Genomic DNA, 228,674 nt, shown 5'->3' on the forward strand with positions numbered 1-228,674 from the left:
CAGCAAGGATCTGTCACGGGTGTGGGAAATCGAGTTCGAACCGGTTGGTCACGGTGGGGCAACAGGTGATGCCGGCCTTATCCGCATCGACCACCTCGCCGAGACGATGAACTATGACGAGATGCTTACCTGGCTTCTGTTTTACCGGTCGATCTTCGATACGGAGAAGACTGCCATGGTGGATGTCATCGACCCGGCAGGCCTCGTCCGCAGCCAGGCCATCGAAAACGATGACGGCAGCCTGCGGATCACGCTCAACGGGGCGGAGAACCGAAGGACCCTAGCCGGGCATTTCATCTCGGAAGGTTTCGGATCGGGTGTGCAGCATATCGCGTTCGAAACCGCCGACATCTTCAAGACGGTGAAGGCACTGCAAGCCAACGGCTTCACGCCGCTGGTGATATCTCCCAACTACTACGACGATCTGGATGCCCGTTTCGGGCTGGAAGAAGACTTCCTCAACGACCTGAAAAGCTCGGGCATTCTCTATGACCGGGACGAGAACGGCGAATATTTCCAGCTGTACAGCCCGACCTACGGCGAAGGATTCTTCTTCGAGATTGTCGAACGCCGCGGCGGCTACAAGGGCTATGGCGCCGCCAATGCCCAGTTCCGCATCGCCGCCCAGAAACGCCATTTCCGCGCGAAAGGCATGCCGGCAAGGTAGACTTGCCCGCAAAGAACGCGGGGCTGATGCAGCGACAGGAGTGACAGTCAGTCAAGACCTATCCTACACCACGCCCTCATCCTGAGGAGCCGCCACGCGGCGTCTCGAAGGATGGGCGACACACTCTGAGCAAGCAGCCCATCCTTCGAGACAGCGCTTCGCGCTTCCTCAGGATGAGGATGTGAGTGTAGCGTGGGTCTGGGTAACGAACGCGCCAAACAACGCATCGGCCCATTCGACCCACGACGGCTTCACTGCGGCTCGCGAGCCCCCTACCGCCCGGTTTTCCGTCGCCAGGCTTCGTACTTCTGCACGTTCTCTTCCTTCGTCGGCGGATAGAGACCGATGATCGGCGTTCCGGCCTTCACTTCTTCCAGCACGAAATCCTCAAAGCTCTCCATGCCGGTGCATTCGTCCGCAAGCTCGTCGGCCAGATGTGCAGGGATCACCATGACGCCATCCTTGTCGCCAACCAGAACGTCCCCGGGGAAGACCGGAGCATCGCCGCAGGATATCGGCACGTTGATGTCCAGCGCCTCATGCAGGGTCAGGTTGGTCGGAGCTGACGGCTTGGCGTAATAGGCAGGCATGTCGAGTGCGCCGATACCTTCCGCGTCCCGGAAACCACCGTCGGAGACAACACCGGCAGCGCCGCGTAGCGCCAGCCGGGTGATCAGGATGGAACCGGCCGTTGCCGCGCGCGCATCCTTGCGCGCATCCATCACCAGAACGTGGCCTGGCGGGCAGGTTTCCATCGCAACCCGCTGCGGATGGTCCGGATTGCGAAAAACCGTGATCGGATTGCGGTCTTCCCGAGCCGGGATGTAGCGCAGCGTGAAAGCCTGACCGACCATGTTTTCGTCTTTCGGAGCTACCGGCACCACACCCTGAATGAACTGGTTGCGCAGGCCGCGCTTGTAGAGCGCCGTCGCGACGGAAGCCGTCGAGACCTTTTTCAGTTTCGCGCGAGTGTCGTCGGAAAGTGTGTAGTCGCTCATGATGTCCTCAGTAGATATCGGGTTCGCCGGCGGTGCGGCCGAAGTCGGATTGCAGGAAGTCGAAGTCGCAGCCCTTGTCGGCCTGGGTGACGTGTCGCTGGAAGAGATAACCGTAGCCGCGCTCAAACCGTGGCACGGGGGCCTGCCAGGCGGCCCTGCGGGCCTCCAGTTCCGCCTCCTCCACCAGCATGTCGAGGCGGCGGTTGGCGAGATCCAGCCGAACGATGTCACCGGTCTTCAGCAGCGCCAGCGGTCCGCCGACATAGCTTTCCGGCGCGACATGCAACACGCAGGCACCATAGGAGGTGCCGGACATGCGCGCATCGGAGATCCGCAGCATGTCGCGATGGCCCTGCTTGATCAGCGCCTTGGGGATCGGCAGCATGCCCCATTCGGGAAAACCGGGCCCGCCCTGAGGCCCGGCATTGCGGAGCACCAGGACGTAGTCCGGCGTGACCTCCAGGGTCTCGTCATCGATGGCCGCCTTCATTTCCGGATAGCTGTCGAAGACAAGGGCCGGCCCTTCGTGGAAATGGAACTTCGGATCGCAGGCCGCCGGCTTGATCACGGCACCGTCAGGGCAGAGGTTCCCGCGCAGAACGGCGAGCGAACCTTCCTCGTACACCGGGTTGGAGAGAGGTCGGATGACATCGTCGTTATAGACGACCGCCCCTTCCAGGTTCTCGCCGAGCGTCTTGCCAGTGATGGTCAGGGCGGAAAGATCCAGCCGGTCCTCGATCTGCTTCATCAGCGCGCGCAGGCCGCCCGCATAGAAGAAATCCTCCATCAGGTAGTCCCTGCCGGAAGGTCGCACATTGGCGATCAGCGGTGTCACCCGGCCAAGGGCGTCCAGATCGTCGAGCGACAGCTCCACACCGGCCCGGCGCGCCATCGCGATAAGGTGGACGACCGCATTGGTGGAACAGCCGGTGGCCATCGCAACGACAGCGGCGTTCCGGCAGGCGGCATCCGTGATGATCCGGTCCGGTGTCAGGTCTTCCCAGACCATCTCAACGATGCGCCGGCCGCAATCGGCTCCCATGCGTTGATGGCCCGCATCAACCGCCGGAATGGAAGATGCGCCCGGAAGGGTCAGCCCCATTGCATCGGCAATGGCCGTCATGGTCGAAGCCGTCCCCATGGTCATGCAGGTGCCGGCCGAGCGGGCGATACCACCCTGGATCCCGAGCCATTCATCGTCGGAAATGTTGCCGGCCCGGCGCTCGTCCCAGTATTTCCAGGCATCGGACCCCGACCCCAGGATCTTGCCGGCGTAGTTGCCGCGCAACATCGGGCCTGCCGGCAGATAGACCATCGGAACACCTGCCGAGATCGCCCCCATGACAAGACCGGGTGTGGTCTTGTCACAGCCTCCCATCAGCACCACGCCGTCCAGCGGGTGAGAACGGATCATCTCCTCCGTTTCCATGGCCAGCATGTTGCGGTAGAGCATCGAGGTTGGCTTGGTGAAGCTTTCGTCGACCGAGAGCGACGGCATCTCGACGGGAAAGCCTCCCGCCTGGAAGACGCCGCGCTTCACGTCCTGCACCCGCTCCTTGAAGTGGGAATGACAGGTGTTCAGCTCCGACCATGTGTTGAGCACGCCAATGACCGGCTTGTCCCGGAAGTCCTCTTCCGAGTAGCCGAGCTGCATCATCCGCGAGCGATGACCGAAGCTGCGCAGATCGTCAGGAGCGAACCAGCGCGCGGAACGTAAGTCTTTTGGGGCTTTGTGCGTCATGATTTTATCCGGTGAAGGCAAAGGTCAGCCAGATGACGATGAGGGTGAAGACGAGACCGGCAACCTCCGGCCAGTTGCCGAACCGGTCGTCGCGGCGTTCTTCGTCCGCGAATTCTCCCGGTGCGATATCCTCATCCTGGCGGGTGAGATCCTTGTCGGTGATTTTCATCTCAACCTCCTCAGTCCAGCAGGTTTGGCAGCCAGAGGGCCAGATCGGGGAAGAACAGCACCAGGAACAGGCCGACAGCTTGCAGGGCGATGAACGGCAGCACGGCGGCGAAGATTTCCTGCAGCTGGATATCTTTTGGCGCCACGGATTTCAGGAAGAAACAGGCTGGCCCGAAAGGTGGCGACAGGTAGTAGATCTGTATGTTCATGGCAAAGAGCACCCCGAACCAGACCGGATCAAAGCCGAGATCCACCACCACCGGTGCAAAGATCGGTACGGTGATGAAGATGATCGCGATCCATTCCAAGAACGTGCCGAGCACCATGACGATCAGCATCATGACGACGATGACCAGGATCGGTGCGATATCAAGGGATGTCAGCAGGCCGCGCAGGAATTCGCCGCCGCCGATCCGGTTGTAGATGCCGATCAGCGAGACGGCCCCCAGCACCAGCCAGATGATGGACCCAACCGTCAGCACCGTCTGGCGCATGGCGTCACGTGCCATCTTCCACGAAAGCTCATTGCGGACGGCAGCAACCACGAGAGCACCCACGGCTCCGACTGCCGCGGCCTCCGTGACGGTGGCTATACCGGAATAAATGACCCCGAGCACGGCACCGATCAGAAGCCCTGGCAGAACAACTCCTTTCAGGAACTTGACGCGCTGGAACAGCGGCAAACCGGTTTCGGGAATGTCGTAGATCGGTGCCAGTGCCGGATTGAAGCGAACCCGGATCAGAATGTAGATGATGAACAGGCTGGCGAGGATCAGCCCCGGCACGGCGGAGGCGGCGAAGAGCTTGGTGATCGAAACCTGGGCCGCAAGACCGTAGACGATCAGAACGACCGAGGGCGGGATCAGCGTTGCCAAGGCGCCGGCAGCGCAGATGATGCCGATGGACAGCTTGCGGTCATACCCGAGCCGCAGCATCTGCGGCAGCGCGATCAGGCCGAGCATGACGATCTCGCCGCCCATGATGCCGGACATTGCCGCCAGCACCACCGCGACGACACAGGTCTGTACCGCGACCGAACCGCGGAAGCGCCCACCCAGGATCGCCATGCTGTCGAACAGTGACTGTGCGATCCCCGATCGCTCGAGGACGTTGGCCATGAAGACAAAGAAGGGAACGGCGATCAGCTCGTACTTGTGCAGGACCTCGCCGACATTGGCAGCAACGATGAAGAAACCGGCACGTTCGCCGAAATAGAGGATCGCCGTTGCCAGGGACACCGTCAGTGTGGTGATGCCGAGCGGAACGCCCAGCGCCATCAGCGCCAGCAGCGCGACGACGATCAGAAGGGTAATGAGTTCAATGCCCACCGGCGATCTCCCCTTCGGTGCGTTGGCACCAGCGAATGATGTTGGCGGCAAGCTGGAGGATGTAGAGAACGCAACCAGCAACAAGCAGGATCTTGAGATAGGTCGGCTGGATCGAGTTCAGCGCGGTTCCCGAGTGCTCGGTGCGCTTCAGAACTTTCAGCATCGGATCCCACAGGGCCATGGTCAGGACAATTACCGCACCAGCCGCAATCACCATCTGCAACACGCGCATTACGCGCCAGACCCGCGGACTGACCAGCGTTTCGATCATGGTGATGGAAATATGGCGGTGCCGCTGGGTGACATAACCAACGGCAAGCACCCAGGCAGAAGCACAGAGCGTCATGGCAAGTTCCGTCGACCAGACAGTCGGGCTGTCGAACCCGTACCGCATCACCACCTCGAGCGCGGAAACCGCGATACAGGCGAAAAACAGCACGGAACAACCATGACCGATGAACACACTGACACTGTCCATGACATCGGCATAACGCGCGAATAGGCGTTTCATCATCTCTCCCTGAATGCAGACCTGAAGCGGACAGGCAAATCCGGCCGGGCACAAGGCCAGGTCATCGAGACTGTGCGCGCGCAGGAGCTTTGGCAAGAAAGCTGCGTGCCCTCACCTTGCAAGGTGGAAAGCAAGGGCACGCGTCACTGGCCGGGTCCTAGTTTTTGAAGAGACCGATTTCGGTCATGTAGGAGAGGTTCGCGTCAAGCGCTTCCTTGGCAAGGTCCGACTTCTGGGCGTAGTTCTCCCATTCCTTCCGGGCGATCTCGCGCAGTTGGTCGCGATCTTCCTGGGCCCAGTTGATCACTTCGATCTTCTCGCCAGCCCCATCCCGTGCGGCCAGCTCCTGGTCCTTCTTGTCGACTTCAGCCGCCATTGCGAACATGGCTTCGTACCACCAGTCGCGCAGGGCTTTCTGGTCTTCCGGGCTCAAGGCATCCCACTTCGCCTTGTTGATGGTGAACTGCATCGACGGCATGGAGTGAATGCCGGGATAAAGCGGGTAAGGGGCAACGTCATGCAGACCGGTCGCGTCGTTGTTGACGTAGGCCGAGGCGTCTGCTGCATCGACAATGCCTTTTTCCAGAGCACCATAGACTTCGGAGAAAGGAATGGATACCGGCGACGCGCCGGCAGCCTGGAAGACCGCGGCGGCAAGCCCTTCCGGAGAGCGGATCTTCTTGCCTTCCAGATCTTCGAACGTGCGGATCGGTACGCGGGCCGGCAATGCTTCGCGAGAATAAGGCCCGCAGGCAACGACCTGCACTTCTCCCCCGGTCACGGCATCAGCTGCTTTCTGCATCACGGCTTCGCCGCCGCCATCCTTGCAGAAACCGATCATCTGCTGCGGCGTGTCGTAACCGGAGATGAGGTCGCCCATGATGGCGTAGGCCGGCTCGCGGCCTGCAAAGTAGTTCACGGAGGTGAAGTCGCCATCCAAAACGCCGGCCGCAACAGCATCAGGCGTTTCTCGTGCCGGCACCACGGATCCGTTCGGCGTCAGCTGGATCTCGACCCGGCCGTCGGTCATTTCCTTGATTTTCGGAAGCCAGGTTTCCGTCAGATACTGGGTCGAAAAGTCCCCTGCATTGAAAGAGGTCTGAATGCTGAAGGTCTCTGCCTGCGCCATTGTTGCGATGACGGAGACCGAAGCTGCCAGGGCAGCGGCGGTGAATTTCATGGTGTCCTCCACTCGATTGCGCGGGGAGCTCCTCCTCCCGCTATCTGATGCATTAATATATTAGTGCATTTCTTGCAAGTCTGTTCTATCTTCTCCCGAGAAGAATCGTGCGTTTGAATGAGAGGATCAGCGATGACGGTTGAACTGGCTCGGTTGCTGGACGACCCGAACAGAGCGGCAGACGCCGGCAGCGGTGAAAGGATCCGGCGGATCTCCGTCAGCCAGCAGATCCAGGAATCGCTGCGCGCGCGGATCATCTCGCTGGACCTCAAGCCCGGGCTCAGCCTGTCGCGGACGGATCTGGCTACCCATTACGGCGTCAGCCAGACCCCTGTGCGCGATGCGATGATGAAGCTGGAAGAAGAAGGGTTGCTGACCATCTACCCGCAATCCAAGACCGAAGTCTCCAAGATCGATGTCGACCATGCCCGCGAAACCCAGTTTCTGCGCCTGTCGCTGGAACTGGAGGTGACACGCACCCTGGCCAGACAGGAAGACAAATCCTCCATCGCCCCTGCCCGTCAGATCCTCAAGCTTCAGGAAACGGCACATGCCGAGGGCGATCTTGGCCTCTTTGCCACCTTCGACAAACGCTTTCACCTGTCGCTGTTCAAGGCGGTCGGGCTTGCCAGCCTGTGTCAGCTCGTAGCGTCGCGCTCCGGCCATATCGACCGGTTGCGCAATCTCAACCTACCCGACCCCGGTAAACCCGCCAGCATCCTGCGATATCACGGGCTCATCCTGGCTGGTATCGAGGCAAGTGACGAAACGGCCACGGAAACCGCTGTCCGCGAACATCTGTCAGGCACGTTGCAGCAGGTCGATCAGATCGTCGCCCGCAATCCTGCGTTCTTCTAGGCCGAGGCTCAGTAAGGCAAGAGATCGAGTGAAAGCCCAGTGTCCCAGCAAGACTGGCGGAGCCAGGCTTTCATGGGGACGGAACTGATCGTCAGCCTGCCTGATTGAGCATCGCCGATGCTACCAGTGCCCGCGCTGCCTCTCCTGCAGCTTCTGCATAAGCAGGATCGCGGTGAACCAGGATGGTTGAAAACGCGCCATCCAGAAGCAGCACGATATGGCGGGCCAGGTGCGGCGCTCCGCCGAGACCTGCAGCCTCGAATTCTTTCGCCATCCACGCCTCGAATTTCTTCTTGTGACCGGCACCAACCTTCATCGCCGGATGCCCGGGCATATTGGCAAGTTCCGCCGCCGTTCGCAGGAAACCGCAGCCTTTCCATTTCGGGTGCCTTGCAGAAAGCGCTATCTGGCGGAAGATTGCCTCCACCTTGTCCGGCAGATCACCTTCGGCTTCCCCAAACCACTTCCGGAACTGATTGAGGTTGGGCTGATCTCGTGACGCCAGATAAGCTTCGATCAGGTCGTCCTTGCTCTTGAAATGGTAATAAACCGTCTTCTTGGTGATACCGGCCTTCTCCGCGATCGTGTCGAGACTGACGGCACGGATTCCCTCCGCATAGAAGAGCTTGTTGGCAGCGGTCAGGATCCGCTCTCTGGCTGTTTCGGCAGGTTTGATCATCGATCAAGTATACTCACCAGTGAATATACTTCAATGCACGCTGTCGCTAGCGTCCTTCTATCGACTTTCAACCAAGGACAAAGCCCATGACTGCCCCTGTTCTTCTGGACCGCCACGGCCCCATTGCGCTGCTTACCCTCAACAGGCCCGAGAAGCTGAACGCGCTCAACTACGCTACGAACGACCTCATCCTGGCTCATCTGAACGAACTGGAAGCGGACGACGGCACTCGTGCTCTCATCATCACCGGCGCAGGCAGGCGCGCCTTTTCGGCAGGTGGAGACATTCACGAGTTTTCGCGCACCATCGCGGAGGGCATCGACGTCGCGGTACGCGAATTTTGCCAGCGGGGCCAGCGCATGACTGCGCGCCTGGAAAACTTTCCCAAGCCGGTCATCGCCGCGGTCAATGGTCTGGCCTACGGCGGCGGTTGCGAGATCACCGAAGCGGTTCATCTTGCCGTCGCCTGCGAAAGCGCACTCTTTGCCAAACCGGAAATCAATATCGGCATCCCGCCGACCTTCGGCGGCACGCAGCGTCTGCCGCGCCTTGCAGGCCGGAAACGAGCCCTGGAACTGCTTCTCACCGGTGACAGCTTTTCCGCGCACAGAGCTCATGAGCTCGGACTGGTCAACCAGGTCGTCACCGACGGCAGCGAACTGGAGGCGGCCTTTGCCCTCGCAGAGCGCATCCTTCGTCACTCGCCGCTGGCTGCTTCCAGGATCCTGACTGCCGTGACGCGCGGGCTCAACACAACCATTTCCGAAGGCTTGCGGATCGAACAGGAGCAGTTTGCACGCATGGCAGCCACACGGGACGTTCACGAGGGTCTCACCGGATGGATCGAGCGGCGCATGCCGGACTACCAGGGCGCATGAACACAGCCGGAAAACAGTGGGCAGCACGCCTGGAGTGTGCTGCCCACGAATGTGTCAGAAAAGTTTTACAAAAAAAGATTTATTTAATTACAAAGGCTTAACCAGGACTTTTCGGTTCATTCCCGATTTTTCCGAGACCAGCTGTTGTAATGAAACCGGTGTTTGTTAAGGTCCCGGCACCCAATGAGTGAAAGGCGCACACCGCTTCACCAGCGGATGTACAGGGCTTCCAACAGCCCATCTTCCGCACCTGCAGCACCCATTCGCTGCCTTGTGCGCCTTCCTGAAAAGTCCGGCACTCGACCCTTCGCGCAAAGGGTCGGCTAAATTCCGCCCAGTGCACCTATGCACCTCCCGCCGGGCTTGCAACAGAACCATTCCGACGCTCGCTGCCCGACCTCCGGGCGGTGCATGAGCGCGTGCACGCTGCGGCCTGTTCCGTGCGGCATCGCGCGCCTTAAAAAGGAGACGCTATCCATGCAGGCTCAACAGCTGTCCGCCAATGCCGAATTGCAACTGGACGAGCAGGCTTATGGCCGGGATCCGATCGCAGACCGGGAAACGGATCTCTACCGCGGCGAATACATCATGTCGTTCGTGGAAAAGTGGGACGAGTTGATCGACTGGGACGCGCGCGCCGACAGCGAGGGACAGTTCTTCATGGACGTGCTGCGCGCCCGCGGCAAGGAAACCGTGCTCGATGTCGCAACCGGAACCGGCTTCCACTCCGTGCGGCTGACCCGCGCAGGCTTTAACGTGACTTCGGCCGACGGCTCCGCTGCCATGCTGGCAAAGGCGTTCCAGAACGGCCAGAAACGCGGCATGATCCTGAAGACGGTACAGGCTGACTGGCGTTGGCTGAACCGGGACATTCAGGGCAAATACGACGCCATCATCTGCCTCGGCAATTCCTTCACCCACTTGCACGACGAACTGGACCGCCGCCGGGCGCTTGCCGAATTCTATGCCGCGCTCAAACACGACGGCATCCTGATCATCGATCAGCGCAACTACGATGCGATGCTAGATCAGGGCTATTCCAACAAGCACAAATACTATTATGCCGGAAAGAAGGTGAAGGCCGAACCGGTGCATATGGACGAAGGCCTCGCCCGCTTCAAATACAGCTTTCCCGATGGGGCCGAGTACACGCTCAACATGTGCCCCATCCGCAAGAACTACATGCGCCGTCTCCTGTCGGAGGCAGGCTTCGAGCGGGTCCGCACCTATGGTGACTTCCAGGAGACCTTTGCGGAAAACGATCCGGATTTCTTCATTCACATTGCCGAAAAATCCAGCCTGCACCTGGTTCGCTGGGGTGGCGCGCGCCCTGAAGACGGCAAAACGGATATCCGCGAAGTTGCCGAAAGCTACTACGACAGTGACGACGCCGACACGTTCTACAGCCTTGTCTGGGGCGGCCAGGACCTTCACATCGGCCTTTACGACGACACCAGCAACATTCGCGAAGCGTCGGACCTCACCATCGACGAGATGGCCGGCATGCTGCCCAACCTGGGTGCGGATGCCAAGGTTCTCGACATCGGCTCCGGTTATGGCGGTGCGATGCGCAAGCTGGTCAAGGCCAGTGGCTGCAGCGCGGTCTGCCTGAACATTTCCGATGTCCAGAACGACACCAACCGGCACCGCAACATCCAGCAGGGTTTCAAGGACAGGATCCGCGTCGAGCACGGCGTCTTCGAGGATATTCCGGAACAGCCGGAAAGCTTCGACATTGTCTGGAGCCAGGATGCGATCCTGCACTCCGATCAGCGCCACAAGGTGCTGCAGGAAGTCCACCGGGTGCTGAAGCCGGGCGGCTATTTCATCTTCACTGACCCGATGCAGGCCGATGATGCCGACCCGAAAGCTCTCCAGCCGGTTTATGACCGCCTGCAGCTCAACAGCCTCGGGTCGATGCGCTTCTACCGCGAGACGGCAGAAGCACTGGGCTTTGAAACCGTCGAACAGCGGGACATGACGCAGCAGTTGCGCAATCACTATTTCCGGGTACGCGAGGAGCTTCTCGCCAACTACGACAAGCTGCGCAGCGAAGGCGCTTCCGCCGACTATCTCGACAAGATGGCGCTTGGGCTCATGAACTGGGTCGATGCTGCGGACGCCGGCCAGCTGGCCTGGGGCATCCAGCTGTTCCGCAAGCCCGTCTGATCCCCTTCCTTCCCGATCTCCCTGCCCGGGCGCCATACACCGCTCCGGGCAGGACTATCCTTTCCAAAACGACAAGGAGCGCGCAATGACGCAAAGATCCTGGCTATTCACCAGTGAATCCGTTTCCGAGGGACACCCGGACAAGGTCTGTGACCGGATATCCGACACCATTCTGGACGCTTTCCTGGAACAGGACCCTGACGCCCGCGTTGCCTGCGAAACGCTGACCACCACCAATCACGTCACCATCGCGGGAGAAGTTCGTGGCCCCGACCAGGTCCTCGATACGGTCGAGAGCCTGGTGCGTGAAGCCGTCCGCGACATCGGCTATGAACAGGAAGGTTTCCACTGGCAGACGCTGGAAGTGGTCAACCGCCTGCACCGTCAGTCGGCCGACATCGCCATGGGCGTCGATGAAGGCGACAAGGGCGAGGAAGGAGCCGGCGACCAGGGCATCATGTTCGGCTATGCCTGCAACGAGACCGAGGAGCTGATGCCTGCGCCGATCCTGTTGTCACACAAGATCCTGCGCACCATGGCCGAAGCCCGGAAATCCGGACGCGAACCGCGCCTTGCCCCGGACTCCAAGAGCCAGGTGACGCTTCGCTATGAAAACGGCCGTCCGACCGGCATCGATGCCGTGGTCGTTTCCACTCAGCACGGCGAAAATGTCAGCCAGGAAGAAGTGCGCGAAGCGGTGTTGCCGTTCATCCTGCATGCCTTGCCCGTCGGCTGGACCGTTCCCGATAACCGGATCTACATCAACCCGACTGGCCGCTTCGTGATTGGCGGACCTGATGGCGATGCCGGCCTCACGGGGCGCAAGATCATCGTCGACACCTACGGCGGTGCAGCTCCCCATGGTGGCGGCGCCTTTTCCGGCAAGGACCCGACCAAGGTCGACCGGTCGGCTGCCTATGCCTCGCGCTATCTCGCCAAGAACGTGGTCGCCGCCGGCCTTGCCGACAAATGCCTGATCCAGCTCGCCTATGCCATCGGCATGCCGGAGCCGGTGGCCGTTTACGTCGACACGCAGGGAACCGGCAAGGTGGATGAAGTCGCTCTCGGCAAGACCTTGCGCGAAATGGTGCGTCTGACACCGAGAGGAATTCGCGAGCGTCTCGGACTTTCGAAGCCGATCTACGCGCGCACTGCTGCTTACGGCCACTTCGGCCGCGCACCGGAAGAAGACGGCGGTTTCGGCTGGGAGAGAACAGATCTTGCCGACGAACTTGCACGGCACTTCGGCGCTCGTGCGGATGCGGCAGAGTAAGAAAACAGCGAAGCCCCGGCACGGCATCCGCCGCGCCGGGGCTTTCGGTTTACCGGATCAGAACTTTTCGACGCTCGGTCGCAGTTCCAATTCGGATGTCCAGGCGCTTTTGTCCTGACGCGAGATCTCCAGATACGTCCGTGCGATTGCATCCGGATGAAGGGTCTTGTCCGGGTCGTCATAAGGCGCACCACGATCCGGATTGTAGATCACCCCGTCGATGACGAAATGAACCACGTGGATGTTTTGCGGCGACAATTCCCGGGCAAGTGACTGGCACAAGCCACGCAAGGCGAACTTGCCCATGGCAAAGGGCGCTGATTGCGGGAAGCCCTTGATGCCGGCGGAAGCACCGGTGAACAGCATCACGCCCTTCCCCTTGGGCACCATCCGCTTTGCCGCTTCATGTGCGACGGCCAGCGCACCGAAGGCGGTCACATCCAGTGCGGCATGCACATCCTCAAGATCGAGTTCGGCAACCGGTCCGCGGACGCGGCCACTGGCGTTGTAGACGACAAGGTCCGGCGTTGCCCCTGCCTCGTCGAGGTCCTGGAACAGACGCGCCACACCGGCCGCGTCGGCAGCATTGCAGGCATGGGCTTTTGCTCCGGTTTCAGCGCAAAGCCCTTCCAGCTTTCCAGGAGATCTGGCAGCCAGTGACACCCTGTAGCCTTCCTTGGCGAACGTCCGTGCCAGAGACGCGCTGAGGCCCGGCCCGGCACCGACGATCAGGGCATTGCCGCTCACGATGCGGCTCCCAGATAGACCGGCTTCAATCCGCTCACCAGCTGCGCCTGGATCGGTGCGGTTGCCTCGTTGATGGCGGTGACACCCATATCCTGCCCGACCTGGGTGCGGATCGGCCGCGATCCATCCATTGCGATCAGCTCAAGGATCTTGGTTGCGACGTTGCCCGCATCGGTGATGGCTTCACCCTGATCGAACATGCCCTGGAACATGCCAAGCAACCTGTCGCGCCCCTTGGAATAATCGCCATATTGCCCAACCCGCACCGTATCCCCCGGAGCCGGGGCGGAGGTCACCAGATCAGTGCCATGGCCACTCGGCTCAACCAGAACGGACTCGACCCCGAACGGCTCCAGTTCGTAATGCAGCGACTCGCAGTAAGCCTCCATCGCCCACTTGCTGGCGCAGTAAAGGCCGAAGAATGGCATGCCGAACCGGCCTGCAACCGAACTGAGACTGATCACGAGACCGGACTTCCGCGCCCGCATCGCGGGAAGCACCGCCCGCGTCAGATGCATGACACCATAGACATTGACGTCGAACAGATCCTTTGCCTGCTCCATGGTGAAGCCTTCCGTCAGACCAACAGGCATGACGCCTGCGTTATTGACCAGAACGTCGATCGGCTGCTCTGCCTCGATCGCCGCGACGGTCCGTTCGACACCTTTCTCGTCAGCAACATCCAGATCGACCGGAACAAGCTTGCCCGGAAGACCTTCGGCAAAAAGCTTGAGCGCCTTGGCCGCTTCCGCGTTTCTGCCATCCAGATCCCGCATGCCCGCATAAACGATATGGCCTTCCTGTACGAGTTTCTGGGCGGTCAGAAACCCGATACCCCGACTTGCACCGGTAATCAGGATTGTCTTTTGGGTGGTCATTTTCATTTCCCTTCTTTCTTGAAGATTGTGCGCATGAACAGCGCCAGGGGTTCGTCGCTGCGGCTTGCCTTCATTCTCGTCAGCGCGCCGCTCCACGAATTCATCAACCAGTCGGCAGCCTGTGCCGGGGAGAGATGAGACAGTCCGATCCGGGAGAGATCCGTCTCCCGCAGGCAGATTTCCAGTTCACCGGTCAGCGCCTGCCAATGACGGTCCAGTTCCGCCTGAAAGACCGGTTTCTGGTCGGCCAGCTCCGTCGACAGGTTGCACATCAGGCATCCCTGGGCGTAGCCACGGTCCTTCATCCCTTCCCGGGCACCGGAGAAAAATGCTTCCAGCCGCTCGACCGGCGAGCGTTTGCGGTCCGAAAGGCAGGCCTTTGCAAATGCGAGCTGATCCCGGTGGTAGTGACGCGCCACTTCGAGACCGAAGTCTTCCTTGGTGTCGAAGTAGTGGTAGAAGGACCCCTTCGGCACACCACTTTCCCGTAACACGTCATTGATCCCGATCCCGTCGAAGCTGTTTTCCCGGATAAGCGTCATACCGACATCCAGAAGACGGGTCTTCGCGGTCTCGTAGGCAGCTTCGTTGCGTATTCTGGCCAAGGGGTTTCCTTTCGTCAGAGACTTCTGACACCGCTAATCCGGCTGATGCAGCGCATCGTCAGCAGTGTTCGTTGAATTAGAAATAGACCGGTCTAATTATTATCGTCAATAAAAGCGAACTTCACGGTTGCGTGTGTGCGACAATCAACGAGGGGATCGCCCTTCTCAGAAACAAAAAAGCTCCCCGCGGATGAGCACGGAGAGCTAATTGATCAAATGAATTTTGCCTGTCCGGCTCTGCTCGCGCAGAAGCAGGGTTTTGGCTCAGGCCTCTTCCGGCACTTTTTCACCCGCACCTTCCGTCACCTGGTCGATCCAGTCCTGAAGGTTGTAATAGGTGGTGATGCGGGCGATTTGACCATTGCGGATCTCGAAAAAGCTGCCCGCCGGCAGCTTGTAGGTCTGGCCGTTCGCGGGCGGCAATCCGCTGTCGGTGCCGATATAGCTGCCATGGACGATGAACTCGGCAGCAGCCCGTGTCCCGTCTTCACTGACGAACAGCACGATGTCGCTGAGGCGTTCCTTGTAGCAGCGCGTCATGTGAACGTTGAAGGACCAGAACTTGTCCTTGCCGACACGGCGCTCACCCTGGTTGACGTCATGGATCAGGTCGTCGGCAACCAGGCTTTCCATTTTCTTGGTATCGCCTGCATTGAAGGCGGCAAAATAGGTGTCGATCAGAAACCGGGACTGTTTGTTGGCCATAGGTCCTCGCAGGGGCGGAAACACAATCTGGCCGGGAGTTTGCCTTCGCCGCCTTCCCGGCGCAAGAGGTCGAGGAGATTGCGGTTTACGGTTCTTCACCGAAACCGCTTCAAACCAACCAAAGTCCCACCCTGGGTGACAGCCGGCGCTCGATGCTGAAGTGATAAAAATGCAACATGCTGTATCACATTAGCAACAAACATCACTTCTCTTAAAATTGCCGGTTGCATTGGCACCCGCTCTCGAAGTATCAACTCGTTACCGGTCACCATACTGGCACAGACATCAACGGTTCGGCCATTTTTCGCCACCCGCATGGTCAGGCCCTGCCCTCTCATGTACGGATGCTGTTCTGGTGGATCGGACAATCGCGCATGAAGTTCAACGGTTGAACGCCGGGAGTGTACCCCGGAGGCAACAGGTTCGACTCCTGTGATGTGCTCCATGGATAGCTCAGTGGTAGAGCATCGGACCTTTAATCCGACTGTCGCGAGTTCAACTCTCGCTCCAAAAACACGGCCTCCAACGCCGAACTGGCCTGTCACGCCAGCAGCTATGCAAGCTGTTCCATAGGGGACCCGGAGAGGTCTTGCGAACGCGGACTGGCCCTTTTGCCTTAGGGTGAAAGTGTTCTGACCGCCGACGCCAGGTCGCTTCGCCCGGCCTTTGGCGAAGGCTCTGCCGCCGCTTTGCCGGAACCGCCTGTTTTCGAACGGGTGGAACCCGCATTGCCGCTGCTACGCCCTCTGGCCAAGGGCCCGCCGGGAGACCTCGTGCTCTCTTCGGGTCTCATCGTTTCACCCCGGACGTCTCATGACGAGCGACCGGTTTCCTCAACCTCCAACCATCTTCAACACCGGAAAGGACAACCACGTGCCTTAGCGCATTGGAAGGATTATCGAAATGACGACTTTTCTCGACAAGATCCGCGGGCGAACCCGCGTAGTGATTTCTGAAACGGAACGGGCTCTCCACATCTGCAAGGGAGAGCTCAAGGGTATTCTCGGACCCGGTGAACACAGCCTCGAGAATGGCCGTGGCACCCTGGTGATCGAGCGCCAGTCGATGGCAATGCCCCAGTTCCGGTCGGCCTACGAGAAGGCGCTCTTCGATAAGCTTCCGCAAGTTGCCGAAGAGCACCTGACTGTTGTCCGGACCGGACCGGGTGAAGTGGCGATTGTGGAACGGGACAACCGTATCCACACCGTGCTTGGTCCGGACGAGCGGCTTGTCCTGTGGACGGATGCCGGCCCGTGGACCTTCGAGGTCATCGACACGGCTGCCGACCCGGCCCTCACGCAGAAGCTCATGCGCCGGCTCGGGGATGCCCGTCAGACGCAGCAGTTCGTGATCGTGCCGGTGACCGACGGTAGCGTCGCCCTCCTCTTCATGGATGGCGTGCTCACCAAGGTGCTTGAAGCCGGGGTGCATGCCTTCTGGAAGGCAGGCCGAACCGTGACGCAGAAGGTCATCGACCTCAAGCGTCAGGCTCTCGACGTCACCGGTCAGGAAGTCTTGACCCTCGACCGCGTTACCATCCGGATCAACCTCTCCGCGGATTACCGTGTGGTTGACCCGGTGAAGGCCGCAACCGAGGTGAAGGACTTCACCGACACGCTCTACCGGGCCTTGCAGCTTGTGTTCCGCAAGCAGCTCGGCGCGCTCAAGCTCGACCAGATCCTTGAAAAGAAGGGGGAGGTCAACGCGGAAGCTGCCGGAAAGATCAAGGCCGACATGGCTGAAATCGGTGTCGAGGTCTCCGACATCGTCCTCAAGGACGTGATCCTTCCGGGCGAAATGCGCGAGATCCTCAACAAGGTGGTGGCAGCCGAAAAGGAAGCCGAAGCCAATGTGATCCGGCGCCGTGAAGAAACGAACGCAACCCGTTCGCTTCTCAACACAGCCAAGGTCATGGCCGAAAACCCGGTCATGCTTCGGCTCAAGGAACTCGAAGCGCTTGAAGCCATCGCCGGCAAGGTCGACCGGCTCACGGTCCACAACGGAACCGGAGGCCTCATGAACGACCTCGTCCGGCTTCGGGACGACAACGCAGCATGAGCCAGAACGGCGCGGGGCAACCTGCGCCGTTTCTGTTTCAGCACGGCCCTTGCAGGCCCTGGCTGTCCAGGTCCTGTCACCAGGCCACCTCGATTGAGGGTGCGCTCGCCCGCTTTCGCAGGGGGCGCAGAATTTGAAAACAGTATACATTTAAAGAAAAAGACAATGAAAACAGACACAAAGATCTCGAAACGCCTGTCTTTCTGGCTAAGACACAAACCGGAAGACGCCGGTTTGATGCTGTCAGACAGCGGTTGGGCTGACGTAGCTGATGTCCTTGGTGCCTTCAGAGCCCACGGCCTTGATTGCAAAAGGGATCAGCTGGAAAGAATCGTCGCGACCAACGACAAGAAACGCTTCGAGTTCTCCGAAGACCGCAAACACATTCGCGCACGTCAGGGTCATTCGATTGACATTGAACTGGGCCTCACAGCTTTACAGCCTCCGGAGTTCCTGTTCCACGGAACGGCAACACGCTTTCTGCCGCCCATTCTGGCCGAAGGTCTGAAACCCATGGCGCGGCACCATGTGCATCTGTCACCGGATCGCGACACCGCGCACAAGGTCGGAAGCCGTCACGGCAAACCTGCAATTCTTCAGGTCGCGGCCAGCGCAATGCAGGCCGTGGGGCACACGTTTTACAGGACGGAGAACGGCGTCTGGCTGACGGATGCCGTTCCCGCACATTTCCTGTGCCTGAACGAAGCCTGACGGCCATATCCGTGATTCACGCCGCTTCAGCTGGCAAAATCGCACCGCGTGTCAGCCGTCTGATGACCGCCTTTGTCAGCACTTTGGTCTCTCCATCTTTCAAAAGCCGAGCCGCCACCTTCTTTTCACAGAACGCCGCCAGCGCCACAGGCAAATCGTTCAGCTCTTCACCACTAACCGTGTCTTCAGCCAGAAGGACGTCAGCAAGGTCCGGATCGCGCGCCAGTTCGTCAGCGACCGCCGGATAGCATTGCTCCAGGATCGTCCATCTGGTCAGCACGTCATAGTCGAGCACCTGCTGCTCCAGGATAGTGGTTGCCACCGCCATTCCGAAAGCATTGATAATCCGCTTGATTACCCGCGGATTGTCCGGCAACAGCTCCAGATATTGCAGCAGGAAATGCTTTGCTTCCTGCCGGGCGACCCTGGAAAAGGTATATTCCAGCGCAAGCGCCGCCTGATAGGCAGTATTGTCTTTGCCCACACCTTCCGAAAGCGTCCGGACGGCCTCATGGGTCAGCCCTTCCGGCTGCTGCTCGCGGATCGCACCGCGCAAACGCTCAATCTCCCGGTCTTCCCTTTGTTCCGCTGCCGCGTCGGCCACAGAAGGATCTATCACATCGGATAGCCCTGCCCCTTCCAGGATTTCATCCGTCACCCCTTCCATTTTCGCTGACTGCTGCACCTGGCGCGCCGTCCCCTCACCAGTGAGGCCAAGGCGCGCTTCCAGATAACGCTGCTTCCAACTGGCCATGCCCGGCAATGGCACGTTGAACTGAAAGATCTTTTCCAGAAACTGGTAGCCGAGCGGCTGGGTCCTGTCGGCGGTCTTTTCGCAAAAGCTCGGGTACTTGTCCTCAAAACTGGTCTTGATCCAAAATTTGTCCGCCGCTACCACGTAAGCAACCTTGCGATGGCGGAACGAGGTTTGCAGACCCTCCAGAAGTTCCACCACGAATTCGTTCTGACAGCGGTCGAGATCATCAATGAAGATGCAGACTGGCGCGTCTGCCGCCGCCACCATTTCCTTGAAGAGCACGGAAAGTTTCTCCAGCGGGTCGCTGGCATAGTCGTGAAACAGATTAGCGCTCTTTTCAGACCCGAAAAAAGCCTTCCGGGAATAGAGCGTCAGCGTTGCCAACACCGCCAGAATGCTGCCGATCCCACCGAAGATATTCTTGACCACATCACTGCTGCCTGACCAGAGCAGTGCCATTAGCAAAGCCACAACAAACAGCACCACCAAGTATGGCCCGGCTTCCGCCTTGAACAGCCACGCGCGCCACTTCTGGCGCACCTCCGCCGCCCGTTGACGCTTCTTCTGGGCGATCAGCCGGTCCGAGACCTGGCTCTTCACCGTCTTCAGGAACGGCCACCAAGGCGGTCGCCGGTGCTCGTGCTGCCAGGCATTGAATTCGACAACCACCCAGCGTTTTTCCGGCGGCAGGGTCTCATCTTCCAGAAAACTCTTCATGAAGTGCAGAACTGTCGTCTTGCCCGCGCCCCAGGGGGCGTGCAAGTTCACCGCCAGCCCGTCTGGCCCACCACCCGCATGCAGTTCGCTGATACGCGTCGCCAGTACCTCTGCAAACCGCTTTCGGCCAAGCTCATCCTTGCGGGCGAATTGGTCAAACTGAACGGTAACACTGAGGTTTTCGGACGAGAGTTTTTTCTCATCGCTTCCTGCAAAAGGACCCTTACCAAAACTCGCGCTACCAAATCCACCTTTGATGTCGTCGCGCTCGATTTGAATTTTAGAATTTTCAATCTGAGTTTTAGCAGCCGGATCCAGTAAACCTCCATGAATTAAGACATCAATGTCAGACCATATTTTCTCTACATCCCGATTTTGGGCTAATTTCCAGAACTCATCCAATTGAGTGGCGACTGCAATATCGCTTTCACGCCCAAAAGCGCTTGAAACTTTATTCCCACCAAAAGGCAATAGTCCACGATACCACTCAGAAATTATCCTGCCACCGACTGATGAGCCCCACTTACTATTGTTAAATTCTACTATCGACTGCCGAATCCAGTGAGAAATACTAATCTCATCGTTATACGAACTGAAAAAATCGCTCGACCACAATGGCAGGTTAATTAGCTCATCCTTTTCTGAGTGATTAAGAAGTTTCTGACAATCAGTCGATATTGATCCCAGAATAATATTGTTAGCAATATCATCATCATCAACTATATCTAAAATCGCTTCCGTAGACGATCTAATCGCCGCCAAAATAGATGTTATTGAATCTCGAGTAATGTAACCTTCACCAGAGTAAGAATCTACAACATATGCAGCTTCTGCATTTGCTTCAGTAGCTACTACTGCTGGGCCGACTTCTGCGCTTTTCGCAACTTGAGCCGCGGCATCCGCGGCCCTTGCTGCTGCTCTCACAGGAAATTTCGTCGCATGCATTGGATACTTGCAGGCACTCCACGAAACAAATCCAGCCCGAAAAGCTTGGAGAACTAGATCGACCGTGTTTACCTCTGTAGCGTCTTGCTTCGAATACAAAAGAGCATCTAACACAATCGGAAATACTCGAAGCGCTGCCCGGACAGCCACCACTTGCGCCCATTCCGCTGGGCGATCCGCCAGCCAACTACCGACATCTTCCGGTTTTTCGAAATTCAGACTGTCCACGTCATCCCCCCCGATGCGCCTCCGACTTACCTTTGCAAGCCAGATCGGGATGGGCAACCGTGAATTGATGCAACCGAAGCGAAACCACCAGAACATAACTTTCGGCTCCCAAAACCACTTTCTCGGCTGCGACCAAGAAATTTCTCCGTCCGGTGGCATGACTGCCCCCTGTTGTCACCCCGACTGCAGCGAAGCGGAGAGTCGGGACCGGGCCCCACTCGCAGAGCCAGTCATGAAAGCGACCGAGAACCCTCGCCCCTCTCCGACACATTGAAACTCTCTGGGAATGAGTAGGCCCCGGCTCTCCCTGCGGTCGGCCGGGGAGACACCGACGTTTCACGCGACCAACAACGCGCGCCATCCTCTGAATTCGGCCGCTTGCGTCCGGCATCTAGATAAAAAAATAAATTTCTTTCTTTATTTCCAAAGCTCAATATATAAAGAAAATACTTTCTTTATCGAGGTTGTCATGTCCATCAGCTCGCCAGCGCTTCCGCCCGTCAGCCCGTCACTCTTTTCACCGGAACGCGCGGCCGGCACACTGGCGCTGGTACTCGGGGTCGGGTCTCACGCCATCAACGGCTTTGTTACCACCGCTGTCCTGCCGGACATCATCCGAGATCTTGGCGGGCAGGACCGTGCATTCTGGGTATTTTCCTCCTTCGAAATGATGGCAATCCTGGCGGGCTGCCTCACTGGCGCAGCAAAGGTCCGTTTCGGTGCCCGCAGTCCCTTCCTGTTGGCGTCGCTCCTGCTTGCGGGCGGATCGGTGCTCGCGGGTCTCTCGACATCTCTGGAAGGGCTGATTGCCGGACGCGCCCTGCAGGGTTTCGGCGAAGGCATGATCATCGCGCTGTGCTATTCGCTGATCCCGGATCTCTTCCCCAGCAACATCGCCCCGCGTGTCTTTGCATTGCTGGCAGGGGTCTGGGCCGTTGCAGCGGGTATCGGGCCGGTTTCGGCCGGCTTGCTGTCCGAACTCTGGTCGTGGCGCGCCGCCTTCCTGATCAACATACCCTTGGTGCTGCTGCTATTCGTCCTGATGAACACGGCCTTGCCTGCGCGCGCAGTCCGTCCGGCCACGGCAAGCGACCCCACGGCCAGAAGATTGCCGGTCCGTTTGCTGGTTCGCCTTGCCCTGCTGGCAGCAAGCATCTTTCTTCTGACCGTGATAGGCGAGCTGCATGCGCCCCTGCCGCTTGCCCTGACGATTGCAGCCGGTCTGGCAACCGCAGCGCTGCTGCTGACCTTTGACGCCGCAAGCCCGCATCGCCTTTTCCCGCGCGATGCCTTCCGGGCGCAGACCCTGATCGGCCTCGGCACCTGGATCGTGTTCCTCATTTCCGCTGCTGCTGCGGTGCGGGCGGTTTACGTGACGACGGTCGGCCAGGTCTACTGGGGCCTCAGCGTGACGCAGGCAAGTTATGTTGCCGCCGGGCTCGCCTTCTCCTGGTCGATCTTCGCCGTCATCTCTTCCCGTGCACCGTCGCGGCAGCGCGAGCTGACCTATCTGACGACCGGTCCGTTCCTGATCGCCGGCGGCTTGACCCTAACTGCTCTTGCGATCACGACCGCGTCGCTGCCTTTGTTTGCGCTCGCTGCCGTGGTTGCCGGTGCCGGTCACGGGCTGTGCAACCAGATCCTGATGCGTTCGCTGATGTACACCGCCGAGGGAGAAGACCAGAACCTGGTCTCCAGCATCCTGCCAACCATTTCCTCTGCCGGTATTGCCATCGGCGGCGGCCTTACCGGACTGATCGCAATTGTCACCGGTCTTGTTGCACCGGGATCGGAAGAACTGCTCACCCGGGAGGCCGTCGCGCGGTCCGGCGCCTCCGTCTTCTACATCAATGCGGGCCTGACACTGGTTCCAGCCCTGGCGATGCTGGTGCTACGTTACAGATTGACTGCGCGGGAAAACGCCATCGCAAACGAATAGCCGCCCCCCTCACCCAAGGCCGGCACCGCGCGTCTCGATCCGGTAGACCCACGTCACCACCGCCCCCAGCAGCGAGGTAACCACGAGGCCAGCCAGCAGCACGTCCGTTCCCAGGTCCTTGAGCAGAATCGGAAACAGGAAGGCAGTCAGAACGGCGCCGATCTTGGCGAAGGACGCCGCAAGGCCCGCCCCCGTGCCGCGATAGGCGACAGGAAACACCTCGCCGGCAATCAGGTAGGTCTGCGCATTCGGACCCATGTTGGTCATGAAGTTGAACAGCATGAAGCCTGCAAAGATCAGGGGGACGTCCCATCCAGGCCCTGCATGGTTGCCTGAAGCCGCAATCGCCAGACCAACGGCGCAGCCGATGAAACCGATCACCTGAAGGCGGACACGGCCGATCCGGTCAGTGAACATCACCGCAAAGACAATGCCGACAATCAGCAGGACGTCGATCAGGGCGGCGCCTTTCGCTGCAAGCAGATCGTTGTAGACCAGATCTGAGAGCGACTGTGCGTGCTCGCGCTTGCTGCCAATTGAACTGGCCAGGATGACCGGCGTGAAAATGCCGATGCCATATGTCCCGAGATCCTGCAGGAACCAGGGAACCGACGCAAAGATCGTCGCCTTGCGCAGTTTCCGGTCTGTCAGGAACCGGCTCCACTTGACCTTGTGCGCATGCGGCGAACCGGCTGTTTCAGCCTTCAGCGAAATTTCGCTTGGATATCTGGGGCGCCGGTTCAGCAATCTCAGCAACGCGGTTTCCGCTTCTGCCACCCGTCCCCTCACGATCAACCAGTTGGAGCTTTCCGGAACAAAGAAGCGGCCGGCCAGGATCAGAAGTGCAGGCGGAACGGCCGTCAGATACATCCAGCGCCAGGCTTCGGGGTCCGGAAACCAGGTGAGCGTCAGAAAGGCAAGCCCTGTACCCGACAATGCCCCGACTGCCTGAAAACTGAAGGCTCCCAGAACCATCCGTCCACGTGCCCGCGCCGGAATGTTCTCCGAGATCACCATATGCGCCGTCGGATAGTCACAGCCGAGCGCCAGGCCGACACCGAAGAGCGCTATAAGGGTAATCGAAAGGTTCGGCGCTATCGAAAGCACCAGCAGAAAGGCGATGAAGAGCGCCATCTCGACGATGAACATCGCCCGTCGTCCAAACCGGTCCGCAAGCCCGCCCAGTGCTGTCGCACCAATCAGGATGCCGAACAGGATCGCCGAACTGACAAGCCCGTGCTCCACCGCAGTCAATTTGAATTCCCGCCCGATCAGCGGCAGGGCGATGCCGGTCATGAAGACAACCATGCCTTCAAAGAACTTGCCGGCACAGGCCAGCCACCAGATTCGCCACTGCATGCCGGTCAGGATGGAACTGTCGACATCCGTACCATCGCGCCAGATCGGTGTCTCCTCGATATAGGCCTGCGGACTATCGAGGCTTGCAACTGATGCGGTGGAGAAGGTCTGCCGGACGTCGCTCATGAAATCCCTCCGTTTGCCAATCGGGAAAGCAGGAGAAGGATAGACTGACGGTTATGAAATTCTGGTGATTGTCGTTACGTAAACTTTCATTCCAAGAAAACTGCCGCCTCAACTCGGGTGACCTTTGCCTGTTCTGCAGCAACGAAGGTCTTCTTCATGCCCGATCCGTCTCCTGGTCGCGATAAGCAGTATTGACAGTGTGAAACAACTTTCCGATGATCCGGCAGTTTTTATTAAGACCGGTTCATTTATGGGTTTTCCTGCCGCTCGTCTCACCGACCTGCATACCTGTCCCATGTGCATGGGGGTTCCCGCGCCAATCGTATGGAAAGGCGCCTATACCGTGCTTACCGGCAAGCTGCCGCAGGCACGTGTTGGCGACATGTGCGTTTGCGTCGGCCCGCCGCCTCCAGCTGGTGGTGACCCCATCATTACGGGTGCGTGGACGGTTCTGGTCGAAGGCAGCCCTGCTGCGCGAATGACCGATCTGACCGCAAAGGCCGGAACAATCATAACCGGCCTGCCAACGGTTCTGATCGGAACGCAAGGCGGTGGTGGTGGAGGCGGTGGCGGAGGAGCAGGCGGCGCAGCGCCTCCGGCAAAAAGTCCGCACAAGTTCTCCGCCAGCGCGGAGAAAGGCGGCGAGAAGCCGTACAAGGAAAGATACAAGAAAAAATACAACTCGAAAGGCGTTGAGAATCCGGACAAAGAACAGCGTTCGCTGAAGGATCAGCTTAAGGACGACGCCGAGATCAGCGCCGAATACGAGTATGAGCTGTTCAGCAAGGAAAAGACCTTCTGGGAATCGGAAGGCGGTCATTTCAAGACCGAGGCGAGCGCGGAGGCAAAGCTCGGCATATCCGGCGATATCAACGGGGATTTTGCCGCTGGAGCTTATGCAAATGCGAAGGTTGCCGCCATCACCGGAAAGGCCGAAGGCAAGACACTCAACGGGCTTGTCGGTGGCAAGGTGGAAGGCGAAGCCTTGTCCGCTTCAGCCGAAGGCGGTGTCGGCTTCAGAAAATCCGAAGATTTTGCGGGAGTGGAAGGCAAAATCGGAGGTGAACTCGTTCTGGTACAGGCCAGCGCCGAAGGCACCATTAACATCAGTCCCAAAACCCTGTACGACAACACCCTTGGCCCGTTTTTGAGCTGGGTGAGCGGAGATCCGGCGAAACGAACGCTCGACAGCGCCTATGACCACGGCCTTCGAATCGGAGGTCGCGGAGAAGCCGGTGTCGGGGCTGCAGCCGGGGCCAGCGCGCAGGCAGGAAAAATCGGTGGCGCCTATGGCGTGACTGCGGAAGCCAAGGCAGGGGCCGGTCCGATGGCGGGCTTCAAGGTCTTTGTCGGAGTTTATTAGACAGGTGGTTTTGCACTCGAGACCGCCGGCAGGAACACCCAAGGGTGATAATCGGAATGACCACTGAGGACTATGTCGCCGCCGAACTGACCGCAATCAGCCCGGCCCCGTTTGCGTTCCAGCTTCTGCTTCCCGGAAGCTGGGAAGTGAAGCAGGTCAACGAGCCCCCCCTCACGGTGGACAGCCCCACCATCATTGCGGTTTTCGAACCTCCCCAGGCGACGAATATCTCCGTTCAGGTGATCGGCATTCTCCTCAACAACGAGATCTCGGCCGCACACTGGCTCGAATACTACTGCTCCCTGTCGTCCTGGCATGTCGACACCCTGCAGCCGATCGATGCTCGCCGCGCACGCGCAAGCTGCTTCGTCAGGGCCGAAGGCCACGAACTGCGCGGCCTCGTCACCGTCACGGTGAATGGCAATACGCTGATCCTGATCCAGGCCTTTGTTCCTTCCAGCGAGTTTGCTGCCCTTTCGGACGTCGTCAACATGGCCGTCAGGTCCTTCCGCACCGAACAGGTCAGGCAGCCGAATGTGATCGAGGACTGGAGCAACTTTTCCCTGTTCCAGGACATCGGCTTCTTCTTCCCGGCGTCCTGGCATGTCAACCAGCCGCAATCCGGTCTGGCCGATCGCATGGCCATCGACTTTGCCCGCACGGGCTCCAACGGCGAGATCCTCGGGTTCGCCAGACTGAAGGCGATCAGCGCACAGCAGCCGGTAGACCTTGTTCAGGAACTGGGCAAGACCAGACGGGAGTTCGAAGGTTCCGACATCATTTTCGACGCGGGTGCGACGTCGAAAGCGGTGGCGCTCGACCCGCCGTTTATCGAAGCCACCGAAGTGACCGTCGGTGCCCGCACGAGTGAAAGCGATGATCCGCTGGAATTCACCGCGCTGGCGATGAAGACCCCGTCGCACGTGATCATCAGCTCCATACTCGGCCCCTCTCGCAAGACGTCGTTCTACAATTGGGCGGTGAACATGCGTGCGCACGAAATCGCCAACGCGTCGCTGCAATTCAAGAGTCAGTCCTGAGGTCAGTCAAACTGGCGGGGTCAGAACCCCGTCAGTCCCCGTTCCAGCCACTGACTTTGCGGGATCTCCTTGCCGATCTTGAAGGAGAAGCGCTCCACACGCGTCACGCCGCTGTCCGTCTCGCAGCGGAAAGCCACGTCGAACCAGCGGCCAAGACTGCGGAAAGCGGCGATACGCGGCTGCAGAACGTTGCCGCCACGAGGCCGGAAAGACGGCAGCAGTTCCGGCGGCAAGGAACTGACGGAAGCAATCTGCTCTCTCAACTCGGTCATGCACAAGAGGTTCAGCCGCTGGCCCTCGGTCATGCCGCGCATGGCCGTGCGTGCCTGCGGATCATCCAGAATATCGCGGGAATAAAGTTCCCGAGCTGCAAGCATTCCGGCTGGAGGTCCTTCCGAGCCGCCTGATGCCCGTCCTCCTCCTGCCTGGTCGCGTTGAGGCGAAGCCACCGGTTTCGGTGGTTTGGGAGAGGGTGTCTTGTTCGTTGCGATCGGTCCGACAATTCCGAAGTCTTCGGCGGGCTGCTCTCCGGTTTCAGCCGTGTCCGTTTCCGCGCCGGTTCCAACGGTCTCCTCTGGCAGGGCCTCCGGCTGTTCGGGTGTTTCCGCAACGTCTGAGGCCTCCTCAGGAGCTTCGCTATCATCAGCGGCGTCTTCAGCGGCGGTATCCTGTACTTCTTCCGAAGCATCCTCCTGCGGCGCGTCGGTTTCGGCAGCCTCGGTCTCCTGACCTTCGCCCTCACCTTCGCCTTCGCCGGCGTCCGTTTCACCCGCCTGGGCCTCATCCGTCTGCGCGTCGGTTTCCGCCTGCTGCTCACTCTCCGAGGACGCGCTTTCCGCGGATGCCGGCGGCGTTTCCTCTTCCCCTTGCAGCCCCGTGTCTTCTTCGCCGAACTCGGTCACTTCCTGCAGAACGGACGGCTCTGGCGGTTGTTCGGGCGTCTCGGCAAGGTCTTCGCGAGCGGACGCTGGCGGTGGTGGAGGTGGCGGCGGGGCTTCCTCGGCCTGCTCCTGTTCCGGCGGCTCGGGTTGTTCGGGTGTTTCCACCTCTTCCTGCTCCGGCTGCTCCGGTTCAGGTTGCTCAAGTTCCAGAGGTGGCGTCTCTTCCTCCTGCGGCGGCGGGGGTAGTAGCTCGACTTCAACCACGTCCTGCAAGGGCTGGGTCGTATAGCCGGATACGCCTTCCAGCAGCATCAAGGCCACAAGCGCGTGCAGCACGGCGGAGACCACAAGCCCCCACAGGAAAAGCCGCCGGTCCGCAGGCTCGATCCCGACCATGTTCCGGTCCATGTCGGCGGTGATGGCCAATAGAGCGCCCTTAAAGCAAAGTTGCCGGTTGATTTCAGGTTCGAAGTTTCAAAAAAACCCGGCGTCTCCGCCGGGTTCTTTGATGTTTCAAGCTCTTCCCGGCAGCTTAGCTGTCCAGGAACGAACGCAGCTTGCGAGACCGGCTCGGGTGCTTCAGCTTGCGCAGCGCCTTCGCTTCGATCTGGCGGATACGTTCACGGGTAACCGAGAACTGCTGCCCGACTTCTTCCAGAGTGTGGTCGGTGTTCATGCCGATACCGAAGCGCATGCGCAGCACGCGTTCCTCACGCGGAGTGAGCGAAGCGAGCACGCGGGTCGTCGTTTCGCGCAGGTTCGACTGGATGGCCGCATCGATGGGCAGAACCGCGTTCTTGTCCTCGATGAAATCGCCCAGGTGCGAATCTTCCTCGTCACCAATCGGTGTTTCGAGCGAGATCGGTTCCTTGGCGATCTTCAGAACCTTGCGAACCTTCTCCAGCGGCATCTGCAGCTTTTCAGCCAGCTCTTCCGGGGTCGGCTCGCGTCCGATTTCATGCAGCATCTGGCGCGACGTACGCACGATCTTGTTGATCGTTTCGATCATGTGCACCGGAATACGGATGGTACGGGCCTGATCGGCGATCGAACGGGTGATCGCCTGCCGGATCCACCATGTCGCATAGGTGGAGAACTTGTAGCCACGCCGGTATTCGAACTTGTCCACCGCCTTCATCAGGCCGATGTTGCCTTCCTGGATCAGATCCAGGAACTGCAGGCCGCGGTTGGTGTATTTCTTCGCGATGGAGATCACGAGACGCAGGTTCGCCTCGACCATTTCCTTCTTCGCGATACGTGCCTCGCGCTCGCCCTTCTGCACCATTGCAACGATGCGGCGGAATTCGGTGATTTCGAGCCCGGTTTCGGTGGCCAGTGTCTGGATGTCCTGACGCAGCTCGCGAACGGTTTCCTTTTCCTTCGCGATGAAGTTTTTCCAGCCACGTGTGGAAAGATTGGCAACCTTGCGCAGCCAGTTCGGGTCGAGCTCGGCACCCTGATACTGCTTCAGGAAGTCCGTGCGGTCGACATTGTAGCTGTCGGCCAGACGCAGCAGACGGCCTTCATAGCCCATCAGGCGCTTGTTGATGTCATAGAGCTGGGCAACCAGGGCGTCGATACGGTTCTGGTTGAGCGACAGGCTCTTCACATCAACGATGATGTCTTCTTTCAGCTTCTTGTAGCGGCGCTCCTGGCTTGGCGACAGGGTCTTGTTGGCCAGCTTGTTTTCCACCAGCTGATCCTGCAGGCGGCGAAGCTTCTTGTAGTTGTCGGCGATGTTGTCGAAGGTTTCCAGGACGCCCGGCTTCAGCTCGGCTTCCATCGCGGACAGGGAAACGTTGGATTCGAACTCGTCGTCGTCATCCTCGCCGTCACCGTCTTCGCTTTCGTTTTCGGTGTCTTCAGACGCACCGCCGGAGTTTTCCGAATTGCCTTCGCCCGGCGCTACATCGTCATTGGCAACGGCCGGGCCGGCCTTGGCATCAGGGCCGGCATAGGTTGCTTCCAGATCGATAATGTCGCGCAGAAGAACCTGGGCTTCGTTCAACTCGTCACGCCAGATGATGATGGCCTGGAAGGTCAGCGGGCTTTCGCAAAGACCCGCAATCATCGCCTCCCGGCCAGCCTCGATGCGCTTGGCAATCGCGATTTCGCCTTCACGCGACAGCAGCTCGACCGACCCCATCTCGCGCAGATACATGCGCACGGGATCGTCGGTGCGGTCGGCGGGCTCTTTCGTGGTGCTCTTGGCAAGCGCCGTCGTGCTTGCAGCGACCAGATCGCCGCCATCGACTTCTTCCGGGCCTTCTTCGGCTTCGTCGGAATCGATCACATTGATGCCCATATCGGAAAGCATGGACATGGTGTCTTCGATCTTTTCCGAAGACACCTGCTCCGAGGGCAGAACCTCGTTCAGTTCATCATAGGTGACATAGCCGCGTTTCTTGGCGGCTTTGATCATCTTTTTGACAGCGGCATCCGACAGGTCCAGCAGAGGGCCGTCAGGGCCGTCCGTGCTCTGCTCCTGTGTGTCGTCTGCTTGTGTCGCTTTGGCTACCATATCGTGCTCCAGTTCGCGGCCGGTCCGGCCACGCCGCGCCCTTTGTTTGGCTTCAACCCAATTCACCCCCAGCGCGCCAGCATGTGGTGCGGCGGCGTCTGAAAGAATCACTGCGGTTAGGTTTGTAAGCCGTGTCCCTTAAGTCCCAATTAACCGTACACTTTTCGACATTGGCATATTTCAGCATCGACGCAGCACACGGCCTTTTCTGTCGGCATCCGGAAACGGATGCGTAAAAGGTGTTCGTTCGGGTTGCAGCTATATTAAGACTTTTGCCGCGAGCAGGCTTGAAAGCTCCGGCGCTTGAGGGCTGCAAAGGTTCTATTTAGCTCGGCTCACGCGATTCGCAAGTGTGATTCGTCACCGGTCAATTGGAAAATGCCATTTTTGTGCTCCTGCGCACACCAAAGAGGGCATTTTCAGGCCCAATGCCGGTTCGTCGCCAGAAAACGGGTCGCAGCTCCAAAAGTTCCCTTTTCCGCAACTGAAGGTCCACACATCCTCGTTTAAGCTACCGGCAAGCCATTCCGTCAATGAGCTACCACGGCCACAGGAGGTGCCGTGCGGATCTTTTTGGCACGCTCGGCAAGGTCGGCTTCATCGCGCGCGCATTCCTCTCGCCTCCGGCTGAGGTCCTGCGTCAGGGCCTGGATGCGCATCCAGGAATGCTCATCGAGCTGCTCGTCCGCGGTAGCAAGCTCGGAGGAGAGTTCGTCTTCCAGCGCATTGAGCTCCAGGACATCGAGAAAGTGCAGATAGGCCGCTTCGATGAAATCCTCCGGCGGGTTGGATTTCAGAAGCGGGAAGCGATGGATCAGCGCGGAAAATTCCGCACCACGTTGCTGCTGCATGCCGATGGTTTCGAGCATCATTTCGCCCATGATGTTCCGAAGCGGTTCCTCGAATGCGCTGGTCAGGTCGGAAATGGGCGTCGCTTCCAGATCATCGACGATCCGGCACAAAATGTCCCGCAATTGCCTGTGGAGGTCATTGGCAAAAGGCAACCTGGAAAACCGCTCGAAGTTCCTGTCGAGCAGATGCGGGAAGCGCATGCTCAAACCGAGCACCAGCCGTTCGGTGCCGAAATCGTGGCTGGCAGCAACCCGTTCGCGTGCCGTGCCGAGCGGAGACACCGCGTCGGCTGACCCACCACCCTTGCCACCCTTGCCCCCCTGCCGGGACTGGCGTGCCTGCTCGAAGAACAGGTTCGACAGCTTGAACTTGAGATCGAGCTGATACCGTCGACGCACCCGCTCGTCGCGAATGGTGGCAATCAGATCATCGAACCGCTTCTCCAGTGCCGCCTTGCGTTCAGGCGTATCGAGCCGTGAAACGGAAATCTCCCGCTCCCAGACCACATCGAACAGGGACTGTGCCCGCTCGACTTCGTCATGAAAGCCTGCCACCCCGCGCTGCTTGATGAGGTCATCGGGGTCCATGCCGTCAGGCAGGAAGCAGAACTGGAACGAATAGCCGCTCTTGAGCACCGGAAAGATCCGGTCGATGGCGCGATGTGCTGCCGAAACACCTGCCGCATCGCCGTCAAAGCAGATCACCGGTTCGGGAGCGAATTTCCAGAGCCGCACCACCTGGTCTTCGGTAAAGGCCGTGCCCAAGGACGCGACCACATGGTGGATGCCCGCCTGCCAGAGGGCGATCGCATCGAGATAGCCCTCCACCACCACTGCCTCGCCGCTTTTGAAGGCGGGTTCGCGTGCGCGATGGGCGTTGAACAGCATGACACCCTTGTGAAACAGGGGTGTTTCCGGCGAGTTCAGATATTTCGGCTGACCGTCCGGCGACAGGGTCCGTCCGCCAAAGGCGACCACCCGGCCACGATCATCCTGTATCGGGATCATCAAACGTCCGCGGAACCGGTCGTAAGACGGGCGCCCGTCTTCCGGCTTGATGATGAGCCCTGCCTCGATCATTGCGGCTTCCGGGATCTCGCGCGCTGCAAGATATCCCTTCAGCGCATCGCGGCTTTCAGGCGCAAACCCGAACCGGAACTCGCGCAGCGTATCGGGCGTCAGGCCGCGTTTTTGCGTATAGGCACGGGCGGTGTCGCCACGAGGGCCCGCGAACTCGGCCTGAAAGAACTGCGCCGCCATTTCGCAGATATCGGCAAGCCCGGCCCGCTTCTTCTCGCGCCGCGCCGCCTGGGGATCGGGCGCAGGCAGACCGACGCCGGACTGTTCGGCAAGGCGTTCGACGGCCTCCGGAAAGCTCAGCCCTTCGGTTTCACACAGGAACGTAAAATGATCACCGGACGCACCGCAGCCAAAACATTTGTAGCGGTTACGGCGATCGTCGACGTGAAAACTTGGGCTCTTTTCCTGGTGAAACGGGCAGCACGCCCAATAGTCGCCCTTGCCCGGCTGCGTCTTGCGCCTGTCCCAGGTCACACGCCGCCCGACAACATCCGACAAGGTCAGACGGGCACGAATTTCATCGAGTAGGCGCGGTTCGAAACGCATGGAACAGTGTACGGGTCCGGATTACAGAAAACGGCATCCTGCCATCGGCACATTCGGGCGCCGCCGGTCAGTCCGCCAAAATAGAATGTCTTGAAGGTCGTTTCCAGTGGTGCCGGGCCTCATGCCCGGCTTCTGGAAGATTTTTGCATCAGCCTCACCGGCTGCAACAGCGGCTCAGTCCTGTTTACCAGTCCCGGTGCTGCCCTGTTCACCACCGTCAGCGCGCAACATGTCCTTCACCAGGCAGGACGCCTGCACGAAGTCCATTTTCCCGGGATAACGGCTCTTCAGTTCGTTCATGCAGCGGCCGATGTCACGCAGACCATGCGCGTCGATATCCTTGACCGTCTCTTCGCAGATCTTCTGCATTTCCTCGTCACTGAGCTGAACGGGCAGAAATTCACGGATGATTTCCTGCTCTTCGCGCTCCTGCTCGGCCAGGTCGAGCTGTCCGCTGCTTTCGAACTCTTCCGCGGAAGTTTCCCGCTGACGGATCATTTTTTGAAGGATCTCAATCACTTCGGTTTCGTTGACGCCGTCCTTGCCGTTTTCACGGGCAGCAGCCTCACGGTCCTTCACAGCGGTCTGCACCAGACGCAACGTGGCGCACCTGCGCTTGTCGCCTTCGTCCTGTGCCGCTTTCAGGGCAGCGTTGATTCTTTCGCGCATCACATCGCGCATGGTTCACCCCACCCCTGCCGCGCTGAGGCCCGGCGCTCAGGGGCGCCATTCCATTTTCTCAGCCAAGCCATTGAATTTTAAAGATCTTTTTTCAGAGGATCAATATTGACGATCCAAGCCGCTTCCCATAGAGTCCCGCGCTTAATGCAGGCGGCCTTTTGCGGGCTTTCCAGCCCGCCGCAGACGCCCTTCCTGCAGCGCATGATGTCACCAACAAGATCTGGAAACAAGACATGACGACTGCAGACGCATGGTCCGAGACCCCGGCGACCGCCTTGCTTGTGCTCTCCGACGGCAGTGTAATCGAGGGACAGGGCCTCGGCGCAACCGGCCAAGCCGTTGGTGAGATTTGCTTTAATACGGCAATGACCGGTTACCAGGAGATCCTGACCGACCCATCCTATTCCGGTCAGATCATCACCTTCACATTTCCGCATATTGGCAATGTAGGCACCAACGATGAAGACATCGAGACGGTCAACATGGCCGCAGACAGCGGCATCCGCGGTGTCGTGCTGGCAGCCGCCATCACCGATCCGGCCAACTACAGGGCGGCAAAACATCTCGATGCGTGGCTGAAGAGCCGCAACCTGATCGGCATCAGCGGCATCGACACCCGCGCGCTGACCGCACTGATCCGTGAAAAAGGCGTGCCCAACGGCGTGATCGCGCATTCGCCGGACGGCAAATTCGACGTCGATGCCCTGAAAACGGCTGCCAGAAACTGGCCCGGCCTGGTGGGTATGGACCTTGCCAAGGACGCTTCCACCACCCAGTCGCACCAGTGGCACCAGACAACCTGGAAATGGGACGAAGGCTACGGCGAGGCAAAGTCCGGCAAGTTCAAGGTCGTTGCCATCGACTACGGCATCAAGCGCAACATTCTGCGCCTTCTGGCTGACGCCGGCTGCGATGTCACGGTTCTTCCCGCAACCGCGACGGCGGATGACGTCCTGGCGCAAGCGCCCGATGGCGTGTTCCTGTCCAACGGCCCCGGTGATCCGGCCGCAACGGGCGACTACGCGGTGCCGATGATCAGAAAGATTGTCGATGCGGGCGTTCCCACGTTCGGGATCTGCCTTGGCCACCAGATGCTCGCACTGGCACTTGGCGGCAAGACCCTCAAGATGCACCAGGGACACCATGGCGCCAATCATCCGGTATTCGACCACACCACCGGCAAGGTTGAAATCACGTCGATGAACCATGGCTTCGCGGTGGATGCGGACAGTCTGCCGGACAACGTTCAGCAGACCCATGTGTCCCTGTTCGACGGATCCAACTGTGGTCTGGCGATGAAGGACAAACCCGTATTTTCCGTCCAGTATCACCCGGAAGCATCCCCCGGCCCGCGTGACAGCCACTACCTGTTCAAGCGGTTCACCGACCTGATGGAAAGCGCGAAATCGGCAGCTTGACCTACTCGGGCCCCGGGAAATGCAGACAAGCGTTTGGCCGACGAACCAGCCGGCCAACGCCACTCCGCCACCGGAATGCAGCATTGTCTCAAATAAAAAACCCCGGCGTGCAGTGCACACCGGGGTTTTTTGATAACTGATGCCGGAAGCTTTATCCGATCAGTTCGTCAAATGCCGTCAGGATCTGACCGACTTCTGCGATCTGCTCGTCAAGCATCTGCTTCTGCTCCACCAGGATTTCCTGTTGCGCAAGGCAGATTTCCTGAAGTTCCTTGAACTGGTCTTCCCGTTTGCCGTTGCCTTCCACCAGCTTGATCACCCGGCGGATTTCGGCAAGCGTGAGGCCGATCTTCTTGGCCTGCAGAATTACCCGCATCCGCGAAACGTCACGTGGACCGTAGAAACGGCGTGCGCCCTTGCGAACCGGATTGAGAAGACCCTTTTCTTCGTAGAAACGAAGCGTCCTGAGGGTTACGTCGAACCGCTCGGACATTTCAGAGATCGCGAGAGCGCGATCGTCAAGCATCACTTCTTGTCCTGGCCCGGCAATATCCGGCACCACGACCATCTTGGTTGCTACATTGTTCATACTTTTAAGCCCGATCTTGTCTTTTTTGTTCCAAGTCTGGCTGGGTCTTGCTGCGCTCCCGACTCGCCGGTCCCACCTCCGGTTCATCAGGTCCCACTAGCACCGCAATTACAGCCCCCTCAGCTTGAAGCGCAATGCTCTTCGCTTCAGAAGCTCCCAACGCCAAACTCATAGGAGACTAAGCAGTAGTCTAATACACCGGATCGACAGTTAAAATCTACGCCAAATTTAGGAATATTGCCCAGTTTTTACGGAAGTTTCAGTTATGCGAAAACTAAAACTAAAAACCTACGAGAAAGGACACGCAACTACGAATGTTTATTCAGGGGCACTTTAGCCAAAACACGAACAAATATTAATTATCGATAATCTGAATATAAGAACTAGACTTTTCTTGAATATATAAATCCACAATAAATTTTCTTTACCTCACGGCAACGACCAAGGGAAAATTACTTAGTTCGCTTACTCCTAACCCTGAGGATTATTACAATTAGTGAATTTCCCTTAGATACTATGTAGGCAAAAAAGTTCACGAATCGTGATCCGCGAGACGAAAATGAACGCTACATACGCAACAATACCCGCTATGCGCGAATATCAATTCAGCCTTACTCCTCATGAAAAGATAAGGAAAAATCTAAGCTTATCACTTATTTGACCAACCGTTACGGCACCGAACAAGTATATCAATTTTTTGTCCACACGGTCAATTTTACCATCAAATTCAACCACCTCCATCGACGCAAAAGAGCACATTGTGCACTTCTCGATTGACAAGCGATGAGCAAGGTTATTTTTGTCAGAAGTACCGGACGAGCGAACCCGCAAGGGGATGCCCGCAACCAAGGTATTCTGGAATAAGACGAAATGGCCGATTCAAAATCCAAAGACACCATGCCCGGCATGACCCCGCAGCAGTTCCGCCATTGGCGGCGAGCACTCGGGCTCAAGCAGAAGGATGCGGCAGACCGTCTGGGCCTGAAGAAGCGCATGATCCAGTATTACGAAAAGGGAAATCGCGACGGGCGACCCGTTGAAATTCCCAAATCCATCCGCCTTGCCTGCTATGCATTGTCGGAAGGGATCGGCGACTTTGACGGCCAGACAACGATCCCGTTACCCGCCGAAATTGCCAAGCCGGAATAAAGTCGTGATTTTACCTCGCAAAAGGTCGACTTTCACGCCCTGGCGGGGTTCCCTCCTGCGCAGCTTTTCCCTATAAGACGCGCTCAGCCAACATAGTCATACCCTCATGTCCGAGCCAGACCGAATAGCGAGCCCGCTGTCCGGAAAGGCCGCTGCGAGCTGCGAGCCGAGATGCCAAAACGCACAGATATCTCTTCCATCCTGATTATTGGTGCCGGTCCGATTGTCATCGGCCAGGCATGTGAATTCGATTATTCGGGCACCCAGGCCTGCAAGGCGCTGCGCGAGGAAGGGTATCGCATCATCCTGGTCAACTCGAACCCGGCGACGATCATGACCGACCCGGACCTGGCTGACGCGACCTACATCGAGCCGATCACTCCCGAGCTGGTGGCCAAGATCATCGAGAAGGAACGCCCGGACGCGCTTCTGCCGACGATGGGTGGCCAGACCGCGCTGAACTGCGCACTCGATCTGGAACAGATGGGCGTTCTGGAAAAATATGGCGTGGAAATGATCGGCGCCCGCGCCGATGTCATCGAAAAGGCTGAAGACCGCGAAAAGTTCCGGGCTGCGATGGACGTCATCGGCCTGGAAAACCCGCGCGCGGCCATCGCCTCCTCCCCGGCAATTCACGACGAGAACGGCCGGATCGTCGGTTACGACCGCAATGCAGGCTATCTTGAAGCCATGCGCGCCATCGACGAGATCGGCCTGCCGGCCATCATTCGCCCCGCCTTCACCCTGGGTGGCACCGGCGGCGGCGTTGCCTATAACCGGGAAGAATTCGAAACCATCGTCCGCTCCGGCATTGACGCATCTCCAGTCGGTCAGGTCCTGATCGACGAGAGCCTGCTCGGCTGGAAGGAATATGAAATGGAAGTGGTCCGCGACACGGCGGACAACTGCATCATCATCTGCTCCATCGAGAACGTCGATCCGATGGGTGTGCATACCGGTGATTCCATCACTGTCGCGCCGGCCCTGACGCTGACCGACAAGGAATACCAGATCATGCGCGACGCCTCGATTGCGGTGCTGCGCGAGATCGGCGTGGAAACCGGCGGATCGAACGTGCAGTTCGCGGTCAATCCGGACAATGGCCGCCTGGTCGTCATTGAAATGAACCCGCGCGTGTCGCGGTCTTCCGCCCTGGCCTCCAAGGCAACCGGCTTCCCGATCGCCAAGATCGCGGCCAAGCTTGCTGTCGGCTACACGCTGGACGAGCTGGAGAACGACATCACCGGCGGCGCAACCCCGGCATCGTTCGAACCGACCATCGATTACGTGGTCACCAAGATCCCGCGTTTCGCCTTCGAAAAATTTCCGGGCTCCGAAGCAACCCTGACCACTGCCATGAAGTCAGTCGGCGAAGTGATGGCCATTGGCCGGACCTTCAACGAAAGCCTGCAGAAGGCGTTGCGTGGTCTGGAAACGGGCCTGAACGGCTTTGATGAAACCGAAATCCCGGGCCTTGATCAGGGCGACGACCGCAACGCCCTGCGCGCTGCCGTCTCGACACCGACACCGACCCGGCTTCTCAACGTCGCCCAGGCCATGCGCCTTGGCATGACGGTCGAGGAAATCTACGAGGCCAGCGGCATCAATCCCTGGTTCCTGGAGCAGATCGAAGCCATCCTGGAAATGGAAGCGAAGGTCCGCAAGCTCGGCCTGCCGAAAGATGCCGCGAACTTGCGCAAACTGAAGGCCATGGGCTTTTCCGACGCGCGCCTGGCAAGCCTTGCCGATCTCGATGCATCGGACGTTGCCAAGCTCCGCAAGCAGCTGGACGTGCACCCGGTCTACAAGCGCATCGACACCTGCGCTGCCGAGTTCGCCTCCCCGACTGCCTATATGTATTCCACCTACGAGGCTCCCTTCATGGGGCAGCCCGCGTGCGAGGCGAACCCGTCCGACCGGAAGAAGGTGGTCATTCTGGGTGGCGGCCCGAACCGGATCGGCCAGGGTATCGAGTTCGACTATTGCTGCTGTCATGCCGCCTTCGCGCTGGAAGACGCGGGCTACGAGACCATCATGGTCAACTGCAACCCGGAAACCGTCTCCACCGATTACGACACGTCCGACCGCCTCTACTTCGAGCCGCTGACCGCTGAAGACGTGCTGGAGATCATGCGCAAGGAGCAGGAGAACGGCACGCTGCACGGCGTCATCGTCCAGTTCGGTGGCCAGACCCCGCTCAAGCTGGCGCAGGCGCTGGTCAAGGCGGACGTGCCGATCCTCGGCACTTCACCGGACATGATCGATCTTGCCGAAGACCGTGACCGGTTCCAGAAGCTTCTGATCAAGCTCGACATGAAGCAGCCGGAAAACGGCATCGCCTATTCCGTCGAACAGGGTCGCCTCATCGCCGGTCAGCTCGGCCTGCCTCTGGTGGTCCGCCCGTCCTATGTCCTGGGTGGCCGCGCCATGCAGATCATTCGCGACGAGGAAGCCCTCAACTCCTATCTGCTCGGCACCCTGCCGGAGCTGGTCCCGGCGGAAGTGCGGGCAAAGTACCCGAACGACAAGACCGGCCAGATCAACACCGTGCTGGGCACCAACCCGCTTCTGTTCGACCGCTATCTCGACGGCGCGATCGAGGTAGATGTCGATGCCCTTTGCGACGGCAAGGACGTGTTCGTCTGCGGCATCATGGAGCACATCGAGGAAGCCGGCATCCATTCCGGCGACAGCGCCTGCTCCCTGCCGCCGTTCTCGCTCGGCGAAGAGATGCTTGAAGAACTCAAGCGCCAGACCACGGCATTGGCTCTGGCACTGGAAGTCGGCGGCCTGATGAACGTGCAATACGCCATCAAGAACGGCGAGATCTTCGTTCTGGAAGTCAACCCGCGCGCATCGCGCACCGTGCCCTTCGTCGCCAAGACGATCGGCGCGCCGGTCGCCAAGATCGCCAGCCGCATCATGGCGGGAGAAAGCCTGGCTTCCTTCGGCCTCAGCGAGAAGAAACTCGACCATATCGCGGTCAAGGAAGCTGTCTTCCCGTTCGCCCGCTTCCCCGGCGTCGACACGATCCTCGGACCGGAAATGCGCTCGACTGGCGAAGTCATGGGCCTCGACACAGCCTTCGGCAAGGCCTTTGCCAAGTCCCAGATCGGCTGCGGCACAGGAGTTCCGGACAAGGGCACCGTTTTCGTTTCCATGCGCGACGAAGACAAGGCCGGCGTGCTTGACGCCGTCCGCAGCCTGGAAGCCGGCGGCTTCACGATCATCGCCACCGGCGGCACCCAGAAGTTCCTCGAGGACAAGGGGATTGCGGTGAAGAAGATCAACAAGGTTCTTGAAGGCCGCCCTCATATCGTTGATGCTATCAAGAATGGTGAGGTCCAGCTCGTCTTCAATACGACCGAAGGCGCACAGGCCATCTCCGACAGCCGGTCGATGCGCCGGGCGGCTCTTCTGAACAAGGTACCGTATTATACGACCCTTGCAGGATCAGTGGCTGCCGCGAAAGGCATTGCCGCCCATAAAGCTGGGAGCCTTGAAGTAAGACCTTTACAATCCTACTTCGGCTAAGGCTATTATACTCGTGACCGGCCGGGAAAGCGCGCCTTTCCCGGCTTGGTTTGTTTTTGTCAAAGCGCGGTCCTCGAGTTTAGGGGGACCCAATAAGCTGAAGGTCTGAGACCAATGGAAAAAGTTCCGATGACCTCCGCCGGGTACAAGATGCTCCAGGACGAGCTGAAGGAACGTACCGCGGTAGAGCGCCCGCGCATCGTCGAGGCGATTGCTGAAGCACGCGCGCATGGCGACCTGTCGGAAAATGCGGAATACCATGCGGCTAAAGAAGCCCAGAGCCTGAACGAAGGCCGTATTTCGGAACTGGAAGACAAGCTGTCCCGCGCTGAAATCATTGATGTGACCAAGCTGTCCGGCGACATCGTCAAATTCGGTGCGACCGTCACCCTCATCGACGAGGACACCGAAGAAGAAAAGAAATACATGATCGTTGGCGACGTCGAATCCGACGTGAAGCAGAACAAGGTCTCTATTTCTTCTCCGATCGCCCGCGCCCTGATTGGCAAGTCCATCGGCGACAGTGTCGAAGTTGCTGCCCCTGGCGGTGCCCGGTCTTACGAGATCGTGGACGTACGCTTCGTCTGATCCCAGCCTTTCAGTGTTGAGCCTTCCCGGTCTGGCCTCTCTTTGCAGGGACCGTCCCCGGTCTTAGCAGGCCTGAAAATTGCCCCTGGCCGTTTCAATGTCCGGGTTCCCTTTGAACCCGGACCTGCCTGGCACAGCTCCCCGGCAACGTACGCGCGTTCTGCGACTGTCCTTAAGTCGCAGCAAAAGCAGAGCTTTCCCTTTGACGTCCACGACACAGCCGTTAAGCTGACAACCGGAAAGTGTCGGAGGATTTGCAATGGTCTTTAACGCGATTGCTGTATGGTTGTTGATCGCGTCGGTGCCGTTATGGATATACCGCTGGTTTCTGTTTTCCAGGCTCACGGCACGCGAACGCCTGATGTTCAAGCGCCTCGTCGCGCAACGCCACGAAAGCTCCTTCGTGTTCGCCGTGCGGATGGCTGGTTACCTGATCGCTCTGGCTGTTGCCGTCTTCTTCGTCGTCTTCGGTCTGCAATATCTGAAGTATGGCAACTTTGGCATAACGACCTACAGCGACACGATACGTAGCAGGTTCTATTCCGGCATTGAGCCTGTCGACCAGGCGCTCGACAGCTACCACTATGACCAGATGCTGCCCGTTGCGGCACTGACGACCATCCTGCTGGTGACCGTCGCCTTTACACTGGTCACCGCCGCTCTCAGGGACATCTCCCTGATCCGGCGTCTCCAGAAAAAAGTGAAAAAACTGGCTTCGTGAGTTTGTTGGCGCCCTTGCCTGCCGGATCGGCAGGCAGCGCCTCACGCGTGCTGCAAGATATTCACCAGGCGGCCAAAAGGGTCGCGCACGTAAAAGCGCCTGACGCCCCAGGGCTCATCTGCCGGGCCGTATTCGATGCCGAGGCCTTTTGCCTGCACTTTTTCCAGCACTTCTTCAAGGTTATCGACTTCGACCGAAAAATCGGGCACGGGCGTTCCCGCGCCGCCTTCCGCCGCAATGCTGACCTGGGCCACCGCCCCCCGTTCGCCTGCAAAGGTGACGATCCAGCCGTGATCCATCGCCAGGTCCATGCCCAGCACGTCGCCGTAGAAGCTTTGCGCCTTGCCGGTATCCGGCGATGCGATGTTGGCAACGACACGTTTCACAGCCATGGCGTCTTGTTCCTTCTTGCAGCCGGTTCGGACTTCAATCGATTGGAACGACAGGCTCATCCTTTGTGCGGCGGATTGTCAACGCCGTACGAACGCTGTCGACGTTGGGCGCAGCGGTCAATTCGCGAATGATGAAATTCTGGAAGGTCTGCAGATCCGGCGAAACGCATTTCAGCAGGAAGTCGACCTCACCCGAAAGCATGTAGCTTTCGCGCACCAGCGGCCAGTTCTGAACCGTCTGTTCGAAGGCGATCAGATCCGCCTCGGTCTGGCTATGCAGCCCGACCATTGCAAACGCTGTCACGTCGTAACCGAGCTGCTTTTCATCAAGCAGGGTCCGGTAGCCCAGAATGAGCCCGGCTTCCTCCAGCGCGCGCACCCGGCGCAGGCAGGGAGGAGCGGATATGCCGACCCGACGGGCCAATTCCACATTGGTCATCCGTCCGTCATCCTGCAATTCCTTCAGGATCTGCCAATCAATGGCATCGAGCCGCGCTTTCAAACCTGTCTCCTTCGCGCTTCGCATGACGCGCCATGCTGTGGGCATTCGGGTCTTTCGCAAGACTGTCGCCTTGCCCGATACCGGAATCCCAAGCTAACCTCTATTTGTGTGCCGAGTTATGATTTTTTGCGCGTTTGTGCAAGACTATAACAAAATTGCGCACGATTTCGAAAGATTACGATAGGGGAACTTCTCCAAAACATGCCTTTTTCGCCGGAGAAAGCCCCTTCTTCCCTCTGGATCCTCACCGATGGAAAGGCGGGCGATGTTGCCCAGTGCCGCGGTATTGCCGAAGCCCTCGGCGCACCTGTTGAAGAACGCCACATAGCGCCGCGTGCACCCTTTACCTGGTTGATGCCCTTCGGTCCGATCGATCTGCGCGAGCGGGAGACCCGCCCCGGCAGCCCGATTGCCCCGCCCTACCCTGATATCGCCATCGCGTCCGGCCGCCGGGCGGTCCCGTATCTGCGCCGGGTCAAGCGCCTTTCGGGAGGCAAGACCTTTACCGTGTTCCTGAAAGACCCGCGCATGGGACCAGATGCAGCGGATCTCATCTGGGTACCCGAGCATGACAAGCTGCGCGGACGAAACGTCCTTGTAACACCGACGTCCCCACACAAGTTCTCAGCCGCAACACTGGCCGAACTCCGCAGCCGGCAGGTTGCCGAGATAGATGGTCTTCCACGGCCCCGTGTTGCGGTTCTTGTCGGCGGGGACAGTCGGCACCACAGGTTTTCCGAAGACGACCAGAACCGCCTTTTGAGCGGCCTGCGAGAGCTTGCACATGCGGCAAATGTGCATTTCATGATCACAGCCTCCCGCCGCACACCGGCCGGATTGGCCTATGGTCTTGCAGGATTGGCCAAATCGGGAAATCACCTCTACTGGACAGGCGAGGAGCCCAACCCTTACGGCCTCTATCTCGCCAAGGCAGATGCCATCATCGCCACTGCCGATTCCACGAACATGATCGGTGAGGCCACAGCCACCGGCAAGCCGGTCCATGTATTCGAGCCAAGCGGCGGTCACGACAAGATCACCCGGTTTTTGGGGACTTTGCGACGCATGGGTGTCATTCACCCCTTTCCAGGTCCGCTGAAAACCACTACCTACGAGCCGATAGATGCCACGCCGGTGATCGCTCAACGCATCTTGAGCGATTTTTCGGCCGCACGGCAAACCCGGAACAACGCCCCGATGGGCCAACCTGGCAACGCAAACGCCGGGACATGAAAACAGGATAAAGGTGCGCCCATGAGCACGGAACACAGCAAACTTCTGATCATCGGCTCCGGCCCGGCCGGCTACACGGCTGCCATATATGCTGCCCGTGCCATGATCGAGCCGACGCTGGTGGCCGGTATTCAGCCGGGCGGCCAGCTGACCATTACCACCGATGTCGAGAACTACCCCGGCTTCGCGGATCCCATCATGGGGCCGTGGCTGATGGAACAGATGCAGAAGCAGGCCGAAAACGTCGGCACCAAGATCCTTTACGACACCATCGTGAAGGCTGACCTGTCCCAGCGCCCGTTCCGCCTGGAAGCCGACAGCGGCACGGTGTTCACGGCGGATGCCCTGGTGATCGCCACCGGCGCGCAGGCCCGCTGGCTTGGCCTGTCTTCGGAACAGGATTACATGGGCGCCGGCGTTTCCGCCTGTGCGACCTGTGACGGCTTCTTCTACCGCAACAAGGAAGTTGTGGTTGTCGGCGGCGGCAACACCGCCGTGGAAGAAGCGCTGTATCTCGCCAATCTCGCCTCCAAGGTGACGCTGGTTCATCGCCGTGACAGCCTGCGGGCGGAAAAGATCCTGCAGGACCGCCTGTTCCAGCACCCGAAGATCGACGTCATCTGGGACCACCAGGTCGACGAGATCCTCGGCGGCGGCATGCCGAAAGCAGTTACCGGCGTACGGTTGAAAAACACCGCGACCGGCGAATTCCAGGAAATTTCCACGGACGGTGTCTTCATCGCCATCGGCCACGCACCGTCGGTCGAACTCTTCAAGGATCAGCTCACGCTGAAATCCAACGGCTACCTGGAAACTGCCCCGGATTCGACCAGGACATCCATTCCAGGCGTCTTTGCGGCCGGTGATGTCACCGACGACATTTATCGGCAGGCAGTAACCGCTGCCGGCATGGGCTGCATGGCAGCCCTTGAAGCCGAGAAGTTTCTGGCCGAACATGAAGTGACGTCGACAAAGCAGGCCGCCGAATAGGCTGCCTGACTGTCCTGCGGAGGGGCACGCATGGATTGGGACAAATTGCGCATTTTTCATGCGGCCGCACAGGCTGGCAGTTTCACGCATGCAGGTGACACCCTGCATATGAGCCAGTCGGCTGTGAGCCGGCAGGTCAGTGCGCTAGAGCACGATCTGGGCGTTCCGCTGTTTCACCGGCACGCCCGCGGCCTGTTGCTGACCGAACAGGGCGAACTGCTCTACCGGACTGCCAACGACGTGCTGATGAAGCTGGAAGCGGTTCAGTCGAGCCTGACGGACAGCAAGGAAAAGCCATCCGGAGCCCTGCGTGTGACAACCACGGTGGGCCTTGGTTCCACCTGGCTCACCTCACGGATCAGAAGCTTCATCGATCTCTATCCTGATGTCGACCTGCACCTGATCTTCGACGACGACGAACTGGACCTCGGCATGCGCGAAGCGGATGTGGCCATCCGCTTGCGTCAGCCAACCCAGCCGGACCTGATCCAGCGCAAGCTGTTTACAGTGCATTTCCATGTCTATGCGGCACCGGAATACCTCCAACGGTTCGGAACGCCTGTGTCGATCGACGACCTCGACAAGCACCGGCTGATCACCTTTGGCGAACAGGCTCCGGCCTACCTGCGCTCGATGAACTGGCTGGAAACAGCCGGGCGCGTCGCGACAAGCCCGCGCAGGTCCGTCCTGAAGGCCAACAACATCGTGGCCATCAAGCGTGCCGTTCAATCCGGCGTGGGCATTGCCATTCTGCCGGACTACATCATCGACAAGTCGTCGAACCTGGCGCCTGTCATGACCGACCAGGACGACAAGGTGCCCTCCTTCGACACCTATTTTGTCTACCCTTCGGAACTGAAGAACACCGCGCGTGTTACCGCGTTCCGCGAGTTCCTGCTGGCAAATGCAGAAGGCTGGGTTTTCTAACCCCGCCCTCCTGTCGTCTATCTGCCCGATTGCGATTGGCTCAACCAGCCCCGGCTTGACCGGGACGCAACCCTGCTTGCCTGCACGAGCGGCCGCACAGAGGCTTTTGCAAATACTCTCCCCCTAAAGAGGTCTCGGAACTCGGCCTGCGCCGCGGCAACCGAGCGACCCGATCGTCTCCATTCCGCTGGGAAAGCATAGGACTGGACAGACTCAGGTTTCATTCGCCAAATCAGCTCAACATTTAGGCATCAAAATTACTGCACACGGGGAGAGCATTTGCATTTATTTCGGTGAACCAATCGATTTTTTCACTCGAAATTAAAAATTTTTTTGAAGCCACCGGCAAAAACCGACTAATTCAATCTGTTGTAATTAAAGGGGTTTTGGTCAAATTTTTGACCATTCAGTCAAGCCCTGCGTAAAATGCATAGCAGATCTGCGCCCCTGCCTCTTGTTTACGCAGCTTGTGCACTGCATATAAGCATCACTGTTGGTCACACGGACATCACGTCCTCCTCCCAGTGATGTTCCGACCAGCTGTTCCCCTCTGGAAGGTGATTCCACTGTTTTCAGTGAATCAAAATAAACTGCCGGGTCTTTTAAGACCCGGCTCTTTTTTTGCCCAGACCATGCTGCGACGCAGCATGACGTAATGTCACTTCACCTCACATGAACAGGCGTTCGTTGCCCAGGTCCTTGTAGAGGCCGGCTACCTGCTCCTCATAGCCGTTGTAGAGAAGCGTGTTGCGGCGCTCGTCCGTTCCAAGCAGCCGCTCGGAAGACTGCGGCCAGCGGCGATGCGGCACGGACGGGTTCACGTTCGCCCAGAAGCCGTATTCAGAAGACTGGATCTCCTCCCAGAAGCTGACCGGACGCTCGTCGGTGAAGGAGATCTTCACGATCGACTTGATCGACTTGAAGCCGTACTTCCACGGGACAACCAGCCGGATCGGTGCACCATATTGCTTGGCAAGCGGCTTGCCGTAAACGCCGGTAGCGATGAAGGCGAGTTCATTGGTCGCTTCTTCCAGCGTCAGGCCCTCGACATAGGGCCAGGGATACCAGCTCTGCTTCTGCCCGCTGGCAACCGACGGATCGAGGAAGGTTTCAAAACGCAGGTATTTTGCGCCGGACTGCGGCCCGGCCAGCTTCACCAGCTCGGCAAGCGCGAATCCCGACCAGGGCACGGCCATGGACCACGCTTCGACGCATCGATGCCGGTAGAGCCGCTCTTCCAGAGGCATCTTGGCCAGAAGGTCATCGATGCCGATCTCTTGCGGATTGTCGATCATGCCATCCAGCACAACGGTCCAGGGGCGGATCTTGAGTTCCTGTGCCGCCGGCCAGATCTGCTTGTGCGTGCCGAACTCGTAGAAATTGTTGTATTTCGCCGTGAACTCTTCCGGGGTCACGTCCCTGTCGAGCGTAAAGGTCTCATTACGCTTGACCGGATAAAGGCCCGCGCTCGGGTCTTCTTCCGCAAAGGCCGGGCGAATTCCAAGACCCGTACCCATCAGCGCACCAGCCCCGGCAAGGCCGGCAAGGATCTGCCGGCGGTTCATGAAAACGGCCTCCGGTGTTGCTTCCCGTTCCGGAAGCTCCCAGCTGCGTTTCTTCAGTATATTCATTGTCAGTCTCCCGTTTGTTCCGAAGGAAACCGGAATCGGCTTTCAATGGCAAATAACGCCCTGGTGACTGAGCGCAACAACAAGGTGATCAACAGTACAGCGCTTTAGTAGGGCGAACACAACAGAGGGGCCAACCGGCCCCTCTGTCATCGCTTTCAGTGCTCTACCGTTCACGCGGCCTGTCTGCCGGACCTCTGCAGGGCAATGTCCGCCGCCTTGCCGGAAAGTTCCGCCATATGGTCGAACTCGGCGGTGTAGCTTGCAACCCCGGCGGTCGCCGAACGCAGTTCGATGATCAGGTCACCGATTTCCGCCTCCGGCATCAATGCCTGCACCTCATCCCAGCCATTCCACTCGGGACGGGCATCGAAGCCAAGCAATTGTCCGCGTCGTGCCGAGACAATCGCATTCACCCGCGCGGTCGCATCGCTCGGGCAGGCAATCACCACCTTGTGGATCGGCTCCAGCAGCACCGGCTTGCACTCAGGCAGACCTTCTCGGATTGCAAGTATTCCGGCCATCTTGAAGGCCTGGTCGGAACTGTCCACGGAGTGATAGGAGCCGTCCGTCAGACAGACGGACACATCCACCACCGGGAAACCGAGCGGGCCTTGCCCCAACGCATCCAACACGCCGTCACGCACGGAGGGGATATATTGTTTCGGCACGACACCCCCGGTAATCGTGTCTGAAAACTGGACGCCTTCGCCGCGCGGTAGCGGAGATATCTCGATCACCACATCGCCGAACTGACCATGCCCGCCGGACTGTTTCTTGTGACGGCCACGAACCTTGGTGCCTGACCGGATCGTCTCGGCATAAGGCACGTGCGGCGTATTGGCGGCGATATCCAGACCGTATTTTCCGGCAAGCCGTTCCTGGGCAACACGCAAATGCATTTCGCCCTGCCCTGCAAGCAACGTTTCGGCCGTTGTCTGGTTTTGCGAGACGATCAGCGAGCGGTCCTCTTCAACCAGTTTCGCCAGTGCCGCGGAAAGACGAACCTCGTCCTTGCCCTGTTTGGCGGAAATCGCCGTCGCCAGAACAGGATTGCGCCGTTCGAGCACCTGAAGGCTTTCGATCTTTCCGTTTTCGAAACTCAGGAGGTCGCCCGTCTGGACATCATCGAGCCTCCCGAGCCCAACCAGATCGCCCTTGCCGGCCGTTGCGATCTTGTTCGCCTGCTGGCCGAAGACAGAAAACAGTCCGGACACCTTGATTTCGGTGTCACCATTGAGGAACAGGGTATCGCCGTCGGAGACCACGCCTTCCAGAACGCGGGCGATCGACTGCTTGCCGCCGTGCTGGGTGTGCAGCGTCTTGACGACCTGCAGCATCGCGCGCGACGTCGTGCCAAGCACCCGGCGCGACAGCAAATCGACACCTGGAACCTCGTGGCGCAAGGCCTTGAGCAGCCTGCTGACACCGTTGCCGTGTTCTGCGGAACCGAAGAAAACCGGGCAGATGAGACCGTCCTGCATTTCGTTCACCAGATCGGCGAACACCTGATCGCGATTGGGGGCGATATCCTCGAGCAACGCCTCCATCAGGTCGTCATCGTGATCGGCCAGGTGTTCCAGCATGGTGAAACGGGCTTCGTGCTCACGCGCGAGGTCCGCATCGGACATGTCGATCTGCGTGCTTTCCTCCTTCTCGTGATAGACATGCGCCCGCTCCAGCGCGAGATCGATGAAACCCGTCGCCAGGCCGTCTTCCCAGATCGGGATCTGTCGCAGCACCAGCGGCACCGCAGATGCCGGTTGCAGCACGCTCAGGACATCACGCACCCGCCGCGTGCTCTTGTCGATCTTGTTTAAAAACAAAACCCGCGGAATGGCGCGGGCTTCAAGGGCTTTCAGGATCAGCTGCAGGGCTGGAACCTTGCGCTCGTCGTCCTCCGCCACCACGACGGCCAGATCCACCCCGGAAAGCGCCCCGTCCATTTCGCTCAGGAACTCCACCGATCCAGGGCAGTCGACGAACACGAAGCGATCTCCCAGGAATTCCGCGTCCGCAATGTTCAGTTCCACACTCATGCCGTGGGCACGCGCTTCCGGCGAAGCGTCACCCACCGTATTTCCGTTCGCGACGGATCCTTGCCGGGCCACCTTGTCCGTTCGCGCCAGCAAGGCTTCCAGAAGACTGGTCTTGCCGCTGCCGAACGGACCCACTAGGGCGATACAGCGCGGAGCGCTGCCCGCAGCAGATCCTTTTCCGTTTGAAGTGATTGCCATGCTGAGCCTCCCGTTAGTTCGAGGATATCTCGTAACAACGCGGCAGGGCCGGCTGGGGGACGCGGCCTGCCGCGTCTCGCCCGGATGGGATCGAAGGCCTTTTGCCCGGTACTCAACAGCACCAAGCCCCAAACTGCGGCCGATCGACCAGGGGCGGTCAGCCATCGTCGCGCCGATATCGGCGGCAACGCAAGGGAATCTTACGCGGCAGCGCAGCAATTTGCCCTTGTATCGGCTCAGTCTCCAGGCCGATGACAGCTCGCCAAAAGTGCACAAAAATCCAAAACACCGCCGATCCCAGAGGCTTATAAAGGCTCTCCCGACTGAGATCTCCAGACCGGCAAGCGGTGGAGAAAATTTGAGCTGAAGACTGAAAAAAGTCCCGCCTTCAGACCTTCCCAACCATGTGCCATTGCCCTGCCGGAATTGGCAGATAGTGAAATTGACGCGCAGTGGCCTATGTAACCAATTGGAACCGGCCTCGGGCAAAAGGAGCACGCGTGACCAAAACCCTGATACTCTGTTCAGCCCTGCTAGCTGCCACGTCGGCAATACCGGCGCATGCGCAATCGACCCAGCTGCGCAGTCCTCCCATGATGACCTCGCCGCGGCTGCCTTCTGCCGGTCAGCAGCTGAACCAGAACCTCAACCGCCAACAGTCCGGTTTCTCCACCCGGCAACAGATTGACGGTGCGGAGCGTCTGAACCGCACCGAGCAGATCAACCGGCAGAACACCCGGCCGGACAAGGAAGAAACTCCTTGTGCCGGCGCGAACGAAAGCTGCCGCGATTAAAGCGGAGAAACAGGACAGTGACAGCCGCTGAGGCTTAGTTGATCAGTTCCAGCGTCATCTTGCTGACACCCAGTGTCAGGTTCGTGCCTGTCTGGCTTTCCAGGCTGAAAGGGTTGAGCGCGATGGAGCGGTCGAAACCACCCAGCAGCGCGTTCGCCTTGATCCCCGCACCAACACTTGCCCCGGCGGTCAGCCCGCCGTAGGTGCCTGCCAAAAGGCCCGGCTTCCGGTTTGCGGAAGGTGCCAGCACACCCCAGACCAGCGTGGCCTGTTTGGTCTTGCCTATGTCCAGCCCATAGTCGCGGACGGTCCCCTTGTAGTTTTCCACCGCTCCGCCGTCGACCGGTGAAAAGCTGCATCCGAGTGTTGCTGAAGAGCCAACAATGAAACTGTGCTCGCCTTCCACCAGGCAGCTCAGTTTACCGATTTCAACCTTTGGGCTGTCTTCGGAGGCAAGGGCCGGCATGGCAAACACAATGGCCACGGCGGCAAGAACCGGTTTAAAAATACGCATGTAGAGAACTCCCGTTCGGCTGCGAATATTCGCTTTTAGCAAAGACGCGGATCACGCCCGTGATATGACGCGCCAAGACGTCAAAATCGCGGCAATGGCAACAGGGTCAGGTGTAACCGTCGGTAGTGTCGGTACCGCCCGCCAGAGCTGGGGCAAGCACACCAGCATTCGACGACCTGTCCGACACTCGGGCAAGCAGAAACCGGCGACCGGCAATCAGAAGGGTCAAGGTGACGATCACCGGAAGAATGCTGTTTTCCGGCGCCTGGAACGCCCAGACCGTTCCAGCCAGTGATACGGCAAGCATCAGAAACGATAGTCGGTACTGTGTTGATCTGGGCAAGTCGGGGACACCGGCAAATCCACCGCGTGAGAACAGGGTCAAGACCCCGCCGGTAAGCGTCACGGTCAACAAAACAGCACTGTACGAATAGCCTGTCAGGAATGCTGCCAGAGTGCCGTCACTAAACCGATACAGGCCGACCAGAAGCGGTGTCACCAGCAGGATATGCAGATTGATACCCAGCAATACGGGGTGCATGGGCGCCTTGACCAGCACAAAGCCGGCAAGAGCGAAAACCGCAAGACCGCAACCACTCCAGCCTGCAAGCTCCAGATCACCCGTCTGTCGCCAGAGCACAATGAAGACAATCGACGGCAGGCTTTCAAACAGATCAAGAAGCAGTTGTTTTTGATGTGAATTTGCCATCGCTCGACCTCCACCTGACTGGGAAAGGCTAGAGCGTTCGAACTGTGCTGTAAACCGCGCATTCCTCAACCGGAAAATGCAGCCCACAACAGGAAAGGGCGGCCGTCGGCCGCCCTTTCGCAAGTCTTTCGATGTCCGATAAGCTTATTTCAGGTTCCCGCAGAAACGCTGGATGCGCGTGCAGGCTTCTTCCAGAGCTTCGGTCGAGGTCGCATAGGAAATGCGGAAGTTCGGACCAAGCCCGAAAGCCGAACCGTGAACGACGGCGACACCTTCAGCTTCCAGAAGCTCGGAGACGAAGTCCTCGTCGCTCTCGATCACCTTGCCGGACGGGGCCGTCTTGCCGATTGTACCGGCGCAGGACGGGAACACGTAGAACGCGCCTTCCGGCACCGGGCACGAAATGCCGTTGGCCTGGTTCAGCATGGAGACAACCAGGTCCCGGCGTCCCTTGAAGACTTCGTTGTTCTTCGGGATGAAGTCCTGGGTGCCGTTCAACGCCTCGACCGCCGCCCACTGGGCGATGGAGCAAGGGTTGGAGGTCGACTGCGACTGAACCTTGGCCATGGCCTTGATCAGGTCAGCCGGGCCTCCGGCATAACCGATACGCCAGCCGGTCATTGCATAGGCCTTCGACACGCCGTTGACGGTCAGCGTGCGCTCGTAAAGTGCAGGCTCCACCTGAGCGGGCGTGGTGAACTTGAAGTCGTCATAGACGAGGTGCTCATACATGTCGTCGGTCATGACCCAGACATGGGGGTGCTTCATCAGCACATCGCAGAGCGCCTTCAGTTCAGCTTCCGTGTAGGCCGCACCGGACGGGTTGGACGGAGAGTTGAAGATCAGCCACTTGGTGCGCGATGTGATCGCCGCATCGAGTGCTTCCGGGGTAATCTTGAAGGTCGACTTGTCCGCTTCCACGATCACCGGTTCACCGCCTGCTAGCAGCACCATGTCCGGATAGCTTACCCAGTAAGGGGTCGGAATGATGACTTCATCGCCCGGGTTCAGCGTTGCAATCAGCGCGTTGTAAAGCACCTGCTTGCCGCCGGTACCCACGGTGATCTGGCTGGTTTCGTAAGTAAGCCCGTTTTCCCGCTTGAACTTTTCGACGATGGCCGCCTTCAGCTCCGGAATACCATCGACAGCGGTGTACTTGGTCTTGCCGTCGGTGATGGCCTTGATGGCGGCTGTCTTGATGTTTTCCGGGGTATCGAAATCCGGCTCGCCAGCTCCGAGACCGATTACATCGCGGCCTGCGGCTTTAAGCTCGCGTGCCTTGTTGGTGACGGCGATGGTCGCAGAAGGTTTAACACGCGCCAATGCGTCAGCAAGAAAGCCCATAATGTCCTCCAGGGGGAAACGGGATTAACAGCGCGCGGACCCTAGATCCGTGCGCTGCGGAAAACAAGACCAAATCCGGAGAAGAACGGGAGTTTTCAGGCCGCTTGCGCCAGTTTGCCGGCGTATCTTTCAATCACCCCGGCATCGAGCGGTCCGCCATGGCCGAGATAGAAGCGTTTTGCCCCCTTGGACAGCAGAAATTTCAGCGAACGGACGACCTGAAGCGGGTCTTCTTCGAAGGGGGGCGGCTTGGGCCGACCCTTCAGCGCGATTCCCCCCAGAAGAATGCCGGACGCCGCCAGATCCCCCGCGAGGACGGCACCATCGTCAAGCAGTACCGACAGCGATCCGGGCGTGTGGCCTGGCGTCGGCATGATGACACCTTGCACGCCATAGGCTGTCAGATCCAGTGTCTGGTCCCCTGACAGAAGAATGTCCGGCTCCACCTTCGCAAATGGCCGTTCGATCGCGCCTGAAAGCTTGAACAGCCGACCGAAGAACCCCGAAGGCTTCAGGATGGGAGCCTGGCCCCGGCAATAGGGCAAATCACCTTCATGCAGCACGATTGGCGCGCCCGACAGTTTCTGAAGACGCTTGGCGCTGCCCGCATGGTCGATGTGGCCGTGGGTCACCACGATCAGCTTCAGATCGGCAAGGCAAAGCTCGACCTTCGCCAGCCCCTTCTCGATCTTGGTCTCGCTGCCTGGCAACCCGGTGTCCACAAGCACGGCACCACCGGCAAAGGTCAGCAGAAACGCGTTGACCATGCCGAATGGCAGGATCGGGATAGTGTGGATCTGGATCTCGGACATGTTTGCCGCCGTTCTCTTCCTGGTGATAGGTTGGCTCTTCACCTAGGCGGACGCGGAAATACGTTCAATTAGGCACCTTTTGGTAACCCGGACGGGCCATACCCCCGGCGAACCGGTGGAGACGGACATGAGCGAACCGATCGCATCCCTCTGGCGCCTGCCTGGCACGCAGGACTGTCCTGTTGCCGACACGCTGAAAAGCATTGGCGGCAAACACACCCCAAAGGTTCTGCATTGCCTGACCGCTAGGGATCATCATTTTCTGGAACTACAGCGGACACTGAAACCGATCAGCCGCAAGGTGCTGACCCAGGAACTGCGCCACCTGGAAGAGATTGGACTGGTCGCTCGTACCGAACTGGACGACGCCCACCGCCGCGTCCGCTATGCCCTCACACCGAAAGGCCGGAGCCTGACCGAAATCCTTGGACAGGTTTACCTTTGGGCCGTGGAACACCACGGCAGTGACGCAGCATCAGCGGCGTAAACCCTACGCCTTAACCAAGCCGCAACCCTGACAAGCCTTCCCCAAAGGCAAGCAACGGTACATTGCCGCTTGACCTTGCAGCCTTGCACACGACACTATCCGCCGAGGGACTGAAGTTTTCCTGTCCTTTAGCAACCTTTGAAGCATGGGTTTGGGGGATCAATGCAGAAGGTTTTTCTGGTTCCACTATTTGTAGTTTCGTTATTTTTTGGAGCGCTACCAGCGTCTGCACTTGCAGACCGGGTCGCATTGGTAGTCGGCAACGCCTCCTATCAACACGCGACGCAACTGGACAACCCGATCAATGATGCATCCTTGATCGCCAGCAAGTTAACCGAGCTTGGCTTCAAGGTCCTGCTTGTCATGGACGCAACCTTTGAAGATTTCACGGAAGCCCTGCGAGAGTTCGAAGCCGATCTGCAGACAGCGGACACAGGCATGTTTTATTACGCCGGACACGGAATGCAGTTCCGCGAAGAAAATTATCTCCTGACCACCGATGCTGCAGTCATCGACGAACAGGACGTCGTAACCAGTGGCAAGAACCTGAACAGCATCATCAGCATGATGGAAGCTCGCGTTCCATTGAGTCTGGTCTTTATCGATGCCTGCCGCAATAATCCGTTCGCGGATAATTTGAGAAAGAAGCTTGCGGGGCGGGCAAGAGCACTTGGTCTCAACAGAGGCTTGGCGGTCCCTGAGCGATCGGCAAATTCGCTGGTTGCTTTTGCAACCAAGCCAAATGAAGTTGCCCTTGATGGAGACAACAGGAATTCTCCCTTCACGACTGCCTTGGCAAAACACATAGTTACACCCAACATCGAAGTATCAACGATGTTAAAAAGGGTGACCCGCGACGTTCTTGAATTGACGGGACAAAAGCAAAGACCGGAAGTTGTCGCTTCCATGGCGTCCGAGTTCTACTTCTTTCACAACAACGCACTGATTTCTCCGGTCATTACCTACGACAACGACGCCGAGCGTGAAGCTGCAGCCACTTTCGCACTGAAAGAGGCTGTCGAAAAGAACACCATTTTGGGTTACCGCGTCATCATTGAGAACTTTCCCAAAACCGTAGCCTCGGATGTGGCTGACAAGTTACTAAAAGAGCTTGAGCAGGACACGATAAGTCAGCAAACTTCAGGATCCCATGAACCTACCGAACTGACACTTTCGACACAGACACTTCTGGATCGGATCGGCGAAGTCAGCAGAACAGGAGCAGCCTTAGCTGTAACAAGCATTGCGCCCGAAACGCTTGAACTCAGTCTGGGACTTGACGCGAGCGGATACAGCAAGGTCCAGGCAGCACTCAACATGCTTGGTCATGATGCGGGAACAGCTGACGGTGTTTTTGGTACAAAGTCCAGATCTGCGTTGCGGGCCTTTCAGGTTGCCAGCAAAATCGAAGATACCGGTTACATCGACCAGAACTCACTGCTTCACCTCATAAAGGTTTTCGAAGAAACTCCAAAGGTTTACGATGGAATGTGGAGCCTAGAGGTTCATCGCTTCAATCCACATCCGGAAGATCCATTTCAGATCAATGACAGGACCTTGCTTTCCTCAGCAACATTGCGGTTCCGCAATGACCAGTTCTATTTGCTGGACTGGAAGAACCTCGCCGGCATCTCTCGTAATGACAACCGCAATCCCTTCGCAAATTTCCGTGGTGTCGTAACCTCGGACAAGAAGATGTCCATGCGCCTGGAGGCCGATTATCTCTTTCAGAAGAAGAAGGTGAAGACTGTTGAGATCAGAGGCAGCTTCCCGGACTTCGTCGCATATGGGTCCCGTCTCAACTTCAACGGGCCGAGGCTGGAAAACACCGGCCCGAAGGACGAGACCTGGGTCAGGATAGAGCTGAAAAGACTACCTCCCGAAAAGAAGTAAAATCCAGTTCATGTTTCGCTTGTGCCTGTCGAGGGTCAGCTTCTCGTTTCAAGGATCAGCTTCGGATCGTCCTTGTCCTCATCGATGATCGTGCACTTGAAGCGCTTTTTCTTGGTCTGGCCATTGAGCACCGTCACCGGCACCGACAGGGGAACTTCCGAGGCGTCTTTGGCAGAGGTCAACAGGGACGCATAATTGCTCGGGTGAAGCAGCATCTCGGTGATCGGACGGCTGTCGAGGACGTCCGATGTCAGATGGTAGGTCTTCATCGCTGCGTTGTTCGCCGCGATGATGATCTTTGACTTGATGTTGACCACCAGGATCGGCGCGCTGCACGCTTCGAAGACCCTGGCAAAATCGACGTCACCGCCGGCATGGCCGGCCGAAAACAGCACCCCGCCCACCGTGCCGCCGACACGGAAATACATGGCGTCGTATTTCAGTTCGACGCTGTCGTTGGACGCCAGCAGGAACTTGCCACGCCCGGTCGCACTGGCCCGGCGCGTCAATGCCGCAAGCGTCAGGGAGACGATCGTTCGCCCGACCCGGTTCTGGATATGGGCAATGTTGCGCCCCAGGATCAGGCGAGCATCCTCGATCTGGAAGCTCTTGAGGAAACCGTCGCTGGCAAAGCGCACGTAGCCGAAATTGTCGACCAGCAGCACAACGCGGGTGGAGGACGCGACGAAATGCTGGAGGATCGGCGCCAGTCCCAGTACGACCCGGCCCGGATTATTATCATTCTCACCGATGGAGGGGAAGCAGATCGCAAGGATCTTGCCGTCCGGCAACTCGTAACGATAGGCAACGATCGGAATGCCCGGGATACGGTGGTCCGGCCCGCCGCCGACGTCGAACGGCCCGGCCTGGCCTTCCCGGATCGCACCCTGGACCAGCCGGAGAATGGTCTTACGATCCTCTGGCGACAGGTGGCGCAGTGCCTCGTTGGAGGGCGCTTCCTGCAGATCCCGCACTTCGCTATTGAAACTCTGGGAACCGACCTCGTGCCAGAGAATGGTTTTCTTGCTGATATCGGCAATGAAAAACTGGATACCCGCCAGCGACAAGGCCGGCGGCTCCCCGGCCTTCTGGACCGATGGTTCTGTCGACGTTACTGGGTCTGTCGGCTTGCCCACCGTGGCGCTCTGCGCAGCGTTTATCGTCATTCCATGCCTGGTCTGTTTGTATCGGATGTCCCGGCGAGCAAGCATGCTTCCGAAATGCAAACAAACACTAAAATCGCATCGTAAAATATCTGGGTTATGTCAGTTTTTACAGTAATTAAACAATGCAATACGTTTTTATGAGAAGTTGTATTGTCAATTTTACGAAAGCTTAATTGGCCGGTTTGAGCCCCCGGAACCACAACCTTCCACCTTCGCACATCAAGACTGCCGGAATGAAAAACAGAACCGTCGCCCCCCTGAATGCAGCGCCATTCGGAGCACGAACACTACCTATTGTGCCGCCTTGCCAAGGCGGCAGCAAATAGATCGAATTTGCCGCAAAATAGTCACGAAAACACACGGCGCATGTCTAAATCGCGTCCGCGTGCCGGCGCAATTTCAAACGAGATTGAACTCATCCCAGCGGATGGAGGAGCCAATGGCCCACGCAACGACCGTACAGGCGACCATCAAGTCGCAGAACGTAAGCTTCCCACCGGTTTTGCTGTTCATAGTGGCAGCAGGCCTGTTGATGTTGATGTCCGCACTGGAGCCGTCACTGGTGCTGCCGATGGTCGCGTTCGTGACCATGGTTGCCGTTACCCGTCTGCTGGCCCGCCGACTGTTTCAGGACCTGACCGGCGTTCAAGCGCAGGCAGACTGACAGAAACCGAAGTACAACCGCTCGAACCTGACTGATCATCACCATGGCACGCGTAGATAACCAGAAAACCAGAAAGTCCGTTCCCTCCAAAAGCGACCTGCATGAAGCCCGGCCGCTGTTGCAGGCAATCTTTCTGGGCATGTTGCTGGCAACCGCTTTGGTCGCAGCAGCGGCGATGGCAAACCCGGCCAACACGAACGGTGTCCCGAAGACCGAGCCCGTCGCGCACTCAGCAACCGGCCAGGCACCTGCAAACGCCGGTCGACCGGCAAGCGCCATGTTCTGACAGCTTGACATACAAGGAGCCGCCGCGGCGGCTCCGTCTGTTTCAGGAAGTCAAGATCAGCGCCTGGAGCCCGACCTTTCAAAAGCCGAGACCCGGCCTCATGCTTGGCACATGAGTGCCGGGCCTCAGTGCCCGGTCCGCCCCCGGATAACGTTTCCTGCCCAACGATGGTTCTCTTTGAACCTTCATCCAAGACAGCCCCGCAGTGCATATGTGCAAGTGCCCGCTGCCTCACCGCCCTCAGGTGGTCCGCCGGTTGCGTCCGCTGTTGATCACGGTCAAGGACAGGAATTTGTTCGTTCGCCAAGTAAAGCAAGATCACATGTCATCTGCAAGACCGCACGCGGTTCAAGGCTGGCATCGATCGTAAATTAACCAGAGTCACATGGCGCGACCTTGAATACCGGGGATAACCGCAGTCCAGGCCTTTGCGAGTGCGTTCGGAAACTTCCGGCAAGCCATGTGGAACAAAATCCGCTACGGGGCATTTGCCCTCAAGTGGTAGTATTACGCCGATGCAACCGGCGCCAGTGAGGGATTTCACATCATGACCATTGCCAACGGCGAAAAGTGGATCGATAAAGAAACGAAGGGTTTGTCGGAGGCAGCAATGGACATCGACCTCACACTTTCAGCAGACACGATCCGCCTGCTCGCCCAGAAGGCGCGAGCAGTTGCATCGTCTCTTCAGGATACGTTCGAGGACGGCCATGAAGGCGACGTCGAATTCGACGCCGATTCCCTGGAGCAAAGTCACGGTCACGATGGCCTTGCGGAGGAGGAAAACGACGACCTCTCCGACGAGGAACTGCGGGAGCTGATCGAGGATCTCAACGTGGATGAAGCTGCCGAACTGGTGGCCATCTCCTGGATCGGCCGCGGTGACTTCGAGGCTGAAGACTTCCAGCAAGCGGTCGACGAGGCACGCGAGCGCGCCGTCGGTTCGACAGCAACCTATCTTCTCGGCATGCCGCTCCTGGCCGATCACCTGGAAGCCGGTCTCGACGCGCTTGACCTCTGACGGCCGACACAGCGCTGTTTTCGCCCGGGCTTCAAGACGTTCGGCGGGTCAAGCTGGCTAGGTCATTTTTGCCGGGTCTTCCACATCAGGTCGTTTTCCTTGGGAAAACCGGTTAGCAATTGATTTACTATCTTTTCGCTGCCGGACATTTGGCCCACTCTTGCCCCACTTCGTGGTGGGACAAGGGAGTTGAGGGCATGCTGCAAGACCCGGCGAACCAAGACGTGTTTACCGTCCATCGTCCGTCTCCATGGCCATATGTCGGCGCAATGCTCGCTGCGTCGGCCCTGATCACGACACTGGTCGTGGCGTTCAGCAGCTAATCCATACCGGCACTACCGCTCGAAACCGGTACCGGTCATCGTTCAGAGAGTTCCTTAATGCGTTCAACGCGTCTGGCCGTGCTTGATCTTGCCCGCGGCCTCGCTGTTGTCGCCATGGCGATCTACCATTTCTCCTGGGACCTTTCCTGGTTTGCCTATGTCGACTGGCCCGTTGCCCAGGGCACAGGCTGGCGCATATTCGCCGCCTCGATCGCCGGCAGTTTCCTGCTTCTGGCCGGCGTCAGTCTGGATTTCGCCCACCACCTGGGCATCCGTTGGCATGCATTCTGGCGGCGCCTTGCCGTGATCATCGCAGCCGCTGCCGCCGTGTCGCTGGTCACCTATTTCACTTTCGGCGATACTTTTGTTCGCTTCGGCATTCTCCACTCCATTGCCTTGTCCAGCGTGATTGCCCTTCCCTTCACGCGCCTTCCGTTCGTCTTTGCCGGGCTTGCTGCGGCGTTCGTTTTCTCTTTGCCCTTCTGGGCAGCTTCGTCCGCCCTCGACGGCCAGCTCTGGCTGTGGACAGGGCTCGGCACACCGGATTTTGCCAGTGTGGATTATGTGCCGCTGGCGCCCTGGGCCGGAGTGACGTTGGCGGGCGTCGCCATCTCGAAGATTTTCCGAAAGATCAATCTGTGGCAGACGCTGTCCAGGTTGACATTCGCCAACCGTCCCGGCCGGCTGACGCGGTTCTTCGGCCGCCATTCCCTGCCAGTCTATCTGCTGCATCAGCCCTTGCTGTTCGGCCTTGTGTGGACGGCAACGCAGATCGGCCCGGAGATGGACCGCTCCGCCAATGCCTTCGTGCGCAATTGCACGGTTTCCTGCCAGGGTACGATCGCCACGACAGAAATCTGCGAAGCCGCTTGCGGCTGTACGCTTGAATATCTGAAATCGGACGGCATCTGGGACCAGCTTCTTGCGGAGCCCGAAAACCAGTCTCTGCGCAACCGGATGTCGAACAGATACAGCCAGTGCCTGGCTGATCCAAAGTGGCCGGATCCGCTCAACTGATCCCGGCTTTCAAGCCTTCGGTGCTGTTTCCGGGCGCTCAGGAAAGACGGGTCAGTTGCCGGAGCGCCCGGCCCCGCCGCTGCCGTGCAAAGGGAAGAAACACGTCCTCGTCTCGCCCCGCCGCAACCTGCTCCAGCGCCCAGAGGGCCGACACGGCGTCGCATTTGGCTTTCATAACGCCGAGACAATCGGCCTCGGGCACCGCAGCGCCCGTTGCTGCATAGGCTTTCAGGAATACCTGTTCCTCATCCGCACTCATCTCGTGCTCCAGAACGGCGTAGGCAAGATCCCAGGCGGGATCCGACATGCCTGAAAATTCCCAGTCAATCAGCCAGAGCTGGTCGGATGACATGAGGCAGTTGCCGGGGGATGGATCGCCATGGCTCGGAACAAGCACCCGGTCAGTACCACCAGCGGTGCCGGCACCGATCGGCTGCAACACTATTTCCAGCCCGGTCATTTCCTCCCGGCACCGAACTGCGTCCCGAAGACCTTGCCACTGCGCCTGAAGCACGCTGTCCGGATCGAGCAGCCCTTCGAAGGTAACACCGGACCCATGCAATTGCCCCAATGCCTCGCCGAGTGCACGGGCCAGGCTGTACGACGGCTGCTCCGAAAGATCGGCAGGGCTGCCGGTGACCTCGACGGCGCGGGTCACCAGAATGCCGGCCTCCGCATCACAAAATACCGGTGGCACGGCAATTCCAGTCGCAGCGGCGAGCATCAGGTTTCTTGCCTCTGCCTTCCTGTCAATGTTGCCTGCCGCTTCCAGACGGGGAAGCCGCAGGAAGAACGTACCCTTCTCAGCCTCCAGCCTGAACACACGGTTTGTCAGTCCAGGATGGGGCCGGGCTGACAGGGGAGCGCCACAAACACGATGCAGGTCCTGATGCCGTTCATAGGCCTCCAGGATGTCCGGCAAAATGGTGTCTGGCGCGTCAGAGGAAAGCTGTGGCACAAGCAGGAACAATCGAGCGAAACAGAGGAGCTGGCCGGACGCCATGACGAACGTCCCATCGCCCCATATCATCATCACCTACTGCCGCCAATGCAATTGGCTGTTGCGCTCCGCATGGATGGCGCAGGAAATCCTGTCCACCTTCTCGGAAGAAGCCGGCGCTGTCACCCTTGTTCCGGGCACCGGAGGCATTTTCACAATCGTCTGCGACGGTCAACTTGTCTGGGACCGCAAGACAGATGGAGGCTTTCCGGAGGCCAAGGTGCTGAAACAGCGGCTTCGTGACCTGCTTTGGCCGGAGAAGGACCTCGGCCACAGCGACCGCCAGGACAGGAAAGACTAGGCCGGACGCGCTCAAGTGAATTGACTTCTTGAAGTCGCGAATATGTATACTGTGGCATCCGAAGCGCAGCTTTCGGCAAGCAATTTCGAGACAGGACGCATGAACCGGAGCCTTCATGCACATCAGGTTATCACTGTTATTTATGACGCTACTATCGCTTGCCGGAGCAAGCACCAGTTCTGCAGTGGAAACCAGCGAACCTGAAATCGTCATCTATACCGAGGACTACAAACCGCTCTATTTCCCTGGTGAAGACGGGAAAGTCTCGGGAACTGTCACCCAACTTGTACAAGATCTCGCCGATGACGCCGGCATAACGGTCGAGATGCACATGCGGCCGTTCAAACGCGGGTTGAATGCGGTGGAGAGCAACGCCAACCATTGTTTCATGGCCCTCTGGCGCACTCAGGAACGCGAACCGAATTTCACCTGGGTCGGACCTTTGGAAATCGACGGATACGGCCTTTTTGCCTTGAAGGGCAGTTCCATAGAACTTTCGACAGTCGAAGACAGTTTCGGCTATTCGACAGGAGCCGTCGGTGGCTGGACCAGCACCAATGAACTTCAGGACGCCGGCCATCCACATCTTGTGCTGGTGGACGAAGATGGGCTCAATGCGAACATGCTGCGGTCAGGTCACACCAAGCTCTGGCTGGGTGGCCTGATTTCGGCTCCCTATGTTGCGGAACAGGAAGGAGTGGAGATCGAGAAACTGCTGACCCTGCAGACCGTCGAACTTGCTTTGGCCTGCAACTCACATATCGACCAGTCCGTTACCGATCGCCTGCAGTCAGCTTTGAACGCACGTCTTCAGAAAACGCCACAAAACAACCCCAAGCGATTGACGCAATAGACAATTTATCTCTGCTGCAGAGCAACCACCTCGAAAAGTTGCATAACTTCAGAAAACTACTTTCCAAAGTCTTACCTGCACAACAAGCACACAAAAGACCGCCCATAATTAATGCAAGTCTCTTTTGGGTCTTCTTAAAACTTTCAATTCAAAATGCTTTCGGCAAGACAACGTCCGGAGCTCAAGAATGAAGTTCGTGAACCTTCCTTTCAGGAAGACTGCAACCGAGCCCTCAGCAACAAGGCATGAGCGGGCCGGACAACCGGCACGGCAGCGCCCCTTTTTCGACTGGCCGATCAAGACCCAGCTGCAGATTGGCTTCGGCGCCATGCTGTTGTGCGCCATCGGGGTCGGTGCGGGGGGCTTGTTCGCAAGCTCTGAGGTCAAGAACTCGGTGACGGTGGCGAAGACCGCCAACGAACTTCTGGGAAGCGTCCCCCGGTTGCTGTCCCACGCCCAGACATTCAGTCGCGATGGCAGCAGCCAGACGGCGGAAGCGGTTGCTGCAGACATTGGCTTGATTTCGCAGGAGAGTCTCGCCCTGTCTGAAAGCCAACCCCAGGCGGCAACGCAGTTCGCGAGCATCGTCGGCGATCTGGAGACCGGCTTTGCGACGCTGCGCGACACACGGCAAAGCCGTGACACAGCGGCTGCGAACCTCGACACCCTCACCTCCGAACTGGTTGCAACAACCAACAAGGCCTTCGAGGAATACAAGGCCCTTGCCACTTACAGATCCGCCCTTGCCATCACCAACGAAGGCAAGATGACCAACCTGTCCAACGTCAGCCCCCGGCTCAGCAACATGCGCATCACCACTGTGGTGCTGGCGCAGGAAGCCGAAACCTTTGCGGCAACACCAGACAAGACCCTGGCAAAGAAACTCGCGGACCGGGTGGATGCCCTCGACAAGGACGCGAAGGCGGTTCGCCGCACGGTGAAGACAGACACGATCAAGGACAGCGTCAAGGACCTCACCAAAAGCTCCAAGTCCTTTGAGAAGCTTCTGAAAGCGCACCTGAAGTCCCCGGAAGAGGACGCCTGGAAAAACAAACTGGAACCGGCCATCCTTGAACTGATCACCCTTGCCGACACGATCATCAAGGCCGCCGAAGCACCGATTGACGACCTGACGAAGGAACTGCGGGACTTCGACAAGGCGAGCGCCGATATCGCGCTTCTGTCGAACTACACCCAGAGTGTGGCGCGTAGCGTGCTCGGCATCCGCAGCGCCTATTCAGACTATCTGAACACATCCTCGCAAAACGCCGCTGATACATTCCAGCTCTATCTGGGCGATGCCCGCACGGAACTTGGCAATCTGGACACGGTGCGAACCTCAGCCGGCAAGAACACGTCTGACAAGGCTCTGAATGATCTTCTCAATGGTCCACTCAAGGCGCTTGTTACCGCCGGTGGCGATGCCTTGCCGAAACTGGAAGCCACCTTTGCCGAAGTCGTCACCTCGACAGCGGCACTGCGCGCAAGCGAACACTCCTTTGCCGCCGCCGCCTCCTCCCTGACGGAACAGGCAGAAATCATCAGCGCCAATTCCGGTGCAACCGCACTGGCAAGCGCCGTCGGCGCTCAAACGCAGATCACCATTACGCTTGCCCTGGCACTGCTTCTGGGCATCGCCTTCGTCGTATTGCTCTCCACTGCCATCATCCGCCCGATCCGGGGCCTGACCGATGCGATGCTCAAACTGAGGGACGGCAACACGGCTCTCGATCTTCCGGCTGCAAACCGCAAGGATGAAATCGGTCACATGGCTCAGGCCGTCGCAACCTTCCGTGACCGGGAAATCGAGCGGATGCGGCTGGAAGAAGAAACCCTTGCAAGCCAGGAAGGTGTCCGCCAGCGCCAGGCCACCGTCGATGCGCTTGTGGCCTCGTTCCGTCAGGATATCGAGCAGGCTCTCGCCACGGTGACCGGCAACATGCATCAGCTCGACAACACGGCCGAGCAGCTTTCCGAGATTGCCCGCACGACGACGGGCAAGTCCGAAGACGTCAGCACCGCCTCCAGCCAGGCCAGCCAGAACGTCCAGACCATCGCAGCCGCCACGGAGGAACTCAGCGCCTCCGTTCAGGAGGTCGGCCGGCAGGTCAACGACACCCTCGTGCGCGTTGAGGAAGTTGCAGGGGCAACCCGCACTTCCAACGACCAAATCAAGGGCCTGTCGGCGGCTGCCGAACGCATTGGTGCCGTTGTCCAGCTCATCCAGGAAATTGCCGAGCAGACCAACTTGCTCGCGCTCAATGCGACCATCGAAGCCGCACGCGCCGGCGAAGCCGGGCGGGGGTTTGCCGTGGTTGCCTCGGAAGTCAAGTCACTGGCCGGTCAGACGGCCAAGGCAACAGAGGAAATCTCCAGCCAGGTGTCTGAAATCCAGCAGGCCACCAACGGCGCCGTGGACGCGATCAGCGCGATCATGGAAATGATGGAGTCCGTCAACGAGACCGCAGCCGCCATGGCAAGTTCCGTCGAACAGCAGGCCGGTGCCACCGCGGAAATCTCCACCGGCGTTTCCCAGGCTGCGGGCCAGACCGCAAGCGTATCGGAAAATATCGGCGATCTCTCCCGAGGCTCCAGCGAAACCAGTCTGTCTGCCCGTGAAGTGGAAGAAATCACCGGTGCAGCCACCCGGCAACTTGCCGAAGTCACCACACGGATCGACCGGTTCCTGCAGGATGTCGCAGCAGCCTGAGTTGGGGGTTCTGCAGAAACTGGATACCGGCGTCACCGATATCCAATCGCCTTGCACCTGACTGTCTTTAGTCATCCCGGACGCAGCGCAGCGAAGATCCGGGATGACCACGGCGGGTTTTATCTTGGCGGCAACGCTGTGTGCTTACATCCCATTACGCTGCATCCTGCGCCTCAAACACCTCCCGGGCCGCGTTGAGGCCGTTGATCGCTGCCGGCAGGCCGCCATAGACGGCCATCTGCCAGATCGCCTCGACGACTTCCTTCCGGTCCGCACCGGCGGCAAGCGTGTGTTCAATGTTGATCTTGAGTTGCGGAGCCGTCTGCCCGCCAAGCACGGTCAGGGCCGCAATCGTGCACAACTGGCGAGTTTTCAGGTCGAGGCCCTCCCGGGCATAGTGCCGGCCGTAAGCCCATTCGATCAGGCTTTCGGAAAATCCAGGCAGAAGATCGTCGTAACGATCACTGAGAATGGCTTCCAGGTCGGGGTTAAGTTTCTGCGTCAGCGCGCGGCCGCGCTCCAGGGCGGTGCTCATGTTTCGGAGCTTCCTTGCTTGGCGGCGCGCCGTGTTCGGTCCGGGCGCAGCTTTCGAAGGCCGGATCAACGGTCTCACCCGCTTCCATCCTTCTGTAGCGATCAATCTTATCGTCCAGGACGTCCAGCATCTCGGTGAGCCGGGCAATATCGCCGACAACCTTTCCCCTGTGCGCTTCCAGCAGCTTCCGGCGCTCCGTCAACGAAGCTTCGCCCTTTGTACGCAGGTCCGCGTAACGCAGCCGGTCCTTGATGCCCATACCGGTCGATTTCAGCCGGTCCAGGAAGTCGATCCACCTGAGGATGGTCGCATCGTAGACCCGCCGCCCACCACCGTCCCGCAAGGGACGCGGCAGAAGGCCGATCTTTTCGTAGTAGCGCAGGGTGTCGGTCGAAAGTCCCGATTTCTCGGCCAGGTCGCCAATCCGCATGTCAGTCTCCGAACGGAACGATTTCTCTCAGGTACCGGTTGGAGTGCACTCCAGGTCAAGCGCCTTTTTCAACTAAATCAAATCTGGCGACACGGAGCTGCATTGCTGACAGGGGTCAATCTCGGTCCGGTTCGGCCGTTTTCGAGGCATCCAGACCTGAAGACGGCAAGACCCACCTCGCGACGTCGTGAACTTGGGGTGAGCGTCAATCAATTGACTGATCGGTCAGTTGGAAATATCAATCCCGCATGACCACGACACGCGACATTCTCATCGACACCGCCACCGAGCTCTTTCTGGGACGCAACTTCGGTGCCGTCGGCACCACGGAACTCTGCAAGAGCGCCGGGGTGAACAAGGGAACGCTGTACCACTACTTCCCTTCGAAGTCGGATCTTCTGGCTGCAGCGATCGAGCGATATGCAACGTCTTTCGGACAAGCTTTCCGCGACATTGCCGACAGTGACGCAGCACCGGAAGAAAAGCTCCGCCAGCTCTTCGACGTTCCCGCCAGGGCAAACCGGGACTGGAAAGCCCGGCACGGCTTTGCACAAGGGTGCCTTGTCGGAAACATGAGCCTGGAACTCGGGGCCGTGGATATTCCTGTACGCGAGGCCATCAAACATGCACTGACGACGTGGAAAGCCCCGGTGCGCGATATCCTGCACCAGCTCATCGAGACCGGTTCACTCGCCAGGATCGATTGCGGCAAGGGAGCGGATGTCGTCATCGGCCTCATTCAGGGCGGGCTTCTGCTGGCCAAGGCGCAGAACGACCCATCGCACATCACCCTTCTTGCCCCCGGCGCCCTCTCTCATCTGAACAGCCTTAACCCCTAACCGCCGCCAGTTGCGGCAAACACCGGACGTCCGAGCACGTTTAAACACTACTTGACTGGTCGGTCAGTTGACACACGAAAGGAAACGACAAATGCCAAACATGCTTCAAATCGAACCCAGCCAGGCAACAGGAGCCACGAAGGAGGCGTTTGATGAGGCCAAGCGGCAATTCGGCGGCGTCATCAACCTCTTCAAGGTCACGGGCAATGCCCCCAATGTGCTGAAGGGCTTCCTTGCGCTCAATGCCGGCGTCAACGACGGCATAGAACTGACGGGCAAGGAGATCGAACAGGTCGCCATGCTCGTTTCCGCACTCAATCGCTGCGATTATTGTGTCAACGTTCACATGAAAGTGGGCCAGATGCAGGGCGGCAGCGAAACCGAGATGCTGGCCGCAATGGAAGGCCGCGCGGAGGATGCGCGGACGCAGGCCCTGCTCGACTACGCAAATGAAGTCGTCCGCAACCGCGGCCAGGTGACCGCTCCAACGCTTGATGCAGTCCGGCAGGCCGGTTTTTCCGACAAGGCCCTTCTGGAAACCATCGGGATCATCGGGATCTACACCCTGATCCAGTATGTGCGGCACGTGGCGGACCCGGAGCATGATTTCCCGCAGGTTACCCAATACGACGCACAGCAGATGGGCGCCTGAACAAACGGCCCGGTCGCGTCAGCCCGATGACGCGACCAAACCCGACCAATGAACAGCCGCCACTTCACGATTGCCCAAACTTGAACGGGAGGAAGACGATGATCGACGTTCACCGAAAAAAAGCCCTGCCGGTCCATCCGGACCTCGTGCGACAGCTTGCAGGTGGTTTTGACCAGATCGGTGCATGGCATCCGGCCGTTGCGGACTGCAAGACGAGCGAAACACCTTCCGGCACAGTGCGCCACCTGACGCTGCCGGACGGCGCGATACTCCAGGAAGCTCGGACCGACGACGGAACGGTTCCCGGAACCTACAGCTACCGCATCCTCTCTGGCCCCCTTCCCGTGCGCGACTACACGTCGACTTTCCGGATCCTTGCGACCGGCAACGGCTGCGAGGTGGAATGGTCGGGAAGGTTCGATGCTGAAGGCGCTTCAGAAGAGGAGGCACATTCCGTGGTTGCCGGCATTTATGAAACAGGGCTTCAGGCACTGGCGGTGATGGTTGCCGGACAGGCTAGCAAGACCCTACAACGCCGCAAGCCCTCCCCCTTGCCACAGGTGACCACGGTTCCGGAGATCCGTGCCGACGAAGCGCTGCGCGCTGTCTACGAAGACACCAAGGCCGTGCTGCAAGTGCCATGGATGGGCGTGGTGACGATGGCCTTTGCACAATATCCGAACTTCTACGCCGCCTTGTGGGGTGGACTGCGAGACCTTGCCGGAAGCGGGGAATTCGTTGCAGCCTGCGCGGAGCTGAGATCATGTGCAGAGCAGGAAGTTGCCGCCTTTTCGGTTCCGGAAATTACAAGGGATTTGCGCAAACGCGGGTATGCGGATCAGGAACTCGAGCGGATAAGAGACGAGATTGAGGTCTTCTCCCACGGCAACATGCCCTATCTCCTGATCGCGACAGCTGCCCGGCTTCTGATCGAGAACCATGACCTTCGCGAAAGCAGCACCATTTCACCCTACGACAGCGAACACGGGCCGCGGCGACTGGGGGCACCGGTGCTCATGGAAATGCATCACGTCGACAGCGAGACGCGCGATGTCTACGACGACATCATGCGCACGCTCGGCCTGCCGTTCGTGAACACCGACTATCGTGCCCTTGCCCGCTGGCCGAGCTACTTTCGGCTCGCGTGGAATGCACTGCGTCCTCAGATCGAAACCACCGACTATGACAAGGCCTGCGAACGTGTTCACGACTGCGCGGTCGACCTTGCCCGGACGCTGCCCAACCCTGGCGGACTGACACCGGAAATCCTGCAAGCGGCGATAGCCCGCGACACCAACGCGCAGCCGGTTGGCGATGTGGTGCGGCTGTTTCAATGGTTGCTGCCGGGCCTGATCGTCAACGTCGAGGCCTTTCGCCAACAATTGATTTCGGAAACGTCCAATTGAAAAAAAGCGGCCGGCGGGACTTGCCCGGCCGGCCGTTGGAAAGGCCCCAAACAGGAGCGCTTTGAAGGTCGATCCGGCGAGGCGGTTTCCACCGCCTTCGCCTTAACGGCTGCAGGTGCCGTCTTGGTTCTGTTAAGCGAACCACCAGCGTTCGACGGCGCGGAAACCGTCCAGGGTCCAGTTGGCGGCAACCTTTTCCGGATGCTGGACCTTTTCGTTGTGCGCCATGACATAGCTGGCGAACATCGGAATAATCACACCACCGTCGGTGCGCACCAGGTTCTGCATTTCGCGGTACATATCGGCACGCTTGGTTTCATCAAGCTCGGAACGTGCCGTCTTCAGCAACTGGTTGAAACGCTCGTTCTCCCAGTAGGTATCGTTCCAGGGAGCGCCTGACGCATAGGCCACGGAGAACATCCAGTCTTCCGTCGGACGTCCGCCCCAGTAGACCGCGCAGAACGGCTTTTTCATCCACACATCGGACCAGTAACCGTCATTCGGCTCGCGCGTCGGCTTGATGTTGATGCCGGCCTTGCTCGCGCTGTTTGAATAAAGCACGGCCGCATCGACGGCACCGCCAAAGGCCGCATCAGCTGCTGAAAGGCTGACGTCAAGGGAATCGAGACCGGCCTGCTTCAGGTAGTATTTCGACTTGTCGGGATCGTAGGTGGTCTGCTCCAGGTCGTCCGCGAAGAAGCGGTTTGACGGGCTGATCGGATGATCGTTCCCAACAGCCCCGTAGCCGAACAGGATCTTGTCGACCAGTTCCTGGCGATCGACAGCATATTTCAGCGCCATACGTACATTGTTGTCGCTAAAGGGCGCCGTGCGCGTATCCATCGCAAACGTGTAGTGCTGCGTGCCCGTGGTCGACAGGATCGTGACGTTCGGCGACCGTTTGAACAGGCCGACGGTCTTCAGGTCCACCTGATCGATGACATCGACATTGCCGGTCAGGAGTGCTGACTGACGCGCTGCCGGGTCAACGATGGTCAGCAGCTTGACATCGTCGAAATGCGCCCGGTCGGTCTTCCAGTAGTTCTCGTTTCTGGTCAGCTCGGCAATGACACCCGGCTGGTAGTTGGTGACCTTGTAGGGACCGCAACCGTCGCTGCTGGTCGGATCGATCTTGCCGTCGGAGGATTTCATGATCGGCAAGTGATAGTCGCTGACCACGAACGGGAAGTCGGCATTGCCCGCTTCCAGCGTGAAAACGACACTGTCGCCGTCGACGCTGATGTCCTTGATGGGGTCGACGAAAGGCTTCGCCGCCGAGGTGCTGTTTTCGCCGCGGTGATAGTTGATCGAGGCCACTACGTCTTCCGGCTTGACCGTGCCGCCGCTGTGATACTCGATCCCCGGGCGGATCTTGAAAGTCCAGACCGTGGCATCGGGAGACGGCTCCCAGCTTTCCGCCACTTCGCCCACCAGGGTACCATCTGCGGTGATCTCGATGAGGTAGCCATGACGGGATGTGGCGAACACCTGTACGAAGACATTGTCCCAGGTGCCGGGGTCATAGTTTTCACTGGTGTTACCGGCGGCGATACCAACCCTGAACGTGCCGCCCTTCTTGGGTTGCGCGGCTGCCGGACCGATGGCGAACTGACCGGCAACAGCCGCTCCACCGATCGCTGCCGCACCTTGCAGGATGCTGCGTCGGGAGACCCCGGACTGCAGGATGTGCTTGTTAAGATTTCCCATTTTCATGTCCCCTCTTTTTGATGTCCTCATTATGGAAATGACGCCGCGTGAACGTGTCCGCGCGAAAGAAATCTGCCCTGAACGTCCTTGATCCGGACAGAATTGCCAGCCACCAAGACGCCTGTTTTTCATACTATGCCGTTTTTGATTGATCGCTCAATTAAAAAAAAGCTAACACTTGCGGCAAGGTCCTCACTCGCGGCGGAGAAGCAGCATGGGAAAGCGCAAGAACATCCTGATCCTGATGGTCGACCAGTTGAACGGAACCTTGTTTCCGGACGGCCCGGCGGAGTTTCTGCACGCACCGAACCTGAAGAAACTTGCCGCCCGTTCGATTCGCTACGAGAACACCTACACCGCTTCGCCGCTCTGTGCGCCCGCACGCGCAAGCTTCATGTCCGGCCAGCTGCCACGCCGTACGGGCGTCTACGACAATGCCGCCGAATTCGCCTCTGACATCCCGACCTATGCCCATCATCTGCGCCGCGCCGGTTACACCACCTGCCTGTCCGGCAAGATGCATTTCGTCGGTCCGGATCAGATGCACGGCTTTGAGGAACGACTGACCACCGACATCTATCCGGCCGATTTCGGCTGGACGCCGGACTACCGCAAGCCGGGCGAGCGTATCGACTGGTGGTACCACAACATGGGGTCAGTCACGGGCGCCGGCATTGCCGAGATTTCCAACCAGATGGAATATGACGACGATGTCGCCTTCCAGGCCGTGCGCAAGATCCACGACTACGGCCGCGGCAAATACGACCGCCCGTTCTGCCTGACGGTCAGCTTCACCCACCCGCACGATCCGTATGTCGCCCGCCAGAAGTACTGGGACCTCTACGAGGACTGCGAGCACCTGCTGCCGCAGGTTCCGGCGATGGACTACGACGACCACGACCCGCATGCAAAGCGCATCTTCGATGCCAACGACTGGCGCAACTTCAACATCACCGAAGAAGACATCCGCCGCTCGCGACAGGCCTATTTCGCCAACATCACCTATCTGGACGACAAGATCGGCGAAATCCTGCACGCGCTCGACGCGATGGACCTGACCGAGGACACCACCATCCTGTTCGTTTCAGATCATGGCGACATGCTGGGCGAGCGCGGCCTGTGGTTCAAGATGAACTTCTTCGAAGGCTCGGCCCGCGTGCCCCTGATGGTTGCCGATGCGGATCTCGCGCCGAAGCACATTTCCGATCCGGTCAGCACGCTCGACGTTCTGCCGACCGTCTGCGACCTCGCCGGCATCGACATGAGCGAGATCATGCCCTGGACCGACGGCACCAGCCTTGTTCCGCTGGCAAAAGGCGAAGCCCGTACCGCACCGGTGCTGATGGAATATGCCGCCGAAGCCTCCTACGCCCCGCTGGTCGGCATCCGGGAGGGCGACTGGAAATACATCCATTGCGAACTCGACCCGCCGCTGCTCTTCAACGTGACGGACGACCCGCACGAACTGACCAACCTCGCCGCCGACCCGGCACATGCCGCAACCGCCGTGCGTTTTGCTGAAATTGCCGGAAAGCAATGGGACATGGCCGCTTTCGACGCCGAAGTGCGCCAGTCCCAGGCCCGCCGCTGGATCGTCTACGAAGCTCTGCGCAACGGCGCCTATTTCCCCTGGGACTACCAGCCCCTGCAAAAAGCCTCCGAACGCTACATGCGCAACCACATGGACCTGAACATCGTGGAAGAAAGCCAGAGGTATCCGCGAGGAGAGTGAACCCGCTTTATTCCTGCACCGGCTCGCTTACCCTTGTCATCCCCGCCCAGGCGGGGATCCGGTAAGCTTCTGACCGCTTGTGTTTCCACTTCCCAGCGACACGGAGTACTGGATCCCGGTCTTGGCTGCGCCAAACCGGGATGACAATGCTCAGTGTGGCGGCCACGCCTGCCTCTGTTCCCAGGAGCTCACCACACCCTCCTTTTCATCCCCACGCAGGCGGGGATCCAGTCATTCTCTGACCTCGCGAATGTCCACTTACCGGCCCCAAGGGATACTGGATCCCGGTCCTGGCTGCGCCAAACCGGGATGACAAAGATCAGTGTGGCGGCCACGCCTGCCTCTGTTCCCAGGAGCTCACCACACCCTCCTTTTCATCCCCACGCAGGCGGGGATCCAGTAATTCTCTGACCTCGCGAATGTCCATTTACCGGCTCCAAGGGGTACTGGATCCCGGTCCTGGCTGCGCCAAACCGGGATGACAATGCTCAGCGAGACAGCCCCGCCCGCCTTTAAGCCTCATGGCCCACCACTCCCTCCTTGTCATCCCCGCGCAGGCGGGGATCCAGTAATCTTCTGACCTCGCGAATGTCCATTTACCGGCTACAAGGGTTACTGGATCCCGGTCTTGGCTGCGCCAAACCGGGATGACAATGCTCAGTGTGGCGGCCACGCCTGCCTCTGTTCCCCAGAGCTCACCACACCCTCCTTGTCATCCCCGCGCAGGCGGGGATCCAGTAATCCTCTGACCTCAAAATTTTCCAGATACCGCCCCACGGACACCGCGATCCCCGATTGCGGCCCTGCCGAAGCAGGGCCACACCGTGCGAGAAACCCGTTCACACAGAACTTCCCGGTCGACACACGGCGAGAGGTAATGGAAGCTCTGGCGGATCGATTGTCTACGGAGGTCCCGATGCGATTGCCGAAGCTGCTCACAGCGCTCTTCTTCCTGCTCATTGCACTTCCCGCCAGCGCACAGACCTACAACGTCGAGGCCGGGCCGATCTGGAACAATGGTGACGCGCAGGCGAAGTGTCCGCGTGTCTGCGGCGGGCTGGGAACGCGCTGGAATGGGCAGTGGCATACGACGGTACAGGGGCAGATGTCGGTCTGTGCGTGTGAGAAGGCCAGCCCGGGACGTGAAATCCAGGCCGGGCCGATCTGGAACAACGCCGATGCGCGGGGCAAATGCCCTGGCATCTGCTTTGGCAACGGTCTCAGCTGGAGCGGCCAGTGGCGTACCACCGTGCAGGGACGCATGTCCGTTTGCGACTGCCGCTAGCCCGCCCGTGGGCGGGCGGACGCGACCGGGTGTTACTTCGTGCAGCCGTTGACATCGGCAGCGCAGTAGAACCCATCCGAGGAATTGCCGCAGCAATAAAGAAAACCGGGCGAGTCGCAGTAATACTCCGATGAACCGCAACGGCCGGCAACCTGCATCAATGGGCCCTTGTCCGTCGATGACCCCGGCAGTTCCACGGCGCCGGACAGGCGCGGCGACATGTTGGGCATCGGCGGCACTTCAAGCCCGCCATCCAGGCTTGCAAGGACAACTTTCGCTGCTGTCAGATCCGGCTGATGGGTCAGGTCCAGCGGATCGGCCCCTGCCGGGGTAACCGCGTAAAACATGCCGGTCATCAGCGTGATTTCAACAATAGTTCTCAGTCTCATCTTTCGCCTCCTCCGCGCAAGATGCAGCTTGTCTGCTTGTGATCTGATGGAGCCGATTATAGCACGAGACTGAAACCCCGAATATTCAGCAAACTACGCAGCACGCAAAAGATTTACAAAGAGAAACAACAGCCTCACGTGGGCACATCACCCTTTGAAGGTGTATTTTCCGGCGCGTGTGCCTGGGCTTCCAACGCGCCCAAACGTGGCGAAAATCCTGCCGAAAAGGCGCTCAAAGCCCTGCCGGAAACCTGGCCAGACAATATTTTTTGCACCCCTGATTTCGAACAAATTTCCGCCGCAATCCAAGCGCTGAATCCACGTCAGCAGGGTCAAGCGCGTCCCGCGTAAGCCACTCACCAGGCAGTGCTTTTGGACTTCCCAAGGCATGAGATGGATAGAGAACCCAAGCCGTCATGACATTGGCAACAAGCCGTCTTGGCCGCGAAACCACTGCACCTTCAAACATCTCTGTCCTTGAAAGGATATCTGCAATGGCCATTCGCGGCTTTGTCCTTGGTGCTGCCTTCCTTGCTGCCGGCCTGGCGCCCGCAGCTGCCGACAGCGTGACCGCTTCCGTAGAGACCTGGAACCCGGCAACTCGTACGCTTGTTCTGAGCGACAAGACACAGTTCCAGACAATTTCCAGCTCCGTCGCGGTGCCGGACACCCTGGCTGCAGGAAAGACCGTCACCATTCACTACAATGGCTCGGAAAACGGCGTCGACTCGATCCTCTCCATAGAGGTTCAGCCCTAAGCCAGCGTCATGCCACTGCGCCACGAAACTGCCTCGGCCTGACGGAGGCTGACGGTGCGCCGCCTTCATTTTCCAGGATCCGCGCCGCCCCCCGAGACCGGAACCTGACGCCCCTTTTGCACAAGGAGACGTGAATGCCAAAATGGCTCATCGCGATTGCGACGGCGCCGTTGTTGCTGACTTTGCCCCCGCACAGCCTTCGGTCCGCGCTCGCAGATGAAATCGCAGGTACGATCCTGTCCATCGATCCCTTCGAAGGCCTGTTTTCCCTAGAAGACGGGTCCAGGTTTCTTCTGACCGACACGCTCAGTTCGCAAGATCTGATGATCGGATCGGAAGTCCTGATCACCTTCACGACAACAGTGTCCGGCGACCGCCTGGTGACCGCACTCCAGGTCGTGAACTGAACTGCCCGGCATCTCGCCCTGTCATTCTCACTATCCGGACAGGGCGAACGCCAGCCCGATACTGGCCAAGGCCCCATCAAACGGCCAATGTCCAACTTTTCCATCGGCCCGCACCACCTGCCCTTCGCGGGCCGATTTTTTTCTGATCCTCATCCACCGACCTCCGCCTGTCGGTGGACTTCCTGACAGCCTTATGTCAGGAGACTGACAGGAAGTGGCAAAAAGCGGAACAAACCCGCAACCACCCCCTTTCCTCACGCGCGCAACCGGACCATATTGCGGCCATGAGCAAGCGCCCGACCAAATCCTCCTCCGACGACACGACCTCTGCTGACGGCTTCGGCGAAGCGCCCCAGAAGTCACTTTCCGGAACGCCCCTGTCCGGATCGATCAGTGATTGGGCAGCGGAAATATCGCAGGAAGCAGACAAGCCGGAGCCCAGGAAGGCAGCTCCCCGGCGCGCTGGTGAGGGAAAAGAGGATCGGACCGACGGTGCAGCGTCACGGAAGTCAGGCCGCAAGGCCGGTGCCACCGTGAGTGCGAAAAAGGAAAAGCCGACCAAGTCGTCGCGCGGCACCTCCATCGGCAAGGCAGACAGCGCCCGCGAACGCGCAGCAGGCGGTCTTAACCCGGTGGCCGGTCTCGACATGTCTCTGGAAGAGGCCGAAAACCTCGAAAAGCAGCTCAAGCAGCACCAGAAAGACAACAAGAAGAAGAACAAGGAAAGCAAGTACGGCGAGCTGACCGGCAACCAGGGTGCCACCGCGACGGTGGAGGCGCTGTCCGCGCTGATTGAAAGCGGTAACCCCCTGCACAAGAACGGCGAGCTCTGGGTGCCGCATCGGCCGGAGCGCCCGGAGAAGTCCGAAGGCGGTGTGCCGATCGTCCTGAAGTCCGCCTATGAGCCCAAGGGCGACCAGCCGACCGCCATTGCCGACCTGGTGGAAGGCATGGAAAACGGCGACCAGACGCAGGTTCTGCTCGGTGTCACCGGCTCGGGCAAGACCTACACCATGGCGCAGGTGATTTCCCGCACCCAGCGTCCGGCGTTGATCCTGGCCCCCAACAAGACGCTGGCGGCCCAGCTCTACGGCGAATTCAAGTCGTTCTTCCCGGACAACGCGGTCGAGTATTTCGTTTCCTACTACGACTACTACCAGCCGGAAGCCTATGTTCCGCGCACGGACACCTATATCGAGAAGGAAAGCTCGATCAACGAGCAGATCGACCGGATGCGCCACTCCGCCACCCGCTCGCTGCTGGAGCGCGACGACGTCATCATCGTCGCCTCGGTGTCCTGTATCTACGGTATCGGCTCGGTCGAAACCTACACCGCCATGACATTTGCCATCGAGGTTGGCGAGCGCATGGACCAGCGCCAGCTGATCGCCGATCTTGTGGCCCTTCAATACAAGCGCAACGATGCCGCTTTCCAGCGCGGCACCTTCCGGGTGCGCGGCGACACCATCGAGCTGTTCCCGGCTCACTACGAGGACACGGCGTGGCGCATTTCCATGTTCGGTGACGAGATCGAGTCGATCACCGAGTTCGATCCGCTCACGGGACAGAAGTCGGGCGAGCTGAAAAGCGTCAAGATCTACGCCAACTCGCACTATGTCACGCCCAAGCCGACGCTCAACCAGGCAATCAAGTCGATCAAGGACGAACTCAAGCACCGGCTGGAGGAGCTGAACCAGCACGGCCGCCTGCTGGAGGCGCAACGGCTGGAACAGCGCACCATGTTCGATCTGGAAATGCTGGAAGCCACCGGCTCCTGCGCCGGCATCGAGAACTATTCCCGCTATCTCACCGGCCGCAAGCCGGGCGAGCCGCCCCCCACCCTGTTCGAATATCTGCCGGACAACGCCATCGTCTTCGCCGACGAGAGCCATGTCACCATTCCGCAGATCGGTGCCATGTACCGGGGCGACTTCCGCCGCAAGGCGACGCTGGCCGAATACGGCTTCCGCCTGCCGTCGTGCATGGACAACCGTCCGCTGCGCTTCGAGGAGTGGAACGCCATGCGGCCGCAGTCCATCGCGGTGTCGGCAACTCCCGGTTCCTGGGAGATGGACCAGTCCGGCGGCGTCTTTGCCGAGCAGGTCATCCGCCCGACCGGGCTGATCGATCCGCCGGTGGAAATCCGCCCGGCGACCAGCCAGGTCGATGACCTTCTGGGCGAAGTGCGCGAAGTGGCCCAGAAAGGCTACCGCACGCTGGTGACCACGCTTACCAAGCGCATGGCCGAGGATCTGACGGAATATCTGCACGAGAACGGCGTGCGCGTGCGCTACATGCACTCCGACATCGACACGCTGGAACGCATCGAGATCCTGCGCGACCTGCGCCTCGGCGCCTTCGACGTGCTGGTCGGCATCAACCTGCTGCGCGAAGGCCTCGACATTCCCGAGTGCGCGCTGGTCGCGATCCTGGATGCGGACAAGGAAGGTTTCCTGCGCTCCGAAACTTCGCTGATCCAGACCATCGGCCGCGCGGCGCGTAACGTCGACGGCAAGGTCATCCTCTACGCCGACAACATGACCGGTTCCATGGAACGGGCGATCGCCGAAACCAACCGGCGCCGCGAAAAGCAGCTCGCCTACAACGAGGAAAACGGCATCACCCCGGAAAGCGTCCGCCGCTCCATCGGCGACATTCTGGAAAGCGTCTACGAGCAGGACCACGTCACCATCGACGCCGGCTTCGCGGAGGAAGGCAACCTCGTCGGCCACAACCTCAAGGCCCATATCGAGGATCTGGAAAAGCAGATGCGCGATGCCGCAGCCGATCTCGACTTCGAGACGGCCGCCCGCCTGCGCGACGAGATCAAGCGCCTGCAGGCAACCGAGCTGGCCGTCGCCGACGACGCCATGGCCCGCCAGTCCGACGTCGACGGCAAGACCGGCGGCTACAAGGGCGACCGCAAGTTCGGCGCCGGCGGCACCAAGGAAGGCGCGAGCGGCAAAAAGAAACAAACCGCCCGCGACAAGGCCCAGGCCGCCAAGGACCGAAACGCCTTGCCCGGCCCCAGCGCCAAGGTGCGCAAGAACACCCTCGACGAAATGACCGTCGGCCGCACGGAAGTCCCCCTCGGCTCGTCAGACCCGGTCAAACCGCTGGTTAGGGCAAAGATCGGCGCAGGGTCCTACGAAGACCCGGCAGAGGAGAAGCGCAACCGCGGACGACCGAAGAAAAGCGGGCGTCCGGGACGGTAAAGAAATCCCCCTGCTGGAGGGCAATCGAAGGCTCGACAGACCAGGATGACGAGGCTTGGATTGATCGCATCGCCCTGCTTTGACGTCATCCCACTCCCTGACGGAGCCCAACACAGAAGCTTCGATTGTCGAACAGACACGGCATAGATTGCAGGGTCGAGCCCTGCAATGACGGTGGAAGCCTGAAGCTGCGAGGCGACCAAAGCCTTTCGTCAACTCCGTCATTCCGGACAAGCGCAGAGAAGCTGCGCGACGTTCCGGAACCCAGCGCATCAGCGCGAGCGGAGCTCGCACCTTAGTCCCCTCTCCATGGGAAATGAGCGCGCCTGTGGCGCAGATTATGTCTGGATCCCGGATCTGCGTTCGGCGTTGCCTCACTTGTCCGGGAGGACGGGTGGGTGGAGCTAGGGACAGGTGTCTTTGACGATAAGCTCGGCGGCGAGACCAGCCCTACGACGCTAACGCCTCCTGTTCGTGATGCCTTGGCGAACTGGCAAACCTCTCCTCCCCAACATCATTCCGGACAAGTGCAGCGAAGCTGCGCGCCGATCCGGAACCCAGCGCATCAGCGCGAGCGCAGCTCGCTCCTCAGTCCTCTCTCCCTAGAAATTGAGCGCGCCTCTGGCGCTGATTATGTCTGGATCCCGGATCTGCGTTCGGCGTTGCCGCACTTGTCCGGGAGGACGGGTGGGTGGGGCTGTGGCTGGGGGAGTCCAGGAAATCCAAGGGGGCTGCGTGGCGCTTTACAAAAGCGCCGACGACGATAGGTCCAGCTCGTCAGACCTTGCGAAACCAGCAGATCTCTCCTCCCCACTGTCATTCCGGACAAGCGCAGCGAAGCTGCGCGACGATCCGGAACCCAGCGCATCAGTGCGAGCGCAGCTCGCTCCTCAGTCCTCTCTCCATGGGAAATGAGCGTGCCTACGGCGCAGACGATGTCTGGATCCCGGATCTGCGTTCGGCGTTGCCGCACTTGTCCGGGACGACGGGTGGGTGGGGATGAGGCTGCGGGTATCCAGGAAAGCAGAGGGGTATGCGTGGCGCTTTACAAGAGCGCCGACGACGATAGGTCCAGCCATTCCGGATTGCTGCGTTCGATGAGGTCGATCTTCCAGCTGCGCCGCCATTTCTTCAGCTGTTTTTCCCGGTAGATTGCCTCATCCATCCGTTCAAACCGTTCTGCATGAACGAGCCTGGTAACCCCGTAGGTCTTGGAGAAGCCGTCGATCAGGCCGTTCTGGTGCTCGTAGAGGCGGCGCGGGAGGTTGGAAGTCACGCCGATATAGAGCGTGCCGTTGCGGTTCGAGGCGAGAATGTAGACTGCAGCGGGCATGGTGCGACTATTCCGTGCATCGCCAAGCCTTGCAAGAATTAAGGACATGCCTGCGGCATGAAATATGTCTGGATTCCGGATCGGCGCGCAGCTGCGCTACGCTTGTCCGGAATGACGGGTGGGGATGAGAGGCCCCCCCTGTTTCCTTAGGCCTCTGAAGCCCTAAGGCTGAGGCGGTCGGCGGGCGGGCTTTACCAACGGCTCTATCGTCAGGGTTACCATTCCCAGGCCACACCCACCGTCATTCCGGACAAGTGCAGCAAGGCTGCACGCTGATCCGGAATCCAGCGCGTCAGCGCGAGCGTAGCTCGCTCATCTTCTTACGAGATCTGAGCCGCTCAGATGCCCTTGAACAGCACGCCGGCGGCCAGCACGGCCCAGGAACCGATCAGCAGGTGGACGGTGGACACGCCGATGCTGGGGACGGCGACGCCCAGCATGGGGAGCACCGCGACAACAAAAAGGGCCAGAGAAATCAGGAAAACGATAATGGAAGGAGGTGTCAGTCGCATGAAGACCTTCGAAAATGGTTCTGTCGTATGTGCCGCTCGCCTACGGAGGGTCGGCCAGGCGGATCGTATCAATCCCGGACCACCCGGAGAATTCCGGCGCGGACCGATCTGTGCGGCCACATGAGCCGGGTCGTCAGAAATTGTCAATGTCAGTTATGGCAAGGATGGTGCCTTCCCACATCTGACGAGGCCTTCCTGTCCCGGGCCCGGTTCGTGACAGGAAACGCGGCGCCAATAAACTGGCGCCGCGCCGCTTGCCTGTTACCTGCGCGCGCTCAACAGCGGCGTGATGTTGCGGATCGTCACGCGGCGGTTGCGCTCTTCAGCGCCTTGCGTATCGACCTTCAGATAGTCCTCGCCATAGCCCTGAACGACCATGTTCTCCGGCGACACGCCATAAATATCCGCCAGAATACGGGCGACGGTTTCAGCACGGCGGTCGGAAAGCGCGAGGTTGGAAACATCCGAGCCGACAGCATCCGTGTGACCTTCGATCAACAGCACTGTCGTCGGGTCCTGATCGATCAGGGCCTGGGATGCGCGGGCGATGTCCTCAAGTTGCGGAACCTGGCTCTGGCGCACCACGGCGCTGCCGGTGTCGAAGGTGATCGTGTCGAGATCCACCCGGCGCACCTTGTCGCGCAGGCGTTCGTTTTCGCGAATGTCGCGCAGGGAATAGGCCTGTTCCACCTGTTCCACCGGCGCCGCGGTGAAGGTCTGGTAGATCTCGTCATAGTTCGCCCGGCCCGCCGGCACGATGTAACGATCGCGCGGGATGCCGACTTCCAGCGGCGGCAGTTCGCGGTCGTAGTTACGGCGACGGTGGTTGTATTCGCGATTGTCGATCAGCACATACTCGCGGCCATCCGGCAGAAGGCGTGAGCGGTAAAGCACATAGCCGCCCTCGTCGCGGATGGTGATGATCTTCACGCCGTTGGTGCGGGTGACGGTTTCGCGCGTGCGGCCGCCACGCAGGCGTTCGGCGTGGAATTCGTCATCGCCATAGCGCAGCAGGCTGCTTTCGTCCTTGCGTACGAAATATTCGCCGTCCCGCTCGACGATGATCCGGTCCCCCTGATCCTCGACCACCTTGCCGCCAAGGGCCGGGATCAGCATGCCGACGCCGACACCAACAGCCGCGGCACCAAGCAGTTCCAGCCTGCGGTCGCGGGCTTCATCACGGCGACGTTCTTCCTTCGCCCTGATTTCGGCGCGCTGCGCTTCCGTTGCGTCGTCCGAGACGACGGCCGCCGGTTCTTCCGCCGGTGCGGTCGCCTGGGCCGCGATCGGCTCACCCGGCTCCTCGGTCACGGTTTCATCTGCCGCGGTGGCTTCGACCGGGGCGACAGCAGGTGCGATCTCTTCAGAAGTCTGCGGCTGTTCCGCTGTATTCTGATCGGCACCAGCTTCATCGGTAGCGGTTTCTTCCGCAGCCGGCTCTGCTGGGGCGGTTTCCTCGGCACTCTTCTCGGTGCTCTCCTGCGCAGTGGGTTCCTCGGCCGCAGGCGCTTCAGTCGAAACGGCATCCGCCGGCTGTTCTTCCGCCTGCGGCTCCGTGCTCTCCGCGGCATCTGCCTGTCCGGCATCAGCAGGTTGCTCTTCCACCGGCTGTTCGGATGCCGGCTCGGCCGCGGTCCCTTCCGCGGGCGCAGCTTCTTCGACAGGCGCTTCCGGCTTTGCCTCCGGCGCGGTCGTTTCCTCAGCGGTCAGGGGTTTTTCCACCGGCGCGGTTTCTTCAACCGGCGCGGCGGGTTTTTCGGCAGGAGCTGCTTCTTCCACGGGGGCTGTCGGTTTCGCCTCAGGCTGCGCATCTTCCGTCGCAACGGGCTCAGTAGCGGCAGGCGCCGGCTCTTCCGCCTGGGTTTCCTGAGCAGCTTCGGGAGCAGCTTCTTCCACCGCACCTTCTTCAGGTGCCGGCTCGGCAGGGGCTTCTTCGGCCGGAGCTTCCGCGGCAGGAGCTTCCGCGGCAGGAGCTTCCGCAGCAGGCGCTTCTGCGGCGGGGGCTTCTTCGGCAGGCGCGTCAGTGACTGGCGCTTCTTCCGCAGGTGCGGCTTCCTGGTTCTTGCAGGCTTCCTGATTCGGATTGGCCGCGCAATCGACGGTCGTTTCCTGTGCACGCGGCAGACCCGGCTGCAGCGGCAGGCCAATCGCCAGGACAAGCGCCATGGCCGTTGAATTTCGAAGCAATCTCGACGTCATTCTTTTCATCCTCTCGCCCCCCAACGAACTTCCCGAACCGATCACGGCCTGGAACACTCGATGGAAAACAAGTGACCGGGGCTTTTGTTCCAACGTCATTTTCGCGGATGCGGTTGTGCCCTGGCGTCACCTCGACTTTCCGTACATCCGTCTTACGCCCGATTGACTTGCGGTCGCACAGGGTCATGGTGGGGTGGGGTCCGGCGACCAGCCGGCATTGTCAGAGGGGGCTGACATGACAAAACAAATACTTGCATTTTCATCGCTCGCGCTGGTCCTTGCCGGGCCGGCGGCAGCCGAACTCGCGAGAACCGAATTCGGCGACTGGTCGCTACGTTGCAACGAGAAGACATACTGCATTGCCGAAACCGAAGGCACCGGTTCAAATGACGAAGCGTTCAGGCTTAAGGTGGAACGCAGCGCCAAGGCAGACGCGCAGGTTTTTGTAACCCTCAGGCCGAAAACGCCGCTCGAAACCGGCATGCGCGCCCGGATCGAAATCGAACGTGACGAGGACAATGTCGGTTTCTTCGGCAAGGCTGCAAAGGTCTACACCGGCAATGAGATGACCTTCGGCGGTGACGCCGACCGGGACCTGATCGAAAACCTGCGCCTCGGCCAGGACGCTTCGATCCAGATCGAATTTGGCGGTAGCGCGGGCACGATCACCTACGAGGTTTCCCTCTCCGGCATCACCCATGCACTCCTGAAAATGGATGAAGTGCAGGGTCGCATCGGCCGGCAGGACGCCATCGTGGCTTGGGGAGGTTTGCCTTCTGCCAAAGCCACCGGCATTGCCGCAGCCGCCGCTTCATCCGCGTCACCGGCACAGCCTGCTCCCGCCCCGTTTCCGGCACCAGCCGAAACGGTTGCCGAGGCACCCGTCGACGATCTGCCGCCACCGATCATGCCATCTCAGGAGACCAGCAACAGCGGCGTCAACCGCGGCGGGATTGGTCAGGTCTATACGGTCAGCGAGCTTCCAGACGAGATCCAGATGATTGGCTACCGCACGCTGGGTTGTCAGCTTGCGGAAACGGTGCCAGCCTTCGGCGCGCAATACTACGCGGAAGGCGACGTGGAGACCTGGGTCGTTCCCTGTCAGATGGCCGACCTCAACGTGCCTTACTACATGGCGATGCATGTTCCCTTCGACCCGTCGCTGGACGAGTGGAAGGAGTTCGAGACACCCCCCGGCTTCAACCAGCCCAACCATGCCCTGGTCAACAACCTGTTCTACGACCCGGGCAGCGGCCAGGTGACGGGCACCACCTACCACTCGCCCAACTACGACTGCGGCACCTTCGAGCGCCACGAGGTTGAAGCGGAAAGCGGCAACTACACCCTGATGGAATATCTCGAAAAGACCGACTGCGACGGCATCACCGGCCCGCCCGAGGGCTGGCCCCTGAGCTGGACGATCGACGAGATGGGGGATTAGAGCTTTCGCCCCAAAACACCACCATCATTCCGGACAAGCGAGGTGCAAGCCGAGAGCCGATCTGGAATGGTGGTCTGATTGATGCTTTGGGCGGGCCTATTGCTTCTCCGGAAACAGCCCATGAAAGACTGCGCACTGGACCATCAGGACGCCGTTCATGGTCTGGGCATTCATGTCGACGACGATTTCCGCATAGGCCGAGTGCGATCCCATGATGGTTTCAAGCTGGAGCTTGCATTCTTCAATGTCGCCGTCTGTCTCGATCACCAGATCGGTTGTTTCCCCACTGCCGATGTCGAGCTTCAGGGACAGGACAAGCGGGTCTTCATCGACATGGTTTCCTTCAGCAACGGCCAGAATATCGCTGCCCGCAATCCTGTAGGTGTGAAACACCTGATAGGCACTGACAGGGAGGTACGAAAAGAAAAAGAGAGCAACACCCAACAGGAATGTCTTTTGGAAAATACGCATATCTGTCTCCGCGGAAACTTTCAGAAATCCCTGGCATTTCGGCGGATACGGCAAGTGACGTCAACTGCAATCAGTGAAGATTGAGACAACCCGGCCCGGATTTATCGGGGGACCGCCGGCAGAACGAAAAACAGGACAATGGCAATCGCGAAAGCCGCCAGCGCCAGAAAATAGAGCCGCGCGATGCGTCGGCGTCCGGGTTCAGCCTCGTCACCAAACCCGCCAGGCGTGAACATCCGTTTCCACATGCCAACGCCCTTCAGCGGCGAAAACGCAGCCTCCTCCAGAAGGTTGAGACGCTTGATGAACAGAAGAGCGCTCACATAGCCGGCAATCATCAGGAGAAATGCCAGCGTCATGAAGGTCATGAAGATCAGATAAGCGGGTGTCATGCCCTCTCTCCTTCCCACTTCGGAACGGCCCGCAAACAGTCTTTGCGGCATGTGCGGCCCGTTGCAACCCGCCACACTTGTTAACCATAGGTGCAAATCCGTTAAAATGCCGGGGATATCTGTCTTTTGAGGGTAACACTTCACACTGTATTCTGCGGTCAGCTTGCCCTGAGTCGTTGAAACCGCCAGCGCTTATGGGTTAATAAAGAGTTAAAGTTTTGCGTATCTTTCGCCGGGCGGCGCCGGCGGGAAAGTCAGGAGACAGGAATGGGCATTTTCTCGAAATCCTCGCGCCCCGGCGGTGACCAGGAGCAGCGGGTCGAGACCGTGAAAGAGGCAAGCGAAATTCAGGAAACCGCGCAGGCTCCTGAAAAGAGCAATATCGAGCATCTTTCCCCGTTCGCCCTGAAAATGCAGGAAAAGATGAACCATCTGGACGGGCTCAAGTCCCGCATCGGCGGTCTGAACCAGACCTTCGAACAGATGGCTGCGTTTGCTGCGGAAAGCCAGACGTCGATCCGCCTGATGGCCGAATACCTTGAAGGCTCCCGGACAACCGTGGAAACCGAGGTCCGGCTGAAATCCGAAAACGCCAAGATCTCCACCGACCTGCTTGACGCCGAACACAAGGTCCGGACGCTCACCACCCAGCTGGAAGATGCCCAGGCCGAAGTCCATTCCCTGCGCAAGCGTGCAACAGAGACCCGCACGGCGCTGGAAACCGCCCGTAACGACATCGTCTCCATTCGCGACAACAACAAGAAGGTCAACGAGGAATACCGGCTGCAGAGCGCCAAGCTCGTGGAAGCCAATTCCCAGGTGTCTGATCTCTCCGGCAAGCTCAACGACCTCAAGGCCAAGTTCGAGACGCTGGAAAAACATGCCGAGAGCCTCGGTTCGGATCTGGAAGCGGTTCGTCACCGCGAAAAGGAACTGCAGCAGAACCTGTCCGAAAGCGCCAAGCTGCTGGAAGACGAAATCCGCAAGAACAACCAGGTCACCAGCGAGCTGGAAGCGGTCAAGCGCGAAGTCGGCGAATTCCGCAACGACAACATCGACCTCAAGTCTCATCTGGATGTTGCCAATCAGGAACTGGCCTACGCGAAAAGCCGGCTTGAGGAAGAACAGCGCAAGCACGACAACGAGGTCTATGCGCTGAACGCGGAAATCGAAAACCTCTCGTCCCAGCGCCGTATCGGCGCCCAGTCTCTGCAGGAGATGGCGCGCGAGAACTCCACGCTGAAGGAACGCAGCCGCGATCTTCTCAAGCGCATGCAGGAAATCGAACATCTGCTCGACAGTGCGCAGAAGAACCACGAAAAAGACCGCAACGAGCTGATGGCGACCACCGCCAAGCTGCGTGAACTGAACCTGCGCTACAACTCGGCCCTGACGGACCTGAACCATCAGCGCAACCAGAACCAGAAATACGCCGACAATCTGGAAGACCTGATCGAAGAGAACAAGCGTCTGCAGCGTTACAAGATCCAGGTCGACACTGCCAACGAGCAGATCGTCCAGCTGAAGTCGGTCATCGTGAACTATCAGATGGCAATGGAAGGCCGCGGTCCGGCCGAAGAACTCGGACTGACCGAAGGCTACGATCCGGCTGCCGAGCTTGGCATTACCGAGCCGCTTTCGAACGAATTCGAGCCGATCGACATTGACGGCGACGGATCCGACGACGACGGTCCGGACGACAACACCCCGAACGGCGGCGACGACAAGATCGTCAAGCTGCGAGACTGACGCAGCCCTCTGTCCGGCATTTGTCATCCGGCCAAAGATAACACGAGCAGATCAGGCCCCGGCTATCCAAGTCCGGGGCCTCGTTTTTCAAAGACCGTTTTCCTGCCGCGTTTCCGGCAGAATTTCCGGGCACACCGGGCGTATTTCAGCGACATCCCCGTACAATGACGATTTGATGAGCAAGGTATTCGCCGCCATTTTGTTGATCCTGCTGTCGCCGGTTCTGGCCGGCATCGCCCTTCTCGTCTGGCTTGGTGACCGGAAGGCGCCGTTTTTCATCGCCCGGCGAACCGGTCTGGGCGGTGGTACCTTTGCGATGGTGAAATTCCGGACCATGCGCCCCGGCACGAGCGACGCAAGCGCGATCACCGAAGTGCGGGACAACCGTATCACCCCCATCGGCAGCTTCCTGCGGAACACCAAGCTCGACGAGCTGCCTCAGTTGTTCAACATCCTGCGGGGTGACATGGCGTTCTTCGGGCCGAGGCCGGAAGACCCTGGCATTGTCGCCCGGTACTATGACGATGAGATGCGAAGATCGCTGTTGTTCTTGCCTGGCCTGATCAGCCCGGGCACCCTGTGGGCCCTGACCAATTTGAACCGGATCGAAGGCGCGAACGACGCCGAAGATGTCTATGCACGCGAAATCCTGCCCGAACGGCTCGCGCGCGATACCGCTTATTTCGAACAGGCCGGTTTCATGTCCCATACGCAGCTTGCAATGAAGACCCTGGCCACTCTGCTGCACCGGGCGGTTTCGGCTGAAAATCGGGAGTAACTGATCGCTTCAGCCAAGTTCAGCTTTCAGGAACTCGCAGATCCGGGCTGCATCACCCGTGCTCAGGTCCATGTGTACCGGTAGACGCACCAGCCGGCCCCACGTGTTTTCCGCTCCAACGCAGCTTCCCGCCAGAATCCGCCCGGCAAAGCTGGAGAGATGCAGCGGCTTGTAGTGTGACTGCATACCAAGCCCCATTCGGGCAGCCCCCTGCAATATCCGGTATGTCGTTTCCCGGTCCTTTGCGAGAAAGGCAAAGGAATAGCCATTCGCCTTTGTACCCTTGCCTGGCCGCAGAATCTCGATCGGCAGTTCCCGCAGAGACTTTTCGTAGTACGCCCAGATCGCGCGGCTTTTCAGAAGGATCTCTCTTGAATGCACCAGCTGGCTGTAAAGCAAGGCAGCATTCAGGTCCGGCATTTCGAAGCTCGAAGAAACCGAGGTCCATTCATAGTGGTTGACTTCGCCCCTTGCGAAGGCGGGAAAGTTCGTGCCCCGCGCCAACAGCTCTTCAACACGCTCGCGCAGGTGGGAATTGTCGCTGTTCAACACCAGCGCGCCGCCGTGCCCGGCGCTGATGATCTTGGTTTCATGGAAGGAATAGGCGGCAAACAGACCGCACGTCCCAACGGCCCGGCCATCCTGTTTCGCGCCGAAGGCCTGGGCCGCATCTTCCAGAATGACGACCCCGTGCCGATCGCACAGATCCTTGATTGCCGCCATTGGAGCTGCCGCGCCGCCATAATGCACAACGACGACAGCTTTGGTCCGGCTTGTCAGCCGTGCCTCCAGTGTTTCCGGCGTTACCATCATCGTTGCCGGATCAATGTCGGCCAGCACGATCCGCGCTCCCTTGCGGGCAAAGGCCGTCGCGGTTGCGCAGAAGGTGAACGAAGGAACGATGACCTCGTCTTCCGGCCCCAGATCCAGCGCAAGGGCCGAAATTTCAAGTGCGGACGTGCAGGAATTGGTCAGGAACACACGGTCATGGCCAACATGCTGGCTCACCAGCGCCTTCGCCTTCCGGCTGTAGCTCCCGCCGGAGCGCAGATGTTTGCTGCTGAGCGCCGATGCCACCGCATCGTAAGTTGCGGGTGGAATATGCGGCGCATGAAAGCGGATCGGCGGAAGCGCAGCTTCTGTCGGCAGGCTCAGCATCAGAACCTTTCTTCGTCGGCAAAGCGACGGACACGGGCCCGCATTTCGCGGTAGATCGCGCGCAGCTCCTGATCGACTGAGCTCTTCTGTCGGTACCCGAGAGACCGCAGGCGGCTGTCGTCGATCCGGTAAGCTGCATCGTTGGTTACACGATCCCGAATGAAATGAAGACCGGTGGAGACGCCGGTTATTTCGCAAACCCGCCGCGCCACCTCAAGCACAGACAAGTCCTCGTCCCCGGAAACGTTGAAGATCTCGAGCGCCTGTTCGTCCTGTGTGTTGAGCACCAGACCGATGGCGGCAGCCAGATCGCTGACGGGCAGAAAACTGCGTTCCTGGGCACCCGTGCCTTCAATCGTCAGCTTCTGGCCCTTCAGTGCCTGCATGACGAAACGCGGAAACAGCTTTTCCGGGTTCTGTCCGGTGCCAACAGCATTGGTCGGTCTCAGGATCGTTGACCTGAGGCCATTTTGCGCAGCCATCATGACAGCCTCCTCAGCCATGGCCTTGGATGTCGCATAGGGTGTCGTCGGCCGCATCGGAGCGGTTTCGCGAACCTCCTCCATTGCAGGACCGTAGACTTCGTCCGTGCTGACATGAATGAAATGCTTCACGCCAGCGTCCTGCGCCCCCTTCAGAAGGGTTTCAGTGCCCGTCACATTAACGTCAAAGAAGAGTTCCGGGTCTGCGAACGACCGCGGCACATGGGTTTCTGCCGCCAAATGGATCACGGCGTCGCATTCATACAGCGCAGCAGCCACATCGATCGGCGAGCGGATGTCTCCGCGAATGACGGGAAGATCTCCCGCTTCACCGATGGGTGCCAAGCGGCGAAAATCAGCCGCATAGGAGACCCGGTCCAGGATCACCGTCTCGGCGACATTCGCCATCCTTGCAACACGTCTGAACACCTTGGACCCGATAAAACCCAAGCCACCGGTTACAACGATCTTGCGAAAGGAAATGTTCTGTTTCGGAGCAACTGTCTTTGCACAATGTTCCATATTGGCACAAATCCTGATATATGCAGCGTTTGATTGCATATTCAGCAGATTTCGTGCCAGTCACCTCCGGCACGAGGGTGTGCAAGGGTGGAACGCAGTCTGAGCAGCACAGGGTCCCTGGCCGATATTTGGCGAGAACGAGTTGCGCCCCGGAAGTCTCCCCACGACAAATCGCTCTTTTTTGTCAGTTACCTGACACAAGAAGATCGTCTCTGCCGGCCGAGCGCGCGCGGCTAAGCCTGCATGGACGATGACAATTGACGAAGGAATTTAGCCGGCAGCAGCTTCACTCAGGTTCAACGGTGAACTGCAGCGGATAGCCAAGCTGAACCGCAGCATCGATAGCGCGCGTAGCCTTGGTTTCGGCGACGTCACGCGGATAGACGGAGACAACACAGATGCCCTTCTGGTGCGCTGTCATCATCACGACCTCAGCCTGTGACTCGTCCAGGCGGAACTCCGCCTTCAGGATCAGGACGACAAATTCCCGCGGCGTATAGTCGTCGTTCAGCAGCATCACCTTGTAAAGTTTTGGCCGCTGCACCTTCGTCTTTTGCTTCAGTTTCGGTTTGAAATCGATCTCACTCATGACAATCGTCCAAGCTGACGCCTAAGGTTCCGCACGATGCGGTCTCACCTGAGAAATGGAAATTGTGCCGGAGAATTTCACCGGCTGCATGCTGCTAGACCCGATCCGCTCCCGATGCCGTCATCTTGAGTGACGCAGCGTCCACAGCAGGCCCATGCTTTCCCTTACTATACTGCATCGCGAAATCGAAGAAAACATGACAGCTGGAAAACTTGCCACCGTTTCGAGAAAAAACGGCAGGCAGGACTTGAAGAGACCTTATCGCACATAGCGCCGTGGTTTTGGCGCCAGACAGCCGCGAGATAAAAAGCAGGCCGTCTCCTCTGTGGCGGTTTTCCGAAAGAAGGTTGCTTTCACTAATCCGGCAACGCGGTTCCCCCGTAGATCCTTTCAGGCTGGGTACACGACAAGATCTGCGGAGGGTTGTTCGATGTTTCCTCATTTGAAGACACAAGGGTTCCGGTGGCGCAGGTTCGCTTTCGCGCTCGCCCTGGCATTCGCTGTTGCAGCACCTGCCGGCGCGGCCTTCGCCGACCTGGGTTCAGCGGCCAGGCTGCTTCCGTCTGCCGAACTGGTTGGCAAGGGCCGGATGACCTTCCTCGGCTTCAAGGTGTTTGACGCGGAACTCTATGCCCCGCAGGGCACCTATAGCCCGTCCGCCCCTTTTGCCTTGAAGCTCACCTATCTGCGCACCTTCAAGGGCAAGCAGATCGCTGAAAGCTCTGTCAAGGAAATCCGCCGGCAGGGCGGCGTCTCGGATGCTCAGCTTGCCAAGTGGCAAACCCAGATGGAAGCCCTGTTTCCAAATGTCTCCCCCGGACAATCGATTACGGGTGTACGCACCAGCAGCGGCAAGGCCGAGTTCTATCTCGGCAACCAGAAGCTCGGCACGATCTCCGACCCGGCATTCACGAAGAAGTTCTTCGCGATCTGGCTGGGCAACAACACGCGTGATCCTCAGTTGCGCGCGCAACTGGTCGGGTCCGGTTCGTGACGACACGACTGTCGGACGACGCCACGGCACTGCCAAAAAAATCCGGTGATACAGGAAGCGTGACGCTTTCCGGGCTTGCGACCTATGGGGTCATGGCATTTCCCCTGGCATTTGCCGGTTTGCCGATCTACCTGCACGCCCCGGATTTTTATGCCGTTACATTGCAGCAACCCGTGGCGACGCTCGGCGCCATTCTTCTTGCCCTGCGCCTGTTCGACGCCATCCAGGATCCTTTCATTGGCAGCCTCAGCGACCGGTTTCACCAGTGGCGCGGGACTGTTCTGGCGCTTGGCGCAATCCTGCTTGGCGTGGGCTTCTGGATGCTGTTTCATCCCTGGAAGGAGGCACCGCTTGTCTGGTTTGCTGCCTCCGTGCTCATCTGCACCACAGGATATTCGGTCGTCACCATCAACTACCAGACACTGGGCGGTCTCTGGAAAACCAGCGCCTCCGACAGGACCCCGGTAACGGCGGCACGGGAAGGGTTCGGTGTTGCCGGTCTCCTCATTGCATCGGTCCTGCCCGCCGCACTGGCAACACGGACCGGCATCGAAACGGCATTTCTCTATGTGACGCTTGGCTATCTGCCACTTTTGGCGGTCTCCTTGTGGCTGCTGTTACGATGGATGCGGTCGGCACCCCTTGAAAACCCGCAAACAGCTGGTCCGGCAATGGGCTGGTGGCCCCTGTTGCGGAGCCGCTGGAGGCGTCTGTTTTTCGGACTGCTGTTTCTCAATATTTTTGCCAGCGCGATCCCCGCCGTCCTGGTGCTGTTCTTCATCCGCGACAGGCTGGGGGCCGAGAGCTACACAGGGCTTTTTCTGCTGGTCTATTTCCTGTCAGGCGTCATCTCGATGCCGCTCTGGACCCGGCTTGCCCGACATTTCGGCAAGGTGCGGGCGTGGCAAATGTCACTGGCCGGCGCCATCTTCACGTTCTGCTGGGCCGCTCTTCTGGGAGAGGGAGATCTGACAGCCTATGCGTTTGTCTGCGCCCTGTCCGGCCTGGCGCTAGGTGCTGACCTTGCCTTGCCACCCGCCATATTGGCCGACCATATCGACACGGACCGGCGCCAGGGGGAGGCTTCGCGCCTGTTTGCAATTATGGCGTTCTTGTCCAAGTCCGGACTCGCCCTTGCCACCGGCCTCACGCTGCCTTTGTTGGGCCTGTTCGGGTATCAGCCGGGAACTGCCCTCACCGCACAACTCGGCATTCTGCTCAGCCTCACTTATGCGGGCGTGCCCTGCCTCATCAAACTGTGCGCGCTCTTGTGCCTGATCGCGTTTGAAAAGGACCTGACACAGGAAAAACCCGCCGGGTAACCCGTCCCGGCATCTCGACACGCCGCTTGCAGCCCTGACGACAAGACCGCTGCCCTGCCTCAACTGCGTGCGGCAAGAGGCGAACGCAGGGAAACCGGGCCACCATCTTTGTCTCCTCCAGTTTCACTCTTCGATGCTGCCATCTTGCGCGTTGGTTCCGCCGGTTTGCGCGCCTCGTTTTGCACGGGGCCGCCGTGCTGGATCAGGCGATCGACCTGCGATGGACGCCCCAGCAGAAAGCCCTGACCTTCGTCGCAGCCTTCCTGTTGCAGGATCTCCATCTGCTCTTCAGTTTCAATGCCCTCAGCCAGCACCGGAATGTCCAGGCTCTTTCCGAGAGCCAGAACGGCGCGCACGATCGCCTTGGACTGGCGGTCCTGCTCCATTTCGCCAACAAACGCCCTGTCGAGCTTGATCTTGTCGAAGGGAAAGGTCCGCAAGGTTTCAAGCGAAGAATACCCAGTGCCGAAGTCATCCAGCGCAAGACCGACGCCCAGATCCTTGATCTGGCGCATGATGTGCAGCGAACGGGCTTTGTCTTTCACAAGGGCGGTTTCCGTCAGCTCCAGCTCCAGGCGGTGTGGTGAAAGTCCGGTCGTCACCAGGGCCTCATGCACCAGCCGTGGCAGGTTGGTGTCCATGAACTGTACGGCGGAAACGTTCACGGCAACCCGGTAGGCCGGTTCCCATCGCGAGGCGTCCTCGCAGGCCTTGTTGAGCACCCAAGCTCCAAGGGAAGCGATCAACCCGTTTTCCTCGGCAACGGGAATGAACTCGGACGGTGAAATCGGGCCGATTACGGGATGGGTCCAGCGAAGCAGGGCCTCATATCCCCGGATGCCCTGGCTGGAATTCAGCGACATCTGCACCTGATAATGGATCTCGAGCTCGCCCCGCTCCAGCGCCCGTCTCAAATCTTCTGCCAGCTGCCGCCTGTTTCGAACCGTCGCACCGATGTTGGCATCGTAAAAACAGATCGTTTCGAGAAACCCATGCTTGGCGTGATACATGGCAAGGTCGGCATTGTTGACCAGTTCGTCCGGCGTCTGGGCATCGTCAGGCCAGATCGCCGCCCCGAGGCTCGCGCCAACGATGCCGTCCATTGCCCCTATTTCGATCGGACGGGTGAAAACGCTCTCTATCCGTTTCGCAAAAGACAGGATTTCATCCTTGTCGCTGAAAGGCTTGATGGCTGCGAATTCGTCGCCGCCGAGGCGGGCGATGAATTCATCATCGCGCAGGATCTGCTCCATGCGCCGGGCCAGGATGCGCAGAACTTCGTCACCCGCAGCATGGCCAAAGGTGTCGTTGATTTCCTTGAAGCGGTTCAGGTCGATCCCGATCACCGCCAGCTTCTTGCCGGGGTTCAAATACCCATCGAGATTTCCGGCGAGCTGTCTCTGGAAGCTCGTGCGGTTCGGCAAGCCCGTGAGTGCGTCATGAGCGGCAACATGGTGCAGTTGCCGCCTGGATATGGCTCGCACATTGTTGTCGATCAGGAAGCTCGTCAGCCCGGTGCCGACAACCAGCAGGGCAACAACGGCAATTGCCAACGCAAGGGCAAGGGCAGCACCGTTATCGACCTCCGTGAAATTCTGCGACATCGGGATGATCCGCAACGCGGTCATGCCGGTGAAATGCAGGCTTACGATCCCGGTCACCATCAGGGCAACGGCTACCCAATACCGACGAGAGCCCAGGTAGGTGCGCCAGATCAAGGTGATCGCGGCAGCGGACAGGGCCACAGACAAAAGGACGGACGCGACGATGTAGCCGAAGTCCCACTCGACGAGCCCTGTGATCCGGTAGGCGAACATCCCGGTGTAATGCATGGCCGCAAATGAAATTCCGACGAGAGCCCCACCCATGCCGGTCAGGATCTTTCCGCTACCGAGGCCGCTGACCACGAAACTGACAAACAGCCCGACAATCGCGATCACAAGCGAAATGAGTGTCAGGGCCGGATCAAACGAGACCGGAGCAGTCGGCTCGTACGCCAGCATTGCAACGAAATGCGTGGTCCAGACACCGCCGCCACCGGCAACGGCGGCCAGAAACTGCCACCCGAGACGCTGTGTGCCTTGCGCACGCACACAACGCCGCAACAGCCGCAGGGTAACGGCCGATCCAAACAGACAAACGAGAGCTGCGAGCCCCACAAGCGCGATGTTGTGCTGATAGAAGATGCAGCCAAGCACATTGAACATGGTCGGGAATGATCCGTATAAATGCGTAGATAATCGGGTAGGTAGCACCTAAAAGTTACGGTTGAATTGACTAATTCCCGAGAAACAGATCGACCCTCCGGCCCCTCCCGAGGCCGAGCCTCACCGCGTTTCAATCGACGTCGGCTCTTGCGGAAAAAGGCTTGCCTTGAAAGGAGCCGTCGTGTGACCCTGCGTGAGATTGCCGCAACAGTTTCCGACGTCATGACCGTACGCCCACCTCAACTGACCAGACCTGCCGACAAGGATCCGCTCTCGGCAGCGCTCGAGAACGAGATTCTCAACGAGAAGGCATCCACGCTTTCGCGGCTTACCAAAAAGCTGGAGACGGCTCTCGCCGATCTGAAATCGGCGGAAGACGGTTCCGAAACAGATAGCGAAACCCTGCAAAACCGGCTTGCCGAAGCCGGTGAAGCGCTCTGGCATGTCACCATCCAGCGCGAGTTATGCGGCTTGCGTCAGCACCGGGCCTTCTACGATTTCCTGGACGTTCCAAAGGCTGTCCGCCTGCGCATGGGGCCTGCCGCGGCCTTTCGTTCGGCACCCGGCTCCTGACAATCCACCGGGCTGTGACCGGTATCACTTCTTTGTTGATGTCCCTGCCCTAGAGACAGGAACCGGTTGCATCTTCGCGGCTGCGGTGGTTTTTTCTGGGGGCTTTTTGCAAGATGAGTTATTTACAGTCGCATCCAGCGAGCTATGTGAACCAACTGGAGCTCGCCGGCACGACCGCATTTGGTCGGCGAGAAACACAAGATAAAGCCAGGCGCAGAAAAATTATGGTGTGCAGGAAGACCCGTCATCTCGGCCGAATTTCCAGACTGGTGACTGGATGTCTGGTTTTTGGCCTGCTCCTGGCTCCTTTGGCGCTGCCTCTTGCGACAAGTACGACCGTGCAAGCCCAATCCGTGCGGGTGGTGCCGGAAGGCAACCGGTTCAAGAGCCAGCCGAAGATCCCCTTCGCCTCTTCGCGCCGTACCGCCGCCTCCAAATCATCCTACGATGCCAAGTTCGACAAGGTTCTGGCCGTATTGAAGCGTGATCGCCGCCTGATGGGGTCCATCAAGCGCGTCTCCGCCCGCTACGGCATCGACCCGATCCACATCATCGGCGCCATCGTCGGCGAACACACCTACAACTACGACACGCTCGACAGCGCCCAGTCCTACTACGTCAAGGCTCTCGCCTATGCCGGCATCCGCTTCGACTTCGAGCTGAACGGAGAGCACGTCGACAAGTTCGTCGAACGTCCGCAGTTCGATCGCTGCCGCAAGGACCATGTTCAGAAAAGTTCGGACCGCCGCTGGTCCTGTTACGAGAACGTCTGGAACAGCAAGTTTCGCGGCCGTTCGGTTGACGGCGTCCGTTACCCGAAAAAGAACTTCAACGAAGCGTTCTTCCAGCCGCTCTATTCCGGCCAGAGCTTCGGCCTTGGCCAGCTGAGCCCGCTTACGGTCCTCAAGATGACCGACCGGGTTGCCAAGCAAAGCAACTTCCGCAAGCTGACGGCAGCCGATTCAGAGGCGGTCTACAAGGCCACAATGGACCCGAACATCTCGCTGCACTACATGGCCGCGATCATCCAGGACTCCATTGCCGCCTATAAATCCGTCGGCAAGGTGGATATTTCGAAAAACCCTGGCCTGACCGCGACGCTCTACAATCTCGGCGATCCCTGGGGCCGGGCTGCGAAATACCGCCGCAGCGGCCAAAGCTGGCCGCAGGAAAACTACTACGGCTGGCTGGTCAATGATCGCATCGACGATCTGAGAGCCCTGCTCTGACAGGTAAAGTCGCCAGCCTTCGCCCTTACAGCACAGCCGAACCCCTAACGACGCCAGGCTACTAGTGTTTCGACCCGCCGAGGGCTGCCCGAAGCGGGCAGTCCCTCGGCGGATCAAGGCATCACCGCACCTCAAGTCAGGAACGGATTGGTCTCACGCTCATGGCCGATCGTCGAGGCCTGGCCGTGACCTGGAAGAAAGGCGACATCGTCACCAAGCGGCAGCAGCTTTTCGCGGATCGACTTGATCAGGGTCGCATGATCGCCACCGGGCAGATCCGTGCGGCCGATGGAGCCGGCAAACAGAACATCGCCGGAAATCGCGAAACGCAGTTCCTTGTCGAAGAACACCAGGTGGCCGGGTGAATGGCCCGGGCAATGCAGAACATCGAACATCCGCCCGGCGATTTCCACCTGGTCGCCTTCGACCATCCAGCGATCCGGCATCACGGGCTTGACGCCTTCCACGCCGAATTGCACCGCCTGGTCGGCCACCCTGTCGATCAGCATCTGATCGGCTTCGTGCGGCCCCTCCACCGGCACCTTCAGCGCTTCGGCCAGGTCGGCCGCACCGCCAACGTGATCGATATGACCGTGCGTGAGAACGATCTTTTCGACATTCACGCCCTGCTTGTTCACCGCTGCCAGGATCTTGTCGACATCGCCGCCCGGATCAACCACCGTTCCGCGCATGGATGAAGGGTCCCAGATGAGCGAACAGTTCTGCTGAAACGGCGTAACGGCAATCACCATCACCTGGATTGGCGGCATGCCGTCTTCCGGATTTTCATCCCCACCGGAGTTCGTCGTGTCCTGCGCCATGGTAGCCTCCTTCAACAGCGGCCTCGCACGGCCCATTGTAACAAATACGGGACAACACCATCCGGTGTCGTGTTTCTGGTCAATCGCGGCTTCACCTGGCCGCGTGCATTTCGTACAAGATGTATGGACCTGTTGGAAGACGCCAAGCACATTCGGATAGCCGGAGCTGATGACGCCACGACTGTTGACATTGCTGATGACTGTTGCCGCAGCGCTTTTGGGCGCTTCGAGCACAATGGCGCAGCCTGGCCGGACGACGCCCAGCTTCGAAAGCTGGACGGTCGATTGCGGCAATACCGGCGTGTGCTTTGCCTCCTCGTTCACCCGCAGCCAGTCGGTCTGGGTCGATGTGCGCATCGTCCGCGACTGGCAGGCGGAGGCCCAGCCTCTTGTCCGTGTAACCACCAACACCGAGCTGCCCAAGGACGGCACCTTGAAGTTCGAGGTCGACGGCGCTCCGATCGAGGCGCTGCCGATCGAACAGCTGCGTGAGATGCAGCCGGCTGTCAATCCGCCAGCCGGCTTCCGTCCGCTCGGTGGAGAAGGCTTCTGGTATCCGACAGGCCCGGCGACAACGACGCTGCTTGACGCCATGCGCAAGGGCAAGGAACTCACCATCAGCGTACCTGCGACCACCGGAACCGACCCGGTCGCGGTACCCGTCCCCCTCCTCGGCCTCAAATCCAGTCTGTTGTGGCTCGACAATCGCCAGGACCGCACCGGCACCGTTGCAGCCATCGTCTCCCCCGGCACCGATCCTGCGAGGGACGCCCCGCACGCCATTCCGCTGATGAGCGCCGACCAGCTCCCGCCGGAAGTGGCTGCCGTCTGGTCTGCCAACCGCCTGTGCTCTGAAATCGACCCGACCATCTTCGCCAGCCTGAACGCCGTTCGGGTGCCGCTTGCCGATAGCGCCGCGCTCTACATCATCCCGTGCGGGGCTCCAACCGCCTACAACAGCCCCTATGTAGCTGTCCTTTCCGGCAAGGACGGCGCGGCCCGTCAGGTGCATGTCGCCCGCATGTCGGAAAAGGGTCCGGTCGCAACGGATCTCATCTACAACGCAAGATGGATTCCGGCCGATCAACAGCTCGTAAGTTACTTCAAGGGTTCAGGAGTTGGCGAATGCGGCCTGTGGAACCGATGGGTATGGAACGGCACCGGCCTGGTGCTGCTGGAAGAAGCGGCCAGGAAAACATGTGACGGTACGGAACCTGACTTGTCCAATTGGTCAAGTACCTGGCCTCCGAAAAACGCTTCCAATTAGCGCCTGCACCAAGGATTTTCTTGCGATTTTCCCTGTCCCGCCCTTATGATGATAACGCAGCGGCTGGAGAGGGATGTGGCAAGATTGTTTCAACCCGATCCCAGAATGTTGATCAGACGCACGGAGTGCGCCTGAGTGTGGTGACTCGACTGTGAAGGCGGGTGAGGTTGGTCGTTATGTGCCGAAAGGGCGCAACAATTAAGGTGATTCGGTAATGCACGATGGTGATTCGGACCGGCGGTCGCGTGGTCGGCGCGGCGGCAAGCGCGAGTTTGGCGGTCCGCAAGACTTCGGCAGTGATTTTGGCGGAAGCGAGTTCGGTGGAGACTTCTATGGCGGCGGCCGGGATGGCGGCTACCGCGGCGGACGCGACAATGATTTTGGTGGCGGCTACGGCCGCGACGACAATAAAGAAGGCGGCTATGGCGGCGGCCGGGGCGGTTACGGCGGCGGTGGTGGCCGTGGTGGCTACGGCGGTGGCGGCGACCGCGAAGGCGGTGGCGGTTACGGCGGCGGCGGTGGCCGTGGTGGCTACGGCGGCGGCGGACGTGAAGGCGGCGGCTATGGCGGCGGCGGACGCGAAGGCGGCGGTTATGGCGGCGGTGGTCGCGATGGCGGCGGTTATGGCGGCGGCGGCGGTGGCCGTGGCGGATACGGTGGCGGCGGTGGCCGTGAAGGCGGTTACGGCGGTGGCGGACGCGGCGGATATGGCGGCGGCCCGCGCGAAGGCGGCGAAGGCGACGGCTTCCGTCAGCAGCGCCCGCGGCGCGACATGCCCCCGGTCGAGCGTGGCCCGCGTCAGTCTGGCACCGTGAAGTTCTTCAAGAACGACAAGGGTTTTGGCTTCATCACTCCGGACGAAGGCGATGCGGATGTGTTCGTGCACATTTCCGCGGTCGAGCGGTCCGGTTTTGCCGGCCTGGACAGCGGACAGCGGGTGTCCTTCGAGACCGAACCGGATCGTCGTGGCAAGGGCCCCAAAGCGGTCAACCTGCAGGCGCTTGAAGAAGGCGACGCACCGCAGGAAGACGACGGCGGACCTGCCGAAGAATAAGCTCCCCTAGCCCCTGCCACACAGAGGCTTGAGAGCATGAAGCAAGTGGGCGCAGCCTTGCTGCGCCCACATTCTTTTTACCGACAATGCCGGCACCGCCTCCCCCGACCTGACTTGGAGCCGTGCCGGTTTCCCTTGATCCCCTGCAGTAGCTGCAATCAACGGATCCAGCGGACATCTTTCCACTTCCTGCCGAAGCCCCTATAAGGCGGGTCCGAAATCCACCGTGGTGCCCCATGCTTGCCGTTTCATCCGATACCCTGACCATCCGACCGTTCCTGCCGGGCGACCTCGGCGCGTTGCTTCCGCTGAACAATGCTGCTGTTCCGGCCGTCAACGAACTGACAGCCGAAGAACTGCTTGATCTTGTCAATTCCGCCCTTGTCTGTCTTGTTGCAGTCGTGGACGACACGCCTGCCGGTTTCCTGCTGTGCCTGGGCGACGGCGCAGGCTATGACAGCCGCAATTATCAATGGCTGAGCGAACGCGTTTCAAATTTTGCCTACACCGACCGGATCTGCGTCGACGAGAGCCTTCGGGGCAAGAAGATCGGCGACGCCCTTTACGGCGCGCTGTTTGAACGTTTTGCCGGCAGTGGTCGTGTTTTCGTCTGCGAAGTCAACGAACGCCCCGCCAACCCGGGCTCGATACGGTTCCACAGCCGTCTCGGTTTCTCGGAAATCGGCAAGGCAGACCACGGCGACAAGGCAGTCATCTTCTTCAAGCGCGATGCTGAACCTGCCTCCGGGAACCAGTCCGAATGAACTACCGCCATGCCTATCATGCGGGAAACATCGGCGACGTCCTGAAACATGTCGTGCTGGCCCGCCTGATCGCCTATTTCCAGCGCAAGGACAAAGCCTTCCGCATCCTCGACACCCACGCGGGCATCGGTCTTTACGATCTCAATTCGCAGGAGATGCAGAAGACAGGTGAATGGCAACTGGGCATCGGCAAGGTGCTTGAGGCCGATATTCCGCCTCAGATAGCCGAATTGCTTGCTCCGTGGCTGACGGCAGTGCGCGCGCTCAACGACGGCGACGCGCTGAAGGTTTATCCCGGCTCGCCCATGGTCGCACGGCAGCTGATGCGCAAGCAGGACCGCCTGACGCTGACGGAACTCCACCCGGCGGATTACAAGACGCTCGCGGAGCGGTTCGCAGGTGACCATCAGGTCAAGACCATCCACCTGGACGGCTGGCTTGCGATGGGAAGCTTTCTGCCCCCCAAGGAGAAACGCGGTCTTGTGCTGATCGACCCCGCCTTCGAGGTGACGGACGAATTCTCCCGCATGACCGACGCCGTGGTGAAGGCCTACAGAAAATGGCCAGGCGGCACCTATGCACTCTGGTATCCGATGAAGGATGTCAGAGCGATCCGGCGCATGCATGGCGACTTCGACGAAGCTGGCCTGCGCGACGTACTGAGCCTCGACCTCAACGTTGGCAAGAGCGGCCCGGACACCAGAATGCTCGGTTCGGGCATGACACTGATCAACGCCCCTTTCACGCTTGCGGAGGAAATGCGTCTGGTTCTGCCCTGGTTGTGCGACGTCCTGCACCAGGGACCCGGCACCAGCTGGAACGTAACGCAGCTGATCGGCGAATAAAGCCCCTACAGTGACACTTTTACCGGGATCGAACCTTGACCTTCCGACCCGGCTCCCCCATCGTCTCCTACACAGTTTGATTTCCGGAGTTTATGCCGTGAGTATTGCCCGATCCGTCTGCTTGACCCTGTCAGCCTTGGCCTTTTGCGCAAGCTTGGCTGCACCGGCTGCCGCGAATGACGACCGTGTCTACTTCTCGTTTGGCAGTGACAAGCGCTTGCCGGATTGCACGGCCGCATCCGTTCAAAGTGCCGTCGCAGGCACCGTCGCCCGGGCTCGCAAGGACTATTACGGCGGCCGCACGATCTTGAGCATCGACGGCATCAGTGAAGTCAACAACAGCGGCAATGACGTCAGCCCGATCGAGCGCCGCTACTGCAAGGGCACGGCCAGCCTGTCGGACGGCACCATTCAGTCCGTCCACTACATGGTGGAAGAGCACGCCGGTTTCGTCGGGCTCAGCTGGAATGTGGAAGCCTGCCTCGCGCCTCTGGACAAGTGGCGGGTCTACGGCGACCATTGCAGCACGGCGCGCCCGCACTAAGGCCACGGCTTCCCCAAGAAGGTTGATCCATGGCGCTGCTCGGCCATATCGGAAGACTGTCCGCCTGCCTTCTGGCGGGACTTCTGAGCCTGCCAGCTTCTGCTGATCAGTCCGGAAAATTCGATTTTTATGTCCTCGCCCTGTCCTGGTCGCCGACCTACTGCAAGCAACAGGGCGCGGATGCCAATCCGCATCAATGTGATGTCTCCAAGCCCTTTCGCTTCGTCGTGCATGGCCTGTGGCCCCAATACGAGCGTGGCTTCCCGGAAAGCTGCCCAGACGCACCGAAGCGCATCGACCGGCAAATCGCCGTTTCGATGGAAGATATCATGCCGAGCCACAATCTCGTCTTCCACGAGTGGCGCAAGCATGGCACCTGCTCCGGCCTGACGCCGGAAGACTACTTCGATCTCACCCGCGAGGCTTTCGACAAGATCACGATCCCCGGGGCCTTCCGCACACTCGACAAGCGCGGCAAGGCAGCACCCGATACCGTTGAGAAAGCCTTCCGGCTTGCCAATCCGGGCCTCAAGGAGGACGGGCTTGCCGTCACCTGCGACCGGGGCGAACTTGAGGAAGTCCGCATCTGCCTCACGCGGGATCTGGAATTCCGTGCCTGCCGCGAGGTCGACAGATCCGGCTGCCGCGCCGGCAGCCTGTCCGTGCCTCCCCCCGGCGCACGCTAACCGTCTTAGACACCCCAACCGCCTTCTTCTTTCAGGAGTTCGGACCCATGATGAAACTTCGCTCGTCTCCCCCTTCGCCTTTCGGCCGCAAGGTGAAGCTCGCCCTGTCCATTCTCGGCCTCAAGGGCAAGGTCGAGATCGAAGACGCCAATACCGCCGACCCCTCTGACAGCCTGCGCAGCCAGAACCCCCTCGGCAAGATCCCGGCACTGGTCCTGGAAAACGGTGATGTTCTCTACGACAGCTCCGTCATTCTGGAATACCTCGACTTCCTGGCGGGCGGCGGCAAGCTGTTTCCGGAAGGCGAAGCCCGGTTTCCGGTCCTGCGCGACCAGACACTGGCGGACGGCATCATGGATGCGGCCATCCTTCGGGTCTACGAGAAGCGCTTCAAGGAACCGAAGTACCGCGACCCGGCCTGGGACGCCTATCAGGCAGCCAAGATGGACCGTGGCCTGAAGCACTTTGAAGACAACACGCCACCTGTTCCGGCAACCGCTGCAGACGTCAATGCCGGCTCCCTGACGCTCGCCTGCGCCCTCGGCTATCTGGATATCCGTTTTGCCGGTGAATGGCGGCAGACCCATCCGAAACTTGTGGCCTGGCTGGACGCCTTTGAAGCAGCCGTCCCCGCCTTCACCGACACCAAGGTGCCGCCTGCCCCCGTTCCGGACAACGCCCCGGCCCTGCTGCAGTAATCGCCTGCCTGCAGCAACATGCTATCAGCCGGCCCTGGTGATGCAGGGCCGGCTTTTTTTGTTCGGAGGGAGGTTCAGTGCCCCTGCTCTGCAAGCACGCCAATTAACGGACCAGCGACTTGATGCTACAGTTCTGAAACCAGCAGGATGAACATAAAGGCATGTGTCTTGGTCGAGATGATCTACATACCAATTTCACCGGCTGAACTCCTCGACAAGATCACCATCCTTGAAATCAAGGCCGGCCGCATATCCGCTCCGGAGAAACTGGAACACGTCCGCTTCGAATTGGCTTCGCTCAGCGAGATTTACGACCGGCACATGCCTGATACGGGCCAGGTCCACACCTGGAAGGCCCGGCTGAAAAGCCTCAATGAAAGTCTGTGGAGTTTCGAAGACGACATCCGCAACTACGACCGATCGCAGGATTGCAAGGACCGCTTCGTGGATCTGGCACGACGCATTTACCAGACGAACGACAAACGCGCGGCACTGAAACAGGAGATCAATACGGAACTCGGGTCTCGTATTGTCGAGATAAAATCATACGCCGCCGTCAGCAGTCTGCAGAAACTCCCCTTGTCCGTTCAAGACGAACACGAAGTTTGAAAACTGGTAGAAATTCGCCAATGGATCTCTCGGCTCCCGCCGCGTCCAACCGTTCGGCAACAACTGATAGACGTCGTATTCTGGAAGCATTTCCGCGAAGTCGTTCAGCGTCCTGCTGCGGAACATCTGGTGCCAGTTGAACTCCATCTGGATGAACCGCGGCCTGATTTCGGAAAACACCCTGGCAGCCCCTTCGAACACTTCGGTCTCAAAGCCTTCCGTGTCGATCTTGATAAGATCTACCGCCGTTATTCCGGCTACCCGGCAATAGGTATCAAGCGACGTCACCCGCGCCTTCACCGTTTGCTCGTTTGTGACATAACTCACCTTCTTCACCTCCTGCGAGAAGGAGGCAAGAACAGGGTTCGTTGCATCGAAATGCAGTATCCCCTCGCCGTCGAAGTTACCAACCCCGACATTTTCGCAAACGATCCTGTCGCCGTACGCCTGTGTGTTTCGCACCAGCTCTCCATGCGTTGAGAGCAGCGGCTCAAAGGCAATGACGTCGGCGGACGTGTAGTTCAACAGATCAAGACTGTATCGGCCGACATTCGCACCGATGTCGAAACAGAGCCTCGGTGCAGTGGCGGCCAGGATCTCTTTCACGAAGAAGGTCTCGCCGCTCTCCAGATTGTTGTAGCCCCGCGCCGACAAGGCGGCATTCAGCAGATAGTCATTCAGCTCGGCCAGATCCGGACTGTGCCGGTTGGCGATGTACCACTCCAGGAATGCCTCGGTCAGGCTGGATGCGGATGTCTGGTCTTTCATTCGCGCCGTCACCTTTCGCCATCTGCAGTGCGTGCTCCTTGCGCCCCTTACAGCGGGATCATCAAAGACTTTGAATTTGGGCAGCACCCTGAACTAACCTAAGGTAACTTTCGCATGGATTTGAACCATTCAATTCAAAGCAATTTCAAATCAGCCAGGACCTCACTGCCTCATGACCATGCCGGAATTCTACAGCGAGTATTCCCCGCAAGCCCTGACAGACCTTCGGGAAACGCTTGTCGGTCAGCTGAAACATGTTTTCGGACCGAGCCGGGGCGGCTTGCGGCACGAGATCTGGGCCGTGGAAAAGGCCCTGGGCATGCACCAGCAGTATTTCAGCCAATCCGGCCAGGACAAGTTCCTGAACGACGAGGTTCTGAAACACCGTACAGGCGGCGTTTTCCTGGAACTTGGCGGATATGATGGGCTCACTGGTTCAAACAGCCTTTTCTTCGAAAAGGAACTTGGCTGGACCGGACTGTTGATTGAGCCGTCACCGGCGAACTTCGCAAAGGCGACGTCCGTTCGCGGCTGCGCGTGCCTTAACGCTGCGGTCGGCTCGCCGACACCTTTCGCGGAATTCCTGGAAATCCGAGCCGGCTACACCCAAAGCGGCGGTCTGCTTGCAAACATCGCTCCGGACCTTCTGGAGAGGATCCGGCAGCATCCCGAGCACGACGAGCGCATTGCAAAGATACCGGTCCGCTCGATCAGGGAGATACTGGCAGACGCGGGAATTGAGCATATCGATTATGTGTCTCTCGACGTTGAAGGCGGCGAGATGGCTGTCCTGGAAGAGTTTCCCTTCGAGACCATCCCGGTCGAAGTGTGGACCATCGAGAACATTACCGACAGTCCCGAGATCCCTACCTTCATGGCTGGAAAGGGATACGAGGTGATCGAGTTTATCGGCATAGACGAAGTCTACAGAGCAACGTGAACGGGACAGCGCAGCAGACCAAATGACCAGAGACCCCGGCCCCCTGAAGGCAGATGACTTGTACGAAATGGCGCTGCGAAGCTTCGGCCGGGAGCAATGTGCCACGGCAATTGCCTATGCCGATGCCTGCCTGAAGCTCGCTCCGGGTCATGTGGACGCCTGGCTGTTGCAGGCGGAGGTTCATCTTCTGGAGGAGCGGGATACGGCTGCACTTGCCTGTCTTACCCGGGCTGCTGCCATCACGCCGCCAAGCATCGTCGCCCTGCACCGCCTTGCTGCGCACTATCTGCGCCTCGGACGCCTGGAAAATGCCTTGGCCGTGGCAGAACAGCTGAAAAACCTGCAGCCGGACGATCCTGAAATAGACTATGTCCTGGCCGTCGCCCGCTCCAGATCAGGCAGGCACGGCGAGGCATTCAACATCTTTCAGAGGCTCTTGCGCCACGATCCGGACGATGCCGGTTCAGCTATCGAAGCCTCCTGGCTGGCTCTGGGGCAAAGGGACTATCGGCGTGGCTGGCCGCTTTGGGAGCATCGCTTCGGCGCCGGCATCACTCCGGCCGCCGTTCACCACCTGCCCTTCTGGGACGGATCTCCGCCAACGGAGAGGAAAATCCTGGTTCTGCCCGAGGGTGGGCACGGCGACATCATCTGGGCAGCTCGGTTTCTGCCAGGTTTGAAGGCTGCCGGCGCAAGGGTCCATTTCCTGTGTCCCCCGGCCCTGTCGCACCTCCTGCAGAACCTTCAAGGTGTCGACATCTGGGTCGAGAATGCTGAAGAGCTCCCTGGGTATGGCTGCGAGTATCAGATCTCGCTTCTGTCACTGCCTTATCTGCTTGGTGTCGATGATCCGTCCCGTTACCCACCTCCGCGCCTGAAGTGCGATCCGGCGTTTGCAGGAAGGCGAGACGCCTTGCTTGCAAGGGCGAGAGCACCGCTTCGTGTCGGCATCCTCTGGTCGGGAAACGTGGACTACGGTGGCAACGCGGACCGGGCAGCGCAGCTCTCGGATTTTCTGCCGCTTGCCGAACTGCCCTTCGTTCAACTCTACAGCCTGCAGAAAGGGCCGCCCCATCGCCAGCTTATCGAAGGCGGGTTGGGTGATCTTGTCATCGATTGTGACGATTTCGATTTTGCCGAAACCGCCGCCATGATCCAGTCGCTGGACGTCATCGTGATGACCGATAGTGCTGTGGGACATATTGCCGGGGCGGTCGGCACACCGGTCTGGCTTCTGCTCGACACTTTTCCCCACTGGTATCACTGCTTTGAGGGAGATCGTTCGGACTGGTATCCGGGAATGCGTTTTTTCCGGCAACAGCATCCGCGTGACTGGAGCAATGTCGTCAGGAACGTAGGTGAAGCTCTGAAAGGAGTTGCGGAAAGCAGAGGCATTTTGTAACTTATGTCAGTTTAGCACTTAAATCTTTTATAGTATTTGGTTCTTGAGGGATAAGCTTTGGTTGACCGAAAGAAACCGGGGATCGATCAAGATCTCGTAAAACTGGGCGCAGGCAGAAGACCGTCAGCCGACAGCTCCATGGGCAGTCGGCCCGGACAGATGCATTCCGAAACCCTCACCGCCGGTCCGGCTGGATACGCTCCCTTCTCCAAACGGCCGGCGATGAACACGATCTATGCAGGGCATCCGGGCGCGCGGCCACCGGTGATGGACACCATCTATGCAGGTCATCCAGGCTATCGCCGACCGGTGATGGATACCATCTACGCTGGACATCCCGGCCATCGCCGACCTGCGATGGATACCATCTATGCCGGTCATCCCGGTTTCCGGCGGGCAGCTATGGAGACCGTCTATGCTGGTGGCGCAGGCTACCGCCGACCGGGAATGAACACCATCCACCCGGGGCATCCCGGCTCACGGCGCGCGGTAATGAACACCGTCTACGGGGGCCGCGCGGGGTCACGGGTTCCAAATGCAAATACCGTCTTCTCACCGGGCTACGGCGTGTCTCAAATTCAGACGCGGCAAGTCACGGATCCCTTTACCCGCCAGCCCGTGACCGTTTCCTACAATACCGTCACCGGCCTTTATCTCGACAAGAGCCTCAATCGCTGGCTCCCAGCTCCGCCCTGGATCAGTGCACAATTCCGGCGATAACAAGGGCGGTGCTCCCGTGCTGAGTTTCAACGTTACCGTCGATGCAAGCGGCGGAAACACTGAAGGCAGCGGGCAGGCAACGATCGGCTGGTTGCTGGCGGGCGACGAATCCCAACTGGTCTACAAGCCACCGCAAAGGCTGAAACAGCCCTCAGGCCCGCGCCAGCGAACCCATGCCAAATCCGTGACAGCCTGCCCTGCGGTCCTGGGGCTCGAAAGCAGGCTTTTCGAAGTACTATGTCCCTGCGACCTTTCCCTTCAGATGGCCGAAACCGACTTCGGTGAACCCGTGGTCGTGAACGCCGACGGGCCAATGTCCTCGGTTCGAGACGATGTCTTCGCTCACCTGATCATCCTTCATCCGCGCGAAGAATGGCGCTCGCCCGACCGCCCCATCCTGCAGATGCGCCTGCCGTATATCTTCGTTGCGGACGAACCCACCTACATGTCGCAGCTGCCACCGTTTCAGCATGTCGGGAAATCGTTGCTTCCCGGCCTGATGATACCGGGAAGGTTCCCGATCAACGTCTGGCCGAGAACGCTGACATGGGCGTTCGAATGGCACGATATCTCCGCTCCCCTCATCCTGCGCCGCGGAGACCCGCTGTTTTATGTTCTTTTTGAAGTCTATCCCCAGTCCCGGGCCATCCAGCTGGTGGAAGCGGAACACACTCCGGAGCTGCAAGCCTATCTGCAGCAGATCAATGGCGTCGTCGGCTACGTGAACCAGACCTTTTTACTGTTCAAGGAAGCAGAAGAGCTGCGACCGGCGCAACTCGTAACCCCAAAGAAAGCACCATAGGAAACCGGTGAAACTCTGCCGAGGTCCTGACGCCTGCCCCGAGACACCCGGCATCCATGCCCCGGCATCACCTTCAGAAAGGCAACAGGAAATGGCGAATGAGGTCGACGGAGCAACACCGCTCATCATCATGATTGCGATGCCGACCCGCGGCCAGGTCGAACTGCCGACGGTTCGCTCCCTCATCGCGTTGACGCAGGAGTTTCAGCACCACGGACTGCCGTTTGCGTTCGAAACCTATGGTGCCGCAAACCTCGTCATCAACCGCAACCACCTTATGAGCAAATTCCTCGCCCACAAGCAATTCAGCCACATGCTGATGCTCGACTCCGACATGGAGTTCACACCTGCGGCCGTGTGGCGTCTGGTCGCCTTCGGCGGCGATTTCGTCAGCGCCTCCTACCCGCAGAAATATTACAACTGGGATCTGCTCCGGCAGCTGATTGAAGCGGAAACCGCCCTGCCGGAAGCGGAGCGAAGCCCGATGGAACAGCTCGTTTCCCGCAGCATGACCTACAATCACCAGCTTCGCGACTATGACAACACCGACTGGCACCCCGACCATCGGGATGGTTTCATCTCCATTCCCGCCGGAGGCCAGGGCCTGACGCTCTTGAGCCGGAAGGTGCCGGAAACGATGGTGGAACGCGGTGTCGTCACCAACTACCCCGACATGTCGCTGATCCCCGCCCATGCCGACATGGAGTATTACGACTTCTTCGGCCACCTTCCGACGCCAAGCGGTCGGTTATTCCTGCATGAGGACCAGAGCTTCAGCCTGCGCTGGGTACGCGGTTGCGGCGGCACCATCTGGCTGGACTACCAGACCGAAATCCGTCACGCAGGCCTGCATACCTTCGAAGGCAGGTATTCCGACAAGCTGCAGGACGATTTTCCCTCGCTTGAGGTTTGACGGCAGGTGATGTGTTCAGCATGGAAGCAAGGGTCTCATTGCGCATGAGCGCCTACCGGCATCTTCCGTTCAAAACGCAAAAGGCCGCGCCACAAGGCACGGCCCTTCTTGCAACAGATTTTTTGCAGCGTCAGGCGACTTTCTTGCCCGACATGGCATGAACGTCCGCTGCTCCCAGGCGCTGACCGCCAATGGCCCAGTCACCCTGCTCGACTTCCATGATGCGGACCCAGGTGACCGGGCGCATGGCTTCGCCTTCCACGGCGACCATGGCTTCGGTCACCTTTTCAATCAGCTGGTGCTTCTGTTCGGGGGTGAAAACGTTCTTGATGACATCGATCGTAACCAGCGGCATTTCATATCTCCTAGTTTAAGTAACAGTGTTTCCAAGCAACATCGGACGTTCCCGATGAACAAGAGATACGCCTTACCCAGCGGCAATGCTTGACGGGGACATGAATATAACTGACCTTTTCATGAAGACTTTCGGGGAAAGGGGAACGTGTGCCGCAAGCCGACGCCCTGGTGTTTACCTTTGACGGATTTGAACTGGACGGCACACGTTTCGAATTGCGCCGTGATGGCGAACGCGTGGCGATCGAGCCGCAGGTCCTCTCCCTCCTCTTGCTGCTGGTCGAAAACCGCGACCGGATGGTCAGCAAGGACGAATTGATAGAGCATGTCTGGGATGGACGGATCGTCTCCGAAACGGCAGTGGCAGCGCGGATCAAGGCTGCGCGCAAGGCTGTGGGGGACAAGGGCAGCACACAGAAAGTCATTCGGACGATCCATGGCAAGGGGTTCCGGTTTGTCGCGGAAACCGAGGTTTCCAGTCTCCAGGCAAAGGCACCCCCGGCACGTTCGGGCCTGATAACCGAGGAACAGGCCGCCCCGGCAATTGAGGAAGCGCTGAAGACCGCGCGCGACGGGCGGCCCTCCATCGCCGTCCTGCCCTTCCAGTATTTTGGCGAACCGGGCCAGCACGAAATCGTGGCCGATGCCCTGCCTGCCGACATCATTGCGGATCTGTCGCGCCTGCACTGGCTGTTCGTTATCGCACGTGGATCGAGCTTCCGCTTTCGCGGACCCGATGTGGACCCGCTGTCCGCCGGTCGCCAACTCGGCGTTCGCTATGGTCTCACCGGCACGGTCGAACTTGCGGGTGAGAGCGTCACGATCGGCGTTTCGCTGATCGACATGACCAGCAGCGGCACGATCTGGGCGGAACACTATCGTGGCAGCCTGTCCGAATTGCAGCAGCTCAGACCGGAAATCGAAAGCCATGTGGTTGCCAGTCTGGCGGTTCAGATCCCGCAGAACGAAGTGCGCATCGCACGCAGACGCGCTCCTGGAGAACTGGATGCATGGGCCTGTTTTCACCTGGGGCTGGATCACATGTACCGATTCAACCGGCAGGACAACGCCCGTGCGTCAGAACTGTTCACACGATCCCTGGAACGCGATCCCTATTTCTCCGGCGCCATGGGCGGGCTGTCCTTCACGCATTTTCAATCAGCCTTCATGCGCTTTGCGGAAGATCCCGAAGCCGAGGTCGAAAAGGCTCGCGCGCTGGCGCAGCAGGCGGTGGAGACCGACAGGCTCGATCCTTTTGCTCACTTCAATGCCGGGCGGTGTTCCTGGCTCGATGGCCGGCTGGAAGATTCAATCGCCTGGTTTGACCGGGCAACCAGCCTCAGCCCCAGTTTCGCGCAGGGTGTCTATACACGCGGGCTGGTAAGCGTGATGGCAGGTCAGGCAGCGCAGGCCGATGCAGATCTTGCTCTGGCGCTGGACCTCAGCCCGCTCGACCCGCTTGCCTATGGCATGGTGTCGGCACGTGCGCTGGTGCAATTGCAACTGGGCGACAGGCACAGGGCGGCAGAGCTTGCCGTGAAAGCAGCGCAGATGCCTGGTGCGCACAAGCATATTTCCCTGATCGCGGCGCTGACATCACACCTGGTCGGCAAGAATGCAGAAGCCCGGCAATGGCTGGCCCGGGCGAGACAGGCAGATCCGGAAATCAGTTCGGAAGTCTTCTTCGCGTCCTTCCCGTTTGCCGAAAACGGCGCTCGCGAAACGATAGAGAAAGGCCTGCGTGAACTCGGGGTGTGAAAAGGCTTCGCGACCCCATGACTTCGGGAAGCCGATACGTCATCAACACAGGACTTGCCTGACGCCCGATGTCTGCTTGAATCCGCAGTCCGAATTCAACAGCAAATGCCGTCGACGGGCGTGAATTACCAGATTTTGCTCTGCACTTCTGCGTTCAGACCAAGTCTCTGCGAGTTGATTATCTGCACTTGCAAGGTTCCAGATGTAACGCTTCCAGCGGCCTGGATGCGACCAAAAGCACCCTCCCCAAATTTCAATCGATTAGTCTTCAAACTGCTTATGGACATTACGTTTCCACAAGAGCTAAAGACCGTGCGCAGGACAAAGACTTGCCACTCAGCGCGCTGGAAAGACCATAAGGGAGTTTTGTGTATGGCGGCCATGGATAACCACTTCGACAACTGGAAGGAACAACAGTCCGCTGCCGAGCAGATGATCCCGCTGGTTGGGCATCTCTACCGTGACTACGGCATCAACATCCGGATTTTCGGCCGGCGTCTTCTGAACAACTCCGCCATCGAGATCCTCAAGGCACACCGCTATGCCCTGCAGATCACCGGGCAGGAACTGGACGTCACCAAGAGCCTCGAAATCGTCAAGGCAATGCTGGAGATGGACCTGGCCGCCTCGCGCGTCGACCTCGGCAAGCTGTGCCACGGCTACATGGAAGAAGGCGGTGACGTTAAGAGCTTCCTCGAGAAGCAGCTCGCCAGCATCAACACCGGCAAGACATCCATCCTGCAGGAACCCCAGGATGTCGTTCTCTATGGCTTCGGGCGTATTGGACGCCTTCTTGCCCGCATGCTGATCGAACGCGTCGGTGCCGGCAACAAGATGCGCCTGCGCGCGATTGTCGTGCGCGGCGGCAAGGCCGGCGACCTGAAGAAACGCTCCAGCCTGCTGCGACGGGACTCCGTCCACGGCGCTTTCAGCGGATCCATCACTGTTGACGAAGAGCAGAATGCGATCATCGCCAACGGCAACTACATCCAGGTGATCTACGCCAACTCTCCTGCCGAGGTCGATTACACCAAATACGGCATCCGCAATGCGCTGGTGGTCGACAACACGGGCATCTGGCGCGACGAGGATGGTCTTGGCCAGCACCTGAAGTGCCCAGGGGCAGCGAAGGTGATCCTGACCGCGCCGGGCAAGGGCAGCATCAAGAATATCGTCTATGGCGTGAACCATGGCGACATCTCGGCGGATGACAGGATCCTGAGCGCGGCCTCCTGCACCACCAACGCCATCACGCCGGTGCTGAAAGTGATCAACGACGAGTTCGGGATCGAGAACGGCCACGTGGAAACCATCCACGCCTTCACCAACGACCAGAACCTGATCGACAACTACCACAGTGGGGATCGTCGTGGCCGATCCGCGCCCCTGAACATGGTGTTGACGAGCACGGGTGCGGCCAGCGCGGTCGCAAAGTGCCTGCCGGAAATGAAGGGCAAGCTGACCGGCAATGCAGTGCGGGTGCCGATCCCCAACGTCTCCATGGCCATCCTCAACCTGAACCTCAAGCGCGAGACGACGGCCGAGGAAATGAACAATTACCTGCGCGGGATTTCGGTGCAGTCGCCGATGCAGGACCAGATCGACTACACAGCCTCGACCGAACTGGTTTCCTCCGACCTCGTCGGCTCCACCCATGCCGGTGTGGTCGACAGCCAGGCAACCATCGTCGACGGCGACCGGCTGGTCCTTTACGTCTGGTATGACAACGAGGCGGGCTACAGCACACAGGTGATCCGCCTGATGCAGGAAGTTGCGGGCATGAAGTACCCGTCTGTCCCTGCATAACCCTACCGTTACAGAACAGGAGGGGCCCAAGCCATGTCTTGGCCCCTTCCATTGGCTTTTGCCGTGAAGCTGCGCGAAGCGCTTTTGCCCCATCAATGCTCAGGACGGGGTGAGGTTTTTTTTTGTGGTTTGATGATCACTGCCGGCTGTTGCCGAGCGCCGGACCGAAAACCGAACAAGTCAGTCAGCGCCGCGCCTTGAAATCGGTTGCTCGACAGTTTGGGCTAGGTGGTAAAAGCAGGCATTCAAAAAAAGGCGTAGAAATTTCAAAACGCCTGGAGAAGAGAGCTTGCCTGAAGGGAGCCAACCGGCCGTTTCAGATGTCTTCTTCTTGAAAACCTGTCTGCGGGCAATTCAACGGATTGATGGGTATACCCTGGCAAGCAAGCCAAAACACATCAATTCCAGTCGAATTGCACCGCAGGAGAGGTGACCCTTATGGCGTCTTGTTCACGCCGAGGGTTTCTGGTTGTCAGTTCCGGTCGAGGTTAGGCCTCAACGAGATTTCTGGCGGGAAGATTTCTTGATCTTCACTGTCTGCGTATCGGAATTGCTTTCGTGACCGATCTTGCCAAGTTCGTCGACAAGATTGTCGATGCAATCCTGAAGCGCCTGACCTTCAAGTCCCCAGCAGCTCTGGCCAGCGGAAGCAGGCGTTGCCTGGATCAGGAACGTGGACATGACAGCAGCCAGTGCGAAAGAAGTGGTTTTCATCATAGTAGTTCTCCATTTGGTTTTGGCGTCGGCGACCTTGCCGACACACCAAAGATGGGAACCTTTCTTTTCAGCCCCGTTTCACCGGGTGTTTCAATTGTATCCGGGCGTTCGCCCCACTGAAATATCCGACACATTGTTTCAAATGCGAGGTCTGAACGGGCATTGAGCTGGGCGACAAAACCCCAGACAAGATCTGTGTAAACGACTGAAGAAAATCATCTTTTGAAAAAACTTGGAAAGCCGGATCACGCGCCGGGGAAAGCGTTTTCCCATGTCCGCCCGGTATCAAAAATCCCGCCCTTGCACACACCAAAGGTACAATTGTTACCGTTCACAAGGAGACAGCGCGGACCTGGGGCTGGATTGATGCGCCAAAAAGCCGGGATGCTGACCAACAGGACGCAAATTCCGGCTCTGACGAACTGGAATTTGCGGCAGGTGTCACAGCTTAAGGGGTTTCCCGGGTCGCTGGGAAGAGCACTTAATCGAAGACGTAGCCCAACCCTCGGACCGTTCTGATGGTCTCGGGTTTTGTGGGATTGAGTTCTATCTTGCGGCGCAGCCTTGAAATACGCAGATCGATCGAACGATCGAAAGGTTCCCAGCCCTTGTCGTGTGCCTGTTCCAGCAACTGGTCGCGGTTGAGAACGCGTCCACGGTTCTCGACGAACACCCTGAGCAGCTGATACTCCATGGACGTAATCGCAATTTCCTGACCGTCGCCACCGATCAGCCTCGCCCCGTCCAGATCCAGACGGCAGGTGCCGAAGGGAACTGTGCCTGCGTGCCGATCCTTCTGCTGCGCACTTGTTTCGTCAAAACTTCTGCGCCTCAGTGCGGCTTTGATCCGGGCCTCCAGTTCGCGCAGGTCGACAGGTTTGCCGACATAATCGTCGGCTCCCATTTCCAGCCCCACGACGCGGTCGATCACATCACTTGCTGCGGTCAGCATGATCACCGGCACGGTCGAGGTGGTTCGAAGGTCACGCAACGCGGTCAGACCATCCGTACCTGGCATGTTCACGTCCAGAATGATCAGCGCCGGTTCCAGGCTCTCCAGAAGCCGTTTCATGTCGTTGGCGTTCGGCGCCTCAACAACATCATAGCCGCGCTCGGCGAGATACTCGGCAACCATTTCGCGAAGATGAGGTTCGTCGTCACAGACCAAAATTTGCTTCGCACCCGGAGCCCCGCTCATGATGTGTTTTTCCTGCTGTCCAGTTGATTTAACAAACAAGCCAGATCCTTCTTGGAAATGGGCTTTTCAATGTAGGGGCGCTCGCTTTCCGTCAGAAATGTCTGAACGGACTTCCCCATGGCATCGCCTGTCATGAAGGCGATACGATCCTTGTAACCGGGCGATAACCCGATCAGGCTGTTGTAAAATGCGGCACCGTCCATGCCCGGCATCTTGTAGTCGCTGATAATCAGATCGACGGATGTGTGTGACAGGCGCGCAAGAGCCTTGCGTGCGCTGGTTTCCTGTATTGCCTGGCATCCGAGATCTGCCAGCAGGTCACAAACGAGTTCGCTGACCGCGACATCGTCATCAACGACCAGTACCCGTTTGCGATGATGCGTTCCGCCTGGCTGGGCCTGCGAGGTGTCAGTTGAAGCCTCTGTTTCCATCGCGGGCAGCCGCACGAAGAAACTTGTCCCTTTGCCAACGGATGAACTGACTTCGAGAGTGCCTTCATGGGTGTCGACAACCCGGTGACAGAATGCCAGGCCGACACCTGTCCCTTCACCCACGTCTTTTGTCGTGAAAAACGGCTCGAAGATGCGGTCCCTGATTTCCTTCGTCATCCCCGGACCATTGTCCCGGACTTCGAGGACTGCCTGGCCGTCTCTTCCGTCGTGGAACGTCCGCAACACAAGCACCGCTTCCTCACCAAGCGGCGAAAGGGCGTGTTCCGCATTGATAATGAGGTTCGTAACGACCTGGACCAGCTGGTCCGTATCGCCGAGGATTGACGGAAGATCCTCATCAAACTCCGTCTCAATCCTGGCTCCGTTGGAGCGCAGCCCGTAGCCGGCAAGATCAAGGGCAACCGAGGCGATTTCGTTCAGCGTACAAGGTTCCAGATTTGCCGGTCGCTGGCGCGCCATGGACAGGAAAGCCCTGACGATCCGCGCGCTTCTGTCGGCAGCCTCCGCGATGCGGTCGATGCGCTTTTCCAGCACCGGGTCCTTGAGCTTTCCCTGAAGCATCTGGGCGTAACCGGTAACGATGGAAAGGGGATTGTTGAGTTCGTGTGCGACACCGGCAAGCAACTCACCCAGGGCGGACAGTTTTTCGTTCTGGTGGGCAATGTCACGCTGTTTCTGCAATTCCTCCTGCATGGCCAGAAGGTCCGAAATGTCCCTTGTGGAGGACACGATGACATTCTCGCCCTTGTAGTCGGTCACGCGGGCGGCGGTGATGCCTTCCATGATTGAGCCGTCGGCCCTGCGGAATTGAACCCGGTAATCATCAAGTGTTCCCGTCGGCAAGAGCGCTTCCAGATACCGCTCCCGATCCTCCGGCTTCAAGAAGAAATTGAGGGTCGTGTCGATATCGCCGAACCGCTCCCGTGAAGCAGGCGGGCAGTAGATGATTTTTCCATCTTCGATGCGGGAGACGAGAAAGTTTGCCGGGCAGGCCTCGACGATCTTGTGCAGAAGCAGATCCGCCTCGCGCTGCTCTTCCTCGGCACGTCGCTGCTCGGTCACGTCGATAAAGGAGACGAGGTACCCGTCCAGCTCGGTTCTGTGGGCTGACGCCAGCAGAATACGTCCACCGGCAAGATGGATGGCCTGCTTCTTCTGGTAGGATTTCACCAGAAGCGTCAGCTCGCACATATAGGACGTCTTGTCTTCGCCCTCGGGAACAAGAACGACGCCGTTGTCGATCAACCGGCCCAGGATGGTGAGAATGTTCTCCCCGGCAACGGGCGGTGCCAGTTCACTGAAGTACATTTCGTACCAGAGCCGGTTTCCGAGCACGAAATTGAGGCTCTTGTCGAAGAGCACCAACCCCTCATCAAGAGATTGAATGGCATCATTCAGGGTGGCCAGGCTTCTGGCCTCGGTTTCTTTCAAGGCGGTGATGTCGGTGACCACGACAACGCGGCTGTTGTGTTCGGAGATGGCTCGCTCGACACGGTAGTGCCGGCCATCCCAGAAGCGAACCTCCATGGGTTCCAGCGTCTCGCGCTGCTGCTTCACCGCAGCGGTGAATAGCTCAGCCGCGCGGTCACCTACTTCCTGACCGGCAACCATCGATATCTGCGGTGCCAGCAAGTCGATCCGCTCAATATCCGACAGCTTTAGAATTTCGGCCGCGGTCAGGTGAAAGGGCGCTGCAAACGCATCATTGCAATGCGTGAACTGCCCGTCCGGCCTTTCAAAGGCGATACCCACCGGCAACCGTTCAACCGCAGTCGTAAAGCGCCGCTCAGCCCTGACGCGATCCGTGACGTCTTCAATCGTGAGCAGCCGTCCTTTCAGATTTGTCTCGTAGGCGCTGCCGACCAGTTCCCTGTTCTGATTGTTGGGTATCGGATACCCCTTGATGGCAAGGCGTATAAGCCGATCCAGCTCATCGAGCATTTCGGCGGGTTTCATGCCCCCCGGAAGCGGGATCAGGCCGCATGCTATGGCCTCGGCGTGGATGTCGCGCATCGCACGGCCAGGGACGAAAAGCGTCCCGTACGGGTCGCCAATCTCCCGAAACTTCTTGTTGGCAAACACCAGCCGATCATCATCATCGACGAGCGCGATACCAACGTCGACGGCATCAACCGCGCCATAAAGGATCTCTCTTGCACGCGCCTCTGCGGTCCGCTGTTCCGTGATGTCGCGAACCTTCACGACAATGCTGCCGTCTTTCAGATGCTTGAGATAGATCTTGTGCTGGCTGCCGTCGGCAACCTTGATCTCGATCTTCAGTTTTCCCCTGGCTGCCAGGGTTTCCAGGACACCAGGCAAACCGCCTTCAGGGCTGCGAACGAATGAAATGTGCCCACTGCGGACAGCGCTGCCAACGATGTCGTCGAGCCGCACGCCCGGAACAAGCAGATCCTTGTGCGGACCCAGCATCTCCGCATAGCGTTTGTTTGCGAAAACGAGCCTTCTGTCACTGTCGTAGAGCACGAAGCCATCGCTCAGCGCCTCGACAGCTTCTTCCATGAGCAGCTGGATCCGGTTTCTATCGGCTTCACTTTCAGAAGCACTCGCTCCGTCTTGAAGCAACATTGGATCTCACTTTGTATCAACGCCTCGGCAAGGGCGGCAGGCCGGACCTCATTTCTACGTAAGCTTCTTTTCAGTTTGGCCTTGCCGTTTGTATCAATTGTATCATGTCGCAAGCGTCGAGAGCCCGCAAACCGGGATGGAACATTGCCCGTTGTCCGACCTGGCCGACCCATTTGGAACTTTCAGCCCCCTTCCTTGAGGCCTAAAGGTGGCTGGAGCCGGCAAGCTGAAACCATGGGCTTTCGATATCAAGGCTGTCGATATCTGGTCGGGAGTAACGCAGGCTGGGGATGAATGGGGCGGAGCGGCAACGTGATGCGGGTGCCGATTACCCATGTCGCCATGGCCGTTCCCTCCACCAGAGCTGAACAAAGACGACATTGAATAGACGCTTCAGTTTGCCCAACCAGGCGCGAGTGCAGAAAATCTGTACCGCGTTGTGCAATCGGGTCGTGTCTATCGAGCGGTTTTCGCTTCTCAAGCCATTACGTCTATGGCCGCTTGGCGGAAGGCCGCTACCTGCTCTTCAGTTGCTGCCCTGTTTGTCACAAGCCTGCCGATCTCTCCGGCCTCCAAGGCCTGAACCCTGCTGGTTTTTCCAAGCTTGCTCTGGTCGGCCAGAATAACTGTCTGCTGCGCCTGTGCCGCCATGGCTTTGGAGATTTCGGCTTCCTGCAGGTCGTAGAAGAACGCACCCTTGGTCGGATGCACCCCAACCGGAGCCGAAAAGCACAGGTCGACACGGAAACGGCGGATTTCAGACAGGGTGAGTTCGCCGACCGTCGAAGGGACGTCGGCCGCCATCCGTCCACCGAGCAGCAGCACATCCTTGCCCGCCCCTTGCAGCGTGGTGGCAATATCAATCGAGTTGGTGATCACCGACAGATCCGACAGCTTGGCCAGTTCGCGGGCAAACAGGGCTGTAGTGGTGCCCGCGTCCACAAGGATCGTCTGTCCGGGCTGGATCAGTCCGGCTGCCTTGCGGGCAATCTCCGACTTTGCCCGGATCTGCGTCGTCATCCGTTGGCGGAAGGGCTCCTCGGAACGCGGCTCGGGCAAGACCGCGCCGCCATGGACGCGGCTGACCTGTCCAGACTCTTCCAGGTCCAGCAAATCGCGTCGCACCGTCTCGCGAGAGACGTTCAGCATCTGCGCAAGATCGTTGGCGCTCACCTGCTGGCTCGCACTCAGCATGGACAGAATGAGCCGGTGACGTTCTTTCGCCCACATCAGGTCCGCACCTTGCTCCTGTTGCTTCGTCCCATCAGCACCAGCGTTCCCTTCATGCTCAAAAGCGCAATACACACGACTGCCATCACACAGGTGGAAAAGGCTGCCGCCTGCGAAGTCAGACCGGCATCGTCCAGCCGCATGATGGTGACAGCCGCCACGCTCAGGTCAGGCGTGGTGAGGAAGACGACTGCCGACAGGGTTACCATGGACCGCATGAACAGGAAAAAGAACACCGAAACGAGCATTGGGGCAATGAACGGTGCGACGATATCGACGGCCGTCCTTGCCATTCCAGCTCCAAGACTGTCTGCGGCTTCCTCGAGCGCCCGGGGCAACTGGCGAAACCCGGTCATCACCGTCAGAAAACCCTGCGTGTGGTAGTGGTAGAAGTTGATGATCGCGATGAGGGCCGCCGTCCCATAGAGAAGGTAGAGCGGCGTCGCGGTTGAATTGAAAGTCAGGATATAGGCAAGCCCCAGGACCATCCCGGGCACTGCAGCCGGCATTGCGGCCAGCATCTGGATGGGCTGGGCCACGCTGCGCGGAAGGCGGCGCAGCCCAAGGCACAGGAGGAAGACGGCAAGCGTGCCTCCCGACGCCGCCATGAGCGATATCACGATGGTCATCCAGAGCGAGGAATACCCGCCGGCCAATGTGATGTCGTAGTGCTTGAACGACAGAGCCATGTTGTAGGGCCACAGGGTAACAAAGCTTGCGTAGACGACAATGCCGATAACCGCGACGATGCCGGTGCAGACCAGAAGCGACAGGAACGCCATGACCGGGTCGCGCACGGGTGCGAAGGAGGGCCGATACGGCACCTGGCCAGCCATCTGTCCGACCTGTTGCCGCTTCATCGCCTGACGCTCGATGGCATAGGAAACCACCGTCGGCAACAACAGCATGATGCCGACGACAGCTCCCATGTTGAAATTCCGCTGGCCGACCACTTGAGAGTAGATTTCGGTCGCCAGAACCGAGTAGTCCCCGCCGATCACCGCCGCGTTGCCGAAATCGGTGATCGTGATTGTGAAGCAGACGAAAGCCGCGTTGAGGATCCCGAAGCGCGCCGCGGGCAAGGTCAGGTCACGAAACTGGCGTGATGGCGAAGCGCCCATGACTTCCGCAGCTTCGTAAACGCGTGCGTCCAGCAGGACCAGCGCCGCACCGATAATCATCACCGCCTGCGGCAAGGCATAAAGAGTGTTGGCGATCAACAGCCCCCAGAAGCCGTAGATTTCAATCTCGACACCCAGGGCACGGCTGATGACGCCGTTGCGTCCCAGAAGGAAGATCAGCCCGAGCGCCTGCACGAGCGAGGGGGCGAGCAGCGGCAGGACGATCACGCCGCGGATCAGCCACTTGCCCCGGAAAGCGCAGCGATAGAGCCCATGCGCGATGATGAAACCAAGGAAGACGCTGAGAACTGTGGTGGCAGCCCCCATGATCAGGGAATGTTCGGTCGCACGCCAGAACCCCGTCGACCCCAGAACCCTCGTGTAGTTGGCAAGCCCGTAACCATCGTCAACCGTCAGGGAACGCAGGAACACGATCACCATCGGGTAGAGAAAAAAGAGGACGAGCCCAATCAGCGGCAGCCCAACGCAAACAAGTGTGAGCAGCCGGTCCGCATCCAGTTGTTTGCGCGCTGGCGTGGTCATCGTTTCCACACCGCTCATGCGGCGGTCTCGGCAGGCTGGTGGGCCATGTCGTCAGCCACCCAGGTGCAGGCTTCCGGTGGAATGCTCAGGTTCACGCGTTCGCCCTCGTGACAGGAATTATACCCGTGGGTCTCGACGACCAGCGGGCCGATTGCGCTGTCGACCTCAAGCCGTCTGAGATTGCCAAGGAAACTGATGCTGCGCACCGTGGCGTTGCCGTCCGGCGCCGGGGTCAGACTGATCTGTTCAGGGCGAATGCAGGCAACATGCTCCGTCCCCGATCCCCCCGGCCACTTTGCCATCAGATCCGGGTATTCACGCCGGATCGGGGCGGCAGAAACGAGATTGCTGATCCCCATGAAGTCCGCCACAAAGCGCGTCGCCGGTCGATGGTAGAGGTCTTCCGGCGTGCCGGCCTGCACCACGACACCATGGTTCATGCAGATGATCTTGTCCGCCAGCGCCAGCGCCTCTTCCTGGTCATGTGTCACCATCAAGGTTGGAATGCCGAGAGAACGCTGAACATGGCGAATTTCGTCTCGCAGTTCGGCCCGGACCTTCGCGTCCAGCGCCGAAAGCGGTTCGTCCAGCAGCAAGACGCGCGGGTCGACGGCGATTGCCCGTGCCAACGCGATCCTCTGCTGCTGTCCGCCGGACAGCTGACCGGGAAACTTGCCGGCGACCTGCGGCAACTTCACCAGCTCCAGAAGTTCCGCCACACGCCGTGAAATCTCCGATCGCGGCGTGCCACGGATCTTCTGCCCGTAACCGATGTTTTCGGCCACTGTCATGTTGGGAAAGAGCGAGTAGGACTGGAAGACGATCCCGAAGCCTCGCTTGCGTGCGGGAAGGTTCGAAAGCGCAGTCCCCTCCAGAAGTATTTCGCCGCTGTTCAGCTCCGTTAGGCCGGCGATCAGCCGCAGGAGTGTCGTCTTGCCACAGCCGGAGGGACCCAGCAGGCAAACGAATTCCCGTCGATCGATCTCGATCGAGACATTGTCGAGCGCTTTGAAGGCCCCGAAGGTCTTGGTGGCGTTACGGACGGTCAAGTACACGGCGGATCGGTCTCCTGTCAAAGGTGCGCGGGTCTCCAGTGAAGCCCCGCGCGCTTCTGGCGGCAGCCGAAGCTGCCGCGGGCACGATCAGCGGCCCAGCTTTTCTTTCCAGGTTTCCTTCACGGCCGTCTGGTTCTTGGCCGCGGTGACGAAATCGATTTTCGCCAGGACGGTCGAAATATCAGCCGGCAGGCCCGCTTTTTCAGCTGCTTGCGAAGCATCGACACCCGGAACCGTGATCAGCGCTTTGTACTGCTGGTAGAGACCGATTGCCTCGTCAGACATCGTCCAGTCGAGGAAGGCTTTTGCCGCATCCTTGTTGTCGGAGCTTTCCATCAGGCCGGATGCTTCCAGTTCATATCCAACGCCTTCCTCGGGGAAGACCATTGCCAGAGGATAACCTTCCTCGATGGACTGCATCGCGGTGAATGCCAGAGAGATACCAACGGTGTATTCGCCAACGCGTGCAGACTTGCAGGGTTTGGAACCGGATGAAGTATATTGTGCCATGTTCGGATCGACGGCTTCGAGCTGTGCCCAGCCGGCCTCGTCACCCATGGTTTGCAGAACCGCATTGACGTGGAGGTATCCGGTCCCGGAAGAATTCGGGTCCGGCATCAGGATCTCGCCCTTGAAGTCCGGGTTCTCCAGATCCTTCCAGCTCTTGGGCATTGGCAGGCCCTTTTCCTCAAGCCGTGCCGTGTTCACGCAAAACGCGCCCATGTAGCCGATCGGAGCAAACCATTTGCCGTCTTCACCACGGAAGGAGGCAGGCAGAACATCGACGCCCTTGGCTGCGTAGGGTTCCAGCATCTCCAGGATCTGGGGATCCATCATGGCGCTGACGGCCCAGCCCCAGATCACGTCGGCCTGCGGGTTGCCCGCTTCTGCCAGAAGACGCGCGCCCAGCTTGCCCGTGGACAGGCGCAGCACATTGATCTCGGTATCGGGCATCGCCTTCTGGGCGGCCTCGATGTAGGCCGCGATCTCTTCTTCCTCAAGTGCAGTGTAGACGGTGATTTCGTCGGCAGAGGCTGTTGCCGTCATGCCGACGGCAAACAGCGAAGCCAAGGTGAATTTCGTCCAGGTCTTCATTGTCGTCTCTCCTTGTTGATCCACGTGTTCGTGTGCCAGTGCCTGCCCCGGATCGGATCCTCCCGAGACCCTTTGTTATTGCCGCGTCCTCTGTTCGCGGTTCTGGGGATATTTGTGTAGTCTTGCATTTTTGTGGATTTTGTCTAGAGTTAATTTGCCGGCTGACCATCGTTGCCAGCTTCCCCGCAGACAAGGAAAACCCATGCAAAGCTCCACGACGCCGCCCGAAACGGAGATGCTGGCGCGTTTTGCCAACGGGCTCGCCAATGTGGCCGACGCCATGGCGATGACCTACTTCCGCAAGCCGTTGGACGTGGAACAAAAGGCCGACCTATCCCCGGTCACGCAGGCTGACCGCGCCATCGAGGCCGCGATGCGTGAAAGCATCCTCAAGGAGTTCCCGGCCCATGGCATTCTTGGCGAAGAGCACGAGGACGCACGTCTGGATGCCCAATACCTCTGGGTGCTCGACCCGATTGACGGGACGAAGAGTTTTGTTTCCGGGATGCCGACCTTCGGCACGCTCATTGCCTGCCTTTTCAATGGGACACCGGAACTCGGCATCATCTCGATACCGCCGACCGGCGAACGCTGGATGGGGCGACGTGGTGAACCGTCAACATTCAATGGTGAACCTTGCCGTACCAGCGGCCGGCACCGACTGGCCGACGCGATCCTTTACACGACCACACCCGACACGTTCGACACCGAGGGACGCGCGCAGTTCGAGGCACTCTCAAGCAAGGTCGCCATGCGCCGCTTCGGGGGCGACTGCTACGGATACGGACTGCTGGCTTCAGGCCACATTGATCTGGTGTTCGAAATGAATTTGCATCCCTACGATTACATGGCCCTCATTCCGGTTATCGAGGGTGCGGGAGGCGTGATGACCGACTGGAAAGGTGAAAGGCTGGGCCTGCACTCCGAAGGTCAGGTTCTCGCCGCGGCCAACGCCGCACTGCACGCAGAAGCCCTGGCCGCCTTGTCCTGATCCGCCTTCGACAGTGCCCTGGGCTGTCGCACCCGCGCCGTCCCAATTCAGATCCTGTGCCCGTGCCGGCGTCGTCAGCCCGGGAAACATGACGAGGCTGCCTGTCAACGCCGTTGCCAGAAACGGAGCATTCCGACGCTGGAGGGATGGTGCACGGCCATGTGCAAAATTCGGCAACCAGGGCGCGGAAAACGACGGCATCGCGGCACCAAGCGTCCACTCGGCAAGGTTGGGTCAGGGAAGGGTCATCAGCGGGTCGGCCATGATCGTGCCGGCGGCAAGCGCCGCGCCTTCGGCATTCAGATGCGCATCCGGCGCGTAAAGACCCAGCGGCGAGGGATAGTCGCGAAAGGTCGGGGTCAGGTCGATCAGACCCAGCCCTGCGCTCTCGGCTGCGCGCGCCACGTTCTCGCGTAGCGGAGCGCTGAGAAAGCCATGCGGAAACACCCCACCGAACTGGTCGAGAGCGGGGATATAGACCACCACCACCTGCCCCTGCCAGCCATCTGCGATCTGCTTCATGCGATGCAGGATCTGCTCGAAAACCGGGTTGTCGCTGGCCGCCTTGGGGTAGTGCAGACCCAGGATGCTGGCGGTTTCCTGAAGGGCGAGGAAATTGCGTAAATAGGCCCGGCGGCTCAGATATTCCTCCAGAGTGGCAGCAGTGCCCTGCCACCAGCCGGCAATGATCCGGGCCGCGTCCGCGCGCCGCGCCGCATCCAACTCGATCGGGCCGAAATCAGCCTCCGGCGCCAGGGCCTCGTGCAGCCACGGCTGTTCTGTTTCAACGGACAGGTTTTCCCAGTCGTTCCCCTCGAAAAAGGCCAGAACGGTGATGCGGGGGCGAAAATGCGGGCCATAGCGGCCAAGGACCGCCAGTTCATACAAGGGGCCTGCGCCCCGGCTGGCAGTGTTCAGGATCGAAGCCCCGCCCGCACGCATCTGGTCGACGAAATGCTGGCCATCGTCGAGGCAAATCCCCTCGGCAAAGGAATCGCCGAGGATCATCAGATCGACCGGCGCGGCGGTTTTCGGTTGCGGATTGCGAAAACCGTAACTGTCGATCCGTGTAGTGACCGGCACGCCCATACGGCTGCACAGCAGCATCTCGGCTCCGGGCGTCCCGGCCAGCACCGCATCGGCAAGAGTTTCGGTCCCCAACTTGGCATTCAGGGCCTTGATCGTATAGGCCGGAGGCATGGCGCCGCCATAGCGCTCCAGATCGGTTCCGCCATCGACGATCCCGGCCAACCCCATCCGCTGCGGCAGGTTATGCCAGCGCATGTACCCCTCGAACATGAACATCCCGGCCAGGATCGAGCAGGCTGTAATCCCCATCGTCAGCGCGTTGTCGGGCGACAGCAGCCAGGCGCAGCCAACCAGCAGCGCGGCAATCGCCAGCGGCCCCAGGACATAACGCAGCAGCCTGGGCAGGTCTGAGGCGAAATCGTCAAAATGCACCAGCGCAAAGATCGCGGTCAGCAGGAAGTAGCCCGCCGGGATCAGGCACAAGATGGTAGCGATCCGGCGATGGCGGCCGAAGATGTGCAAGGGCTCCTCCGGTCAGTCCAGTTCGTACATGTTTTCGTAATTCTCGTGCAGCGAGGCGTCCTGCGCCTCTTTCTCCAGCAGGCAATTGCCGACGACCAGCATCTCGATCCCGGTGCCCATGAAGCAGCGGAAGGCGTCGGTCGGAGTGCAGACGATCGGTTCTCCGCGCACGTTGAACGAGGTATTGACCAGTAGCGGGCAGCCGGTCAGGTCGTGAAAGGCAGAGATCAGCGCGTGATATTTCGGGTTGGTGTCGCGATGCACGGTCTGCACGCGGGCCGAATAATCGACATGGGTCACGGCGGGGATGTCCGAGCGGCGGATGTTCAGCTTGTCGATGCCGAAAAGAGCCTGCTCCTCGGACGTCATCTGGCGCCGGATACGTTCGGCAACATCGGCGACCAGCAGCATGTAAGGGCTGTCCCCGTCCAGATCGAACCACTCGCTGACATGCTCGCGCAGGACAGAGGGCGCGAAGGGCCGGAAGCTCTCGCGGTATTTCACCTTGAGGTTCAGCAACTTCTGCATGGAGCCCGAGCGCGGGTCGCCAAGGATAGACCGGTTGCCAAGGGCGCGCGGCCCGAATTCCATCCGTCCCTGAAACCAGCCCACGGCCTTGCCATCCGCCAGCGCCTGTGCGCTGCGGGCCAGGATCTCGCCCTCGTCCAGCCGGGTAAAGCTGGCCCCCGCCGCTGTCAGATCCGCCGCGATCCGGTCGTCGTCGAAGGCTGGACCCAGATAGGCACCCCGCATGGCATCGCCGGGCTGCGCCCGTCGGGGCTGGCCCAGTTCCATATGCCACGCGGCCTGCGCCGCCCCGAGCGCACCCCCCGCATCGCCCGCCGCCGGCTGCACCCAGATGTCGCGAAAGGCGCCGTCGCGCAAGATCTTGCCATTGGCCACGCAGTTCAGCGCCACCCCGCCGGCAAGGCACAGCGAGGGAATACCGTATTCCTGCGCCAGCGCGCGGGTCATGCGCAGCAGGATCTCCTCGGTCACGGCCTGGACCGAGGCGGCGATATCCATGTGGAACTGTGTCAGCGGTTCCGTCTCGGGCTGGCGCACGGGGTGGCCGAACAGATCCTCCATGGCCTTGCTGGTCATGGTCAGACCCGCCGCATAGTTGAAATAACGCTGATCCAGCCGGAACGAGCCGTCCGGCTTTACATCAACGATCCGATCCAGCATCAGGTCGCGAAATCGCGGTTGCCCATAGGGGGCCAGCCCCATCACCTTGTATTCGCCGGAATTCACCTTAAAGCCGGTGTAATAGGTGAAGGCGGAATAGAGCAGGCCCAGCGAATGTGGAAAATGCAGTTCGCGCTGAATTTCCAGATCCTTGCCGCGTCCGATCGCGACCGTGGTCGTCGCCCATTCCCCCACACCGTCGATGGTCAGCACCACCGCTTCTTCGAAGGGGGACGAGTAGAAGGCACTGGCGGCATGGCTGATGTGATGTTCGGCGAACAGCAGCTTGTCCACGGAGAAACCCGGGTCGAAAAGGCTCAGTTCTCGCTTCAGCAGGTCCTTCAGAAACAGCTTCTCGCGCAGCCAGACCGGCATCGCCATCCGAAACGAATTGAAGCCGCGCGGGGCATAGGCCAGATAGGACTCAAGCAAGCGCTCGAACTTCAGGAAGGGCTTGTCGTAGAACGCGACGTGATCGACGCTGGCAAGGTCCAGCCCGCCCTCGTCCAGCACATAGGCGATGGCATGGGCGGGAAAGCCCGCATCGTGCTTGCGCCGGGTAAAGCGCTCCTCCTGCGCGGCGGCCACGATCCGGCCATCGACCAGCAGTGCAGCGGCGCTGTCGTGATACAGCGCCGAGATCCCCAGGATCGCGGTCACTGGTCTAGAACAGCGCATAGATGAAGGGGGCGACCGCCGAGCCCTGGCTGAGCACGATCAGCGCTCCGAAAATCGCCAGTACAATGAAAACTGGCAAAAGCCAGAATTTCCGCCTATCACGCAGAAAACCCCACAATTCGGCGATCATCGACATAGAGGCAATTCCTTGCTTTGTCTGGGAACCGTGCCGGTATTTTTGTCCTAATATTGCAGTTTCATGGACTTCGGCTGGTCGGTTCTGGGAATCCAATAAGATTTTTCATTCGGATCCACTTTCCTTGAAAGCGGATCCTTCCCGCTGGCTCGCATCGCAAGACCGATGGGAATGAAGATTAAAAGAAAGACAACCGCCATCGCCACCGGCGCCATCACGGCACCAAGCAGCAGACCCAGTTTGAACCACAACCTGTTGGGTAGGCGCAGGCTCTGCGGCGCAAACATGGCAAGGGCAATAAAAACAGCCGCAAGGGATAGCAAAATCCATCGCGGCGCGGCGCCACCAGTGACCGGCCACAGCCCGATCAGCAAAAAGACCACGGCGAAGACCAGCCCGAAATTCCGTTCGGAGCCCATCCTGACCGAGGTATTGAACTGATGATCACTCATTTGGAACCACACAGGTAAACAACCTGTACTATATATATCAAAATCGACGGGGTTAGTCCCCAGTTAATATTCGCGTAAAAATTAAGCACATGATGTGGTTTTGCACAAATCGAAAGAGGGATCCACTGCGTAAACCGGGATTGATAACCTGGGAGGCATGAGCCATACGGCTCAAGCGAAGTACAAAGCCGCGAACCGGGCTGCTTGCAAGGAGCCCTTGAAGCAACCTAGGCCGAGCGCTTTGTGGGTTGTTCCCGAGACGCTGTGGATGTTGCCGCCGACCAGTTTCCTGTTCTGAGTGTCGGGCATCAGATACCCCTTGATTGCAAGGTTTATAGACCGATCCAGCTCTTCCAGCATCTCGGCAAGTCTCATGCCCTTGGCTGCAGGATCAGGCCGTATGGCATCGCCTCGGCATGCTCCCGCAAACCGGCATGTGACATTGGCCGCACTCTGACCCTTCTGATCCAGTTAGGACGTTCCCTCCCCCGCCGTTTGGGCATGGGATCGAACGATGATCAGACCGGTTGCGGATTGCGTTCCGGGAATGCGCGTTGGTGCCAATACGGATAGGGAACGGGGGTGGTGCTGGCTTCGTCAAGCAGACGCATATGTTCGGCAGCCAGCTCCCAGCCGGTGGCCTCCATGTTATTGCGCAACTGAGCTTCGCTGCTAACGCCGATGATGAGGCTTGCCACGGTCGGCCGCTGCAGAAGCCAGTTCAGTGCGACCTGGGCTTCGCTTTTGCCTGTGTCACGAGCCACCTCCCCCAACGCTGCAAGTACGCGCTCAAGAAGGGTTTCGTCGTAAAGAGGCGGTGCATAGTCCGGGGTTGCGTCCTTGTGCCGGCCTGCTGAAGCGTGCTTCCCGCCACCCTTCAGGCGCCCCCACCCAAGTGGGCTCCACACCAGGGCTGAAACGCGCTGGTCCAGGCCCAGTGGCATCAATTCGAATTCGTAATCGCGGCCGATGAGCGAATAATACACCTGGTGCGCCACCAGCGGCTGCCAACCGTTGTATCGTGCCGCAGCCTGAGACTTCATCAACTGCCAGCCGGTATAGTTCGAGACACCCAGGTGCCGAACCTTCCCCGCTTTCACCAGGTCATCCAGCACCTCCATGGTCTCTTCGACCGGTGTCATTGCGTCAAACGCATGGAGCTGGAACAGGTCAATATAGTCGGTGCGCAGACGGCTCAGCATTCCCTCGACAGCAGTCAGCAGGTGGCTGCGTGAACTGCCCACGTCATGTTCGCCCGCCCCGGTCCGCAGACCCGCCTTCGTGGAGATGATCACCTTGTCCCGGCGCCCGTTGATTGCCTGCCCGAGCACCATCTCTGCATTTCCGCCGGCATAGACGTCCGCGGTGTCGAACATGTTCAGCCCCTCGTCGAGACAGATGTCGACCAGACGCCGGGCTGCACCCGCATCATTGCCGGACCATGGCCCGGACGTGAAACTCGCCGTCCCCAAGCTGAGAACGGGCACAGACAGGGCACGATCGCCCAGCCAACGACGGTCCAATGCGTGTCTCCTTCCACGATTGATTGAACTGACCTTGATCAGATACTTTTCTGGTAAGACGTCGGGATTGGATCAGGTATTCCGATCCGGTTTCAGGCTTTGCTCCAGTCCATCACTGCACCCTCCTCCTGCCGTCACGCCTGTCCACCGGAAAGCGGTGCCCTGCCCCGAAGCTTGAGCAGGCGCCTGCCGCTGGTGATCGCCTGACCGAAATCCTTCTGCACCGCCAGCAGAGCCGGCACCAGAAGGATGACAAGGAACAGCCCGACGCCCAGCCCGTAGGCCAGCGTGATGACTGTCGGCAGCAGGAACTGGGCCTGGCGACTGGTCTCGAACAGCAGCGGCGCCAGGCCGAACACCGTCGTTGCAGTCGTCAGCACGACCGCCCGCAACCGGTCGCAAACACCGTTGACCACTGCCTGCCGGAAGGGGTGGTCCTTGGCGTATTCGTCGATAGTGGTCACCAGCACGATGCTGTCGTTGATGATGATGCCCGCCATGCCGATGAAACCGACCACGGAGAACATCGACAGCGGAATACCGTGCAGGTAGTGGCCCCAGATCATGCCGACGCAGCCGAAGGGAATGATGATCATGATCATCAGCGGCCGGGTCCAGGATTCGAAGATCCAGCACAGCACCAGGTAGATGCCGGCTAGACACATGGCAAAGCCGATCAGTGCATCGGAGAGGAACGAGCGTTCCTGCTCCGCCAGCCCGCTCATCTCGCTTTCGACGTCATAGTCGGCGGCAAGCTGTGGCAGAAGCTCGTTTTGCAGCATGTCGGTCACTCGGGCAGCGGCTGCCGGATTGTCCTCCGATACATCACCGAAGACCCGCAGTGTGCGCAGCCCGTCGCTGCGGCGGACCGAGGCAAAGCCGTAGGTGCTGTCGATGCTGACAATCTCGCTCAGGGAAACATAGGTGCCGGCATCGGTGCGCACCCGCGTTGAATAGAGAAACGCGGCATCCGTTTCCTCATCCGGCAACAGCACTTTCACCGTTGCCGTTCGCCTGCCGATCGGAAACTCGGCAACCTCGATACCCTCCAGCCGGTTGCGCAGAATGCGGGCGATTTCCTCCGTGGTGAAGCCAAGGGCTTCGCCGCGCGGTGTCAGCGTCAGGTTCAGCTCCGGCTTGTCATAGGCTAGCGTATCCTCCAGCGCGCTGACGCCTTCCATAGGCGCCAGAGACTGCTTCAGGCTTTCGGCAGCGGCTTTCAGGTTTTCCGTGGAGTTGCCGTAGAGCTTGATGTCGATCGCGTCGCCCCCCGGACCTGAACGCTCGCCGCGCAGGGCCAGCGTTTCCAGAAGCGGCGGATTTGTGATCTCCTCGCGCCAGTCGCCGATGAATTGAAAGGCCGAATAGGGCCGAAGGTCGGGGTCGAGCAGTTCTATGGAAATCCCGCCAAGCTGGTCGGCGTCCTTGGTATCTGCCCCCATGAGGCCGCGCCCTGCCGTAGCGCCGACGGTGGAGAGCGCGAAGACCACTGGTTCGGCGCCGTATTGCTCGCTGTATCGCTGGTTGACCACGTCAAGCGCGCGTTCCATCTCCGCAATCATCGCCTTGGTGTCATCGCGTTTTGCCCCGGGCATCATGGCAATGCTGGCGGAAACCACTGCCTGTTCCGGCGCATTGAAGAACCGCCAGCGAACCGACTTGTCGAAAACCAAGGTGAGCGACAGCGCCAGGACCATCAGCGCAAAGCCGATGGCCGGATACCGCACGGCGAGAACCCAGCCGACGAACCGGCGAAACAGCTTTTCCCGGAACCAGACGAAGCCCCGGTTGAACAGGCGGTTGGGCAGGTCGAACCAGTGTTTCTTCTTGCTGGCCTTCAGCGCGTGGTTCATGTGGGCCGGCAGGATGAGGAAGGATTCCACCAGGCTGGCAATCAGCACCACCGACACCGTAAAGGGAATATCGGCGACAAGACTGCCGAAACGCCCACCGATGGCAACCAGTCCGACAAAGGCAATCAACGTGGTGATGGAGGCGCAGAAGACCGGTGCCGTCATGCGCCTTGCCGCAAGGCTGGCGGCTTCCGCTGGCGAATAGCCGCGCCTGTGCAGGAAGTCGGCATGCTCGCCGACCACGATGGCGTCATCCACGACGATGCCGAGACAGATGATCAGCGCGAAAACGGAGATCATGTTCAGCGTGATCCCGAAGACATACATCAGGCCGATCGTGGCGGCCATCGCCACCGGGATTCCGGCAGCCACCCAGAAGGCCGTTCTGGCTGAAAGAAACAGGAACAGGAACAACAGCACCAGGGCCAGCCCGAAGATGCCGTTTTCGACCAGGATGTCCAGCCGGTCGATGATCGCCTGCGAGCGGGTGTTGGTCAGCTGAACGACAACACCCTCTGGAAGGGTGTGCTGGAAGTCCGCCGTGATCCGCTCCACTGCCCGCTGGATCTCGATGGTGTCTCCCTGGGCGCTCCGGCTGACCCGCAGAACCACCGCCGGCATGCCCTTGTGATAATAGGCCCGGCCGCTTTCCACCCCTTCGGTGACAATGTCGGCAACGGATCGCAGCTCAAGCTTTTCCCCTTGCGAGGGCGCTTTCAGAACGATCTCTCCCAGCTCCTGCTCGCTGCGCCGGGTCTGGCCGGTGCGCAGCCGGGCGGAACTGCCGGCGACATCGCCTGCGGGCGTCGTTTCCATCTCCGCCGAAACAACGTCAGCGATTTCGGCAAGCGTCAGACCATGCCGCACCAGCATGTTCTCGCCGACATTCACCCGGATGATCGGGTCTTCCAGTCCTCGAATGGTGACCCGCGTGACGCCCTGGCGGAAAAAGACGGTCTGGAGATCTTCGGCAAAGCGGGCAAGCTGGTCGATATCGACCGGCCCATACATGACGACATCTGTCACCCGGTCGGAATAGACGCTGCGGGTGACCACCGGTTCGTCAATGCCTTCGGGAAGACTGGAGCGGGCCTGATCGACGGCGGCCTTCACCTCGTCGGTTGCCTGGCCCATGTCCCAGCCGTCCTCGAACTCCAGTTCGATGCTGGCCCGGCCCTCGCGCGCAACGGATGTGGCTTCGTCGACACCGTTGATGGCAAGCAGCTGCGGCCCCAGGATTTCGACAACGGCCCGGTCGAGATCCTCAGGCCCGGCGCCCGACCAATTGACGACGACGTCCACTTCCTCGCGGACAAAATCGGGAAAGAACTGCGTCCGGATCTGCGTCGAGGCCGCGAACCCGCTGATCAGCATCATGGCCAATAGCAGGTTCGCCGCTGTGCGGTGCCGGACCATGTAGTCCAGCAGCGAGGCAAATTGCGATCCGCCAGGAGAACGCATGTGGGGACACTCCAATCAGAATATCAGGTCGGATGTGACAGGGTTTACAGCGGTGTTCAGCCGCTGTTACCGCCGCCATGCTCCAGCCGTTCGATCAGCTCTTTCGGCACCATCGGCTTGTTCAGAAGGGCAAGCAGTCTGGCCTTGCGGTTTTCCGGCATGTCGGACCTGTTCAACTGATCAATCAGCGCCGCGCGTCGTTCAGGTTCCAGCGCCACCAGGTCGCCGGGGAGACGCGCTTCGCCCGCTTCCAGCGCCTGCGCCGTCGCTGGCTCGTCAGGTTGCGGGTCATCCTGCCCACCGGTGTTGCGCCGGGGAGTAACCTTCAGACCGGTGCCAAGCTGCGGCAAGCGCTCACGCACGTAATCAGCGCCAAAGGGGACATTGGCCACGATGACTTCATTGCCCATCCGGCGCAGGATCGTCGCCTTGATTTCCTCGATCCGATCCCCTTCGCCAACGATCAACATGCGACCGTCTTCCGTGAGCGCCGCCGAAGGCACCTTCGCGACACGGGTCAGCTCCGGTTCAAGCACATTCACCTTCACGAAGTCGCCCGGCCGCAGCACCGTACCCGGCTCCAGATCCAGCGTCGCAAACAGCGTCCGCCCCGCTTCGCCTTCAGAGACCACGGCCGCGGCCCTGTCAATGGTACCTGGAACCTCGATCGACCGGCCTCCCAGCTGCAGGACTGCTGTGACGGATGCCTTTACCAGACTTCCGCTGGTATCCAGCAGCCGGGAAAATTCGTCGGTCGACAGCGAGAAACGAACTTCCAGCGCCGCCGGATCGATCAACAGGGCCAGCGTCTCCGAAGAGCTGACGCGGCGCCCCAGCGTGGCGTTGACCTCAGACAAATAACCGGTGAAGGGGGCCGTCAGAGTGACTTCCTCCAGGGTACGCCTGGCATCGTCCAGAGCGAGCCGGGCTCGCTTGACCGTCAGATCCATCCGCTCGATGCGCTTGCGTGCAGTGATGACCGATTGCAGGCGATTGCTGAGCGATTGTTCAAGGGAGGCGACGGCCAGTTCTTCGGTCTCGACCTGTACGGCCGTGGAATACCCCTTGTCCCTCAGCTGCTGCTGACGCTCCAGCGCCTGCTTGCGCAAGTCCAGCTGGCGCCGGGCTGCTTCCAGTTCCTGCTCGGCACCGACAATGGCTTCCGCGGCTTCCGCCTTCTGGGCCTCGGCATCGGCAAGGGCCGCTTCCGCGTCCAGCACCTGGAATTCCGCATTGGCCGGATCGATCCTCAGCAGCAGTTCGCCCTTTGCGACGGCGGCACCGTCGCGAAACTTGGAGGCAACCTCGACAAGCCTGCCTTCCGAGCTGGCCCTGAGTTCCAGCGTCCGCCAGCTTTCCACCTGGCCGTAGGCAGTCGTGACAGGCGCGACCGTTTGCGATGTCAGCTCGGCGACATTGACCGAATAGCTGCGTTCGCGGGCAGGACGTCGCTGCGCGGTCTCTTCTGCCGTCATAGCAGTATACAGACGGTAGCCGCCAAAACCGGCAAACCCGATCATGATCGCCATCAACGCCAGACCGACAAGTCCGCGCATCAGAAACCGCATTCGCCTCTCCACCTGAAGGGCCGGGCTAGCGGGTTGTAGGGAAGTCACCCGGGCACCGGCACTTAACGTCAGGTTCCTTAACTAACACGGTACTGGGGCGAAATTCTGAAAAGCTTGTAACGACTTGTATCGTCTTGTATACGCCGGCCGCCTGTTCGCCCGTCAGCCGTTTCTCTTTGCCGCAGCCGGCCGAAGACACCCGGAAAGCAGACAAGAAAAAACCCGGCACCTTGCGGTACCGGGTTTTCCGTATCGGCCGGGAGGCTGGCTTAGAACTTGTAGCCAATGCCCATGCGAACCTGCGAATTGTTGAAATCCGAGCTCACGCCGGTTCCGTTCAGGTTGAAATCCTGTTCGCCGAAATCCTGGTAGACGTATTCCAGCTTGGCGCTGATGTTGTTGGTGATGGCTGCTTCGCCACCTGCGCCAAGGGTCCAGCCCAGGGCGGTCTTGCTGTCCGTGTCGCCATTGCCGGAAACTTCCAGGTCGGCAATTGCCAGACCGCCGGCGCCATAGACCATGTAACGGTCGAAGGCGTAACCGACACGGCCACGGAAGTTGGAGTTCCAGTCAGACTTGGACCGCAGGGTCAGGCCACCGTTGGACTTGGACTTTTCCAGGTCGGTCAGGCTGAAGTCGGCTTCCGCGCCGACCACGATGTTCGGCGTCACCTGGAAATTGTAACCGGTGTAAAGACCGCCGGCGATGCCGTTCGCATCCACTCCAAGCCCGGTGTTGTTGCCGGCCTTGTTGTCGAACTGGCCGAAAGCCCATCCGAGATTGCCACCGATATAAAGGCCGGTCCAATCGATGCTCTGTTGCGGAGCCGGAACCGCCTCATAGGCCGGTGCCGGCGACTGCGGCAAATCCGCAGCCAGGACAGGCGCCGATGCGACCGTCGCGGCTGTCAGGGCCATGCCAGCAAGTGCAAGACGTTTCATTTGAGTACTCCAGATCCACTTTATCCATTAGTGCGTTGGCCGGAAATTGCCGGCCAGTTGCGAGTTGGACGGGTATAAAGCCGCGTCCTCACTCTCCCCCAATGACAAGATATGGAGATCGTTTGTGGCGGATCAGGATTGAGAATGGGGAGTTTTGATGACAAATGGAGGCAACATTCTGACAGGATGAAAGACCCGTAAAGACAATTGCAATTTGCATTCAGGAACCCCATTTGGCCGGTAGAAAGATCCTTGTCCGCGGCTTTCCCCTCACCGATCTATTGCGTATAAGGCGCCAAGTTGAACTTTGGCGCTGCCACATTGAAGCCGCCTTCGAAGATTGAAACTGACCCGAACCGGAAATTCGTAAATGCTCTTTGACTACATCAGCCTCGCAGGCGGACTTGTTGTTCTGATTATCGCAGGCGATGTCTTGGTCAGGGGTTCGGTCGGTATTGCGCAGCGTCTGGGCATTCCCAATCTGGTCATCGGTCTGACCATCGTCGCCTTCGGCACCTCTGCTCCCGAACTGGTCATTTCCCTGAAAGCCGCGCTGGAAGGCGCCGGCGGCATCGCCATCGGCAATGTGGTCGGTTCCAACATCGCCAACGTGCTTCTGGTTCTGGGCATGCCCGCGCTGATTGCGGCAACCCCGTGTGGTGAAACCGGCGCGACGCGCAACGCGCTGTTCATGGTCGCAGTCACCATTGTTTTCATGGCGCTCTGTTTCTTCACGCCCATCGGCCTGACCGCCGGCCTCATTCTTCTGGCACTGCTCGGTGTCTTCCTTGCAGCCTCCACCATGATGGCGCAGAAGCACAGGAAAGAGCAGAAAGCCATCGCCGCGGCATCCGCAGGCGCCGCCGCTGCCGATATCCCGATGGAAGACGATGATGGCCTGGACGAGGTTGAGGATGTTCCCGATTCCGTCTGGATCGCGCTTGCCTATATTCTTCTCGGCCTGGTCGGACTGCCGCTCGGTGCGCATTTCACCATCAGCGGAGCAACGTCGATCGCAACCTCCTGGGGCGTCAGCGAAGCCGTCATCGGCCTGACCGTCATCGCCCTCGGCACCTCCCTGCCGGAACTTGCCACCACGGTCATGGCCGCAATTCGCCAGCATGGTGCCGTCGCCATTGGCAACGTCATTGGCTCCAACGTCTTCAATCTGCTCGCCATCATCGGCATCACCGCCGTCATCGTGCCGATCGACGTGCCGCAGGAAGTCCTCAAGCTGGATATCTGGGTGATGCTGGCCTGTGCGATCCTGCTGACAATCCTGGCGGGAATGCGCATCTGTCTCGGCCGAATATCCGGCGCTGTCATGACGGCGGCCTATTGCGCCTATATCGCCACCGTCTATGTGCTGGGTCACACCTCCTGAAGACTCTTTTGGCCGCCGGTTGGCAGCAGAGCACCGCTTCGCCGCACCCGCCTCTTTCCCTATTGCCTTGCGCGGCTTAAATGTCTGGCATGCAGGACGATACTGATTCTGAAAAAAGCGCCGTATCCGCGCCGGAGACCGGCAATGCCCCCGCACGCAAGGGCGTCGAGGTCATTGCCGACGAGGTCAAGCGCCTGCCCAACGGGCCGGGCGTCTACCGGATGCTGGACGAAAACGGCGAGGTTCTCTACGTCGGCAAGGCCCGCAGCCTCAAGAAACGGGTCACCAGCTACACGCGCCTGCAGGGCCAGTCCAACCGGATCATGCGCATGATCCTGGCGACGGCGTCGATGGAATTCGTCGTCACCCAGACAGAGCCGGAAGCCCTGCTTCTGGAAGCCAACCTGATCAAGCGCCTGCGGCCACGGTTCAATGTGCTGCTGCGCGACGACAAGTCCTTTCCCTACATACTGGTGACCGGTGATCATGAATCCCCCGCGATCGTCAAGCATCGCGGTGCCCGCAAGCGCAAGGGCGAGTACTTCGGCCCCTTTGCCTCGGCAGGCGCGGTCGACCGCACCATCAATGCGCTCCAGAAAGCCTTTCTGATCCGGACCTGCTCGGACAGCTATTACGAAAACCGCTCCCGCCCCTGCCTGCAGTATCAAATCAAGCGCTGTGCAGGCCCCTGCACCGGGGAAATCGATCCGGCGGATTACGCCGGCCTGGTGTCGGAGGCCAAGGCCTTCCTTTCCGGCCGCAGCCAGTTGATCAAGACCCAGCTTGCAAAGCAGATGGAAGCCGCGTCCGCCGATCTGGAGTTCGAGCGCGCAGCCATCTACCGCGACCGCCTGTCGGCATTGTCACACATTCAGGCGCATCAGGGCATCAATCCGCAGTCGGTCGAGGAAGCCGACGTTTTCGCCATCCACCAGGAAGGCGGCCAGACCTGCGTGCAGGTGTTCTTTTTCCGCACCGGACAGAACTGGGGTAACCGGGCCTACTTCCCCAAGGCCGACAAGTCCTTCGAGGAAGCCGATATTCTGGAAAGCTTCCTGGCGCAGTTCTATGACGATAAACCCGCTCCACGTCAGATCCTGCTCTCCCACGAATTGAGCGAACAGGACCTTCTCGCGCAGGCGCTCTCCGAACGCACAGGCCGAAAAGTCGACGTCGCCTGCCCCAAACGCGGGGAAAAGAAGGAACTGGTCGACCACGCACTGACCAACGCACGCGAGGCGCTTGGCCGCAGACTTGCGGAAACCTCCAGCCAGGCCCGTTTGCTGAAAGGCGTCGCGGAAGCTTTCGACCTGCCCCAATCACCGCGCCGGATCGAGGTCTACGACAACTCCCACATCATGGGCACCAATGCGGTGGGCGGCATGATCGTTGCCGGCCTGGAAGGCTTCGCCAAGGGCCAGTACCGCAAGTTCAACATCAAGTCGGAAGATCTCGTCCCCGGCGACGACTACGGCATGATGCGCGAAGTGCTGACGCGGCGCTTCTCCCGTTTGTTGAAGGAACACGCCCGCGAAGACAGCAAGCCGGAGGCGGTCGACCCAGCCCTCCAGGATACCGATGAGGGCGAACTGGAAACGGCGCCTGCCGATACCGGCGTACCGGCCTGGCCGGAACTGGTGCTCATCGACGGCGGCCAGGGCCAGCTGACCGCGGCCCGCGAGACTCTGGAAAGCCTCGGCATCACCGATGTCCCGCTCGTCGGCATCGCCAAGGGACCGGACCGGGATGCCGGACGGGAGAAATTCTTCATCCCCGGCCGGCAGTCCTTCATGCTGCCCGAGCGCGACCCCGTCCTCTATTTCGTCCAGCGCCTGCGCGACGAAGCGCACCGCTTTGCCATCGGTAGCCACCGGGCCCGCCGCAAGAAGGACATCACCAGGAACCCGCTGGATGAGATCGCGGGTGTTGGTCCGACGCGGAAGAAGGCCCTGCTGCGCCACTTCGGCACGGCCAAGGCCGTCTCCAAGGCAGGGGTCGACGACCTGGCCGCCGTGCCCGGCATTTCCGAGGCAATTGCCAAACTGGTCTATGACCATTTTCATGAATAGGACGTCCGGCCGGCGGCTCCTCCCGGCCAATGATTTTGCCAAAGCCAAGGAATTCTGAGAGTGTCAAACCCGTTGGAAGCCGCGCTTCGGTGCATCGACGCAAAGGATTACGGCATGGCGCTGGAGATCCTGACCGATCTCAATGCAGCCAATCCGCGCGATCCGCAGGTCAATCACTGGCTTGGTGTCATCTATCTGACCCACGGTCACGCATCCCGGGCAATCGAACATCTACAAGCTGCCGCGAAGGTCGCGAAGAAGGAAGCCGTCATCTTCGCTACACTTGCGGATGCCCTCACCCTCGACAACCGTTTCGAGGAGGCCCTGCCATATGCGCGCAAGGCAGTCGCCCTCGACGCCAAGTCCGAATTCGCCCACCGCACCCTGGGCGAGATCTACGCAAGGCTGCGGCGGCCCGTCATGGCCGAACATGCCTTTCAAAACGCGCTTGCCATCAACGAGGCTTCGGCGATCGCGCATCTGGCGCTCTCGCGGCTGAAAGTCTCGCTCGGCAAGATGGACGAGGCCGAAACCCATTTCCGGCGCGCACTGGAACTGGCTCCCGAGGAACCCTCGGTTCTCATCAGTGCAAGGGACCTCTCCGACCTTTCACTGAAGAAAGAGGCGCTGGAAAAGATCGAGACCCTGCTGAACGATGCGGACCGGCCGATGGCGAAAGTCGAGCGGGCAAGGCTTGCCTTCACAGCCGGCAAGATCTGCGACGACACCGGCGACACGCCCAAGGCCTTTCACTATCTCGGGCAGCATCGAAACGACCTTTACGGCCACTATGATGCCGACCGGCAGGAACGCCATGTCGAAACCTGCCGGGAAGTCTTCTCGAAACAGTTTTTCGATGACCGCAAGGATTATGCCCTCACCAGCGACAGGCCCGTCTTTGTCTTCGGCATGCCGCGATCAGGCACCTCGCTGGTCGAGGCCATCCTGTCCGCTCATCCCAAGGCGACCGCCGCAGGTGAATTGAGTTTCTTTGACGAACAGATTGATGGCCTGACGAAAGGCCACACCGGTGACAACGCCTTCTTCGACGCCGCCCTGGCCCTCGACCGCAAGAGCGCCCAGCGCATCGGCCGCAAGTACCTGACCCTGCTCGACGGTTTCAGCAAGAAAAGTGCCCGCGTGATCGACAAGATGCCGCAGAATTTCGAGCACCTCTGGCTGATCGCCCTCCTGTTCCCAAATGCACGTTTCTGCCATGTCAGCCGCAACCCGGCCGATACCTGCGTCTCCATCTACATGACGCCCCTGCCCGGCAAGCACGGTTACTGTGAAAGCCAGCAATCGCTCGCCCATTATTATGGCCAGTACAGAAAGCTGATGGCGCACTGGAGCACAGTGCTACCGGTTGAGATCCGCAATCAGTCCTACGAGACCCTTGTCAGCGATCCGGATACGGAGCGCCCCGCACTGATTAGTCACGCCGGGTTGGCATGGGACGATGCCTGCCGCCATCACGAAAGCAATGAGGCGCAGGTCTTCACCTTCTCCATGGCCCAGGTCAGGCAACCCATTCATACTGGGGCCGTGAACCGTTTCGAAAAGTACCGGGATCACATTGGCCCGCTACTCGAAGGACTTGCAGGGATCGAAACCTGACACCGGAGGGTTGCATCTTCAGGCCGGTTTATCACAAGCTGTAGCGACAAACCGGCACCCGGCGCGTCTTCCGCGCCTCTTTTGGAAACGGGTGTGTTCGCGAGACCAGCCGCTTGTGCGGTGCAGACCACCGGACAAAGATGCACCCAGATCCGACCGAACAAGCTTTCGCTCTTCTTCAAGCAGGACAATTCGTCCGCGCTCAGACGCTTCTGGAGGCAGTGCTCCAGAACGATCCGCGCAATGCCCGCGCACGGTATGGCCTGGGCATCGCCTGCCTCTCCTTCGGCCGGACCGCGCAGGCGATCCCCCATCTGGAAGAGGCCGCAAAAGGCGCGAAAAAGGAAGCAGTGGTTCACACCACACTCGCAAGCGCACTCAACATCGAGAGGCGCAGCGAAGACGCACTGCCTCATGCGCGCAAGGGGGCGTCGCTCGCACCGGGGTCTGAATACGCGCAACGCGTCCTTGGTGAAGTCTACGCCGATCTCCGGCGCTCCGGACTTGCCCGGCAGGCCTTCGAGCAGGCTCTGAAGGCCGATCCGCAGTCGCCGCGTGCTCATCTGGGCCTCTTCGAACTGGAAATGACACTCGGCAATCGGGAGATTGCTGAAAACCATATTCGCATCGCTTTCACAGAGGCCCCTTCCGATCCCGCAATCCTGACCGCGGCTGCCGAGGTTCAGGACGAAACTCTCAAGGCAAGTGTCCTTGACGGAATTGAACGGCATCTTGCGAACCTGCCACAAGGCGCCGCAACCGCCGAAGTCACCCGTCTTGCGTTTGCCGCAGGCAAGATCTGCGACGCCGCAGGCGACACCGGCAAGGCATTTTCCTTTTTCGACGGATACCGGACGGGCCTTTACCCCGCCCACGATCCGGGCGTGCAGAAAGCCTTCGTGGAAAGCTGCAAGGCCGCCTTTGACCGGGAGTTTTTCGAACAGCGGAAGGACTGGGCGCTTTCAAGTGACAGGCCGGTTTTCGTTTTCGGCATGCCTCGCTCCGGCACGACCCTGGTCGAGCGGATCATCGGCCGGCACCCTGCCGCACGGGCCGCGGGGGAGCTTCAGTTCATCCCCGATCGGATTCATGATCTGGCGTCCGGCCGGACACACGGCCCGCAACTCTTTGAGACTGCCCGTCAGATGACACGGCAGGACGCTCAGCGCATCGGCCGCCGCTATCTCTCCCATCTGGAGGATATCGACAAGAGAGCGCACCGTGTAATCGACAAGATGCCTCACAATTACGAAAACCTCTGGCTTCTCGCCCTTCTTTTTCCCAACGCCAGTTTCGTGCGTGTGACGCGGAGCGCAGAAGACACCTGTCTTTCGATCTACATGACGCCGCTACCGCCGCATCATTCCTACAATGAGAGCCAGGCTTCACTTGGCCGCTATTTCAATCTCTACCGTGATCTGATGGCCCACTGGTCAGAGGTTCTGCCGGTTGCCTTGAGGCATCAGTCCTATGAAAGCCTTGTCAGCGACAATGAGACGGAAAGTCGGGCCCTGCTCGCCCATACCGGCCTGGACTGGGACGACGATTGTCTGAAGCCCCCTGATGAGACCACCCAGATCTTCACATTCAGCCGCGAGCAGGCACGCCGACCTGTCTATGGCTCGTCCGTCGGGCGCTGGAGGGCTTATCAAGCGCATATTCAGCCGCTGCTGGCAGCGCTCGAGGCAAAGGCGAACTGACTTTGCGGCAAAACAGGTCGCACCTTCCGCACAGTCCGTGCTAAGCACAGCCGCCTTCTCATGAAATCGGACCCAGGCTGCCATGTTTCGAAAGCCCCAGGCTAAACCGCGTTCCCTGATCCATAGCGTATTATCCCTGATCGGCTGGTGCGGAAGCCTTGGTGCCATTGCAGTCAGTGTGCTCGGCCTGCTTGCCTTTCTGGCGCCGGACGTCTGGCTTGCGGACAACATGAGCTTCTTCCTGCGACAGTTTCTGGCCGCAGGCCTGGCAGGGTGTCTTGGCGGTGCGGCCGGTTTCCTCGTTCGGCACCGGCTTCGTCTGATGTACCGGTTGACCTGGTTCGTGGCCGTGATCGCCTTTCTCAGCCTGGCCGGGTTCACCGGAGCTCGCACGCTTGCCAACACCAAGCCCCTTGGTCCCGCGGCACCGGGAGATCGACCGCTCAAGATCGTCTCCATCAACCTTGAACACCTGTTTCTGGGCGACAAGGTCTTGCAGGCCTTTCTGGAAAAGGAACAGCCTGATGTCGTGGTGTTTCAGGAAGTGCTGTGGTGGCTTCAGGAACGCCGCTGGCAACGCTTGGGGTTGCCGACCGGCGGTGCCGGCGAGAACGGATTTCCCGAATACCTGAAGGTCGGAGACCTGGGGGGCCTGGCGGTCTATTCCCGCTTTCCGCTGACGTCGGAAGAAACCCGTGTCATCTCTGGCGATGTCCCTCCCGGAGCCAATGTCTATTACGATGGCGACAGGGAACTGCTGTCGCTCTCCGTCGACACCGGCTCGGCGCCGCTGCATCTCCTGGTCATTCATCCGGACAGCCCACGTTCGAAGATCCGCTGGGAGAACAAGCGCCGCTATTTCGACGAGGCCGATAACGTCATCGATACCTTGAAGGCCGACAACGGCAGCAACATTCTGGCGATCGGCGACTGGAACAGTTCACCCTGGTCTGCCCGGTTCCAGCAGACACTGACACGAAACGGGCTGAAGACGGCCTATCCGGACGGATGGCCGCAGACGACGCGCTTCTTCTTCGACTACAGCCTGCACTGGATCCTCGGTGCGCCTGTCGACCAGTTCGCCGTTTCCAGGGACATCCAGATCGTCAACGTTTCGCTTGGCCCCGATATCGGTTCCGATCATTTGCCGCTGATCGTGGAGATCGCCCAGACGCCGACCAACTGACTTCGGCGACCTGCGCCCGGCACCTGAAAATTGCGACATTGGCTGTGACTTCAACCGGAAAGTGTTTGAGGCTTCGGGTGGTTTCCTGAAAACTGCCCGCAACTTCAAGACCGATTCCCAAAGTTCCGCATGGCCAAACTCTATTTCAACTACTCCTCGATGAACGCCGGCAAGTCGACCGTCCTGCTGCAGGCTGCCTATAACTACGAGGAGCGTGGAATGAACACGCTGCTCCTGATCGCCGCCTTCGATGACCGCGGTGGCAAGGGCCGGATCGCATCGCGTATCGGGTTGGGAGCGGATGCCGATATCTTCAACTCGGCTGACAACGTCTTTGATCACATACTGCGCGCCGACGAAGCGAAGAAGGTCGACGCGGTCTTCGTCGATGAAGCCCAGTTTCTGACGGAAGACCAGGTCTGGCAGCTCGCCCGGGTGGCCGACACGCTGCGCATTCCGGTGATGTGCTTCGGCCTCAGAACGGATTTCCAGGGAAAGCTCTTCCCCGGCAGCGCCGCCTTGCTGGCGCTTGCGGATAATCTGAAGGAAATCAAGACCATCTGCTGGTGCGGACGCAAGGCGACCATGGTTGCCCGCTTGGATGCGGACGGCAAGATCGTCGAGGAAGGCGACCAGGTCGTTATTGGTGGCAATGACAAGTATGTCTCGCTCTGCCGCCGTCACTGGAGTGAGCGGAAGCTCGGCTGATCGCCACTTTCCGTTCGGAACCTTTCAGAACCACACCTCGGACTGGTCGCAGTGCCCTCACTTTGTGATGGACAAAGCCCCCCAGAGCAGGATTATCAGTTTTTCTGACAAGAAGCCCCGCCGCAGCCCAATTCGTTGAAGGTGCTACCGCGCGCACTCTGGTCAGCGATCCGAAGACTTTTGGGGTATGCATATGATCAAGGAATTTCGCGACTTTATCGCCAAGGGCAACGTCATGGACCTTGCCGTCGGCATCATCATCGGCGCAGCATTCACCGCCATCGTCACCAGCCTGGTCAATGACCTGATCAACCCGATTATCGGGCTCATCATCGGCGGCATCGACTTCACCTCGATGTATGTCGTTCTGTCCGGGGAGGTTCCTGCCGGCACCGGTCTTGCCGCTGCTCGTGAAAGCGGAGCCGCCGTGTTCGCCTATGGCGCCTTTCTGACGTCCTGCATAAACTTCATGATCATCGCGTTTGTCGTCTTCATGCTTGTGAAGTCGGTCAACCGGATCAAGTCCATGGCTGAAAAGCCGGACGACGTCGAGCCTGAGGTCAAGACCGGCCCGTCGGAAATCGACGTCCTGATCGAAATCCGCGACGAGCTTAAGTCAGCCAAGGCCTCTGCCTGATTTCATCCTCGCGGGACACTTTACCGCGATTACTCTTCCTCGCCCCGGTACTGCCGGGGCGAACGGCCAAAAGCCTTGCGAAACAGTGTCGAGAAATGCTGCAGATTGTTGTACCCGCAGCGCATCGCGATTTCACTGATCGACATCGCTGCAAATCTCGGGTCATGCAGCGCCGCTGCAACGACCTCCAGCCGTTTCTGCCGGATTTCGCCTGCAATCGAAGACCCTTCGCACTGGAAGATCGCGTTGAGACGCCGTACCGACAGTCCGGTGGCCGACGCCACCTGGTTCCGGTCCAGCTCCGGATCGTGAATGCGGCGCGCAATGCAGCTGCGTGCCCTGAGCAGGATCTGACGATCGAACGACGAAAGCGCCAGCTCGCTCTTGCGGCTGCCCGCCAGCCCGGTCGCCACAAGGTCCAGAAGCGTTTCCTGAAGTGTTGAGGCAAACACCGGAGAACCGCTGTTCAGGTGAGCTGAAAACGCCAGGATACTCTCCCGCACAAGACGGCCGATGTCGCTTTGCCCGTCGATCCAGGTTCCGCCGAGCGTCTCGGCAAATGGCAATCGGGAGAGCAGACTTGCCTTCGAAAACTGCAGGACCGTTTGCGAGAAGGGTTCCGTCAGATCCAGACAATAGGGCTGGGTGCTGTCATAGACCACCATGTCGCCGGGACGCAGCACCGATGTTTTTCCGAATTGGGTCAGACGCGAGGAGTTTGCGGTCTGCAGGCTGACGAGGAAATCGGCTTCCGACGCCGACCGGATGTCGCTGGGACGCCGCACCACCCTGTGGGCTGTCCCGGACACTCTGGAAACGGACAGGGCCGAATGGCGCTCGATATCCAGACTGCCGACGAAACCGGGGCCCTCGCCCGCTTCACAGCCCAGCTGGACATAAGAGTCACAGACTGCTTCCCGCCAATAGGCGAAGCGATCGCGCGGGGCGATGTCCACTGTGCTGTATGAGGCCTGACCGCTCATATCCGTTTCCGTGTTCGACTGATCGATTTTCGGCAGTCTGCCCAAAAACGCAAGTTTTTTGGCTCAGGGACAAAAGTAATCTCTTCTTCACTCCGGCAGGCTGGGAGGCCTAGGAGGACATCACATGACCAAGCAATTCAAAGTCGCAGCCGTCCAGGCTGCCCCCTGTTTTCTCGATCTTGATGCCGGCATCGACAAGGCCGTGCGCCTGATCGAGGAAGCTGCATCAGCCGGAGCCAGACTGGTCGCCTTCAGCGAAACCTGGCTGCCCGGTTATCCAAACTACATCTGGCTCGGCCCCGTCGCCTGGCAGATGCAGTTTGCCGGACGCTATTTCGAAAATTCCATCGTAGCCGGTTCGGACCATGAAAAGCGCCTGGCCGACGCCTGCCTGAAAAACAACATCCAGCTTTCCATGGGCTGCTCGGAACGTGACGGCGGCTCGCTTTATATAGCCCAATGGCATTTCGACGAGACCGGCACGGTCGTGAACCGCCGGCGCAAGCTGAAACCCACCCACGTGGAACGCACGGTCTATGGCGAAGGCGACGGCTCTGATCTTGCGGTGGTCGAAACCTCCCTCGGCCGCATTGGCCAGTTGGCCTGCTGGGAACACCTGCAACCGCTGTCGAAATACGCCATGTATGCCCAGAACGAGCAGATCCATTGTGCCGCCTGGCCCAATCTCCACCTCTACAAGGGCACGGCCTACGCCCTTGGCCACGAAGTCAACAACGCGGCGTCGATGATCTACGCGGTTGAAGGCGGTTGTTTCGTGCTTGCACCCTGCTCGCTGGTCACCAGGGACATCCAGGACGAGCTCTGCCAGGGCGATCCGGAAAAGGAAGCACTATGCCCGCTCGGCGGCGGCTATACCCGCATTTACGCCCCGGACGGACAGGAAATCGGCACTCAGATCGCTCAGGACGAAGAAGGCCTCGTCTTTGCGGACATCGACCTCGGCATGATCGCCTTCGCCAAGGCAGCTGCCGATCCGGCGGGTCATTATGCCAAGCGGGACGCCACCAGACTGTTGCTCAACCGGAAGAAACAGCGCCCCGTTGTCGCCTTCGACGATGCTCCCGGCTGGGAAGATGAAAACGAGCTTGCCACAGTGCGGCAGAGCCCAATGGAAGAGGCTGCCGAATAGACCAAACGAGCCGGTGCGCGGTACCTGCGCACCGGTCCGGGATTGCCCGGGTCTACCGTACGCTGAGCCAATCCGTCGGCGACGACCTCGCCGGCACACTTGGACAAACCCGCGGAACCGAAATTTGCGCCTTGTCCAGGCGTGGCCGGCAAGGTCAATATCGGCGCATGAGAGACGAAGACAGCAGTCCCCGGTTCCGCATCCGCCTCGTGTTCGGCCCGGACGAAATGATGGGCCCCGGCAAGGCCGAGTTGCTGGAACGCATTCAGCGCACCGGATCGATAGCGGCCGCGGGCCGTGAGATGGGCATGAGCTACAAGCGGGCCTGGCAACTAGTGGAAACCCTCAATGCCATGTTCCGCTCCCCCCTCGTGGAACGCAGCCGCGGCGGTGCAAAAGGCGGTGGGGCGCAGATTACCGAGACCGGCCTCGCCGTTCTCGAGGAGTATCGCGCGATTGAACTGAAGGCGCGTGCCGCCGGAGACCCGCACATTGAAAAGCTGAAAACCCTGCTGAGCGATATTCCCGACGGAATATAACGCTTGCCTTTTGACAGCTTCGCCTGCGATATTCCCGAAGAAACATATCGCAATTTTGAGGAACCAGCTGCATGTCCAATTCCAGTCTCTTCGCCTGCTTGCGCTCTCTGGCTGGTGCGGCCTTTCTTGCAGGCCTTGCGGCTCAGCCAACCACTGCGGCAGCAGGGGAAGTCACTGTTTTTGCCGCAGCAAGCCTGGCGGACGCCCTGGAAGAGATCGAACAGCGTTTCGAAGCAGCCACCGGACATGATCTGGTGATATCACTTGCGGGCTCTTCGGCGCTGGCGCGGCAGATCCAGCAGGGAGCACCGGCGGACATCTTCATCTCGGCGAATCCGGACTGGATGGATGTTCTGGAAAAGGACGGGCTGCTGGAGGCTGGCACCCGGTTCGACCTGTTGAACAATTCCCTCGTCCTGATTGCACATGGCCGTGAAGCAAAGCCGCTCGATATTTCGGCGGATCTGAACCTCCCCGAAATCCTGGGCGACAACCGTCTTGCCATGGCTTTGGTCGACGCAGTTCCTGCAGGCATCTACGGCAAGGCAGCCCTGCAAAGCCTCGGGCTGTGGGACGAGGCGGAACCACGTGTAGCGCAGTCGGACAATGTCCGTTCCGCACTTGCGCTGGTGGCAACGGGTGAAGCGCCCTACGGCATTGTCTATGCCACGGACGCCGTGGCAGAGGACAATGTGACTGTCGTTGGAACCTTTCCGGCAGAAAGCCATCCGCCGATTGTGTATCCGGTGGCGGATCTGGCCAATCGGGACACACCCGCGGAAGAAGAGTTTCTAGCCTATCTCCAGGGCCCCGACGCGCGCGAAGCCTTCGAACGTCAGGGTTTCGTCGTGCTCGATCGCTAGGTCTTCAAGCCAGACAACGCAGGAACCTCAAGTCGCGGAACAGGTGAGCAGGCCGGACGAGATGCCTCTGCGCCATCACCTTGCGCTGAAGAATGCAAATTCCCGCAAGCTTCTCCGGCCTCTCCCCTTGAAGCCCTTCCCCGCCCCTCGTAAAAGGGGGCAAATGAAACGGATTGAGGCCTCAGATGCTCGGCAAGATGTTCAAATCCCTTTTCGGCTCTTCCGGAGACGGCAACAAAGGCGCCTCGAAGGCAACGACGGTGGACTATGACGGTTACCTGATCGTCGCTCAGCCCCAGCTGTCGAACGGACAATGGCAGGTCAGCGGCCGGATTGAAAAGCAGGTTGGCGAGACAACCAAGGTGCATACCTTCATTCGTGCAGACACGCTGCCGGACGAGGAAGCTGCGGCCAACGAGATGATCCGCAAGGCCAAATTGATGATTGACCAGGTCGGCGATAGCATATTCGATTGAGCAAGGACCGGATCTTCACCGGAAATGAATAGTCAGGGCGCTGCCGGGAACCCGTATTCCGGGCCGAGAGCGCCGGGTTCAGCCCGAAATCCGAAAGCCGACATGAAACGAAATATTGTCCTGAGCCTGCCCAATCTCCTCACCTATGGGCGCATATTGGCGGTTCCTGCGGTTGCGGTCTGTTTTTATTTCGAAGGCAACACAGCCCGCTGGGTTGCGCTTGCGCTGTTCGTTCTGGCAGCGATCACCGATTTCTTCGATGGCTACCTGGCGCGAGCCTGGCAACAGCAGTCCGCGCTCGGGCGCATGCTCGACCCGATTGCCGACAAGCTGCTGGTGTCCGTCAGCCTGCTGATGCTGGCCGGTGACGGAACCATCTACGGCTGGACCATGATCGCGGCAATCATCATCCTGTGCCGGGAAATCCTGGTCTCGGGACTGCGCGAATTTCTGGCTGAACTGCAGGTCAGCGTTCCCGTTACCAAGCTTGCCAAGTGGAAGACCACCGTCCAGTTGATCGCTGTCGCCTTTCTGCTTGCTGGCCCGGCGGGCGACACCGTATTCGCCTATACGACGCAAACAGGCCTCGTGGCACTTTGGCTCGCCGCCCTGCTTACCCTATATACAGGGTACGATTATTTCCGGGCCGGCATCGGCCATCTGATAACGGAATAGGCGCCTTCATTCCGGCCCTGACCGCACACCACCTGGAGGTTTCATGAACATCCGCTATTTCGCCTGGGTCCGTGAACGGGTCGGCGTCGAAGAGGAAACCATCGAGGTTCCGGCATCGGTTGCGACAGTTGCTGATCTGATCTCGCATCTGAAGACACTCGACGACAATCACGCCGCCGCGTTCGAGGAAGAAGACGCCATTCGCGTCGCACTTGACCAGATGCATGTGGAAACCGACGCTGCGCTTGGCGATGCCCGGGAAGTCGCTTTCTTTCCGCCCATGACAGGCGGCTGAACGATGGCCACAACCCCGCTTGTCCGCGTCCAGGCAGAAGACTTCGACCTGCAGGCCGAAAGCCTTCGTCTTACAGAAGGACGCAAGGACGTCGGTGCGCTGGTGACCTTCACAGGTCTGTGCCGGGATGAAGCCGGAACCCTGGCGGCACTGGAACTGGAACACTACCCCGGCATGGCCGAAGCCGAATTGACCCGGATTGCCGGCGAAGCGGCGGAGCGCTGGCCGCTGACAGGCCTTACCGTGATCCACCGCTTCGGCAAGATCGCACCAGGGCATAACATCGTTCTGGTGATCGCAGCCTCTTCCCACCGCCGGGCCGCGTTCGAGGCTGCCGACTTCCTGATGGACTACCTGAAAACCCGCGCCCCCTTCTGGAAGAAGGAACACCCTGCGGAAGGCGGCACCGGAGCCTGGGTGGAAGCGAAAACCGAAGACGACACGGACGCCGCACGCTGGACCTGAGCTGCACAAGCGAATAGTCTGCTATTGATTCAAGGCCGCTCTGCCGCTTCTTTCCCATTCTCAAGCTTTGCGGCTGCCCCGGCAGCCCACCCATTTGAATTGGTCCGACCCCGTGAAACACGACAGTGAACCCTCCGGCACAGCCGCCGCAACGCCGGCGGCAGAAAAGGGTGCTTCAGGCTCTTCTTCAGAAGTTCTGCGCGAGCCAGGCATTCCCTTTGCCGAGTTTGTCGCCATCATCGCCATGATCATGGCGCTGAATGCCATGGCCATCGACGTCATGCTGCCGGCCCTGCCCGCGATTGGCGATGCACTCAACATCGTTGAGGAGAACAACCGCCAGCTTGTGCTCCTGTCCTATCTGGTGGGTTTTGGTGGGGCGCAGCTCTTCTTCGGCCCGGTAACAGATGCACTGGGGCGGCGCGGCATCCTGGTCGGCGGCCTTGCGCTTTACAGCCTTGCCAGTATCGGCGCCATCTTCGCGATGGATCTCGACACGCTTTTGATCGCGCGCGTCCTTCAGGGCATCGGCTGTGCGGCTGCCCGCGTCACGGCGCTTTCCGTCGTGCGCGATTGCTACACCGGCAGGCGCATGGGCAAGGTCATGTCACTGGTGATGATGGTCTTCATGGCCGTTCCCGTGGTCGCGCCCTCCATCGGCCAGGCAGTTCTCCTGATTGCCGGCTGGCACTGGATCTTCGCGCTTCTGCTCATTTACGGCGTTGCGATGATGATCTGGTCCGCCCTCAGGATGCCGGAAACCCTGGCGGTCGAAAACCGCCGCCCGATGGAAGTCTCCACCATCGTCAGTGCCTATATGACGGCTCTGACCACCCGCGTGAGCCTTGGATACACGGTCGGCACCGCATTCATTTTCGGCGGCCTGTTCTCGTTCCTGGCCATGTCGCAGCAGATCTTTGTCGACATTTTCGGCCTTGGGACGCTGTTCCCGATCGTCTTTGCTGCCATTGCCATCACCATGGCCGGTGCGTCCTTCACCAACGCGCAGCTGGTGGAAGCCATCGGCATGCGGCGGCTCTCCCATGGGGCTGCGGTCGTCTACACCGCGCTCGGGTTTATCGTGTGGCTTCTGGCGTTTCTAGGTTTGGAGAACTTCTGGGCGTTCATGATACTGGCAACGCTGATCATGACCAGCTTCGGCTTCCTGGGCGCGAATTTCAATGCCATGGCCATGGAACCGCTCGGCGCCATCGCCGGAACCGCTTCCTCCGTCATCGGCACCATTTCGACGCTTGGCGGCGCGATCCTGGGGTACATCATGGGGCAGCTTTTCGATGGCACGACCCAGCCCCTTGGCCTCGCCTACACAGTCTATGGACTTTGCGCCATCGGCTGCATTCTCTACGCCGAGCGTGGCCGCATGTTCCACGCCATGCACGACAAGCAGTCCCAGGACTGAGAATGAAATGTTGATGTCGGCGCTTCACGCGCCGACATCAATTGCGATTTTTCCGATGAAGGCTTTTTCCAGGAACTTTTCCTGCGCGGCACGCAGCTCGCGCAAGGGATAGGTTTCAGCAACCACCGGCCGGATCTCGCCCGCTTCGATGTAGCTCACAAGGTCCTGAAAGACGTTGTCCGGCTGATAGGTGCTTCCAAGAAGCATCAGATCACGCAGGTAGAGCGTCCGAAGATCCAGTTCGACAATTGGCCCGGCTATCGCACCCGATGTGACGTAGCGCCCTCTGTTGCAAAGCGCATCGATCAGCTTGCCCCAGGAAGGGCCGCCAACGAGATCCAGCACAACGTCAAAGGACTGTTGGAGCGGAACCGCGTCCCGATCCAGTGTGTCGTCGGCTCCAAGAAGCCGCAAGTCGGCTGCTTTTTCCCGGCTGGTAACCGCCGTGACATGCGCCCCCCGGCGCTTGGCAAGCTGAATCGCCGCAGAGCCGACCCCGCCGGACGCCCCTGTGATCAGCACACGCTCAGCCTTGACACCAGCGCGCTGCATCATTCCTTCAGCCGTGGAAAAGGCGCAGGGAAACGAAGCCAGTTCGACGTCGCTCAGACGGGAGTTTATCGCAAGCGCATCGTGAGATCTTGCCGTCGCGTATTGTGCAAATCCACCGTTGCTCTCTGACCCGAAGGTCCAGATTGCAGGTTCCTGGCCATCTGCTTCGACGGATTGAAGCGCCCGCACCAGAACCCGTTCGCCAATCCGGCTCGCCGGGACGCCGTCGCCAACCGCAACGATTTCACCACAACAATCAGCGCCCTGAATATGCGGGAAGGTCAAAGGCTTGCCGGACCAACTGCCATCCGCTCCGGTGTCGGCCAAATATCCGTCAGCCGCGCCGGAGGCGGTGTCGCCACGCACGGCCTTGGAGTACCACCCCGTTCGGGTGTTCACATCGGTATTGTTGACCGACGACGCACCGACACGGATCAGAACCTCGTTCTTTCCGGGCACGGGAACCGGCAGGTCTGTCCTCCAGACCAGCTTCTCAAGTCCGCCGTGCCCCGTCAGCACGACACCGCTCATCTTTTCGGGGATCGCCATATGCTTTCCTTTGGTAGAATGATCGTTCTACTTGCCACGTGTAGAACGATCATTCTACATAGTCAAGCATGACCGACACCATGACCAGGATCGCTTCGGGACTTGAGCAGGCATTTGCCGAAAACGGCTTTGCCTCACCAAGCGTGGGAGATTTGAGAGATGCGGCGGGCGTAAGCCTTCGCACACTGTACAAATACCTGCCGTCGCGGGAAGACATGGTCTACGCGGCCCTGGAGCATCGGCACCGGCGCTACCTGAAACTGGTGTTTGGCGACTTGCCGGCCGATCCGGAACAAGCTCTTGGTAAAATCCTCGACCGGGTCGCCAGCTGGATGGAAACCGAAACCACGAGGGGCTGCCTGTTCCATGCCGCTGTGGCATCTGCTCCCCATGACGAGAAGCTGTTTGATCTCCTGAAGGAACACAAGACACAGGTGGCCGACCGCGCCGCCAGCGCAACGGGGCTTGCGGGCTGTGAAATCGAACTCTCGCTTCTTCTGGAAGGTCTGACGCAGACCTGGCCGCTTCATGGCGACCGGTCGGTGGAACGCGCCAAGTTACTCGGCAAGCTCCTTTTGACGGCGCATTCCGACATAACCGCAAAATAAAAGGCGGGCCAATGCCCGCCTTTCTGGTCCTTGCCGTGCGGCAGTTCTATCAGCCTGCTGCGGCCTGCAGGGCCGGAGTTTGCGGACGCACAGCGGCATCATAGTCCTGCATCAGGGTCTTGATGATATCGCCGACCTGATAGGTATTTCCGGCAATCTCGGAAACCGGCGTCACTTCAGCGGCCGTTCCGGTAACGAAGCACTGTTCGAATTCCGGCAGCTCTTCCGGCATGATCACGCGCTCGACAACCTCGATACCGCGGTCGCGTGCCAGACCGATCACCGTCTGGCGGGTAATGCCGTTCAGGAAGCAGTCGGGCGTCGGCGTATGGATCTTGCCGTCCTTGACGAAGAACACGTTGGCGCCGGTCGCCTCGGCCACCTGGCCGCGCCAGTCCAGCATCAGCGCATCGGTGTAGCCCTTGGCTTCCGCGGCATGCTTGGAGATGGTGCAGATCATGTAGAGACCGGCGGCCTTCGCCTTGAACGGTGCCGTTGCAGGCGCCGGACGGCGATATTCGGCCATATCCAGGCGAATGCCCTTCAGGCGCTCTTCCGGCTTGAAGTAGCTCGGCCATTCCCAGGTGGCGATCGCCAGGTGAATGGTGTTGTGCTGAGCCGAAATACCCATCATCTCGCTGCCGCGCCAGGCGACGGGGCGGATATAGGCATCGGTCAGGTTCATGCGCGCCAGGGTTTCTTCCTTGGCAGCGTTGATCTGTTCAGCAGTGTACGGGATCTCGAAACCGAGCATGCGCGCCGATGCAAGCAGGCGCTCCGTATGCTCTTCGGACTTGAAGATCCGGCCGCCATAAGCACGCTCACCTTCGAACACGCTGCTGCCGTAGTGCAGTCCGTGGCTGAGAACATGCAGTTTGGCTTCCGACCAAGGCACGAAAGTGCCGTCGTACCAGATATCACCACTGAGCTGATCAAAAGGCGTTCCAGCCATTTTTCATCTCCCGCTCGCTCTATGAGCGTTGTTTTGTTTTCTCTTTAACAGAGGCAAATGACGCCAAAGACTTGCGCCTTTTTTACCGCTGTATTTTTTGCACAGCACGCCAACTATCGGTATCCTGATGGCCGCGGCGACGATGATAGGATTCGTTTATCATCTGATGCGTGAAAATGCATCAAAAAGACCGATCATTTCGTTCGCGACCGGATAGAAGTAACAATCGACCAGAATTAAGTCAATATGACTGACGTAAATTTCAAACCGGACCAACCGCCCCTCAGACGGGATACGGACGGGGTTCGGCCCAGGCAGCCCGAAGGGGACGATACGGATGGCGCCAACGCGCTGTCCTACGACCTTATCGAGCTTCTTTTTTTCGCATATCGCGACTTCACCGGTGACCCGGATGACGTACTGGCCAAGTACGAGTTCGGCCGCGCACACCACCGTGTTCTGCATTTTGTGGATCGCAATCCGGGGATCATGGTCACTGACCTGCTCGGCATTCTCCGGATCACGAAGCAGAGCCTTGGCCGGGTGCTCAAGCAACTGGTGGACGCCGGCATCATCGAGCAGCGCGAAGGCCATCACGACAGGCGGCAGAGACTGCTCTATACCACCGAACGCGGACACGCCCTTGCTGTGGACCTTACCAGCCTGCAGCAAAAGCGCCTTGAACGCGCCCTAATTGGATTGCCAGATGGCAGCGACGAAATTATCCGCAGGTTTCTGCTCCGAATGATCGATCCCGAAGCGCGGCCTCAGATCCTGCAGCTGATACGCAGTCTCTACGATCTGAAGGATTGACCGGCAGAGGTCACAAAAGGACGACAAAGCCGACATGAATGCCCAGGTGCCTGACGACAACGCCAACCACATTCTCCTGGTCGACGACGACAAGCGCATCAGGGATCTTCTGTCCAGGTTGCTCAAGGAGAACGGCTATCGTGTGACCGCGGCCGCCCATGCGGCCGAAGCCCGCACGTGCCTGTCCGGGCTGGAGTTCGACCTGATCATCCTCGATGTCATGATGCCGGGTGAGACCGGTCTGGAACTTGCCGTTTCCCTGCGCCAGGATTCTTCCGTCCCGATCCTGATGCTCACCGCGCGCTCCGAGGCCCCGGACCGGATCGCCGGACTGGAAGCCGGCGTTGATGATTACCTTTCCAAGCCGTTCGAACCGCGGGAACTGATGCTGCGCATTGCCGCGATCCTGCGCCGTGGCAACCAGCAGCCGGTCATTGTCAGCGAAGAGATCCGCTTCGGCCCGTTTTCGTTCAATTCTTCCCGGGGTGAGCTCAAGAACGGCGAGGCCATGGTGCGCCTGACGGACAGGGAAAAGCAGATCCTGTCGATATTTGCCGAGCAACCGGGCGCGACCGTTCCTCGCCACAAGATCGTCGGTGATGATAGCGGCCTGGGCGAACGGACGGTCGACGTCCAGATCAACCGGCTGCGCCGCAAGATCGAAACGGATCCGGGAAACCCGATCTACCTGCAGACGGTGCGCGGCATCGGATACAGGCTCGCGTGCGACTGAGCCGGAAACAAATGGCGAGACTCGACAGCTTCTTCCGGCGCGTTCCCCTGACGGTTCCCCTGAAACCGCTGATGGCGGTCTATCGTCAGGTCGCCAGGCTCATGTACCGGGTCATGCCGAAGGGCCTGTTCACCCGGACCTTCCTGATTATTGTCGCCCCCATCGTGATCCTGCAGTCGGTGCTCGTCTTCGTGTTCATGGAGCGGCACTACCAGCTTGTTTCGCGCAGGATGTCGGAAGCCGTGGTGCGCGAAATTGCGGCCGTGGTCTATGTTCTGGAGAACTATCCGCAGGATCCGGACTACGCCAACATCGAGGAACTCGCCTCGCGGGCGCTCGGCATGTCCATGACGGTGACACCGCTTGAGCCCTTGCCCCCTCCGACGCCCAAACCTTTCTTCGACGTCATCGACCAGGAACTGAGCCAGGCGATCGGGCAGCGCATTGGCAAGCCGTTCTGGATCGATACGGTTGGCAGGTCCCGCTTCGTCGAAATTCGCATCCAGTTGAAGGATTCCATCCTTCGCGTCTTCACAAGGCGCAGCCAGACCTACGCCTCCAATTCGCACATCTTCCTGGTCTGGATGTTCTCCACGTCGCTGGTTCTGGTGATCATCGCCCTGTTGTTCCTGCGCAATCAGATCCGCCCGATCGTGCGCCTTGCCAATGCGGCGGAGGCCTTCGGCAGGGGCCGGCCGGTTGAAAACTTTCGGGCCAGCGGCGCACGCGAAGTTCGCCAGGCAAGCCTTGCCTTCATCGACATGCGACGGCGCATCGAACGGCAGATCGAGCAGCGCACCACCATGCTTGCAGGTGTCAGCCACGATCTCAGAACCATTCTGACGCGTCTCAGGCTGCAGCTCGCGTTCCTCGGCGGCTCGCCGGAAAGCGAGGCGATGCGCAAGGATGTCGACGAGATGAGCCACATGCTCGAGGATTATCTGGCCTTTGCCAGCGGCGATGGCGACGAGGACATCCAGAAGACCGACCTGTCGCTGCTTCTGGAGGAACTGGAAGAAGAAGCGGAGATCTCGGGCCACGATGTTAGGACCCGGTTCGAAGGCTCCCCGGAAGTCGAGATCCGGCGCCTGTCGATGAAGCGCTGCCTCTCCAACCTGGTCACCAACGGCTGCAAATACGGCAACCGGGTGGAAGTACTCGGCCGGGTCGACAGAGGCTGGATCACCATCACCGTCGACGACGACGGCCCGGGCATTCCCGAAGACCAGCGCGAGATTGCCTTCAGGGCCTTCCATCGGCTGGATCTTGCCCGCAACATGGATGAAACCGGCAGCGGCCTCGGCCTTGCCATCGCCCGTGATATTGCCCGTGCCCATGGCGGCGACCTCTATCTCGAAGACAGTCCAATGGGCGGCTTGCGGGCACGGTTGCGTATACCGGCATAGGAAAACTTTACTTTCCAGGCAGGAATTCGCCGCCATACTGGCCGTGAGACTTGCCTTTTCAGCCACCAGTTTGTTTCATTTGAAAGTCTTTCAAGGTGATTGAACACAATCGCCACCCAATTTCCGGTTGACTGGGCAAACATCAATTTTCTACCAAATGGCTTGCTGGTTCTTGCCCCCGTTTTCCACCAGCCGAGCGCATTCCGATGAGACGGGGACTTGAGGAATGCACCATGCCTGAAATTCTGCTGAAAAATGCCGATACCGTCCTCACGATGGATGATGACCGCCGGGAACTGTCGGCCGTCGACATTCGTCTGCGTGATGGCGTGATTGCGGAAATCGGCAAAGACCTGGAGACCTCCGGCGAAACGCTGTCCGCTCGTGGCTGCGTCGTGACACCCGGCCTTGTGAACACGCACCATCATCTGTACCAGAGCTTGACCAGAGCCGTTCCCGGCGGCCAGGACGCCCTGCTTTTCGGTTGGCTGCAGACCCTTTACCCGATCTGGTCCCGCTTCGGCCCGGAGGAAATGTTCGTTTCGGCGCAGACCGGACTTGCCGAACTGGCACTCTCCGGATGCACGCTCAGCTCCGATCATCTCTACCTCTATCCCAACGGGTCGCGGCTGGATGACACCATCGCCGCCGCAAGAGAGATCGGCCTTCGCTTTCACCCGACCCGTGGCGCCATGAGTATTGGCGAGAGCGACGGCGGCCTTCCGCCCGACAGTCTTGTTGAACGGGAAGCCGGCATTCTGGAAGATTCCATTCGCGTCGTAGACGCCTTTCACGACCCGTCAGAAGGCGCGATGGTTCGTGTCGGCCTTGCCCCTTGCTCACCCTTCTCGGTCAGCCGGGACCTGATGCGTGATGCGGCTCTGTTAGCGCGCGACAAGAAGGTTATGCTTCATACCCATCTTGCGGAGAACGATGAGGACATTTCCTACTCGCAGGAAAAATTCGGCTGCCGACCGGGGCAATACGCCGAGGATCTCGGCTGGACCGGGCCGGATGTCTGGCACGCCCATTGCGTCAAGCTGGATGATCGGGAAATCCGGCTGTTCGCCGGCAGCGGCACCGGCGTTGCCCATTGCCCCTGCTCCAACTGCCGGCTTGGCAGCGGCATTGCCCCTGTTCGCGCAATGCGCGACGCCCGGGTGAAGGTTGGCCTTGGTGTTGACGGGTCGGCCAGCAACGATGCCGGCAACCTGGTCCTGGAAGCGCGCCAGTCGATGCTGCTGCAACGGGTGGCCAACGGTGCGGATGCCATGTCTGCCCGCGAAGCCCTGGAAATCGCGACGCGTGGCGGAGCCGATGTGCTCAACCGGCCGGACTGCGGCCGGCTTGCCCTCGGCAAACGTGCCGATATCGCACTGTGGGATGTTTCCGGCATAGAAAGCGCGGGCAGCTGGGATCCGGCGGCCCTGCTGCTCGCCGGCCCGACACGCGTCAAACACCTGTTCGTGGAAGGTCGTCAGGTCGTCAACGACGGTCAGATCACCACGATCGACCTGCCGAGGGTGATCGAACGCCAGCACCGGCTTGCGCGAAATCTGCAACCCTGAAACGAGCTTGTCCCTGGAGACGGGGCCAGGCGCGCCGGATCAGTAAAGCCGACCGCCGATCGGAACGTCCTTGGTCGGCGACAAAAGCACCACTTCGCCATCAGCATCCGGAACGCCGAGTGTCAGCACTTCGGACATGACGGGGCCAATCTGGCGCGGCGGGAAGTTGACCACCGCCATCACCAGCTTTCCGACCAGGGTTTCCGGCGTGTAGTGTTTGGTGATCTGTGCAGAGGTTTTCTTGATGCCGATTTCCGGACCGAAATCGATCTGCATCTTGTAGGCAGGCTTGCGTGCTTCGGGAAATTCCTCGGCCTTGATAACGCGGCCGACACGCACATCCACTTTCAGGAAATCGTCAAAACTGATCTGATCGCTCACGAAAACATTCCTTTTGTTCCGCGAGCGACCATGGACGGTCAGATGACTGTTCGCAAGGCCCGGGCAGCGCTCAGGCGCCTGCCGGGGCCTCTCCGCCGAGGTCTGTGTCTTCCCGGCCACTTTCCGCCCTGTCACCGCGGCGGCCAGAGCGTTCCGATGCCTTGCGGAAGAACGACCGGATGCCTTTTGCGACGCCATCCAGCTTATTCAGCCGCTTCATGAAGGACGTGCCCTTGTCCAGTTCCTTGTCGAGGCGCGCCATCGTGCGCGGCATGCCTTCGTCTTCCTCGTCCAGCCAAACGCCGATGACACGGGCAAAGGCAACGGAGAGACCCTGGGCAACGACGGTTGCCTTGACCCCGGAAACATCAATCCCGGCAGCGATCAGCATCCATTTCTGCGAGCGCACTTCAAGGGCGTTGAGGTCAAGCGCAAGGGCGGGATCCCTTCGCGCCGCCTTGTGGAGCGCACGCACGGCTTCCTTGTGTTCGGCCATGGCGTCGATGCGGCTCATCAGGATGTCGAACAGGCGATCGCGCGGGGGTTGGTCGCCCATATCCTCGTCGCGTTCGTCCAGAACAGCGGTGTCGATCTGTTCCAGGAAGGCGGCAACCAGCTTCAGCTTGGAGGCATAGGCGCTGCGCATTTCGGAAAGCTTGACCTTGGCCGTCTCGGCGATCAACGGCAGCGAGACGTCTTCATAAGGATGTTCCGACAACAGATCGAGAAAGGTCTTCAGGATCTTCTGCTTGGTCTTCGCGGTCGCCATTGCTGGCCCTCCTGTGTGTTTTCTGCCCTCAACATAGGATCGCAGATGCTTGCAGAAAAGGGCGGCCCGCTGCCGCAGGCTGTCGGAACGCCCCTCCAGGAACGCGGGTCTCAGGTAAATGCAGGCACCGAACAGGAACCAAACCGACTGGCACGGCGTTTCCTGAACTGACGGGCCTGAGACCGTTTACGGAGTGTCCGGAAGGACTCCCGGTCACCTTTCTCATGGCCTGTTCCGCCCGAGCGATCGGTTCCCCCACGCGAAGCCCCGTTGAAACGGAGCATCGCGCCGATCGTCTCCGGGTGGCTTTGACAGACCTTTGCCGAGCCCCGCCCCGGGCCAAGCGCATCTTGTGAAAGGACGCCCCATGAAAACGCTTGCCGATGCGTTCGAGCATACGCTTCAGGACATCTACTACGCCGAAAAAACCATGACCAAGACCATGCCGAAACTGCAGGAAGCTGCAAACGGAAAGAAACTGAAGGATGCGATCGGTGAGCATCTGGAAGAAACGAAATCCCAGGTCAAGGTTCTGGAACAGGTCTTCAAGTCGCTCGGAAAGAAGCCGGAAGGCGAGAAGTGCGATGCCATTGAAGGCCTGATCAAGGAAACCGACGGCATCATCAGCGAGGCGAGCGGCGCGGCGAAGAACGCAGCATTGCTGGCTGCCTGCCAGGCGGTCGAGCATTATGAGATCGCCCGCTACGGGACACTGCGCGAATGGGCCAAGGTCCTCGGCCACGATGAGGCCCACGACCTGCTGACCGGCATTCTCGACCAGGAAAAGGCGGCAAACAGCAAGCTGACCAATCTTGCCGTTTCGACCATCAACGCGCAGTAACCACGCCATGCTGCTCGAAGGCCCTTCGGCTTTCGGGTCAGAGAACCAAAAGGCCGCCGGAGTTCCGGCGGCCTTTTGTCTGATAAAACCCGTGTTGCCGGGACGACCTCAGCCGGCCAGCTCCCGCGCGCGTTTGACGGCGGCGGCAACCGCCTTGCTCATAACCGGCTGCAATCCTTCGGCGTGCATCAGCACGTCAAGCGCAGCAGCCGTCGTGCCGTTCGGGCTGGTAACGTTCTGGCGCAGGATGGAGGGATGTTCACCGGACTGGTGCATCAACTCCCCTGCCCCGCACACCGTGGCAACGGCCAGCTCATGAGCTATCTCTTCGGGAAGCCCGGCCTGCTTGCCCGCTTCGCTCAAGGCTTCTGCAAGGAAGAAAACATAGGCTGGGCCCGAACCACTGACACCGGTCACCAGATCGATCTGGTCTTCGCTGTCGAGCCAGACCACCTTACCGACCGCCGACAGAAGCTTGGTGACATCTTCGCGGGAAGAAGCGGAAACTGCCTCAGTCGGATACACCGCCGTGATGCCGCGCTTGACCATGGCCGGTGTGTTCGGCATGCAGCGGCAGATCGGCACCTTGCCGAAGTATTCCTCGAATTTGGAAACCGGAGTACCAGCCGCAATCGACAGCACGAGCGTGTCGGCAGTAACGGCAGACCTCAGGCTGGGAAGGACCTGGTCCATGAGCTGTGGCTTGATCGCCACCAGCACGATGCCAGCCGTAAGGTTATCCGGGACCGAAGTCACATGGCGGATGCCGTGTTTCTTGAGGAGGGCGTCCATCTCTTCGGAAAGACGCGGGTCGCTGACCACGATGGCGGCGGGATCGATCCCTTCCGCCATCCAGCCTGATAACATTGCCCCGCCCATCTTGCCGGCTCCGACAAGAAGGAAAGGCCGTTCCTTTGAAAAGCTCATGCTTCTCCTGCGGTTTCAAACAAGGCCGTATTCAACGCCTCGGCTGCCGAATGACCAGCCCAGACGACGAATTGAAAGGCTTGATAGAAACGTTCGCAGTTTTCAAGGGCATTTGTCAGCATTCCCTCGATCTGTGCCGAGGAGGCCTCCGCACCGCCCGCAAGAAGCAGCGACTGCCGGAACATCACCACGTTCTCCTTGTTCCAGAGATCGAAGTGGCCCATCCAGAGCTGTTCATTGACCAGTGCGAGCAGACGGACAACTTCCGTCTTGCGCAATTCGGTGACCTTGAGGTCAAAAGCGCAGGCAAGATGAAGGGCTTCGACTTCCTCCATCCACGAGAAGGAGACGTGGTAATCACACCAGCTCCCCTCCAGGGATATGGTGATCTCGTCTTCGTCCGACCTTTCGAACGTCCAGTCGTTCAAGGCGGCGAACGTCTCGATGGTGTCAACGGGATTACCAGGTCGCTCGAGTTCAAGCTCGATGAGGCTCATGTGCCTACTCCCCTTCTGAGCCGGGGGCCTGGAACCCGATCACGATAACCGGGCGGGCCGCCGGGAAAAGTCCCATGCCGGAGGAGCAAAACGCGTCCTGTTACGGCCCTTTTAGAAGGGAACCGGTTCCGTCTTGCTCCGACGAATCCCTGTTATCTTTCAGTATAGGAGCAGGATTGACTTAAGCGATACATACCAATTGAGCGAAAAAAGCCGAAACTTGTGGACGACTCAGCGGTATTTTTCATCACACTGCCCAAAATCAACGCAAACCCGCCATGTTCACGCGTCGTAATTCTGTCATCAACTATTAACAGAAAACGCTCACATCGACGTCAACAAATCGGGTTAAGCGTCTCCAGCAGCGCCGGATTCCGGATTTTCGAGTTTGGCGATCCGCGATTCGAGCTCGTCGATCCGGTCCAGAGCGCGCACTGCCATCTCTTTGACCGCTTCATGCTCTTCGCGCGAAACCACGTCCATGTCGGACAGGAAACGCTCGGCCTGCGCACGGAAGGCGGTCTCCACCTCGCGGCGGGCACCCTGGGCAACACCGGCGGCGTCGGTCATCAGCTTGGCAAAATCATCGAGAAGACGGTTCGGGCCTTGGGTCATCGGACCCTCCTTGATCGGAAAAACATACGATGGGAGAGAGGTATGAGGGAATGGCGGGAACTTCAAGGACCAATTCCGCCGCAGCCGAATTCACTATCAACAGGAGCAATCTCCCGAGCTCTCTTGCGGGTAGCGCCCCACCGGCCTGACAAACCCGTGTCGGCTTGACGAGGCGGACAAGATCGCGCAAGCGTTCAGCCCGAAACCCGCCCGCGCACCATCGGAAGGTTCTGCCGTGCCGCCTGTTCTGGTTATGCCCTTTCCCGCAATCGATCCTGTACTCGTCGAATTCGGGCCCTTTGCCCTGCGCTGGTACGCGCTTGCCTATATCGTCGGCATTCTGCTGGCCTGGCGCTACATGCGTCTGCTGGTGGCCAACGACCGGCTGTGGGGTGGCATTGCCCGCCCCACACAGCTCGAGATCGACGACTTCGTGCTGTGGGGAACGCTCGGTATCATCATCGGCGGCCGCCTCGGCTACGTGCTGTTCTACAATCCTGGCTATTATATCGCCCACCCGGCCGAAGCGCTCGAGATCTGGACCGGTGGCATGTCCTTCCACGGCGGCTTTGCCGGCACCGTCATCGCGATGATCCTGTTTGCCTGGAAACGCGGCCTGTCGATCTGGACCCTGTTCGACCTTGCCGGCTGCGCGGCTCCCATCGGCCTGTTCTTCGGCCGTATCGCCAATTTCATCAATTCCGAGCTCTGGGGCCGACCGACGGATGTACCCTGGGCCGTGGTTTTTCCGAACGGCGGACCGGATCCCCGTCATCCAAGCCAGCTCTATGAAGCTGCGCTCGAAGGCATCGTGCTGTTTCTGGTTCTGATGGTACTCAGCCGCCGCTTCAAGCTTTTGCAAAAGCCCGGCTTTCTTGCCGGTGCCTTTGCCTTCGGCTACGGCATCGCCCGGTCGATAGCAGAACTCTACAGGGTTCCGGATGCCCATATCGGCTATCTGAGCGGCTTTCTCACCATGGGCATACTGCTGTCCGTACCGATGATCCTGGCGGGTCTCGCAACCATGATCTGGGCCGCCCGGCGCCGGACCGGAGCAACCGCGGCGTGACGGGACTGAAAGACAGGATCAAGGCACGGATCGAAACCGAGGGCCCGCTTTCGGTCGCACAATACATGTCCGTTTGCCTCGGGGACCCGGACGCCGGCTACTACATGACACGCGAACCGTTCGGCACCGCGGGAGATTTCGTCACAGCACCCGAAGTCAGCCAGATGTTCGGCGAACTCGTCGGGGCAGCCTGCCTGTCCGCCTGGCAGGCACTTGGAGAGCCCGCGGAATTTCAGCTGGTCGAACTTGGGCCTGGTCGCGGCACACTGATGTCCGACCTCTTGCGGATGGCAGCCCTGCGTCCTGCCTTTGTGAAGGCGGCTCGCCTGAACCTGGTTGAGACCAGCCAGCGACTGAGGGACATGCAGTCAGCGACGCTGGCGCGCGGTCCGTTGAAACCGCAATTTCGCGACCGGTTCCAGGACGTTCCGGACGGCCCGCTGATCCTGGTTGCCAACGAGTTTTTCGACGCCCTGCCGATCCATCAGTTCGTCAAGACCGAGCACGGCTGGCAGGAACGCCAGATCGGGCTTTCGCAGCACGAAGAGCTGATCTTCGGTGTCGGCACCGCCCGTCTGCCCGATGACGCTGTACCCGCTGGCCTTTCCACTGCACCGGACGGCACGATCTTCGAAACCCAGCCTGCAGCCAATGCGATCGCCGAAGAAATCGGCCGGCGGATTGCAGATAGCGGCGGTGCAGCACTCTTCATTGACTACGGGTATCTGAAGACTGCTGCCGGCGACACGCTGCAAGCACTTTACAGGCACGCCTATGACGACGTCCTGGCTCATCCGGGAGAAGCGGATCTGACCGCCCACGTGAATTTCGAGGCATTGGCGGCGGCCGCTGTCCGGGCGGGAGCACACACGCTGGAACCGCTGACCCAGGGCGAATTCCTGCTTCGCACCGGTCTTCTCGAGCGGGCAGGTGCCCTTGGTGCGGGTAAAACCCACAGCGAACAGGAGGCGATCCGCGATGCCGTCGAACGGCTGGCCGCGCCTGACCAGATGGGGGATCTTTTCAAGGTGCTCGCTGTGACGAATTCCGGAAATTCGTTTCCCCCGTTTGACAGCGCGTCGTGAACACCCCAAGGATCAGTCGCTGGCGTGGCGAATCCCCTCCCCCTCAGGAGCCCTGAATGAAAATTGAAGCAGACGTCTTGAAGCTGGATGGCATCCGGCACGGCTTCTTCACCCGCCAGGGCGGCGTTTCCGGCGGCATTTATTCCAGCCTCAATATCGGTCTCGGTTCCGACGATGAGCGCAGCAGCGTTCTTGAAAACCGCGACCGGGTTGCCGGCCAGCTCGGCATTGGTGCAGATCGCCTGGTGTCCCCCTATCAGATCCACTCCGCCGACGTGATCACTGTCAGCGCACCGTTCGCACAGGATGCGGACCGCAAGGCCGATGCCCTGGTCACGGCCACACCGGGCCTTGCCATCGGCATCGCGACGGCCGATTGCGGCCCGCTTCTGTTTGCGGATACCAAGGCGGGTGTCATCGGCGCTGCCCATTCAGGCTGGAAAGGCGCCGTTACCGGCATCTTGCAGAATACGGTTGCCGCCATGGAAGCTCTCGGCGCGACCAGAACCAACATCACGGCGGTGCTGGGTCCGACGATTTCGCAGGGCGCCTATGAGGTCGGCCCCGAATTCAAGGAACGTTTCCTTCAGGAGCACCCGGACAACACCCGCTACTTCAAGCCTTCGGAACGGGCAGAGCACTTCATGTTCGACCTGCCCGCCTTCATTACGGACAAGCTTCAGGCTCTTGGACTGGGGGCTGTTGCCGACCTGGCACTGTGCACCTATGCCGATGAAGACCGCTTCTTCTCCTACCGCCGGACGACCCATCGCAAGGAACCGGACTACGGCCGCCAGATCAGCGCGATTGCACTTTTGTGAGGACCAACCATGGCACTTCATTTTTCCGATGCCGAGTTTGAAAGCCGCTTTGACAAGCTGAAAGCCGCCATGGAGGCGCAGAAGCTGGATGCCATGCTGCTCTTCGCCCAGGAGAGCATGTACTGGCTGACCGGCTACGACACCTTCGGTTTCTGCTTCTTCCAGTGCCTCGTGGTGACGAAGGAGGGACGCCGGGTGCTCCTCACCCGATCTGCCGACGAACGCCAGGCCAAGCACACCTCGAACATCGAGGACATCCGCATCTGGATCGACCGCGGCTCCGCCAGCCCGGTGCTGCAGCTGAAGGAACTGCTGTTCGACATGGACCTGCTCGGCTGCAAGCTGGGCGTTGAATACGACACACAGGGCATGACCGGCAAAATAGCCCTGAAGCTGAACGAGGAACTTACCAGTTTCGCCGATGTCAGCGATGCCTCGCCCCTGATCCCCGAACTTCGTGCGGTGAAAAGCGCCGAGGAAATCGTTTATGTACGCAAGGCCGCGGAGCTGGCGGACCAGGCCTTTTATGCGGCAATGGATGAAATCCACCCCGGAGCCGACGAGGGCCGCATCCTGGCTGCGATGCAGGGAGCCATTTTTGAAGGTGGCGGCGATTACCCCGGCAACGAGTTCATCATCGGCTCCGACCGCGACGCTCTCCTGTGCCGTTACAAGGCAGGTCGCCGGAACCTGTCCGAACAGGACCAGCTGACACTGGAATGGGCAGGCGCCTACCGCCACTACCATGCCGCACTGATGCGCACGGTGGTGATCGGCACGCCGACGGACCGGCATCTGGAGATGTACACCGCCGCACGCGAAGCACTGGCCGCCGTTGAAACACAGCTCGTTCCCGGCAAGACATTCGGCGATGTTTTCGACGCTCATGCGGAACGGGTGGACGCCCATGGCCTGATGCCGCACCGGCTGAACGCCTGCGGTTATTCCCTGGGTGCCAGGTTCACACCAAGCTGGATGGACATGCCGATGGCGTACCGGGCCAATCCGGCCGAGGTAAAGCCCGACATGGTCATCTTCATGCATATGATCCTGATGGATTCCAACTCCGGAACCGCCATGACGCTCGGCCAGACCTATCTGACCACGACCGGAACGCCAGAGTGCTTGTCCAAGCTGCCTCTCGACCTGCCGGTCAAGTCAGGCTAAACCAGTTTCAACCTTGCGGCCCGGTTCGCGTTTCGCGTTTCCGGCAGGGCCGCTGCCACGACGATATCGACCGCGAGAGCCAAGCGTCTCCATGACAGACAAGACCACCCAACAATCCATTTCTTCCCGGCGCCTGTTGGCGGTTCTACTGCTTGGAGCAGGGCTTGCAGCCTGTCAGGCTGCTCCACAGCCCCCTACTCCGATCTCGACCACTGTCACCGCGCCGACGATCGCCGGACAGGTCGACCCGGAAGAAGGCATCACCTTCGCGTTCGAACCGTTTACCGGTGCACCGGGCAACATTGCCGACGAGCTGTCCGAAATGATCGGCTCCGAAGCCCGCAAACAGGGCATCACGCTGGTGCGCCGCATCGGCGCGGCCGCCACCTACCGGGTCAATGGCTATCTGTCGGCCACCGGGCAGCCTTCCAACGGCACGGTCTTCTACGTTTTCGACATCGTCGACAGCTCTGGTCGCCGCGTGAAGCGAATCTCCGGAACGGAAGATACCGGCGGAGCCTCGGGCGACCCATGGCAGGCTGTCAGCTCCGGCACGCTGTCACGCATTGCCAATCGCTCGATGGTGGAAATCAAGGCCTGGCTCAACCGATAATGAATTGCTTTGCCGGGTAATTCCGGCGTGGCGTCACAAAAAATAAAAAAAAGCGGGCGTCAGGCACGAACGCCTGTTGTGGTCCGGTTGCTTGGTTGTTACAACGCCGCCGCCTGCCGAGGGTTTCCGAGCGAGGCTCCCGGCACCCGGCACATGACTTAAGACCTAGGCCTTTCCGCGTGTTTGCAAGGCACAACCTGTCTGCAAAACCGCCGTCGCACCAGAAGGACTTGCGGCTCATGAAGATCGTCGCGGGCAATTCCAACCGAGCCCTGGCTGAGGAAATATCCAAATACCTGGATGCCCCTCTCGCCAAATGCCAGGTCCGGCGGTTTGCCGACCAGGAAATCTTCGTAGAAATCCAGGAAAACGTACGCGGCGAAGATGTATTCGTCGTCCAGCCGACCAGCTACCCGGCAAACGACCACCTTATGGAGCTGCTCATCATCATCGATGCGCTCCGCCGGTCCTCTGCCCGCCGTATCACCGCGGTCATTCCGTATTTCGGCTACGCCCGGCAGGATCGCCGCGCCTCCGGCCGAACCCCGATCTCGGCAAAGCTGGTGGCCAATCTCATTACCGAAGCCGGTGCCGACCGCATTCTAACCCTGGATCTCCACGCCGGTCAGATCCAGGGTTTTTTCGATATCCCGACAGACAACCTGTTCGCAGCGCCCGTCATGACGCGCGACATCAAGGAACGCTACGCGACCGACAATGTCATGGTCGTATCTCCGGATGTCGGCGGCGTGGTGCGCGCCCGTGCACTTGCCAAGCGCATCGAAGCTCCGCTCTCCATCGTCGACAAGCGTCGCGACAAGCCCGGGGAATCGGAAGTCATGAACATCATCGGTGATGTCAAAGGCTATGACTGCATCCTGGTCGATGACATCGTCGACAGTGGCGGCACGCTCTGCAACGCCGCCGAAGCCCTGTTGTCCAAGGGCGCACAGTCGGTAACGGCCTATATCACTCACGGCGTTCTGTCCGGTGGTGCCGTCGCCCGCGTGACCTCTTCCAAGCTGAAGGAGCTGGTCATCACCAACTCCATCGAACCGACTGCCGCCATCACGGCTGCAGCCAATATCCGTGCAATCTCGATTGCCCCGCTGATCGGCGAAGCAATCAACCGCACGGCACTGGAAAAGTCGGTTTCCAGCCTCTTCAGCTGATCGCCGAAACATCGACTGCTCAAGACGCCCGGCCCGTGCCGGGCGTTTTTGCGTTCAGCCCACATTTTTCTGCGAGACTTGCCTTTTCCGCGATTGCCGTATTGCTCGCTGCCGTAAAGTTGCGGCCACGCCCGACCCGGCGGGAGGGAATCGGAGCTGGAAGCCGGCCCCCACAGGGTTTGCAGCCGGGCCCCCGTATTCGCCCCTTCAGGCCACATTCACGCCAACACCGGACGGGTAGTTTCCATCCCTCACAACCAGTCCGCGCCAAGCCTCACAAATTTTCCCAATTGTTCAAAAAATTTGCCGCCGAAGCTCCTGCCCAGCTTGTGAGCACGCATATTTTGTGATCATCTAAGCTTGCACAAGGTCTTTTCCAGGGGATTTCAGATGCTCACTTCCAAACCATTTTCCAGGGCCCGCAGGGCCATGTTGACGGCCGCACTGGCTGTCACAGTATCGGCAGGACTGTCCGTTCCTTCCGCCAATGCCGCCGACCCGGTCAAGGTCGCAGCGATCTACACCGTTCCCGTCGAACAGCAGTGGGTCAGCCGCATCGACAAGGCGCTGAAAGCCGCCCAGGAACGCGGCGAAATCACCTACACCTTCTCCGAAAACGTTGCCAACACCGACTATGAGCGCGTCATGCGTGAATACGCCGAACAGGGCATGGATCTGGTGGTTGGCGAAGCATTCGCCGTCGAGCGCGCTGCCCGCAAGGTGGCTGCGGAATATCCGGACACGGCTTTCCTGATGGGGTCGTCCTTCGGACCGGCTCAGCCGAACTTTGCCGTCTTCGACAACTGGATCCATGAGCCGAGCTATCTCTCCGGCATGATCGCCGGCGCTACCACCAAGTCGAATGTCATCGGCATGGTCGGCGGCTACGCCATTCCCGAAGTGAACCGCCTGATGAACGCCTTCATGGAAGGCGCAACCTCCGTGAACCCGGACGTGAAGTTCCTCGTGACCTTCATCAACTCCTGGTACGATCCGCCCAAGGCCAAGGAAGCTGCCTTCGCGATGATCGACAAGGGTGCGGACATTCTCTACGCAGAGCGCTTCGGCGTTTCCGATGCGGCCAAGGAAAAGGGCATTCTGGCGATTGGCAACGTGATCGACACGGCAAGCGACTATCCGGGCACCATCCTGTCCTCCGCGCTGTGGCACATGGAACCGACCATCGACAAGGCGATCGGCCTTGTTGCCAGCGACACCTTTGAACCTGCCGATTTCGGCCCCTACAGCTTCATGTCCTACGGCGGCGGCAGCTTCGTTGTGGACGAAAGCCTTGCTCCTGCCGACGCGGTTTCCGCGGCAAAGGCCAAGGAGCAGGAAATCCTCGACGGCCTGTTCCGCGTCAATGTGAACGACAGCGAACCGAAATCCACCATGTAGGCTTTCGCCTGCCACGTCCGGCGGTCACAATGACCGCCGGCGATTCCCGGCCGCGGGGTTCAAGCGCGGCATTCATTCTTTTCCCGGGGGGATCATATGGCAGGTCCGGCACAGGACGCTGGTGTCGTGCTGCGATTGGACGGCATCACCAAGCGCTTCGGCGCTCTGACGGCCAATGGCGACGTATCGCTCGATTTGAATCAGGGCGAGATCCTTGCCCTTCTCGGCGAGAACGGCGCCGGCAAGACCACCTTGATGAACATCCTTTTCGGGCACTACGTGGCCGACGAAGGCCGGGTCATGGTTTCGCCGGACGGCTCCGGCTTGAGCGAACTGGAACCAGGCTCGCCGCATGCCGCTCTCCAGGCCGGCATCGGCATGGTGCACCAGCACTTCACCCTTGCCGAAAACCTGAGCGCGCTCGACAACATCCTTCTGGGCACGGAACGGCTTGCCACGCTTTCCTCTTCCCGGGCGCCTGCCCGCCGCAAACTGGAAGAGCTGATGGCCCGTTCCGGCCTGACGGTTTCCCTCGATGCCCGTATTTCCCAGCTTTCCGTCGGCGAAAAACAGCGGGTGGAAATCCTGAAGGCGCTCTACCGCGATGCCCGCGTGCTGGTTCTGGACGAACCGACCGCTGTGCTGACACCCCAGGAATCCGACACTCTGTTCGCGACCTTGAAAAAGCTGGCCGACGACGGGCTCGGCATCATCTTCATCTCGCACAAGCTGGCGGAAGTCCTTGCCTCTTCGCACCGGGTCGCCGTGCTGCGCGGTGGCCGCAAGGTGGCCGACCTGCCGACAGCGGAATGCGACCGGCGCAAGCTGGCCGAATTGATGGTCGGCCATGCCATTGTCGAGACAATGCGGTCCCCCGGCACACCGGGCGCACCGCTTTTCGTCTTGAACAAGGCCTCCGCCGGACATGGCCGCGATGCCTTGCACGCGGTTGATCTCACGCTGAAATCCGGTGAAATCCTTGGCATTGCAGGGGTTTCGGGCAACGGCCAGACGACGCTTGCACGGGTCATTTCCGGTCTGGAACCGCTCACCCATGGATCCATGACGCTGGAAGGCACGGTGATCGGTCACGCAAGTGCCCGAACCATGATCGACAACGGCCTTGCCCGCATTCCCGAAGACCGTCATCACGACGGCATTGTCGGAGCGATGAGCGTTTCGGAAAACCTTGCCATCGAAGCCATCCGCAAACCGGAAAACCAGCGCCTCGGTCTGCTGCGGTTCTCCGCCATGCGGGAGCGGGCGCGCAACCTGATCAAGGCCTACGATATCCGTTGCCAGAGTGAGGACAGCCCGGCGCGGCTACTGTCGGGTGGCAATATCCAGAAGATCGTACTGGCCAGAACCCTTGAAACTGTTCCAAAGGTGGTGCTGGCTGCCCAGCCGTCGCGCGGGCTGGATGTCGGCGCCACGTCCGATGTTCACAAGCGCCTGCTGGCGGCTCGCGACCGCGGGGCCGGTGTCATCCTGATCTCGGAGGATCTCGACGAACTCATGCGCCTTTCCGACAGGATCGCCGTGATCCACCGCGGGCATCTGTCCGAAGCCGAACCCAGCGAGACGCTGGACCGCGGCTCTCTCGGCCTCAGGATGGCCGGACACAATGCGGAGGACGCAGCATGATCCGCTTCGAACCGCGTGGCCCCTCCTCCGTTTCCCGAATGCTGGGTGTATCGATTGCCGCGGCTGTTGCCGCCCTGGTGCTTGCCGCCATCCCCATGGCCTTTGCCGGCTTGTCGGTGTTCGAGGCCTACAGCCTCATGGCCAAGGGCGCCTTCGGCTCACTCTTTGCCTTCACCGAAATGCTGACAAGAGCGACACCGCTGATCCTCACCGGCCTGGCGGCAGCCGTCGCCTTCCGGGCCAAGCTCTGGAACATCGGCGCGGAAGGCCAGCTTTATGCCGGCGCCCTTGCGGCGGTTGCCGTCGGCACCGGCGTCATTTCCGCACCGCCCTACCTTCTCATTCCCATGGTGATCGTTGCCGGTGCGCTCGCCGGCGGGCTGGTCATGCTTGGTCCAACCCTTTTGAAAACCCGGCTTGGCGTCGATGAAGTCGTCACCACCTTGCTGCTGAACTTCATCATCCTGCTCTTCGTCCAGATGATGCTGGAAGGTCCGATGAAGGACCCGATGGGCATGGGCTGGCCGCAGTCCGAACCGATCCTCGACGAAGCCGCCCTGCCCAAGCTGATGGACCGGATGCGTATTCACTGGGGTCTTGTCATCGCCCTCGTTTCGTCGCTCGGCGTCTATTTCCTCTTGAAACGCACCGTCTGGGGTTTCGAAATCCGCGCGGTTGGCGAGAACGCCGCTGCCGCCCGTCACGCCGGCATTCCGGTTACCGCAACCTTCATTCGCGTCGGTCTTCTGTCCGGCGCGCTGGCAGGGCTTGCTGGCGTTGGTGAAGTTGCCGGTCTGAAAGGCTATCTGACCGCTGACCTTTCGCCCGGTTTCGGCTATTCCGGCATCGTTGTCGCCATGCTTGCCGGGCTATCCCCGGCCGGTGTCGTTCTGGCGGCTCTTTTCATCGCGAGCATCTTTGTAGGGGCCGATTCCATGTCCCGTGCCACTGGTGTCTCCAACTATCTGGCAGACCTGATCGTCGCCATGGCGCTGTTGTGCGTCCTCGTCTCCGGTCTGTTCCTGCGCTTCAAGATCCGCTTTGTCGGCAGCCAGGCAAACCCGGAGGCGGCAGAATGACCGAGATCCTCGACATTCTCATCTCCGCCAACTTCTGGGCGGCCGCGCTCCGCATCGCGACCCCGCTGATCTTCGGCGTCATCGGAGCGCTTGTTTGCGAACGCGCCGGCGTCCTCAACCTCGGCATCGAAGGCATCTTCACCGCCGGTGCCATGGCCGGCTGGATGGCAGTCTGGCTCGGCGCAGGCCTGTGGGGCGGCGTTCTGGTCGCGGCGATGGCCGGCGCCTTCTTCGGACTGATCCACGCCATTCTGACCGTGCCTCTCGGGCTCTCTCAGCACGTCTCGGGCATTGGCGTGACGCTGTTTGCCACTTCGCTCAGTTATTTCATCTACCGGACGGCCCTGCCGGACGTCTCGTCACCGCCCCGGATCGAGGCTTTCAAGCCCCTCGACATTCCGGGCCTGAGTGATCTGCCGTTCCTCGGGCCAGCCCTGTTCCAGCAGACGCCCCTGACCTTCCTCGCCCTGCTGTTGGTCGCGGTCACGGCCTATGTGCTCTACCGAACCCCGCTCGGCCTGGCCATTCAGGCGGTCGGCGACAATCCGGCTGCCGTGGAATCGCAAGGCCTCTCGGTCTATGCGATCCGCATCGGGACGGTGGTTGCGGGCTCCGCGATCATGGCGCTTGGCGGCGCGTTCCTGACCATGTCGGCCTTCGACGCGTTTTTCTTCGGCATGGTCAACGGCCGTGGCTGGATCTGCATCGCCCTGACGGTGTTCGCCTCCTGGCGACCCGGCAAGGCCCTGATCGGCGCCCTGCTCTTCGGGGCTTTTGATGCCTTCCAGGTGCGTCTTCAGACCGAGGTCGGCAGTTTCATTCCCGGCCAGGTGTTCCTGATGATGCCGTATCTGCTTTCCATCGCCGCGCTGATTGTCGTTGCCCGCCGGGCAGACTATCCAAGGGCTCTTCTTGTGCCCTACTTCCGTGGTCAACGCTGAGACAGTCCCATGAGTTTCGATCTCCTCGTCAAGAACGCCAACCTGCCCGACGGCCGCCACGGCATCGACATTGCCTGCCGGAACGGCCGTATCGAGGCTGTGGAAGCCGGGATCACGGCGGACGCCGGCCAGGTGATCGATGCTGGCGGACACCTCGTGTCGCCACCGTTTGTTGACAGCCACTTCCACATGGATGCGACGCTGTCGCTCGGCCTGCCGCGCATGAACCGCAGCGGCACGCTGCTGGAAGGCATCGCGCTTTGGGGAGAACTGAAGGAAATCCTGACCGTCGATGCCGTTGTCGAGCGCGCCCTGAGATATTGCGATCTGGCCGTCTCGCAGGGGCTGCTGGCGATCCGCACCCATGTGGATGTGTGCGACGACAGGCTGACGGGCGTAAAAGGCCTGCTGGAAGTGCGAGAGAAGGTGAAGGACTACATCGACCTGCAACTGGTCGCCTTCCCCCAGGACGGGCTCTACCGCTCTGCCACTGCCGAGAAGAACCTTCTGACGGCACTCGACATGGGCGTCGACATCGTCGGCGGCATTCCGCATTTCGAGCGCACCATGGACGACGGCGCCCGTTCGGTCGCGCGGCTGTGCGAAATCGCGGCAGAACGCGGTCTGATGGTCGACATGCACTGCGACGAGACCGACGATCCGATGTCACGTCACATCGAGACGCTCGCCTATCAGACCCAGCGCCTCGGGCTGCAGGGCCGCGTTGCCGGATCGCATCTGACGTCCATGCATTCCATGGACAATTACTACGTCTCCAAGCTGTTGCCGCTGATCGCCGAAGCGGAAGTGCATGCCATTGCGAACCCGCTGATCAACATCACGCTGCAGGGCCGGCACGACACGTATCCAAAGCGCCGCGGCCAGACCCGTGTTCCGGAGATGCGGTCCTACGGCATCAACGTCGCCTTCGGCCACGACTGTGTGATGGACCCCTGGTACTCGATGGGCTCCGGCGACATGCTGGAGGTCGCCTCCATGGGGCTTCACGTTGCCCAGATGACCAGCCGCGACGCCATCCGCTACTGCTACGACTGCGTCACCGCGCATCCGGCCAAGGCGATGAACCTGGACGGGTACGGCCTGGACAAAGGCTGCAAGGCGGATTTCGTGCTGCTGCAGGCCCGCGACACGATCGAGGCCATTCGCCTGAAGGCAACGCGCCTTGCGGTCGTCAAGTCCGGCAAGGTGATCGCAACAACCCCGGCCCGGCAGGCGCAACTCACCCTCCCCGGACGTCCGGCCCAGGTCGACCCGGCCTCCTACGCTCCGCACGAGGGCTGACGGTCTTTCCAAGTTCGGCCCCTGCACCAAAACCCCCACACACTCCGTCATGCCATGGCTCGACCATGGCATCCATTCCGTTTCCCGAGCCCAATCACGGCCTTGGGACCCGGCCCGGTCATGGCATGGATTACCGGGTCAAGCCCGGTAATGACGCGGTGAGTGGTTGGTGCTGATGCGGCTCAGTTCCCGGTCATTTTTCCCGGCAAGCTGAGATCGCCGGAGGCAACGTCGAAGACGTCGATGACGCACAGCAGTGGGGCGTGGACGTTCTGGTTCACCCGCAGGGCCGACGTGACGCCGTCATACGACAGGGTCTCAACAGTGCTTTCATCGGCAAAGGCCACGTTGAGGGTAATTTCCTCTGCCTCCATCACGGGTGAAAATCCAGGGCTGTCGATGTAGATCGGCAGGCCCGGCCAGGTGGCCGGCATCTTCGGGTTGGTACCATCGGGAATATCCTGCACGGAGAGTGCGCCGGCACCGCAGGCCTCGTTCGGTGTCAGCACCACCCAGTGCGAGTGCCAATTCGCGCCATCGTTCAGAAGGTCGCCGTCGCCGTCTTCATCAAAAAGCGGTGTGTCGTCGAAATCCGGATGGCTGGTAGCCACCAGCGCAAGGATGCCGTTCCCCCCTTCAAACCCGACCGTTTCCGGTTTCAGTGACGTTGGCCAGACATAGGACTGCACCGGCGCCCCTGCGAGCGCACCGTTTGCCTCCGGCACGCTCGCACCGGCCGTTCCCTTCAGTGTCATGTGGAAGGTTACGACACGCCCCTTGCGGTGCACATGGGCGGCCAGGATGTCGTAGTTCGGGTCGATCTCCTGGTTTTCCGGCGACAGGATTGCTCCCGTCTGGTGGAGCGCATGATTGCCGCCTGCAAATGCCACAGTCGGCAGGGCAATTGCCGACACTCCGGCAGTCAGAACGGCTAGGGAAATGGATTTGTACATCGGCTTTCTCCTTGATTGAGGACGCAGCCTTATTAGTAGCGAGTCGAAACTATTGCAAGTTTAATTTCGACTCGCTACATAGAGAGCATGTTTGCTCCAACCGACACACAGACCATTCGCGACCTGATCGACCGGTTGACGCGTCTTGCCGCTGCCGAGGAATGGAATGGGCCTTTGAACCCGTCACAATTTGCTGCGCTCAACTATCTTGCCCGGGCAAACCGCTTTTCACGCGCGCCCTCGCACGTCGCCGATTTTCTGGCAACGACACGCGGCACGGCTTCGCAAACCCTCAAGGCACTTTCCCGCAAGGAGCTGATCGCCGAAACGCGTTCGGACGAAGACAAGCGCAGCATTCGTTATGACGTCACCCAGGCAGGCCGGGACCTGCTGCAGGACCCTTCGTCTCTGGAGAATGTCATCGACGCCTTGCCGCCGAACGTCGCCGCGTCTCTGGCCTCGTCCCTGAAAGCACTTGTCCTGACGATGCTGCATCAGCGCGGTGGCCGCTCGTTCGGTCTCTGCAGCACCTGCCGCCATCACGAGGCAAGGGAAACGGGGGGCTATTGCAAGCTGCTCAACGTGCCGCTCTCGCCTGTCGATGCCGCACAGCTCTGTCACGAACACACACCAGCCGAAAGCCATCAGCCATGACCGCCAAAGCCCGTATCGTCTCCCTCTTCACCGGAGAGCCAGAACACCGTTGGGAGGGCAAGGAGCCGTCTGCCATCCGCAAGACCCGCGCAGATGGTATCCTCCAGGTCAGCTCCACCGGCATCACCACCGACCGTCAGGCGGATCTTTCCGTACATGGCGGACCGGAAAAGGCACTGCATATCTATCCATCGGAGCATTATGCCCACTGGCGGGACGCCTTTCCGGAAAAGGCGGAAATCTATCAGCCAGGCGGTTTCGGCGAGAACATCGCTTCAGAAGGCTTTACCGAGGAAGACCTGTGCATCGGCGACATCCTGTCGGCGGGCACGGTCCGCATGCAGATTTCCCAGGGCCGCCAGCCCTGCTGGAAGCTGAACATGCATACAGACAACCCTACGCAGGCAGCCCATTTCCAGAAGACAGGCCGAACCGGCTGGTATTTCCGGGTGCTGCAGGAAGGGTCGTTTCAGGCAGGCGACGAGTTGACCGTCGTTGAACGCCCCTGCCCTGACTGGAACCTGCGCGAGGTGATCCACGCCCGGTTCAACCCTCGGCTGGATCCGGCGGTGGCAAAGGCCCTGTCAGAACTTGAAGAGCTGGCTGAACCCTGGCGTGTCTCCTTCGCCAAAAAAGCCGACCCGGCCTTTCAGGAAGACACATCGAAAAGGCTCAACGGATAGGTCAGGCACCTTTCGGCGGCAGTGTCAAAGCATTGGCGATGGCAAGATCCAGCCAGTTTTGCAGAACTTCGTCGGTGCAATCGTCTTCACCGACGAAGAACATGCCACTCAACGTGCGCCCGCCCTGAACGATCGGTTCAGCACCCGGCAGTGCCAGCCCGACAGCATGGCTGGACTTGCCAAGACGGAAGATGAAACGTCGTTCCCCCTCCCTGGTGCGGTCGGCACCCGCGATCATGTGGCCATGCAGCAGAAAGCACATCGCGCCCATCATCCTTTTTTCGCTGATGCCTGCCCTGTTTCCAAGCGCCTCGCGCAAACGGTCGTTGAGGTCTTCATCGATGGCCATGGGGTCGATTCTTTCAGACAGGGAAGGTCAGGAAAACGGGTTCGGACAGCGGGAGACATACCCGCACAGAGGACCGCAGCCTCTTCCGGACGAGCCATTCGGTCAACCGAAAGGTTCAGCAAATCTGTGTTACAGACCGGTTTGCAGGTGACCAGCTTGAAATTTCCGCAGTTCCCTGCGACAAACGAGCGACTGCGGACTTGCACTTTCCTTGCGCTTTGGGTATATCCGCGCTCGCGCCTGCACCCCTGGAGGAGGCGCTTCTGGACCGATCCCGGACAACATGAGTCTTCTGGCACGGTGGTTCGCCGGTCCGTTACCTATACACTCGAAGGAGTTTTGCCATGGCTGCCAGCTATGAGCTGAAGGCGTCGGCACGGGACCGGGTGGGCAAGGGGGCCGCACGGGCACTGCGTCGCGAAGGCCTTCTCCCTGCCGTGATCTACGGCGACAAGAAACAGGCACTGCCGATCACCATTCCGGTGAAGGAAACCACCATTACCCTGCACAAGGGTGGTTTCCTTACACACATCGGTATCATCGATGTGGACGGCGAAAAGCATCAGGTTATTGCCAAGGATTTCCAGCTGCACCCGGTACGCGACGACGTCATGCACGTCGACTTCCTGCGCGTTGCCAAGGGCTCCACGCTGACGGTTGAAGTTCCGGTTCACTTCCTGAACGAAGAAACCTGCCCGGGCATCAAGAAGGGCGGCGTCCTGAACATTGTTCGCCACACCGTCGAAATGACCGTTCCGGCCGACAACATTCCGGAAGCTCTCGAAATCGACCTGGCCAAGGCACAGCCGGGCGACAGCCTGCACATTTCCGCAGTTAAGCTGCCGGAAGGCTGCCAGCCGACCATCACCGATCGCGATTTCACCATCGCCACGATCGCTGCTCCGGCCGGTATGAAAGAGACCGACGACGAAGCTGAAGCAGAAGAAGGTGAAGGCGAAGCTGAATAAGCTGCAGTCTTGCTTTAAAAATCGGGAGGCGGCCTCCGCCTCCCTTCCCCTTGCGGGAAAACTTGCAGAGCAGCCGCCATCGGCTGCTTTTTCGTTTCAGGATTAGCCAGCCGGTCTGCATTGCGCTACATGCAGCCGCTCTACCTTGAAAGGCACACCATGAAATTGATCGTCGGCCTGGGCAATCCGGGCGCCAAATACGAAGGCAATCGGCACAATATCGGTTTCATGGCCGTTGATGAGATCCATCGCCGCCACTCCGGCTTCCAGCCCTGGAAAGCCCGTTTTCAAGGTCAGGTTTCCGAAGGCCGCCTCGGCTCGGAAAAGGTCCTGCTGCTGAAACCCAGCACCTACATGAACGAATCCGGCCGCTCTGTCGGCGAAGCCATGCGGTTCTACAAGATCGAGCCGGCAGACATTGTCGTCATCTACGACGAACTCGACCTGCCGCCCGCGAAATTCCGCATGAAAATCGGCGGCGGCCACGGCGGCCACAACGGCCTGAGATCAATCACGGCGCATATTGGCGAAAGCTACCGCCGGCTGCGCCTCGGCATCGGTCATCCGGGCGACAAGAAGCTGGTGTCGAACTACGTGCTGGGTGATTTCGCAAAGGCCGATCGGGACTGGCTGGAGCCGCTCCTGACGGAAGTCGCCGATCAGGCTGCATTGCTGGCCGAAGGCAAGGACAGCCAGTTTGCCAACAAGTTGACCCTGGCCCTGGAGCCGGAAAAGGCACAGCGCAAGGGCAAGAGCCAGGACGGCAAGGCAAAGGATGGCACGACTGGAGCCGCCAAGGCCATTGCTCCCGGACAGGGCACCCCCGCACCAGCCAAACCCAAGGGCCAGAGCCATATTCGCCAGGCCCGGCAAGGCAAGTCAGTCAATTTGCCCAAGTCAGGACCCATGGCTGACATGCTGAAAAAGCTGCTCGGCGGCGGTGACTGAGGACGGTCTGTCCAAGAACACCAGCGCAACCGGGCTGCCTGCCTTTGGCGGTCAGGACAGCGGCTGAACGTTGATGATCTCCACACGCCTGTTGCGGCCGCTGGCCGGATCGCCCGGATCGACAGGACGGCTTTCGCCGTAGCCAACAGGCACAAGCCGTTCACGGGGGATCGTATAGAACGCTGCCAGAAACTCCGCGACCATGAACGCCCTTCGTTTCGACAGGTCCAGATTATAGGCCGACGTGCCGCGCAGGTCCGTGTGCCCGGCGATCTGGAAACGCATGTTCCTGAGCCGTGGGTCCTGCAAGGCCTGTCCGAGCGCCTGCAACGTCAGAATGCCGTCGTTGGTCAGTGAGGCGGAATCGAACTCGAAATTGACCGTCAGATTGATGCGCGGCAGCTCCACTTCCGGCGGCAACTGGCCCTCGATGCTGATCCCGCGGAACGGGTGCGGTTCCTGCTTTCGCATGGACCGGGATTTCGGCGCGCCGGCGTCTGGCAACAACGCGTTGATGATCTGATCCGGCGTGACGGACTGGGCGGAGGCGCCGGCTGGCAGCATCATAGGGACCAGCAGCGCCAGAACGGGAGCCAATGCCAGGCGGGCGGTCGCAAATTCGATAAGAAAGCGCATGTCGAAACCTTTGAGTGTCACTCTTCCCGGATCGTCAAATGAAGGACGGCTGCAGAAATCTCACGTGGCAGGCTCATTTCGTCCGGCCGGTCCGCCATCCCTGCCCGCAATGCCGTCAGGAAATATCTGTCGTCCGCGTTACCGGCGCCGCCTTCAGCGCTCACAGGCATGGAGAATTGCCCGGATCCGCCGTTTTCCAGCTCTTCCAGTTGGATGACGGGGCTATGAGCTGCAATCACGATAATGGCTTCCGATCCGGCAGGTGGCTGCACGGTGAACTTCTGACGCCCCTGCCGGCCATCGCCATAGACGAAACGGTCGCCGAATTGCACCTGCTGGCGCACCGGACCACGACGCGGAAAGAGGTTCACCACAGTGCCGTCGGCCTGCAGATAGACGATATAGAGAAACGAGGCGAAGTCCGGCGCAGTTACCTCGAAGGCCAGCGAATCTCCGTAGCGTAGATCCGCGCTGCCTCCCAGGAGCCGAATGCGCGGGCGCGAAGGTTCCGCCAGTGGCCGGGCAAGGGTCTTCAGGGCTTCACACACGGGCCAGGGCCTGACATCGATTTTCTGAAGCTGCTCGGGCGGAAACTCCGCTTCCAGTTTCCGGAGCGCTTCCTGAGTACTCACGAAACCGGCGAGCAGCGGCATGCCGTCCGGCGTATCTTCGCTCACGTAAAGGCTGCTGCAGCTATCCCCCGCAAAGGCCACCTCATTGTCCCGGTCGGTTCTGGTCAGCCCTGGCACCGGACGCGGCGGCACGATGGACGTGCGCATGATCGACGCGTTGTGCATGTCGGCCTTCGTTGCCTCGTAGCTGATCCAGCCATACCCGTCTCCGGACCAGTATGGCCCCCAGGAGTTCTGGACGAGGAATGCCTGACGCCGTTCATCGTACCCGACGAAAACCATTTGGTGTCCTCCGGCGGCCCCGCTGTGGCGCCCGAGCGATCCCTGGTAGATCTCTCCCGATTTCAGATATTGCAGCGTCACCCCGTCCGGCGTCTGGGAGGACGGCACCACGCCGACCATCAGGAACCCGGTGGCCACGGGGTTACCCGCCGCCAGCTGCTGCTTGATCGCATCCAGATCCCGGTCCGTCGCGTTGCGGCGCTGGCGACCCTTGTCGAACACGAACAGGAAGTCTCGAATGCGGAACCTGTCGGGGGCCATCGTTGCGGTTTCCACCCGTTCCGAACACATGGCGGCGTCCGGAATGTCGTCCTGGTCGGGAGAGCCGTTGCCCTTGAAATAGGCCATCGCCAGAAGCGCATGACTTCCGGCGGTTTCACACGCCTCCTGCCGGTTGCGGATCTGCGAATGGAGAAACGCCGGACTTGGCGTGAAGGTGCGGTTGCCGGGTTCCACGTTGTTTTCAAGCGCAGCGTAATAGCCGCGCATGGCATACCCGATGGCATAGGAAACACAGCTGCCGTATGTCTGCAGCAGGGGTGGTGGCATCATTGGCGACAGGTCGATCGCGTCGGGGATATAGGCCCGTGTGACATTTACCTGTCCGACGCCTTCCAGCAGCGCAGGATCGATCGGCGCATCGCCCAGAAGGCCCGTCAGATCACGCGGATTGAAGCTTTGAGCCGATGCCGGACTTGCCGAGAAGACAGTGGCACAAGTGGTGACGACAGCCAGGGTGGCAAACAGGCTGCCGGAAAATGCACACAGAAACCCGTGTTTCTTGCGACTGAAAATCATCGCGTCCCAATTCCCAAAACAATCGCCCAAAACACCCACACGACTATAACCGATAAACAACCGGAGGGAAGCTTTCAGCCGGATCACATCGCCGGACGACTTTCCTTTTGCCGCTTCATCCTGACATGCTCTTGACAAACACCCGCCCGCAGTCCGCCAAAGCCTTGACCTCTTGACCCGGCTCGGGCATTTAGCGCTGCAAAGTCTCAAGACCAACCGAAAGCGAACTCCCATGGGTTTCCAGTGCGGCATTGTCGGACTGCCGAATGTCGGCAAGTCCACACTCTTCAACGCGCTCACCAAGACGGCAGCTGCACAGGCTGCCAACTATCCGTTCTGCACGATCGAGCCGAATACGGGCGAAGTTGCCGTTCCGGATCCGCGCCTCTACGCGATCCGTCAAGTTGCGGGGTCCAAGGAAGTCATTCCGACGCGCATCACCTTTGTCGACATCGCCGGCCTCGTGCGCGGCGCCTCCAAGGGCGAAGGCCTCGGCAACCAGTTCCTGGCCAACATTCGCGAAGTCGACGCCATCGCACACGTGCTGCGCTGTTTTGAAGACGACGACATCACCCATGTGGAAGGCACTGTCGACCCGATCGCCGATGCCGAAACGGTCGAGACCGAACTCATGGTCGCCGACATGGAAAGCCTTGAGCGCCGCATTGCACCGCTGAAGAAAAAGGCCTCCGGCGGCGACAAGGAAGCCAAGGCTGTGCTGCCCGTCATGGAAGCCGCGCTGGCCCTGCTGCAGGACGGCAAGCCGGCACGCGTTCTGGAAGTCTCCGGTCCGGATGAAGAGAAGATCCTGAAGGGCCTGAACCTCCTGACTGCAAAGCCGGTTCTCTACGTCTGCAACGTCGACGAGGCATCCGCAGGCGAAGGCAATGCCCTCTCCGCCAAGGTCGCCGAAAAGGCGAAGGCAGAAGGCGCTGCCGCCGTCGTGATTTCCGCTGCCATCGAGGCGGAAATCTCCCAGCTCGACAAGGAAGAACAGGAAGAGTTCCTGGAGACCATCGGGCTTGAAGAGCCGGGCCTCGACCGGCTGATCCGCGCAGGCTACGGCCTGCTGGGCCTGATCACCTATTTCACGGCAGGCCCGAAGGAAACCCGCGCCTGGACCATCACCGAAGGCACCAAGGCCCCGGGCGCAGCCGGCGTCATCCATACGGATTTCGAACGCGGCTTCATCCGCGCGCAGACCATTGCCTACGACGATTACGTCGGCCTCGGCGGCGAAACCGCAGCCAAGGAAGCGGGCAAGGCTCGCGACGAAGGCAAGGAATATGTCGTCAAGGACGGCGACGTCCTGCTCTTCAAGTTCAACACCTGACGAAATCCCGCGCAGGCAGCCAAGCGCCGCCTGCGCGTTTCCCGTCCGCCACCGCCTCCCGGTCAGCCGCCTTCCTCAGAAGGCACGGAAACGGAAGATAAAGACATCCCCTCTAGGGTTACCCGGACAAACGGGAATTCGACCTGCAGGAGGGGCCAATATGGCGGGACGAAGCGACACCAGGATCCGCAAGATCATTGCGGGAACGGTGGGAAATACGCTGGAATGGTACGATTTCGCCGTCTACGGCTATCTTGCCCCCATCCTTGCACAACAGTTTTTCCCGAGTGACGATCCGACCGTCAGCCTGATCAGCACCTTCGGTGTCTTTGCGGCCGGCTTCCTCATGCGTCCCATCGGCAGTCTGCTGCTCGGCCATATTGCCGACAAGACCGGCCGCAGCCGGGCCCTTCTGTTGTCCGTCGCCCTGATGGCCATTCCGACAACGCTGATCGCCTTCTTGCCGACCTACGACCAGATTGGCATTGCCGCACCCGTGCTGCTGACGCTGCTGCGGTTGCTGCAGGGGCTTTCCGTCGGCGGCGAATACACCGGCTCGACCGTCTACCTCTACGAGATAGCCCCGCCCAAGCGTCGGTGTTTCACGGTTTCCTGGGCCCTGGTCGGAGCAACATTCGGCATTCTGCTCGGTTCCGGCGTGGCGGCACTGGCAACCGGCCTCCTGCCGGCGGACGATCTGGGAAGTTGGGGATGGCGCATTCCCTTCGCCTTCGGTCTGCTGGTCGGCCTCACCGGTTTCATGATCCGCAGCGGCACCAAGGCAGAAGAAAGGGACCAACCGCCCTCCTCGCATGATCCTGTCAGTGCTCCGGTTGGCGAGGTCCTGCGCAACCACCGGCCCGCCCTGCTGCGGACGATAGCGTGCAACATCCTCAACGGCGTCGGCTTCTATCTGACGTTCGTCTATCTCACGTCCTACCTGGTCGACTACGTCAAGTTCACGGAAAGCCGGGCCCTGACGATCAATACCAGCGTGATGGTCGTCTTCATGCTGCTGTTGCCTATTGTCGGCTATCTCGCCGACAGGATCGACCGAAGAACCATACTGCTGTTCGGATCGGGCGGTGTCGCCCTCTTCGCCCTGCCGATGTTCTGGCTGGTGCACCATCCGGATCCGGTCATGGTCATTCTGGGCCAGCTCGGCATGGCCGTTATTCTCACCGCCTTCTTTGCCCCGCTCATGGCCGCCATGGTCGGCCAGTTCCCGGTGTCCGTACGCGTGACCGGCTATTCCATCGGCTACAACATCCCGCTGGCGCTCTTTGGCGGCACGGCACCGCTGTTTGCCACCTATCTGATCGACAAGACCCACCTGCAGCTTGCGCCGGCGTTCTACATGATCGCTGCCGGCCTTCTGGCCTTCGTGGTCATCTGGTTCATGCCTTCGGAAGACGGTAGCATCAGCCAGGACGAAGAAGCGGAGCCGGCTCCAACGTAGTGCAGGGCAACAGGACCACCTGCATTCCGGCCTGAACGCCTCTGGTGTGCCCAACAAATCGCACGACAAAGGCTGGCTCCACCGGGGCGAATATAACTCCCGCTCGACAGGATGCTGCCGAACCCGGTACAAGCAGGCTTTCGTCAATTCTCGAAAGTGTCTGCGATGTCGACCGTCATTCCGGCTCCCTTCCCCACGATCCTGCCCGTCAGCGAAAGCCAGAAGGGTTTTCCAGTCCGCCGGGTCTATTGCGTCGGTCGAAACTATGCCGCTCATGCCGTGGAAATGGGCCACGATCCGAACAGGGAAGCACCGTTCTTCTTCCAGAAGAACCCGGACAACCTCGATCCTTCCGGCGAATTTCCCTATCCGCCCCTGTCCAGCGACGTGCATCACGAGGTCGAACTCGCGGTCGTTCTGAAGTCCGGCAAGCGCAGCATCCCGGCAGCCAGTGCACTTGAACATGTTTACGGCTACGCCGTTGCCCTCGACATGACCCGCCGCGACCTGCAGGCGGAGGCCAAGAAGGCGGGGCGCCCGTGGGAAGCCGCCAAGGCTTTTGAACGCTCTGCCCCTATCGGCCGGATCATGCCGGCGGCAGACAGCGGCTTCCTCGACCAGGGCCGGATTGCACTCAGCGTGAACGGAGAGCTTCGCCAGGAAGGCGACCTCAACCAGTTGATCTGGAAAATACCGGAAATCATCGCCAAGCTGTCCGAGCTGTTCCAGCTTGGTGCGGGCGACGTCATCCTGACCGGAACCCCCGCTGGTGTCGGCTCCGTCCAGCGCGGCGACCTCATGCTGGCGACCATCGACGGCTTGCCGGAGCTGACCGTCAGGGTCATTTGACAGGCCCGGGCGGGCGTGTGCGCGCTCGCGTTGAGATCCCCGGTATTGCCGCATTGCAAGGGCCCGGAAAGCAGCCGCTTTCCGGGCCTGGTCTTATTGGCCTTCTCTCGCCCTTGAAAGCTGCGGAACCTTTTGGTGGCAATCCGTGTTTAGAAGTTGTGGTCCCGGTTTCTCCGACAACGGCGCTGTCCAGCTCCGTTCGGCCGGAAATGCAAAGGAAGACGGACCAAGTCCTTTAAGTGGTCTTGAGATTGCGGGTCGGCCATGTTCAGGTCGAACCCGGATTTTGAAGTCTTTGCCGGAGCCTGTTCGTGACCTTTGACCAGATTGCCCTGTTCGTCCTCTTCGGCACTGTCTTCGCACTGCTGGTCTGGGGCCGTATCCGCTTCGATCTCATTGCCTTTGGCGCGTTGATCCTGGGTGCGTTCCTGGGTCTCGTCCCTTCCGAGGAAATCTTCTCCGGCTTCGGCCATTCCGCCGTCATGATCATTGCCCTCGTGCTGATCGTCTCGCGCGGGCTGATGAACTCAGGTGCCGTGGAACTGATTGCGGGCGTGGTGATTTCCGCTTCCAGAGGCCTGTCGCGGCATATCGGTCTCATGGCCATCGTCGGCGCCAGTCTGTCGGCAATCATCAATAACGTCGCTGCGCTGGCATTGCTCATGCCGCTCGATATGGAGGCGGCCAAGAAGGCGGAACGTTCGCCCGGCCTCTCCCTGATGCCCCTATCTTTCGCAACGATCCTCGGCGGCATGATCACCCTGATCGGAACACCGCCAAACATCGTCATCGCGCAGTATCGTTCGGATGCCTTTGGCGCGCCCTTTTCCATGTTCGATTTTGCCCCTGTCGGCCTCGTGGTCGCAGTGACAGGCATTGCCTTTGTTGCCCTGTTCGGCTGGCGCCTGCTGCCCCGCCATTTCCGGGACAAGCCGAAACAGGAGGGCTTTGCCGAAAGCCTTTATGCGGCCGAACTGAAGGTCGGGGAAATCTCGGAAGAAAAGCCGCTTACCGTCGGCGATCTTTACCCCGTTGCCGACGAGAAGGATGTCGCCATCATCGGCCTCATCCGCAATGGCCGGCGTGTACGCGGGTTTGCCCGCCGCGAGGCGATCAAGTCCGGAGATTACCTGTTCGTGGAAGGCGACCCCAAGGCTATCGAGGCCTTCATGGGCGCCGCCAAGCTGGAATTCGCCGGCTCAGAACAGCACAAGGGCGGCCTGAACAACGACGCCCTGTCACTGATCGAGGCAATCGCGCCGGACAATGCCAGGATCATCGGCCGGTCGAGTTTCGACATGCGTCTCCTTTACGGCCACAGCGTTACCTTGCTCGGCATTTCCAGGCAGGGTCGCCGTGTACAGAAACGCGTTCGCCACGAAGAGATACGCCCGGGTGATGTGCTTCTGCTGCTGGGTACCCCGGAGCGGCTGGAAAGCGCCTGCGCCTGGCTTGGTGTCCTGCCTCTGGAAGGACGCAAGACAGGCGTCATGCAGCGCAACAAGGCCTGGCTGGCCATCGCAGGCTTTGCCGTTGCGATTGCAGCAGCCGTTGCTGGCCTTGCCTATCTCCCGGTTGCCCTGGCTGCCTGTGTGATTTTTTATGCCGCCGCCGGCCTGATCAGCGGGTCGGAGGTTTATCAGTCCGTGGAGTGGAAGGTGATCGTTCTTCTCGGCTCGTTGATCCCCCTTGGACAAGCATTTGAGGAAGCAGGCAACGCTCAGCTGATCGCCGACGGTATTCTCGCCCTCACCTCGACGGCTCCGGCATGGGTCACCCTCGCCATCCTGATGGTGGTGACGATGACCCTTTCCGACTTCCTGAACAACGTTGCCACCTGCCTGATCGCAGCGCCCATCTCGGTCCAGATCGCCAATTCCCTTCAGGTGAACTCCGATCCGTTCCTGATGGCGGTGGCGGTTGCATCGTCCTGTGCGTTCCTGACGCCGATCGGCCACAAGAACAACACCATCATCATGGGCCCGGGCGGCTATCGCTTTGGCGACTACTGGCGTATGGGCCTGCCGCTCGAGATCCTCGTCCTGGCCGTCAGCATCCCGGCCATCCTGCTGTTCTGGCCGCTCTGAAACAGAGCTCAGGCAGCAGGCTTCAGAGGCAGGCAGATGTCGGTCAGAAGGTCCGCCGGCGCCGTGTCGCGCGGGTTGTTGAGATAGACTTCCAGACAGGGCGCATCGTCCGGTTCACGGCCAGACTGCGTCAGCCACTCGCCGTAAAGCCACTCGTAGGCCCATTTCATGTCGGCGTAGGGTCCCTTGTAACGCAGCACCGCGTAGTCACCGGCACGCGTTTCCCGCTTTTCGAGCGGAGCATCGACCGGGAAGCTATCGTTTATGACCGCTCCGGCAGCCGACTGCAGATCATCTTCGGCAACATGGGTCGGGTCGGAATAATAGAGCGCCTTCATCGCACCGATCCGGCCGACCAGCTGACGGCTCACCAGAATGCCGAAAAGTGTCTCGAACGCCTTGCCGATCTCCATGTAGGCGCCTCGGTGAGGCAGCACGGCCAGGGTTTCGGACGGAAGGGTTTTGACGGAAACGTCATGCATTGGAGCTGGTCCTTTCTGTTTGGGAAGTGGTGCACCACCGTTGGCCGGCTGAACCCGGCGCGAGGAAACGGAGGAGCGGTAGGCGGTGGGGGTCTGGCCGTAAGCCTGTTTGAAGCTGCGTGAAAAAGCCTCCAGGCTGCCGTATCCGGCCCGTTTTGCGACGACGGGCAAGGCCAGGTCCGTATAGGCAAGGTCTCCCGCGGCACGATGAAGGCGCAGCCGCTTGACCGTCGCGAAGATGGATTCGCCATAGGTCGACTGCCAGACCCTGTGCCAGTGTGAGGGAGAAAGGGCTGCCACCTCGGCAAGCGTCGCCAGATCAGGATCCTCGTCGAGGTTGGCGTAGATATATTCGATCACCCTTGTGAAACGGCGGACATAGCCGTTGTCCCGCGGTGAGAGTGTGAGCTTTTCGTGATTGGTCATGGACTTGGCCCCGTTCGATTGATGGGACCCTAGCACCATGCTTTTTGATAAATCTTGCTGACTTCCAGCCCCTCACACCGGCACATTCCGGAAGAACAAGGTCTTTCTTCCAGAAAGACAAAACAGGCACTGGCTTCCGGCGTCGGAATGGCCATGATGTACGCAACTCAAAAACAGGGGAGTTGAACCATGACCACCCAGAAACGCATTCTGTTCACCGGCGGTTCCGGCAAGGCCGGACGGCACGTCATTCCCTATCTGCTGGCCCAGGGACATCGCGTCGTCAATGTCGACCTGAAACCGCTTGATCATCCAGGTGTCGACAACCTCATCGCCGACATCACCTCATCGGGTGAAATGTTCAACATCATGACCAGCTACGCCAATTTCGATGAACTGGAACCGGGCAACGGGGTGCCAACTTTCGATGCGGTGGTCCATTTTGCCGCTGTGCCGCGCATTCTCATTCATCCGGACAACAGAACCTTCGAAGTCAATACGATCGGCACATACAACGTCATTGAAGCCGCCGTGAAGCTCGGCATCCGCAAGATCGTGATCGCCTCTTCGGAAACCACCTACGGTGTCTGTTTCGCCGATGGCGTGGTCGATCCGAAGGTGCTGCCCGTCGAAGAGGATTATGACGTCGACCCGATGGACAGTTACGGGCTTTCCAAGGTGGTCAACGAACAGACCGCCCGCGCCTTCCAGCGCCGGTCCGGCTTCGATATCTATGCGCTGCGGATCGGCAATGTCATCGAGCCGCACGAATACGACCGGTTCCCGGATTTCTTTGCCAATCCTGCGCAACGCCGCAGAAACATCTTCTGCTATATCGATGCGCGCGACCTCGGTCAGATCGTCGACCGCTGCCTCGAAAAGGACGGGCTCGGCTACCAGGTCTTCAACGCCGGCAACGACACGAATTCCGTCGATATTCCGAATGCGGAAATCCTTAAGAGCTTCTTCCCCGACGTGCCGCTGAGCCGGGAACTCGGCGAGCACGAGGCCCTGTTTTCGAACCGCAAGATCCGCGAGGTTCTGGGCTTCCAAGAAGAGCACAACTGGCGCAAATACGTGACCGTATAACCGGCGATCCAGGCAAGAACGAAGGCTGGCGGATTTAGTTTTACTTCCGATACGGCTGGGACTAGCTTCTGAACGCAACACTGTCGGGCAGCAAGGCTGCCCACCTGGGAAACGTGCCATGAAGCTACTGAAATCTGCCACTCTCGGCCTTGCCCTCCTGGCGTCTGCGACTGCAGCCGTCGCACAGGGAACCGGCTCGCAAGGGTACTTCCAGATCTACAACAACACCGAAGACAACGTAGTCGTCGGCTTCTACACCAATGACGGCGACGGCTGGTCGGACAACTGGCTGTCCGGACCGCTTTCGCCGGGTGAAAGCGCGAAAGCCGAGTTCGCCGCCGACACGGGCAACTGCGCGCAGACCTTCCAGGTCGGCTGGCTGGCCGACGACGATACCGAAGTTCTCGACGATCCGATCGACATCGATATCTGCGAAGCCAGCAACGTCTACATGGATGATAACGAGATCTATTACGACTGATCTTTTCTTCCAATCTCAAGGCGGGAACGCGGACCAGCGCGTTTCCGCGGACTGCCAACACCACCGGAATTCATGACCGATCTCCTTTATTTTGAAGACTTCGAACCTGGTCAGGTCTTCGAACTGGGCTCCCTCACCGTCAGCAGGGACGAAATCATCGATTTCGCTGCCGAGTTCGATCCGCAGCCTTTCCACCTCGACGAAGAGGCCGGCAAGGCATCCATCCTCGGTGGGCTCGCTGCCTCCGGATGGCATACAGGTTCGATGGTGATGCGCCTGCTTGCCGAAAATTTCCTGACCAGGACAAGCGGCCGTGGTTCGCCGGGTATCACCAAGCTGCAGTGGAAGCGTCCCGTTCATCCAGGTGACTGCCTAACGGCCCGGGTCGAAATACTCGACACGAGAGACTTGCGGTCGAAACCGGACCTTGGCCTCGTCAACATTCGTCTGACGGCCAAGAACCAGAAGGGCATCGAAGTGCTCGTCTGGGAAAACCCGAACCTGTTCGCAAGACGGGAGGTCGCCCGGTGAGTGCCTTTTTCGAAGATATTGAAGTCGGTGACACGCTTGACCTAGGGGAACACACCTTCACCCGGGAAGACATCGTGCGTTTTGCGGAAAAATACGATCCGCAGGCTTTTCATCTCAGCGAGGAGGCTGCCGCGCAGACCCATTTCGGTCGCCTGTGTGCTTCCGGTTGGCACACGGCAGCGGTATTCATGAAGCTCTGGGTCGCAAGGCACAAGGCTCTTCAGGAAGAAGCGCTGGCGGCAGGGCAAACACCAGCCAATATCGGCCCCTCGCCCGGGTTCGAGGATCTCAAGTGGATCAGGCCGGTCTTTGTTGGTGACACCCTGCGCTACCGGCGTGTGGTCACCGGCAAGACCGAAAGCCGGACCCGCCCGGACTGGGGTCTGGTTCATTCCGACATGCAGGCCTTCAATCAGGACGGCACGCTGGTGTTCTCCTTCAAGGGCACGGTGTTCGTCGAACGCCGCAAGCGCTAACCGGACAATCAGTCGGCCCTGTTAAGACGCAAAAGCGTGCTGCGTCCTCAAGACGGCAGCACGCTGTGCGGTTGGCGATCCTGTATTGCCATGCCTCGCTTGCGAGCTGTGCGTCAGCGGCAGACGTCCAGGATCCACAAGAAGGCCATCGGCACCATGGTCAGCGCCGGCAGGATGATCGCCGGGTATCCGAAGGCATAGATCGACACCGCCCAGATCATCGCGAGATTGGCGATGAACCAGTATTTGGCATCTTCCGCGCCGTAAAGCGCTTCCTTGAGAAACAGGTTCAAGATGGGCACGGCCAGAAGCAGCCGTAGCACCAGGACTTCCTTGGGGGCAGATGAAGCAGACATCTCTTCTCCGGATCTTAGGGAAAACACGTAGAGTTTGTCCCTAATCCGTTTGCCTGTTCCAGGCACTGCGGCAAACGGACATCATGCCCATTTGCCGCAGTTTGCCGCGTGATGCTATTCCGGCTTGCGGCCGTGCACCAGCATCGTCATGCCCGGGATCATCACTTCAACTGCGATATCCGTGAAGCCGGCGGCTTCCATCAAGCCGGCAACGTAGGAACTCGTGATCGAACGGGCTTCCGGGTTGAAGGCGGTGTGCTGAAGCTGCCAGAGCGCGGCCAGCTTCGGCCCGTCGCGGTTTTCGTCGACCATGAAATCATGCACCATGAAGTCACTACCCGGTGTCAGAACCTCGAAGGCCTTGCGCACAAGCCCGGGAATGGCCGTGCCCGGGACGCCGGAAAAGAGATAGGACATCAGCACTGCGTCCGCGCTGTCCGGCCATGTGTCCTTCAGGGCATTGCCCGGCGCGTAGCGGATGCGGTCTTGCAGGCCTTCTTCGGCAATGAACTCTTCGCCCACCTTGGCGACATTCGGAAAATCAAGAACGGTTGATCGCAGTCCCGGATACGCCTTGCAAAGCGAAATCGAGAAGGCCCCGGTGCCACCGCCAACGTCCAGCAACTGCTTGGCAGCGGACAGATCCACAAGCTTGGCAAGTCCCCGCCCGGGCCCAAGCGAGCCTGCATGCTGGGACCGGGAATAAAGCCGTGCTTCTTCCGGGTCGCTGAACCACGTCTCGTAGGAAGCAACCTGGTCGTCCTCCAGACTGTCCGTCAGGGCGTCGTTGAGCTGCGTCATGAAGGGGTACATCTGCTTGTCGATCTGAAACCGCAGATAGTCGCCGAAATCATACTTCCGTCCTTTCACCAGAAACGCCTCCGCTGCGGGCGAATTGGTGAAGCCTGCTCCCTCCCGGCGCACCAGCCCGAGGCTCGTAAGCGCGGTCAACAGTGTTGTGGCACGATCAAGATCAAGCTCGCTTTCTTCAGCAACTTGCTGTGGCGTCAAGGTCTTTTCGGAAAGCAGTGAAAACAAATCTACATGAAGTGCAGAAAAAAGAGCCTTGGAGCCCATAAATCCGAAAGCAATATCTGAAATTTCCTCAGCCGTTTCCAAGGACCTGGCGACGGGCATAAATTATCCTCCTCAGGAATTCTGAGCACAAATGTGCGGAATTTTTCCGTTCAGGAAAAATGAACTTGGGAATGAGCAAGTATAACTATTGTGCGCCGCAATGCAAATTCCGCTCCCCAGCCGGCAAGAGCTGACGCGGGAGCCGGTTTTTGTCCTTGAACTTTGGCAGACCCCGGTCTTCGATTAAGCTGAGGCCGATGCTGTCAGGCATCGAAAGCGTTCTCAAACGCCTGGTAATTTGCCTTTCTGCAGTATACCGCCCGCAAGAAACCGAACAGGACCGACCGAGTGCCTTTTCTCGACTTTCCCGCACAGCTTCCGGAAAACCGGACACCACGTGCCGTGATCTTCGGTGCCGGACACGGCAGCACTTACCCTGGCAAGGACAGCAGCGGGTACACCGGAGCAGCCGATGCCATTCGCGCAGCCAGTCAGGAAGATGCCGGCCTCGTCGGCCACTGGGACTTCGATCTCGGCGGACCGCTATTCGAGGGTCAGCCGGTATGCTGCACCGACATCGGCAATATCGACACCCGGCTGCACGACAACGCAGGCAACCGGGCACGGATCGAGGCACAAACACGCTCGATCCTGGCACTGCCAGCCGTTCCGATCCTGCTTGGCGGTGATGACTCCCTGCCGATCCCCTTCCTCGCCGCCTTCGCTGATCAGGGGCCCCTATGGGTGCTGCAGATAGATGCCCATATCGACTGGCGCGATGAGGTCGACGGCGAGCGCTACGGCTACTCCAGCCCGATGCGCCGCATCAGCGAGATGCCGCATGTTGCGGGCCTCGTTCAGGTTGGTCTGCGTGCCGTCGGCAGTGCCGGTAAAAACGAAATCGTGGCTGCACAAACCTATGGCAGCCGCTTTGTCACAGCGCGCGAGGTCCACGCAGAAGGTATCTCGGCCGCGTTGAAGCATATTCCGCAAGGCGCGCGCTGCGTAGTCACGCTGGACTGTGACGGCCTCGACCCGGCCATCATGCCCGGCGTTGCGGCACGCACACCCGGCGGGCTCACCTACACGCAGGTGATCGATCTGATTGCGGGTCTGGGCAGACGCGCAAGGATCGTTGGGTTTGACCTTGTCGAATTCTACCCGCCAAACGATATCGACGGCCTCAGCGCGCTGACCGCCTCAAGACTTTTGGTCAACGCCGTCGGCGCGATCGTCCGGCAATAACAGGATACTCGGACAGGTGTTCGGGCTGGCAAGACCGATGCAGAAAAGGTGGGAAAGAAAGGGGATGTCGCCAGCACCTCAAAGGTTGCGGGCAAACAGGACTTCGTCGCGGATTTCGATACCGTAGTCGCCACGCAGCGGAATTTCCGGCTTCTTCTCGCGCTCGGCATCGATGACACCTTGCGCAATCCGCTCCAGACGGAAGCCGCGCCGTTGATAGAAGCGGAAGGCGTCGAGGTTGTCGTTGGACGTACGGACGGTCAGCCGGTTGATGCCGGATGCCTTTGCTTCATCGACCACCGCGTTCAGCAGCAGTGTTCCGGTGCCACCCCAGCGGCTGAGCGAGTCCAGCGTGAGGATTTCCCATTCGCTTTCCCGTTTGATCAGCGTGACGAGCCCCACAAGATCGTCGCCTGCATAGGCAACATAACCCGGTAGGCTCGACGCATCGACGATCTCGCCGTCCAGTAGCATTTCGGGGCCTGCCCATCGGTCTGCCAGAAGCTGGAACACAGCTTCCTTGTCTTCCTCGTTGATCCGTCGGATGATCACGCTCATGGTCTGCCCTGCCTCCAGATCAGCGGCCCTTCAATCGTCGCCAATTGAACAACCATTTGCCGATCGCTTCCATAATTTGCGAGCACCCTTTCTGCGGTCGTCTGGCCGCAGGATGCCCTATCGGTGAATGACGCGGGATGCCAGAGGCGTGCGCGCCTGCCAACGCGCTCGCTCCAGCTCCGGGTCGATATGCTCTTCTTCCGGATAACCGACGCATAGATAAGCCACGAGGCGCCAACCGGCGTCAACCTGCAGCGCCTCTGTCACCGCGTCCGGATCAAGGATCGACACCCAGCCAACCCCGACACCTTCGGCACGAGCCGCCAGCCAGAATGTGTGGATCATGCTGACCGTGGAATAGGCCAGCGTTTCCGGCATGGTCAGCCGGCCCAGTCCGTGGCCCTGTTCCGGGTCGTCGTCGCAGAAAATCGCCAGATGCACGGGGGCTTCCTTCAGCCCCGCCAGCTTGAGCTGGCGATAGGCGAGCGCCTTGTCGTCACTGTAGGTCCTGGCGGCTTCTTCGTTTTCCGTTTCGAAGCTCGCGATGATCCGCCCACGCGCCTCGGCGCTGTCGACGACAACAATTCGCCAGGGTTGGCTATTGCCAACAGACGGCGCGAGGTCTGCCAGTTGCAGAAGATGGTCGAGCGCGCCTGCCGGCAACGGCTCCTGCTTGAAACGGCGCACGTCCCGGCGCCATTTCAGAAGGGTCTCGAAATCCTTCTGAAATTTCGCTGAAAAGTCCGGTATCACGTCCCTGCCCTCGGCTCCTCCCGCCATGACAGACCTAGTGACCCGGAAATTCCACGAGGGTGCGCACTGGAACGTTCATCGCTTCCAGTTTCTTGCGCCCGCCGAGATCTGGCAGATCGACGATGAAGCACGCCGACTCGATGTTGGCGCCCATGGACCGCAACAATTTGCAGGCAGCCTCTGCCGTTCCACCGGTAGCAATCAGGTCGTCAACCAGGATGACACGGTCGCCCGGCTTGATCGCATCCTTGTGCATTTCCATCTCATCCAGGCCATATTCCAGGGAATAGGCGATCCGGACGGTTTCGTGCGGGAGCTTGCCCTTCTTCCTGATCGGCACGAAGCCGGCGGACAGCTGGTGCGCGACCGCGCCCCCGAGAATGAAACCGCGCGCCTCGATGCCTGCAATCTGATCGACCTTGGAGCCGGCCCAGGGCTGTACCAGAGCATCGACCGCCCGGCGGAAGGCACGGGCATCGCCGAGCAGCGTCGTGATATCCCGGAACAGGATGCCCTCTTTCGGATAGTCCTTGATCGTGCGGATTGCACTGACAAGTTCATCCTGAATGGTCTGTGCGGTCATCGGGATATCTCTCTGTTAAAATAGTTCCAGGCATCTGCCCCGGCCGGTGGTTATAACAAGTTTGACCTGCCGGTCGAAGCAATTTCGCTTTGTCTCAAGGGGTTATGCCGGCCACACTTTCGGCCGGCTATCCGGTCAGGTCCGGTTCAGGATCCGTCCTGCGACAGCGTCGAGCTTCGCCACCAGCGCCGGGTCGCGTTTGTCCGGTGCGGTCATCATGGCAAACTCCAGCGCAGTATCGGACCCGGCCGGGCAGGACTGATGTTCGCGCGGCAGATCCCTTGCGACACGGGCAACAAGCCTCTGGGCGTTTTCGGCGTTCTCGTGAAGAACCTTGATGATGGCCTGAATATCGACTTCGCCGTGGTCCGGGTGCCAGCTGTCATAGTCGGTGACCATCGCGATGGTGGCGTAGGAAATCTCAGCCTCACGGGCAAGCTTTGCTTCCGGCATGTTGGTCATGCCGATTACGTCGCAGCCCCAGGACCGGTAGAGCTGGCTTTCCGCTAGAGAAGAGAACTGCGGGCCTTCCATGGCCAGATAGGTGCCGCCCTTGGCATAGGCGAGGTCCTCAGCTTTCGCGGCTGCCGCCACTGCATCGACCAGTTTCGGGCTGACCGGGGTCGCCATGGACACATGCGCGACACAGCCGGTACCGAAGAAACTCTTCTCCCGCGCAAACGTCCTGTCGATGAACTGGTCCACCAGCACGAAGGTGCCTGGAGCATGTTCTTCCTTGAGCGATCCGCAGGCAGAGACAGACAGAAGATCGGTGACGCCGCAGCGCTTCATCACGTCGATGTTGGCGCGGTAGTTGATGGTTGTCGGCGAATAAACGTGTCCGCGCCCATGGCGAGGCAGGAAAACCACCTTGAGACCATCAATGGTGCCGATACGCACTTCATCGGACGGGGTGCCCCAGGGGCTGTTGACGGCGATCCATTCGGAGTTTTCCAGACCCGGAAGGTCGTAGATTCCAGACCCGCCGATAATGCCCAATACTGCGTCTGCCATAACCACTCCAAACAGATTCAAAATCAATTCCTGCGGGACACAGGCCCGCATCAGCGATGGTTTATTTCAATTGATCCGCGATGGCGTCAAGCCCGGCCTTGGCGCATTTCGCCTCATTCTCACCGCCACCGCCTCCGGCAACGCCAATCGCTCCGAGAAGCATTCCGGTCGCCGAGACGATGGGCAGCCCCCCAGCCAGAGGCAACGCCCCTGGAATAGCAGCAAGACTGGCCTCTCCGCCCGGTCCGGCGAGCGAACCTAGATCCGAACTGGGAAGGTTGAATGAAGCGGCGGTCCAGGCCTTGCGACGGGCGGTTTCGGCAACATGCGCACCGCCCATGTTACTGCGCAGTGTCACTTGCTCGACGCCGAAACGGTCCACCACGGAAGCTCCGGCCTGAAAACCTGCCTCGTTGCAGACCTCGACGGCTCGCAGCGCAGCGCGCATGGCAAGATGCATGTCCAGGACCTCGACCATGTGGGTTGCGGCCGATTGCGAATTTGCGGGGACAGGAAGCAGGAGAATTGCCAGAAACATCAATGCGCGGCGCATTGCATTACCCCTCAAAGAAAAAGCCGCCGGAAGGTCCGGCGGCTTTCATCATGCACTTAGGCGGCAATCAATCAATGCTCAACGTTGCGCCACAGTTTCTTCTTCGTGAAGTAGAGCATGCCGGCGAAGACGATCAGGAAGATCATGACCCGGAAGCCGATCTTCTTGCGCTCTTCCAGATGCGGCTCGGCGGCCCACATCATGAATGCAGCGACGTCATGCGCATACTGGTCGACCGTCATCGGTGTGCCGTCGGTGTATTCGACCAGCTCGTCGGACAGCGGTGCGGCCATGCCGATCGGACCACCTGTCAGATGCTCGTGCGCACAAGCTTCAGCGGTAACGGAACCACCCAGGAATGCCGGGTTGTAGTTGCCGGTGAAGTCCTCACCCAGACATGCCGGGTTTTCTTCCGGATAGCTGGTGAGAAGCGCGTAGATGTAATCCGGGCCCTGCTCCTGATACTGGGTGAAGGCATCGAAGACGAACCACGGGAAACCGCGGTGCGCCGCACGGGCCTTTGCCAGCAGCGAGAAGTCCGGCGGGTAAGCGCCGCCGTTGGAAGCGCGGGCAGCCTGCTCGTTCGGGAACGGAGACGGGAACTTGTCCGCCAGAATACCCGGACGCTCATACATGTCGCCGTCGTCGTTCGGACCGTCGATGACGGTGTACTCGGACGCGATCTGCTTGGCCTGATCTTCGGTGAAGCTCGGGCCACCGTCTTCAGCAAGGTTACGGAAAGAAACCTGCTTCAGGCCGTGGCACGAAGCACAGACTTCCCGGTAGACCTTGAAGCCACGCTGCAGCTGGCCACGGTCGTAGAAACCGAACGGACCCGAGAAGGACCACTGCTCCCGCTCGATGTGCGGGGCGTTGCCTGCTGCGAAGACCGGGGTCGCGATGGCGACAGCCGCCACCGCAGCGAAGGAACGAACCATTTTGATCATGGTGCTCATTGTCTCAATTAACTCCTGATCCGGGCCGCGTTACTTCGTTTCCGGTGCTGAAGTCGCACCAGCCGGTTTGCCGGCTCCGCCCTTCAGAACCGCTTCGGAAATCGAGGCCGGCAAGGGCCGCGGTTTTTCCAGGAACCCGAGCATCGGCAGGATGATCAGGAAGTGGGCGAAGTAGTAGGCGGTGCAGACCCGGGCGAGCAGAACGTAGGTGCCTTCGGCCGGCATGGCGCCGAGATAGCCAAGCGCAACGGCGTTGGCAGCGAAGATCCAGAAGAACTGCTTGAACAGCGGGCGGTAGGTGCCGGAGCGAACCTTGGACGTGTCAAGCCAGGGCAGAACGAACAGAACTGCAATGGCACCGAACATGGCGACAACACCGCCGAGCTTGTCCGGGATGGCGCGCAGGATCGCGTAGAACGGCAGGAAGTACCATTCCGGAACGATGTGCGCCGGGGTCACGAGCGGGTTTGCTTCGATGTAGTTGTCCGGGTGACCCATGTAGTTGGGCACGTAGAAGACGAACCATGCGAACAGGATCATGAACACGATGATCGCGAACAGATCCTTGATCGTGTAGTACGGGTGGAACGGAACCGTGTCCTGCTTGGTCTTCGGCTGAACGCCTGTCGGGTTGTTGTTACCCGTGGTGTGGAACGCCCACACGTGCAGGATAACGACACCGAAGATCATGAACGGCAGCAGGTAGTGCAGCGAGAAGAAGCGGTTCAGGGTCGGGTTGTCGACCGCAAAACCACCCCACAGCCAGGTGCGGATTTCTTCGCCGACCAGCGGAATGGCCGAGAACAGGTTGGTGATAACCGTTGCGCCCCAGAAGGACATCTGGCCCCACGGCAGCACGTAACCCATGAAGGCGGTGCCCATCATGATCAGGAAGATGATCACGCCGAGGATCCAGGAGATCTCGCGCGGTGCCTTGTAGGAACCGTAATAAAGACCACGGAAGATGTGGATGTATACGGCGATGAAGAACATCGACGCGCCGTTTGCATGCAGGTAACGCAGCATCCAGCCGAAGTTCACGTCGCGCATGATGTGCTCGACGCTGTTGAAGGCTGCATCGGTGCTTGGCGTGTAGTGCATCACCAGCACGATGCCGGTGATGATCTGCGCGATCAGCACGAAGAACAGGATGCCACCGAAGGTCCACCAGTAGTTCAGGTTCTTCGGCGTCGGGAAATCAACAAAAGAGCCGCGAACGAGCGAGATGACCGGCAGGCGGCTTTCCAGCCACTTTGCCGGAGCGCTCTGCGGTACATAGTTTGAATGTCCAGCCATGGCTGTCTCCTAAAAATCTATGCCGTTAGCCGATCTTGATCGTCGAGTCGCTGACGAACTCGAGCGGCGGAATCAGCAAATTCTCGGGAGCCGGGCCCTTACGGATACGGCCGGCGGTGTCGTAGTGAGACCCATGGCACGGGCAGAACCAGCCGCCGAAGTCGCCGGAGCTGCCGATCGGCACGCAGCCGAGGTGGGTACAGATACCGACCTGGACGAGCCATTTCTCGTTGCCTTCGACGCCACGGTTGGCGTCAGACGCTTCCGCGTCCGCCGGCAGGTTAGAATTTCGTGCAAGCGGGTCGGGAAGATCAGCCAGGGGAACAGCCTTGGCTTCTTCCACTTCCGTTTCGGTACGGTTGCGGATGAATACCGGCTTACCGCGCCATTTGACTGTAATCGACTGCCCCTCTTCCACGGCAGAGATATCCACCTCGATGGAAGCCAGAGCCAATGCGGAGGCATCCGGGTTCATCTGATCGATGAACGGCCATGCCAGCGCGCCAGCGCCAACGACGCCCATGGCGCCGGTCGCAATATAGAGGAAATCGCGGCGGGTCGGTTCCGCCTGATCCGTATGTGCCAAGGTCGCGTCCTCTCGAAACCTGTTCAACCTGTACCGAAAGCCCGCATCACGTCCGGGACCCCTTCTTTGCCCAAGAAGGGAACGGAACCATGCCGGGCTCATCGGGGGCCGGATACGGGCTATTCCGCACCGGCCAAGCGGCTTGTCTTTTTGCACCCTTCGAAACGCTTGTCCAGTTCAACAAACGCCTCGAAACGCATATGTCGCAGGCAAAACAACCGCCGCGCCGCTTTTCTGCCCTTTTTTGGGGAATGAGTGCAAGAGCGGAATCCGATTGAATCCCGCTCTTGCCATTGGTCTTTGGATTTAGGCGGCCTGAACCGAGGACAGAAAGCCCCCCGACTGGTGCTCCCAGAGCTGTGCGTAAAGTCCGCCCCGCTCCAGAAGCTCCTGATGGGACCCCTCCTCGATGATTCGACCCTTGTCCATCACGATCAGCCGGTCCATGGCCGCGATCGTGGACAGACGGTGGGCAATCGCAATCACCGTCTTGCCCTGCATCAGATCGAACAGGCTCTCCTGAATGGCGAGCTCGACTTCACTGTCGAGAGCGGATGTCGCCTCGTCGAGAGCCAGGATCGGCGCATCCTTCAGCAGGGTGCGGGCAATCGCCACCCGCTGGCGCTGACCACCGGACAACTTGACGCCCCGCTCGCCGACATGAGCATCGAGACCCTTGCGGCCCTCCATGTCCTCCAGCTCGTCGACGAAGGACAGCGCATGCGCTTTTTCAAGCGCTGCCAGCACCTCTTCCCGAGTCGCATCCGGACGGCCATAGGCCACGTTGTCGAAGATCGACCGATGCAGGAGCGATGTATCCTGCGTCACCACACCAACCTCGGCCCGGATGTCGTCCTGACGGACATTGGCGATGTCCTGGCCATCGATCAGGATTCGGCCACCTTCAAGGTCGTAGAAGCGCAGGATCAGGTTGACCAGCGTCGACTTGCCTGCACCCGACCGACCGATCAGACCGATCTTCTCACCCGGATGGATCGTCAGGCTGAGGTCCTCGATCACGCCGGCTTCCTTGCCATAATGGAAACGGATGCGATCGAAACGGATCTCGCCCTGGCCGACCTCGAGCGCCTTGGCGTTCTTGACGTCCATCACCTCGCGTTCCCGCGAAATGGTGGAGATGCCATCCTGCACGGTGCCGATGTTCTCGAACAATCCCGCAAGCTCCCAAAGGATCCAGTGGGACATCCCCTGGAGACGCAGCACGAAGGCAACCGCAATGGTGACTTCGCCGATGGTCACAGTGCCGGCCTGCCACAGAATGATCGAAAGAACACCGATGGAGGTCAGCAGCAGCATGTTGATGAACACCAGGACGATATTCAGCCCCGTCACCAGCCGCATCTGCAGGAAGACCGTCTTCAGGAAGCCAAGCATCGACGTGCGAGCATAGGCTTCTTCGCGCTCCGCATGGGAGAACAGCTTCACCGTGGTGATGTTGGTATAGGCATCAACCACGTGACCGGTCATCAGGGAGCGCGCATCAGCCTGCTCCTTCGACACGTCCCGCAACTTCGGAATGAAGAAGCGGATCGTGAGCAGATAGGCACAGATCCACACCAGGAACGGCAGGCTGAGCCAGATATTGGCTCCCGCGACCACGATCACGGCCGCGGTGAAGTAGACCGCGACATAGACCATGATATCGGCCATGCGCGAGACGACCTCACGCACGCCAAGCGCCGTCTGCATCAATTTCGTCGCGATCCGGCCCGCGAAATCGTTCTGATAGAACGACACGCTCTGGCGCAGCAGGTATCGATGCACCCGCCAGCGGATGGACATGGGATAGTTGCCCATCAGCCCCTGGTGAAACAGCAGCTGCCAGATAACCTCCAGCAGCGGGCGCAGCACCAGCAGGATCACCAGCATGAAGAGGAGCGTGCGCCAGTTCTGACTGACGAACGTATCCGGATCGGATTTTTCCAGCCAGGTGACCAGGTCGCCAAGGAACGTGAAGATATAGACTTCCACGATCGCGACCAGCGTGCCGAGAAGCGACACACCGGCCAGGATCGGCCAGACAGGTTTGGTATAGTACCAACAGAAGGCCCAGAAGCCCTTCGGGGGCACTTCGAGAACAGTCTTCTCGAAGGGGTCCACGAGTTTTTCGAAACGCTCGAACATGATTACCTCTCGGCCCCGCTCAACCGTAACACATTGAGATGCACCAGGGCATCGTCAGTGCGCACAGGTTTTCTATGCGGGCGAATTATGCGGCCAGTCGCAAACAGCAGGAGACTGGCGATGAAACTTGTAAAGGCGAGAGCCACGATGAAGGTGCCCCAGAAAAGCGCGCCGAGTTCATCGGCAAACTGCGTCACCGGTATGTGTCGGCCGGCGATTTCCAGAGCCTCGATCCGGCTCAGATTGAAGACGATGACCGGAATGAAGAACACGACGGCGATCGCAAAAGTGGTTCCCAGAAAGACGCCGGCGGCGACAGCGGCACGCATCGCACGGCGGGGAAAAGCCTGTCGTGGCTCTTCTGGTAAAGACACTTCAATATCCGGACGGCCTGTCGCTGGGGACAGGTCCGGCGTGAAATGGAATGACATCGGATCATCTCCGAAATGGGATCGTAAACGTGGTGACGGCAGACACGCGTGGCAACGCATGCAGCTCAATGGGAACGGCTTCAGCCGGTCACCGCAAAAGTCAGGAATTTGAAGAAGGTCTGTGGCTTCCTAGCGGAAGCGGACAGTGATACCTGGGCAAGCCTGGAGAGCGGCATATGGGTGGATCATGCAGCGATCTGTCATTTAGTGCCCTCCTGGTTGCGCAGCCGGGCGGCTGCTGGGGAAACAAAGCCAACCACCATGAGTTGACTGGGGATGTTGGTACCTGCTTTCGGAGAACTTGAAAAGCAAAAATGCGTCAAATTGCAGCACGAAATATCGATCTGTTGCCCATCGGCCACAGACCCCCAAACCTCTCCCTGCGGCAGAGAGCTTAGGACTGATACTCCAGCAGCTCGAACTCGCGCATGTGAATTTCCGCTTCATGAGGCGATAGCGGATCCGCAATGACCTTGCCCTGCACCGTCGTGCAGCCGAATTGCTTGAGCAGATCGACCTGCTTTGTCGTATCGACTCCCGCCGCGGAAATCTTCAGCCCCAGATTGCCGGCAAGCCGGGTGACCGACTGAACCAGCTGCCGTTTTTCCTTGCTGTCCTCAAGCCCTGCAATAAGCATCGGACACAGCTTCAATTGATCTGCGTTCAGATAGATAAGCTGACCGGCACCGCCATGTCCGCCGCCGAACTTGTCCAGGGCAACCCTGCAGCCGATTTCCCTCAGAACGTCGACGGATCCGGCGAGGCCGTCCGGTTCGTCGAAACGGATGATTTTTTCGTCCAGCTCGACCACGATGTCGTCGGTCTTGAAACCAGCCTCACAGGCAGCCTGACGAAGTTGTTCAACGAAGCCTTTTTCCTTCAGACTGGCTCCGCTCAGGTTCACCGACAGGAAGAACGCCGTATTCGAGAGCTCTCGAAGTCGCCTGACCTGGGAAAGCCCCTCCAGCAGCGAGAAACGCTCGATCTGGGCGATTCTCTTGACGTCTTCGTGCGTCGACAGAAGGCTGACCGGGTCCACGAGCCCTTCGGAAGGATGCAGCCAGCAGGCCGTAACTTCGTATCCGATGATCCGTCGGCTCTCCAGGTCGTACTGCGGTATCATCATCAAAGACAGACCGCCGTTTTCAAGATCCTCGTCCAGCTGTGCCTGGATCATGCGCCGGTGGCGATGTGCCGCTCCAAGCGCATCCGTGTACCAGGAGATCTGGCTACGGCCCGAACGTTTGGCGGCATAAAGAGCAATATCGGCACAATTGATCAGCTCCGACGCACTCGCAGTCGCCGTTTTCGCCAGCACTAGCCCGACACTGCCGGCAACCCTCAACTCGTGACGGTCCACTCTCACCGGCCTGGCCAGTCCCTCAAGGATCCGGTTGCCCAGATCTTCCATTTCGCCTGGTCCGGACGGGTCCGCGACCACCGCGACGAATTCATCCCCGCCGATACGTGCGACCAACCCCTTGTTGCCCAGCACACGGCTCATCACCATGGCCACATGACGCAGCACCGCATCGCCTGCTCCGTGTCCATGGCTGTCGTTGATGTCCTTGAAGTGGTCCAGATCAAAATGAATGATCCCGATCTGAGCGTTGCCGGCCGTGCCCTCTGCAACGCGCTCCTTCAGGTAGGCATTCAGCTTGGCCCGGTTGGCAACGCCGGTCAGGTCGTCATGCTCCGCCTGATGTTTCAACCGGATGCGCGCGTTCTCCAGCTCCTTCACATGCTCAACCTGGCTGGTTACATCCCGGCAAATCAGAATGATCTTGGTTTCTTCCAGCGTCTTTCCCTCGACCACAGCAAAGGTCAGCTGGTTCCAGAACAATTCGCCGTTCTTGCGCCGGTTGAGGATCAGCTCTTCGGTTCCCGACCGGAACTTCGTCAGGTCGTAGCGGAAGTTTTCGATCTCGTCCGGGGAGAGCTGGTTTTCCGGCGGCAAGATGAATTCCTGAGGCCGCCGGCCGCGAATTTCTTCAGCGCTGAAACCGGTGATGCGGGAATAGGCCGGATTCGTCCATTCGATGTGCCCGTCGATGTCCTGCATGACCAGGCCTTCATGGGCATGCTCCACGACAAGCTGAAGGATTGCGGCATCGTTGCCAAATCTGGAAACGCTGGAAGGAGCCGAGCCGTCCCGCTGCCTTCGGCCGCATAAATAGCATACGGCCATGAGAACCAGAGCGGTTCCCAATGCGAGCAGGAGATGTTGACCCGGCACATTCGCTAAGAATTCTGCCATATTCCGTCTTCAGCCAAGATATTAGTTACGCTTACTCTACGGGAGCAAAACTGAACCAATCTCTAAACTGCAAGTGATTTTATTGGGTTACTGTCATTTATACCAATACACAAGGCGTTCCGCGGCTGCCTCTCAGGCAGCCCGCACGCTTTGCAGAAATTGCCGAACCTGTTCTTGCAGGCTGTTTGACAATTGCCCGAGTTCGGCAGCGGCACCGTTCATTTCATCGGTAGCCGTCCGACTGGTCTCCATAACGTCGCTCAAGGTATCGACGTTTTCGGCCACTTGATCGGAACTGGTCCGCGCCGTCAGTGCATTGCTGCTGATCTCATGGGTGGCCGTTGTCTGTTCCTCGACCGCTTCGCGGATTTTTCCGGAAATCTCGCTGACGCGGCCAATGGTTTCCGCGATCGAACGGATGGCGGTTTCGGAAAGCTCCGCGACTTCCTGCACCGCTGTCACCTGCGCGGAGATGTCTTCGGTCGCCCTGGTCGTCTGCTCGGCAAGGGCCTTGACCTCATTCGCAACGACGGCAAATCCCCGCCCGGCTTCGCCAGCCCTTGCGGCCTCGATGGTCGCATTGAGCGCAAGCAGGTTGGTCTGGCTTGCGATCTGGCTGATCAACTCGACGATTTCACCAATGGCACGGCCGGTTTCCGCAAGCCGACCGACAATCTCGTCGGTTTTCCGGGCTTCCGCCACCGCGGTGCTGGCAATGTCCGTTGCCTGATCGACGTCCTCACGCACACGGCTCAGCGAACCGGACAGCCGGTCTGCCGAACTCGTCACGAAAGCGACGGAACTGCTGGCTTCCGATGTTGCCTGATGTACTTCCTGAACCGCCTGCATGGACGAGTTCACCGCCCTGTTCAGATCCGCCGAATTGCCTTCAACGCTTTTGGCAGCCGTCGACAAGGCAGAAACCACACCGATGACGGACTTCTCGAAATCATCGGCAACATCCTGCATCAGCGCCTTGCGCTCCTCGCTGAGGGCTTCCTGGTGGGCAAGTTCCTGCCTTGCCTGCTCTTTGGCCCGTTCGGCGAGATTGGCCCGGAAAGCGGTCACGGACCGTGCAATGGCTCCGATTTCGTCGCTCCGATGGGCACCGTCGATCTGGATGTCGAGATTGCCTTCGGACAACATGTCGAGGCCAGTCTGCAACCGGTTCATCGGCCGGGCGAGCCCTACGGCCAGAATGACGGCAAATGCCAGAAAGGCCAGACCGACCGGCAGCACGACCAGACCGATGGTGATCATCTGATCCAGGATAAGCCCGTCGATCTTTCCGGCAACATTGCCTGTCAGAAAGTCCTGCGCACCGGCGGGTGTGCCGATCTTTTCCATGAAGGCCTGGCGGAAGGTATAGAAAGCAAATGCGGTACCGGCCATCATGATGGCGGCAGCCGTCAGAACCATGGCGACGAACCGGCCCTTGATTGAAAGCGTCACGTGGAAACCCCGACAGTAATTTTTCAGCCCCGCTTACGGCCGCTGTTGATCAGCGCCGTTATCGCAAGATGAAACACTACCGCTCTGCACGTAAAAATTCAGTAACGGCCAGTCCTCGGAGAACTACGTAGTCTTGATATTTTTGACGAGACTGTTGTGCCCTGCGTTTCGCGTCTAGCGGATCAGGACATCAGCCGGGTGATCGTGAAGCCCGCACCGGCTGAAACCGCGGACAGGACCGTCCCCCACGCAACGTCGACGAGAACAACGGAAACCGGCCACTCCCTGAGCGTTGCGTAGTTGGTGACGTCGTAAGTGCCGTAGGTGAAAAACCCGAACAGCGCTCCGAAAATAATGGCGGTCACAAGGCTGTCTGCCTTGAGCGCGGGCGCAACCGCGAAGATCACTATGCCGACGACATACACCAGATAGAAAACACTCGCGGCGGCGATGTTGGGCTTTTCCATCATCAGATGGCCGATACGGTCAAGGTAGAACCGGGTGGATACCTGCGTCAGCCAGACGTAGTCCACGGCAAGAAAAACGAGCACTGTTGCGATGTATGCCGTGACGTATTTCAAGATCGGCCCCCTGGTTTTGCACTGCCTTGTTTCGTCGGTTCTACGCCTCGGCAAGAGCACTGGATCAGCAGGAATTGAGCTGAGCTGCTGCAGCGAACTTCAACTCAGGCGAATTCGCTTTCCAGTTCCAGAAATCCGCCGGACTGGCGGTGCCAGAGCTGCGCGTAAAGGCCGTCTGCATCTTCCAGGAGTGTCTCGTGTGTCCCCTGCTGAACGATCCGGCCCCTGTTCATGACAATCAGTCGGTCCATGGCGGCGATGGTCGACAGGCGGTGCGCGATCGCGATCACGGTCTTGCCTGTCATCAATCCTTGCAGGTTCTCCTGGATGGCGGCCTCGACTTCCGAATCGAGTGCCGAGGTCGCTTCGTCCAGAACGAGGATCGGGGCGTCTTTCAGGAGCACGCGCGCGATTGCAATGCGCTGACGCTGCCCGCCGGACAGTTTGACACCACGCTCGCCGACAAAGGCGTCGAACCCCTTGCGGCCGCGCCTGTCTTCCAGCCTCTGGATGAAACCGGACGCGTGGGCCTTGCGCGTCGCCTCCAGCAACTCTTCTTCACTGGCCGACGTACGGCCATAGAGGATGTTCTCGCGGATCGAACGATGCAGCAAGGACGGATCCTGGGTCACCATGCCAATCGACCGGCGCAGCGATTCCTGGTTCACATCGCGCACGTCCTGTCCGTCTATGAGAACACGCCCCGCCTCCACGTCGAAGAACCGAAGCAGCAGGCTTGTCAGCGTGGTTTTGCCCGCCCCCGACGGGCCGACGATACCAACGCGCTCACCCGGCTGGATCGTCAGGTCGAGATGATCGATGACACCGCCCGCCTTGCCGTAGTGGAACCGGATTTTATCGAACCGCACTTCCCCCTCAGTCACTTTCAGCTCCGGCGCCGCCGGTTTGTCTGTCAGGGTCACTGGCTTGACGATGGTCTCCATGCTGTCCTGCAGCGATCCGAAGTGGCGGAACAGGCCGTTGAGCTGGTTGAACAGCCGGTTCAAAAGGATATTCAGCCGCAGGATCAGACTGAGCGTGAAGGCCACATGACCGGCGCTGATGCCGCCGTCCTGCCAGATGGACAGTGCCAGGCCCGCAATCGAAACGATCATCACTCCGTTGACCAGCGTCATGATCATGCGAATTGTGGTCAAAAGCCTGGTGAAGACGCGTATCTTGGCAATCATCGTCTCAACCGAGGCCCGCGCGCCCCGGCTTTCTTCTTCCGATGATCCGAACAGCTTGACCGACTGGATATTGGTGTAGGTATCCACCAGACGTCCGGTCACGCCCGAATAGGCATTTGCCGAATCCTTTGCCGCAGCACGAACCCGTGGCACGAAGATGATGGCGGTTGCGGTGAAACAAAGCAGCCAGATGGCCACGAGTGCACCCAGCCAAAGGTCCAGATCCGCGACCAGCACGAGCGTCGTGATGGCATAAACGACAATGAACCAGACCACCTGCAAAAGGTTGGTCATGAAATCGCCCGCCGACATGCCCGACTGCATCACCTTCTGCGACAGGCGCCCGGCGAGATCGTCCTGGAAATAGGAAAGGCTCTGCTTCATCACCCGCTGATGGCACTGCCAGCGCACCAGATTGAAGAACCCGGGCACGATCGCCTGCTCTTCCACCAGCGCCATCAGCGAATTGGTGAGCGTGCGCACGACCAGCACCACGAAGGCCATGGTCATGAGTGTCCAGAAATGATCGGAGAAGAATGTCGCCCGATTGCCTTCTTCCAGAAGATCCACGATGCGGCCAAGAAAATTGAAGATCGCCACTTCAACAAAGGCGGTCGCACCGCCGATGGCGAGCATGGCGATGAACGGCCAGCGCACCTGCGTGACGAAATACATCAGGAAGGCAAACCCGCCATGGGGCATGTCGGATTTGGACGGCTCCCGGAAAGGATCTATCCAGGATTCAAAAGCGCGAAAGAGCGGGGACACGTGGCGTCTCCATGGAGGCTGGAGCGATTCTTCACGTCATCCTACGCGCCAGGCGCGAAATTGGCCCAATGAAAATATGTAACGATTTGCCCCAAACCCGCAGCTCCCGGCCTTGTACCGGGCATTGAAACCGGTCTTCCTGTGACAAATGTTATGCCTGCTGCTATTGAGCCGGTCTCCCGAAACCAATGCGGATACCCATGCCAGACATTGCCCTTTACCAACCGGACATCCCGCAAAATACCGGCACGATCCTGCGTCTTGCTGCCTGCATGGGCGTCACTGTGCACTTGATCGAACCTGCGGGATTTCCGATCTCCGACAGCGCTCTCAAGCGGGCCGGCATGGATTACCTGGAAAGGGCCGCGATGGTCCGCCACATCTCGTTTGCCGCATTCGATGACTGGCGACGTTCGAACAAGCGCAGGCTGATCCTGCTGACGACAAAATCGGAAGTGCCCTACGTGGATTTCGCGTTTCAGCCAGACGACATATTGATGATGGGCCGGGAAAGTTCGGGCGTGCCGGAGGACGTCCACACGCTTGCCGATGCCCGGCTGACGATCCCCATGGCCGACGGCATGCGCTCGCTCAACGTCGCCGTCTCAACAGGCATGGTGCTGGGTGAAGCCTTGCGGCAATCAGGCACATTTCCTAAAAGCCCAGGGTACACTCAAAGATAGCAATCACATGCATGCCCGCCGGCCCGGCAGGCCCCAACCAGTCCAGGCAGTCACATGAACGCACCCACACCTGAAAACCGCGGCGGTCCCATCCCGGACGGCATCGAGGACAAGAAGGCAACCGCACCGGCCTGGTTCAAGGAGTTGCGCGACCGTATCTGCAAGGCTTTTGAAGACCTGGAGGACGAGATCGGCGATCTCGCCGGTCCGCTGGCCGACCAGCCCGCCGGGCGCTTCGAACGCACGCCCTGGGAGCGCACCGACAGCACCGGGGCAAAGGGCGGCGGCGGTGTCATGTCCATGATGCATGGCCGCGTTTTCGAGAAGGTCGGCGTCCATATTTCCACCGTACACGGTGAATTCTCGCCCGAATTTCGCGGTCAGATCCCCGGTGCCAACGAAGATCCGCGCTTCTGGGCCTCCGGCATCAGCCTGATCGCTCACCCGCAGAACCCGCATGTCCCCGCCGTTCACATGAACACCCGCATGGTGGTCACCACCCGTCAGTGGTTCGGTGGCGGCGCAGATCTGACGCCGGTGCTGGACGCACGGCGAACGCAGGAAGACCCCGATACCGTTGCCTTTCACGAAGCCATGCGCGCTGCCTGCAACGCACACGATGTTGCCGACTATGATGCCTACAAGGCCTGGTGTGACGACTATTTCTTCCTGAAACATCGCAACGAAGCGCGCGGCATCGGCGGCATCTTCTACGATTACCTCAACAGCGGAACCTGGGAAGACGATTTTGCCTTCACCAGGGATGTCGGCCTGGCCTTCTTGAACATCTATCCGGAACTCGTCCGCCGCAATTTCCAGAAGCCGTGGAGCGACAAGGAGCGCGAGGAACAGCTGGTCCGCAGGGGCCGCTACGTGGAGTACAATCTGCTTTACGACCGCGGGACGATTTTCGGACTGAAGACCGGCGGCAACGTTGCCTCGATCCTCTCGTCCATGCCCCCGGTTGTAAAATGGCCCTAGCTCAGAAGGCCGGGGTGCCTTTCACCTTCTGAGGCTGCCGGCTGACCTCACCGAAATCCCGATCGAGGACCATCTGGGCGAATTGCTTCAGCATGACCTGGTCGAGTTTCTTGCCCATCTCCAGCATGACGCCAATGGCGGCGCGAACCGGCATGCCGTCCTTGTAGGACCGCGTCTCGGTAAGCGCGGTGAATATGTCGCAAATGGTCATCAGGCGGACTTTTGGCGAGATCCTGTCTCCCTTCAGCCCATCGGGATAGCCTGATCCATCCAGAAACTCGTGATGCTGGATGGCCATCTTCTTGATGTCGACCGACACTTCGAGCCGCGGTTTCAGAATCTCGCGACCGAACATGGGATGTTTGTCGATAATGGCGCGCTCGGCGTCCGTCAGCTTGTTGGCCTTGTCCAGGATGGTCAGCGGGATGCGCATCTTGCCGATGTCATGCAGCAGACCGCCGGCAATCACTTCCTGGCAATCCGCCTTGCTCCAGCCGAGATGCTTCGCAAAAGCCCCGGCGAGCCCGGCCACCATCAGGGAATGACAATAGGTTCCACTGTGGTGAGATTGCACGGCTTCCAGCCAGGGTGAAAGCCCGTCGAGTGACAGCGACGACAGGATCTCCGCCGCCCCCTCGTTCATCAGGCTGATCTGGATGTTGGACCCTTCCGTTGCAGACAGCGCGATGCTTTCCAGGAAGGAGTTGCCTTTCCTGTAGGCCTCAAGTGTCTTCGCCGGAAGTCCCTTTGGAACGTTGGCAAGCGGGTCGTCGGGAATGATTGCCTTGAGTTTGCGCACCAGAATTGCCAGTGGCGTGTCACGCTCCATGATGTCGGTCTTGCCGAGCGCTGCCGCCTGGATCACTTCACGCCGGTTCTTCTTGGACACCAGGCAGATCACCGGGATTTCCGCAATGCTGGCCCAGGATTTCTTGAGCGCGGTCAGCCCCGCATCAGTCGCGTCCAGCAACTCCACGACAGCGACACGGCCTTCGCCGACCGTCTTCGCAGACACCTTGGACATGTCGATCAGGCGCGCGGGAAAGAAGAACGGAAGTTTTCTGACCGGAGAATCGAGTGGAAGCGGGCCGTCTGAGATCAGGACAATTTCCATTCATCGCCTCATTGTATTCCGCACACGCCTTCTCACGACAAGTTAACCGGAAAACCCGCCCAACAGGAAATCACCATCACGATGTGACGCAATCTCAATAAGATTTCATTAAGTCGCAGCGCCTGCCCGCGTCAGCAAATCCTGTTTGGAGAGCGAAAAACCGCTGTCGCGCCAATCGGCCTCCAGAGCCTTGAGGCTATCCCCCAACGCGCGCCCGGGTGAGTGCCCGGCTGCAATCAGATCTGCGCCTTTGACCGGGAATTCAGGCACGGCAACCTCCTGCAACCGCTCCAGCAGCCTGCCAAAGATTTCCGTTGGATCTGATCCTTGCGCACGCAACCCCGCCCAGCGCCCCAAAAGGCCGTCGACCGCGCCCTGACGGCCGAACTGATACACCAAGTGCTCGGCCTCGGGCAGACCATCGGCCTGGCGAAGACATTTCATCGCCGCCCAGGCGGTCCGCATCCGGTCCCTTTCGGCATTCGACAGCCGAAGCCGGTCACTAACGCGCTCCACGTCCTCGCGCACGAAACCGGCAAGCACCACCAGCCCGAGCTCCGGATCGGTCACATCACTTGCGGTGGCTTCCAGGCTGCGCAGGGCCAGGTAATCGTCGATGCGGGCAAGGCCGCCCGTCGCGATTTCCCAAAGGCCGCAATCGTTCATCATTTTCAGGGCGGATCCTGCCAGAGGCGCACGCAGCAGCCGCCGCATCTCGTGGCCGATACGTTCTGCGGACAGATGCCGCAGGCCGTCCCGCTGGCGCAGGCACGCCCCGAGCCCGTCCGCATCCATCTCTCCGGCACCGTAGGCCGCGTAGATCCGGAAGAAACGGAGGATGCGCAGATAGTCTTCCTGTATGCGCTTGTCCGGCTCACCAATGAAACGCACACGCCGGTTCAGACAATCGTCCAGTCCACCAAGCGGATCGTGCAATCGGCCATCGCAGTCGACATAGAGCGCGTTGAGGGTGAAGTCGCGACGTTCCGCGTCGCGCGTCCAGTTCCTGCCGAAAACGACACGGGCCTGACGGCCGAAGGTTTCCACGTCCTCCCGCAGCGTCGTGACCTCGTAAGGATAACCGTTGCTGACCACCGTCACCGTACCGTGGTCAATGCCCGTTCCAACCGGCTTCAAGCCCGCGGCCAGCGTGCGTTCCATCACCGTTTGGGGCGAGGCAGTCGTCGCGATATCGACGTCTGGAACAGGGTGACCGAGTAACGTGTTGCGCACGGCTCCACCGACAACGCGGGCTTCGTCGCCGTCTTGCTCGATCGCTGAAAACACCGCCTGTATTCCCGGTGTTTTCAGCCAGTCCGCCTGTTGCAGGATCTGATCGGCAGTCGTTGTCATCGCGTTATTCGTACCGGCCCGGAACAAACACACCATCACGCATTTCCGATGGCCGCCAATTGGCCCCATCCGGTGCGTGATCGAAGGATGCCATGCCGACCAGGCCGGTAATGACCAGAACGAGGCCCACCAGCGTGAGCCACGCCATCGGCTTGGCAGACCAGCGGCCAGGCTCGGTGTTGCGCTTGCTCAGCCACAGCCAGAGTCCGTAGGTGATGAAAGGAAGAAGGAAAAGTAACAGATGCAGTATGAACACACGAACCATCAGCGGTAGACCGTTTCGTACAAGGAGCGGATAATGCCCGCGGTGACGCCCCAGATATAACGTTCTCCGAAGGGCATTGCGTAGAAGTAGCGGCGTTTTCCCTGCCACTCGCGGCTGAGTTTCTGATGGTTCGCGGGATCCATCAAAAAGCCCAATGGCACTTCGAAGACGCTCTCGACTTCGCCGGGATTGGGCCGGAAGGCAGCGCCGTCTTGAATGGTGCCAACCACCGGAATAACACGGTACCCCGAACCGGTGAGATAGGGTGCAAGATTGCCGATCAGCTCGACGCGCTCCGGAGCAAGGCCGATTTCCTCGTCTGCCTCCCGCAGCGCTGCTTCAACAGGTCCATTGTCAGTCGGATCGATCTTGCCTCCGGGAAGGGCAACCTGTCCGGCATGGGATTTCAGGTGACCGGTTCGCTGCGTCAAAACCACATTGGGCCCGTCGCTGCGTTCCACGATACCGATGAGAACTGCCGCATCGCGCGGTGGACCGTCCCACTTTGCATAGGGCCCAAGGTCCGGATTGAGAATGTGGTCACCGGTCTCGCGTTCGATGTCGCGAAGCGCTGCATCATCCAGCCGCGTCCTGAACAGGGAAGTCCAGTGTGCGGAATCCGCAGGTGGTTTGGTCAGGAATGCAGTCATGCAATCGGGGTTTCCGGTCGTACGAAACAGTTCATTCGGTCAGTCCTGAACGCTCAGGAAGGCGGGATCTACCGAAAAGAACCGGCCACCGCTCCAGACCCCCATCCGGGTGTCATCATCTGTTTCCTGCTCTTCCATAAGATCCGCCAGTTGATACATCAGCGCTCTGGTGAACAAGGCCTCCAGGCGCCCTCTGACGTGAACATAGGGTTTCAAACCGTCGCTGTCCGGTTCTTTTTCAAATCGAAGAGGATGGTCCGCACCAACGGCGACCAGATCACCGAGATTTGTCCGCAGCGTGAGCTGCTGCTCTTCCGCCTCGCCTTCCACCGCCATCTCGACGGCCAGAAGCGGGGCATCCTCCACGGTGATCCCGATCTTCTCGACTGGCGTGACCAGATAATGCCGGCCGTCCTCGTCCTTGCGCAGCACAGAGGCAAACAGCTTCACCAGAGGCATGCGGCCAATCGGCGAACCGAGATAATACCACGTGCCATCACGGGCAATGCGGATGTCCAGATCCCCGCAAAACGGCGGATTCCACTTCTCGACCGGAGGTGGTCCCTTGCCGCCTGTGTCCGCCCGGCTCATCAGTGCCTTTAAACCTTCGGGCAGTGCCCCGTCCGTTTTTGCGGTTGCCTCCGCCATGGATGTTTCGCCCTTGTCGTCTTCATCAAGGTACCGGAATTTTTGACAATTCCGCTACCGCCCGGATCTTCTTCGCCTGCTCCCGGCTTCCCGCAGGCCCGACCTTTTCCCCAAAGCGAGGAAAGATTCTTGGACCTTTCCACTGTATGGCGCACAATTGCGCCTTATCTACTGATTTATATGGTGTCAGACTGCTTGAGTCGCAGCAACAAAGGTCAGGGGTGTTGTTAGCCCCAGGGCCGGACAGGCAGTCGAAACGTAGATTGCGGGAAAGGTGATCCATGAGCGTTATTTCTCCCTCCAGCCCAAGCGAAGAAGATCTCGCCGCCGTCGCCGAACAAGCCGAACGCGCCGTCAACCGGATCAGCGATGCCAAGGTCGATATCGCCCGGATCATCTTCGGTCAGGAAAATGTGGTGGAGCAGTCGCTCGTCACCATATTGGCTGGCGGCCACGGCCTTCTTGTCGGTGTGCCCGGCCTTGCCAAGACCAAGCTGGTGGAAACGCTCGGCACCGTTCTGGGCCTCGACGCCCGACGCATCCAGTTCACGCCAGACCTGATGCCGTCCGACATTCTCGGTGCCGAAGTGATGGAACAGGGTTCCGACGGCAGCCGCTCGTTCCGCTTTATTCCCGGTCCGGTTTTCTCTCAGTTGCTGATGGCTGACGAAATCAACCGTGCCAGCCCGCGTACCCAGTCGGCGCTTCTGCAGGCCATGCAGGAGTATCATGTGACCGTCGCCGGGCACCCGCATGACCTGCCGCGCCCCTTCCACGTGCTTGCCACGCAGAACCCGCTCGAACAGGAAGGCACCTACCCGCTGCCGGAAGCCCAGCTCGACCGGTTCCTGATGCAGATCGACGTGCATTACCCGGATCTTGAAGCCGAACGTCGGATCTTGCTGGAAACCACCGGTGCCGATCAGGCCAAGGCCCAGGTAGCCATGCGCGCGGAAGAACTGATGGAATACCAGCAGCTCGTTCGTCGCATGCCGGTAGGCGAATCCGTGGTGGAAGCAATCCTGAAGCTTGTGCGCTCCGCACGCCCGGACAACAGCTCCGCACCTTCCGATCTCACCAACCTGATCGCCTGGGGTCCGGGACCGCGTGCCAGCCAGGCACTGATGCTGACCGTCAGGGCACGCGCGCTTGTCGACGGGCGTCTCGCACCTTCCGTCGACGACGTCTTGGCTCTTGCCGAACCGGTCCTTCAGCATCGCATGGCGCTGACGTTCGCAGCCAGAGCCGACGGTCACACCGTTCGCGACGTCATTCGACGGGTCAAGGAACTGATCGCCTGATCCCCTCCCCTTAACCAGCCAGGAAGCCGACCGCATGGATTCGAGCAGTACGCAGGGCAGCAACCAGACAGGCATTGATGCCGATACCTGGCCGAACGTCATCGGCGAGGCACGGTCGGTCGCCGATGCCCTGCCGGATCTGCTGGTCGAGGCAAGCCATGTTGCCAGTTCCATCATCGCCGGCTGGCATGGCCGTCGGCGTGCGGGCCCGGGAGAAAGCTTCTGGCAGTTCCGCCCGTTCAACATGGGTGAACCGGCAAAGCGCATCGACTGGCGCCGTTCCGCACGCGATGATCATCTTTATGTTCGCGAACGCGAATGGGAGGCCGCGCACACGGTCTGGCTCTGGGCAGATCTTTCACCCTCCATGGTCTTCCGTTCCCGCCTTGCAGGTGTCGCCAAGCGCGACCGCGCCATTGTGCTGATGCTTGCACTTGCCGACATGCTGGCTGAAACAGGCGAACGGATCGGACTGCCTGGCCTGACCAGAGCCTTTTCCGACCGGCGTGCCGCTGAACGCCTCGCCGATGCACTCACCCATCTTTCCAAACCGATCGCCTATCCGGACACCACTGCCGTGCAACGGTTTGCCGATGTGGTTCTGGTGTCCGATTTTCTGGACCCGATCGAGGACGTCGCGGCATGGGTTGCCCGTGTTGCCAGCACGGGTGCGCGTGGTCACCTGGTTCAGGTCCTCGATCCGATCGAGGAAACCTTCCCGTTTGACGGCAGGGTCGAATTCACCGATCCGGAAAAGGGGTTTCGGCTGACCGCCGGACGCGCGGAAAAATGGCGCGAGGATTATCGCAACCGGCTGGAAGCCCATCGCGCGGAAATTCGTGACATCGCAAGGCGTGCCGGCTGGACATATGTCCTGCACCACACCGACCGTCCGGCATCCGAACCTTTGCTCGTGCTTCACAGTGCCCTGTCCGGTGCGCTGGACGTACTGCCAAAAGGAGGCATCTGACCCGTGTTCGCAGGATTGCCTCTGACATTTACCGCCCCCTGGATCCTGACCGCGCTGGCATTGCTTCCGGTTATCTGGTGGCTGTTGCGCCTGACACCGCCGCGCCCTCGCGAAATCCGGTTTCCGCCGACCCGGCTGCTGATCGGCATCGATCAGCATGAGGAAACACCGCAGCGCAGCCCCTGGTGGCTGACACTGCTCCGCCTGCTGATGGCAGCCATCCTCATCATTGCCCTGGCCGGACCGATCTGGCGCTCCAGCGAACCGCTTGAAACCGGCGAAGGTGTCCTTTGGGTTCTGGTTGACAACGGCTGGACATCCGCAAAGGGATGGACCGCGCAGGTCAATGCAGCCGAGCAGATCCTGAGCGAAGCAGAACAGAGCGGTCAGCCAATCCTGTTTGCAGCCTCCGCCGAAGGCCCCGGCCAGAGTTTCACACCGGAGGCAGCAACAACGGCTCTGGAAAAACTGCGCGCACTTGAACCGCGTCCCTATCCGCCGCAGCGCGCCGAACTCAGCATCGGCCTGCGCAAGGCAGCCCAGGAGACACCGCCCGGTGCCGTGATCTGGCTGTCGGACAACACCAGCACCAAAGGTTCGTTTCTAACCGATCTCGCACAGATTTCCGGCACGGCTCCGATAACGGTCCTGACAGGTCTGGACACACCCATGGGATTGAAGGACCTCAACAACGACGCCGACGCCCTGTCGTTGACCGTTGTGCGCCACCCGGACCAGAGACTGGGGTCCGCAACACTTCAGGCTCTCGATCTGAAGGGCCTTGTCCTTGGCGAAGTGCAAGCGAATTTTGACGCTGGCGCGACCGAAACACAGGCGCGCTTCGAACTGCCAAGCGAATTGCGCAACGACATTGCCCGGGTCGAAGTCACCGGTGAGGCCGCCGCGGGCGCCGTCCAACTGGTGGATGACAGCTGGCGCCGACGCACGGTCGGACTGATTTCAGGCCAGTCGGGCGATCTGGATCAGCCGCTGCTGTCACCCCTTTATTATCTGGAGCGCGCCCTTGCACCCTTCTCGGACATACGCCGCCCGCGCGATGCGGATATTGCCGACGCTGTACCTTCGCTGATCGAGCAGGGCATTTCCGTGCTGGTTCTGGCCGACGTCGGCCGGTTGCCTGAATCGACGACCGAGACGCTTCGCGACTGGATTGAAAACGGCGGCACGCTTGTCCGCTTCGCCGGCCCTCGGACTGCGGGTGGCAGTGACGATCTCATTCCCGTGCGTTTGCGCGCAGGTGACCGGTCCCTTGGTGGTTCACTCAGCTGGAAACAGCCACAACATCTGGCAGACTTTCCGGAAGGATCGCCCTTCGCGGGCTTGCGGGTCCCGCAGGAAGTTACTGTGACCCGGCAGGTACTGGCCGAGCCGACATCGGATCTGCCTGAACGCACCTGGGCCATGCTCGAAGACGGCACTCCCCTCGTGACGGCGGCTCCCATCGGCGCGGGGTCTATGGTGCTGTTCCACGTCACAGCGGATTCCTCCTGGTCGAACCTGCCGCTGTCTGGCGTCTTCCTGAACATGCTGCGGCGGATCCTGTCGGTCTCGAACGTGGCCGCCGCCTCTGAAACCGCCGAAGATGGCACGCCGGCAACGAGCGTGTTGCCGCCCTTGCGCCTGCTGGACGGTTATGGCCGTTTCGGCCCGCCGCCGGTAGAAGTCACGCCAGTGAACGCATCCGTTTTCCGGGATGCGGAAGCTAGCCGCAGAACACCGCCCGGTCTTTACGGGACGGAAGACGGCTTCCGCGCGCTCAATCTGATGCAGCGGGACGATGAGCTCCTGCCGCTCGACCTCTCGGCGCTGGGCGACCGAACCGTGCAAACTGCCTACCCGACCTCCGATCCCTTTGATCTGCGAGCCCTCTTCTTCACGCTGGCTTTCCTGCTGATGATCCTCGATACGATTGCCGTCTTCCTGCTGGCCGGTGGTCTGAGCCGTCTCGGCTTGCGCAGCCGCACCGCCGCCACGGCTCTTGTTCTGGCTTTCGGTGCAGGCCTCCTGGCCCCTGCCGGCATCGATCAAGCCAAGGCGCAATCAAGCTCGGATGATCTTCTGGCCTTGGAATCGACCCTGGAAACCCGCTTGGCCTACGTGCTGACGGGCAATCCGGAGATCGACGATGCAAGCTCAGCGGGGCTTTCGGGACTGACTCAATTCCTGTCGGAACGCACTGCGCTTGAACCTGGGGCACCGATTGCCATCGACATCGAACGCGACGAACTTGCGTTCTATTCCCTGCTCTACTGGCCGATTGATGCGGCTGCCGACAAACCGAACGATCAGACAATTGCCCGCATAGACACTTTCATGCGCAACGGCGGAACGATCCTCTTCGACACGCGCGATCACATCAATGCCTCGGCCAACGGCTTTGCCTCGACGCCGGCAACGCTGAAGCTGCGTGAAATCCTGGAAGACCTGGACGTTCCCCCGCTTGAGCCGGTGCCACCCGATCACGTTTTGACGAAGGCTTTCTACCTGCTGGATTCGTTCCCGGGACGGTATGCGACCAGCCCGCTCTGGGTGGAAAGCCTGGAAGAAGTTGCAGCCAGGGGCGACCGGCCGGTGCGGGCGGGTGACGGCGTGTCACCGATCCTCATTACCGGCAACGATTTTGCAGCTGCCTGGGCAATCACCGAGGCAGGTGAGTTCATGTATCCGACGGTGCCCAACAATCCCATGCAGCGGGACTACGCGTTCCGTTCCGGGGTCAACATCGTCATGTACAGCCTGACCGGCAACTACAAGGCCGATCAGGTGCACATTCCCGCTCTGCTTGAGCGTTTGGGACAATAGGAGACTAGATGGTCTGGTCACTCGCCTTCGATCCCCTCGTTCCGCTCTGGGCCCTTGTGGCAGGCGGCGTTATCGCTGTTCTTCTCACCGCCTTTTCCGGCTTTCTGAATTTGCGTGGCTGGTTGCTGCGCACCCTGACAATGGCCTTGCTGTTGCTGGCGCTGGCCAATCCCGCTGTTGAGCGGGAAGACAGGGAACCGCTCTCAAGCGTCGTTGCTCTTGTCGTCGACAAGAGCCAGAGCCAACGCCTCTCCGATCGCCAGTCGACAACCGATGAGGCCGTGGAAGAACTGACCCGCCGCATCGGTGCACTTGATGGCTTTGACCTGCGCGTTCTGGAAGCGCGAAACTCCGGTTCGGGCGATGGCACCGAGGCGTTCCAGACCCTGGCAAACGGCCTTGCAGACGTTCCGCCGGATCGGGTTGGTGGTGCGATCATCGTGACCGACGGGCAGATCCACGACATCCCCGGCAACGCAGGCGCCCTGGGGTTCGACGCCCCGGTTCATGGCCTTATCACCGGTACGGTTGATGAACGGGACCGACGCATCGTACTCGACAAGGCCCCACGGTTCGGCCTGGTTGATTCAGAGCAGATCGTCAGCCTGACTGTCGTCGACCAGGGCCGTGGCACGGGACCTGGCGACCAGGTGCGCCTGACCGTCAAACGCGATGGCGATGTCGTCACCGAACGCACGGCCCGGACAGGCGAGAAGATCGACATTCCGGTTGAGATCGCCCATGGCGGCAACAATATCTTCGAATTCGACGCCGAGCCGCTGACCGACGAACTCACGACGCTCAACAACCGGGCCGTTGTGACCATCGACGGCATCCGCGAGAATCTGCGTGTGTTGCTTGTTTCCGGGTCACCGCATGCCGGTGAACGCACCTGGCGCAACCTTCTGAAGTCCGATGCCTCGGTGGATCTGGTTCACTTCACCATCTTGCGCCCGCCGGAAAAACAAGACGGAACGCCGATCAACCAGCTGTCGCTGATCGCTTTCCCGACCCGGGAACTCTTCTCGGTGAAGATTGACGAATTCGACCTGATCATCTTCGACCGCTACGTGCGCCGCGGCGTTCTGCCGATGCTGTATTTCGACAATATCGCCCGCTATGTGCGCGATGGCGGTGCAATGCTGCTGGCCGGCGGTCCTGATTACGCCGAAGGTGGCAGCCTTTACCGCACGCCACTGGCGCCGATCCTTCCGGCCCGTCCGACAGGCACCATTCTCGAACAACCCTACCACGCCACCCTCGCCGACCTCGGCAAGCGCCACCCGGTCACCCGTGGGCTGCCCGGATCCGAACAGGACCCGCCCGCATGGAGCCGCTGGTTCCGCGTGGTCGACACCGAGCTCGACGCCGGCCAGACGCTGATGTCCGGCCCGAGCGACACGCCGCTCTTGGTTCTCAACCGCGAAGGCGAAGGCCGAGTGGCCATGCTGCTGTCCGATCACGTCTGGCTCTGGGCACGTGGTTATGAAGGCGGTGGTCCGCATGTTCCGCTGCTGCGCCGTCTGGCCCACTGGCTGATGAAGGAGCCGGATCTGGAAGAAGAAGCGCTGAATGTATCCATGCGCGGACCGGAACTGGTCATCGAACGCCAGACCCTGGGCGAGACCGTCGGGGAAGTCACGGTCGTCTCGCCGACAGGCGACCGATCGCAGATCGTTCTGACCGAACAGGAACCAGGCCTGTGGCGTGGCGGCATGCCTGCCGGCGAAACCGGGTTGTTCTCGGTCACCGAAGGCGACATGAGTGCGCTGATCCACGTTGGGCCCCAGAACCCGCGTGAATATACCGACGTTCTGTCCACCACCGAGCCATTGGCCCCGCTCAGCGAAGCGACGGGCGGTGCCTCTGAGCGTTTGCGGGATGTCGGCGGAGACCTGACCGTCCCGCGCATTGTTTCAATGCGTCCGTCAGCGAGCTACGCCGGCAATGGCTGGCTGGGGCTGAAGGCCACTGAGGCGAGCGTCCTCAACGGCATCGACCGCTATCCGCTGATGATCGGACTGCTTGGTCTTGCGCTCCTGCTGGGTGCCCTCTCCCTGACCTGGTATCGCGAAGGACGGTAGCTTTTGTGCGACCGCCCTTGCGGCGGTCGGCAATCCGCTTGAGCTAAGTACGAACCGATCTGTTGTGTTTGGGGCCCATCCTTCGAGACGGCCTGAAGGCCTCCTCAGGATGAGGAAGAGAATATTGATAGGCCGGTAGCTCCCCCTCAACCTCATCCAGAGGAACGCCGAAGGCCTGTCTCGAAGGATGGGCCACACCCACCGTCAACCCGCCCCGCGTCACGCAGAAACATCCTCAGGAAGCGACCGCAACAGAGGCTCCGCCGTGCACCATTCCGCTTGGAATGTCCCCGTCGTTCAGGAGTGCCACCAGCAGCCGCGCCGGGTCGACGGGCCCGGGCAGCGTAATGCGTCCGAACGGAACCTGCTGAAAGCCGAAGGGGCTGTAGTAAGGCGCATCGCCGACCAGCAGCACGACCTTGTCTCCGGCTGCCGCCGCCGCTTCCATTGCCGTGCGCATAAGCGCCTTGCCGAGACCCCGGTTTTTGAAGTCGGGAGATACGGTCAACGGACCGAGCAGCAGGGCGTCACTCTCGCCAATCCTGATCGGTGTCAGTCTGATTGACCCCGCCACCTGCTCACCCGCAAGGCCGACGAAAGAGACATCCGGACGGTGCGGGACGCCTTCACGGATCCGGAAAGCGGTTCGCGCGAACCGGCCTGGGCCGAAAGCTTCGGCCTGCAGATCGTCAATTGCGGAGGTGTCGGTCGCGTCTTCGGGCCGGATGACCCATGTGGTCTGTTTCATTTGGCTGGTTCCAGCAAGCATGCAGTCTTTGGAGAAATGCGCGCCTGCCAGTGCCTGGATAAAACGTAAGGAAGATCCAGGATCAGGTCAGCCGCGACGGTGCGGACGAGAGTTATCTCGTCGGCTGGTTCGTCGTCGAAGCGTAAGACCTGCGGTCATCTATCCCAGTCTCGTTGCGATATCAGCGTGTTCGAAAGCCGATATTTCCAGAAAGAGGAGAAGCGGTTACCACGCAATGGCTGCTTCGGTCCAGCCTTTTTTGTCCGTTCTCACCAGTCCGCTGATTGTTCACCGAGCCGGAACAGAGCATTCAATTGATTGATTTTCCGCCTGTGTGCACAACCTAACCAGACGAAGCACAACAAGGGAGCGCATCATGGGACTGCTGGTCGACGGCGTCTGGAAAGACAAATGGTACGACACGAAATCCACCGGTGGACGCTTCGTCCGCAAGGACGCGGCGTTTCGGAACTGGATCACGGCGGACGGCACCGCCGGCCCCACGGGCAACGGTGGCTTCAAGGCTGAAGCGGATCGCTATCATCTGTTCGTTTCCTATGCCTGCCCCTGGGCGCACCGCACTCTGGTATTCCGAAAGCTCAAGAAACTGGAAGACCTGATTTCCGTCTCCGCCGTACAACCACTCATGCTGGAGAACGGCTGGGAGTTTCCCGAGATCGATCCGCTGACCGGCGCGAAATACGCCTGGCACGTCTACACCAAGGCCGACCCGCACTACAGCGGCCGTGCAACCGTGCCGATCCTCTGGGACAAGCACCAGAACACGATCGTGAGCAACGAGTCCTCCGAGATCATCCGGATGTTCAACTCGGCGTTCAACGACCTGACCGGCTCACACCTTGATTTCTATCCGACTGCCTTGCGCACGGAAATCGACAGTATCAACGAGCGCGTCTATCACGCCGTCAACAACGGTGTTTACAAGTCCGGTTTCGCGACCACACAGGAAGCCTATGAAGAAGCCGTCACGGAACTGTTCAAGGCACTGGACGAGCTGGAAGATCGCCTGTCCCGTCAGCGCTATCTGATCGGAGACCAGCTGACGGAAGCCGACTGGCGACTGTTCACGACGCTGGTGCGCTTCGACGCGGTCTATGTCGGGCATTTCAAATGCAATATCCGCAGGATCGACGACTATCCGAACCTGTCGAACTACCTGCGGGAGCTTTATCAGGTCCCGGGTGTTGTAGACACGGTCGACATGACAACGATCAAGCAGCACTACTACGGCTCGCATGAGAGTGTGAATCCGACCAGGATCGTCCCTGTCGGGCCGGCCCTGGATTTCACCCACCCTCACGACCGCGAGCGTTTCAAGGCAGCTGCCTGATCAGATACGAAACTTCCAGGTGAGCCGGCTCCGGCTTACCCGGAAGACGACATGACAGACCTGGGGGTGGCAGGCCTCACCACTTGCCGCTTTCCGGTTCGCGGCCGGAGCGAAACTCGTCGAGCCGCCGGGCTGTGGACCGCGTAAGCCCCTCCGGCAAAGCTTCCAGCTCAAAGAATGCCGCTTCCTCGATTTCCGCATTGGGCTGAAGGAAGGTGTCCGCCTGTCTCCACTCGGGCATGTGATAAAGCCCGACATGATCCCGGCCTGTCGCTTCTTGGTTCAGGAAGATATTGAGAAGCTGCGGCCGGCTGACCGAGACGACACCTGCTTCTTCCAGAACCTCCCGGCAGGCAGCCTCTTCCATCGTCTCGCCCTTGTCCACGCCTCCTCCCGGCAGGTACCAGCCCGTGACATAACTGTGCCGCACCAGAAGGACCCGGCTGTTCCGATCTTCAACGATCACGCGCACCCCAAGCGTGAAGGGGTTTCGGACAAGTCCAATTCCCTGGATCAGGCGTGTGGTCACCGACTTCGGCAAGACTGATAATATCTTCAACATTTTCAGGACGTTACCGGATCCAGAGGGGAAATAAAACTTTTTTAACCCATGCAATCCCCGCAGGGCTGACCCGTGAGAATAACGCTCCTCCTTTGTGCACCGCATGCATATATATCGGGCAAGTTGATGAATTCGAGGGCAGCCCTTCTGACCGCCCGAACCTGAAGGAAAATAAAATGTTGAACGCTCTGTTTGGAAAACGCCGCCGCAACCGCAACAATTACCAGTGGAAGCCGGCTATCGACCTGACCAACCCGCGCATCGTCGCAACCTTGACCACTTTCCCGACCAACTAAGGTCGGTCGAAGGAACCTGTACGGAGAAGACCCATGTTCGGATTCGTGAATGTTGTTGGCGCGACGCTGCGCGAAACCACGCGCTCCGCAGACAATAACACCGAGAAAGCGCCGAAAGCCGCAAAGGCAGTCAAACCGGTAAAGTAACCGGTTTCCCGGCAGTTCCTGAACTCACTTGAAAGCGCCGCGTCATTTCCCCTTGACGCGGCGCTTTTGGTTTTGAAGATGCGCGACCATGTCCACATTCACGCTCGCCCATCTTTCCGACCCCCATCTCGGCCCGCTTCCGGACCCCAAGCTGCTGCAGCTCTTTTCCAAGCGGATCCTTGGTTACCTCAACTGGCGCCGCAACCGGTCGAGGATCATGGGCGGCAGTTATCTCGAACAACTCGTCGATGACATGCAGGCGCAGGCGCCCGACCATATTGCCGTCACCGGCGATCTGGTGAACATCGCCCTGCCCCTGGAAATTTCCGGTGCGCGGACCTGGCTTGAAGAAATCGGCCCGCCGGAGGATGTCTCCGTCGTTCCGGGCAACCACGACGCCTATGTGCCTGGAGCCGTGCGCAGGGCCCGCGCGGCATGGTGGCCGTACATGCGCGGCGATGGCGCGGGAAATGTGCCGTCAAACGGCACCAACTCGGAAGCAACCTTTCCCTATGTGCGCAAGCGGGATGGCATCGCCCTTGTCGGCGTGACGACCGGTCGTGCCAGCGGCCCCTGGTTCGCTACGGGCCGTGTCGGCAGCAAACAGAGCAAGCGTCTGCGGGCAATTCTGGACGACCTTGGCCGGGATGGCTTCTTCCGCGTGGTGATGCTGCATCACCCCCCATTCCCCCATGCCACCCGTTGGCACAAGCGCCTGTCGGACGCCTCCAGGGTGCGCGCCGTCGTCAAGAGAGCCGGTGCCGAGCTGATCCTGCACGGCCACACCCATGTCGACAGTTTCGAGCATATCGAGGGACCGGACGGGCTCGTCCCGGTGGTTGGTGTGCCATCTGCCACAAGCGCGCCTGGCGGCAAGAAACCGGCGGCGCGCTACAACCTGTTCCGGATCGAAAAGACAAACGAGGGCTGGTCCTGCCAAATGGAAGAGCACGGCTTTGCCGCGCCAGACGAGCCGGTGAAGCTGCTCGCGGAACGAGAAGTCGCCATTCCGGGCGGCAGGCCCTGAGGCCCTTTTCTGCAGGCCTGACGAGTTGCCCAGAAAGGCACTCACAGGCTTGCGGCAACCAGGACCGATACTGGAGAGTGTTGGACGTCGTTCACAAAAGCCGCCTCAGAGCGGGTTGGCGAACCAGGCGAAGACGATGAGGCCGATGACGCCCGCCGCAAGACCGATCCCGAAGGCACCGGCGACGGCCATCCAGGGTGTACGGCTTTCCTTGACACGCACAACCTTGCTGTCGAGCGCGACCTGCCGCAGCCGGTTGTTGAGCCAGTCGCCTTCCAGCGCCTTTTCCCGCTCCAGCACGCGTTCGGCTATATATTCGGTCAGGCAGTCTGCCATGTCGTCGATGTTGGCCGTTTCCAGAATGACCACCCGGCCGAGGCGCGTGTCCTTCAGGAACCGATAGGTGCGCCTGTCACCGCCAACGGCCACGTGACTGGTCGCATCGATCCAGAGCCGAGGCGTGGAACCGGAGATGATCTGAAGGGAAAACTGGTCGTCGTCTTCCGGGATTTCCCTGAAAACGTCCTTGAGTTCGTCTGCAAGCATGTCCAGCCGGGCACGCTCGGTCTCCTGGAGCTCAACAACCACGTCCGAACGTTCGACTTCGCCAAGCTGAACCTTCCGGATCGCATCGCGCAAGGACCGCATGCGCGTATGTGGGACAACGTTATCCTGCATTTCAGACATGGGGTACACGTGACTCCGTTGTACTGCCGTTGGTGAATCAAGTCTTAACTGACTCTATCCCGAGTGAAACAGCCGCATGGCCTCCACCTGCGAGCTATCCACTGGCAATGATCCAAACATGGTTAACGGAGATTAAGGTATTTTTGACAGTCGCGCCAGTAACGCGCGACTGGTCTGAGGCCTGTTCATGGGTTATGCAAAAAACATATTGCGATTGCGGAGTTTCGCTCATGAACGTGGACGGCAAGAAATATCGCACGATCTGGCTGGCAGAAGATGGCGGCTCGGTCGAGATCATCGATCAGACAAGATTTCCGCACACGTTCGAGACCATCCGACTGCATACAATGGAAGACGCCGCCCATGCGATCCGGTTCATGCAGGTGCGCGGCGCGCCTCTGATTGGTGCAACAGCCGCCTACGGCGTCGCGCTGGCCATGCGGACTGACGCTTCAGACGACAATCTCCATGCTGCCTGCTCGTCCCTGCTGGAAACCCGGCCGACAGCGGTCAACCTGCAATGGGCCCTCGACAAGGCGCGTCGGACACTGGTCCGGCTGGCACCTGAAATCCGCGAGGAAGCCGCCTTCAAGCTGGCCAATGACATCTGCGACGAGGACATCGCCATCAACATGGCCATCGGCATGCACGGGATGGAGCTGATTGCCGCGATCTCGCGGCTGAAACGCGCCGGAGAGCCGGTCAACATCCTCACCCATTGCAATGCCGGCTGGCTGGCCACCGTCGACTGGGGCACCGCGACGGCGCCGATCTACATGTCCCATGACGGCGGCATTCCCGTTCATGTCTGGGTCGACGAAACCCGACCGCGCAATCAGGGGGCTTTTCTGACCGCCTGGGAGCTCGGTCAGCATGGTGTGCCGCACACGGTGATTGTCGACAATGCCGGCGGACACCTGATGCAGCATGGCGAGGTCGATATCGTCATCACCGGAACGGACCGCACCACGGCCACCGGTGATGTCTGCAATAAGATCGGTACTTATCTGAAGGCACTGGCTGCGAAGGACAACAGTGTGCCCTTCTACGTCGCGCTGCCGTCACCGACCATCGACTTTTCCCTGTCGGACGGTATCCGGCAGATCCCGATCGAGGAACGCGGCGGCGAAGAAGTCAGCCGCATCACCGGCCGCACCAGCGCCGGCGAGATCGAGACGGTGGACATCGTTGCGGACGGATCACCTGTCGGAAATCCGGCCTTCGATGTCACCCCTGCCCGTCTCGTGACCGGCCTCATCACCGAGCGCGGCGTGCTGGAGGCAAACCGCAAAGCCATTGCAGATGCCTTTCCGGAGCGGGTTCGGGCAAGTGCCTAGACGGGCGCGCTTGCGAGCGGGCAGCCCCATTCCTTCGAGACCCCGCTGAAGCGCGTCCTCACTCGATTACGGGCACATGCGGGGCGCGCTCGCGGCCGAGAAGCCCCTGCAGACGCGGGTCTTCGGCAACTTCGATAGCGCGCTTGTAGGGTTTGAAACCGCAGGCCTGGTAAAAGATCAGCGCCTGCGGGCTGTCGCCGGTGCAGGTGTGCACCCAGAGCCGTTTCGTTTCCGGGCGTGACCAGACGATGTCCAGCGCCTGGGCCATCAGCCAGCGGCCAAGCCCGCCACCGATCGCACCGGGGACCAGGCCGAAATAGGAAAGTTCGGGCTCTTCCGGGTTGGCAAAATCCAGCTCCAGCGTACCGACCGGCTTGCCATCGATGATCGGCAGGTAGTTCTCGCGGGCAGGCTCGGCGAGCAGCTGCTCCAGCGTCTTGTCGTCATGAACCAGCCGGCCGAACCAGATCCAGTCTTCACCAACCTCCCGAAAAAGCTTTCGATAGCTGTCGAGATCCGGCGTCTGCCACCGCTGCAATGTCACATCGCTGCGTGATGGCGCGAGAGGCTGTTCAGGTGCCTGAAGCATTTCCAGGAACGTGACCACGAAGGCAACCTTGCCCTCCGGAATATCCGTATAGCCATCGAGGTTAAGCGCTTGCGTCGACATGAAAA

Annotated in this window: 212 protein-coding genes and 2 tRNA genes (1 of these 214 cut by a window edge); 116 read left to right on the plus strand and 98 right to left on the minus strand. The window is 59.9% G+C overall.

Features of this window, described 5'->3' with window-relative positions; translation table 11 throughout:
* On the plus strand, positions 1-667 hold the 3' portion of the coding sequence (locus tag J7447_RS12565; protein ID WP_209169755.1) for a bifunctional sugar phosphate isomerase/epimerase/4-hydroxyphenylpyruvate dioxygenase family protein. 1,226 nt of this gene lie to the left of the window's left edge; 667 of the gene's 1,893 nt are visible here — the last part of the coding sequence; the start codon falls outside the window, past its left edge; its stop codon occupies positions 665-667.
* A gap of 272 nt (positions 668-939) precedes the next feature.
* Here the strand turns inward: J7447_RS12565 and J7447_RS12570 are convergent, their stop codons facing one another.
* The 6 genes from J7447_RS12570 to dctP form a co-directional block, all read right to left on the minus strand.
* Positions 940-1,665, minus strand: a complete 726-nt coding sequence (locus J7447_RS12570; protein ID WP_062487819.1) for a ribonuclease activity regulator RraA — start codon at positions 1,663-1,665, stop codon at positions 940-942.
* A 7-nt stretch (positions 1,666-1,672) separates the two neighbouring features.
* Complete coding sequence (gene araD, locus J7447_RS12575) at positions 1,673-3,406, minus strand: L-arabinonate dehydratase (protein WP_209169756.1); 1,734 nt, start codon at positions 3,404-3,406, stop codon at positions 1,673-1,675.
* 4 nt (positions 3,407-3,410) lie between these two features.
* On the minus strand, positions 3,411-3,575 hold the full coding sequence (locus J7447_RS12580; protein ID WP_168684698.1) for a hypothetical protein: 165 nt from the start codon (positions 3,573-3,575) through the stop codon (positions 3,411-3,413).
* A 10-nt stretch (positions 3,576-3,585) separates the two neighbouring features.
* The gene (locus tag J7447_RS12585) at positions 3,586-4,902 is read right to left on the minus strand and encodes a TRAP transporter large permease subunit (protein ID WP_022997933.1); all 1,317 of its coding nucleotides are present in this window, start codon (positions 4,900-4,902) and stop codon (positions 3,586-3,588) included.
* Positions 4,892-5,413, minus strand: a complete 522-nt coding sequence (locus tag J7447_RS12590; RefSeq protein ID WP_209169757.1) for a TRAP transporter small permease — start codon at positions 5,411-5,413, stop codon at positions 4,892-4,894. Before J7447_RS12590 ends, J7447_RS12585 begins: the two co-directional genes overlap by 11 nt.
* A 157-nt stretch (positions 5,414-5,570) precedes the next feature.
* A complete protein-coding gene (gene dctP / locus J7447_RS12595; protein ID WP_022997935.1) occupies positions 5,571-6,593 on the minus strand; it encodes a TRAP transporter substrate-binding protein DctP in 1,023 nt (340 codons plus the stop codon).
* Between the two features lie 132 nt (positions 6,594-6,725).
* Between dctP and J7447_RS12600 the strand changes: the two genes are divergently transcribed.
* Positions 6,726-7,451, plus strand: coding sequence for a GntR family transcriptional regulator (locus J7447_RS12600; protein WP_055655682.1), 726 nt, complete (start codon positions 6,726-6,728; stop codon positions 7,449-7,451).
* A 91-nt stretch (positions 7,452-7,542) separates the two neighbouring features.
* Here J7447_RS12600 and J7447_RS12605 read toward each other — a convergent pair whose 3' ends face one another.
* A complete protein-coding gene (locus tag J7447_RS12605) occupies positions 7,543-8,130 on the minus strand; it encodes a TetR/AcrR family transcriptional regulator (RefSeq protein WP_209169758.1) in 588 nt (195 codons plus the stop codon).
* Positions 8,131-8,216: 86 nt separating this feature from the next.
* Here J7447_RS12605 and J7447_RS12610 point away from each other — a divergent pair, with 86 nt between their 5' ends.
* The 3 genes from J7447_RS12610 to metK all read left to right on the plus strand — a co-directional run bounded on the left by J7447_RS12610 (position 8,217) and on the right by metK (position 12,450).
* Entirely contained in the window at positions 8,217-9,008 is a 792-nt protein-coding gene (locus tag J7447_RS12610) for a crotonase/enoyl-CoA hydratase family protein (RefSeq protein WP_209169759.1), read from the plus strand.
* A 477-nt stretch (positions 9,009-9,485) separates the two neighbouring features.
* Positions 9,486-11,177, plus strand: coding sequence for a methyltransferase domain-containing protein (locus J7447_RS12615; protein WP_209169760.1), 1,692 nt, complete (start codon positions 9,486-9,488; stop codon positions 11,175-11,177).
* A gap of 85 nt (positions 11,178-11,262) precedes the next feature.
* Positions 11,263-12,450, plus strand: a complete 1,188-nt coding sequence (metK, locus tag J7447_RS12620) for a methionine adenosyltransferase (protein ID WP_209169761.1) — start codon at positions 11,263-11,265, stop codon at positions 12,448-12,450.
* A 57-nt stretch (positions 12,451-12,507) separates the two neighbouring features.
* Here metK and J7447_RS12625 read toward each other — a convergent pair whose 3' ends face one another.
* From J7447_RS12625 to J7447_RS12640, 4 genes are all read right to left on the minus strand, one after another.
* Positions 12,508-13,197 carry an SDR family NAD(P)-dependent oxidoreductase gene (locus J7447_RS12625; RefSeq protein ID WP_228871972.1) on the minus strand — a complete coding sequence of 230 codons (690 nt, stop codon included), beginning with the start codon at positions 13,195-13,197 and terminating at the stop codon, positions 12,508-12,510.
* A complete protein-coding gene (locus J7447_RS12630; protein ID WP_209169762.1) occupies positions 13,194-14,075 on the minus strand; it encodes an SDR family oxidoreductase in 882 nt (293 codons plus the stop codon). Before J7447_RS12630 ends, J7447_RS12625 begins: the two co-directional genes overlap by 4 nt.
* Before the next feature lie 2 nt (positions 14,076-14,077).
* The gene (locus tag J7447_RS12635; protein ID WP_055655691.1) at positions 14,078-14,680 is read right to left on the minus strand and encodes a TetR/AcrR family transcriptional regulator; all 603 of its coding nucleotides are present in this window, start codon (positions 14,678-14,680) and stop codon (positions 14,078-14,080) included.
* Positions 14,681-14,944: 264 nt separating this feature from the next.
* Complete coding sequence (locus J7447_RS12640) at positions 14,945-15,385, minus strand: ketosteroid isomerase-related protein (protein ID WP_022997944.1); 441 nt, start codon at positions 15,383-15,385, stop codon at positions 14,945-14,947.
* Between the two features lie 370 nt (positions 15,386-15,755).
* Here J7447_RS12640 and J7447_RS12645 point away from each other — a divergent pair.
* The 4 genes from J7447_RS12645 (at position 15,756) to J7447_RS12660 (ending at position 18,154) form a co-directional block, all read left to right on the plus strand.
* Positions 15,756-15,830 (plus strand) — tRNA-Thr (locus tag J7447_RS12645).
* Position 15,831: 1 nt separating this feature from the next.
* Positions 15,832-15,895, plus strand: a tRNA-Lys gene (locus J7447_RS12650).
* A 393-nt stretch (positions 15,896-16,288) separates the two neighbouring features.
* Positions 16,289-17,443, plus strand: coding sequence for a slipin family protein (locus J7447_RS12655; RefSeq protein WP_209169763.1), 1,155 nt, complete (start codon positions 16,289-16,291; stop codon positions 17,441-17,443).
* Between the two features lie 165 nt (positions 17,444-17,608).
* Positions 17,609-18,154: an RNA 2'-phosphotransferase gene (locus J7447_RS12660; RefSeq protein WP_209169764.1), complete on the plus strand. Its 546-nt coding sequence runs from the start codon at positions 17,609-17,611 to the stop codon at positions 18,152-18,154.
* Between the two features lie 16 nt (positions 18,155-18,170).
* On the opposite strand, the gene J7447_RS12665 is transcribed toward J7447_RS12660, so the two are convergent.
* Positions 18,171-20,960: a P-loop NTPase fold protein gene (locus J7447_RS12665; protein WP_209169765.1), complete on the minus strand. Its 2,790-nt coding sequence runs from the start codon at positions 20,958-20,960 to the stop codon at positions 18,171-18,173.
* Between the two features lie 310 nt (positions 20,961-21,270).
* Here J7447_RS12665 and J7447_RS12670 point away from each other — a divergent pair, with 310 nt between their 5' ends.
* Positions 21,271-22,740, plus strand: coding sequence for an MFS transporter (locus J7447_RS12670; protein ID WP_209169766.1), 1,470 nt, complete (start codon positions 21,271-21,273; stop codon positions 22,738-22,740).
* Between the two features lie 9 nt (positions 22,741-22,749).
* On the opposite strand, the gene J7447_RS12675 is transcribed toward J7447_RS12670, so the two are convergent.
* Positions 22,750-24,225 (minus strand): MFS transporter, encoded by a 1,476-nt coding sequence (locus J7447_RS12675; RefSeq protein ID WP_209169767.1) that lies wholly within the window; start codon positions 24,223-24,225, stop codon positions 22,750-22,752.
* A gap of 250 nt (positions 24,226-24,475) precedes the next feature.
* On the opposite strand from J7447_RS12675, the gene J7447_RS12680 reads away from it, so the two are divergent.
* Together J7447_RS12680 and J7447_RS12685 are read left to right on the plus strand one after the other, a co-directional pair.
* Positions 24,476-25,588, plus strand: coding sequence for a PAAR domain-containing protein (locus J7447_RS12680; protein WP_082809695.1), 1,113 nt, complete (start codon positions 24,476-24,478; stop codon positions 25,586-25,588).
* 56 nt (positions 25,589-25,644) lie between these two features.
* Positions 25,645-26,628 (plus strand): hypothetical protein, encoded by a 984-nt coding sequence (locus tag J7447_RS12685; protein WP_209169768.1) that lies wholly within the window; start codon positions 25,645-25,647, stop codon positions 26,626-26,628.
* 20 nt (positions 26,629-26,648) lie between these two features.
* On the opposite strand, the gene J7447_RS12690 is transcribed toward J7447_RS12685, so the two are convergent.
* The 4 genes from J7447_RS12690 to J7447_RS12705 all read right to left on the minus strand — a co-directional run bounded on the left by J7447_RS12690 (position 26,649) and on the right by J7447_RS12705 (position 33,176).
* On the minus strand, positions 26,649-27,935 hold the full coding sequence (locus tag J7447_RS12690) for a DUF930 domain-containing protein (protein WP_209169769.1): 1,287 nt from the start codon (positions 27,933-27,935) through the stop codon (positions 26,649-26,651).
* Between the two features lie 106 nt (positions 27,936-28,041).
* A complete protein-coding gene (gene rpoD, locus J7447_RS12695; protein WP_031268185.1) occupies positions 28,042-30,030 on the minus strand; it encodes an RNA polymerase sigma factor RpoD in 1,989 nt (662 codons plus the stop codon).
* A 530-nt stretch (positions 30,031-30,560) separates the two neighbouring features.
* Positions 30,561-32,507 carry a DNA primase gene (dnaG, locus tag J7447_RS12700; RefSeq protein WP_209169770.1) on the minus strand — a complete coding sequence of 649 codons (1,947 nt, stop codon included), beginning with the start codon at positions 32,505-32,507 and terminating at the stop codon, positions 30,561-30,563.
* 174 nt (positions 32,508-32,681) lie between these two features.
* Positions 32,682-33,176 carry a GatB/YqeY domain-containing protein gene (locus tag J7447_RS12705; protein ID WP_051990208.1) on the minus strand — a complete coding sequence of 165 codons (495 nt, stop codon included), beginning with the start codon at positions 33,174-33,176 and terminating at the stop codon, positions 32,682-32,684.
* Positions 33,177-33,421: 245 nt separating this feature from the next.
* Between J7447_RS12705 and carA the strand changes: the two genes are divergently transcribed.
* Positions 33,422-34,606, plus strand: coding sequence for a glutamine-hydrolyzing carbamoyl-phosphate synthase small subunit (carA, locus tag J7447_RS12710; protein WP_209169771.1), 1,185 nt, complete (start codon positions 33,422-33,424; stop codon positions 34,604-34,606).
* A 151-nt stretch (positions 34,607-34,757) separates the two neighbouring features.
* Here carA and J7447_RS12715 read toward each other — a convergent pair whose 3' ends face one another.
* Positions 34,758-35,195 (minus strand): MerR family transcriptional regulator, encoded by a 438-nt coding sequence (locus J7447_RS12715; protein WP_022997956.1) that lies wholly within the window; start codon positions 35,193-35,195, stop codon positions 34,758-34,760.
* A gap of 870 nt (positions 35,196-36,065) precedes the next feature.
* On the opposite strand from J7447_RS12715, the gene J7447_RS12720 reads away from it, so the two are divergent.
* From J7447_RS12720 to J7447_RS12735, 4 genes are all read left to right on the plus strand, one after another.
* The gene (locus tag J7447_RS12720; RefSeq protein ID WP_022997958.1) at positions 36,066-36,344 is read left to right on the plus strand and encodes a helix-turn-helix transcriptional regulator; all 279 of its coding nucleotides are present in this window, start codon (positions 36,066-36,068) and stop codon (positions 36,342-36,344) included.
* 171 nt (positions 36,345-36,515) lie between these two features.
* The gene (gene carB, locus J7447_RS12725; protein WP_062487795.1) at positions 36,516-39,878 is read left to right on the plus strand and encodes a carbamoyl-phosphate synthase large subunit; all 3,363 of its coding nucleotides are present in this window, start codon (positions 36,516-36,518) and stop codon (positions 39,876-39,878) included.
* 114 nt (positions 39,879-39,992) lie between these two features.
* Positions 39,993-40,466, plus strand: a complete 474-nt coding sequence (greA, locus tag J7447_RS12730; RefSeq protein ID WP_022997960.1) for a transcription elongation factor GreA — start codon at positions 39,993-39,995, stop codon at positions 40,464-40,466.
* A gap of 259 nt (positions 40,467-40,725) precedes the next feature.
* Positions 40,726-41,187, plus strand: coding sequence for a hypothetical protein (locus J7447_RS12735; protein WP_022997961.1), 462 nt, complete (start codon positions 40,726-40,728; stop codon positions 41,185-41,187).
* Between the two features lie 41 nt (positions 41,188-41,228).
* Here the strand turns inward: J7447_RS12735 and J7447_RS12740 are convergent, their stop codons facing one another.
* Both J7447_RS12740 and J7447_RS12745 read right to left on the minus strand, forming a co-directional pair.
* Complete coding sequence (locus tag J7447_RS12740) at positions 41,229-41,579, minus strand: VOC family protein (RefSeq protein ID WP_077293484.1); 351 nt, start codon at positions 41,577-41,579, stop codon at positions 41,229-41,231.
* Between the two features lie 34 nt (positions 41,580-41,613).
* Positions 41,614-42,081: an Lrp/AsnC family transcriptional regulator gene (locus J7447_RS12745; RefSeq protein WP_031268195.1), complete on the minus strand. Its 468-nt coding sequence runs from the start codon at positions 42,079-42,081 to the stop codon at positions 41,614-41,616.
* Positions 42,082-42,282: 201 nt separating this feature from the next.
* On the opposite strand from J7447_RS12745, the gene J7447_RS12750 reads away from it, so the two are divergent.
* Genes J7447_RS12750 through J7447_RS12760 form a run of 3 tightly spaced genes read left to right on the plus strand, consistent with a single transcriptional unit; the run spans position 42,283 to position 45,231 of the window.
* Complete coding sequence (locus J7447_RS12750; protein ID WP_209169772.1) at positions 42,283-43,314, plus strand: mitochondrial fission ELM1 family protein; 1,032 nt, start codon at positions 42,283-42,285, stop codon at positions 43,312-43,314.
* Between the two features lie 21 nt (positions 43,315-43,335).
* Positions 43,336-44,304, plus strand: a complete 969-nt coding sequence (gene trxB / locus J7447_RS12755) for a thioredoxin-disulfide reductase (protein WP_022997965.1) — start codon at positions 43,336-43,338, stop codon at positions 44,302-44,304.
* 30 nt (positions 44,305-44,334) lie between these two features.
* On the plus strand, positions 44,335-45,231 hold the full coding sequence (locus J7447_RS12760; RefSeq protein WP_022997966.1) for a LysR family transcriptional regulator: 897 nt from the start codon (positions 44,335-44,337) through the stop codon (positions 45,229-45,231).
* 668 nt (positions 45,232-45,899) lie between these two features.
* Here the strand turns inward: J7447_RS12760 and msrP are convergent.
* Positions 45,900-46,862 (minus strand): protein-methionine-sulfoxide reductase catalytic subunit MsrP, encoded by a 963-nt coding sequence (gene msrP / locus J7447_RS12765; RefSeq protein ID WP_055655710.1) that lies wholly within the window; start codon positions 46,860-46,862, stop codon positions 45,900-45,902.
* 170 nt (positions 46,863-47,032) lie between these two features.
* Positions 47,033-49,096, minus strand: a complete 2,064-nt coding sequence (locus J7447_RS12770) for an elongation factor G (RefSeq protein WP_209169773.1) — start codon at positions 49,094-49,096, stop codon at positions 47,033-47,035.
* A 500-nt stretch (positions 49,097-49,596) separates the two neighbouring features.
* Between J7447_RS12770 and J7447_RS12775 the strand changes: the two genes are divergently transcribed.
* The gene (locus J7447_RS12775; protein ID WP_145903515.1) at positions 49,597-49,890 is read left to right on the plus strand and encodes a hypothetical protein; all 294 of its coding nucleotides are present in this window, start codon (positions 49,597-49,599) and stop codon (positions 49,888-49,890) included.
* 34 nt (positions 49,891-49,924) lie between these two features.
* On the opposite strand, the gene J7447_RS12780 is transcribed toward J7447_RS12775, so the two are convergent.
* The 4 genes from J7447_RS12780 to J7447_RS12795 form a co-directional block, all read right to left on the minus strand.
* On the minus strand, positions 49,925-50,404 hold the full coding sequence (locus J7447_RS12780; RefSeq protein WP_209169774.1) for a DUF992 domain-containing protein: 480 nt from the start codon (positions 50,402-50,404) through the stop codon (positions 49,925-49,927).
* A 106-nt stretch (positions 50,405-50,510) separates the two neighbouring features.
* On the minus strand, positions 50,511-51,113 hold the full coding sequence (locus J7447_RS12785; protein ID WP_209169775.1) for a hypothetical protein: 603 nt from the start codon (positions 51,111-51,113) through the stop codon (positions 50,511-50,513).
* A gap of 144 nt (positions 51,114-51,257) precedes the next feature.
* Positions 51,258-52,457, minus strand: coding sequence for a pyridoxal phosphate-dependent aminotransferase (locus tag J7447_RS12790; RefSeq protein ID WP_022997972.1), 1,200 nt, complete (start codon positions 52,455-52,457; stop codon positions 51,258-51,260).
* Positions 52,458-52,552: 95 nt separating this feature from the next.
* Positions 52,553-53,269: an MBL fold metallo-hydrolase gene (locus tag J7447_RS12795; RefSeq protein WP_209169776.1), complete on the minus strand. Its 717-nt coding sequence runs from the start codon at positions 53,267-53,269 to the stop codon at positions 52,553-52,555.
* Positions 53,270-53,396: 127 nt separating this feature from the next.
* Between J7447_RS12795 and J7447_RS12800 the strand changes: the two genes are divergently transcribed.
* Together J7447_RS12800 and J7447_RS12805 are read left to right on the plus strand one after the other, a co-directional pair.
* A complete protein-coding gene (locus J7447_RS12800) occupies positions 53,397-53,756 on the plus strand; it encodes a helix-turn-helix domain-containing protein (RefSeq protein WP_145915728.1) in 360 nt (119 codons plus the stop codon).
* A gap of 162 nt (positions 53,757-53,918) precedes the next feature.
* Entirely contained in the window at positions 53,919-55,649 is a 1,731-nt protein-coding gene (locus J7447_RS12805; protein ID WP_209169777.1) for a caspase family protein, read from the plus strand.
* A 35-nt stretch (positions 55,650-55,684) separates the two neighbouring features.
* On the opposite strand, the gene J7447_RS12810 is transcribed toward J7447_RS12805, so the two are convergent.
* Positions 55,685-56,815, minus strand: coding sequence for a hypothetical protein (locus J7447_RS12810; protein ID WP_208993780.1), 1,131 nt, complete (start codon positions 56,813-56,815; stop codon positions 55,685-55,687).
* A gap of 439 nt (positions 56,816-57,254) precedes the next feature.
* On the opposite strand from J7447_RS12810, the gene J7447_RS12815 reads away from it, so the two are divergent.
* The 4 genes from J7447_RS12815 to J7447_RS12830 all read left to right on the plus strand — a co-directional run bounded on the left by J7447_RS12815 (position 57,255) and on the right by J7447_RS12830 (position 60,126).
* Positions 57,255-57,479: a hypothetical protein gene (locus J7447_RS12815; protein ID WP_139314228.1), complete on the plus strand. Its 225-nt coding sequence runs from the start codon at positions 57,255-57,257 to the stop codon at positions 57,477-57,479.
* 43 nt (positions 57,480-57,522) lie between these two features.
* Positions 57,523-57,765 carry a hypothetical protein gene (locus J7447_RS12820; protein ID WP_022997977.1) on the plus strand — a complete coding sequence of 81 codons (243 nt, stop codon included), beginning with the start codon at positions 57,523-57,525 and terminating at the stop codon, positions 57,763-57,765.
* Positions 57,766-58,312: 547 nt separating this feature from the next.
* A complete protein-coding gene (locus tag J7447_RS12825; RefSeq protein ID WP_286189130.1) occupies positions 58,313-58,786 on the plus strand; it encodes a DUF3775 domain-containing protein in 474 nt (157 codons plus the stop codon).
* Between the two features lie 380 nt (positions 58,787-59,166).
* Positions 59,167-60,126, plus strand: coding sequence for a heparan-alpha-glucosaminide N-acetyltransferase (locus J7447_RS12830; RefSeq protein WP_209169778.1), 960 nt, complete (start codon positions 59,167-59,169; stop codon positions 60,124-60,126).
* 37 nt (positions 60,127-60,163) lie between these two features.
* On the opposite strand, the gene J7447_RS12835 is transcribed toward J7447_RS12830, so the two are convergent.
* Positions 60,164-61,129, minus strand: coding sequence for a phosphotransferase (locus tag J7447_RS12835; RefSeq protein ID WP_209169779.1), 966 nt, complete (start codon positions 61,127-61,129; stop codon positions 60,164-60,166).
* On the opposite strand from J7447_RS12835, the gene J7447_RS12840 reads away from it, so the two are divergent.
* The 3 genes from J7447_RS12840 (at position 61,128) to J7447_RS12850 (ending at position 64,990) form a co-directional block, all read left to right on the plus strand.
* Positions 61,128-61,427: a SelT/SelW/SelH family protein gene (locus tag J7447_RS12840; RefSeq protein ID WP_031268203.1), complete on the plus strand. Its 300-nt coding sequence runs from the start codon at positions 61,128-61,130 to the stop codon at positions 61,425-61,427. The genes J7447_RS12835 and J7447_RS12840 overlap by 2 nt on opposite strands.
* A 142-nt stretch (positions 61,428-61,569) precedes the next feature.
* Positions 61,570-62,280: a transporter substrate-binding domain-containing protein gene (locus tag J7447_RS12845; protein ID WP_209169780.1), complete on the plus strand. Its 711-nt coding sequence runs from the start codon at positions 61,570-61,572 to the stop codon at positions 62,278-62,280.
* Positions 62,281-62,467: 187 nt separating this feature from the next.
* Entirely contained in the window at positions 62,468-64,990 is a 2,523-nt protein-coding gene (locus tag J7447_RS12850; protein ID WP_209169781.1) for a HAMP domain-containing methyl-accepting chemotaxis protein, read from the plus strand.
* Between the two features lie 154 nt (positions 64,991-65,144).
* Here the strand turns inward: J7447_RS12850 and J7447_RS12855 are convergent, their stop codons facing one another.
* Positions 65,145-65,525 carry a carboxymuconolactone decarboxylase family protein gene (locus J7447_RS12855; RefSeq protein WP_062487764.1) on the minus strand — a complete coding sequence of 127 codons (381 nt, stop codon included), beginning with the start codon at positions 65,523-65,525 and terminating at the stop codon, positions 65,145-65,147.
* The gene (locus tag J7447_RS12860; protein ID WP_055655741.1) at positions 65,479-65,955 is read right to left on the minus strand and encodes a MerR family transcriptional regulator; all 477 of its coding nucleotides are present in this window, start codon (positions 65,953-65,955) and stop codon (positions 65,479-65,481) included. Before J7447_RS12860 ends, J7447_RS12855 begins: the two co-directional genes overlap by 47 nt.
* Positions 65,956-66,203: 248 nt before the next feature.
* On the opposite strand from J7447_RS12860, the gene J7447_RS12865 reads away from it, so the two are divergent.
* The 3 genes from J7447_RS12865 to J7447_RS12875 all read left to right on the plus strand — a co-directional run bounded on the left by J7447_RS12865 (position 66,204) and on the right by J7447_RS12875 (position 68,852).
* Positions 66,204-66,794, plus strand: coding sequence for a TetR/AcrR family transcriptional regulator (locus tag J7447_RS12865; RefSeq protein ID WP_209169782.1), 591 nt, complete (start codon positions 66,204-66,206; stop codon positions 66,792-66,794).
* 91 nt (positions 66,795-66,885) lie between these two features.
* Positions 66,886-67,446, plus strand: a complete 561-nt coding sequence (locus J7447_RS12870; RefSeq protein WP_209169783.1) for a carboxymuconolactone decarboxylase family protein — start codon at positions 66,886-66,888, stop codon at positions 67,444-67,446.
* Positions 67,447-67,544: 98 nt separating this feature from the next.
* A complete protein-coding gene (locus J7447_RS12875) occupies positions 67,545-68,852 on the plus strand; it encodes an SRPBCC family protein (protein WP_209169784.1) in 1,308 nt (435 codons plus the stop codon).
* 132 nt (positions 68,853-68,984) lie between these two features.
* On the opposite strand, the gene J7447_RS12880 is transcribed toward J7447_RS12875, so the two are convergent.
* A complete protein-coding gene (locus J7447_RS12880; RefSeq protein WP_035909848.1) occupies positions 68,985-70,559 on the minus strand; it encodes an ABC transporter substrate-binding protein in 1,575 nt (524 codons plus the stop codon).
* Positions 70,560-70,773: 214 nt separating this feature from the next.
* On the opposite strand from J7447_RS12880, the gene betC reads away from it, so the two are divergent.
* Entirely contained in the window at positions 70,774-72,291 is a 1,518-nt protein-coding gene (gene betC, locus J7447_RS12885) for a choline-sulfatase (RefSeq protein WP_209169785.1), read from the plus strand.
* Between the two features lie 916 nt (positions 72,292-73,207).
* On the plus strand, positions 73,208-73,576 hold the full coding sequence (locus J7447_RS12890) for a mannan-binding lectin (RefSeq protein ID WP_209169786.1): 369 nt from the start codon (positions 73,208-73,210) through the stop codon (positions 73,574-73,576).
* Positions 73,577-73,608: 32 nt separating this feature from the next.
* On the opposite strand, the gene J7447_RS12895 is transcribed toward J7447_RS12890, so the two are convergent.
* Complete coding sequence (locus tag J7447_RS12895; protein ID WP_055655753.1) at positions 73,609-73,965, minus strand: hypothetical protein; 357 nt, start codon at positions 73,963-73,965, stop codon at positions 73,609-73,611.
* A gap of 494 nt (positions 73,966-74,459) precedes the next feature.
* Between J7447_RS12895 and J7447_RS12900 the strand changes: the two genes are divergently transcribed.
* From J7447_RS12900 to uvrB, 3 genes are all read left to right on the plus strand, one after another.
* Entirely contained in the window at positions 74,460-74,723 is a 264-nt protein-coding gene (locus J7447_RS12900; protein WP_062487746.1) for a hypothetical protein, read from the plus strand.
* Between the two features lie 134 nt (positions 74,724-74,857).
* Complete coding sequence (locus J7447_RS12905) at positions 74,858-75,130, plus strand: DUF1344 domain-containing protein (protein WP_055655759.1); 273 nt, start codon at positions 74,858-74,860, stop codon at positions 75,128-75,130.
* Between the two features lie 284 nt (positions 75,131-75,414).
* Positions 75,415-78,345, plus strand: coding sequence for an excinuclease ABC subunit UvrB (uvrB, locus tag J7447_RS12910; RefSeq protein ID WP_209169787.1), 2,931 nt, complete (start codon positions 75,415-75,417; stop codon positions 78,343-78,345).
* A 1,045-nt stretch (positions 78,346-79,390) separates the two neighbouring features.
* Here uvrB and J7447_RS12915 read toward each other — a convergent pair.
* The 3 genes from J7447_RS12915 to J7447_RS12925 all read right to left on the minus strand — a co-directional run bounded on the left by J7447_RS12915 (position 79,391) and on the right by J7447_RS12925 (position 82,389).
* A complete protein-coding gene (locus J7447_RS12915; RefSeq protein WP_209169788.1) occupies positions 79,391-79,678 on the minus strand; it encodes a GIY-YIG nuclease family protein in 288 nt (95 codons plus the stop codon).
* Positions 79,679-80,016: 338 nt separating this feature from the next.
* Entirely contained in the window at positions 80,017-80,190 is a 174-nt protein-coding gene (locus J7447_RS12920) for a hypothetical protein (RefSeq protein WP_022997999.1), read from the minus strand.
* Between the two features lie 261 nt (positions 80,191-80,451).
* Positions 80,452-82,389, minus strand: coding sequence for an OmpA family protein (locus J7447_RS12925; protein WP_209169789.1), 1,938 nt, complete (start codon positions 82,387-82,389; stop codon positions 80,452-80,454).
* 235 nt (positions 82,390-82,624) lie between these two features.
* Between J7447_RS12925 and J7447_RS12930 the strand changes: the two genes are divergently transcribed.
* Entirely contained in the window at positions 82,625-83,830 is a 1,206-nt protein-coding gene (locus J7447_RS12930; RefSeq protein WP_209169790.1) for a DUF1176 domain-containing protein, read from the plus strand.
* Between the two features lie 96 nt (positions 83,831-83,926).
* Here the strand turns inward: J7447_RS12930 and J7447_RS12935 are convergent, their stop codons facing one another.
* Positions 83,927-84,301 (minus strand): hypothetical protein, encoded by a 375-nt coding sequence (locus J7447_RS12935; protein ID WP_209169791.1) that lies wholly within the window; start codon positions 84,299-84,301, stop codon positions 83,927-83,929.
* Between the two features lie 101 nt (positions 84,302-84,402).
* A complete protein-coding gene (locus J7447_RS12940; RefSeq protein WP_022998004.1) occupies positions 84,403-84,693 on the minus strand; it encodes a hypothetical protein in 291 nt (96 codons plus the stop codon).
* Positions 84,694-84,960: 267 nt separating this feature from the next.
* On the opposite strand from J7447_RS12940, the gene J7447_RS12945 reads away from it, so the two are divergent.
* Positions 84,961-86,442 (plus strand): hypothetical protein, encoded by a 1,482-nt coding sequence (locus J7447_RS12945; RefSeq protein WP_022998005.1) that lies wholly within the window; start codon positions 84,961-84,963, stop codon positions 86,440-86,442.
* Between the two features lie 175 nt (positions 86,443-86,617).
* Positions 86,618-87,220, plus strand: a complete 603-nt coding sequence (locus tag J7447_RS12950) for a sugar transferase (RefSeq protein ID WP_209169792.1) — start codon at positions 86,618-86,620, stop codon at positions 87,218-87,220.
* 9 nt (positions 87,221-87,229) lie between these two features.
* Here J7447_RS12950 and J7447_RS12955 read toward each other — a convergent pair whose 3' ends face one another.
* The 3 genes from J7447_RS12955 to clpS form a co-directional block, all read right to left on the minus strand.
* Positions 87,230-88,378 (minus strand): aminotransferase class V-fold PLP-dependent enzyme, encoded by a 1,149-nt coding sequence (locus J7447_RS12955; RefSeq protein WP_209169793.1) that lies wholly within the window; start codon positions 88,376-88,378, stop codon positions 87,230-87,232.
* A complete protein-coding gene (locus J7447_RS12960; RefSeq protein WP_209169794.1) occupies positions 88,378-89,382 on the minus strand; it encodes an NAD-dependent epimerase/dehydratase family protein in 1,005 nt (334 codons plus the stop codon). The genes J7447_RS12955 and J7447_RS12960 overlap by 1 nt, the downstream gene beginning before the upstream one ends.
* A gap of 286 nt (positions 89,383-89,668) precedes the next feature.
* Complete coding sequence (gene clpS, locus J7447_RS12965) at positions 89,669-89,971, minus strand: ATP-dependent Clp protease adapter ClpS (protein ID WP_022998009.1); 303 nt, start codon at positions 89,969-89,971, stop codon at positions 89,669-89,671.
* 430 nt (positions 89,972-90,401) lie between these two features.
* On the opposite strand from clpS, the gene J7447_RS12970 reads away from it, so the two are divergent.
* Positions 90,402-90,965 carry a chalcone isomerase family protein gene (locus J7447_RS12970; RefSeq protein WP_055655778.1) on the plus strand — a complete coding sequence of 188 codons (564 nt, stop codon included), beginning with the start codon at positions 90,402-90,404 and terminating at the stop codon, positions 90,963-90,965.
* On the plus strand, positions 90,962-92,287 hold the full coding sequence (locus J7447_RS12975) for an MFS transporter (RefSeq protein ID WP_209169795.1): 1,326 nt from the start codon (positions 90,962-90,964) through the stop codon (positions 92,285-92,287). Before J7447_RS12970 ends, J7447_RS12975 begins: the two co-directional genes overlap by 4 nt.
* A gap of 59 nt (positions 92,288-92,346) precedes the next feature.
* Here J7447_RS12975 and J7447_RS12980 read toward each other — a convergent pair whose 3' ends face one another.
* Positions 92,347-94,494 (minus strand): bifunctional diguanylate cyclase/phosphodiesterase, encoded by a 2,148-nt coding sequence (locus J7447_RS12980; protein ID WP_168692390.1) that lies wholly within the window; start codon positions 94,492-94,494, stop codon positions 92,347-92,349.
* A gap of 183 nt (positions 94,495-94,677) precedes the next feature.
* Here J7447_RS12980 and J7447_RS12985 point away from each other — a divergent pair, with 183 nt between their 5' ends.
* Both J7447_RS12985 and J7447_RS12990 read left to right on the plus strand, forming a co-directional pair.
* Complete coding sequence (locus tag J7447_RS12985; RefSeq protein ID WP_209169796.1) at positions 94,678-95,067, plus strand: DUF6665 family protein; 390 nt, start codon at positions 94,678-94,680, stop codon at positions 95,065-95,067.
* 224 nt (positions 95,068-95,291) lie between these two features.
* Positions 95,292-96,296, plus strand: coding sequence for a DUF1402 family protein (locus J7447_RS12990; protein WP_209169797.1), 1,005 nt, complete (start codon positions 95,292-95,294; stop codon positions 96,294-96,296).
* 131 nt (positions 96,297-96,427) lie between these two features.
* On the opposite strand, the gene J7447_RS12995 is transcribed toward J7447_RS12990, so the two are convergent.
* On the minus strand, positions 96,428-97,117 hold the full coding sequence (locus J7447_RS12995) for an MBL fold metallo-hydrolase (RefSeq protein WP_031268222.1): 690 nt from the start codon (positions 97,115-97,117) through the stop codon (positions 96,428-96,430).
* Between the two features lie 169 nt (positions 97,118-97,286).
* Between J7447_RS12995 and J7447_RS13000 the strand changes: the two genes are divergently transcribed.
* From J7447_RS13000 to J7447_RS13035, 8 genes are all read left to right on the plus strand, one after another.
* Positions 97,287-98,384 carry a DUF1176 domain-containing protein gene (locus J7447_RS13000; protein ID WP_022998016.1) on the plus strand — a complete coding sequence of 366 codons (1,098 nt, stop codon included), beginning with the start codon at positions 97,287-97,289 and terminating at the stop codon, positions 98,382-98,384.
* Between the two features lie 214 nt (positions 98,385-98,598).
* A complete protein-coding gene (locus tag J7447_RS31300) occupies positions 98,599-99,438 on the plus strand; it encodes a cold-shock protein (protein ID WP_022998017.1) in 840 nt (279 codons plus the stop codon).
* 236 nt (positions 99,439-99,674) lie between these two features.
* Positions 99,675-100,202 carry a GNAT family N-acetyltransferase gene (locus J7447_RS13010; RefSeq protein ID WP_022998018.1) on the plus strand — a complete coding sequence of 176 codons (528 nt, stop codon included), beginning with the start codon at positions 99,675-99,677 and terminating at the stop codon, positions 100,200-100,202.
* Entirely contained in the window at positions 100,199-101,047 is an 849-nt protein-coding gene (gene rlmJ, locus J7447_RS13015; RefSeq protein WP_209169798.1) for a 23S rRNA (adenine(2030)-N(6))-methyltransferase RlmJ, read from the plus strand. The genes J7447_RS13010 and rlmJ overlap by 4 nt, the downstream gene beginning before the upstream one ends.
* A gap of 97 nt (positions 101,048-101,144) precedes the next feature.
* The gene (locus tag J7447_RS13020; protein WP_208984223.1) at positions 101,145-101,591 is read left to right on the plus strand and encodes a hypothetical protein; all 447 of its coding nucleotides are present in this window, start codon (positions 101,145-101,147) and stop codon (positions 101,589-101,591) included.
* A gap of 29 nt (positions 101,592-101,620) precedes the next feature.
* Entirely contained in the window at positions 101,621-102,277 is a 657-nt protein-coding gene (locus tag J7447_RS13025; RefSeq protein WP_209169799.1) for a ribonuclease T2, read from the plus strand.
* 47 nt (positions 102,278-102,324) lie between these two features.
* A complete protein-coding gene (locus J7447_RS13030; RefSeq protein ID WP_022998022.1) occupies positions 102,325-102,975 on the plus strand; it encodes a glutathione S-transferase family protein in 651 nt (216 codons plus the stop codon).
* Positions 102,976-103,122: 147 nt separating this feature from the next.
* Positions 103,123-103,584 (plus strand): DUF6165 family protein, encoded by a 462-nt coding sequence (locus J7447_RS13035; RefSeq protein WP_209169800.1) that lies wholly within the window; start codon positions 103,123-103,125, stop codon positions 103,582-103,584.
* Here the strand turns inward: J7447_RS13035 and J7447_RS13040 are convergent.
* The gene (locus J7447_RS13040; RefSeq protein WP_209169801.1) at positions 103,519-104,352 is read right to left on the minus strand and encodes an FkbM family methyltransferase; all 834 of its coding nucleotides are present in this window, start codon (positions 104,350-104,352) and stop codon (positions 103,519-103,521) included. The two genes, J7447_RS13035 and J7447_RS13040, sit on opposite strands and share 66 nt — an antisense overlap.
* Positions 104,353-104,524: 172 nt before the next feature.
* On the opposite strand from J7447_RS13040, the gene J7447_RS13045 reads away from it, so the two are divergent.
* The 5 genes from J7447_RS13045 to J7447_RS13065 all read left to right on the plus strand — a co-directional run bounded on the left by J7447_RS13045 (position 104,525) and on the right by J7447_RS13065 (position 109,129).
* The gene (locus J7447_RS13045; protein ID WP_168684792.1) at positions 104,525-105,292 is read left to right on the plus strand and encodes an FkbM family methyltransferase; all 768 of its coding nucleotides are present in this window, start codon (positions 104,525-104,527) and stop codon (positions 105,290-105,292) included.
* A 22-nt stretch (positions 105,293-105,314) separates the two neighbouring features.
* Entirely contained in the window at positions 105,315-106,694 is a 1,380-nt protein-coding gene (locus tag J7447_RS13050) for a tetratricopeptide repeat protein (RefSeq protein ID WP_209169802.1), read from the plus strand.
* A gap of 159 nt (positions 106,695-106,853) precedes the next feature.
* On the plus strand, positions 106,854-107,414 hold the full coding sequence (locus J7447_RS13055; protein WP_209169803.1) for a hypothetical protein: 561 nt from the start codon (positions 106,854-106,856) through the stop codon (positions 107,412-107,414).
* Between the two features lie 16 nt (positions 107,415-107,430).
* Complete coding sequence (locus tag J7447_RS13060) at positions 107,431-108,216, plus strand: hypothetical protein (protein WP_209169804.1); 786 nt, start codon at positions 107,431-107,433, stop codon at positions 108,214-108,216.
* A 91-nt stretch (positions 108,217-108,307) separates the two neighbouring features.
* On the plus strand, positions 108,308-109,129 hold the full coding sequence (locus J7447_RS13065; RefSeq protein ID WP_209169805.1) for a hypothetical protein: 822 nt from the start codon (positions 108,308-108,310) through the stop codon (positions 109,127-109,129).
* 130 nt (positions 109,130-109,259) lie between these two features.
* Here the strand turns inward: J7447_RS13065 and J7447_RS13070 are convergent, their stop codons facing one another.
* On the minus strand, positions 109,260-109,484 hold the full coding sequence (locus J7447_RS13070) for a tautomerase family protein (RefSeq protein WP_022998030.1): 225 nt from the start codon (positions 109,482-109,484) through the stop codon (positions 109,260-109,262).
* 149 nt (positions 109,485-109,633) lie between these two features.
* On the opposite strand from J7447_RS13070, the gene J7447_RS13075 reads away from it, so the two are divergent.
* Positions 109,634-111,241: a winged helix-turn-helix domain-containing protein gene (locus tag J7447_RS13075; protein WP_022998031.1), complete on the plus strand. Its 1,608-nt coding sequence runs from the start codon at positions 109,634-109,636 to the stop codon at positions 111,239-111,241.
* A gap of 372 nt (positions 111,242-111,613) precedes the next feature.
* A complete protein-coding gene (locus J7447_RS13080) occupies positions 111,614-113,047 on the plus strand; it encodes a glyceraldehyde-3-phosphate dehydrogenase (RefSeq protein WP_055655809.1) in 1,434 nt (477 codons plus the stop codon).
* 495 nt (positions 113,048-113,542) lie between these two features.
* Here the strand turns inward: J7447_RS13080 and J7447_RS13085 are convergent, their stop codons facing one another.
* From J7447_RS13085 to J7447_RS13115, 7 genes are all read right to left on the minus strand, one after another.
* On the minus strand, positions 113,543-113,764 hold the full coding sequence (locus J7447_RS13085) for a hypothetical protein (RefSeq protein WP_062487708.1): 222 nt from the start codon (positions 113,762-113,764) through the stop codon (positions 113,543-113,545).
* A 481-nt stretch (positions 113,765-114,245) separates the two neighbouring features.
* Positions 114,246-114,962, minus strand: coding sequence for a response regulator (locus tag J7447_RS13090; protein ID WP_209169806.1), 717 nt, complete (start codon positions 114,960-114,962; stop codon positions 114,246-114,248).
* Complete coding sequence (locus J7447_RS13095) at positions 114,959-118,000, minus strand: PAS-domain containing protein (protein WP_209169807.1); 3,042 nt, start codon at positions 117,998-118,000, stop codon at positions 114,959-114,961. The genes J7447_RS13090 and J7447_RS13095 overlap by 4 nt, the downstream gene beginning before the upstream one ends.
* 477 nt (positions 118,001-118,477) lie before the next feature.
* The gene (locus tag J7447_RS13100; RefSeq protein ID WP_077292152.1) at positions 118,478-119,230 is read right to left on the minus strand and encodes a DeoR/GlpR family DNA-binding transcription regulator; all 753 of its coding nucleotides are present in this window, start codon (positions 119,228-119,230) and stop codon (positions 118,478-118,480) included.
* Positions 119,230-120,912: an ABC transporter permease subunit gene (locus J7447_RS13105; RefSeq protein ID WP_209169808.1), complete on the minus strand. Its 1,683-nt coding sequence runs from the start codon at positions 120,910-120,912 to the stop codon at positions 119,230-119,232. The genes J7447_RS13100 and J7447_RS13105 overlap by 1 nt, the downstream gene beginning before the upstream one ends.
* A complete protein-coding gene (locus J7447_RS13110; RefSeq protein ID WP_209169809.1) occupies positions 120,909-121,949 on the minus strand; it encodes an ABC transporter ATP-binding protein in 1,041 nt (346 codons plus the stop codon). The genes J7447_RS13105 and J7447_RS13110 overlap by 4 nt, the downstream gene beginning before the upstream one ends.
* 87 nt (positions 121,950-122,036) lie before the next feature.
* Entirely contained in the window at positions 122,037-123,044 is a 1,008-nt protein-coding gene (locus J7447_RS13115; protein ID WP_022998042.1) for an ABC transporter substrate-binding protein, read from the minus strand.
* Positions 123,045-123,246: 202 nt separating this feature from the next.
* On the opposite strand from J7447_RS13115, the gene hisN reads away from it, so the two are divergent.
* On the plus strand, positions 123,247-124,035 hold the full coding sequence (gene hisN, locus J7447_RS13120; RefSeq protein ID WP_209169810.1) for a histidinol-phosphatase: 789 nt from the start codon (positions 123,247-123,249) through the stop codon (positions 124,033-124,035).
* A 234-nt stretch (positions 124,036-124,269) separates the two neighbouring features.
* Here hisN and J7447_RS13125 read toward each other — a convergent pair whose 3' ends face one another.
* The 9 genes from J7447_RS13125 to J7447_RS13165 form a co-directional block, all read right to left on the minus strand.
* Positions 124,270-125,586, minus strand: a complete 1,317-nt coding sequence (locus tag J7447_RS13125; RefSeq protein WP_209169811.1) for an SGNH/GDSL hydrolase family protein — start codon at positions 125,584-125,586, stop codon at positions 124,270-124,272.
* Positions 125,587-125,598: 12 nt separating this feature from the next.
* Entirely contained in the window at positions 125,599-127,434 is a 1,836-nt protein-coding gene (locus J7447_RS13130) for a carbamoyltransferase (protein ID WP_353653791.1), read from the minus strand.
* A gap of 4 nt (positions 127,435-127,438) precedes the next feature.
* On the minus strand, positions 127,439-127,588 hold the full coding sequence (locus J7447_RS13135; RefSeq protein ID WP_022998046.1) for a DUF5989 family protein: 150 nt from the start codon (positions 127,586-127,588) through the stop codon (positions 127,439-127,441).
* A 47-nt stretch (positions 127,589-127,635) separates the two neighbouring features.
* Entirely contained in the window at positions 127,636-128,040 is a 405-nt protein-coding gene (locus J7447_RS13140) for an SxtJ family membrane protein (protein WP_031268239.1), read from the minus strand.
* A gap of 171 nt (positions 128,041-128,211) precedes the next feature.
* Positions 128,212-128,415 carry a hypothetical protein gene (locus J7447_RS13145; protein WP_209169813.1) on the minus strand — a complete coding sequence of 68 codons (204 nt, stop codon included), beginning with the start codon at positions 128,413-128,415 and terminating at the stop codon, positions 128,212-128,214.
* 143 nt (positions 128,416-128,558) lie between these two features.
* Positions 128,559-129,563, minus strand: a complete 1,005-nt coding sequence (locus J7447_RS13150; protein ID WP_209169814.1) for an aldo/keto reductase — start codon at positions 129,561-129,563, stop codon at positions 128,559-128,561.
* A 134-nt stretch (positions 129,564-129,697) separates the two neighbouring features.
* Positions 129,698-132,877: an efflux RND transporter permease subunit gene (locus J7447_RS13155; protein WP_209169815.1), complete on the minus strand. Its 3,180-nt coding sequence runs from the start codon at positions 132,875-132,877 to the stop codon at positions 129,698-129,700.
* 56 nt (positions 132,878-132,933) lie between these two features.
* Positions 132,934-134,445: an HlyD family efflux transporter periplasmic adaptor subunit gene (locus J7447_RS13160; RefSeq protein ID WP_209169816.1), complete on the minus strand. Its 1,512-nt coding sequence runs from the start codon at positions 134,443-134,445 to the stop codon at positions 132,934-132,936.
* Between the two features lie 269 nt (positions 134,446-134,714).
* Positions 134,715-135,386: an outer membrane protein gene (locus J7447_RS13165; protein ID WP_022998052.1), complete on the minus strand. Its 672-nt coding sequence runs from the start codon at positions 135,384-135,386 to the stop codon at positions 134,715-134,717.
* A 370-nt stretch (positions 135,387-135,756) separates the two neighbouring features.
* Between J7447_RS13165 and J7447_RS13170 the strand changes: the two genes are divergently transcribed.
* The 7 genes from J7447_RS13170 to mscL all read left to right on the plus strand — a co-directional run bounded on the left by J7447_RS13170 (position 135,757) and on the right by mscL (position 144,687).
* The gene (locus J7447_RS13170; protein WP_022998053.1) at positions 135,757-136,770 is read left to right on the plus strand and encodes a calcium/sodium antiporter; all 1,014 of its coding nucleotides are present in this window, start codon (positions 135,757-135,759) and stop codon (positions 136,768-136,770) included.
* Between the two features lie 89 nt (positions 136,771-136,859).
* Complete coding sequence (uvrC, locus tag J7447_RS13175; protein ID WP_286189131.1) at positions 136,860-138,839, plus strand: excinuclease ABC subunit UvrC; 1,980 nt, start codon at positions 136,860-136,862, stop codon at positions 138,837-138,839.
* A gap of 60 nt (positions 138,840-138,899) precedes the next feature.
* The gene (locus tag J7447_RS13180; RefSeq protein WP_168684828.1) at positions 138,900-140,456 is read left to right on the plus strand and encodes a sulfotransferase; all 1,557 of its coding nucleotides are present in this window, start codon (positions 138,900-138,902) and stop codon (positions 140,454-140,456) included.
* A 140-nt stretch (positions 140,457-140,596) separates the two neighbouring features.
* Positions 140,597-142,156, plus strand: a complete 1,560-nt coding sequence (locus J7447_RS13185; RefSeq protein WP_209169818.1) for a tetratricopeptide repeat-containing sulfotransferase family protein — start codon at positions 140,597-140,599, stop codon at positions 142,154-142,156.
* A gap of 82 nt (positions 142,157-142,238) precedes the next feature.
* Complete coding sequence (locus J7447_RS13190) at positions 142,239-143,342, plus strand: endonuclease/exonuclease/phosphatase family protein (RefSeq protein WP_209169819.1); 1,104 nt, start codon at positions 142,239-142,241, stop codon at positions 143,340-143,342.
* A 129-nt stretch (positions 143,343-143,471) separates the two neighbouring features.
* Positions 143,472-144,050 (plus strand): thymidine kinase, encoded by a 579-nt coding sequence (locus tag J7447_RS13195; RefSeq protein WP_209169820.1) that lies wholly within the window; start codon positions 143,472-143,474, stop codon positions 144,048-144,050.
* Between the two features lie 193 nt (positions 144,051-144,243).
* Positions 144,244-144,687, plus strand: coding sequence for a large conductance mechanosensitive channel protein MscL (gene mscL / locus J7447_RS13200; protein WP_031268245.1), 444 nt, complete (start codon positions 144,244-144,246; stop codon positions 144,685-144,687).
* 29 nt (positions 144,688-144,716) lie between these two features.
* On the opposite strand, the gene J7447_RS13205 is transcribed toward mscL, so the two are convergent.
* Positions 144,717-145,670 carry a helix-turn-helix domain-containing protein gene (locus J7447_RS13205; protein WP_156912442.1) on the minus strand — a complete coding sequence of 318 codons (954 nt, stop codon included), beginning with the start codon at positions 145,668-145,670 and terminating at the stop codon, positions 144,717-144,719.
* A gap of 124 nt (positions 145,671-145,794) precedes the next feature.
* On the opposite strand from J7447_RS13205, the gene J7447_RS13210 reads away from it, so the two are divergent.
* The 8 genes from J7447_RS13210 (at position 145,795) to J7447_RS13245 (ending at position 151,553) form a co-directional block, all read left to right on the plus strand.
* Positions 145,795-146,820, plus strand: a complete 1,026-nt coding sequence (locus tag J7447_RS13210) for a carbon-nitrogen hydrolase family protein (RefSeq protein ID WP_152505789.1) — start codon at positions 145,795-145,797, stop codon at positions 146,818-146,820.
* Between the two features lie 167 nt (positions 146,821-146,987).
* Positions 146,988-147,359, plus strand: a complete 372-nt coding sequence (locus J7447_RS13215) for a winged helix-turn-helix domain-containing protein (RefSeq protein ID WP_022998062.1) — start codon at positions 146,988-146,990, stop codon at positions 147,357-147,359.
* A gap of 71 nt (positions 147,360-147,430) precedes the next feature.
* Positions 147,431-148,222 (plus strand): molybdate ABC transporter substrate-binding protein, encoded by a 792-nt coding sequence (gene modA / locus J7447_RS13220; RefSeq protein WP_209169821.1) that lies wholly within the window; start codon positions 147,431-147,433, stop codon positions 148,220-148,222.
* A gap of 185 nt (positions 148,223-148,407) precedes the next feature.
* On the plus strand, positions 148,408-148,698 hold the full coding sequence (locus J7447_RS13225) for an HlyU family transcriptional regulator (protein WP_022998064.1): 291 nt from the start codon (positions 148,408-148,410) through the stop codon (positions 148,696-148,698).
* Between the two features lie 102 nt (positions 148,699-148,800).
* Positions 148,801-149,373 (plus strand): CDP-diacylglycerol--glycerol-3-phosphate 3-phosphatidyltransferase, encoded by a 573-nt coding sequence (gene pgsA / locus J7447_RS13230; RefSeq protein WP_022998065.1) that lies wholly within the window; start codon positions 148,801-148,803, stop codon positions 149,371-149,373.
* Between the two features lie 43 nt (positions 149,374-149,416).
* Complete coding sequence (gene moaD, locus J7447_RS13235) at positions 149,417-149,668, plus strand: molybdopterin converting factor subunit 1 (protein ID WP_022998066.1); 252 nt, start codon at positions 149,417-149,419, stop codon at positions 149,666-149,668.
* Positions 149,669-149,671: 3 nt separating this feature from the next.
* Complete coding sequence (locus J7447_RS13240) at positions 149,672-150,133, plus strand: molybdenum cofactor biosynthesis protein MoaE (RefSeq protein ID WP_022998067.1); 462 nt, start codon at positions 149,672-149,674, stop codon at positions 150,131-150,133.
* 196 nt (positions 150,134-150,329) lie between these two features.
* A complete protein-coding gene (locus J7447_RS13245) occupies positions 150,330-151,553 on the plus strand; it encodes a multidrug effflux MFS transporter (RefSeq protein WP_228866656.1) in 1,224 nt (407 codons plus the stop codon).
* A 24-nt stretch (positions 151,554-151,577) separates the two neighbouring features.
* Here the strand turns inward: J7447_RS13245 and J7447_RS13250 are convergent, their stop codons facing one another.
* Positions 151,578-152,654 (minus strand): alcohol dehydrogenase family protein, encoded by a 1,077-nt coding sequence (locus J7447_RS13250; RefSeq protein ID WP_022998069.1) that lies wholly within the window; start codon positions 152,652-152,654, stop codon positions 151,578-151,580.
* Positions 152,655-152,734: 80 nt separating this feature from the next.
* On the opposite strand from J7447_RS13250, the gene J7447_RS13255 reads away from it, so the two are divergent.
* Positions 152,735-153,262, plus strand: a complete 528-nt coding sequence (locus J7447_RS13255) for a TetR/AcrR family transcriptional regulator (protein WP_031268248.1) — start codon at positions 152,735-152,737, stop codon at positions 153,260-153,262.
* Positions 153,263-153,311: 49 nt separating this feature from the next.
* Here the strand turns inward: J7447_RS13255 and J7447_RS13260 are convergent, their stop codons facing one another.
* Entirely contained in the window at positions 153,312-154,214 is a 903-nt protein-coding gene (locus tag J7447_RS13260) for a branched-chain amino acid aminotransferase (RefSeq protein WP_022998071.1), read from the minus strand.
* A 246-nt stretch (positions 154,215-154,460) separates the two neighbouring features.
* Between J7447_RS13260 and J7447_RS13265 the strand changes: the two genes are divergently transcribed.
* From J7447_RS13265 to J7447_RS13280, 4 genes are all read left to right on the plus strand, one after another.
* Positions 154,461-155,027, plus strand: a complete 567-nt coding sequence (locus tag J7447_RS13265; protein ID WP_022998073.1) for a MarR family winged helix-turn-helix transcriptional regulator — start codon at positions 154,461-154,463, stop codon at positions 155,025-155,027.
* Positions 155,028-155,061: 34 nt separating this feature from the next.
* A complete protein-coding gene (locus J7447_RS13270) occupies positions 155,062-155,760 on the plus strand; it encodes a response regulator transcription factor (RefSeq protein ID WP_022998074.1) in 699 nt (232 codons plus the stop codon).
* Between the two features lie 71 nt (positions 155,761-155,831).
* Complete coding sequence (locus J7447_RS13275) at positions 155,832-157,166, plus strand: ATP-binding protein (RefSeq protein WP_208992267.1); 1,335 nt, start codon at positions 155,832-155,834, stop codon at positions 157,164-157,166.
* A 233-nt stretch (positions 157,167-157,399) separates the two neighbouring features.
* A complete protein-coding gene (locus J7447_RS13280) occupies positions 157,400-158,734 on the plus strand; it encodes an 8-oxoguanine deaminase (RefSeq protein WP_209169822.1) in 1,335 nt (444 codons plus the stop codon).
* Positions 158,735-158,773: 39 nt separating this feature from the next.
* On the opposite strand, the gene J7447_RS13285 is transcribed toward J7447_RS13280, so the two are convergent.
* Together J7447_RS13285 and J7447_RS13290 are read right to left on the minus strand one after the other, a co-directional pair.
* Entirely contained in the window at positions 158,774-159,115 is a 342-nt protein-coding gene (locus tag J7447_RS13285; RefSeq protein ID WP_022998077.1) for a tRNA-binding protein, read from the minus strand.
* A gap of 70 nt (positions 159,116-159,185) precedes the next feature.
* Positions 159,186-159,884 carry a TetR/AcrR family transcriptional regulator gene (locus J7447_RS13290; RefSeq protein WP_209169823.1) on the minus strand — a complete coding sequence of 233 codons (699 nt, stop codon included), beginning with the start codon at positions 159,882-159,884 and terminating at the stop codon, positions 159,186-159,188.
* A 45-nt stretch (positions 159,885-159,929) separates the two neighbouring features.
* Between J7447_RS13290 and J7447_RS31305 the strand changes: the two genes are divergently transcribed.
* Positions 159,930-160,055, plus strand: a complete 126-nt coding sequence (locus tag J7447_RS31305; RefSeq protein WP_286189132.1) for a hypothetical protein — start codon at positions 159,930-159,932, stop codon at positions 160,053-160,055.
* 196 nt (positions 160,056-160,251) lie between these two features.
* Entirely contained in the window at positions 160,252-160,725 is a 474-nt protein-coding gene (locus J7447_RS13295) for a ferritin-like domain-containing protein (RefSeq protein ID WP_055655871.1), read from the plus strand.
* 108 nt (positions 160,726-160,833) lie between these two features.
* On the opposite strand, the gene proC is transcribed toward J7447_RS13295, so the two are convergent.
* The 3 genes from proC to J7447_RS13310 all read right to left on the minus strand — a co-directional run bounded on the left by proC (position 160,834) and on the right by J7447_RS13310 (position 162,764).
* Positions 160,834-161,652 carry a pyrroline-5-carboxylate reductase gene (gene proC, locus J7447_RS13300; RefSeq protein ID WP_209169824.1) on the minus strand — a complete coding sequence of 273 codons (819 nt, stop codon included), beginning with the start codon at positions 161,650-161,652 and terminating at the stop codon, positions 160,834-160,836.
* A complete protein-coding gene (locus J7447_RS13305; protein ID WP_022998082.1) occupies positions 161,649-162,149 on the minus strand; it encodes a YbjN domain-containing protein in 501 nt (166 codons plus the stop codon). The genes proC and J7447_RS13305 overlap by 4 nt, the downstream gene beginning before the upstream one ends.
* Before the next feature lie 348 nt (positions 162,150-162,497).
* On the minus strand, positions 162,498-162,764 hold the full coding sequence (locus J7447_RS13310) for an accessory factor UbiK family protein (protein WP_022998083.1): 267 nt from the start codon (positions 162,762-162,764) through the stop codon (positions 162,498-162,500).
* A 253-nt stretch (positions 162,765-163,017) separates the two neighbouring features.
* Between J7447_RS13310 and lgt the strand changes: the two genes are divergently transcribed.
* The 11 genes from lgt (at position 163,018) to J7447_RS13365 (ending at position 175,055) form a co-directional block, all read left to right on the plus strand.
* Positions 163,018-163,833: a prolipoprotein diacylglyceryl transferase gene (lgt, locus tag J7447_RS13315; protein ID WP_022998084.1), complete on the plus strand. Its 816-nt coding sequence runs from the start codon at positions 163,018-163,020 to the stop codon at positions 163,831-163,833.
* Positions 163,830-164,918 (plus strand): class I SAM-dependent methyltransferase, encoded by a 1,089-nt coding sequence (locus J7447_RS13320; protein WP_353653792.1) that lies wholly within the window; start codon positions 163,830-163,832, stop codon positions 164,916-164,918. Before lgt ends, J7447_RS13320 begins: the two co-directional genes overlap by 4 nt.
* 56 nt (positions 164,919-164,974) lie before the next feature.
* The gene (gene pgeF, locus J7447_RS13325; RefSeq protein ID WP_209169825.1) at positions 164,975-165,739 is read left to right on the plus strand and encodes a peptidoglycan editing factor PgeF; all 765 of its coding nucleotides are present in this window, start codon (positions 164,975-164,977) and stop codon (positions 165,737-165,739) included.
* A gap of 9 nt (positions 165,740-165,748) precedes the next feature.
* A complete protein-coding gene (locus tag J7447_RS13330; protein WP_075282501.1) occupies positions 165,749-166,906 on the plus strand; it encodes a Xaa-Pro peptidase family protein in 1,158 nt (385 codons plus the stop codon).
* 91 nt (positions 166,907-166,997) lie between these two features.
* Entirely contained in the window at positions 166,998-167,519 is a 522-nt protein-coding gene (locus J7447_RS13335; RefSeq protein WP_022998088.1) for a hypothetical protein, read from the plus strand.
* Positions 167,520-167,758: 239 nt separating this feature from the next.
* Positions 167,759-168,691, plus strand: a complete 933-nt coding sequence (locus J7447_RS13340) for a ribose-phosphate pyrophosphokinase (RefSeq protein ID WP_031268253.1) — start codon at positions 167,759-167,761, stop codon at positions 168,689-168,691.
* A 390-nt stretch (positions 168,692-169,081) separates the two neighbouring features.
* Positions 169,082-170,089, plus strand: coding sequence for a BMP family protein (locus J7447_RS13345; RefSeq protein ID WP_031268255.1), 1,008 nt, complete (start codon positions 169,082-169,084; stop codon positions 170,087-170,089).
* A 96-nt stretch (positions 170,090-170,185) separates the two neighbouring features.
* Positions 170,186-171,733 (plus strand): ABC transporter ATP-binding protein, encoded by a 1,548-nt coding sequence (locus J7447_RS13350; protein WP_209169826.1) that lies wholly within the window; start codon positions 170,186-170,188, stop codon positions 171,731-171,733.
* On the plus strand, positions 171,730-172,812 hold the full coding sequence (locus tag J7447_RS13355) for an ABC transporter permease (protein WP_062487649.1): 1,083 nt from the start codon (positions 171,730-171,732) through the stop codon (positions 172,810-172,812). The genes J7447_RS13350 and J7447_RS13355 overlap by 4 nt, the downstream gene beginning before the upstream one ends.
* Positions 172,809-173,753: an ABC transporter permease gene (locus tag J7447_RS13360; protein ID WP_022998093.1), complete on the plus strand. Its 945-nt coding sequence runs from the start codon at positions 172,809-172,811 to the stop codon at positions 173,751-173,753. The genes J7447_RS13355 and J7447_RS13360 overlap by 4 nt, the downstream gene beginning before the upstream one ends.
* Positions 173,754-173,762: 9 nt before the next feature.
* Complete coding sequence (locus J7447_RS13365) at positions 173,763-175,055, plus strand: amidohydrolase family protein (protein WP_206906844.1); 1,293 nt, start codon at positions 173,763-173,765, stop codon at positions 175,053-175,055.
* Between the two features lie 182 nt (positions 175,056-175,237).
* Here J7447_RS13365 and J7447_RS13370 read toward each other — a convergent pair whose 3' ends face one another.
* Entirely contained in the window at positions 175,238-176,008 is a 771-nt protein-coding gene (locus J7447_RS13370; RefSeq protein ID WP_209169827.1) for a hypothetical protein, read from the minus strand.
* Positions 176,009-176,095: 87 nt separating this feature from the next.
* Between J7447_RS13370 and J7447_RS13375 the strand changes: the two genes are divergently transcribed.
* A complete protein-coding gene (locus tag J7447_RS13375) occupies positions 176,096-176,662 on the plus strand; it encodes a MarR family transcriptional regulator (protein WP_209169828.1) in 567 nt (188 codons plus the stop codon).
* Positions 176,659-177,345 (plus strand): MOSC domain-containing protein, encoded by a 687-nt coding sequence (locus J7447_RS13380; protein WP_022998097.1) that lies wholly within the window; start codon positions 176,659-176,661, stop codon positions 177,343-177,345. The genes J7447_RS13375 and J7447_RS13380 overlap by 4 nt, the downstream gene beginning before the upstream one ends.
* 1 nt (position 177,346) lies before the next feature.
* On the opposite strand, the gene J7447_RS13385 is transcribed toward J7447_RS13380, so the two are convergent.
* On the minus strand, positions 177,347-177,694 hold the full coding sequence (locus J7447_RS13385; protein WP_077292121.1) for an RNA methyltransferase: 348 nt from the start codon (positions 177,692-177,694) through the stop codon (positions 177,347-177,349).
* 344 nt (positions 177,695-178,038) lie between these two features.
* On the opposite strand from J7447_RS13385, the gene J7447_RS13390 reads away from it, so the two are divergent.
* Entirely contained in the window at positions 178,039-178,662 is a 624-nt protein-coding gene (locus tag J7447_RS13390; protein WP_022998099.1) for a 50S ribosomal protein L25/general stress protein Ctc, read from the plus strand.
* Between the two features lie 159 nt (positions 178,663-178,821).
* Positions 178,822-179,610: an aminoacyl-tRNA hydrolase gene (gene pth, locus J7447_RS13395; protein WP_209169829.1), complete on the plus strand. Its 789-nt coding sequence runs from the start codon at positions 178,822-178,824 to the stop codon at positions 179,608-179,610.
* Positions 179,611-179,661: 51 nt separating this feature from the next.
* Here the strand turns inward: pth and J7447_RS13400 are convergent, their stop codons facing one another.
* Both J7447_RS13400 and J7447_RS13405 read right to left on the minus strand, forming a co-directional pair.
* Complete coding sequence (locus tag J7447_RS13400) at positions 179,662-180,246, minus strand: OmpA family protein (protein WP_209169830.1); 585 nt, start codon at positions 180,244-180,246, stop codon at positions 179,662-179,664.
* A 17-nt stretch (positions 180,247-180,263) separates the two neighbouring features.
* Positions 180,264-181,958 (minus strand): DUF4384 domain-containing protein, encoded by a 1,695-nt coding sequence (locus J7447_RS13405; protein WP_209169831.1) that lies wholly within the window; start codon positions 181,956-181,958, stop codon positions 180,264-180,266.
* Positions 181,959-182,190: 232 nt separating this feature from the next.
* Between J7447_RS13405 and ychF the strand changes: the two genes are divergently transcribed.
* From ychF to J7447_RS13425, 4 genes are all read left to right on the plus strand, one after another.
* A complete protein-coding gene (gene ychF / locus J7447_RS13410) occupies positions 182,191-183,291 on the plus strand; it encodes a redox-regulated ATPase YchF (protein ID WP_022998103.1) in 1,101 nt (366 codons plus the stop codon).
* Between the two features lie 160 nt (positions 183,292-183,451).
* Positions 183,452-184,750, plus strand: a complete 1,299-nt coding sequence (locus J7447_RS13415) for an MFS transporter (protein WP_022998104.1) — start codon at positions 183,452-183,454, stop codon at positions 184,748-184,750.
* A 165-nt stretch (positions 184,751-184,915) separates the two neighbouring features.
* On the plus strand, positions 184,916-185,599 hold the full coding sequence (locus J7447_RS13420; RefSeq protein WP_022998105.1) for a fumarylacetoacetate hydrolase family protein: 684 nt from the start codon (positions 184,916-184,918) through the stop codon (positions 185,597-185,599).
* A 311-nt stretch (positions 185,600-185,910) separates the two neighbouring features.
* On the plus strand, positions 185,911-187,686 hold the full coding sequence (locus tag J7447_RS13425) for an SLC13 family permease (protein ID WP_022998106.1): 1,776 nt from the start codon (positions 185,911-185,913) through the stop codon (positions 187,684-187,686).
* Between the two features lie 8 nt (positions 187,687-187,694).
* Here the strand turns inward: J7447_RS13425 and J7447_RS13430 are convergent, their stop codons facing one another.
* A complete protein-coding gene (locus tag J7447_RS13430) occupies positions 187,695-188,594 on the minus strand; it encodes an AraC family transcriptional regulator (protein WP_062491438.1) in 900 nt (299 codons plus the stop codon).
* Positions 188,595-188,783: 189 nt separating this feature from the next.
* Here J7447_RS13430 and J7447_RS13435 point away from each other — a divergent pair, with 189 nt between their 5' ends.
* The 4 genes from J7447_RS13435 (at position 188,784) to J7447_RS31315 (ending at position 191,171) form a co-directional block, all read left to right on the plus strand.
* Positions 188,784-189,683, plus strand: coding sequence for an NAD(P)-dependent oxidoreductase (locus J7447_RS13435; protein ID WP_209169832.1), 900 nt, complete (start codon positions 188,784-188,786; stop codon positions 189,681-189,683).
* Between the two features lie 118 nt (positions 189,684-189,801).
* Positions 189,802-190,164: a hypothetical protein gene (locus tag J7447_RS13440; protein WP_022998109.1), complete on the plus strand. Its 363-nt coding sequence runs from the start codon at positions 189,802-189,804 to the stop codon at positions 190,162-190,164.
* A gap of 72 nt (positions 190,165-190,236) precedes the next feature.
* Positions 190,237-190,695 (plus strand): MaoC family dehydratase, encoded by a 459-nt coding sequence (locus J7447_RS31310; protein ID WP_286189134.1) that lies wholly within the window; start codon positions 190,237-190,239, stop codon positions 190,693-190,695.
* Positions 190,692-191,171 (plus strand): MaoC family dehydratase, encoded by a 480-nt coding sequence (locus J7447_RS31315; protein WP_055655912.1) that lies wholly within the window; start codon positions 190,692-190,694, stop codon positions 191,169-191,171. The genes J7447_RS31310 and J7447_RS31315 overlap by 4 nt, the downstream gene beginning before the upstream one ends.
* Before the next feature lie 113 nt (positions 191,172-191,284).
* Here J7447_RS31315 and J7447_RS13450 read toward each other — a convergent pair whose 3' ends face one another.
* Together J7447_RS13450 and J7447_RS13455 are read right to left on the minus strand one after the other, a co-directional pair.
* Positions 191,285-191,527, minus strand: coding sequence for a hypothetical protein (locus J7447_RS13450; protein ID WP_075282487.1), 243 nt, complete (start codon positions 191,525-191,527; stop codon positions 191,285-191,287).
* 114 nt (positions 191,528-191,641) lie between these two features.
* On the minus strand, positions 191,642-192,664 hold the full coding sequence (locus J7447_RS13455; RefSeq protein ID WP_022998113.1) for a methyltransferase: 1,023 nt from the start codon (positions 192,662-192,664) through the stop codon (positions 191,642-191,644).
* 288 nt (positions 192,665-192,952) lie between these two features.
* Between J7447_RS13455 and J7447_RS13460 the strand changes: the two genes are divergently transcribed.
* Positions 192,953-193,849: an agmatinase gene (locus tag J7447_RS13460; RefSeq protein ID WP_209169833.1), complete on the plus strand. Its 897-nt coding sequence runs from the start codon at positions 192,953-192,955 to the stop codon at positions 193,847-193,849.
* A 78-nt stretch (positions 193,850-193,927) separates the two neighbouring features.
* On the opposite strand, the gene J7447_RS13465 is transcribed toward J7447_RS13460, so the two are convergent.
* The 14 genes from J7447_RS13465 to J7447_RS13530 all read right to left on the minus strand — a co-directional run bounded on the left by J7447_RS13465 (position 193,928) and on the right by J7447_RS13530 (position 208,972).
* Positions 193,928-194,407, minus strand: a complete 480-nt coding sequence (locus tag J7447_RS13465) for a GNAT family N-acetyltransferase (RefSeq protein WP_209169834.1) — start codon at positions 194,405-194,407, stop codon at positions 193,928-193,930.
* 117 nt (positions 194,408-194,524) lie between these two features.
* Entirely contained in the window at positions 194,525-195,187 is a 663-nt protein-coding gene (bluB, locus tag J7447_RS13470) for a 5,6-dimethylbenzimidazole synthase (RefSeq protein ID WP_209169835.1), read from the minus strand.
* A 7-nt stretch (positions 195,188-195,194) separates the two neighbouring features.
* The gene (locus J7447_RS13475) at positions 195,195-195,743 is read right to left on the minus strand and encodes an adenine phosphoribosyltransferase (protein ID WP_022998117.1); all 549 of its coding nucleotides are present in this window, start codon (positions 195,741-195,743) and stop codon (positions 195,195-195,197) included.
* A 135-nt stretch (positions 195,744-195,878) separates the two neighbouring features.
* On the minus strand, positions 195,879-196,757 hold the full coding sequence (locus tag J7447_RS13480; protein WP_209169836.1) for an S-methyl-5'-thioadenosine phosphorylase: 879 nt from the start codon (positions 196,755-196,757) through the stop codon (positions 195,879-195,881).
* A 61-nt stretch (positions 196,758-196,818) separates the two neighbouring features.
* Positions 196,819-197,310, minus strand: coding sequence for a heme-binding protein (locus tag J7447_RS13485; RefSeq protein WP_022998119.1), 492 nt, complete (start codon positions 197,308-197,310; stop codon positions 196,819-196,821).
* A 71-nt stretch (positions 197,311-197,381) separates the two neighbouring features.
* On the minus strand, positions 197,382-198,266 hold the full coding sequence (locus J7447_RS13490; RefSeq protein WP_022998120.1) for a cytochrome c1: 885 nt from the start codon (positions 198,264-198,266) through the stop codon (positions 197,382-197,384).
* A gap of 30 nt (positions 198,267-198,296) precedes the next feature.
* A complete protein-coding gene (locus tag J7447_RS13495) occupies positions 198,297-199,562 on the minus strand; it encodes a cytochrome b/b6 (protein ID WP_022998121.1) in 1,266 nt (421 codons plus the stop codon).
* A gap of 25 nt (positions 199,563-199,587) precedes the next feature.
* The gene (petA, locus tag J7447_RS13500; protein ID WP_022998122.1) at positions 199,588-200,148 is read right to left on the minus strand and encodes a ubiquinol-cytochrome c reductase iron-sulfur subunit; all 561 of its coding nucleotides are present in this window, start codon (positions 200,146-200,148) and stop codon (positions 199,588-199,590) included.
* Between the two features lie 306 nt (positions 200,149-200,454).
* Entirely contained in the window at positions 200,455-202,293 is a 1,839-nt protein-coding gene (locus J7447_RS13505) for an ABC transporter ATP-binding protein (protein ID WP_152505763.1), read from the minus strand.
* Between the two features lie 2 nt (positions 202,294-202,295).
* Complete coding sequence (locus J7447_RS13510) at positions 202,296-202,724, minus strand: hypothetical protein (RefSeq protein ID WP_145903536.1); 429 nt, start codon at positions 202,722-202,724, stop codon at positions 202,296-202,298.
* 394 nt (positions 202,725-203,118) lie between these two features.
* Entirely contained in the window at positions 203,119-204,981 is a 1,863-nt protein-coding gene (locus J7447_RS13515; protein ID WP_209169837.1) for an EAL domain-containing protein, read from the minus strand.
* A 132-nt stretch (positions 204,982-205,113) separates the two neighbouring features.
* Positions 205,114-206,433, minus strand: a complete 1,320-nt coding sequence (locus J7447_RS13520; protein WP_022998126.1) for a methyl-accepting chemotaxis protein — start codon at positions 206,431-206,433, stop codon at positions 205,114-205,116.
* Positions 206,434-206,615: 182 nt separating this feature from the next.
* Positions 206,616-207,014 (minus strand): DUF2177 family protein, encoded by a 399-nt coding sequence (locus J7447_RS13525; protein ID WP_077292109.1) that lies wholly within the window; start codon positions 207,012-207,014, stop codon positions 206,616-206,618.
* A 104-nt stretch (positions 207,015-207,118) separates the two neighbouring features.
* On the minus strand, positions 207,119-208,972 hold the full coding sequence (locus J7447_RS13530) for an ABC transporter ATP-binding protein (RefSeq protein WP_353653793.1): 1,854 nt from the start codon (positions 208,970-208,972) through the stop codon (positions 207,119-207,121).
* Between the two features lie 200 nt (positions 208,973-209,172).
* On the opposite strand from J7447_RS13530, the gene J7447_RS13535 reads away from it, so the two are divergent.
* Complete coding sequence (locus J7447_RS13535; protein WP_209169838.1) at positions 209,173-209,655, plus strand: tRNA (cytidine(34)-2'-O)-methyltransferase; 483 nt, start codon at positions 209,173-209,175, stop codon at positions 209,653-209,655.
* Positions 209,656-209,709: 54 nt separating this feature from the next.
* Entirely contained in the window at positions 209,710-210,636 is a 927-nt protein-coding gene (hemF, locus tag J7447_RS13540) for an oxygen-dependent coproporphyrinogen oxidase (protein WP_209169839.1), read from the plus strand.
* Between the two features lies 1 nt (position 210,637).
* On the opposite strand, the gene J7447_RS13545 is transcribed toward hemF, so the two are convergent.
* The 5 genes from J7447_RS13545 to J7447_RS13565 all read right to left on the minus strand — a co-directional run bounded on the left by J7447_RS13545 (position 210,638) and on the right by J7447_RS13565 (position 214,666).
* Entirely contained in the window at positions 210,638-211,750 is a 1,113-nt protein-coding gene (locus tag J7447_RS13545) for an HD domain-containing phosphohydrolase (protein ID WP_209169840.1), read from the minus strand.
* Between the two features lie 108 nt (positions 211,751-211,858).
* A complete protein-coding gene (locus J7447_RS13550) occupies positions 211,859-213,103 on the minus strand; it encodes a CCA tRNA nucleotidyltransferase (protein ID WP_209169841.1) in 1,245 nt (414 codons plus the stop codon).
* A 4-nt stretch (positions 213,104-213,107) separates the two neighbouring features.
* A complete protein-coding gene (locus J7447_RS13555) occupies positions 213,108-213,368 on the minus strand; it encodes a DUF6111 family protein (protein ID WP_055655939.1) in 261 nt (86 codons plus the stop codon).
* Positions 213,368-214,018, minus strand: a complete 651-nt coding sequence (locus tag J7447_RS13560) for a CoA pyrophosphatase (protein ID WP_022998134.1) — start codon at positions 214,016-214,018, stop codon at positions 213,368-213,370. Before J7447_RS13560 ends, J7447_RS13555 begins: the two co-directional genes overlap by 1 nt.
* Positions 214,019-214,057: 39 nt before the next feature.
* Positions 214,058-214,666 carry a DUF1285 domain-containing protein gene (locus J7447_RS13565; RefSeq protein WP_209169842.1) on the minus strand — a complete coding sequence of 203 codons (609 nt, stop codon included), beginning with the start codon at positions 214,664-214,666 and terminating at the stop codon, positions 214,058-214,060.
* A 281-nt stretch (positions 214,667-214,947) separates the two neighbouring features.
* Here J7447_RS13565 and J7447_RS13570 point away from each other — a divergent pair, with 281 nt between their 5' ends.
* From J7447_RS13570 to J7447_RS13585, 4 genes are read left to right on the plus strand one after another with little or no spacing between them, the layout of a single operon-like run.
* Positions 214,948-215,967: a MoxR family ATPase gene (locus J7447_RS13570; protein WP_209169843.1), complete on the plus strand. Its 1,020-nt coding sequence runs from the start codon at positions 214,948-214,950 to the stop codon at positions 215,965-215,967.
* Between the two features lie 34 nt (positions 215,968-216,001).
* Positions 216,002-216,937: a DUF58 domain-containing protein gene (locus J7447_RS13575; protein ID WP_055655945.1), complete on the plus strand. Its 936-nt coding sequence runs from the start codon at positions 216,002-216,004 to the stop codon at positions 216,935-216,937.
* A 3-nt stretch (positions 216,938-216,940) separates the two neighbouring features.
* The gene (locus J7447_RS13580; protein ID WP_168684896.1) at positions 216,941-219,760 is read left to right on the plus strand and encodes a DUF4159 domain-containing protein; all 2,820 of its coding nucleotides are present in this window, start codon (positions 216,941-216,943) and stop codon (positions 219,758-219,760) included.
* A gap of 8 nt (positions 219,761-219,768) precedes the next feature.
* Positions 219,769-221,844, plus strand: a complete 2,076-nt coding sequence (locus J7447_RS13585) for a hypothetical protein (RefSeq protein ID WP_055655948.1) — start codon at positions 219,769-219,771, stop codon at positions 221,842-221,844.
* A gap of 235 nt (positions 221,845-222,079) precedes the next feature.
* On the opposite strand, the gene J7447_RS13590 is transcribed toward J7447_RS13585, so the two are convergent.
* Positions 222,080-222,592, minus strand: a complete 513-nt coding sequence (locus J7447_RS13590; protein WP_031268273.1) for an N-acetyltransferase — start codon at positions 222,590-222,592, stop codon at positions 222,080-222,082.
* 376 nt (positions 222,593-222,968) lie between these two features.
* Between J7447_RS13590 and J7447_RS13595 the strand changes: the two genes are divergently transcribed.
* Positions 222,969-223,943: a glutathione S-transferase family protein gene (locus tag J7447_RS13595; RefSeq protein ID WP_209169844.1), complete on the plus strand. Its 975-nt coding sequence runs from the start codon at positions 222,969-222,971 to the stop codon at positions 223,941-223,943.
* A gap of 76 nt (positions 223,944-224,019) precedes the next feature.
* Here the strand turns inward: J7447_RS13595 and J7447_RS13600 are convergent, their stop codons facing one another.
* Positions 224,020-224,505, minus strand: a complete 486-nt coding sequence (locus J7447_RS13600) for an NUDIX domain-containing protein (RefSeq protein WP_075284770.1) — start codon at positions 224,503-224,505, stop codon at positions 224,020-224,022.
* A gap of 531 nt (positions 224,506-225,036) precedes the next feature.
* Here J7447_RS13600 and J7447_RS13605 point away from each other — a divergent pair.
* Positions 225,037-225,975 (plus strand): metallophosphoesterase, encoded by a 939-nt coding sequence (locus tag J7447_RS13605; RefSeq protein WP_209169845.1) that lies wholly within the window; start codon positions 225,037-225,039, stop codon positions 225,973-225,975.
* A 105-nt stretch (positions 225,976-226,080) separates the two neighbouring features.
* On the opposite strand, the gene J7447_RS13610 is transcribed toward J7447_RS13605, so the two are convergent.
* Complete coding sequence (locus J7447_RS13610; protein ID WP_023014621.1) at positions 226,081-226,662, minus strand: hypothetical protein; 582 nt, start codon at positions 226,660-226,662, stop codon at positions 226,081-226,083.
* Between the two features lie 230 nt (positions 226,663-226,892).
* Between J7447_RS13610 and mtnA the strand changes: the two genes are divergently transcribed.
* Positions 226,893-227,999 (plus strand): S-methyl-5-thioribose-1-phosphate isomerase, encoded by a 1,107-nt coding sequence (mtnA, locus tag J7447_RS13615; RefSeq protein ID WP_075284768.1) that lies wholly within the window; start codon positions 226,893-226,895, stop codon positions 227,997-227,999.
* Between the two features lie 58 nt (positions 228,000-228,057).
* On the opposite strand, the gene J7447_RS13620 is transcribed toward mtnA, so the two are convergent.
* Positions 228,058-228,669 (minus strand): GNAT family N-acetyltransferase, encoded by a 612-nt coding sequence (locus J7447_RS13620; RefSeq protein ID WP_209169846.1) that lies wholly within the window; start codon positions 228,667-228,669, stop codon positions 228,058-228,060.
* Between the last annotated feature and the right edge of the window lie 5 nt (positions 228,670-228,674).

It is taken from the genome of Labrenzia sp. R5_0 (assembly GCF_017743835.1).
Lineage (GTDB): Bacteria > Pseudomonadota > Alphaproteobacteria > Rhizobiales > Stappiaceae > Roseibium > Roseibium algicola.

Bases quoted from the DNA above. Each gene is read 5' to 3' on its own strand.
- J7447_RS13160 (WP_209169816.1), bottom strand. From the start codon at position 134,445: ATGCGGTTTCTGATGCGCGGACTTGTCGGTCTGGCGTTGATGGCGATC.
- J7447_RS13090 (WP_209169806.1), bottom strand. From the start codon at position 114,962: ATGAGCGGGGCTCCGGGTGCGAAGCAAATTTTGGTCTGTGACGACGAA.
- J7447_RS13165 (WP_022998052.1), bottom strand. From the start codon at position 135,386: ATGAAACGTCTTGCACTTGCTGGCATGGCCCTGACAGCCGCGACGGTC.
- J7447_RS13065 (WP_209169805.1), top strand. From the start codon at position 108,308: ATGGCGAATGAGGTCGACGGAGCAACACCGCTCATCATCATGATTGCG.
- J7447_RS12655 (WP_209169763.1), top strand. From the start codon at position 16,289: ATGACGACTTTTCTCGACAAGATCCGCGGGCGAACCCGCGTAGTGATT.
- J7447_RS13510 (WP_145903536.1), bottom strand. From the start codon at position 202,724: ATGTCATTCCATTTCACGCCGGACCTGTCCCCAGCGACAGGCCGTCCG.
- J7447_RS13140 (WP_031268239.1), bottom strand. From the start codon at position 128,040: ATGAGTGATCATCAGTTCAATACCTCGGTCAGGATGGGCTCCGAACGG.
- J7447_RS12845 (WP_209169780.1), top strand. From the start codon at position 61,570: ATGACGCTACTATCGCTTGCCGGAGCAAGCACCAGTTCTGCAGTGGAA.
- J7447_RS12850 (WP_209169781.1), top strand. From the start codon at position 62,468: ATGAAGTTCGTGAACCTTCCTTTCAGGAAGACTGCAACCGAGCCCTCA.
- J7447_RS12915 (WP_209169788.1), bottom strand. From the start codon at position 79,678: ATGCCCGCTGCAGTCTACATTCTCGCCTCGAACCGCAACGGCACGCTC.
- J7447_RS13310 (WP_022998083.1), bottom strand. From the start codon at position 162,764: ATGACCCAAGGCCCGAACCGTCTTCTCGATGATTTTGCCAAGCTGATG.
- J7447_RS13145 (WP_209169813.1), bottom strand. From the start codon at position 128,415: ATGAGACTTGCCGAGATGCTGGAAGAGCTGGATCGGTCTATAAACCTT.
- dnaG (WP_209169770.1), bottom strand. From the start codon at position 32,507: ATGCGTTTCGAACCGCGCCTACTCGATGAAATTCGTGCCCGTCTGACC.
- J7447_RS13570 (WP_209169843.1), top strand. From the start codon at position 214,948: ATGAGCGTTATTTCTCCCTCCAGCCCAAGCGAAGAAGATCTCGCCGCC.
- J7447_RS13485 (WP_022998119.1), bottom strand. From the start codon at position 197,310: ATGCGCCGCGCATTGATGTTTCTGGCAATTCTCCTGCTTCCTGTCCCC.
- J7447_RS13340 (WP_031268253.1), top strand. From the start codon at position 167,759: ATGAAGATCGTCGCGGGCAATTCCAACCGAGCCCTGGCTGAGGAAATA.
- J7447_RS13545 (WP_209169840.1), bottom strand. From the start codon at position 211,750: ATGGAAATTGTCCTGATCTCAGACGGCCCGCTTCCACTCGATTCTCCG.
- J7447_RS13155 (WP_209169815.1), bottom strand. From the start codon at position 132,877: ATGCGTTCTCCTGGCGGATCGCAATTTGCCTCGCTGCTGGACTACATG.
- J7447_RS13480 (WP_209169836.1), bottom strand. From the start codon at position 196,757: ATGGCAGACGCAGTATTGGGCATTATCGGCGGGTCTGGAATCTACGAC.
- J7447_RS12675 (WP_209169767.1), bottom strand. From the start codon at position 24,225: ATGAGCGACGTCCGGCAGACCTTCTCCACCGCATCAGTTGCAAGCCTC.
- J7447_RS12640 (WP_022997944.1), bottom strand. From the start codon at position 15,385: ATGGCCAACAAACAGTCCCGGTTTCTGATCGACACCTATTTTGCCGCC.
- J7447_RS13365 (WP_206906844.1), top strand. From the start codon at position 173,763: ATGAGTTTCGATCTCCTCGTCAAGAACGCCAACCTGCCCGACGGCCGC.
- J7447_RS12865 (WP_209169782.1), top strand. From the start codon at position 66,204: ATGACCACGACACGCGACATTCTCATCGACACCGCCACCGAGCTCTTT.
- J7447_RS13600 (WP_075284770.1), bottom strand. From the start codon at position 224,505: ATGTTGAAGATATTATCAGTCTTGCCGAAGTCGGTGACCACACGCCTG.
- J7447_RS12790 (WP_022997972.1), bottom strand. From the start codon at position 52,457: ATGGGCTTTCTTGCTGACGCATTGGCGCGTGTTAAACCTTCTGCGACC.
- J7447_RS13000 (WP_022998016.1), top strand. From the start codon at position 97,287: ATGACGCCACGACTGTTGACATTGCTGATGACTGTTGCCGCAGCGCTT.
- J7447_RS12795 (WP_209169776.1), bottom strand. From the start codon at position 53,269: ATGTCCGAGATCCAGATCCACACTATCCCGATCCTGCCATTCGGCATG.
- J7447_RS13565 (WP_209169842.1), bottom strand. From the start codon at position 214,666: ATGGCGGAGGCAACCGCAAAAACGGACGGGGCACTGCCCGAAGGTTTA.
- J7447_RS12950 (WP_209169792.1), top strand. From the start codon at position 86,618: ATGAGCAAGGTATTCGCCGCCATTTTGTTGATCCTGCTGTCGCCGGTT.
- J7447_RS12875 (WP_209169784.1), top strand. From the start codon at position 67,545: ATGATCGACGTTCACCGAAAAAAAGCCCTGCCGGTCCATCCGGACCTC.
- J7447_RS12945 (WP_022998005.1), top strand. From the start codon at position 84,961: ATGGGCATTTTCTCGAAATCCTCGCGCCCCGGCGGTGACCAGGAGCAG.
- J7447_RS13380 (WP_022998097.1), top strand. From the start codon at position 176,659: ATGACCGCCAAAGCCCGTATCGTCTCCCTCTTCACCGGAGAGCCAGAA.
- J7447_RS12855 (WP_062487764.1), bottom strand. From the start codon at position 65,525: ATGAGCACCGCCCTGGAGCGCGGCCGCGCGCTGACGCAGAAACTTAAC.
- J7447_RS12990 (WP_209169797.1), top strand. From the start codon at position 95,292: ATGGTGTGCAGGAAGACCCGTCATCTCGGCCGAATTTCCAGACTGGTG.
- J7447_RS13475 (WP_022998117.1), bottom strand. From the start codon at position 195,743: ATGACCGCACAGACCATTCAGGATGAACTTGTCAGTGCAATCCGCACG.
- clpS (WP_022998009.1), bottom strand. From the start codon at position 89,971: ATGAGTGAGATCGATTTCAAACCGAAACTGAAGCAAAAGACGAAGGTG.
- J7447_RS13415 (WP_022998104.1), top strand. From the start codon at position 183,452: ATGGCGGGACGAAGCGACACCAGGATCCGCAAGATCATTGCGGGAACG.
- J7447_RS12590 (WP_209169757.1), bottom strand. From the start codon at position 5,413: ATGAAACGCCTATTCGCGCGTTATGCCGATGTCATGGACAGTGTCAGT.
- J7447_RS12955 (WP_209169793.1), bottom strand. From the start codon at position 88,378: ATGCTGAGCCTGCCGACAGAAGCTGCGCTTCCGCCGATCCGCTTTCAT.
- J7447_RS13290 (WP_209169823.1), bottom strand. From the start codon at position 159,884: ATGGCGACCGCGAAGACCAAGCAGAAGATCCTGAAGACCTTTCTCGAT.
- J7447_RS12835 (WP_209169779.1), bottom strand. From the start codon at position 61,129: ATGGCGTCCGGCCAGCTCCTCTGTTTCGCTCGATTGTTCCTGCTTGTG.
- J7447_RS12800 (WP_145915728.1), top strand. From the start codon at position 53,397: ATGAGCGAACCGATCGCATCCCTCTGGCGCCTGCCTGGCACGCAGGAC.
- J7447_RS12935 (WP_209169791.1), bottom strand. From the start codon at position 84,301: ATGCGTATTTTCCAAAAGACATTCCTGTTGGGTGTTGCTCTCTTTTTC.
- moaD (WP_022998066.1), top strand. From the start codon at position 149,417: ATGAACATCCGCTATTTCGCCTGGGTCCGTGAACGGGTCGGCGTCGAA.
- J7447_RS13390 (WP_022998099.1), top strand. From the start codon at position 178,039: ATGGCTGCCAGCTATGAGCTGAAGGCGTCGGCACGGGACCGGGTGGGC.
- J7447_RS13495 (WP_022998121.1), bottom strand. From the start codon at position 199,562: ATGGCTGGACATTCAAACTATGTACCGCAGAGCGCTCCGGCAAAGTGG.
- uvrB (WP_209169787.1), top strand. From the start codon at position 75,415: ATGAGCAAGCGCCCGACCAAATCCTCCTCCGACGACACGACCTCTGCT.
- J7447_RS13240 (WP_022998067.1), top strand. From the start codon at position 149,672: ATGGCCACAACCCCGCTTGTCCGCGTCCAGGCAGAAGACTTCGACCTG.
- lgt (WP_022998084.1), top strand. From the start codon at position 163,018: ATGCCCTTTCCCGCAATCGATCCTGTACTCGTCGAATTCGGGCCCTTT.
- J7447_RS12815 (WP_139314228.1), top strand. From the start codon at position 57,255: ATGGCCCACGCAACGACCGTACAGGCGACCATCAAGTCGCAGAACGTA.
- J7447_RS12900 (WP_062487746.1), top strand. From the start codon at position 74,460: ATGGCCATTCGCGGCTTTGTCCTTGGTGCTGCCTTCCTTGCTGCCGGC.
- J7447_RS12600 (WP_055655682.1), top strand. From the start codon at position 6,726: ATGACGGTTGAACTGGCTCGGTTGCTGGACGACCCGAACAGAGCGGCA.
- J7447_RS12980 (WP_168692390.1), bottom strand. From the start codon at position 94,494: ATGTTCAATGTGCTTGGCTGCATCTTCTATCAGCACAACATCGCGCTT.
- J7447_RS13370 (WP_209169827.1), bottom strand. From the start codon at position 176,008: ATGTACAAATCCATTTCCCTAGCCGTTCTGACTGCCGGAGTGTCGGCA.
- J7447_RS13595 (WP_209169844.1), top strand. From the start codon at position 222,969: ATGGGACTGCTGGTCGACGGCGTCTGGAAAGACAAATGGTACGACACG.
- ychF (WP_022998103.1), top strand. From the start codon at position 182,191: ATGGGTTTCCAGTGCGGCATTGTCGGACTGCCGAATGTCGGCAAGTCC.
- modA (WP_209169821.1), top strand. From the start codon at position 147,431: ATGTCCAATTCCAGTCTCTTCGCCTGCTTGCGCTCTCTGGCTGGTGCG.
- uvrC (WP_286189131.1), top strand. From the start codon at position 136,860: ATGCAGGACGATACTGATTCTGAAAAAAGCGCCGTATCCGCGCCGGAG.
- J7447_RS13195 (WP_209169820.1), top strand. From the start codon at position 143,472: ATGGCCAAACTCTATTTCAACTACTCCTCGATGAACGCCGGCAAGTCG.
- J7447_RS12570 (WP_062487819.1), bottom strand. From the start codon at position 1,665: ATGAGCGACTACACACTTTCCGACGACACTCGCGCGAAACTGAAAAAG.
- J7447_RS13590 (WP_031268273.1), bottom strand. From the start codon at position 222,592: ATGAAACAGACCACATGGGTCATCCGGCCCGAAGACGCGACCGACACC.
- J7447_RS13250 (WP_022998069.1), bottom strand. From the start codon at position 152,654: ATGGCGATCCCCGAAAAGATGAGCGGTGTCGTGCTGACGGGGCACGGC.
- J7447_RS31305 (WP_286189132.1), top strand. From the start codon at position 159,930: ATGCTTGCAGAAAAGGGCGGCCCGCTGCCGCAGGCTGTCGGAACGCCC.
- proC (WP_209169824.1), bottom strand. From the start codon at position 161,652: ATGAGCTTTTCAAAGGAACGGCCTTTCCTTCTTGTCGGAGCCGGCAAG.
- hemF (WP_209169839.1), top strand. From the start codon at position 209,710: ATGAACGCACCCACACCTGAAAACCGCGGCGGTCCCATCCCGGACGGC.
- J7447_RS13360 (WP_022998093.1), top strand. From the start codon at position 172,809: ATGACCGAGATCCTCGACATTCTCATCTCCGCCAACTTCTGGGCGGCC.
- J7447_RS12740 (WP_077293484.1), bottom strand. From the start codon at position 41,579: ATGGCTGTGAAACGTGTCGTTGCCAACATCGCATCGCCGGATACCGGC.
- J7447_RS13385 (WP_077292121.1), bottom strand. From the start codon at position 177,694: ATGGCCATCGATGAAGACCTCAACGACCGTTTGCGCGAGGCGCTTGGA.
- J7447_RS12615 (WP_209169760.1), top strand. From the start codon at position 9,486: ATGCAGGCTCAACAGCTGTCCGCCAATGCCGAATTGCAACTGGACGAG.
- J7447_RS13280 (WP_209169822.1), top strand. From the start codon at position 157,400: ATGCCTGAAATTCTGCTGAAAAATGCCGATACCGTCCTCACGATGGAT.
- rlmJ (WP_209169798.1), top strand. From the start codon at position 100,199: ATGAACTACCGCCATGCCTATCATGCGGGAAACATCGGCGACGTCCTG.
- J7447_RS12685 (WP_209169768.1), top strand. From the start codon at position 25,645: ATGACCACTGAGGACTATGTCGCCGCCGAACTGACCGCAATCAGCCCG.
- J7447_RS12705 (WP_051990208.1), bottom strand. From the start codon at position 33,176: ATGCGCGAAAGAATCAACGCTGCCCTGAAAGCGGCACAGGACGAAGGC.
- pth (WP_209169829.1), top strand. From the start codon at position 178,822: ATGAAATTGATCGTCGGCCTGGGCAATCCGGGCGCCAAATACGAAGGC.
- J7447_RS13620 (WP_209169846.1), bottom strand. From the start codon at position 228,669: ATGTCGACGCAAGCGCTTAACCTCGATGGCTATACGGATATTCCGGAG.
- J7447_RS12630 (WP_209169762.1), bottom strand. From the start codon at position 14,075: ATGACCACCCAAAAGACAATCCTGATTACCGGTGCAAGTCGGGGTATC.
- J7447_RS12940 (WP_022998004.1), bottom strand. From the start codon at position 84,693: ATGACACCCGCTTATCTGATCTTCATGACCTTCATGACGCTGGCATTT.
- J7447_RS12880 (WP_035909848.1), bottom strand. From the start codon at position 70,559: ATGGGAAATCTTAACAAGCACATCCTGCAGTCCGGGGTCTCCCGACGC.
- J7447_RS13055 (WP_209169803.1), top strand. From the start codon at position 106,854: ATGCATTCCGAAACCCTCACCGCCGGTCCGGCTGGATACGCTCCCTTC.
- J7447_RS13575 (WP_055655945.1), top strand. From the start codon at position 216,002: ATGGATTCGAGCAGTACGCAGGGCAGCAACCAGACAGGCATTGATGCC.
- J7447_RS13205 (WP_156912442.1), bottom strand. From the start codon at position 145,670: ATGAGCGGTCAGGCCTCATACAGCACAGTGGACATCGCCCCGCGCGAT.
- J7447_RS13185 (WP_209169818.1), top strand. From the start codon at position 140,597: ATGCACCCAGATCCGACCGAACAAGCTTTCGCTCTTCTTCAAGCAGGA.
- J7447_RS12970 (WP_055655778.1), top strand. From the start codon at position 90,402: ATGTTTCCTCATTTGAAGACACAAGGGTTCCGGTGGCGCAGGTTCGCT.
- J7447_RS13045 (WP_168684792.1), top strand. From the start codon at position 104,525: ATGACCATGCCGGAATTCTACAGCGAGTATTCCCCGCAAGCCCTGACA.
- mscL (WP_031268245.1), top strand. From the start codon at position 144,244: ATGATCAAGGAATTTCGCGACTTTATCGCCAAGGGCAACGTCATGGAC.
- J7447_RS13035 (WP_209169800.1), top strand. From the start codon at position 103,123: ATGAACATAAAGGCATGTGTCTTGGTCGAGATGATCTACATACCAATT.
- J7447_RS13375 (WP_209169828.1), top strand. From the start codon at position 176,096: ATGTTTGCTCCAACCGACACACAGACCATTCGCGACCTGATCGACCGG.
- J7447_RS13400 (WP_209169830.1), bottom strand. From the start codon at position 180,246: ATGCGCTTTCTTATCGAATTTGCGACCGCCCGCCTGGCATTGGCTCCC.
- J7447_RS13100 (WP_077292152.1), bottom strand. From the start codon at position 119,230: ATGTGGGCGAAAGAACGTCACCGGCTCATTCTGTCCATGCTGAGTGCG.
- J7447_RS13430 (WP_062491438.1), bottom strand. From the start codon at position 188,594: ATGACCAATCACGAAAAGCTCACACTCTCACCGCGGGACAACGGCTAT.
- J7447_RS13010 (WP_022998018.1), top strand. From the start codon at position 99,675: ATGCTTGCCGTTTCATCCGATACCCTGACCATCCGACCGTTCCTGCCG.
- J7447_RS13085 (WP_062487708.1), bottom strand. From the start codon at position 113,764: ATGATGAAAACCACTTCTTTCGCACTGGCTGCTGTCATGTCCACGTTC.
- J7447_RS13135 (WP_022998046.1), bottom strand. From the start codon at position 127,588: ATGTCGATGATCGCCGAATTGTGGGGTTTTCTGCGTGATAGGCGGAAA.
- J7447_RS12840 (WP_031268203.1), top strand. From the start codon at position 61,128: ATGACGAACGTCCCATCGCCCCATATCATCATCACCTACTGCCGCCAA.
- J7447_RS13270 (WP_022998074.1), top strand. From the start codon at position 155,062: ATGAATGCCCAGGTGCCTGACGACAACGCCAACCACATTCTCCTGGTC.
- pgsA (WP_022998065.1), top strand. From the start codon at position 148,801: ATGAAACGAAATATTGTCCTGAGCCTGCCCAATCTCCTCACCTATGGG.
- greA (WP_022997960.1), top strand. From the start codon at position 39,993: ATGGAAAAAGTTCCGATGACCTCCGCCGGGTACAAGATGCTCCAGGAC.
- J7447_RS13440 (WP_022998109.1), top strand. From the start codon at position 189,802: ATGAAGCTACTGAAATCTGCCACTCTCGGCCTTGCCCTCCTGGCGTCT.
- J7447_RS31300 (WP_022998017.1), top strand. From the start codon at position 98,599: ATGCACGATGGTGATTCGGACCGGCGGTCGCGTGGTCGGCGCGGCGGC.
- J7447_RS13535 (WP_209169838.1), top strand. From the start codon at position 209,173: ATGCCAGACATTGCCCTTTACCAACCGGACATCCCGCAAAATACCGGC.
- J7447_RS13255 (WP_031268248.1), top strand. From the start codon at position 152,735: ATGACCAGGATCGCTTCGGGACTTGAGCAGGCATTTGCCGAAAACGGC.
- J7447_RS13490 (WP_022998120.1), bottom strand. From the start codon at position 198,266: ATGAGCACCATGATCAAAATGGTTCGTTCCTTCGCTGCGGTGGCGGCT.
- J7447_RS13190 (WP_209169819.1), top strand. From the start codon at position 142,239: ATGTTTCGAAAGCCCCAGGCTAAACCGCGTTCCCTGATCCATAGCGTA.
- dctP (WP_022997935.1), bottom strand. From the start codon at position 6,593: ATGAAATTCACCGCCGCTGCCCTGGCAGCTTCGGTCTCCGTCATCGCA.
- J7447_RS12995 (WP_031268222.1), bottom strand. From the start codon at position 97,117: ATGGCGCAGGACACGACGAACTCCGGTGGGGATGAAAATCCGGAAGAC.
- J7447_RS13265 (WP_022998073.1), top strand. From the start codon at position 154,461: ATGACTGACGTAAATTTCAAACCGGACCAACCGCCCCTCAGACGGGAT.
- J7447_RS12735 (WP_022997961.1), top strand. From the start codon at position 40,726: ATGGTCTTTAACGCGATTGCTGTATGGTTGTTGATCGCGTCGGTGCCG.
- msrP (WP_055655710.1), bottom strand. From the start codon at position 46,862: ATGAATATACTGAAGAAACGCAGCTGGGAGCTTCCGGAACGGGAAGCA.
- J7447_RS12680 (WP_082809695.1), top strand. From the start codon at position 24,476: ATGGGTTTTCCTGCCGCTCGTCTCACCGACCTGCATACCTGTCCCATG.
- J7447_RS31310 (WP_286189134.1), top strand. From the start codon at position 190,237: ATGACCGATCTCCTTTATTTTGAAGACTTCGAACCTGGTCAGGTCTTC.
- J7447_RS13515 (WP_209169837.1), bottom strand. From the start codon at position 204,981: ATGGCAGAATTCTTAGCGAATGTGCCGGGTCAACATCTCCTGCTCGCA.
- J7447_RS13170 (WP_022998053.1), top strand. From the start codon at position 135,757: ATGCTCTTTGACTACATCAGCCTCGCAGGCGGACTTGTTGTTCTGATT.
- J7447_RS12750 (WP_209169772.1), top strand. From the start codon at position 42,283: ATGCCTTTTTCGCCGGAGAAAGCCCCTTCTTCCCTCTGGATCCTCACC.
- araD (WP_209169756.1), bottom strand. From the start codon at position 3,406: ATGACGCACAAAGCCCCAAAAGACTTACGTTCCGCGCGCTGGTTCGCT.
- J7447_RS13115 (WP_022998042.1), bottom strand. From the start codon at position 123,044: ATGAAGACCTGGACGAAATTCACCTTGGCTTCGCTGTTTGCCGTCGGC.
- J7447_RS13080 (WP_055655809.1), top strand. From the start codon at position 111,614: ATGGCGGCCATGGATAACCACTTCGACAACTGGAAGGAACAACAGTCC.
- J7447_RS13215 (WP_022998062.1), top strand. From the start codon at position 146,988: ATGAGAGACGAAGACAGCAGTCCCCGGTTCCGCATCCGCCTCGTGTTC.
- J7447_RS13330 (WP_075282501.1), top strand. From the start codon at position 165,749: ATGGCACTTCATTTTTCCGATGCCGAGTTTGAAAGCCGCTTTGACAAG.
- J7447_RS13555 (WP_055655939.1), bottom strand. From the start codon at position 213,368: ATGGTTCGTGTGTTCATACTGCATCTGTTACTTTTCCTTCTTCCTTTC.
- J7447_RS13605 (WP_209169845.1), top strand. From the start codon at position 225,037: ATGTCCACATTCACGCTCGCCCATCTTTCCGACCCCCATCTCGGCCCG.
- J7447_RS12715 (WP_022997956.1), bottom strand. From the start codon at position 35,195: ATGAACAATGTAGCAACCAAGATGGTCGTGGTGCCGGATATTGCCGGG.
- J7447_RS13030 (WP_022998022.1), top strand. From the start codon at position 102,325: ATGATGAAACTTCGCTCGTCTCCCCCTTCGCCTTTCGGCCGCAAGGTG.
- J7447_RS12960 (WP_209169794.1), bottom strand. From the start codon at position 89,382: ATGGAACATTGTGCAAAGACAGTTGCTCCGAAACAGAACATTTCCTTT.
- J7447_RS12920 (WP_022997999.1), bottom strand. From the start codon at position 80,190: ATGCGACTGACACCTCCTTCCATTATCGTTTTCCTGATTTCTCTGGCC.
- J7447_RS12860 (WP_055655741.1), bottom strand. From the start codon at position 65,955: ATGCGGATTGGCGACCTGGCCGAGAAATCGGGACTTTCGACCGACACC.
- J7447_RS12810 (WP_208993780.1), bottom strand. From the start codon at position 56,815: ATGACGATAAACGCTGCGCAGAGCGCCACGGTGGGCAAGCCGACAGAC.
- J7447_RS12925 (WP_209169789.1), bottom strand. From the start codon at position 82,389: ATGACGTCGAGATTGCTTCGAAATTCAACGGCCATGGCGCTTGTCCTG.
- J7447_RS12830 (WP_209169778.1), top strand. From the start codon at position 59,167: ATGCGTTCAACGCGTCTGGCCGTGCTTGATCTTGCCCGCGGCCTCGCT.
- J7447_RS13450 (WP_075282487.1), bottom strand. From the start codon at position 191,527: ATGTCTGCTTCATCTGCCCCCAAGGAAGTCCTGGTGCTACGGCTGCTT.
- J7447_RS13405 (WP_209169831.1), bottom strand. From the start codon at position 181,958: ATGATTTTCAGTCGCAAGAAACACGGGTTTCTGTGTGCATTTTCCGGC.
- pgeF (WP_209169825.1), top strand. From the start codon at position 164,975: ATGAAAATTGAAGCAGACGTCTTGAAGCTGGATGGCATCCGGCACGGC.
- J7447_RS12825 (WP_286189130.1), top strand. From the start codon at position 58,313: ATGACCATTGCCAACGGCGAAAAGTGGATCGATAAAGAAACGAAGGGT.
- rpoD (WP_031268185.1), bottom strand. From the start codon at position 30,030: ATGGTAGCCAAAGCGACACAAGCAGACGACACACAGGAGCAGAGCACG.
- carA (WP_209169771.1), top strand. From the start codon at position 33,422: ATGACGACTGCAGACGCATGGTCCGAGACCCCGGCGACCGCCTTGCTT.
- J7447_RS12665 (WP_209169765.1), bottom strand. From the start codon at position 20,960: ATGCCACCGGACGGAGAAATTTCTTGGTCGCAGCCGAGAAAGTGGTTT.
- betC (WP_209169785.1), top strand. From the start codon at position 70,774: ATGGGAAAGCGCAAGAACATCCTGATCCTGATGGTCGACCAGTTGAAC.
- J7447_RS13585 (WP_055655948.1), top strand. From the start codon at position 219,769: ATGGTCTGGTCACTCGCCTTCGATCCCCTCGTTCCGCTCTGGGCCCTT.
- J7447_RS12670 (WP_209169766.1), top strand. From the start codon at position 21,271: ATGTCCATCAGCTCGCCAGCGCTTCCGCCCGTCAGCCCGTCACTCTTT.
- J7447_RS13550 (WP_209169841.1), bottom strand. From the start codon at position 213,103: ATGACAACGACTGCCGATCAGATCCTGCAACAGGCGGACTGGCTGAAA.
- J7447_RS13260 (WP_022998071.1), bottom strand. From the start codon at position 154,214: ATGGCTGGAACGCCTTTTGATCAGCTCAGTGGTGATATCTGGTACGAC.
- J7447_RS13070 (WP_022998030.1), bottom strand. From the start codon at position 109,484: ATGCCGCTGGTTACGATCGATGTCATCAAGAACGTTTTCACCCCCGAA.
- J7447_RS13335 (WP_022998088.1), top strand. From the start codon at position 166,998: ATGACAGACAAGACCACCCAACAATCCATTTCTTCCCGGCGCCTGTTG.
- J7447_RS12895 (WP_055655753.1), bottom strand. From the start codon at position 73,965: ATGAGACTGAGAACTATTGTTGAAATCACGCTGATGACCGGCATGTTT.
- J7447_RS12870 (WP_209169783.1), top strand. From the start codon at position 66,886: ATGCCAAACATGCTTCAAATCGAACCCAGCCAGGCAACAGGAGCCACG.
- trxB (WP_022997965.1), top strand. From the start codon at position 43,336: ATGAGCACGGAACACAGCAAACTTCTGATCATCGGCTCCGGCCCGGCC.
- hisN (WP_209169810.1), top strand. From the start codon at position 123,247: ATGCAAAGCTCCACGACGCCGCCCGAAACGGAGATGCTGGCGCGTTTT.
- J7447_RS13610 (WP_023014621.1), bottom strand. From the start codon at position 226,662: ATGTCTGAAATGCAGGATAACGTTGTCCCACATACGCGCATGCGGTCC.
- bluB (WP_209169835.1), bottom strand. From the start codon at position 195,187: ATGGCGGGAGGAGCCGAGGGCAGGGACGTGATACCGGACTTTTCAGCG.
- J7447_RS12605 (WP_209169758.1), bottom strand. From the start codon at position 8,130: ATGATCAAACCTGCCGAAACAGCCAGAGAGCGGATCCTGACCGCTGCC.
- mtnA (WP_075284768.1), top strand. From the start codon at position 226,893: ATGAACGTGGACGGCAAGAAATATCGCACGATCTGGCTGGCAGAAGAT.
- J7447_RS13355 (WP_062487649.1), top strand. From the start codon at position 171,730: ATGATCCGCTTCGAACCGCGTGGCCCCTCCTCCGTTTCCCGAATGCTG.
- J7447_RS13210 (WP_152505789.1), top strand. From the start codon at position 145,795: ATGACCAAGCAATTCAAAGTCGCAGCCGTCCAGGCTGCCCCCTGTTTT.
- J7447_RS13295 (WP_055655871.1), top strand. From the start codon at position 160,252: ATGAAAACGCTTGCCGATGCGTTCGAGCATACGCTTCAGGACATCTAC.
- J7447_RS12610 (WP_209169759.1), top strand. From the start codon at position 8,217: ATGACTGCCCCTGTTCTTCTGGACCGCCACGGCCCCATTGCGCTGCTT.
- J7447_RS13105 (WP_209169808.1), bottom strand. From the start codon at position 120,912: ATGAGCGGTGTGGAAACGATGACCACGCCAGCGCGCAAACAACTGGAT.
- J7447_RS12820 (WP_022997977.1), top strand. From the start codon at position 57,523: ATGGCACGCGTAGATAACCAGAAAACCAGAAAGTCCGTTCCCTCCAAA.
- J7447_RS13465 (WP_209169834.1), bottom strand. From the start codon at position 194,407: ATGAGCGTGATCATCCGACGGATCAACGAGGAAGACAAGGAAGCTGTG.
- J7447_RS13505 (WP_152505763.1), bottom strand. From the start codon at position 202,293: ATGTTCGAGCGTTTCGAAAAACTCGTGGACCCCTTCGAGAAGACTGTT.
- metK (WP_209169761.1), top strand. From the start codon at position 11,263: ATGACGCAAAGATCCTGGCTATTCACCAGTGAATCCGTTTCCGAGGGA.
- J7447_RS13350 (WP_209169826.1), top strand. From the start codon at position 170,186: ATGGCAGGTCCGGCACAGGACGCTGGTGTCGTGCTGCGATTGGACGGC.
- J7447_RS12905 (WP_055655759.1), top strand. From the start codon at position 74,858: ATGCCAAAATGGCTCATCGCGATTGCGACGGCGCCGTTGTTGCTGACT.
- J7447_RS12805 (WP_209169777.1), top strand. From the start codon at position 53,919: ATGCAGAAGGTTTTTCTGGTTCCACTATTTGTAGTTTCGTTATTTTTT.
- J7447_RS13275 (WP_208992267.1), top strand. From the start codon at position 155,832: ATGGCGGTCTATCGTCAGGTCGCCAGGCTCATGTACCGGGTCATGCCG.
- carB (WP_062487795.1), top strand. From the start codon at position 36,516: ATGCCAAAACGCACAGATATCTCTTCCATCCTGATTATTGGTGCCGGT.
- J7447_RS13040 (WP_209169801.1), bottom strand. From the start codon at position 104,352: ATGAAAGACCAGACATCCGCATCCAGCCTGACCGAGGCATTCCTGGAG.
- J7447_RS12930 (WP_209169790.1), top strand. From the start codon at position 82,625: ATGACAAAACAAATACTTGCATTTTCATCGCTCGCGCTGGTCCTTGCC.
- J7447_RS13435 (WP_209169832.1), top strand. From the start codon at position 188,784: ATGACCACCCAGAAACGCATTCTGTTCACCGGCGGTTCCGGCAAGGCC.
- J7447_RS12720 (WP_022997958.1), top strand. From the start codon at position 36,066: ATGGCCGATTCAAAATCCAAAGACACCATGCCCGGCATGACCCCGCAG.
- J7447_RS13225 (WP_022998064.1), top strand. From the start codon at position 148,408: ATGCTCGGCAAGATGTTCAAATCCCTTTTCGGCTCTTCCGGAGACGGC.
- J7447_RS13025 (WP_209169799.1), top strand. From the start codon at position 101,621: ATGGCGCTGCTCGGCCATATCGGAAGACTGTCCGCCTGCCTTCTGGCG.
- J7447_RS13345 (WP_031268255.1), top strand. From the start codon at position 169,082: ATGCTCACTTCCAAACCATTTTCCAGGGCCCGCAGGGCCATGTTGACG.
- J7447_RS13455 (WP_022998113.1), bottom strand. From the start codon at position 192,664: ATGCCCGTCGCCAGGTCCTTGGAAACGGCTGAGGAAATTTCAGATATT.
- J7447_RS13560 (WP_022998134.1), bottom strand. From the start codon at position 214,018: ATGACTGCATTCCTGACCAAACCACCTGCGGATTCCGCACACTGGACT.
- J7447_RS12770 (WP_209169773.1), bottom strand. From the start codon at position 49,096: ATGGCAATCACTTCAAACGGAAAAGGATCTGCTGCGGGCAGCGCTCCG.
- J7447_RS13050 (WP_209169802.1), top strand. From the start codon at position 105,315: ATGACCAGAGACCCCGGCCCCCTGAAGGCAGATGACTTGTACGAAATG.
- J7447_RS12890 (WP_209169786.1), top strand. From the start codon at position 73,208: ATGCGATTGCCGAAGCTGCTCACAGCGCTCTTCTTCCTGCTCATTGCA.
- J7447_RS12780 (WP_209169774.1), bottom strand. From the start codon at position 50,404: ATGCGTATTTTTAAACCGGTTCTTGCCGCCGTGGCCATTGTGTTTGCC.
- J7447_RS12660 (WP_209169764.1), top strand. From the start codon at position 17,609: ATGAAAACAGACACAAAGATCTCGAAACGCCTGTCTTTCTGGCTAAGA.
- J7447_RS13420 (WP_022998105.1), top strand. From the start codon at position 184,916: ATGTCGACCGTCATTCCGGCTCCCTTCCCCACGATCCTGCCCGTCAGC.
- J7447_RS13305 (WP_022998082.1), bottom strand. From the start codon at position 162,149: ATGAGCCTCATCGAGCTTGAACTCGAGCGACCTGGTAATCCCGTTGAC.
- J7447_RS12785 (WP_209169775.1), bottom strand. From the start codon at position 51,113: ATGGCAAATTCACATCAAAAACAACTGCTTCTTGATCTGTTTGAAAGC.
- J7447_RS13095 (WP_209169807.1), bottom strand. From the start codon at position 118,000: ATGTTGCTTCAAGACGGAGCGAGTGCTTCTGAAAGTGAAGCCGATAGA.
- J7447_RS12760 (WP_022997966.1), top strand. From the start codon at position 44,335: ATGGATTGGGACAAATTGCGCATTTTTCATGCGGCCGCACAGGCTGGC.
- J7447_RS12580 (WP_168684698.1), bottom strand. From the start codon at position 3,575: ATGAAAATCACCGACAAGGATCTCACCCGCCAGGATGAGGATATCGCA.